This is a genomic window from Marinobacter orientalis (assembly GCF_004792665.1).
Taxonomy (GTDB): Bacteria; Pseudomonadota; Gammaproteobacteria; order Pseudomonadales; family Oleiphilaceae; genus Marinobacter; species Marinobacter orientalis.
On sequence record NZ_SRZX01000002.1, the window covers coordinates 172212 to 402897 of the forward strand.

The 230686-nt window shown below is 56.8% G+C and carries 190 protein-coding genes, 3 tRNA genes, 1 other RNA gene and 3 pseudogenes (1 of these 197 running past the window's edge); 64 read left to right on the top strand and 133 right to left on the bottom strand.

Going from position 1 to position 230686, the window contains the following annotated elements:
- On the top strand, window positions 1-164 hold the 3' portion of the coding sequence (locus DIT72_RS09080; protein ID WP_168355043.1) for an anthranilate synthase component I family protein. 1141 nt of this gene lie to the left of the window's left edge; the window shows 164 of its 1305 coding nt (coding positions 1142-1305); the start codon falls outside the window, past its left edge; the stop codon is at window positions 162-164.
- 57 nt (window positions 165-221) lie between these two features.
- Here DIT72_RS09080 and thrH read toward each other — a convergent pair whose 3' ends face one another.
- On the bottom strand, window positions 222-833 hold the full coding sequence (thrH, locus tag DIT72_RS09085) for a bifunctional phosphoserine phosphatase/homoserine phosphotransferase ThrH (RefSeq protein WP_135954927.1): 612 nt from the start codon (window positions 831-833) through the stop codon (window positions 222-224).
- Between the two features lie 203 nt (window positions 834-1036).
- Here thrH and DIT72_RS09090 point away from each other — a divergent pair, with 203 nt between their 5' ends.
- Complete coding sequence (locus DIT72_RS09090; RefSeq protein ID WP_135954928.1) at window positions 1037-1759, top strand: phosphoadenylyl-sulfate reductase; 723 nt, start codon at window positions 1037-1039, stop codon at window positions 1757-1759.
- Between the two features lie 11 nt (window positions 1760-1770).
- Here DIT72_RS09090 and cysB read toward each other — a convergent pair whose 3' ends face one another.
- The 5 genes from cysB to DIT72_RS09115 form a co-directional block, all read right to left on the bottom strand.
- Entirely contained in the window at window positions 1771-2748 is a 978-nt protein-coding gene (gene cysB / locus DIT72_RS09095; RefSeq protein WP_135954929.1) for an HTH-type transcriptional regulator CysB, read from the bottom strand.
- A gap of 158 nt (window positions 2749-2906) precedes the next feature.
- On the bottom strand, window positions 2907-5096 hold the full coding sequence (gene dinG, locus DIT72_RS09100; protein ID WP_135954930.1) for an ATP-dependent DNA helicase DinG: 2190 nt from the start codon (window positions 5094-5096) through the stop codon (window positions 2907-2909).
- Window positions 5096-5821 carry a general secretion pathway protein GspB gene (locus DIT72_RS09105; protein WP_135954931.1) on the bottom strand — a complete coding sequence of 242 codons (726 nt, stop codon included), beginning with the start codon at window positions 5819-5821 and terminating at the stop codon, window positions 5096-5098. Before DIT72_RS09105 ends, dinG begins: the two co-directional genes overlap by 1 nt.
- Before the next feature lie 5 nt (window positions 5822-5826).
- The gene (locus tag DIT72_RS09110; RefSeq protein ID WP_135954932.1) at window positions 5827-7512 is read right to left on the bottom strand and encodes an AAA family ATPase; all 1686 of its coding nucleotides are present in this window, start codon (window positions 7510-7512) and stop codon (window positions 5827-5829) included.
- A gap of 13 nt (window positions 7513-7525) precedes the next feature.
- Complete coding sequence (locus DIT72_RS09115; protein WP_135955152.1) at window positions 7526-8317, bottom strand: MlaA family lipoprotein; 792 nt, start codon at window positions 8315-8317, stop codon at window positions 7526-7528.
- A gap of 91 nt (window positions 8318-8408) precedes the next feature.
- Between DIT72_RS09115 and DIT72_RS09120 the strand changes: the two genes are divergently transcribed.
- The gene (locus DIT72_RS09120) at window positions 8409-8816 is read left to right on the top strand and encodes an acyl-CoA thioesterase (protein WP_135954933.1); all 408 of its coding nucleotides are present in this window, start codon (window positions 8409-8411) and stop codon (window positions 8814-8816) included.
- A gap of 27 nt (window positions 8817-8843) precedes the next feature.
- Here the strand turns inward: DIT72_RS09120 and DIT72_RS09125 are convergent, their stop codons facing one another.
- The 3 genes from DIT72_RS09125 to DIT72_RS09135 all read right to left on the bottom strand — a co-directional run bounded on the left by DIT72_RS09125 (window position 8844) and on the right by DIT72_RS09135 (window position 15706).
- Window positions 8844-9965 carry a beta-ketoacyl-ACP synthase III gene (locus tag DIT72_RS09125; RefSeq protein WP_135954934.1) on the bottom strand — a complete coding sequence of 374 codons (1122 nt, stop codon included), beginning with the start codon at window positions 9963-9965 and terminating at the stop codon, window positions 8844-8846.
- Window positions 9966-10094: 129 nt separating this feature from the next.
- Entirely contained in the window at window positions 10095-14021 is a 3927-nt protein-coding gene (gene hrpA / locus DIT72_RS09130) for an ATP-dependent RNA helicase HrpA (RefSeq protein WP_169450006.1), read from the bottom strand.
- An 8-nt stretch (window positions 14022-14029) separates the two neighbouring features.
- A complete protein-coding gene (locus tag DIT72_RS09135) occupies window positions 14030-15706 on the bottom strand; it encodes an AMP-binding protein (RefSeq protein ID WP_135954935.1) in 1677 nt (558 codons plus the stop codon).
- 220 nt (window positions 15707-15926) lie between these two features.
- Here DIT72_RS09135 and DIT72_RS09140 point away from each other — a divergent pair, with 220 nt between their 5' ends.
- A complete protein-coding gene (locus tag DIT72_RS09140; RefSeq protein WP_135954936.1) occupies window positions 15927-16412 on the top strand; it encodes a MaoC/PaaZ C-terminal domain-containing protein in 486 nt (161 codons plus the stop codon).
- Window positions 16413-16646: 234 nt separating this feature from the next.
- Here DIT72_RS09140 and DIT72_RS09145 read toward each other — a convergent pair whose 3' ends face one another.
- From DIT72_RS09145 to DIT72_RS09200, 12 genes are all read right to left on the bottom strand, one after another.
- Window positions 16647-17825 (bottom strand): vWA domain-containing protein, encoded by a 1179-nt coding sequence (locus DIT72_RS09145; protein WP_135954937.1) that lies wholly within the window; start codon window positions 17823-17825, stop codon window positions 16647-16649.
- Between the two features lie 22 nt (window positions 17826-17847).
- Window positions 17848-18690 carry an AAA family ATPase gene (locus tag DIT72_RS09150; RefSeq protein ID WP_135954938.1) on the bottom strand — a complete coding sequence of 281 codons (843 nt, stop codon included), beginning with the start codon at window positions 18688-18690 and terminating at the stop codon, window positions 17848-17850.
- 105 nt (window positions 18691-18795) lie between these two features.
- Window positions 18796-20688, bottom strand: a complete 1893-nt coding sequence (locus DIT72_RS09155; RefSeq protein ID WP_135954939.1) for a VWA domain-containing protein — start codon at window positions 20686-20688, stop codon at window positions 18796-18798.
- A complete protein-coding gene (locus DIT72_RS09160; RefSeq protein WP_135954940.1) occupies window positions 20688-21032 on the bottom strand; it encodes a hypothetical protein in 345 nt (114 codons plus the stop codon). The genes DIT72_RS09155 and DIT72_RS09160 overlap by 1 nt, the downstream gene beginning before the upstream one ends.
- Window positions 21032-21478, bottom strand: coding sequence for a YcgN family cysteine cluster protein (locus DIT72_RS09165; protein ID WP_135954941.1), 447 nt, complete (start codon window positions 21476-21478; stop codon window positions 21032-21034). Before DIT72_RS09165 ends, DIT72_RS09160 begins: the two co-directional genes overlap by 1 nt.
- Complete coding sequence (locus DIT72_RS09170; RefSeq protein ID WP_135954942.1) at window positions 21475-21768, bottom strand: YcgL domain-containing protein; 294 nt, start codon at window positions 21766-21768, stop codon at window positions 21475-21477. Before DIT72_RS09170 ends, DIT72_RS09165 begins: the two co-directional genes overlap by 4 nt.
- Entirely contained in the window at window positions 21765-22913 is a 1149-nt protein-coding gene (locus DIT72_RS09175; RefSeq protein ID WP_135954943.1) for a ribonuclease D, read from the bottom strand. Before DIT72_RS09175 ends, DIT72_RS09170 begins: the two co-directional genes overlap by 4 nt.
- 20 nt (window positions 22914-22933) lie before the next feature.
- A complete protein-coding gene (gene recR / locus DIT72_RS09180) occupies window positions 22934-23536 on the bottom strand; it encodes a recombination mediator RecR (protein WP_135954944.1) in 603 nt (200 codons plus the stop codon).
- A 12-nt stretch (window positions 23537-23548) separates the two neighbouring features.
- The gene (locus tag DIT72_RS09185) at window positions 23549-23872 is read right to left on the bottom strand and encodes a YbaB/EbfC family nucleoid-associated protein (protein WP_169450008.1); all 324 of its coding nucleotides are present in this window, start codon (window positions 23870-23872) and stop codon (window positions 23549-23551) included.
- 60 nt (window positions 23873-23932) lie between these two features.
- Window positions 23933-25744, bottom strand: a complete 1812-nt coding sequence (gene dnaX / locus DIT72_RS09190) for a DNA polymerase III subunit gamma/tau (RefSeq protein ID WP_135954946.1) — start codon at window positions 25742-25744, stop codon at window positions 23933-23935.
- A gap of 131 nt (window positions 25745-25875) precedes the next feature.
- Window positions 25876-25972: signal recognition particle sRNA small type (gene ffs, locus DIT72_RS09195), an RNA gene on the bottom strand.
- 103 nt (window positions 25973-26075) lie between these two features.
- Window positions 26076-26756, bottom strand: coding sequence for a 2OG-Fe(II) oxygenase (locus DIT72_RS09200; RefSeq protein WP_135954947.1), 681 nt, complete (start codon window positions 26754-26756; stop codon window positions 26076-26078).
- Between the two features lie 143 nt (window positions 26757-26899).
- Here DIT72_RS09200 and DIT72_RS09205 point away from each other — a divergent pair, with 143 nt between their 5' ends.
- From DIT72_RS09205 to DIT72_RS09230, 6 genes are all read left to right on the top strand, one after another.
- Entirely contained in the window at window positions 26900-27793 is an 894-nt protein-coding gene (locus DIT72_RS09205; protein WP_228260771.1) for a D-hexose-6-phosphate mutarotase, read from the top strand.
- 17 nt (window positions 27794-27810) lie between these two features.
- A complete protein-coding gene (locus DIT72_RS09210; protein WP_135954948.1) occupies window positions 27811-28626 on the top strand; it encodes a lysophospholipid acyltransferase family protein in 816 nt (271 codons plus the stop codon).
- Complete coding sequence (locus tag DIT72_RS09215; protein ID WP_135954949.1) at window positions 28626-29573, top strand: SDR family oxidoreductase; 948 nt, start codon at window positions 28626-28628, stop codon at window positions 29571-29573. The genes DIT72_RS09210 and DIT72_RS09215 overlap by 1 nt, the downstream gene beginning before the upstream one ends.
- Before the next feature lie 29 nt (window positions 29574-29602).
- On the top strand, window positions 29603-31741 hold the full coding sequence (gene prsK / locus DIT72_RS09220; protein ID WP_135954950.1) for an XrtA/PEP-CTERM system histidine kinase PrsK: 2139 nt from the start codon (window positions 29603-29605) through the stop codon (window positions 31739-31741).
- A 120-nt stretch (window positions 31742-31861) separates the two neighbouring features.
- A complete protein-coding gene (prsR, locus tag DIT72_RS09225; RefSeq protein ID WP_135954951.1) occupies window positions 31862-33235 on the top strand; it encodes a PEP-CTERM-box response regulator transcription factor in 1374 nt (457 codons plus the stop codon).
- A 52-nt stretch (window positions 33236-33287) separates the two neighbouring features.
- The gene (locus DIT72_RS09230) at window positions 33288-35990 is read left to right on the top strand and encodes a tetratricopeptide repeat protein (RefSeq protein ID WP_135954952.1); all 2703 of its coding nucleotides are present in this window, start codon (window positions 33288-33290) and stop codon (window positions 35988-35990) included.
- Window positions 35991-36174: 184 nt separating this feature from the next.
- On the opposite strand, the gene xrt is transcribed toward DIT72_RS09230, so the two are convergent.
- The 12 genes from xrt to DIT72_RS09290 all read right to left on the bottom strand — a co-directional run bounded on the left by xrt (window position 36175) and on the right by DIT72_RS09290 (window position 51064).
- Window positions 36175-37722: an exosortase gene (gene xrt, locus DIT72_RS09235; RefSeq protein WP_135954953.1), complete on the bottom strand. Its 1548-nt coding sequence runs from the start codon at window positions 37720-37722 to the stop codon at window positions 36175-36177.
- Between the two features lie 75 nt (window positions 37723-37797).
- Window positions 37798-38928: a GNAT family N-acetyltransferase gene (locus DIT72_RS09240; RefSeq protein ID WP_135954954.1), complete on the bottom strand. Its 1131-nt coding sequence runs from the start codon at window positions 38926-38928 to the stop codon at window positions 37798-37800.
- The gene (locus DIT72_RS09245) at window positions 38922-39896 is read right to left on the bottom strand and encodes a GNAT family N-acetyltransferase (RefSeq protein WP_135954955.1); all 975 of its coding nucleotides are present in this window, start codon (window positions 39894-39896) and stop codon (window positions 38922-38924) included. The genes DIT72_RS09240 and DIT72_RS09245 overlap by 7 nt, the downstream gene beginning before the upstream one ends.
- Before the next feature lie 122 nt (window positions 39897-40018).
- Window positions 40019-40894 carry a glycosyltransferase gene (locus DIT72_RS09250; RefSeq protein ID WP_135954956.1) on the bottom strand — a complete coding sequence of 292 codons (876 nt, stop codon included), beginning with the start codon at window positions 40892-40894 and terminating at the stop codon, window positions 40019-40021.
- Between the two features lie 28 nt (window positions 40895-40922).
- Complete coding sequence (locus DIT72_RS09255) at window positions 40923-41807, bottom strand: glycosyltransferase (RefSeq protein ID WP_228260772.1); 885 nt, start codon at window positions 41805-41807, stop codon at window positions 40923-40925.
- A 60-nt stretch (window positions 41808-41867) separates the two neighbouring features.
- A complete protein-coding gene (asnB, locus tag DIT72_RS09260) occupies window positions 41868-43787 on the bottom strand; it encodes an asparagine synthase (glutamine-hydrolyzing) (protein ID WP_135954958.1) in 1920 nt (639 codons plus the stop codon).
- Between the two features lie 37 nt (window positions 43788-43824).
- Window positions 43825-45324, bottom strand: coding sequence for an oligosaccharide flippase family protein (locus DIT72_RS09265; RefSeq protein ID WP_135954959.1), 1500 nt, complete (start codon window positions 45322-45324; stop codon window positions 43825-43827).
- A 4-nt stretch (window positions 45325-45328) separates the two neighbouring features.
- Window positions 45329-46453, bottom strand: a complete 1125-nt coding sequence (locus tag DIT72_RS09270; protein ID WP_135954960.1) for a glycosyltransferase family 4 protein — start codon at window positions 46451-46453, stop codon at window positions 45329-45331.
- A gap of 3 nt (window positions 46454-46456) precedes the next feature.
- The gene (locus DIT72_RS09275; protein WP_135954961.1) at window positions 46457-47842 is read right to left on the bottom strand and encodes an O-antigen ligase family protein; all 1386 of its coding nucleotides are present in this window, start codon (window positions 47840-47842) and stop codon (window positions 46457-46459) included.
- A gap of 4 nt (window positions 47843-47846) precedes the next feature.
- Entirely contained in the window at window positions 47847-48992 is a 1146-nt protein-coding gene (locus DIT72_RS09280; protein WP_168355044.1) for a glycosyltransferase, read from the bottom strand.
- 24 nt (window positions 48993-49016) lie between these two features.
- Window positions 49017-49889 (bottom strand): glycosyltransferase, encoded by an 873-nt coding sequence (locus DIT72_RS09285; RefSeq protein WP_228260773.1) that lies wholly within the window; start codon window positions 49887-49889, stop codon window positions 49017-49019.
- Between the two features lie 47 nt (window positions 49890-49936).
- The gene (locus tag DIT72_RS09290) at window positions 49937-51064 is read right to left on the bottom strand and encodes a glycosyltransferase family 4 protein (RefSeq protein WP_135954964.1); all 1128 of its coding nucleotides are present in this window, start codon (window positions 51062-51064) and stop codon (window positions 49937-49939) included.
- Between the two features lie 645 nt (window positions 51065-51709).
- Here DIT72_RS09290 and DIT72_RS09295 point away from each other — a divergent pair.
- Window positions 51710-52309: pseudogene (locus tag DIT72_RS09295) on the top strand (FkbM family methyltransferase); the annotation flags it as partial.
- 35 nt (window positions 52310-52344) lie between these two features.
- Here DIT72_RS09295 and DIT72_RS09300 read toward each other — a convergent pair.
- The 3 genes from DIT72_RS09300 to DIT72_RS09310 all read right to left on the bottom strand — a co-directional run bounded on the left by DIT72_RS09300 (window position 52345) and on the right by DIT72_RS09310 (window position 56328).
- Window positions 52345-53367 carry a polysaccharide deacetylase family protein gene (locus tag DIT72_RS09300; RefSeq protein ID WP_135954966.1) on the bottom strand — a complete coding sequence of 341 codons (1023 nt, stop codon included), beginning with the start codon at window positions 53365-53367 and terminating at the stop codon, window positions 52345-52347.
- A 12-nt stretch (window positions 53368-53379) separates the two neighbouring features.
- On the bottom strand, window positions 53380-54837 hold the full coding sequence (locus tag DIT72_RS09305; RefSeq protein ID WP_135954967.1) for a hypothetical protein: 1458 nt from the start codon (window positions 54835-54837) through the stop codon (window positions 53380-53382).
- Between the two features lie 546 nt (window positions 54838-55383).
- Entirely contained in the window at window positions 55384-56328 is a 945-nt protein-coding gene (locus DIT72_RS09310; protein ID WP_135954968.1) for an IS5 family transposase, read from the bottom strand.
- Between the two features lie 110 nt (window positions 56329-56438).
- Here DIT72_RS09310 and pth point away from each other — a divergent pair, with 110 nt between their 5' ends.
- Window positions 56439-58310, top strand: coding sequence for an aminoacyl-tRNA hydrolase (pth, locus tag DIT72_RS09315; RefSeq protein ID WP_135954969.1), 1872 nt, complete (start codon window positions 56439-56441; stop codon window positions 58308-58310).
- An 11-nt stretch (window positions 58311-58321) separates the two neighbouring features.
- Here the strand turns inward: pth and tnpC are convergent, their stop codons facing one another.
- From tnpC to DIT72_RS09340, 5 genes are all read right to left on the bottom strand, one after another.
- Window positions 58322-59866, bottom strand: coding sequence for an IS66 family transposase (tnpC, locus tag DIT72_RS09320; protein WP_135954970.1), 1545 nt, complete (start codon window positions 59864-59866; stop codon window positions 58322-58324).
- 75 nt (window positions 59867-59941) lie between these two features.
- Window positions 59942-60277 (bottom strand): IS66 family insertion sequence element accessory protein TnpB, encoded by a 336-nt coding sequence (gene tnpB / locus DIT72_RS09325; RefSeq protein WP_135954971.1) that lies wholly within the window; start codon window positions 60275-60277, stop codon window positions 59942-59944.
- The gene (gene tnpA, locus DIT72_RS09330; RefSeq protein WP_135954972.1) at window positions 60274-60648 is read right to left on the bottom strand and encodes an IS66-like element accessory protein TnpA; all 375 of its coding nucleotides are present in this window, start codon (window positions 60646-60648) and stop codon (window positions 60274-60276) included. Before tnpA ends, tnpB begins: the two co-directional genes overlap by 4 nt.
- A gap of 224 nt (window positions 60649-60872) precedes the next feature.
- On the bottom strand, window positions 60873-61622 hold the full coding sequence (locus tag DIT72_RS09335; RefSeq protein ID WP_135954973.1) for a hypothetical protein: 750 nt from the start codon (window positions 61620-61622) through the stop codon (window positions 60873-60875).
- Window positions 61623-61676: 54 nt separating this feature from the next.
- Complete coding sequence (locus DIT72_RS09340; RefSeq protein ID WP_135954974.1) at window positions 61677-62780, bottom strand: CapA family protein; 1104 nt, start codon at window positions 62778-62780, stop codon at window positions 61677-61679.
- A 235-nt stretch (window positions 62781-63015) separates the two neighbouring features.
- Here DIT72_RS09340 and DIT72_RS09345 point away from each other — a divergent pair, with 235 nt between their 5' ends.
- Entirely contained in the window at window positions 63016-64200 is a 1185-nt protein-coding gene (locus DIT72_RS09345) for a glycosyltransferase family 4 protein (protein ID WP_135954975.1), read from the top strand.
- 96 nt (window positions 64201-64296) lie between these two features.
- Here the strand turns inward: DIT72_RS09345 and DIT72_RS09350 are convergent, their stop codons facing one another.
- The 11 genes from DIT72_RS09350 to prpD all read right to left on the bottom strand — a co-directional run bounded on the left by DIT72_RS09350 (window position 64297) and on the right by prpD (window position 77333).
- Window positions 64297-65307: a glycosyltransferase gene (locus DIT72_RS09350; protein WP_135954976.1), complete on the bottom strand. Its 1011-nt coding sequence runs from the start codon at window positions 65305-65307 to the stop codon at window positions 64297-64299.
- 45 nt (window positions 65308-65352) lie between these two features.
- On the bottom strand, window positions 65353-66525 hold the full coding sequence (locus DIT72_RS09355; RefSeq protein WP_135954977.1) for a CoF synthetase: 1173 nt from the start codon (window positions 66523-66525) through the stop codon (window positions 65353-65355).
- A gap of 80 nt (window positions 66526-66605) precedes the next feature.
- The gene (locus DIT72_RS09360) at window positions 66606-67739 is read right to left on the bottom strand and encodes a glycosyltransferase (protein WP_211578719.1); all 1134 of its coding nucleotides are present in this window, start codon (window positions 67737-67739) and stop codon (window positions 66606-66608) included.
- 7 nt (window positions 67740-67746) lie between these two features.
- Window positions 67747-68904: a glycosyltransferase family 2 protein gene (locus tag DIT72_RS09365; RefSeq protein ID WP_135954978.1), complete on the bottom strand. Its 1158-nt coding sequence runs from the start codon at window positions 68902-68904 to the stop codon at window positions 67747-67749.
- Complete coding sequence (locus DIT72_RS09370) at window positions 68898-69806, bottom strand: XrtA system polysaccharide deacetylase (RefSeq protein ID WP_135954979.1); 909 nt, start codon at window positions 69804-69806, stop codon at window positions 68898-68900. Before DIT72_RS09370 ends, DIT72_RS09365 begins: the two co-directional genes overlap by 7 nt.
- Window positions 69807-69836: 30 nt before the next feature.
- Window positions 69837-71156: an outer membrane beta-barrel protein gene (locus DIT72_RS09375; RefSeq protein WP_228260774.1), complete on the bottom strand. Its 1320-nt coding sequence runs from the start codon at window positions 71154-71156 to the stop codon at window positions 69837-69839.
- On the bottom strand, window positions 71116-72030 hold the full coding sequence (locus tag DIT72_RS09380; protein ID WP_228260775.1) for a P-loop NTPase family protein: 915 nt from the start codon (window positions 72028-72030) through the stop codon (window positions 71116-71118). The genes DIT72_RS09375 and DIT72_RS09380 overlap by 41 nt, the downstream gene beginning before the upstream one ends.
- Window positions 72030-73556, bottom strand: coding sequence for an XrtA system polysaccharide chain length determinant (locus DIT72_RS09385; RefSeq protein ID WP_135954980.1), 1527 nt, complete (start codon window positions 73554-73556; stop codon window positions 72030-72032). Before DIT72_RS09385 ends, DIT72_RS09380 begins: the two co-directional genes overlap by 1 nt.
- A 57-nt stretch (window positions 73557-73613) precedes the next feature.
- On the bottom strand, window positions 73614-74261 hold the full coding sequence (locus DIT72_RS09390; protein WP_228260776.1) for an XrtA/PEP-CTERM system exopolysaccharide export protein: 648 nt from the start codon (window positions 74259-74261) through the stop codon (window positions 73614-73616).
- A gap of 57 nt (window positions 74262-74318) precedes the next feature.
- The gene (locus DIT72_RS09395; protein ID WP_135954981.1) at window positions 74319-75731 is read right to left on the bottom strand and encodes a TIGR03013 family XrtA/PEP-CTERM system glycosyltransferase; all 1413 of its coding nucleotides are present in this window, start codon (window positions 75729-75731) and stop codon (window positions 74319-74321) included.
- Window positions 75732-75848: 117 nt separating this feature from the next.
- Window positions 75849-77333 (bottom strand): 2-methylcitrate dehydratase, encoded by a 1485-nt coding sequence (prpD, locus tag DIT72_RS09400; protein ID WP_135954982.1) that lies wholly within the window; start codon window positions 77331-77333, stop codon window positions 75849-75851.
- Between the two features lie 369 nt (window positions 77334-77702).
- On the opposite strand from prpD, the gene DIT72_RS09405 reads away from it, so the two are divergent.
- Both DIT72_RS09405 and DIT72_RS09410 read left to right on the top strand, forming a co-directional pair.
- On the top strand, window positions 77703-79328 hold the full coding sequence (locus tag DIT72_RS09405; RefSeq protein ID WP_135954983.1) for an FAD-binding oxidoreductase: 1626 nt from the start codon (window positions 77703-77705) through the stop codon (window positions 79326-79328).
- 117 nt (window positions 79329-79445) lie between these two features.
- Entirely contained in the window at window positions 79446-80285 is an 840-nt protein-coding gene (locus DIT72_RS09410) for a PEP-CTERM/exosortase system-associated acyltransferase (protein WP_135954984.1), read from the top strand.
- A gap of 110 nt (window positions 80286-80395) precedes the next feature.
- Here DIT72_RS09410 and DIT72_RS09415 read toward each other — a convergent pair whose 3' ends face one another.
- The 15 genes and pseudogenes from DIT72_RS09415 to DIT72_RS09485 all read right to left on the bottom strand — a co-directional run bounded on the left by DIT72_RS09415 (window position 80396) and on the right by DIT72_RS09485 (window position 98030).
- Entirely contained in the window at window positions 80396-81217 is an 822-nt protein-coding gene (locus DIT72_RS09415) for a THxN family PEP-CTERM protein (RefSeq protein WP_135954985.1), read from the bottom strand.
- Between the two features lie 442 nt (window positions 81218-81659).
- Window positions 81660-81800, bottom strand: a pseudogene (locus DIT72_RS09420) (PrpF domain-containing protein); the annotation flags it as partial.
- A gap of 14 nt (window positions 81801-81814) precedes the next feature.
- Entirely contained in the window at window positions 81815-82195 is a 381-nt protein-coding gene (locus tag DIT72_RS09425; RefSeq protein ID WP_135954986.1) for a helix-turn-helix domain-containing protein, read from the bottom strand.
- A complete protein-coding gene (locus tag DIT72_RS09430) occupies window positions 82192-82449 on the bottom strand; it encodes a type II toxin-antitoxin system RelE family toxin (protein WP_135954987.1) in 258 nt (85 codons plus the stop codon). The genes DIT72_RS09425 and DIT72_RS09430 overlap by 4 nt, the downstream gene beginning before the upstream one ends.
- A gap of 123 nt (window positions 82450-82572) precedes the next feature.
- Window positions 82573-83757, bottom strand: coding sequence for a 2-methylaconitate cis-trans isomerase PrpF (gene prpF / locus DIT72_RS09435; protein ID WP_135954988.1), 1185 nt, complete (start codon window positions 83755-83757; stop codon window positions 82573-82575).
- Between the two features lie 224 nt (window positions 83758-83981).
- The gene (gene acnD, locus DIT72_RS09440; RefSeq protein ID WP_135954989.1) at window positions 83982-86579 is read right to left on the bottom strand and encodes a Fe/S-dependent 2-methylisocitrate dehydratase AcnD; all 2598 of its coding nucleotides are present in this window, start codon (window positions 86577-86579) and stop codon (window positions 83982-83984) included.
- A gap of 166 nt (window positions 86580-86745) precedes the next feature.
- Window positions 86746-87876, bottom strand: coding sequence for a bifunctional 2-methylcitrate synthase/citrate synthase (prpC, locus tag DIT72_RS09445; RefSeq protein ID WP_135954990.1), 1131 nt, complete (start codon window positions 87874-87876; stop codon window positions 86746-86748).
- Between the two features lie 352 nt (window positions 87877-88228).
- Entirely contained in the window at window positions 88229-89116 is an 888-nt protein-coding gene (gene prpB / locus DIT72_RS09450) for a methylisocitrate lyase (RefSeq protein ID WP_135954991.1), read from the bottom strand.
- 209 nt (window positions 89117-89325) lie between these two features.
- A complete protein-coding gene (locus DIT72_RS09455) occupies window positions 89326-90006 on the bottom strand; it encodes a GntR family transcriptional regulator (protein WP_135954992.1) in 681 nt (226 codons plus the stop codon).
- A 105-nt stretch (window positions 90007-90111) separates the two neighbouring features.
- On the bottom strand, window positions 90112-91248 hold the full coding sequence (locus DIT72_RS09460; RefSeq protein ID WP_135954993.1) for an AI-2E family transporter: 1137 nt from the start codon (window positions 91246-91248) through the stop codon (window positions 90112-90114).
- 2 nt (window positions 91249-91250) lie between these two features.
- A complete protein-coding gene (locus tag DIT72_RS09465; protein ID WP_135954994.1) occupies window positions 91251-92831 on the bottom strand; it encodes a glucan biosynthesis protein in 1581 nt (526 codons plus the stop codon).
- A gap of 14 nt (window positions 92832-92845) precedes the next feature.
- Window positions 92846-94954, bottom strand: a complete 2109-nt coding sequence (gene mdoH / locus DIT72_RS09470) for a glucans biosynthesis glucosyltransferase MdoH (RefSeq protein ID WP_228260777.1) — start codon at window positions 94952-94954, stop codon at window positions 92846-92848.
- Window positions 94947-95213, bottom strand: a complete 267-nt coding sequence (locus DIT72_RS09475) for a hypothetical protein (RefSeq protein WP_135954995.1) — start codon at window positions 95211-95213, stop codon at window positions 94947-94949. The genes mdoH and DIT72_RS09475 overlap by 8 nt, the downstream gene beginning before the upstream one ends.
- The gene (locus DIT72_RS09480; protein ID WP_135954996.1) at window positions 95210-96763 is read right to left on the bottom strand and encodes a glucan biosynthesis protein G; all 1554 of its coding nucleotides are present in this window, start codon (window positions 96761-96763) and stop codon (window positions 95210-95212) included. The genes DIT72_RS09475 and DIT72_RS09480 overlap by 4 nt, the downstream gene beginning before the upstream one ends.
- Before the next feature lie 91 nt (window positions 96764-96854).
- Window positions 96855-98030 carry a ShlB/FhaC/HecB family hemolysin secretion/activation protein gene (locus DIT72_RS09485; RefSeq protein ID WP_135954997.1) on the bottom strand — a complete coding sequence of 392 codons (1176 nt, stop codon included), beginning with the start codon at window positions 98028-98030 and terminating at the stop codon, window positions 96855-96857.
- 366 nt (window positions 98031-98396) lie between these two features.
- Between DIT72_RS09485 and galU the strand changes: the two genes are divergently transcribed.
- Window positions 98397-99233 (top strand): UTP--glucose-1-phosphate uridylyltransferase GalU, encoded by an 837-nt coding sequence (gene galU, locus DIT72_RS09490; RefSeq protein ID WP_135954998.1) that lies wholly within the window; start codon window positions 98397-98399, stop codon window positions 99231-99233.
- A 12-nt stretch (window positions 99234-99245) separates the two neighbouring features.
- Here the strand turns inward: galU and DIT72_RS09495 are convergent, their stop codons facing one another.
- Window positions 99246-99500 carry a hypothetical protein gene (locus DIT72_RS09495; protein ID WP_228260778.1) on the bottom strand — a complete coding sequence of 85 codons (255 nt, stop codon included), beginning with the start codon at window positions 99498-99500 and terminating at the stop codon, window positions 99246-99248.
- 132 nt (window positions 99501-99632) lie between these two features.
- Between DIT72_RS09495 and DIT72_RS09500 the strand changes: the two genes are divergently transcribed.
- Complete coding sequence (locus tag DIT72_RS09500) at window positions 99633-100505, top strand: RibD family protein (RefSeq protein WP_135954999.1); 873 nt, start codon at window positions 99633-99635, stop codon at window positions 100503-100505.
- Here the strand turns inward: DIT72_RS09500 and DIT72_RS09505 are convergent.
- Genes DIT72_RS09505 through DIT72_RS09520 form a run of 4 tightly spaced genes read right to left on the bottom strand, consistent with a single transcriptional unit; the run spans window position 100480 to window position 104794 of the window.
- Window positions 100480-101409: a lysylphosphatidylglycerol synthase transmembrane domain-containing protein gene (locus DIT72_RS09505; RefSeq protein WP_228260779.1), complete on the bottom strand. Its 930-nt coding sequence runs from the start codon at window positions 101407-101409 to the stop codon at window positions 100480-100482. The two genes, DIT72_RS09500 and DIT72_RS09505, sit on opposite strands and share 26 nt — an antisense overlap.
- A gap of 1 nt (window position 101410) precedes the next feature.
- Window positions 101411-103360 (bottom strand): glycosyltransferase, encoded by a 1950-nt coding sequence (locus DIT72_RS09510; RefSeq protein ID WP_135955000.1) that lies wholly within the window; start codon window positions 103358-103360, stop codon window positions 101411-101413.
- Complete coding sequence (locus DIT72_RS09515; protein WP_135955001.1) at window positions 103347-103745, bottom strand: 6-pyruvoyl trahydropterin synthase family protein; 399 nt, start codon at window positions 103743-103745, stop codon at window positions 103347-103349. The genes DIT72_RS09510 and DIT72_RS09515 overlap by 14 nt, the downstream gene beginning before the upstream one ends.
- A 32-nt stretch (window positions 103746-103777) precedes the next feature.
- A complete protein-coding gene (locus tag DIT72_RS09520; RefSeq protein ID WP_135955002.1) occupies window positions 103778-104794 on the bottom strand; it encodes a zinc-dependent alcohol dehydrogenase in 1017 nt (338 codons plus the stop codon).
- 71 nt (window positions 104795-104865) lie between these two features.
- Here DIT72_RS09520 and DIT72_RS09525 point away from each other — a divergent pair, with 71 nt between their 5' ends.
- From DIT72_RS09525 to DIT72_RS09540, 4 genes are all read left to right on the top strand, one after another.
- The gene (locus tag DIT72_RS09525) at window positions 104866-105585 is read left to right on the top strand and encodes a CDP-alcohol phosphatidyltransferase family protein (protein WP_135955003.1); all 720 of its coding nucleotides are present in this window, start codon (window positions 104866-104868) and stop codon (window positions 105583-105585) included.
- A complete protein-coding gene (locus DIT72_RS09530) occupies window positions 105582-106196 on the top strand; it encodes a YceI family protein (RefSeq protein WP_135955004.1) in 615 nt (204 codons plus the stop codon). Before DIT72_RS09525 ends, DIT72_RS09530 begins: the two co-directional genes overlap by 4 nt.
- A 54-nt stretch (window positions 106197-106250) precedes the next feature.
- Complete coding sequence (locus DIT72_RS09535) at window positions 106251-107153, top strand: DMT family transporter (RefSeq protein WP_265937499.1); 903 nt, start codon at window positions 106251-106253, stop codon at window positions 107151-107153.
- Window positions 107154-107208: 55 nt separating this feature from the next.
- Window positions 107209-107285: transfer RNA gene (locus DIT72_RS09540), tRNA-Val, on the top strand.
- Between the two features lie 115 nt (window positions 107286-107400).
- Here DIT72_RS09540 and DIT72_RS09545 read toward each other — a convergent pair.
- The 13 genes from DIT72_RS09545 to DIT72_RS09605 form a co-directional block, all read right to left on the bottom strand.
- Complete coding sequence (locus DIT72_RS09545; RefSeq protein WP_168355046.1) at window positions 107401-108429, bottom strand: HlyD family secretion protein; 1029 nt, start codon at window positions 108427-108429, stop codon at window positions 107401-107403.
- Between the two features lies 1 nt (window position 108430).
- Window positions 108431-110566 (bottom strand): TolC family protein, encoded by a 2136-nt coding sequence (locus DIT72_RS09550; RefSeq protein ID WP_135955007.1) that lies wholly within the window; start codon window positions 110564-110566, stop codon window positions 108431-108433.
- A gap of 1 nt (window position 110567) precedes the next feature.
- The gene (locus DIT72_RS09555; RefSeq protein ID WP_135955008.1) at window positions 110568-111899 is read right to left on the bottom strand and encodes a glycosyltransferase family 2 protein; all 1332 of its coding nucleotides are present in this window, start codon (window positions 111897-111899) and stop codon (window positions 110568-110570) included.
- Window positions 111899-113182, bottom strand: coding sequence for a TackOD1 domain-containing metal-binding protein (locus DIT72_RS09560; protein ID WP_206081087.1), 1284 nt, complete (start codon window positions 113180-113182; stop codon window positions 111899-111901). The genes DIT72_RS09555 and DIT72_RS09560 overlap by 1 nt, the downstream gene beginning before the upstream one ends.
- A gap of 376 nt (window positions 113183-113558) precedes the next feature.
- Window positions 113559-114548, bottom strand: a complete 990-nt coding sequence (locus tag DIT72_RS09565; protein ID WP_135955010.1) for an aldo/keto reductase — start codon at window positions 114546-114548, stop codon at window positions 113559-113561.
- 124 nt (window positions 114549-114672) lie between these two features.
- Window positions 114673-115962, bottom strand: coding sequence for a GspE/PulE family protein (locus tag DIT72_RS09570; RefSeq protein WP_135955011.1), 1290 nt, complete (start codon window positions 115960-115962; stop codon window positions 114673-114675).
- A gap of 182 nt (window positions 115963-116144) precedes the next feature.
- Window positions 116145-117152 (bottom strand): NAD-dependent epimerase, encoded by a 1008-nt coding sequence (locus DIT72_RS09575; protein WP_135955012.1) that lies wholly within the window; start codon window positions 117150-117152, stop codon window positions 116145-116147.
- 20 nt (window positions 117153-117172) lie between these two features.
- Window positions 117173-117907, bottom strand: coding sequence for a TIGR04219 family outer membrane beta-barrel protein (locus tag DIT72_RS09580; protein ID WP_135955013.1), 735 nt, complete (start codon window positions 117905-117907; stop codon window positions 117173-117175).
- Between the two features lie 52 nt (window positions 117908-117959).
- Complete coding sequence (gene purC, locus DIT72_RS09585; RefSeq protein ID WP_135955014.1) at window positions 117960-118673, bottom strand: phosphoribosylaminoimidazolesuccinocarboxamide synthase; 714 nt, start codon at window positions 118671-118673, stop codon at window positions 117960-117962.
- A 44-nt stretch (window positions 118674-118717) separates the two neighbouring features.
- Window positions 118718-119815 (bottom strand): outer membrane protein assembly factor BamC, encoded by a 1098-nt coding sequence (gene bamC, locus DIT72_RS09590; RefSeq protein ID WP_135955015.1) that lies wholly within the window; start codon window positions 119813-119815, stop codon window positions 118718-118720.
- Window positions 119816-119852: 37 nt separating this feature from the next.
- On the bottom strand, window positions 119853-120728 hold the full coding sequence (gene dapA, locus DIT72_RS09595; RefSeq protein WP_135955016.1) for a 4-hydroxy-tetrahydrodipicolinate synthase: 876 nt from the start codon (window positions 120726-120728) through the stop codon (window positions 119853-119855).
- A 73-nt stretch (window positions 120729-120801) separates the two neighbouring features.
- The gene (locus tag DIT72_RS09600) at window positions 120802-121866 is read right to left on the bottom strand and encodes an AI-2E family transporter (protein ID WP_135955017.1); all 1065 of its coding nucleotides are present in this window, start codon (window positions 121864-121866) and stop codon (window positions 120802-120804) included.
- Window positions 121867-121896: 30 nt separating this feature from the next.
- Complete coding sequence (locus DIT72_RS09605; protein ID WP_135955018.1) at window positions 121897-122124, bottom strand: sulfurtransferase TusA family protein; 228 nt, start codon at window positions 122122-122124, stop codon at window positions 121897-121899.
- Window positions 122125-122278: 154 nt separating this feature from the next.
- Here DIT72_RS09605 and DIT72_RS09610 point away from each other — a divergent pair, with 154 nt between their 5' ends.
- On the top strand, window positions 122279-123757 hold the full coding sequence (locus tag DIT72_RS09610; RefSeq protein WP_135955019.1) for a M48 family metalloprotease: 1479 nt from the start codon (window positions 122279-122281) through the stop codon (window positions 123755-123757).
- A 28-nt stretch (window positions 123758-123785) separates the two neighbouring features.
- Here the strand turns inward: DIT72_RS09610 and nadA are convergent, their stop codons facing one another.
- The 14 genes from nadA to aspS all read right to left on the bottom strand — a co-directional run bounded on the left by nadA (window position 123786) and on the right by aspS (window position 134996).
- Complete coding sequence (gene nadA, locus DIT72_RS09615) at window positions 123786-124847, bottom strand: quinolinate synthase NadA (RefSeq protein WP_135955020.1); 1062 nt, start codon at window positions 124845-124847, stop codon at window positions 123786-123788.
- Window positions 124848-125013: 166 nt separating this feature from the next.
- Window positions 125014-125089: transfer RNA gene (locus tag DIT72_RS09620), tRNA-Lys, on the bottom strand.
- Window positions 125090-125157: 68 nt separating this feature from the next.
- Window positions 125158-125233 (bottom strand) — tRNA-Lys (locus DIT72_RS09625).
- Between the two features lie 85 nt (window positions 125234-125318).
- On the bottom strand, window positions 125319-126092 hold the full coding sequence (gene ybgF, locus DIT72_RS09630; protein WP_135955021.1) for a tol-pal system protein YbgF: 774 nt from the start codon (window positions 126090-126092) through the stop codon (window positions 125319-125321).
- 12 nt (window positions 126093-126104) lie between these two features.
- Window positions 126105-126689, bottom strand: a complete 585-nt coding sequence (gene pal / locus DIT72_RS09635; protein ID WP_135955022.1) for a peptidoglycan-associated lipoprotein Pal — start codon at window positions 126687-126689, stop codon at window positions 126105-126107.
- 72 nt (window positions 126690-126761) lie between these two features.
- Entirely contained in the window at window positions 126762-128042 is a 1281-nt protein-coding gene (gene tolB / locus DIT72_RS09640) for a Tol-Pal system beta propeller repeat protein TolB (RefSeq protein WP_135955162.1), read from the bottom strand.
- A 63-nt stretch (window positions 128043-128105) separates the two neighbouring features.
- Entirely contained in the window at window positions 128106-129083 is a 978-nt protein-coding gene (tolA, locus tag DIT72_RS09645; RefSeq protein ID WP_135955023.1) for a cell envelope integrity protein TolA, read from the bottom strand.
- A gap of 84 nt (window positions 129084-129167) precedes the next feature.
- On the bottom strand, window positions 129168-129614 hold the full coding sequence (tolR, locus tag DIT72_RS09650) for a protein TolR (RefSeq protein ID WP_135955024.1): 447 nt from the start codon (window positions 129612-129614) through the stop codon (window positions 129168-129170).
- A 43-nt stretch (window positions 129615-129657) separates the two neighbouring features.
- Window positions 129658-130347, bottom strand: coding sequence for a protein TolQ (gene tolQ / locus DIT72_RS09655; RefSeq protein WP_135955025.1), 690 nt, complete (start codon window positions 130345-130347; stop codon window positions 129658-129660).
- Between the two features lie 14 nt (window positions 130348-130361).
- On the bottom strand, window positions 130362-130805 hold the full coding sequence (gene ybgC, locus DIT72_RS09660) for a tol-pal system-associated acyl-CoA thioesterase (RefSeq protein ID WP_135955026.1): 444 nt from the start codon (window positions 130803-130805) through the stop codon (window positions 130362-130364).
- Window positions 130798-131826: a Holliday junction branch migration DNA helicase RuvB gene (gene ruvB, locus DIT72_RS09665; protein WP_135955027.1), complete on the bottom strand. Its 1029-nt coding sequence runs from the start codon at window positions 131824-131826 to the stop codon at window positions 130798-130800. Before ruvB ends, ybgC begins: the two co-directional genes overlap by 8 nt.
- 140 nt (window positions 131827-131966) lie before the next feature.
- Window positions 131967-132599 carry a Holliday junction branch migration protein RuvA gene (ruvA, locus tag DIT72_RS09670; protein ID WP_135955028.1) on the bottom strand — a complete coding sequence of 211 codons (633 nt, stop codon included), beginning with the start codon at window positions 132597-132599 and terminating at the stop codon, window positions 131967-131969.
- 42 nt (window positions 132600-132641) lie between these two features.
- Complete coding sequence (ruvC, locus tag DIT72_RS09675; protein WP_135955029.1) at window positions 132642-133172, bottom strand: crossover junction endodeoxyribonuclease RuvC; 531 nt, start codon at window positions 133170-133172, stop codon at window positions 132642-132644.
- Between the two features lie 18 nt (window positions 133173-133190).
- Entirely contained in the window at window positions 133191-134996 is a 1806-nt protein-coding gene (gene aspS, locus DIT72_RS09680) for an aspartate--tRNA ligase (RefSeq protein ID WP_135955030.1), read from the bottom strand.
- Between the two features lie 175 nt (window positions 134997-135171).
- Between aspS and fabR the strand changes: the two genes are divergently transcribed.
- Window positions 135172-135795: an HTH-type transcriptional repressor FabR gene (fabR, locus tag DIT72_RS09685; RefSeq protein WP_135955031.1), complete on the top strand. Its 624-nt coding sequence runs from the start codon at window positions 135172-135174 to the stop codon at window positions 135793-135795.
- Between the two features lie 12 nt (window positions 135796-135807).
- Here the strand turns inward: fabR and DIT72_RS09690 are convergent, their stop codons facing one another.
- The 4 genes from DIT72_RS09690 to tadA are packed head-to-tail and all read right to left on the bottom strand — an operon-like array spanning window position 135808 to window position 139145.
- A complete protein-coding gene (locus tag DIT72_RS09690) occupies window positions 135808-136245 on the bottom strand; it encodes an HIT domain-containing protein (RefSeq protein ID WP_135955032.1) in 438 nt (145 codons plus the stop codon).
- Between the two features lie 10 nt (window positions 136246-136255).
- Window positions 136256-137599, bottom strand: coding sequence for a UDP-glucose dehydrogenase family protein (locus DIT72_RS09695; protein WP_135955033.1), 1344 nt, complete (start codon window positions 137597-137599; stop codon window positions 136256-136258).
- 51 nt (window positions 137600-137650) lie between these two features.
- Window positions 137651-138634 (bottom strand): UDP-glucose 4-epimerase GalE, encoded by a 984-nt coding sequence (gene galE / locus DIT72_RS09700; RefSeq protein ID WP_135955034.1) that lies wholly within the window; start codon window positions 138632-138634, stop codon window positions 137651-137653.
- A 10-nt stretch (window positions 138635-138644) separates the two neighbouring features.
- Window positions 138645-139145 (bottom strand): tRNA adenosine(34) deaminase TadA, encoded by a 501-nt coding sequence (gene tadA, locus DIT72_RS09705; RefSeq protein ID WP_135955035.1) that lies wholly within the window; start codon window positions 139143-139145, stop codon window positions 138645-138647.
- A 236-nt stretch (window positions 139146-139381) separates the two neighbouring features.
- Here tadA and DIT72_RS09710 point away from each other — a divergent pair.
- The 4 genes and pseudogenes from DIT72_RS09710 to DIT72_RS09720 all read left to right on the top strand — a co-directional run.
- Window positions 139382-139543 (top strand): annotated as a pseudogene (locus DIT72_RS09710) (PRC-barrel domain-containing protein); the annotation flags it as partial.
- A gap of 258 nt (window positions 139544-139801) precedes the next feature.
- Window positions 139802-139996 carry a hypothetical protein gene (locus DIT72_RS18560; protein WP_407657967.1) on the top strand — a complete coding sequence of 65 codons (195 nt, stop codon included), beginning with the start codon at window positions 139802-139804 and terminating at the stop codon, window positions 139994-139996.
- Window positions 139965-140333 (top strand): hypothetical protein, encoded by a 369-nt coding sequence (locus DIT72_RS09715; RefSeq protein ID WP_135955037.1) that lies wholly within the window; start codon window positions 139965-139967, stop codon window positions 140331-140333. The genes DIT72_RS18560 and DIT72_RS09715 overlap by 32 nt, the downstream gene beginning before the upstream one ends.
- A 63-nt stretch (window positions 140334-140396) precedes the next feature.
- A complete protein-coding gene (locus tag DIT72_RS09720) occupies window positions 140397-141752 on the top strand; it encodes a diguanylate cyclase domain-containing protein (RefSeq protein ID WP_206081088.1) in 1356 nt (451 codons plus the stop codon).
- 3 nt (window positions 141753-141755) lie between these two features.
- Here DIT72_RS09720 and DIT72_RS09725 read toward each other — a convergent pair whose 3' ends face one another.
- Window positions 141756-143054 (bottom strand): DUF2254 domain-containing protein, encoded by a 1299-nt coding sequence (locus DIT72_RS09725; RefSeq protein ID WP_135955038.1) that lies wholly within the window; start codon window positions 143052-143054, stop codon window positions 141756-141758.
- A 389-nt stretch (window positions 143055-143443) separates the two neighbouring features.
- Here DIT72_RS09725 and DIT72_RS09730 point away from each other — a divergent pair, with 389 nt between their 5' ends.
- The 4 genes from DIT72_RS09730 to DIT72_RS09745 all read left to right on the top strand — a co-directional run bounded on the left by DIT72_RS09730 (window position 143444) and on the right by DIT72_RS09745 (window position 146085).
- A complete protein-coding gene (locus DIT72_RS09730; RefSeq protein ID WP_135955039.1) occupies window positions 143444-144757 on the top strand; it encodes a DUF2254 family protein in 1314 nt (437 codons plus the stop codon).
- A 197-nt stretch (window positions 144758-144954) separates the two neighbouring features.
- Window positions 144955-145158, top strand: coding sequence for a CsbD family protein (locus tag DIT72_RS09735; RefSeq protein ID WP_135955040.1), 204 nt, complete (start codon window positions 144955-144957; stop codon window positions 145156-145158).
- 103 nt (window positions 145159-145261) lie between these two features.
- Window positions 145262-145495 carry a hypothetical protein gene (locus DIT72_RS09740; protein WP_135955041.1) on the top strand — a complete coding sequence of 78 codons (234 nt, stop codon included), beginning with the start codon at window positions 145262-145264 and terminating at the stop codon, window positions 145493-145495.
- Window positions 145496-145686: 191 nt separating this feature from the next.
- Window positions 145687-146085 carry a matrixin family metalloprotease gene (locus DIT72_RS09745; RefSeq protein ID WP_206081089.1) on the top strand — a complete coding sequence of 133 codons (399 nt, stop codon included), beginning with the start codon at window positions 145687-145689 and terminating at the stop codon, window positions 146083-146085.
- 6 nt (window positions 146086-146091) lie between these two features.
- Here the strand turns inward: DIT72_RS09745 and DIT72_RS09750 are convergent, their stop codons facing one another.
- The 3 genes from DIT72_RS09750 to ligD all read right to left on the bottom strand — a co-directional run bounded on the left by DIT72_RS09750 (window position 146092) and on the right by ligD (window position 148572).
- Window positions 146092-146640 (bottom strand): outer membrane beta-barrel protein, encoded by a 549-nt coding sequence (locus tag DIT72_RS09750; protein WP_135955043.1) that lies wholly within the window; start codon window positions 146638-146640, stop codon window positions 146092-146094.
- Between the two features lie 190 nt (window positions 146641-146830).
- Window positions 146831-147577: a DUF72 domain-containing protein gene (locus tag DIT72_RS09755; RefSeq protein ID WP_135955044.1), complete on the bottom strand. Its 747-nt coding sequence runs from the start codon at window positions 147575-147577 to the stop codon at window positions 146831-146833.
- Complete coding sequence (ligD, locus tag DIT72_RS09760) at window positions 147574-148572, bottom strand: non-homologous end-joining DNA ligase (RefSeq protein ID WP_135955045.1); 999 nt, start codon at window positions 148570-148572, stop codon at window positions 147574-147576. Before ligD ends, DIT72_RS09755 begins: the two co-directional genes overlap by 4 nt.
- Before the next feature lie 167 nt (window positions 148573-148739).
- Between ligD and DIT72_RS09765 the strand changes: the two genes are divergently transcribed.
- From DIT72_RS09765 to DIT72_RS09815, 11 genes are all read left to right on the top strand, one after another.
- Window positions 148740-152096 (top strand): maltotransferase domain-containing protein, encoded by a 3357-nt coding sequence (locus DIT72_RS09765; RefSeq protein WP_135955046.1) that lies wholly within the window; start codon window positions 148740-148742, stop codon window positions 152094-152096.
- An 8-nt stretch (window positions 152097-152104) separates the two neighbouring features.
- Entirely contained in the window at window positions 152105-155374 is a 3270-nt protein-coding gene (treS, locus tag DIT72_RS09770) for a maltose alpha-D-glucosyltransferase (protein WP_135955047.1), read from the top strand.
- Complete coding sequence (gene glgB / locus DIT72_RS09775; protein ID WP_228260780.1) at window positions 155371-157602, top strand: 1,4-alpha-glucan branching protein GlgB; 2232 nt, start codon at window positions 155371-155373, stop codon at window positions 157600-157602. Before treS ends, glgB begins: the two co-directional genes overlap by 4 nt.
- 5 nt (window positions 157603-157607) lie before the next feature.
- Window positions 157608-159770 (top strand): glycogen debranching protein GlgX, encoded by a 2163-nt coding sequence (gene glgX / locus DIT72_RS09780; protein WP_135955049.1) that lies wholly within the window; start codon window positions 157608-157610, stop codon window positions 159768-159770.
- Between the two features lie 5 nt (window positions 159771-159775).
- A complete protein-coding gene (gene treZ, locus DIT72_RS09785) occupies window positions 159776-161617 on the top strand; it encodes a malto-oligosyltrehalose trehalohydrolase (RefSeq protein ID WP_135955050.1) in 1842 nt (613 codons plus the stop codon).
- On the top strand, window positions 161610-163793 hold the full coding sequence (malQ, locus tag DIT72_RS09790; protein ID WP_135955051.1) for a 4-alpha-glucanotransferase: 2184 nt from the start codon (window positions 161610-161612) through the stop codon (window positions 163791-163793). Before treZ ends, malQ begins: the two co-directional genes overlap by 8 nt.
- Window positions 163786-166701: a malto-oligosyltrehalose synthase gene (treY, locus tag DIT72_RS09795; protein ID WP_168355047.1), complete on the top strand. Its 2916-nt coding sequence runs from the start codon at window positions 163786-163788 to the stop codon at window positions 166699-166701. Before malQ ends, treY begins: the two co-directional genes overlap by 8 nt.
- Before the next feature lie 114 nt (window positions 166702-166815).
- Window positions 166816-169224 (top strand): glycoside hydrolase family 65 protein, encoded by a 2409-nt coding sequence (locus DIT72_RS09800; protein WP_135955053.1) that lies wholly within the window; start codon window positions 166816-166818, stop codon window positions 169222-169224.
- A gap of 55 nt (window positions 169225-169279) precedes the next feature.
- Window positions 169280-170593 (top strand): ATP-grasp domain-containing protein, encoded by a 1314-nt coding sequence (locus DIT72_RS09805; protein ID WP_135955054.1) that lies wholly within the window; start codon window positions 169280-169282, stop codon window positions 170591-170593.
- A 1-nt stretch (window position 170594) separates the two neighbouring features.
- Window positions 170595-172634, top strand: a complete 2040-nt coding sequence (locus tag DIT72_RS09810; RefSeq protein ID WP_135955055.1) for a CocE/NonD family hydrolase — start codon at window positions 170595-170597, stop codon at window positions 172632-172634.
- 54 nt (window positions 172635-172688) lie between these two features.
- Complete coding sequence (locus DIT72_RS09815; RefSeq protein WP_135955056.1) at window positions 172689-173447, top strand: helix-turn-helix domain-containing protein; 759 nt, start codon at window positions 172689-172691, stop codon at window positions 173445-173447.
- 7 nt (window positions 173448-173454) lie between these two features.
- On the opposite strand, the gene DIT72_RS09820 is transcribed toward DIT72_RS09815, so the two are convergent.
- Window positions 173455-174504: a class I fructose-bisphosphate aldolase gene (locus DIT72_RS09820; protein ID WP_135955057.1), complete on the bottom strand. Its 1050-nt coding sequence runs from the start codon at window positions 174502-174504 to the stop codon at window positions 173455-173457.
- 284 nt (window positions 174505-174788) lie between these two features.
- Here DIT72_RS09820 and DIT72_RS09825 point away from each other — a divergent pair, with 284 nt between their 5' ends.
- From DIT72_RS09825 to DIT72_RS09840, 4 genes are all read left to right on the top strand, one after another.
- The gene (locus DIT72_RS09825) at window positions 174789-175985 is read left to right on the top strand and encodes a 2,3-bisphosphoglycerate-independent phosphoglycerate mutase (RefSeq protein WP_135955058.1); all 1197 of its coding nucleotides are present in this window, start codon (window positions 174789-174791) and stop codon (window positions 175983-175985) included.
- A 26-nt stretch (window positions 175986-176011) separates the two neighbouring features.
- Entirely contained in the window at window positions 176012-178714 is a 2703-nt protein-coding gene (locus DIT72_RS09830) for a cation-translocating P-type ATPase (protein WP_135955059.1), read from the top strand.
- 241 nt (window positions 178715-178955) lie between these two features.
- Entirely contained in the window at window positions 178956-179972 is a 1017-nt protein-coding gene (locus tag DIT72_RS09835) for a hypothetical protein (protein ID WP_135955060.1), read from the top strand.
- Window positions 179973-180036: 64 nt separating this feature from the next.
- Window positions 180037-180987 (top strand): 1-phosphofructokinase family hexose kinase, encoded by a 951-nt coding sequence (locus DIT72_RS09840; protein WP_135955061.1) that lies wholly within the window; start codon window positions 180037-180039, stop codon window positions 180985-180987.
- A 9-nt stretch (window positions 180988-180996) separates the two neighbouring features.
- Here DIT72_RS09840 and otsB read toward each other — a convergent pair whose 3' ends face one another.
- The 6 genes from otsB to DIT72_RS09870 all read right to left on the bottom strand — a co-directional run bounded on the left by otsB (window position 180997) and on the right by DIT72_RS09870 (window position 192261).
- Entirely contained in the window at window positions 180997-182496 is a 1500-nt protein-coding gene (gene otsB / locus DIT72_RS09845) for a trehalose-phosphatase (protein ID WP_135955062.1), read from the bottom strand.
- Window positions 182493-184922, bottom strand: coding sequence for a glycoside hydrolase family 65 protein (locus tag DIT72_RS09850; protein ID WP_135955063.1), 2430 nt, complete (start codon window positions 184920-184922; stop codon window positions 182493-182495). The genes otsB and DIT72_RS09850 overlap by 4 nt, the downstream gene beginning before the upstream one ends.
- Before the next feature lie 83 nt (window positions 184923-185005).
- Complete coding sequence (locus tag DIT72_RS09855) at window positions 185006-186016, bottom strand: hydroxyacid dehydrogenase (RefSeq protein WP_135955064.1); 1011 nt, start codon at window positions 186014-186016, stop codon at window positions 185006-185008.
- On the bottom strand, window positions 186013-188394 hold the full coding sequence (gene ppsA / locus DIT72_RS09860) for a phosphoenolpyruvate synthase (RefSeq protein WP_135955065.1): 2382 nt from the start codon (window positions 188392-188394) through the stop codon (window positions 186013-186015). Before ppsA ends, DIT72_RS09855 begins: the two co-directional genes overlap by 4 nt.
- A gap of 2 nt (window positions 188395-188396) precedes the next feature.
- Entirely contained in the window at window positions 188397-189392 is a 996-nt protein-coding gene (gap, locus tag DIT72_RS09865) for a type I glyceraldehyde-3-phosphate dehydrogenase (RefSeq protein ID WP_206081090.1), read from the bottom strand.
- A gap of 88 nt (window positions 189393-189480) precedes the next feature.
- Window positions 189481-192261: a cation-transporting P-type ATPase gene (locus DIT72_RS09870; protein WP_135955067.1), complete on the bottom strand. Its 2781-nt coding sequence runs from the start codon at window positions 192259-192261 to the stop codon at window positions 189481-189483.
- A 335-nt stretch (window positions 192262-192596) separates the two neighbouring features.
- On the opposite strand from DIT72_RS09870, the gene DIT72_RS18365 reads away from it, so the two are divergent.
- From DIT72_RS18365 to DIT72_RS09885, 3 genes are read left to right on the top strand one after another with little or no spacing between them, the layout of a single operon-like run.
- Window positions 192597-193244 carry a phosphoribosyltransferase gene (locus DIT72_RS18365; protein WP_135955068.1) on the top strand — a complete coding sequence of 216 codons (648 nt, stop codon included), beginning with the start codon at window positions 192597-192599 and terminating at the stop codon, window positions 193242-193244.
- Window positions 193245-193253: 9 nt separating this feature from the next.
- A complete protein-coding gene (locus DIT72_RS18370; RefSeq protein WP_135955069.1) occupies window positions 193254-193916 on the top strand; it encodes a dienelactone hydrolase family protein in 663 nt (220 codons plus the stop codon).
- Window positions 193913-194896: a ribose-phosphate diphosphokinase gene (locus tag DIT72_RS09885; RefSeq protein ID WP_135955070.1), complete on the top strand. Its 984-nt coding sequence runs from the start codon at window positions 193913-193915 to the stop codon at window positions 194894-194896. Before DIT72_RS18370 ends, DIT72_RS09885 begins: the two co-directional genes overlap by 4 nt.
- A gap of 26 nt (window positions 194897-194922) precedes the next feature.
- On the opposite strand, the gene DIT72_RS09890 is transcribed toward DIT72_RS09885, so the two are convergent.
- The 4 genes from DIT72_RS09890 to guaB all read right to left on the bottom strand — a co-directional run bounded on the left by DIT72_RS09890 (window position 194923) and on the right by guaB (window position 200494).
- The gene (locus DIT72_RS09890; RefSeq protein WP_135955071.1) at window positions 194923-195942 is read right to left on the bottom strand and encodes a hypothetical protein; all 1020 of its coding nucleotides are present in this window, start codon (window positions 195940-195942) and stop codon (window positions 194923-194925) included.
- On the bottom strand, window positions 195935-197308 hold the full coding sequence (locus DIT72_RS09895) for a nicotinate phosphoribosyltransferase (RefSeq protein WP_228260781.1): 1374 nt from the start codon (window positions 197306-197308) through the stop codon (window positions 195935-195937). The genes DIT72_RS09890 and DIT72_RS09895 overlap by 8 nt, the downstream gene beginning before the upstream one ends.
- A gap of 80 nt (window positions 197309-197388) precedes the next feature.
- On the bottom strand, window positions 197389-198966 hold the full coding sequence (gene guaA / locus DIT72_RS09900) for a glutamine-hydrolyzing GMP synthase (protein WP_135955072.1): 1578 nt from the start codon (window positions 198964-198966) through the stop codon (window positions 197389-197391).
- 64 nt (window positions 198967-199030) lie between these two features.
- On the bottom strand, window positions 199031-200494 hold the full coding sequence (gene guaB / locus DIT72_RS09905) for an IMP dehydrogenase (protein WP_135955073.1): 1464 nt from the start codon (window positions 200492-200494) through the stop codon (window positions 199031-199033).
- A gap of 190 nt (window positions 200495-200684) precedes the next feature.
- On the opposite strand from guaB, the gene xseA reads away from it, so the two are divergent.
- The 3 genes from xseA to DIT72_RS09920 all read left to right on the top strand — a co-directional run bounded on the left by xseA (window position 200685) and on the right by DIT72_RS09920 (window position 204588).
- Window positions 200685-202064: an exodeoxyribonuclease VII large subunit gene (gene xseA, locus DIT72_RS09910; RefSeq protein WP_135955074.1), complete on the top strand. Its 1380-nt coding sequence runs from the start codon at window positions 200685-200687 to the stop codon at window positions 202062-202064.
- Window positions 202065-202172: 108 nt separating this feature from the next.
- Window positions 202173-204047, top strand: a complete 1875-nt coding sequence (locus DIT72_RS09915; protein ID WP_135955075.1) for an acetate--CoA ligase — start codon at window positions 202173-202175, stop codon at window positions 204045-204047.
- Window positions 204048-204375: 328 nt separating this feature from the next.
- Complete coding sequence (locus DIT72_RS09920; RefSeq protein ID WP_027832312.1) at window positions 204376-204588, top strand: cold-shock protein; 213 nt, start codon at window positions 204376-204378, stop codon at window positions 204586-204588.
- A 78-nt stretch (window positions 204589-204666) separates the two neighbouring features.
- Here DIT72_RS09920 and leuA read toward each other — a convergent pair whose 3' ends face one another.
- Window positions 204667-206367, bottom strand: a complete 1701-nt coding sequence (gene leuA, locus DIT72_RS09925) for a 2-isopropylmalate synthase (RefSeq protein ID WP_135955076.1) — start codon at window positions 206365-206367, stop codon at window positions 204667-204669.
- 145 nt (window positions 206368-206512) lie between these two features.
- On the opposite strand from leuA, the gene DIT72_RS09930 reads away from it, so the two are divergent.
- A complete protein-coding gene (locus DIT72_RS09930; protein ID WP_135955077.1) occupies window positions 206513-207010 on the top strand; it encodes an Lrp/AsnC family transcriptional regulator in 498 nt (165 codons plus the stop codon).
- Here DIT72_RS09930 and DIT72_RS09935 read toward each other — a convergent pair.
- On the bottom strand, window positions 206998-207423 hold the full coding sequence (locus DIT72_RS09935; protein WP_135955078.1) for a PaaI family thioesterase: 426 nt from the start codon (window positions 207421-207423) through the stop codon (window positions 206998-207000). The genes DIT72_RS09930 and DIT72_RS09935 overlap by 13 nt on opposite strands.
- Window positions 207424-207531: 108 nt before the next feature.
- Between DIT72_RS09935 and DIT72_RS09940 the strand changes: the two genes are divergently transcribed.
- The gene (locus DIT72_RS09940; protein WP_135955079.1) at window positions 207532-209265 is read left to right on the top strand and encodes a proline--tRNA ligase; all 1734 of its coding nucleotides are present in this window, start codon (window positions 207532-207534) and stop codon (window positions 209263-209265) included.
- 37 nt (window positions 209266-209302) lie between these two features.
- On the opposite strand, the gene murB is transcribed toward DIT72_RS09940, so the two are convergent.
- From murB to DIT72_RS09985, 9 genes are all read right to left on the bottom strand, one after another.
- Complete coding sequence (gene murB, locus DIT72_RS09945; RefSeq protein WP_135955080.1) at window positions 209303-210334, bottom strand: UDP-N-acetylmuramate dehydrogenase; 1032 nt, start codon at window positions 210332-210334, stop codon at window positions 209303-209305.
- Window positions 210331-210810, bottom strand: a complete 480-nt coding sequence (locus tag DIT72_RS09950) for a low molecular weight protein-tyrosine-phosphatase (RefSeq protein WP_135955081.1) — start codon at window positions 210808-210810, stop codon at window positions 210331-210333. The genes murB and DIT72_RS09950 overlap by 4 nt, the downstream gene beginning before the upstream one ends.
- Complete coding sequence (kdsB, locus tag DIT72_RS09955) at window positions 210807-211595, bottom strand: 3-deoxy-manno-octulosonate cytidylyltransferase (RefSeq protein WP_135955082.1); 789 nt, start codon at window positions 211593-211595, stop codon at window positions 210807-210809. The genes DIT72_RS09950 and kdsB overlap by 4 nt, the downstream gene beginning before the upstream one ends.
- A 12-nt stretch (window positions 211596-211607) precedes the next feature.
- Entirely contained in the window at window positions 211608-211796 is a 189-nt protein-coding gene (locus tag DIT72_RS09960; protein WP_135955083.1) for a Trm112 family protein, read from the bottom strand.
- The gene (gene lpxK, locus DIT72_RS09965; RefSeq protein ID WP_135955084.1) at window positions 211789-212817 is read right to left on the bottom strand and encodes a tetraacyldisaccharide 4'-kinase; all 1029 of its coding nucleotides are present in this window, start codon (window positions 212815-212817) and stop codon (window positions 211789-211791) included. The genes DIT72_RS09960 and lpxK overlap by 8 nt, the downstream gene beginning before the upstream one ends.
- On the bottom strand, window positions 212814-214589 hold the full coding sequence (msbA, locus tag DIT72_RS09970) for a lipid A export permease/ATP-binding protein MsbA (protein ID WP_135955085.1): 1776 nt from the start codon (window positions 214587-214589) through the stop codon (window positions 212814-212816). Before msbA ends, lpxK begins: the two co-directional genes overlap by 4 nt.
- Complete coding sequence (locus DIT72_RS09975; protein WP_135955086.1) at window positions 214586-215008, bottom strand: ExbD/TolR family protein; 423 nt, start codon at window positions 215006-215008, stop codon at window positions 214586-214588. The genes msbA and DIT72_RS09975 overlap by 4 nt, the downstream gene beginning before the upstream one ends.
- A 5-nt stretch (window positions 215009-215013) precedes the next feature.
- Window positions 215014-215640: a MotA/TolQ/ExbB proton channel family protein gene (locus tag DIT72_RS09980; protein WP_135955087.1), complete on the bottom strand. Its 627-nt coding sequence runs from the start codon at window positions 215638-215640 to the stop codon at window positions 215014-215016.
- Window positions 215641-215733: 93 nt separating this feature from the next.
- A complete protein-coding gene (locus DIT72_RS09985) occupies window positions 215734-218127 on the bottom strand; it encodes a DNA internalization-related competence protein ComEC/Rec2 (RefSeq protein ID WP_135955088.1) in 2394 nt (797 codons plus the stop codon).
- An 80-nt stretch (window positions 218128-218207) separates the two neighbouring features.
- Between DIT72_RS09985 and DIT72_RS09990 the strand changes: the two genes are divergently transcribed.
- Window positions 218208-218783: a DUF2062 domain-containing protein gene (locus tag DIT72_RS09990; RefSeq protein WP_135955089.1), complete on the top strand. Its 576-nt coding sequence runs from the start codon at window positions 218208-218210 to the stop codon at window positions 218781-218783.
- Here DIT72_RS09990 and DIT72_RS09995 read toward each other — a convergent pair.
- Together DIT72_RS09995 and DIT72_RS10000 are read right to left on the bottom strand one after the other, a co-directional pair.
- Entirely contained in the window at window positions 218771-219481 is a 711-nt protein-coding gene (locus DIT72_RS09995) for an ABC transporter ATP-binding protein (protein WP_135955090.1), read from the bottom strand. The two genes, DIT72_RS09990 and DIT72_RS09995, sit on opposite strands and share 13 nt — an antisense overlap.
- On the bottom strand, window positions 219474-220715 hold the full coding sequence (locus DIT72_RS10000) for a lipoprotein-releasing ABC transporter permease subunit (RefSeq protein ID WP_135955091.1): 1242 nt from the start codon (window positions 220713-220715) through the stop codon (window positions 219474-219476). Before DIT72_RS10000 ends, DIT72_RS09995 begins: the two co-directional genes overlap by 8 nt.
- A 115-nt stretch (window positions 220716-220830) precedes the next feature.
- Here DIT72_RS10000 and DIT72_RS10005 point away from each other — a divergent pair, with 115 nt between their 5' ends.
- The 9 genes from DIT72_RS10005 (at window position 220831) to infA (ending at window position 227684) form a co-directional block, all read left to right on the top strand.
- Window positions 220831-221418 carry a PilZ domain-containing protein gene (locus tag DIT72_RS10005; RefSeq protein WP_135955092.1) on the top strand — a complete coding sequence of 196 codons (588 nt, stop codon included), beginning with the start codon at window positions 220831-220833 and terminating at the stop codon, window positions 221416-221418.
- A 92-nt stretch (window positions 221419-221510) separates the two neighbouring features.
- Window positions 221511-221819, top strand: coding sequence for a hypothetical protein (locus DIT72_RS10010; protein ID WP_135955093.1), 309 nt, complete (start codon window positions 221511-221513; stop codon window positions 221817-221819).
- A 96-nt stretch (window positions 221820-221915) separates the two neighbouring features.
- A complete protein-coding gene (locus DIT72_RS10015; protein WP_135955165.1) occupies window positions 221916-222950 on the top strand; it encodes an agmatine deiminase family protein in 1035 nt (344 codons plus the stop codon).
- The gene (locus DIT72_RS10020; RefSeq protein WP_135955094.1) at window positions 222947-223870 is read left to right on the top strand and encodes a carbon-nitrogen hydrolase; all 924 of its coding nucleotides are present in this window, start codon (window positions 222947-222949) and stop codon (window positions 223868-223870) included. Before DIT72_RS10015 ends, DIT72_RS10020 begins: the two co-directional genes overlap by 4 nt.
- 7 nt (window positions 223871-223877) lie before the next feature.
- Entirely contained in the window at window positions 223878-224789 is a 912-nt protein-coding gene (locus DIT72_RS10025) for an AAA family ATPase (protein ID WP_135955095.1), read from the top strand.
- A 21-nt stretch (window positions 224790-224810) separates the two neighbouring features.
- Entirely contained in the window at window positions 224811-225761 is a 951-nt protein-coding gene (trxB, locus tag DIT72_RS10030) for a thioredoxin-disulfide reductase (RefSeq protein WP_135955096.1), read from the top strand.
- Between the two features lie 198 nt (window positions 225762-225959).
- The gene (gene aat / locus DIT72_RS10035; protein WP_135955097.1) at window positions 225960-226673 is read left to right on the top strand and encodes a leucyl/phenylalanyl-tRNA--protein transferase; all 714 of its coding nucleotides are present in this window, start codon (window positions 225960-225962) and stop codon (window positions 226671-226673) included.
- Complete coding sequence (locus DIT72_RS10040; RefSeq protein WP_135955098.1) at window positions 226674-227387, top strand: arginyltransferase; 714 nt, start codon at window positions 226674-226676, stop codon at window positions 227385-227387.
- A 78-nt stretch (window positions 227388-227465) separates the two neighbouring features.
- Window positions 227466-227684: a translation initiation factor IF-1 gene (gene infA, locus DIT72_RS10045; protein ID WP_114613076.1), complete on the top strand. Its 219-nt coding sequence runs from the start codon at window positions 227466-227468 to the stop codon at window positions 227682-227684.
- 106 nt (window positions 227685-227790) lie between these two features.
- Here the strand turns inward: infA and clpA are convergent, their stop codons facing one another.
- Together clpA and clpS are read right to left on the bottom strand one after the other, a co-directional pair.
- Window positions 227791-230061: an ATP-dependent Clp protease ATP-binding subunit ClpA gene (clpA, locus tag DIT72_RS10050; RefSeq protein ID WP_135955099.1), complete on the bottom strand. Its 2271-nt coding sequence runs from the start codon at window positions 230059-230061 to the stop codon at window positions 227791-227793.
- An 18-nt stretch (window positions 230062-230079) separates the two neighbouring features.
- Window positions 230080-230439 (bottom strand): ATP-dependent Clp protease adapter ClpS, encoded by a 360-nt coding sequence (gene clpS / locus DIT72_RS10055; RefSeq protein WP_135955100.1) that lies wholly within the window; start codon window positions 230437-230439, stop codon window positions 230080-230082.
- Between the last annotated feature and the right edge of the window lie 247 nt (window positions 230440-230686).

The window sequence follows — 230686 nt, forward strand, 5'->3', positions numbered from 1 at the left end:
ATCTGGAAAGCAATATCGCTATCCGTACCCTGATGACGGATTCTGCCGGACTGATTCACTGCTGGGCGGGGTGTGGCATTGTAGCGGATTCCGACCCGGACGATGAGTATCGGGAATCCGTGGACAAGGTCCGGAAACTGATGGATGTGCTGGAGAACCTCTGAGCGCGGGAAGCCAGGGCCTACCGGAGCAGCACCGCTGCCCCGGCAGGTTCAGAGCGGTCAGTTATGGATGGCGCTGGCCTTCAGGAACTCTTCGCGAAGTTCTTCAAACGTATGCACGGCAGGAAACTGGGGAAACTCCTCAATCACATTCTGCGGCGCATGAAACAGAATACCCGCTTCCGCCTGGCCCAGCATCGTGGTGTCGTTATAGGAATCACCCGCCGCAATCACCCGGTAGTTCAGCAGCTGGAAGGCACGGACTGACTGGCGCTTGGGATCCCTCTGGCGCAGCAGGTAATCGGTAATGCGCCCCTCGTCATTCACCTCCAGCTTGTGGCAGAGCAATGCCGGATAGCCGAGCTTTTTCATCAGCGGCATGGCGAATTCGTAGAAAGTATCAGACAGAATCACCACCTGGAACCGCTCGCGCAGCCAGTCCAGGAACTCACTGGCACCGGGCAGCGGGTCCAGCTCGCCAATCACTTCCTGGATCTGTGGCAGGCCGTAGCCATGCTGGTCCAGCAGCCTCAGACGCTGCTGCATCAGTACGTCGTAATCGGGAATGTCGCGGGTGGTCGCCTTGAGTTCCTCAATGCCGGTTTTTTCCGCAAACGCGATCCAGATTTCCGGGATCAGTACTCCTTCAAGGTCAAGGCACGCGAGTTCCACAATGGTCTCCTGATAGTTGAACGCTGGTCAGCCCGGCGGGTCGGTAACCGCCGGGTATTGAAATCAGGCGGTATGATATGAAAAACGCGGACTGAATGCATCGTGGATCTGTGCGGCTATAACGATATATTCCGGCATTCCTTCAGACCAGAGCCTGTTAATGATAGATTTATCACACATTTAGACCCCAGGTGATGCTTTCAATGACGGATATTTCACAGCTACAGACGGAGCTTGAGGGCCAGAGCCCCAGAGCCATCCTCAAGGCCGCCCTGGCGAAGTACGATAATATCGCCATTTCCTTCAGCGGTGCGGAAGACGTCGCCCTGATCGAGCTCGCCCACAAAATGACCGACCGACTGCAGGTATTCACCCTGGACACCGCCCGCCTGCACCCGGAAACCTACGAATTCATCGAAAGAGTTCGCAAGCACTACGGGATAGACATCGAGGTGATGTTCCCGGACGCCGCGGAAGTGCAGGATCTGGTCAACCGCAAGGGCATGTTCAGCTTTTACCAGGACGGCCATGCCGAATGCTGCGGTATCCGCAAGGTGAACCCGTTGCGCAGAAAGCTGTCCACCATGGATGCCTGGATTACAGGCCAGCGCAAGGACCAGAGCCCGGGTACCCGTAACGATGTGCCTGTAGTGCAGATCGACGATGCTTTCGCAACAGACGACAAACAGCTGGTGAAATTCAACCCGCTGGCAAACTGGAGCTCAAAGGAGGTCTGGGACTATATCCGCATGACCGAGGCACCCTACAACAAGCTGCACGAAAAAGGCTTTGTCAGCATCGGGTGCGAGCCCTGCACAAGGGCCATCCTGCCGGGGCAGCATGAGCGCGAGGGCCGGTGGTGGTGGGAAGAAGCCACCCAGAAAGAGTGTGGTCTTCATGCCGGGAACCTGATCGCCCGGGACTGACCGGGCCGGTATCAGTAGGTAGGCAGTTCGATGTCGCTGAACAGATCCTCGATCTCGGCCCGGCTACCCTGATGGGCTACCGCTTCATCAACCCGCTCGCGGGTGAGGTGTGGCGCAAACCGCTGGATAAAGTCATACATATAGCCCCGAAGGAAGGTGCCCTTGCGGAAGCCGATGCGGGTCACACTGGGACGGAACAGTTTGCTGGCATCCAGTGCCACCAGGTCGGTGTCATTCTTTTCATCGAAAGCCATGCTGGCAATAATGCCAACCCCCAGCCCCAGGCGCACATAGGTCTTGATCACGTCGGCATCGGCTGCAGTGAATACCACTTTCGGGGTCAGCCCGTAGGCCTGGAAAGCTTCATCCAGTTTTGAACGGCCGGTAAAACCGAATACGTAGGTCACCAGAGGAAACTCCGCCAGATCCGGCAGGGTGAGTTCAGAGTTGTTCGCAAGAGGATGGTCTTTCGGCACGATGATGCTGCGGTTCCACCGGTAGCACGGCATCATGATCAGGTCATTGAACAGTTCCATGGCCTCGGTGGCAATGGCAAAATCGACAGCACCGTTAGCAGCCATTTCCGATATCTGCATCGGCGTGCCCTGGTGCATGTGCAGGGACACATCCGGATAGGATTCGATAAATCCGCTGATTATTGGCGGCAAGGCATACCGGGCCTGGGTGTGCGTGGTCGCGATACTCAGGTCACCCCTGCGCTGATTGCTGAATTCCTGGGCGATTTTCTTGATGCCTTCCACCCGGCGCAGAATCTCCCCCGCTTCCCGGATAATGATCTCGCCACCCGGTGTTATGCGTGTCAGATGTTTGCCACTGCGGGCGAAGACTTCCAGCCCCAGTTCATCCTCCAGAAGGCGGATCTGCTTTGATATTCCCGGCTGCGAAGTAAAAAGGCTCTGGGCGGTGGCGGATACGTTGAGATCATGGTGCGCAACTTCCCATATATAGCGCAACTGTTGTAATTTCATCTACCCTGTCGCTCCCCATAAGGCCCGGCCATAACCGGGCTATGCATATGCTGGTGTTATTTTTGAAGAATACGCATAAAAACGTGATCTTTCATTCTTTTTGAGTATACAGAATCCGTTCCACCAAAGTTTAGACCAAAAACAGGAGAACGCTGCCTTTATGGCTCGATGATACGCCGGAAAGGCGGCAAGGCATCCAGCAGTAACTGCCCATAGCGGCGTGCAATAATGCGCCGGTCCAGAATGGTAACGCGGCCGGTATCGGACTCTGTCCGTAACAGGCGCCCCACCGCCTGGACCAGTTTGATGGAGGCATCGGGTACCGTGATTTCCATGAACGGATTCCCGCCCCGGTGCGTTACCCACTCCGCCAGGCTGGCCTCGATGGGATCGTCCGGCACCGAGAATGGCAGCCTTGTGATCACCACATGGCTGAGATATTTACCGGGCAGGTCGATACCCTCGGCAAAACTGGCAACACCGAACAGCACGCTGGGAAGGCCCTCGTCGACACGGCTGCAATGACGGCGCAGCACCTCCCCTTTTGCCATGTCGTCCTGGGTGGTGATCAGGTCCGGATATTCCGGGGCCAGGGCGTCGCGCACCAGTTTCATCTGGCGCCGGGACGTAAACAGCACCAGGGTCGCCTTCTCGCCCGCCCACAGATCGGGCAGCCGCGATACCACCTGATCGGTAAAGCTGTCGTCTGTGGGCATGGCGGTCATGGCTGGCACTTCCACAGTCGCCATTTCGCCGTAGCGGAAAGAACTGGGAACCACCACAAAGCGGCTGGTTTCGGGCAGGCCCGCACGGGCTTTCAGGCGGTCGAACCGGCCCAGGGCGGTCAGGGTTGCACTGGTCAGAACCGCCCCATAGGCGCGGGACCAGAGCCTTGAATACAGCAGGTTGTCCGCCAGTACCGGGCTGCTGAACAGAGTGATGTCTTCAGCGTGGTCCCACCGTTGGCGGACGGCCCAGCGAGCGGCCGGTGGCCCGGCGCGCTGCTTTGTCTTTGCCGCATCCTGCTGGCTCTGTTCCGGGTCCGCTGCCGGTTGACCGGGATTGTCACTCCAGGCCGCCCACAATCGCAGCTGGTCCTCTGCCCGGCTGTGGAAGGAACCGATCACCGGGTACCAGGATTCCGCCGTATCGCGGTCCACATCGCTGGCTTTACGTTCGTCGAATGCGGTCTGTAACTCCTCCACCATCACACCGAGCTGGCGCGCCAGCGTTGCCGTGGCTATCCGGGCTTCCACCGCCAGCCCTGCCAGCGCCTCCGGCAAGGCCCCTTCGGGATAGCGCCACTGGGCAGAACGGCGTTCTTCGTTGAATTCCCAGCCGGTGTTCTGTTCTGCTTCCTCGTAGACCTTCGCCAGGGTCAGATCCACTTCCCGGGAGGCAGAACTGATACGGTCGATGGTTTTTGCCGCCTGGGTGCCCGGGCTCAGGAACGGCTGCATCTTGCCCAGAGCCTGTGACAGCTGTTTCAGCCATTGGCGCGTGGAATTCAGTGGCACCGACGCCGCAAAATGGTTCAGCGCCTTGTCCGGCAGGTGATGGGCCTCGTCGAAAATAAACAGGGCATTCTCCGGCTCCGGCAGAATCGCGCCGCCGCCCAGGGCCAGGTCCGCCAGCACCAGATCATGGTTGGCCACCACAATGTCAGCGTCGTCCAGGTCCTTGCGGGCATCGAAGAAGGCACAACTGTCGAAATAGCTGCAGTGCCGGTTGGTGCACTGGCGGTGGTCGGTGGTGACCTGCCGCCAGACATCGTCGGGAATCTGGTCGGGCCAGTGGTCCCGGTCACCATCCCACTTGCGGGAACCGTAGCTGGCCAGCATGTCCTCGAAGAAGGCACGGGTGCCGGGTTCTTCCTTGCCCGGGCCATCGAGCAGGAACAGCGGCATGGTGTCGCTGTCGCCGTTGCCCTCGTCATGCAGGCGTGCTTCCAGCCGTGACATGCACAGATAACGCCCGCGGCCCTTGGCCAGGGTCCAGGTGAAATCCTGCTTGCTGTGTTTTTTCAGGTCCGGCAGGTCCTTGTGCACGATCTGGTCCTGCAGCGCCACGGTGGCGGTAGAAATTACCAGGGTTTTGCCCAGTGCCCGTGCCACGGGAATGGCGGCAATCAGGTAGGCCAGCGTCTTGCCGGTACCGGTGCCTGCTTCGACCACACAGGTGCCCGCCGGTGACGTGCGCTGGCCGTCATTCTCGGTAATATCCCCCATATAGCGGGCGATCTCGGCAATCATCAGGCGCTGGCCGTAACGTGCGCGAATATCCTTGCCGGCCAGTACGTCGCGGTAGGTCTGCTGTATCTGCTGTTTGACGTCCTCGGAAAGTGCCATTACCGGGGACTCACCCAATTGCGGACAACCCCTACGCGGAATCGACGACCATCCATGCTCAGCTCTACGCCCTCCTCGGTAATCCGCTCCACGGTAATGCCGGAAAACGATTCCCCGTGCCGCAGGTAGTTGTCATTGATCGTCACCCGTCTGGACGATGGCTTGGACGCATAAATATGACTGTTGAAAATCAGGTCAGGTACCCTTTTCTGGAATGACAATGGGAGCTCTACAAGATGTGGTGTGCGTTCGGCAGCCGCATCGTTCTCGGCCGCCTCGGAGGGATTCACAGCGCTGGATTGCCTTGTCGTCGGGACGATGACTGTAGGCCGCTCGGGGCTGATTTCATCCAGTGAAGGCCGGGCTACGCCGGGCACCGGTATTTCGACGGCATTGGCGAGCGAATCGCCGCGCCCTGCCGATGTCTCTGCAGGTGAAGGCGCCGGCCCGGGCCCGGTTATACCCGGCTCCGGCTCGGCTGCAACTGGCTCAACCCCGGCAACTGGCGCGGCAGGCTCCTGAATTGCAGTGATGGAGTCCCGGGGCCACAATGCCCAGGCCAGAACGCCAGCATTCAGCACAAGACCGAGGCCGACCCACACCAGTACCGGTACGGATTTTTTTTTCGGTTTGTGGATCAGCTGCACCTGTTGGCCAAGATCCGGCACCCGGCCCTGACGGCGCTCTGTTTCCGATTTTCTCAGGGCATCAAGAATATAGGACATGCCGGTTAACCGCTCCCCGCTGATCGCAGCCGGGGACCGTCGGATTCCAGGTCATTATTCATCTGGATAATCGTCATAGCGCCGGCAATACCGTCCACCTTCAGCCCTTTGCGTTTCTGGTACCAGCGAATCTGATCCCCGGTCGTCATGCGGTTTATACGATTCTCCTCTTCACGGGAGCCGGAGTAGCGGCTGGCCAGCTCCATCATTCGTGACCCCATCCATATCTGCGCTGACACACTGCTGTCGCTATCTTCTTCACTGTTCTGGCGAATGTGGGGAGGCACCTCCCACAACACCGTGAACTCACCAAACCAGTAAGGCTCCAGGCTGGAAAAGCTCAGGTCACGCTGGCCTTCCGGACGCTCTATGGTTGCGCGGTCACCCTCGAGCCCGCTCAGAACCGTGTAGCGGCTGTCACCCGCACCGTTGCGCAGTTGCAGAATGGCAGGCCGGTTCAGGTGTTCCAGGCTCCTTCGCGACCCCCGGTTATCGAGGCAGCCCAGGCCCTGCTCCTCGGCATAATCGCAGGCAATGGGATGGTTGGATGCCCTGTAGTCCCGGCCCCACACAGCGAACAGTTCGCCGAAGGCCGCACGGAGAGAAAGGGTGTCATCAGGAAATTCGAAGTCTGGCAATGAGCCTTCGATGATGGTTACCGGCTCCGGCAAAAGCTCCGGGGTGGGCTCGAACGACGGCTCTACCCGTTCGATGGTTCCGGACAGGGCAACGCCGTCAGGTTCAGCGGATACCCCGGTAGTTATCCTGCCGGATGCCGGCAGGCGGTCCAGTGCCCAGGCGGTCATGACAACAGCCACCACAACACTGGCCGCTACCGGTACAAGGTACGATTTGCCGGAACGCCCTCCGGATTGCTTCCCGCGGCGGTTTCCGTTCACTTCCCGGGCCGCAGTGCGGATATGGGAAGCGCTGATCTGATGCTCGCCCTCCGCATAGGCACCCAGCAAAGCGCGATCACTGATCAGGTTGATCAGTCTGGGTATGCCCTTGCTTGAACGGTACAGGGCGCGCACCGCACCGTCGGTGAAAATCTCGCCCCGAAGTCCGGCAACACTGAGCCGGTAGCGCAGATAGGCTTCTATTTCCTCACGGCCAAGGGCATCCAGATGGTAGCGCGCGGTCACCCGCTGGTTCAGTTGCCGTAATTGCGGAAGCTCGAGAATCTCCTGCAACTCCGGCTGGCCCAGCAGCACAATCTGCAAAAGCTTTTTTTCGGCGGTTTCCAGATTGGTCAGCAGGCGCAGTTGTTCAAGTACCTCGGCAGACAGGTTCTGCGCCTCATCAATCATCAATACCTTGTGGCGGCCGGCGGCATGAGCCTTGAGCAGATCATCGTTGATCAGCCCCACCAGTTCCTTGATGGACGCCCCCACCGGGTGGGGAATCTCAAGCTCGTCGCAGATGGACGACAATAATTCCCGCGCCGATAATCTGGGGTTCAGGATCAGGGCAATATCGACATGATCGGGAACGTTCTCGATGAAACAGCGGCTGACTGTGGTCTTGCCGGTGCCGACCTCGCCCGTAATCACGATGAACCCGCCCTGCCCCTGTACTCCATACATCAGGTGCGCCAGCGCTTCCTTGTGACGCTCGCTGAGATACAGGTAGCGGGGATCGGGAGCGATCGAAAACGGGGGCTCCCGAAAACCGAAGAAATCGTAGTACATAAGTATCCAGTCGTCAGAAATCCTCGAGCATCAGATCCTCGTCGTCATCGCTGGCAAAAGGATCATTCACGGTGCGGCCATCGCTAATCAGATAGGCCCTGCGTTGAAGGTAGGCGTTCCGGATAAAGGTATAGTCGTCTCCGGACATGAAGGCCTCGGCAGGAATCAGGTCAGCCCGCCGGTCTACAATCTGCAGTGCCCTGGCGTAATAGACATCCGGGCTTTCCGCCAGGTCCCAGGCGGAGGGCAACACCACCGTATCCGACAAAAAACCGCCAAAATCCCGCGGAGTCGATGGCCCCAGGAAAGGCAGCATCAGATAGGGTCCGGATTCCGTGCCCCAATAACCCAGGGTCTGACCAAAATCTTCCGGCCGTTCCGGCAGGTCGAACATGGTGGCCACATCAATGAACCCGCCCAGGCCGAACACGGTGTTATAGGTAAACCGCCCTGCAGCTACCACGGCGGACTCGCCCTTGAGCTGGAAGATGCTGTTGGCAAAATTACGGATTTCCGTCAGGTTACTGAAAAAGTTGGTTACCCCACGGTCCGCAAAACCCGGCATAATAGCCCGGTAGCCTTTAGCAACCGGCCTCAGGAACCAGTTGTCAATGGTTTCATTGAAACGGTATACCTTGCGGTTCCAGTCCTCGTAAGGGTCAATTTCGCTTGCCGGGGCGTCAAGCTTTTGCTGGGCCATGTCGGGGTCGGCCGGCTGAACAGTCTGCGCAGCCGCGCCACCTGCAAACAGGAACAGTGCAATCAGGGCGCCAGAAAGCGGGTGCCGGAAAAAAATGTCTCTCATCATCAGACCTGAGGTTGTTTAATCTGTTTCGGTTCGTCGAAAATACCGGCGTTTTGTCTTCTAATATTAACCCCCTACCAGGAGGAATCCGATGTCAGTACCCGGGAATCTTGTCAGCACCCTTTCCGTGCCACTGCGCTGGGGTGACATGGATGCTTACGGTCACGCCAACAACACAGTTTATTTCCGTTTTTTTGAAGAAGCCCGGATTGTCTGGCTGGCATCCCTTGAGCTTGGTGCGAAAAATGACCCCGACGGCCCGATCATTATAAAGACCAGTGCCACCTTTCTGAAGGAGCTTTCCCACCCGGCGACAGTCGAAGTAAGAACTTACGCTGACAAGGCAGGCAACTCCAGCCTTGACAGCTATCATACCGTGACCGATGTCGAGACCGGAGAACTTTACGCCGAAGGCTATGCAAAGATCGTCTGGTTTGACCGCGTCAACCGCTCGTCCATGGCGCTGCCGGACAAACTCCGGGCGCTGGCGGCCAGCTAACCGCCCGACACCCTCACTAACACCCTTCTATCGGCGGCGAACCACAACGCTGCCGATGGAATACCCGGCACCGAAAGAACAGATCACGCCCAGATCGCCGGTCGTAAAGTCATCCTTGTGCTTGTGGAACGCGATGATGGAGCCCGCCGAGCTGGTGTTGGCATACTCGTCCAGAATGACCGGTGCCTCTTCGGTATCGGCGTCACGGCCAAGTACCTTACGGGCAATCAGCTGGTTCATGTTCAGATTGGCCTGGTGCAGCCACATGCGCTTGAGATCATCCGGCGACAGCGACAGGCTGGAAAGCTGTTTCAGAATGGTTTCAGCCACCATCGGCGATACTTCCTTGAACACCTTCCGACCCTGCTGGACAAACAGCTTGTCGGGCTTGTTGATGCCAGACTTATCGCCGCGGTTGAGGAAACCGAAGTTATTGCGGATGTTATTGGAGAACTGGGTCTTGAGGCTGGTTCCCAGAATTTCGAAGCCCTGGCTTGCAGCCACGTCAGAGTCCCGCTCAACCAGGATGGCCGTGCAGGCATCGCCAAAAATGAAGTGGCTGTCGCGGTCGCGGAAATTCAGGTGGCCGGAACAGATTTCCGGGCTGACCACCAACACTGCCCTGGCGGTGCCATTCTCGACGGCATTGACCGCCGCCTGCAGGCCGAACGTCGCGGAGCTGCAGGCCACGTTCATGTCGTAGGCGAAGCCCTCTATGCCCAGTGCATCCTGAACCTCGACAGAAATGGCCGGGTACGGGCGCTGAAGGTTGGAACAGGCGACGATAACGGCATCCACATCCGCTGCAGACTTCCCCGCCTGCTCCAGCGCCTGGTTGCAGGCTGCAACCGACATTTCACACTGTACCGAGGGCTCGTCATTGCTGCGGTCCGGTATGTTCGGACACATGCGCTCCGGGTCCAGAATGCCTTCCTTGTCGATGACGTGCCGGCGCTTGATTCCCGATGCCTTTTCGATAAAGGCTGTTGAGGACGGCTGGAGTGGCTCTTCATTACCACTGGCGATCTCGTCGGCATGACGGGCATTGTGGAGTTCCACGAAGGCATTGAATGCTTCCACCAGCTCGTCGTTGGTAATGGTTGCTGGCGGTGTGTACAACCCGGTCCCGCTGATTACGGCTTTAATCACGCTAACCCCACATCGTAGTTGAAAAAAGGTTGTGAAACGAAACGATCAAACTGCACCAATGTTGGCTAAATTTTAACACAGTCTCACAGTTTTGGCCGCGACGACAATCGTCTTAGACCCGGCTTCTTTTCAGACCCGGGTCTTCTCCCACTGCCTGTCCAGACGTTTCACCGACACCGGCACTGCGGTACCGAGTTGCTGGGCAAAGAAGGATACGCGGAATTCTTCCAGCATCCAGCGGTACAGCACCAGCTCAGGGTCCCGTATAGCCTGGCGCTGCTGCTCATCCCGCTTGCTGGCATAGCGTGACCACAGCGGCTCCATCAGGTGCAGGAACTCCCGCTCCCGGCCAAGCTCCCTGGGCATTTTTTCATAACGGATACTGGCCGCTTCGAAATAACGCCCGAAATGGGCCAGCCACTCGGGCGGCGTCGATACCAGAAATCCCGGATAAACAAGGTGTTGAAGCTGAAATTTCAGGTCAGCCATACTATTGGCCAGCGCCAGGCTGATCTTGCCTTTCAGCTGCTTCGCTACTTCATGGTAACCGGTCATGGCCTGATGCAGTCGTTCGTCTGCCTCTTCCAGCGCCGGAATAAAACCGGCGCGGCCGGCCTCGAAGGCCTGCTCAAAAGACGTGCTGTCCCGCGGCACTTCGTCGTTGACAAAATGCTGCATGGCCGTCGCCAGCAGCAAATCGTCCAGCAAAACACGGGCCTTGCCCACCGGCGCGAACATCAGTGCAGACGCCTTGAAATAAGGCAGTTTCCGGTCAATGTCATCCAGGGTATTGCCCAGGCGTATCAGAATCAGCCTTGCTACGGCCTTGCGGGTGGCATCGTCAGCGGTGAGCCGGTCAAGGAAGCGGGTCTGGCGGACCGAATCGCCCTGGTCCTCCAGTGCCGGATACACAGTGACCTCCATGCCGCCCTTCTCGGTTCTGACAGCCTGCGGAAGCTCGCCGAAGTCCCAGTCGCGGGAGGTTCTGGCAGGATCATCACCCGGTTGCTTGCGGCTGGCCGATGACAGCGCAGCCTGCGCCCGACCTTCGAGCTCGTTCTGCAGTCTTTCCGTTTCCCGGCCCTCGGCGATGGGTTGGCCGGCATCATCCACAACCCGCAGGTTCATCCGCAGGTGTTTCGGCAGATCTTCCTGCGGCCAGGCCTCGGGATCGATCCGCACCCCGGTCATTCGCCGGAGCTGCTCACCCAGCTGCAATGCAAGCGGCTCATTGGATGGCTGCAGGTTTTCCAGGGCCGCCTCCACAAAGTCCGGCACTGGCACGAAATTGCGCCGCAAGGCCTTGGGAAGCCCCTTGACCAGCGCAATACACTTCTCCCGCAACAGGCCGGGCACCAGCCACTCAAGACGTCTGGTCGGCAATTGCCTGAGAGCCATCACCGGCGCCTGCAGGGTTACGCCATCCCGCTCGCTGGTGGGCTCAAACTCGTAGCTGAGAGGGTAACGTACACCCTCCCATTCCAGAAAATCCGGGTACAGGGATCCGGCCCGTTCATCCACCGGACGCTGGAGAATGTCAGACTCTGTCAGCTCCATATTGCGCAGTTCGTCGGCGCTGAGCTGCTTCCACCAGCTTTCGAAGTGGCGGCCGCTGACAATATCGGCCGGCAGGCGCTGATCGTAAAAATCCACCAGCACTTCGTCTTCCACCAGCAGATCCCGGCGCCGGGTCTTGCGCTCGAGGTTCTCGACGGTATCGAGCAATTCCCGGTTGCGGGCAATGAATGGCGCTCTGGACTGGTAATCCCCCTCCACCAGCGCGCGGCGGATAAACAGCCTCCGGCATTCAGCCGGGTCTACCTTGCTGTAGGGAATCCGCCGTTTGGAGATGATGTCCAGTCCGTACAGGCTGACCTTCTCATAGCCCATCACCTGGGCACGCTTCTGCTCCCAGTGGGGCTCGAAATAATGATGTTTGACCACGTGGCCGGCGAGGGGCTCGATCCATTCCGGCTCGATCTTCGCCACCACCCGGGCAAACACACGGCTGGTTTCCACGATTTCAGCGGCCACAATCCACTTGGGGCCGGTCTTAGACACCCTGGAACCGGGGAAGATCATCACCTTGCGGTTACGGGTCGCCAGGTATTCCTTTTTCTCCAGCTTTACCGCCACCTGCCCCAGCAGGCCTGCCAGTATGGCCTTGTGGAGCGATTCATAACTGGCCGTTTCGCTGTTGAGTCTGAGCTTCTGCTCGCGGCAGATCAGCGTAAGCTGGCGATGGATGTCCCGCCATTCCCGCATCCGCATCCACGACAGGAAGCTTTTCTGGCACAGCTTTTTGAGCTGGTTCTGGGACAGCTCCTGGCGCTGCTCCTCATAGAAATTCCAGATGTTCAGTAACGTCAGGAAGTCGGATTCCTTGTCATTGAACGGAGCGTGAGCCTGGTCGGCGGCCTGCTGTTTGTCCTGGGGCCGCTCCCGCGGATCCTGGACACTGAGACCGGCGATGATCACCAGTGTTTCCGCCAGGCTGCCCTGCTCCGAAGACGTGACCAGCATGCGCGCCAGTCGCGGGTCCAGCGGCAGCCGCGCCATGGTTCTGCCAAGGCCGGTCAGCTGGCGCCTGTCATCGACCGCCCCGAGTTCTTCCAGAAGCTTGTAGCCGTCATTGATCAGGCGGCGATCCGGCGGTTCCAGGAACGGGAAGTGGCGGATGTCCCCCAGCCCGGAGGTGGTCATCTGCAGGATAACGGACGCCAGGTTGGTGCGCAGAATCTCGGGGTCGGTATATTCCGGCCGGTTTATAAAGTCGGTTTCATCGTAAAGCCGGAAACAGATACCCGGCGCCACCCGGCCACATCGCCCTGCCCGCTGGTTGGCACTGGCCTGGGACACCGGCTCGATGGGCAGACGCTGGATCTTCGAACGCACGCTGTAACGACTGATCCGCGCCACACCGGTGTCGATCACGTAGCGTATGCCCGGAACGGTCAGCGAGGTTTCCGCCACGTTGGTGGACAGTACAATCCGGCGACCGCGGTGGCTCTGGAAAATCCGGTTCTGTTCCTGGTTGCTGAGGCGCGAATACAGCGGCAATACTTCGGTATGGCGCAGGTCCGCATGGCGCAGAACCTTGCTCAGGCCGCGGATTTCCCGTTCACCCGGCAGGAACACCAGCACGTCGCCCGGAGGCTGTTTTTCTGCCCGCTCGTGCTGTTCGATTTCCTCCATGGCGCGGAGCACACCATCGGTCCAGCCCTGATCGCGGTCGTCCTCGTCGCCGGCCAGGGGGCGGTAGCGGATGTCCACAGGGAAGGTCCGGCCACTGACCTCGATCACCGGGGCGTCGTTAAAGAACCGGCTGAAACGCTCCACCTCGATGGTGGCGGAGGTAATGATCACCTTCAGGTCCGGGCGCCTGGGCAGCAGCTGCCGCAGGTAACCCATCAGAAAATCGATATTGAGGCTGCGCTCGTGGGCTTCATCGATAATCAGGGTGTCGTAACGATCCAGGAAGCGGTCATGCTGGACTTCCGACAGCAGAATCCCGTCGGTCATCACTTTCAGGCGGGACTGCTCGGAGGTGGTATCGGTAAAGCGGACCTGGTAACCCACCTGGCCGCCGGTCTGTTCCCCCAGTTCCTCGGCAATACGGCCAGCCACCGTGCGGGCAGCAATCCGCCGCGGCTGGGTGTGGCCAATGAGGCCGCGAATACCGCGGCCGCTGTTCATACAGATCTTGGGAATCTGGGTGGTTTTGCCGGAACCGGTTTCCCCGGCGATGATCACCACCTGGTTCTGTTCGATCGCCTCACGGATATCATCGACGCGGTCAGACACCGGAAGTGAAGAAGGAAAGGTGGCGGGCTTATGCTGCGCCTGGCGCTCCCTGACACGGCCCAGGCCGCGGTCGAGCCACTGCGCGATCTTCTCGAGGTCTTTCTGCCCGGGACGGCCCTTCCTGCGGGCAATCAGCTTTTGGATACGCGCTGCTTCCAGCTGGTTACAGGCATCCAGCTGTTCCAGGACGGCCTTGACGGCCGCCCTGCTGTCCGGCGTATGCGTGGTCTGTTGTGGTGAAACTTGCGTCATCGGGTCCTTTACTTGTTGCTGGCTTCGTCCCGGAGCTCACGGCGCAGGATCTTGCCAACGTTGGTTTTCGGCAGCTCGTCGCGGAATTCAAACGACTTGGGCACCTTATACGCTGTCAGGCGCTCACGGCAGAATTCTTTCAGTTCGTTCTCCGTGACACCTTCCGCGGTTGGCACCAGGTAGACCTTTACGGCCTCGCCGCTTCTGGGGTCTTCCACGCCGACGGCGGCGCATTCGACCACCTTGGGATGGCCGCTTACCACATCTTCGATTTCGTTGGGGAACACATTGAAGCCGGACACAATAATCATGTCCTTCTTGCGGTCCACAATACGAATGTAGCCATCTTCCTGAATGAGGGCGATGTCGCCGGTTTGCAAGAAGCCATCATCGGTAAAGGACTTCTGGGTATCCTCCGGGCGCTGCCAGTAGCCGCGCATCACCTGGGGACCTTTCACGCACAACTCGCCCGGCGTGCCAATCGGTGTTTCATTGCCGTCATCATCAATGGTTTTGACTTCGGTACCCGGAATAGGAAGGCCGATGGTGCCAAGCTGAATCGCGCTATTGGGGTTGAACGTGACCACCGGTGACGTTTCGGTCATGCCGTAACCTTCGGCAATTTCACAGCCGGTAACGCGCTGCCACATCTTGGCCGTGTCGCTGGTCAGCGCCATACCGCCGGACGAGGTCAGCTTGAGACCACTGAAATCCAGGTCCTGGAACTCTTCGTTGTTACACAGTGCCACGAACAGGGTGTTGAGGCCGAGGAACGCGGTGAATCTGTGGTTCCTGAGTTCCTTGACGAAACCCGGAATATCGCGGGGATTGGGAATAAGCACGTTATGGGCGCCGGCTTCCAGCATGATGCCGCAGTTCAGGGTGAACGAGTAGATGTGATACAGAGGCAGGGGTGCAATAATCACTTCCTTGCCCTCTTCCACCGTGTCTTCCATCATCGGGCGAACCTGGAGCAGGTTGGCCACCAGGTTGCCGTGGGTCAGCATGGCGCCCTTGGCAACACCGGTGGTACCACCGGTGTACTGGAGCACGGCAATATCGTCCTTCTTGCACTCAACCGGGGTAAACTTTTCCTTGCTGCCCGCACTGAGAACCGCGGGTAATTTATGGGCCTGCGGCAGACTGTAGGCCGGCACCATTTTCTTCAGGTGTTTTACCGCCGCGTTCATCACCGTGCGCTTCAGCGGTGAATGCATATCGGCTATCTCGGTGACAATAACGTGCTCGATGCCGGTGTGGGGAAGCACTTTCTCGACATTGTGGGCCATGTTCGCCAGCACAACGATGGCCTTGGCGCCGGAATCGTTAAACTGGTGTTCCATCTCGCGGGTGGTATACAGCGGGTTGGTATTCACCACGATCAGGCCGGCGCGCATGGCACCGAAGACAACCACAGGATACTGGGAAACGTTGGGCATCTGAACCGCAATCCGGTCGCCCGGTTTGAGATCGGTCCTGTTTTGCAGCCAGGCGGCAAAATTGCGGCTCTGGGTATCCAGGTCGCGATAGGTAAGCGTAGCGCCAACAGCGCTGAAGGCGGGTCGATCGGCGTATTTCTGTACCGCCTGATCGAATACATCCACCATGCTGGTGTACCTGTCCAGGTCTATTTCGCGGGACACACCGGCGGGGTATTTGTCCTGATAGAACTGCTCAAAATCCATCACCATCTCCTGTTGGGCGTTTATGCTTATTTTGTACTTGCAATGTATGCCAAGGCCAGATTGATCAAAAAATCAACCAGACAAAAGTATCAGACTCGAAAAGTCGGGAGAGAATAGCAGTTTTGCGAACGATGAGGTAGTTTTCGAGGCTGATCTGTCGCGTTCATAACCTGCAACCCGAGCCGGCATCAAAGCCACCAGGATCTCCAGCGGAGCCCATATGAGTGATACGTTAGATACGCTTGAAAACATTACCTACGACGAGCTTCAGGAAGGCGATTCTGCAACCTATGTCAAGACACTGACGGAAGCCGAACTGGTACTTTTTGCCGCCGTGTCCGGCGACGTCAATCCGGTGCACCTGGATGCCGCCTTTGCCGCTGACTCCTCCTATCAGGTGCGTATTGCCCATGGCATGTGGAGCGGCTCGCTGATTTCCGCAGCGCTGGCCACCGTGATGCCCGGCCCCGGCACTGTCTATCTGGAACAGAGCCTGACCTTCAGGCAGCCAGTGCGACTGGACGATACCCTTACAGTGAATCTTAAAGTACTGGCCAAGGGGCGGCGCAACCGCGTCACACTGGCCTGCGATGTCCGTAACCAGAATAATGAGAAAGTGGTCACCGGCGAAGCGAAGGTAATTGCCCCCACCCAGAAAATCTCCCTGAGCAAACCCCTGCTTCCAAAAATCACCATCGAACGCTAGCACGACAAAACCGACAGGCAGTCTCGCGGCGCGGCGTCGGTTTTCTTGACAGTTACGCTGCTTCACACGCCCTGACACCATGGGCTGGCAAAGCCGCAATGAGCCAAGCCACTGATCTTAAGGTCCTATTAATAACTGGCCGCAGACTTGCATGGAGTGGGGCGCGGAGTGCTGAGACAGTCACCCCGTTCAATATGCCGAGCTTGGCCGATGCGCAACCGCATCGGCCTTTTTTTATTTGCTCAACTGCTTCATGGCCGATTCCAGGCCTTCAATGGTCAGCGGATACATGTGGTCATTGACCAGTTGCCGCGTCATTCCCAGGGACCCGCCCTGCCCCCAGTAGCTCTCCGGCAGCGGGTTGATCCAGACCACCTTGTGGAAATGCTCGGTGATGCGCTGGAACCAGGTAGCCCCCGCCTCCTCGTTCCAGTGCTCGATGGAGCCGCCGGGGTGCGAGATTTCATAGGGCGCCATGGTGGCATCACCCACGAAGATCACTTTGTAGTCGGGGGTGTACTTGTGAAGGATGTCCCAGGTATTGGTCGTCTCGCTCATGCGGCGAATGTTGCTCTTCCAGACGCTCTCATAGATGAAGTTATGGAAGTAGAAATACTCCATGTGCTTGAACTCCATCCGCGCCGCCGAGAACAGCTCTTCACACACCCGCACGTGGGGATCCATGGAACCACCCACATCGAAGAAAATCAGCACCTTGACGGCGTTATGGCGCTCGGGAACCATTTTCAGGTCGAGATAACCGGCATTGCGGGCCGTGGAACGGATGGTATCGTCCATGTCGAGCTGGTCTGCGGCACCCTGGCGAGCGAATTTGCGCAAGCGGCGCATCGCAACCTTGATATTGCGGATGCCCAGAGTCACGCTGTCGTCCAGGTCCCTGAACTCGCGTTTTTCCCAGACTTTCACAGCACGGCCGTGGCGGCCCTTTTTCTGGCCGATACGGAAACCTTCCGGGTTGTAGCCGTTGGCGCCGAACGGAGAGGTACCGCCGGTACCGATCCATTTGTTGCCGCCCTGGTGACGTTCCTTCTGCTCTTCCATGCGCTTCTTGAAGGTTTCAATCAGCTCTTCCAGGCCACCCAGCGAATCGATCTTGGCCTTGTCTTCCTCGGACAGCTGCTTTTCGAATTCCGCGCGCAGCCAGTCGTCGGGGATCAGCGCTTCCATCAGGTCGTCGAGGTTTTCAATGCCCTCGAAATAGGCCTGAAACGCCCTGTCGAATTTGTCGAAATGGCGCTCGTCCTTGACCAGGCACACCCGGGCCAGATAATAGAACTCCTCCATATCGGCAAATGCCAGACGGTTCTGGAGAGCCTCCAGCAGATCGAGGAATTCACGCAGGCTGGCGGGTACCTTTGCGCGCCGGACTTCGATAAAAAAATCAATCAACATACAGTGCTGCTCTTGCCGGATTTCAGCTGCGACGACGGGCCATGAAGGCCAGCTTCTGCAGCAGGTGGACATCCTGCTCGTTCTTCACCAGCGCCCCGTACAGTGGCGGCAATGCCGTACCTGTGTCCTTTTCCTGCAACATTTTGGCAGACAGTTCGTCGGCCATCAGCAGTTTCAGCCAGTCGATCAACTCAGAGGTGGACGGCTTTTTCTTCAGGCCCGGCACCTTGCGGACATCGAAGAATACTTCCAGTGAGTCGCGCACCACCTGCTGTTGCAGGCCCGGGAAATGCACATCCACAATGCTCTGCATGGTGGCGTGGTCCGGGAAGCTGATGTAGTGGAAGAAGCAGCGGCGCAGGAAGGCATCCGGAAGCTCTTTCTCGTTGTTGCTGGTGATCACAATGATGGGGCGGTGCCTGGCCCGCACCAGCTTCTGTGTCTCGTACACGAAGAATTCCATGCGATCGAGTTCCAGCAAAAGGTCATTGGGAAATTCGATATCCGCCTTGTCGATCTCGTCAATCAGCAGAACAACCTGTTCCTCGGACTCGAAAGCCTCCCACAGCTTGCCCTTGACGATGTAGTTGCTGATATCCTTGACCTTTTCGTCACCGAGCTGGGAATCCCGCAGGCGCGAAACCGCGTCGTATTCGTACAGGCCCTGCTGGGCCTTGGTGGTGGACTTGATGTGCCACGGGATCAGGCGCTTGCCCAGAGCCGCAGCCATCTCTTCCGCCAGCAGGGTCTTACCGGTGCCGGGCTCACCCTTGATCAGTAACGGCCGTTGCAGCGTGATGGCCGCATTCACCGCCATTTGCAGGTCGTCAGTGGCTACGTATTTTTCGGTACCGGTAAACTTCATGCTGTCAGTATCCTGTTCAATTAACGGTTAAACGGCTGTTTGAAAGTAGCGGTAAAGTATAGAGAACCAGAGCGCTCGTGATAAGGGTCGCTTACCCGCAGGCTGTTACTTTTCCCTGTCTTCAGGGCCACTGTCGTCATCGAGCAGCCCTTTTTCATCGTCGGCGTCCGGCAAATCGTCAAATTCGGACAGGTCGAAATCCTCGAGACCGAACTCGTCGTCTTCCTCCGCAATGGCGTCTTCAGTTTCCGGTTCGGGCTCTTCCACCGTGACTTCTGCGACGGGGATATCGTCTTCGGCGATTTCCTCTTCGGGTTCCGGCTCCGGTTCCGCCACAGGAATCTCTTCTTCAGGCTCCGGTTCGTCTGCTTCCTGCTCTTCCGGTGCTATCACCGGAGGTTCCTCCTCCGCGCCGGGCTTTCTCCGGCGTACAGCCAGGAACACGGCCCCGGCAATACCCAGCGCCCCGGTGCCGCCGGCTGCTGCCATTACCCACAGCGGCAGCCCGCCGGATTCGTCATTGTCGGTGACCGGGTCACTGTCAGGCTGCTCTTCGACCTGGCTGATATCAATCGGCCCGGTGTCGGCGCCCGCCTGCTCCGACAACGCCGGTTCTGGCTCGGGCTCGGGCTTGGGCTTGGGCTCTGGTTCCGGTGCTGGTTCCGGTTCAGGCCGTGGCTGGCCAGATTCAGCCGCAACAGCGGTCTCCCCGCCCCCGGGCACCACAAAACGGGTGACAGCACTTAACCGCCTTGAAAAGGTCTGGCCGTCAGCCACGATATCAAGCTGGTACTCGCCGGCATCCGGCAACCTGCCGATGTCGTCGCTGTACACACCGTCTTGCGGCGGCTCGTCGCCGGAAAGCGCCTTGGTACCACTGCGGCCATCATCCGACGTCAGCGTAAGCCGGACGTCAATCACCCCGAGGAAATCGGGATTATCGATTTTCTGGTCGCCCTCGAAAAATGCCACGCGGACCGCGACCGGTTCATCTGCAGTGAACGTTGGCGGCACCGGGCTGACCACCATTCGCAGGTCACTGACAACCGTCACACGGCTGCCCTCGCCCAGTTCACCGTCGATTTGCCACTTTCCGACCGCCGGATCGGTAACGGTAATCAGGTCATACTCGGTTTCCCGCACCCAGCGCATACCATCCGTTGCCGATCCGGCTGTGGCTTCCTGCCCGTCGGGACTGATAAGACCAAGCTCGCGGGTTGCAGCAGGTTCCTCATCCGCCCGAAAAATCAGTGCGGTGAATTCCTCAACACCGCTGTCCACGGTAAAACCGTCGCCTTCGATGGCAATCTGCTGCTGGGGAACGGCGGTGTTCAGGGCTTTGAGGAAGGCGCGCGTCAACGCCGCCGCGGAAGGCGCCAGGGAGTAACTGCCGCCGGTTTCTGCCGTGAGGGTTTCCAGCAGCGCGAGGTCCGCCTCATCGGACAATGCCACGGTATGGATGGTGGCACCACGGCTGCTCAGTTCCTCCAGCATGGGGCCAAGGATGTCTTCCCGCTCCGCTTCATTCGCATTGGCATCGTCGGAGATATCCACCTTGCCGTCGGTCAGCAGGATAAAGTCGGTACTGTCGAGATCCTCACTGCCTGCCAGATAAGGTTCACTGGCCACCCGCAGGGCTTCACCGAGATTGGTGCGTAAGGCCACAGAATTGATCTGCTGTGAGCGATCGACGGCCTGCTGCCGCCAGTTATCGGTCACCTCGGCATGGGGTACCAGCATGTTCACGTACTGCCCGAAGGTCCACACACCGGCGCTGGCGCCCTCCGGCAACATCCGCGCCAGCAGCCGGACAGCAGGCTGGCGCAGGTTGTCGGGGTCGTTGGCCTTCATCGAGCCGGAAATATCCACAATAATGCGGATATCGGCATTGTCCGGCAGCGCCAGCGGGGGCGCGTTCCGGCTGGATGCCTGCTGGGCGGAAACCGCGAAAGGCAGGCTTAAAAAAACGGCAAACAGACAGCTCAGAAACCTTCGCATCAGCGCCTGACCAGCCGGTATCTCACCAGATCCAGCATCCACACCAGCAGCATGACCGCAGAAGCGATGCCAAAGTTCAGAAACGCCCGGGCGGCGTCGTTTTTGTCACCCAGAATGGTTTCATAGCCGCCATGCAACCACGCCGGCATGTACCAGTTAGCAACCTCGGCAGACTCGACCGGAGTCAGGAAGATAACCACCAGGGCTGCCTGAAGCAGCGTCCGGATTGCATAAACCGGAATGATGCGTAACAGCCGCGCCATCATGTAGAAGAAAACCACAAAGGCAACTGCGTACAGAGCCCAGAAAATTCCGTAAGCGAGATTGGTTTCTGCGTCCATCATTAAAGGATCCAGTGAATAATGTGTTCTTCCCAGTCTTGTTCTGCCACGTCGGCTTCCGAGATCACCCGGTGACGAACCGACACCCCGGCGTTATGTACTGTTTGCGGGTCGCCCGAGCGCAGCGGGTGCCAGTCCGCCAGCGGCCGGCCTTCCGCCAGTGTACGATACGCACAGGTAAATGGCAGCCAGTGGTAGTCACCGAGGGTCTGCGGCGTCAGGACCGTGCATGCCGGCACTTTCTGCAGGCGTTCGCTGTAGACCGTACACTGGCAGGTGCCCTGATCCATGTAACGACAGGCCAGCTCGGTGTAGTAAACCTCGCCGGTGTCCTCGTCTTCCAGCTTGGCCAGGCAGCACTTACCGCAGCCATCGCAGAGGGATTCCCATTCCGCAGGCGTCATTTCGTCCAGATGCTTGCGTTGCCAGAACGGAATCTCCGCAATCATTCCCGGTTCTGCTCCGGTTTGCGCCGGAAATCCACCACATAGCCGCTGCTCTCTTCCGGCATCTGCAGGAAAAAGTCCTTGTCGACAATGGCATCCAGTACTTCCCTGCCAGTGGTTCGCGCCAGTTTTCGCTCCGGTGTCATGATCAGGTCCATGGCATGGACCGGGTTGCCAAAAATCGCCCGCAGGCTGTCAGGCAAGTCATCCCATATCTGGCCACGGCGGACATAGAGATAGGTGTCCACTTTTTTGCTGCTGCGAAACACCGATACAAAAGTTTTTCCGTTCATGATGTCAATAATTCCTCAATCCGTGCCCGCACCGGCGCCAGGGTCTCCCGGCGCCAGCCTTCGTCAAACAGCCCGGCGGACAGATCCCGCTGTTGCACCACCGTCTCCAGGCGTTTTCGCGGCGCCAGCAGCTCCACCGGAATATCCCGGGCTTCGGCGGCCTCCACCATCTGGCGCTTGAGCTGTTTGTAAAACATCTGCTGCTCCCGGCTCAGTGGCGCAGCGATGGTTTCAATACCGGAGTTATCGGCAGAAGCGGCGTTCGCAACCATCTCGATAATTTTATCACCGTATCGGCGCACCACCGCCTGGGGGACGCCCTGAATTGAAGAAAGCCTGCGTACGGAGTCGGGCAGTGTCTGGGCAATGGCGATCAGTAACGGGTCCGCCACAACACGCCCCCGCGGGCGGTCACGGTGTTTTGATTCATGCTCGCGCCAGCGGACCAGATCCCTGAGCACGCCCTGCTGCTGACGGCTCAATGCCCATCCGCCACGCAGTTTGAGGTAATGATTGTCCGGGTCATCCTGAGCGGCAAGCTCTCTTGAGAACCGTGTCGATTCCTCCGCAAGGGCCTCCTCGAGGCCACGTTCCCGCAGCCGCGCCATCACCCAGTGGTACATCGGCACCAGAAAACGCACATCGTCCAGCGCATAACGCTCCTGGGCTGCGGAAAGCGGACGCGAGACCCAGTCAGAGCGGGTGGCTGATTTATCGAGAGACTCCCCGAACAGGGTTTCCACCAGGCGGGCATAGCCCACGGAGAATCCTGCTCCGGCCAGGGCGGCGCCGATCTGCAGATCCACAAGTCCTTGCGGTTCCAGCTGCAACCAATGGCGGAAAAGTTCAAGGTCCTCGCTCATGGCGTAGAGCAGCTTGGGCACGTCCGGGTCGGTCAGAATCTGGCGGAAGCCCGCGGAGGCTTCGGCAACCCGGGGGTCTAGCAGGCAGAACCGGTCTCCCAGGCCCAGCTGAACGAGACCCGGAATCGGGTAAAAGGTATTCACCCGCTCGAATTCGGTATCCAGCGCCAGCGGCTGACCCTTGCCCTCGGCAATCCAGCGATCCAGCTCTTCAGGCTCCCGAATCCAGGAAACAGTCTCGGGAGCCGCAGGAACCGTAGCGGCCGGATTGATAGCGTTCATAATAAAAAGCCCGGTCAGAATTATTCAGTCAGAGGTTTGCGGCCACGGAAGGCGTGAGTCAGGGTGAAGCCATCCACATAGCCCAACTCCCCACCCACGGGAATACCATGGGCAAGGCGGGTAATGAGGATATTGCTGCCATCCAGCCTGTCGGCAATATAATGGGCGGTGGCCTCGCCCTCGACCGTCGGATTGGTGGCCAGGATCAGTTCCGTTACGCCTTCATCGTGGATGCGCCTGAGCAGCCGCTCAATGCCGATCTCTTCAGGGCCAACGCCATCAATCGGCGACAGATGTCCCATCAACACAAAATAACTGCCCCGGTAATCACCCGCCTGTTCGATGGCCAGCAGGTCCGACGGACTTTCCACCACGCAAAGGGTGCCTGTCCGGCGTTCCGGGTTGTCGCAGATATTGCAGGTGGGCGTGTCGGCAAAGTTCTGGCAGCTTTCGCAACGGCGGACGCCGGTCATGGCCCGCTCCAGTGCATCGGAAAGCCGCGAGCCGCCAGAGCGCCCCCGTTCCAGCAGGTGAAATGCCATGCGCTGGGCCGTTTTCTGACCGACACCAGGCAGACAGCGGAGTGACTCCACCAGCTCGTCCACCAACGGACTAAAAGCCATCAGCAATCCTCATCAGAACGGCATTTTGAAGCCCGGAGGCATGCCCATACCGGACATCATGCCGGACATTTTCTCTTTCTGGTTTTCCTCGACACGGCGAACGGCGTCATTGATTGCCGCCGCCAGCAGATCTTCGAGGATTTCCTTGTCTTCGCTCAGCAGGGACGGATCAATGTCCACTTTGCGCACATCATGGCGACCGTTCATGGTCACCTTGACCAGACCCGCACCGGACTCGCCGATGATCTCGGCCTTGGCGGCCTCTTCCTGGGCCTTTTTCATCTCTTCCTGCATCTGCTGGGCCTTTTTCATCAGGTCGCCCATATTTTCCATCACGTTCACCTTCTTCAGAATTGGCTTGTCCGGAATTGTCTTGAGAGTGATCTTGAGAGTGCCTCACACGGGGCGGATGCTGTCTTCGACTACCCGCGCCCCGAATCGTTCAACAATAGACTTCACTGCCGGGTCACTGCGAATGGCCTCTTCCGCTTCCTTCTGGCGGGCCCGGCGCCGGCGCTCTTCCCAGGCCGCCGGCGTTTTGCCGCCGGCATCGCCCTGCTCTATATGCAGGGTTATGGTGTCGCCGAAGTGATTCCTCAATGCCTCACGGATCTTTTCCTGATGGCGGGCATTCAGTAAGCGGGCATGGCCTTCATCAATGGTCAGTACGATTTCATTGCCATTACGGCTCATGGCGGCGTTGCTGGCCAGGTTTCCAGGCATTCCCACGATGCCCAGGCTGCGAAAATCCCGCTCCCAGACAAACCCGCCGCTGTCTGGCAGAGTTTCAGTCCTGGCAATGGGGGGCTGATCCACTACCGGCTCAGAAACAGACTCTTCGGCCCCGTCGTGCTCAACAGCTGCGGACTCCGCGGCGGCATCAAGACTTGCCAGCCAGGCGGCATCGGCTTCCACCGGCGCCGGGCCGGCTTCCGGTTCGGCTTCCGCTGCCGGAGTTACAACTGCCCGGCGCGCAACGTCTTCGGGAGCAGCTTGCTCTGGCAAAGGCTCAGGCTGTTGGGCTTGGGGCTCTGGCGCTACCGGGCCAGGCTCGGGGTCTTCCCGTGATTCCTGTTCTGAAGACGTACCACCGGAGGCAATTGCCGGCGGCTCCCGACGATCCGCACCCGGCCGGAATGCCAGCATACGCAGCAGTGTCATTTCGAACCCCATACGGGCATCCGGTGTGACCGCCAGATCTTTACGGCCCATCAACGCGGCCTGGTAGAACAGCTGTGCATCTTCGGCACTCAGCCGGCGCGCCAGTGATTCCACCTGGGCCGCATCCCCAAGAGCGTTATCGACACTGCCAGGCACTACCTGCTCCATGGTGACGCGATGGAACAGCGACAGCAGGTCCGCGAGGATCACACTGTAGTCCGGCGCGAAATCGGAGACGCGGCTGATTTCAGAGAGCAGCGCCGGCCCGTCGTTCTCGACCAGCGCGTTGACCAGCTTTTCAATATCCCGCTGGTCAATGGTGCCCAGCATGTTGCTGACATCACTGGCTGAAAGCTTCTGGTTACCGAAGGCAATGGCCTGGTCAGTCAGGCTCAGGGCATCCCGCATGCTGCCATCGGCGGCACGGGCCAGCAGCCACAGGGCCGGTTCCTCGAACGGGATGCCTTCCTCTGTCAGTACATACCTCAGGTGCCCGGCAATGTGCTCCGGCGTCATCCGTTTGAGGTTGAACTGCAGACAGCGGGACAGAACCGTGACCGGCAGCTTCTGGGGGTCTGTGGTCGCCAGCAGGAACTTGACGTGTTCCGGGGGCTCTTCCAGTGTTTTCAGAAACGCATTGAAAGACTGAGTGGTCAGCATGTGTACCTCGTCGATGAGGTACACCTTGAAGCGGCCACGGGATGGCGAGTACTGAACGTTGTCTGTCAGCTCCCGCATATCATCCACACCGGTACGGGAGGCAGCGTCGATTTCAATCAGGTCGACAAACCGCCCTTCCTGGATCTCACGACAGCTGGAGCAGGTACCGCAAGGGGTGGCGGTAACGCCGGTTTCACAATTCAGGCAACGGGCCAGCAGGCGGCCGATGGTGGTCTTGCCCACCCCCCGGGTGCCGGTAAACAGATAGGCGTGGTGCAGCCGCTGGTTGTCCAGGGCGTGGATCAGCGCCTGGAGCACATGCTCCTGGCCGACCATATCTTCGAATGTCCGGGGGCGCCACTTACGGGCAAGTACCTGGTAGCTCATGTTCTGCCAACTGCCGTCAAAAAATGGGTTCAACGATAGCACGGTCAGGGTGTCAGAAGAAGTCGCCAGGGGACGATCAGAAAAGGATAGAGCGGGGTATTAAAAGGAGGAAAAGAAAAATCTGGGGGTGACCCCATCAGCGACACTCCGGCACACAAGTCCACCGCTTCGGCTGCTCCCTTCCGGGCCTGACCGGGTTCACGGTTTATCGTTGCGGAGGCACCAATGGAGCCACCATAACGGCTTCAGGGCGAAATCCCCCGAAGCGGCGCGCATATTAGCAAAAGGGTCCGGCCTCTACAATGGCGAAATCACTACAATGCCATAGCTGTTATAAAGGCAACGGCACTTCATCACACCGAAACCAGCAGGCAATGCTGTAACGGGTACGATTGGCCGGCAGCACCTCATGGGGAATTTCCTCACTCATGAACAGTGCCATGCGCCCTTCCAGCGGGTGCACCGTGCCACAGACTTCGTTCTCGTTCTCACGGTTATAAACCTGCAACGCTCCGCCGTCGGCGTCATCCCAGCCCTGGTTCAGGTACAGCACCAGACTCAGCACCCGGGATGCCCTGCCCTGAAAACTGTCCACATGACGGCGGTAAAAATCCCCCTCATGGTAAGTCGCGTAATGGGCTTCAAACCGCTTGAGCCCCAGGAACAGGCGCTGGTTAAGCCCGAGCCGGACAGACTCGAAAAAACCAAACAGTTCCGCCTGTACCGGCGTCACACCCTGTAGCCAGGCAATCCTGTCGCGGCGAATCGAGCGGTCCTGAAGCAGGTCCGCACCCCGGCCCACACCGGCCTTGCGGAGCGCTTCTGTGCGATCCAGTATCCGGACTTCATTGCGCAGGCCAGCCAACAGATCGCTCCCCAGACGAGCCGATACGTCCTGGCTCAACCAGCCGTGTTCTGTCAGACCATCGGCAAGTTCATCAAGCCACAGATCACTGACAACAGGCTCTGGCTGGCGGTCAGGGAAAACGGGCAAAACAATCTGGTTATTCATTGCACAGACTCCGGCGGCATCGGGCGATTTTAGGCCGGTTTCTCGCTGTAAAGACAGTTTTAATTTACCCTGACCGTAAGCAAATGCCGTAACTCGCGTTTGCAATCGTTCAGCCACAATAATCACCAGTAACGAGGCAGCAAGTGACACTGAAACCCGGGCACTGGTCGTTTACCCGCTGGGCAACCGTCGGGCAGCTGGAGGCCATAGAGGTACACCACCCCCGATTCCGCGCCCGCCTGTTTCTGCAGGGCGCCCAGCTTACCCACTTCGCCCCCTACGATGAGGTGGACTGGCTATGGCTCAGCGACACCGCCCGCTTTCAACCGGGCCGGGCCATTCGTGGCGGCATCCCGGTGTGCTGGCCATGGTTCGGTGTTCCCGACAGGAATCCGCCGGAAGTACGGCGCCGAATACTGTCCGATGCCTCCCATGGCTTTGCCCGCACCGCCGTCTGGAAGCTGGAAGACGTGCGCGAGACCGCCGGAGAAGTGGAAATCAGCCTGTCGCTGGATGCCAACACCGATTTTGCCGACACCTGGGAAGGCCATGCGCTGTTGCTGATGACCTTCAACTTCTCGGCCGATGGCTGCCAGTTGGCCCTGAGCACAACCAACCCGGGGTCAGACCCCCTCGCCTTCAGCCAGGCGCTCCATACCTATCTGCCCGTGGCGGATATCCGGCAGACCCGGATTGAAGGGCTGGAGAACTGCGGCTACGTTGACGCCCTGCAGGGCTGGAGCTATCACACCCAGCAGGGCGCGGTGCGGTTTGACGGCGAAACCGACCGCATCTACGAAAGCGGAGCCCCGTTAATCATCCAGACCCCGGGAGGAATCCGGAAACTGACTGCCATTGGCAGCGACTCCACGGTGGTGTGGAATCCGGGCCCGGAGAAGGCGGCACGGCTGTCGGACTTTCCGGATGAGGCCTGGCAGTCCATGGTGTGTGTGGAAACGGCCAACGCGCTCAGCGATTACCGGGTGCTGAATGAAGGCCAGAGCCACACCCTTGGCGTTATGATCGGAAGGGTTTAAACACTCAGGGAGCCTACATGGGTCTAGCATCGTTTCTGAAATCCAGGCTGATACCGGCAGAGCTCGACAGCCATGTTAACCGCATACGCAAACCGATCGGCACGCTGGGGTATGATCCCTGGGGCTACAACAACGAGGTGATGAAATACGGCCTTGCCCTCACCCGCCAGCTCTATAACCGGTATTTCCGGGTCGAGGCCACCGGCGTGGAGAAGATTCCGGCGGAAGGCCCGGTGCTGATTGTCGCCAACCACAGCGGGCAACTGCCCATGGACGGTTTGCTGATCGGCTATGCGCTGGCCACCCGGGAGAAGCACCCTCGTATTCCCAGAGCGATGATCGAGCGTTTCTTTCCCACTGTGCCCTATCTCGGCAACCTGCTGAACGAGTGCGGTGCGGTGCTTGGCGACCCCACCAACTGCGCCAAGATGCTGGCCAATGGCGAGGCGGTCATTGTGTTTCCGGAGGGAATCCGCGGCTCCGGCAAGCTGTATCAGGACCGCTATCAACTCAAGCGGTTCGGTAACGGCTTCATGCACCTGGCGATGAAATACAACGCGCCCATTGTGCCGGTAGGTGTGGTGGGCTGTGAGGAAACCATTCCCGCCATCGCCAACATCAGGCCACTGGCAAAATTGCTGGGCATCCCCTACGCACCGGTGGCCATGCCCGTGGTATTGCCGGCGAAGGTACACCTGAATTTCGGCGACCCGATGATCTTCGATGACCGGGAAATCCCGGAAGAACAGGTCACCGAGCGGGTGGAACAGGTAAAAGCGGCAATCAGTGAACTGATCGACACCGGGCTGAGCGAAAGGAAAAGGCTGTTCTGATGAATGAACAACGCAGACCTCACATTCTTGTCACCGGCGCTGCCGGTGCCCTGGCACAACAGGTGATCGACCGCCTGAGGGACACCTGCGCCCTGGTCGCGGTGGATTTCCGCGAGCAGATTTACCTGGGAGACGATATCCCCAGCTACTGCATCGACTTCAACAAGCGCTCATTCGAGGACCTGTTCCGGCGCTACAAATTTGATGGCGTTATCCACCTGGGCCGCATCATGTCGAGCCAGCTCACCCGCATGCGTCGCTACAACGCCAACGTACTGGGTACCCAGAAACTGCTGGATCTCAGCTACAAATACAACATCAGGCGGATTGTGGTTCTGTCGACGTTTCACGTCTACGGCGCCGTCGCCTACAATCCGGCACTGATCGACGAAGAAGCGCCCCTGAAAAGCGCGGGCCTGAGTGCAGACCTGATCGATTCGGTGGAACTGGAAAACCTCGCCAACATCTACCTGTGGCGGTATCCGGACCTGAACATTTCCATTCTGCGGCCCTGCAACATTGTGGGCCCCGGCGTGCGCAATTCCATCAGCACCCTGCTTGGCATGGAACGGGCGCCGGTACTGGCGGGCTTTTCGCCAATCATGCAGTTTATTCATATCGACGATATGGCCGATGCCATTGTACTGGCCTACAACAAACCCAGGCGCGGCGTTTTCAATGTCGCGCCCGAAGACTGGGTGGCCTATCAGCACGCCCTGAAACTCTGCGGCTGCAAGCCGATACCGATACCGTCCATTCCGCCAATACTGCCCAAAATAATCCTGAGCACCCTCAAGCTGCGAAGTTTTCCTTCGTACCTGATGGCGTTTTTCAAGTATCCTGTCGTGATTGACGGCAGAGCGTTCGCCCGGGAGTTCGGGTTTACCCCCAAGCGGCCGCTGAAAGAAATATTCCGGTTTTACCGCGAGAACAAAAAACCGGTGTAAACATTGGCGCATGACGCAGGACGCGAGCCATGTTGAACGATTTCAGCCTGATCAGTCATTCCGCAGCAGCCATAGCCTATGGCTTGCTTGCGCTGCTTATTGCCACCCGATACCTTCGCCGGGATACCGACCGGACGCTGCTTCTGGCTTCTGTCGTCACCGTCATCTGGACCGGATCGCTGGTCGCCCAGAGCCTGTGGGGACAGCCCGGTTTCTTCGTCCGCTACCTGCTTGAGCTGTTGCGGGATGCCGCCTGGATCACCGTACTGTTCGCACTGTTACAGGATTCTTTCCGCACCGCCAAGCTGGGTGGCAGCCTGCGCCGGATCCTGGCAATCGCTACCGTTACCCTGGTTGTTCTGCTATCAGGCTCCGCCGTTCTGGAATACGCCTTCGGGCTCACCATTCTCGACGGTAAAACCAGAGTCGTGGGCCAGATCGCCGTCTCCCTGCTGGGTTTATCGCTGGTTGAGCAGATCTGGCGGAACTCGTTGTCGTTCGGGCGTTCCAGCATGAAATACATCTGTATCGCGGTAGCCACCCTGTTCGCCTTCGACTTTTTCATGTATGCCGACGCCCTTCTGTTCGGCCGGGTGGCGGAGTCTTTCTGGAGTGCCCGCGGCCTGGTCAACGCTGCGCTGGTACCCCTGCTCGCCGTCAATGTCATCAACACCCGCAAGCAGCCGGTGGACTTCCAGCTTTCCCGATCCGCCGTGTTTCATGCCGGTACCCTGATACTGGCCGGCGGCTACCTGCTGTTCCTGGCACTGGGTGGGTATTACGTAAAAACCCTCGGCGGCGACTGGGGCGAGGCCTTGCAGGTACTCTTTTTCACCGTAGCCCTGGTATTTCTGGCCACATTGCTGGCGTCCCAGCGGGTGAGAGCCAGGCTGATGGTCTTCATCGGCCAGAACTTCTTCGATTACAAATACGATTACCGGGAAGAATGGCTGAAGATGACCCGGGAAATGGCGGACCTCAGCGACAACCCGCCGTTGCCAGAGCGGGTGATCCGCATCCTGACCGGCCTGGTGGAAAGTAACGCCGGCGCCCTGTGGATCCGGGAGGATGAGGGGGACTTCATGCTCAAAACCGCCGTCAACATGGTGACCCCCAAATACACAACCATCGACGGCAACTCGGAACTGGTCCGGTTTTTCGGTGAGCGTGAGTGGATTATCGACCTTCACGAGTACGAGAGCGACCCGGTGAGCTATCACCTTCTGGAAATCCCCGATGCCATCAGCAAAATCCCCGACGGCTGGCTGGTGATTCCCCTGTACCTCGGTAACAACCTTTACGGCATCGCCATGATCGGCAACCCCTACGCCCGGGTGGAGCTGAACTGGGAAAACTTCGATCTGATCAAGGTGGTGGCCCGGCAAACCTGTAACCTGCTGGCCCAGGCCGACGCGCAGAACCGGCTCTCACGCGCCATGCAGTTCGAAGCCGTCAGCAAGGCCTCCGCCTTTATGGTCCATGACCTGAAAACAGTGATTGCGCAACTATCGCTGCTGGTCAAAAACGCCCCCAGGCACCGGGAAAATCCGGCCTTTATCGACGATATGATCAACACCACAGATCACGCGGTTCGCAAGATGTCCAACCTGGTGGAACATATCCGCCGGCCGGCAGATGAAACCCTGGTCACCGAAGTGATCGAACTGACCGGCGTTGTCGAGCACCTGGCCGAGCATTATTCGCGCCAACGGCCAGTCCCACAGGTGATCGGTAACCCGGGAAAAATCTACATCAATGCCGACCGTGACCAGCTCAGCAGCGTCCTTGGCCACCTGATACAGAACGCACAGGACGCCACGCCCCCCGAGGGAGAGATCACCCTTACCCTGAAAACCGCCAGAGGCAACGTGGTGCTGTTTATCCAGGATACCGGCTACGGCATGACCGAGGAGTTTATCCAGACCCAGCTGTTCAAACCCTTCGAGAGTACCAAGGGTTTGACCGGCATGGGTATCGGTGCCTATCAGGCAAGGGAATATGTGCGTAATGTAGGGGGTAACATCGACGTGACCAGCGAGCCGGGCGTGGGTTCCTGTTTTTCGATCCGCTTCCCGCTCGCCAGGTTTGAGCCGCAACCGACAGCGGCCGGACCCGGGCCGGAAGAGCTCATCACCGGCAGTACCGAGGCTCAGCAAAATGTCAAATAACTGACGCAAATGAAATCCATCGAACACTGCCATTGCAAAGTGTCAATGTTCGGTTAAGAATCAGGGGTGAGAGGATTCATCGCCAGACCATCACACTACGGAAAAGGATTTATAGCCGTTGTGAGTAAACGACTTTTAATCGTAGAGGACGATCCTGGCCTGCAGAGCCAAATGCGCTGGTGTTTCAGCGAGGATCTCGAAGTAACCGTTGCCGCGGACCGGGAGTCTGCTCTGGCGGCCCTGCGACGAAACGAGCCAGACGTAATCACCCTGGACCTGGGCCTTCCTCCCGACGCTGGTGGAGCCTCAGAAGGCTTCATATTATTGGAAGAAATCCTGCGGTTATCCCCCTTGAGCAAGATCATCGTGGTGACCGGTCGGGAAGACAAAGAAAACGCCGTCAAGGCCATCGGCATGGGGGCCAGCGATTTCTACCAGAAGCCCCTGGATGCCGACATCCTCACTTTCGTGGTCAACCGTGCATTCCGCTTGGCGGAGCTGGAACGCGACAACCGCGAACTGACGCGCCAGCGCAACGGCACCAGCATCAAAGGCATTGTAGCGGCCAGCCCCCAGATGCTGGCCATCTGCCGGACACTGGAAAAGGTCGCCCCCACGGATGTGACCACCCTTATCACCGGTGAGACCGGTACCGGCAAGGAATTGCTGGCACGCGCCCTCCACGACCTGGGCCACCGCGCGAAGCAGCCCTTCGTGGCCATTAACTGCGCCGCCATTCCCGAGAATCTCCTGGAAAGCGAACTGTTCGGCTTTGAGAAAGGCTCCTTCACCGGCGCTACCCAGAGCAAGAAAGGCAAGATTGAAAACGCCAACGGCGGCACCCTGTTCCTGGATGAAATCGGCGACATGCCCATGGCCCTGCAGGCCAAGCTGCTGCGGTTTCTGCAGGAACGGGTGGTCGACCGGGTTGGTTCGGTCAAACCGATACCGGTCGACGTGCGGGTGGTGTGTGCTACTCACCGGGACGTTCAGGAGCTCATCACCCAGGGTACTTTCCGCGAAGACCTCTATTACCGCATCAGCGAAATCACCCTGGATGTGCCAGCCCTGCGGGATCGGGACGGAGATGGCCTGGTGATTGCCCAGTCATTGCTCAAATCCCTGGGCAAAGATATGGATCGCCCCAACCTCGCGTTTACCGAAGACGCCATCAGGGCGATCAAGAACCACCCCTGGCCCGGCAACGTGCGGGAAATGATCAACAAGGTAAAGCGCGCAACCATCATGGCGGACGGCAAACGGGTAACCGCCGCGGACCTGGAGCTCAACTGCGACGAGGAAAGTACCGAGAGCCAGCTCAACCTGCGGCAAGTGCGTGAAAATGCCGAACGGGCAGCCATCATGCAGGCGCTTCAATCCTGCGGCTTCAACATGGCACAAGCCTCGCGGCTGCTCGGCATTACCCGGCCGACACTTTACAACCTGACCGACAAATACCGGATAGAAACGTCATCTGAATCATCAAGTGCCTGAATAGCGGGCAGGGAATCCATAAAAAGACCTAAAAAGGGAAAGGAACAGGGCCATGAAACCAGTGTCAGCAGTACGTGCCACCCTTCTTTCAGTTGCCATCTCGCTGGCCGTCGCCGGCTGTAGCGGAGGCAATAATGAAGAAATGAGCCAGGATGAGATCCGGTACATCAGCCATCTGGACCAGTCGCGCTTTTTCCAGCGCCAGGGCGAGCTCAAGGCCAGTACACTGGAGGCGCGCAGTGCTATTGAAATGCAGCCAGATCGCGTTGAGCCATATCTCGTCATTATCAATAACCTGCTCACCGCCGGTGACGCCCGCAATGCCGAACGGCAGCTGGATCAACTTCTTTCAAACATTGACGAACAGTCTGTAAACCAGCAAAACCTGAACGATGCGGCACTGATCCGCGCCGAAGCCAGCCTGATGCAACGCGAGCTTGATGAAGCACTGGCCGCCCTCGAAGAGGTAAAAGAGGCGGACCGTGTCCAACAGCTGGAAGCCGCCCTGATCAGGGGGGATATACATCTGGAGGCAGGCCGCCCTGACGAAGCCAGAGAAGCCTATTCCAATGCCCGGGATATTGATTCCGGTGAGGCGGAACCGCTGATCGGGCTGTCGAAAGTGGCTTACAGTCAGAACGAACCAGAGCAAGGTGACGAATACATTGCCCAGGCAGAAGAGCTCGACCCGGACAATGTGGAACTCTGGCTCTGGAAAGCCAGGTTGGCCCACGCCGAGGAAGATTGGGCCGAAGCCGAACTGGCTTACGTCAACGCACTGGAAACCATCGGTCAGTACGACATAATGACGTACCAGAAGTTTGAGACCATGTCGGCTCTGATTGACGTGCTGCGGGAACAGGGCAAATCCTCCGAAGCCTTTGTCTACGAAGAAATCCTGGCCAGATCAGCGCCTGGCACCATCAAGAGCAACCTGACGGCGGCCCAGGAAGCATACAACAACGGCGAACTTGATATCGCAGCGCGTTACCTTGAGGAAGTACTGGCCCAGGCACCTGGCCAGGAACAGGCCGCACTGATGCTGGGCATCATCCGCTATCGCCAGGGCCGTCCGGAGGAAGCCGAAGCCCTGCTGGCACCGGTTGCCACTATGGAGGACTCCGAACAGGCAAGAAAACTGCTTGCGGCCACCCGCCTCCAGATGCGCAACCCTGAGGGCGCAAGGGAAATCCTTGCCAATCTCGAAGACCAGGATTCAGACCCGGAAACCCTGGCACTCGTGGGCATCGCCTCACTGGTTAGCGGCGACGCCGAGAGCGGAGAGCAGTTCATTGAAAAATCCCTGGACCTGGCCCCCGGTAACAATAATCTGCGATTGCGTTATGCGACCTATCTGGTGCGCACCGATCAAACCGACAGGGCCATAGAACAGGCCAAGCAGGTGCTGGAGAATGATCCGGAAACGGAGGAGGCAAGACTGCTGGTCGTTCAGGCCCATGTATCATCCAACGACAACGAGGCGGCGATTGCCGCTGCTTCCGACTGGGTAAATGAGCAACCAGAAAGTGTTGCCGCACTGGTTACTCGCGGCAATGTCGCTGCCAACGCCGGGAATATTGAAGAGGCAAGACAGTATTATCACAGAGCCGAAGAAGCAGATAGCGAGAACCCAGCCCCACTGAACGCCCTGGGCAATCTCTCACGATTACGCGGCGAAATTGATCAGGCAAAAGACTACTACCACCGAGCCATCGAACTGGACCCGGACAATCGCCAGGCTTTGCAGGGCCTCTCGTCAGTGATGGCGCGCGAAGAACTGACGGCGCTGATGGAACAAGTCCGGCAAAATCACCCGGATGCCTACAGCCCCAGGCTTGTGCTTCTGGAATCCGCATTGCTTAACAATGACACTCAACTGGCCGATGACTTGACCGCAAGCCTGCTTCAACGGGAAGACGAATCCCGTCCTGCCCCGGCGGAATCAGTGGTTGCTGCCGTTTATCACGGCATTGCCAGCCAGCTGGTACAGCAGGAACGCCTCGACCAGGCCACCGATGTGCTCCGCCGGGGGCGCATACTGTTCCCGGACAACGAAGAGATCGGCATTCAGGCGGCAGCCGTCCAGTTTACCCAAGGAGATACCAAAGAGGCACGGGACATCCTGAGAGACGTCAAACAGCAACATCCTGAGTCCGCAGCGCCCTTCCGTATCGAAGCCCGCTATTTTGAAAGGCAGGAAAAGTACCAGGAAGCCGCTGAGCTCTATCAGCTTGCTGTTGAACTGGAACAGAGCCCCCAGCTGGAAATCGCCCATGCCCGCGCCCTGGCCCGCTCCGGGCAACGCACCAAGGCTGTTGAATCCCTCGAAAACGCGCGACAGGCGTTTCCCCGTAACCCTCAGATTCTGATGAGCCTGGCCATGCTGCATCAGCAAAACGAGGCACCGGAAAAGGCGATATCGTCCTACGAAGAACTCCTTGAATTAACGCCGCAGAACGTGGTGGCTCTCAACAACCTTGCCTGGATCTACCACCAGCAAGGCGACCACCGGGCGATGGAACTGGCCAGGCAAGCCTTTGAACTGAACTCCGACAACGCCGCCATCGCCGACACCTACGGCTGGATCCTGTTCAAAGCGGGGCAAACGGAAGAGAGCCTCCCGGTACTGGAAAAGGCCCACAAACTGCAACCGGATTCCCAGGAAATCGCCATGCACCTGGCAGAGGCTTATCGCGCCAATGGCCGCGACGTGGATGCAAAACGGATACTGCAAAAGTTTGATGGCGGAGGCTGACGCCAAAAATAATAGAGAGTAGAACTATCGCGGCAACGTACCTAAAAGTCTCTAGTATTCAGGGGCGATCTCCTATCCTCGTAACAATATTTGATACATCATAATATTTCTCGAGTAAGGTCTGGCATAACTATGATAGGACTTCAGGAACTTTGGGGTCACCCTAAGACCAAAGCATTTCGCTCTACTTTTGAAAGTGCTGATCAACCTGGTTCACAATCGGCGGCATCACATCGCTCACCAACTCACCAACTGCAGCCTCGCCATCGCAGTCTTCACACGCTGTGCCGAAAATAATCAGAGAGGCGTCCGTCCGAGGGCTGAAAAAGCCCATTACCTGAGCAAGCTTTGCGCGCCACTGATCTATCTCCCAAAGGCCCGCGACATAATAGCCATAAGCCAGATGCACATATTTTCCGGAAGACAAGCTTCGCAGAGTCACGCCCTGGAGGGGGACGCCAGAAGGCGACATTACTCTGAAGAACTTCTCTGGCAACCACTCATCGCGATCATAGATACGATTATAATACTGAACGAGCTCCGCCCGGTGGCGTTGGTACTCGTAACTGTAAACACCCACAAACAACTGCTGCTCAGGCCCCGACTCACCAGTAACAGCCCCCCGATCAAACACTGTCTGAACAAAGACAAGATCAGGGTTTCGCACCTGTGGTTTCCAGCCACTCAACCGTTTTCCGAACAAAGGCCCATAACGCTCGGTGTTCAAACCAAGATCAAATGAATCCGGTGAGGGCTTTATTTCTCCGGCAGAGGAAGGTAGAAGCGCCAGAAGCAGAACTGGCAGCGCGGAGGTAGCTGCAACACCAGACCATAATCGACGGTAACCACCTTTGTCAGTTGCAGGCAGACCGCGGTCGGCTCGAGGTGCCTGTTCCGCATTGGTCATTTCCAGTTTTCGGCCAATTAAGAATAGTGGCACCAGAGTCCCCGCAAACACCCACCAGCCGAAGTTATCGTGGTCCCGGATCAGACTCGATTCCATATTGGTTTCGTAACCCATATAAATGATTACGAAAACCCGAATCCAGTTCGCCAATAACGCGAAGCCCACCGCTGTCAGGAAAAAGACAATTCTTGAGCGAAGGCACCTGAAATTAAGCTCTCCATACAACGCCGCGAGGGCCTGACCAACCAACAGATATCGTAAGCCAGAGCATCCGTGAGCCACCTCAAAGGCACCAACACCAATCAGGTATACGAAGACTCCTTCTACTTCAAAATCAATATCAAAAAATCCCAGCAACAGCCGGTTTATCTCAACCGTAATGACTTGAAGGGTCCAGGAGAGGTAATCCCATACCGGCACAGTAAAGAAGAGAATACCGACTGGAATGATAAAAGCTTTGACCTGCTGCCAACCCAGAAAAATGGCAAGCGTACCCAATAACAGGGGAACTATGGTTAACTCTTGCAGCGCTTGCACTCGCAGGACATCGCCAAGGCCGTACGCAATTAATGCCAGGGCAAAGGGCAACAGCCACAACGGGTAAAAACCGGGAACAGGTGAATCTCTTTTTACCGTTCGTACAATAAGAACAGCGGAAACCAATAGAAGCAACAAGCCATGGGAGTAGGATTCGTCAAACTTGAACCAGCGGCTGACAATCCCTTCGACGGTGGGCCATATAAGTAGGAAAAGGGCGCCAAATATTACAAGGAACGGAAGTACCTTCTGAACCAAACTGCGATCTTGAATCCTTTCAATCGTCATACATCCACTTCCCATATATGTAAATCAGTCCTGGCGGTATTGTGCCTGCATGCACAAGTTTTTGCCACGACAGGGCTACAACCCTACCCTGCGACTGAATGCTCTCGCGATTAACGGGGGACTGGCCGCCTGGATACGATACAGAGCCTTGAGTAGAGGGCTGCGAACTACTTGGAACGTGGAGAAATGCACAGGTTCCCCATGAAAGTGTGATTTATAGAACTGCTTCTTACCGGTGCCTGCCAGCAGATCATACGCGCTCGTTATTCTGTGGTTGAAAGCAGACTCAATCGCGTACCCCAGGTGGAGATAACCCAGTGACACTTTCGCATCGAAGTCTTCCTCATACCCGGCCTGGAGATTGTACCGGCAACCTCTGACCACCAGATCGTATAACACAGAAACACAACGCTGATTGTAAAGGATCAAGCTCATAGCCGGTTTACCACCACATAGGTGCAGCCTTTCAAGGAGCAGGCGGTGAAACCTGAGCGCCTCCCTATCGAACGCCGGTTTCCCCCATCGGGTCATATGGAATGCGTTGAGGCGCTCAAAAAAGTCCCCATCACGACATTGATCGTGGTCCAGAAAAGCAAGCTCACCCTCCTTTTGCAGGTATGCTCTGCGGTTATAGGCTTTCAGCCGGGTATTCTTTCCAAGCCCCGCCAGCCAGTCATCAAAATAGCCAGAGGTATCGATGCGAATTCCAGTATCGTTGGCACGGCGAATAATCCGGTAGCCTTGTTGCTCCCTAAAGCCCCCGGATTGGAGATTCGCCAACTGATCCGTGGGCACATCGGTGAAGATCAGCTCATCCCATTCCAGATATTCCAGCGCCGAAACAAGCGCTTCCCTGACCAGGTGCACGCAACCACGGCGGGCAATGATTCCGCAATACTCCGTCCGCACCGTCGGCGCAAGCCGCCAGGCATTGCCAATCATGTAAAGGCGGGCAACCCGAATTCCTGCAGGCGTCACCAGCACCCGGCGGCAGAAAGGGCCGATACCAACAAGCTCATCCTGCGGATCAAAAACACCCAACAGCACCAGCTCCATGCCCAGAACCTGAGACCAGGTTTCCCACCAGCTATAGAGCCAGGGCCAGCTCATGAACAGAGAGTTGGCGTCAGATGCTTCAAGGCACCTTTGCCATTCGTCCGCCATGCCGGCAAATTGCGCCTCGGAAACTGGTTTGACCCTCAGCATTGTTTACGCTCCTCTGCGGGCACACCCAGCAGGGGTTCCGTGGTGTAAAAATCACTGGCTGCCTGAAGGAACTCACCATCAGAGTCACCGGCCATAATAAACCAGGTCGACAAACCTGCAGAGTCCTCCACGCCCGGTTCATAGATATAGAAACGTGGCCGCCCCCTGAGTTGAACAAACCCCTCAGCGAGAAACGCTTCACCAAACGCCGGATCCGAAGTAACAGACATTACTTGCGCTGCATGGGGCCAGTGCCGCACAGCTGCATTCACAAGGGAACGTTTAATCGGCTGATTACGTGCCGGACCGCAATAGTCGACGATACGCAGAGTGCCACGGCTGAAGCGGGTAACCAGTATTGCCGCCAATTGATCATCCTTCCAGGCACAAACGAACCCATAACGGCCCAATGGGTGCTGCTGGTATCGCCAGTTCAGGTAGGTGAAATCTCTTTGAACAGCCCTTTCGTAACCTGGAGCGGATCGCTCCCAAAGTGAATCAACACGTTCGTGCTCGGGGAGAGTTGAGCGCACATTAATATGCATTCCGGAGATGTCCGGCACCGCGGAGAAAAAACTCTGCAACCGATTAAGCCATTGAAGACAGCTCAGCAACCAGCTGCGAATCCCCTTGCGCCGACGCAGCATTCTGTAGCTTCTTACCGATTCATAGGGCACCCAGCCAAGGTGACGGAGCACTTGGCTGGCCTGGTTACTTATGCCGAAGGACATAATCAAAGGGGAATTCCTGTGCAGTTCATGCTTGATCACACTACCCAGTCCCTGACCCCGCCACTGCTCAGCGAGATAGAAATCACAGCTCCATAAAACTGAAATATCTTTACCCCGGTCGGTGGCACGAACCGCCATAACGCCGTTGAACCCAACTACCCTATCTTCGTCGTCAGCCAGCACGACGGGCGCGAACGGCAAACCAAAGGGATTGGACTCAAACTGCCACTGCCACAATTCAGCCTTGTAAGGAACATCCCTGAACAGCCTGAGTACACCTTCCCGGTACTTTGGCTGCCAGGGAACACACCGTGGCAAGCCGCTTTCTGCGGCCGCGGCACTTACCTTCACATCCTTCGTCATTTTCGCGGCACCATAACGCGATACAGCGCCTTCCAGACTACTGTATCAAGCGGCGAATTACGCAGCGCCTTTGCAATAGCACCCACCGCTTCACCAAGGTCACCAGCGCTGGCGAAGTACCTAGCTTTGCGACAATAAAAACGAGCCAGTCCCCAGCGGCGTTCCGCCGGAGAAAGAGTCTCCCCATACCGTGCCAAAAATTCCGCGATAATCCGCTCGTTTGCATCGAATCGCCGACGCTTATCGGAGGAAATCTGATCCGTCATCACCCGGTAGGAAGCGACGATGCCCGGCTCATAATGAAAACAATACCTAGCAGAAAACCTTAGCCAAAGCTCGTAGTCATCAGCAACACCTAAAGACGTATCAAAACCACCCATCGCCTCAAAGCACCGCCGCCTCACCAGTGCCGTCGTAATACTCACGCTATTATCAGCCAACAGTTTCCGCGTGATCCTGCCGGAATAACGCTTCATATTCTCCAGGCTGACAACGGAACCCTGCTCATCAATGATCGCCTCGTCACCATGAACAATATCAACCTCCTGGTGCGCGCGAAAGACCGCCAACTGCTTCTTCAGCTTGTCAGGAGCCCATAAATCATCAGAATCGAGAAACGCGATAAAATTGCCGGTTGCCTGTTCAAGCGCCAGGTTACGAGCATAGCTCTGGCCCTGATTTTCCTGGTAGAAATAACGAATCCGCCGGTCACCAAGAAAGGGTTCCAGCACTTTCCGGGTATCGTCTGTTGAACCATCGTCCACAATGATCAGTTCGAGATCAGTGTAGGTCTGAGCCAGCACACTGGCGACCGCATCCGGTAGAAACTTGGCCCGGTTATAGGTTGGCATTATTACGCTAATCGTCGCCATTTTAAATTCCTAAAGCCATACATGACGATTATCGCTTGATAAGTAATTTACCCAATGCTCGCCAAGGCCCGGGCCACCACGGATAATAATTAATTCCCTTTATAATGTCACAAATAGAATCCCTAAACGATTTAACGGATATTTCATATCGGGCTTTTCTAATATAAAAGTGGCTGAGGCCTCTCTGGCGCTGCTTACGAGTAACAGCGTCAGGATACTGTTCAAGAAATTTCAGGAGTAGTTTCTCATTACCAGAGAACCGCTGTTTCTTGTCAGACGAAATTTGATCATCCATAACCCGATAGTAGCTTAAAAATTCGGGAATATAACGAAACTCGAATTTTGTAGAAAACCTTAGCCATAATTCATAATCTTCTGCTACGCGATCTGTTTCATTAAAACCACCCAGTTCCTTAAAACATTTTTTACGAGTCATGGTGGTATTCATGCTCACGAAATTGTCCTTTAAAAGATGATGAGTGATACGGCCAGAATAGCGTTTCATCGTATTTTTACCGATCTCTTCACTTTTTGCATCAATCAATACGCCATCTCCATATACAATATCAGCCTCTGGGAACCGATCAAATTCTGAAATGGAGATACTAAGTTTTTTCGGAAACCACACATTATCAGAATCTAGGAAGCAGATGAACGCACCATTGGATTCAGATATACCTTTGTTTCTTGCGACGCTTTGTCCCTGATTAAACTGGTAAAAATACTTGATTCTCTGATCAGTAAGGTAAGGCTCAATTACCTTTTTTGTGTCATCGGTTGACCCATCATCTACAATGATGAGTTCGAAATTTTCGTAAGTTTGAGCAAGAACACTGTCTATCGCTTCGCGTAAAAATTCAGACCGATTGAACGTGGGAGTAATAACAGAAACTAACGGTTCTTCATTTTCCACAGTTATTTCCTCCATCCTGGTACAACATATTGGAATTATCGTCGAAATCACAATCGCCGTTTAGTTTAGCCACGCTTGAAACATCAAAATACCCCACAACTCAAAACTATAGTCTTCCCGACCTGAAAGGTGCTCATTCCAAACCTGCCGGACCATATCTGCTTTCCAGTAACCCTGCTCCCTGAGCTTCACCGGGTCCAGGAGCTCCTCTGCCCATTCTCGTAAAGACCCTCTCAACCAAGCTGCTACCGGAACGGCAAAACCCTGCTTCGGCCGATCAATCAGCTCCCGCGGAACATGGCGGTATAGTACAGACCGAAGTACCTGCTTACCGACACTGCCCTGAATATTAAGAGATGCAGGCAGCCCCATGGCGAACGACACCACCCGATGGTCCAGCATGGGGATACGTGTTTCCAGGCTGCAGGCCATGGCGGCACGGTCCACCTTGGTCAGTATATCGTCTGGCAGGTACCAGTTCTGATCCCGCCACATAAGGGTTTTCAAATCATCGTCCGGTACATCGTCCGGAAGTGCGCCGGTCAGCCCGTACGATCCCTCATTCGGTTCTAGCAAAACCATAGCCGGGTCTGGCCAGTAAGAAACCGACCGTCGATAAAAATCCGACAGGCTCTGGGCAGAGGCGATGGCTCTGGCTCGCGCCAAGCGTAAACGAATCGCCTCCACACTACGCCCTTTCTGGGAAGGGATCAGGGCGCGAATGGCCCTGGCAGTTAATTCAGGCGGGAGCTGACCAGAGAGCGCCTTCAGGCGGGAACCAAGCGAACCGCGTCGCTGCCAACCGCGCAACATGCTCGGATAGCGGGTGTACCCGCAGAACAACTCGTCGCCACCATCTCCGGAAAGTGCCACCGTAACGTGCTTGCGCGTCATTTCACTGACCAGATACGTGGGCAACTGAGAAGAATCTGCAAACGGCTCATCGTATATTGTTGGTAATTGCGGAACGAGGTCCCGTGCATTTTTTTCGGTTACATAGAGTTCAGTATGATCCGTGCCCAGATGGTTCGCCACTGCTGCTGCATGCACCGCTTCGTTAAAGCCCTCCTCATTGAATCCAATACTGAAGGTCTTCACAGGTTGATTAGCCTGCTTCTGCATCAGAGCGACGATAGTCGAAGAATCAATGCCACCCGACAGAAATGCACCCAGAGGAACGTCCGATATCATCTGGTCACCGATTACTTCCTCAAGAAGTCCTTCCAAATGGAAGGATGCGCCACTAAAAGTCCAGTCTTGCCCCTTGTTAAACTGATCTTCCAGGCGCCAGTAGCGAGAGGGTTCCGGTAGTTCACCGACCACAAGCTGATCAAGGTCTACGCAAATAAATGAAGAAGGAAGCAGTTTCCGAATGCCGCAATAGATAGAATGAGGTGCTGGAATCAGGTTGTGGCGGACTAACAGTGGTAACGCACCACGATTAATCTGACCTTCCCAGCATGGGTGACAGGTAAGCGCCTTGAGTTCCGAGCCGAACAATAAGGTGCTACCCTGCCAGCCATAATAGAGCGGCTTCTCACCCATGCGATCTCTGGCAAGTGTCAACGTTCTTTGCTTTCGATCCACCAGGGCAAAAGCAAACATGCCATTGAAGCGCTGCAGAGCATCCTCCAGACCCCAGGCTTCAAATGCTGCCAACATGACCTCAGTATCTGAATGCCCAATAAAGCTAAACCCACTCTCCTCAAGTTCTCTCCGCAGTGCTCTGAAATTATAAATTTCGCCATTGAACGAAATTACGAATCGACCGCTGGCAGACTCCATCGGCTGTGCACCAGTAGGAGAAAGATCCTGAATAGCCAAACGGCGGTGAACCAAACCAACGGTGTTTTCTCTCCAGATTCCCTCTCCATCCGGCCCCCTATGCTCAAGAGCATCTCCCATAGCTCTGAGGCTCTGCTCCGAAACCTGGCGATCGAGGCGATTACTGCTGGCAACCAGACCCGCAAATCCACACATGAACGTACCTGTTCTATAGAAAAATTAGCATACCTGACTATCGCCGGAACCGACTGACGACAAACTGACGCTCGTCCGACGTCAGCGACAAAAACCAAAACACTATGAAATAAATAGTGCCGCCGGCAACCACTGTTGCTATCAGGGCGGCATAACTCTCGATACCCAATGTCCAGCGAACCCATGCAACGAATAGCCCCATAGAAATAATCGGAACCATAAGGGGCAAAAGACTCGTTTTCAGATACTGACTGACCGGCAACTTAAGATGGCGGCAGCTATGTGTCAGGAGCACTGGCTGCAAAACCAACGCGGGTAACACTGAGCCAACTGCTACGCCAACAATGCCATAATATTGGACCAACACAACGCTCAGGCCCACGTTTATTACAGCTGAAATAGGCATTAGTTTCGCGAAAATTCCATGTTCGTTTATAGCAGTCAGATAACGACTGCAGAAGGGGTTCAACATAGGAAGGCTAACGAAGATCACAAGTAATAATATAATTATGTCTGACTTCTCTGTGTATTCGGGTCCTATCCATAAGGCCAGAAATGGCGTACCAACCAGTGCCACACCCACACCGATTGCCACAACCAGGCCTGCAACAACCTTACTTGAGACAAGATAGATGCTTTGAATTTCAGCCTGCCGGGACCTCGCGGCCATATCACTGAACAGGGGCATGAAGGCATGAGTAAGCGTCCACCCGAGTCCCTGAATATTTTTAACAAGATTCATTGGTATGGCATAAAAAGGCACAGAGGCAGGCCCCAGGACCGCACCAATAACGATAGTATCTGTCGCGCTTTCCATGCGGGTAGCAAGCCCCTGAACAAAGGATTTAAGACTGAAATGGAGCATTTCCGACAACTTGCTACGGGTGAAATTGCTCGCTTTAAAAGATATTCCCCCCAGGGAGGGACGAGATAATAAAACGAAAAAAAGCAGATACTTGATTGATAATCCCAGCGCATTAACCCCTGCTAACACCAGAAGCGCATTTTCCGGATTCGCAAACGTCAGGAAAAGAGCCGCACCGATTATACTATTGAGGATAGTTATGTTGTTTTTAAGGTAATACTTCTGGAAACCTTCAAGAAAACTCTCCGCGACGTAACCCGGAAAAACAATCAGCATTTGGCCCGCAATAATCAGCAGAAATAAAGCGTATTTCAGGCTTTCCTCTCCTTCAGGCGCCATCCATCCACTGAACCATAACGCCCACCCGCAAAGGATCAGAGCGACAACAAAACCAATACAAACATTAAAAACGAAGGTGGAGGCAAAAACTTGTTGTAGCCCCAGCCTGTCGTCCTCTGCGCGATATTTTGCCGCAAAACGGCTGATTGCCGGTTTTATGCCGAGATCGAGCATCCCCATATAGCCGACAATCGCACCAACCATCTCCCAAAGGCCGTAATCATAGTTGCCCATATAATGAATGAAAAAAGGCGTCATAATAAAAGTCAGCGTGAGCTTGACCAGCATTACCAAGACATTGGAACCTGTATTGACGAGAATGATTCGAAACAAAAGACTATCCTTGATCGTTAAGCTTGCTATAAAGCAACGCCAGTTCCCTTGCAGGCCGTTCAATACTGAATCTGGATACCGCCACTTCCTGATACCTCTTGAATTCCCCCCGGCGACTGTCAATATCCTGGAACTCACGTATTATCGCGGCCGCAAGAGCCTCCGTGTCACCAACGGATACCTGCTGAGCTGGGCTTCCATCCAATACCTCCCTTAAACCAATGCAGTCGCTACCGATAATTGGAACCCCGGCTGTTAGCGCCTCCATTGCCAATAAGCCGCAAGCTTCCCAACGCGAAGGCATGACAACCAGATCTACCCCTTTTATGGAACCAGCCATGTTGTCCGTTTGTGGCATTTGGTGGAAATATTTACACAAGCCTAGTCCGCCAAGATAGGCATAGTCCTCGCGGATAAACCCCCCCCACCCAAAGGTTGCTACATGAGGCACTTCGGCCATTAGTCTTCGGGTACGAATCAGATCAATGGCGTCGACAATCTGTCGAAAACCTTTTTGCCCCATAAAGCGGCCGAAAAAACCAATGAGGGGTGTATCGGGGCTCAATCCTATGGTCTTGCGAAGAGGGAGTGCGCATCCCTCCCGAAAATACGCAGTATCAATACCATGCAGTATACCGTGAATGCGCTCGGGCCCAATCGCTGGAAAGAAATCCAGGAAGTTGTTGCGTGCATCATCGGTAACAGTATGGATTGCATCCATTCGTTTGAACGCAGCAGACATTAAAATGTGCTTGAAGCGGCCTTTAAATCTCTGGAACTGTGCCTGATTGAACACATCATGGGCTGTCATCAAGTGGCACTGATTCAAGCCCATTATCGCAAACTCCGTCAGCGCTCCAGCCGAAAATCCATGAGAATGGACAAGCTGGAAGTCCCCTTTCCGAACCAAACTGCGAACTTGCCTAATAAAGGCAAATGACCCGGTTTCTGCGGTTTCCAGCCGTATTCGGCCGCTCGGCAAAAAATCCCTTAAATATTCACCTAGCCCATGGTCTGGGGCAACGAGCGTAAATTCGTAATTTTTGAAATTTTCTTGACCATAAACATACCTGAAGAAGGTTTTTATTCCACCACCAGGTTGCAGGGCCGTCATAAGAACGTTTTTCATGCGCTAAGAGCTGCCCAGCTTGCGGATAGGATACAGTCCGTACTTTTGGCCAAATCGTCTTGCTTGCTCGGACGATTCACTTTGATTTGACCGTGTCATTTTTATATCCAGCCGCTGGTAAAAGACAATCACAAGCCCTGCAAATAGATACCAGTAGTATTGGGATAGCCCCCAGTAATTAGTGCTATAAACCAGGTACATCCAAAAGACAGCCGTCAGAGTCTTGTTCAGTCGTTTGTAGAAACCTAATTCGCCTTCGTCACTCAATTCGACCAACTTCCGGCCATTATCTTTGAGTTTTTTATAAACTCGTACAAGAAATCTGAGAAACAATGCAAACCCTAAAATACCTGTTTCTATCAGTATCTCCGCGTAAAAGTTATGGGCTGCCTGGCGAACGCCGAGAGTATGCGTTTTCGCTTCTTCTGTTGTACCTAGCCCATGGCCCACGATTGGACGGTTCATTGCCAATTGGAACTCATTCATCATCCCTGTAAAGCGGCCTTCAACCGAATCCATAGAGGACGTATTGCCGGTTTCAGATTTACCAATCAAGGATAAGTATCGATCCTGCTGCTGCGGTGACATTACGTTCCAGCCCGCAACTGCAATAGCTACTGCGAAGACGACAAGCATCCATTTTCGACCGGAGTCCCTGAATATCATCCAGGCAACGACCAGAAGAGCTATGAAGGAGCCACGAGACTGAGTAAGGATCAGCGCGTATAATAACGCGGGCATTGTTGCCAGATAAAACAGCTTTGCCCAAAACCGCCCCGGCCAGAGAAGGTAGTGCAGGAAGGGAATAATAGTCGCAATAACAAATCCCAATTCATTTGGATTGATTACATCTGATGGAGCGCCTGACAGGCGAACGGAAAACTCGCCGCCTCCAAGGTAAGTTCTGCTACCCCAGTAACCCGATGTGATATTCAGATAAAGAGGCTCTAATACACGTATGATCTGGCAACCAACGAAAACGAATAGAAAGATTCTCAGGCGCCTGTCGCTGTCAACTATGAGAACTGTAAAAAACAGAAAAACTATGGCTCTTACGAAGTCAGAAAGATTGTTGCGAATAATACTTCCCGGCCATTCCACAAAAGGCAGCGAAATCAATAGATAAACCAAAAAAACAAGCATCGCTTGCATGATCGGCTCTCGAGTCCAACCTTTAAACTTTTCCTTTTGCATAAACAGAAGCAGCGTCAGCAACAGGACCAGGAGTAATGTTGGACGGATACTGCCATAAACAGGTATTCGAGCAGAAAAGTGCAGAAAAAAACTAATAAGAAAGTAAATGTAAAGACCAAAGGTAAACGTATTCACCTGCCCAGTAGCTTTCAAACCTGAAGTGCTTCCGAACTTTTCTTGTTTCGCCAGAGGCATACGCTTATCTCTCCCCTGATACAGGTGCAGCGGCAGACGCGCCCACCAGGGAATAATATAAATTTACATGGGCGCCAATCATTCTCTGCAGGTCATGACGCTGATCAGCCAATTCCTTGCCCGCGGCACCCAGTTGCTTTGCAAGTTCCGGGTCCCTCAACAAGCCAAGGATATGGTCTGCAAGTGCACCAACATCCCCTATCGGATATCGATAGCCTGTTTCACCCTGCAAAACAGCTTCTCTGTTACCGCCTACATCAGTAACGATAATCGGCAGTGACGCCTGCATGTACTCAACAACTGAATTGGAATAGCCTTCCGACTCAGAACAAAGTAAACCAATGAAACCATGCTTAAGACATTCTTTTACATCATCACGCCCACCAAGAAAATGGACCCTCTGAGCTAGCCCCAGCTCTTTTGCCAGTTGCCTCAACGGTTCCCAGTTGCCGCTACCGATAATAACAAGCTGCGCACTGCCGCCATTTTTCACAACCAGATTCACAGCGCGAACAGCGTCTTCTATTCTCTTAAGAGGGCGGTAATTCGCTACCAGAAACATGATCGGACCAAGGCCATTTTCTTTTATGGCTAGGATGTCCCCGGTGGCCGTCATGGTGGGCTTTTCTGAACTCTCATACCCATTATAAATAACTTTGATCTTATCGGCCGGAATCCGCTCTTTTCTGGAAGTCACCTCGCCAACCGCCTGACTGTTGACAACGACTTTGTCCGTAAACTTTCCGGTAACCTGAAGGATCCGAAGGTAGGTACGGTTGTACCAGTACCCCATGTCTCTCCGGGAGATTATGGAACGAATACCAACCGTACGGAGCAAGGGCGGCCCAAATATGGACGCATCATGAAAATAGATGTGGGCGAGACTATACCCCTCAGCAGCGGCATTTCTGGCATATCGCCAGAACGAAACCCAGGTTCGGGGATCCAGAAGACTCGAATGACCCAAGACATCCACCTGGCAGGATATGGCGCCTGAGTCCGAAAACTCTGAACGCTGCAAAACGAGCAAACGGGGCTCAAACTGACCACGAGGCAAGTGTTTGATCAACTGCAACAGCTGGCTTTCAGTGCCAGCATAGGGATTAACCAGTCTATTACTAATAAAAAGAATCCGCTCCCTGGCAGGCATTTTCATTCCTTTGTTAATTGCCAATTAGACCACACGCTCACGCCCCAAAAGAACCTTCAGGGCCCTCAGTGGATCTAACATTGCAGACTTTACCAGCAACGGGACCGCGATAATACGACGACTCTCTCGCCAGTAGGTTTGCCCTAAACGGAAATTCAATACGGCAGCACGCTTTCTGATTATACGAGAAGGGTAAGGATAGCGCTTTTGAGCGCGACGAAGCACTTCAAAGCCAGTACTCCAGCGCCGCTCCAACCCTTTCTGGCTGATAGAATCTTCATGTTTTCTGTAATGAAAAGCCACCGTGGGTAAATAACCGACTTTGCCTGCCTCAAACAGCCGGATCGCCATATCATGATCCTGTGCTGCACGAAACGATTCCTCGAAAAAGCCAACTTTTTCAATAAGCGTTCTTCGAATAAGAGCCCCCCCAGGTATCGCAACGTAACAATCGACTAAAACTCTCGCGGGATCGCCGGTCTCCGTATGGTTTTCGGGTAAGGTATAGAAAAGAGGATTGCCATACCGATCAACCGCTAAACCGTTGCCATAGACCATATCAAATGAGGGATCTGCCTCAAGAAACTCGACCTGCTCAGCAATTTTCGTTGGTGCGAACAGATCATCGCTGTCAAGGATCGCTAAAAGTTCACCTGAAGCGGCCCTCAGACCCACGTTGAGGGCCGCTGATTGACCTTTGTTTTCCCTATTGTCATGGGAAAGAAGTGTTATCGTTTTTTCGTCAGAAAATCGCTTTAGAACATCATAAGTTCCGTCACTTGATCCGTCATCAACCGCGATAATCTCAATGTTCGGGTAATTCTGATCAAGAACGGATTGGATGGTTTCTTTGATATATTCTACGCGGTTAAAGGCGGGAATAATCACAGACACCATTGGCATTTGTCCTTCCAAAGCTGGATGCCTCAATGAGTCAGAGAAGTTTAAAGAAAAGAGCTAACAACCTCGTTGATTCGACCCGTAACTTTATCCCAGGTATATTCAGATTTCACAGCAACATGCCCCGCCTCGCCCTTCTCACGAAGCGCCTGGGGATCACTTAACGAACCGAGAATGTTTTCAGCAAGCGCCTCCACATCCCCGGGTTCAATCACCTCCCCAGCATTGTTGCCGCAGATGATTTCCGGCATAACACCGGTGTTTGTTCCGATGCAGGGCAGCCCATGGGACATGGCCTCTACAAACACCTCACCGAATGCCTCGTTAAAAGAGGGCATCACGAACATCGATGCATTCCGGAATAGCTGCTGGTACTTTTCGTTATCAACCGGATCCCGCTTATCCAGAAATCCGTGAACCTCAACCCCTGGCTCGTCAATGTTCCAGTCTCTACCAACTAAAACAAGCTGAGCTTCAGGCAAGGACTCTCTTACCTTCCGAAAGGCATTAAGCAGGGTAACGCCACCTTTTCTCTCAAAGGAATGGGACGCAACAAAAAGAATTCGTTGCTGGTCATACGCTTTTTCCTCCAGGGATTCAGCGACAAAAGGGCTACCAAAACCCGCGTAATGAACTTTGTCTTCCGGTAAGCCAAAATCTGTGACGAAAGAGCGGGCAAGCGTCTTGCTCATGGTGAAGACCCCCGAAAGGCCATCGTACACCCTCTTTTCATAATCAATGGCCTCTTGAATACGTCTGTCCGGTAATAACTCTGGCGGAAGAGATCTGGTGTAGGCGAACACATTGTTATCATGAAACGAGAACGCGGGGATGTTCATGCTCTGGCAGTAACGGTTCAAATTCATATTTGAACCTATTTGAAGCACTGCGTTGTATTCACCTTTAAAGTCACCCAGACCTTTTATGCCTTTACGGCTGAGCAGGTCATAGCGCATGACATCCAGCTGGTCTTTCGCGTTCCATTTAACGCGATCCAGTGCAGCATTTTTTAACTTAAGCCCCCTACGAAGCCAGCGAGGAATATTGATGTCAACCACGCCAGAAAGCTCTCCGCCCCCATCAAGCTGGCGAAACAGATGGTAAAAGGCTGAACCTTTTCGTTCCTGAAATGCAAATCCCTGCATTACGCCAACAATCCTTGGATCAGGCATTACGCGCCCCCCGATTCAAACAGCATTCTAGAACCTCAGGCAAGACGAAATCATTCAGTCAACTCCGAGAATCTTTTGGAAATTTTCCAGTTACGCTATGTTACACGCCGGGAGTGTCCGAGCGCTACCTGAAGATACCCACAAGTTTAGCGGAAACCTATGTTTGGATTAAAATTTGCTAAAGCCCTGCAGTAGCGACAAGCGCTGCAAGCGAGATCCAACCTGCACGCTGATACTATCCAACGAGCCCTTTATTGCCTTTTGTAAGTGCGCTGAGATATAGTCAGAAAATAGCTGAAAAGGTAGTCAGGTGCGTCATGTGTAGGCACTGCGGTAATTCATTTCGTGACTTCAATCCATCAGGCCACATTATTGCAAAAACTGACTTTTGGAGCCTTCTGTGAGAAATCTCTTTACGTGGATTGTCATGCGCACCTGGCCGTTCCCATTTGCTCATGTTCGATTGTTGTATTCGCTAAAGCCAAAAAAACTGAAACAGGAGGTTGTTACAACACGGTTAAGGGGATTCCCGGTCAGGTTGACCTATGATCCTAACAGCGAAATCGGAAGATACCTTTTCTTCCGGGGGACCTTCGAGGAACAAATCCTTAACAAGATCAGAAAGGTCGTCAAGTCAAGTGTGGTGATCGTATTCTGGATGTGGGTGCAAACATAGGTGTCCATTCACTCGTATTCAGCACTCTGGTGGGAAGCAGCGGACAAATCGTTGCAATCGAGCCCCAATCCAAGGTCCGGAAAAGACTAGAGGCAAACCTGAAAAACAACCAGATTACTAATGTCGTCGTTTTAGGCTGCGCCATTGGTGCTGAAGAATGTTGCGCCAGAATTTATGACATCGCTAATAACAACGATGGGGCAGCAACTTTGAGGCCCAGTGAACCCGAAAAACATGAAAAATTCGAAAATATTGAAGTAAAGACACTGGATTTTGTGCAGTCGAGCACCCACCTGGATCGTTTTGACATTGTCAAAATTGACGTCGAGGGTGCCGAGTTGGAGGTTTTACAGGGGCTTTCAAAATTGTTCAAGTCCAGCCCGCCTCGCTGTCTTTTTGTGGAGTGCGTTAACTCTAACCTCAAGCGATTTAACACGTCTTCAGAAGAATTAATCGCTAAACTGGAAGATTTAGGATATCAGTTAGAGGCCAAACACAAAGGAAGATGGGTATCAATCAGCGACGCTGACCGAAACAACTGCGACATTTTCGCAAAACTTAAAGTGTAAAAAAAAGATTTATTTGCCAAGTCAATCTACGAGAATCAGGTATCGCCCCAATCAAAAACATTGTGACGCCCCAAAAGCACGGCCCCCACGCGATCTACTCCATAAATGGTTTTCTGAAAGCCGTACCAGCCATCACCGATGCCATGCCGACGTAACGCATATCTATCCGTCATGCCTTCTCTATCATAATAGGCAACTACACTGGATTCAAAACCCGCCTCTCGAAGAATATCTGAGTAATCAGCTGGAACATCAGCAGGCTGGCCGTTAGGATAACAGAAGGCCGTCGGTGCTTTACCAAGCTCTTCGGTTAGTCGCTTGCAACAAATTCCCACCTCGTCAATTACATCCTGTTTTAGCAGACGCCCAAGACTGTAGTGATTCACCGTATGCCCGCCAATCTCGATACCGGCTCTCTGCATTTCCCTTAACTGCTTCCAGGTTACGGCTTCATAGGGTGGCGGTGCTTTCTCTGGCACATTTACACCAACCTGTTTCTCGAGCTCGGCCAGATTCTCCTCTATGGTTAAACCATCCTTTTCCAAAAAATCGCTGACCAGCCTGGACCATATGCTGACTTTTTGCTGGTTCCAGTCATCGGGTTGAAAAACATGGGGACCAATAGCGACAGCAGTGGTTACGTCATTATCAACGATCCATTTCAGTCGGTCATACCATAACCAACAAGCCTTATCGACAAAGCCTGTAGTCACATAAAAAGTGGCCGGCACACGGTACTTTTCGAGTATTGGAAAGGCCACTTCGTAAAAGTCGGAATATCCGTCATCAACGGTAATACAAACGACAGGTTTGCCACGGGAAACTCCCCACCCCTCTTTTATTCTTTCAATCAGGTCACTGGTTGTCAGGCACTCGCATGATTCACTGAGGAAGGCTACCTGCCGTTCGAATGAGACCGCAGATACCCCCCCATTATCAGTATCCCGATAGAACCGGTGATACATCAGTATCCGCGGGTACTCCGACGTGATCTTCCTCGAAAACCACCCTCCGCCAAAATTGAATGCCAATTTCACAAGGGAGGAAAAACGAATCACGAAAACATCCTTTTATTTGATTGAAACTGACACGGGTGAATTGGGAGAGCTACCAAACAGCCCTGATATCGGGTACCCGTTACTGTTGGGAACACCTCTCTCGTCAAAGACGTAGAGAAAAAGGTCTGTTGTCGTCCCATTCAACGCTCCCCCGTATAATTCGAACTCGATGACCGACGGGTCCCACTTGGTAATGTGCTGAAGTTCACAGGCTCCCTCTCCAGAACGCACCGCATCAATGGTCGGAGCGGAACAGACCTTGACACGCTGCAACGTATCATCCAGATAGATGTCGTCAAGATCGAAGCTGAAGGGAATTGTTCTGAAGTCACCGATGCCTAAAAGAGCAATCGTTACAGCACTTTCGTCGTACAGGCCCTTCTCTTCCGTTGCAGTGAGCATATTTTCAACCCATTCTTCAGTGCCCTCAACGAATGTTTTTCCATTAATGCTTACACGCAATGAAGGTTTCAGGCCGCGGGTCGAATCGCCAACATTAAGAGCCACCTCGAAAAAGTTCCATTCCCCCGGTGTCGGGGAAAGATTCCCAAAGTTATTCGCCCAAAGCGCCCCCCCGGTCCCCGGAACTCCTGCAGTCCCCATCGAAAAACGATAACCGGAACCTCGCTCATCTGACCAAAACCTCGCATATTTACCGCCAGGCGTTATGTACCCATTTTCATCAAATTTTGCCAACGATGGAGTCTCTGGGAACACAATTACCGATTTAGATGTCAGACCCGTAATTTTCTTACCTTTCAAACTGGTTTCTAGCCCTCGCGGCGGCTCAAAGAAAATCCAACCGTGAGCTAGAGAACCGAGGTCCGGTTCATAGGAAATGATTCTTCCATATCCGGCCTCGCCCTCAACCTCAATTCTTTCACCGTACTGCCCCTCATTTCCCTCAATGAACCCGGAGGAATCCGCATCTGCAGGTATCGCATAAAAATAGTTGGGATCAAACGGAATTTTCATCCAAAACCCCGCATACATCGCTTTGGAGTTCGAGTCTACCTCAATACCCCCATGAGCCGTCGGCCAACCCAGAAAGTTATTATTACCGCTCGCATAATAATGTGAACCTTCCGTTCCAAACCTACTATCCCTGCTCTTTGCAAGTAAAACACCCGTGTTTCTCTCGTCAGGCAGGCTGGGTTTGGCCCAAAGTGTTTGAGGATCAGCGTCAATACGCTGGATCAGCTGCATATCCTCAAAATCTGCCTGATGACTGTTTAAGTTTCCACCTTCCCAGGCGATATCGCCATGATCATAGAGAACCGCTGGGCCAGATTTCTTGTCATGGAACCCGCTGCCTTGAACGCGCATTATTTGGCCCTTTTCGGCAGTTGGTTCATCTATTTTATTGACACTGCCGATTGTGGGAGCAGCACTAACTTGAAAAGCTGAGAAAATAAGACTCAGCGATAGAGACGATAACTCGAGTTTTCTTTTGAGATGAGCCGGCGACATTAAAATTACCTCTTTTCAAATGGGCTATTCAGTTGCCATTCTCGAGCAAAACGGAGTTTAACAATGGGTGTTGAGTTCAAAAATTGCAAAAGGAAACAATACTCAATGTGCTGTTAACACTTTACATGCGGGAGCAGGCCCACTGCCAGTTAAAGACCCGTAAGCGTAGCTCTCCCGGAAAACTGCCGGTAGCTACGGCAATCCTCTTATCCTCCTGCATGAAATTCACAAACCAGCCCCTTCCCTTTCAGGTTTTTCCGCCTTCCAACAGCGACGAGATGGCTTTACCACTTCCCTCAAAGGCTTCCTCCCTGTGTGCCGCTTCCGGAAAATTCCACTTTTGAGCACCGCTGTCAACCGCAATTTTTCGGGGGTTATAATTATAGGCATGCTATCCTTTTATTAGGGAAGGTCTGAATAACTGCTGATTTTTGCCTGTCTTGGTTTTAGCCGGCAAAAAATCGAAGATTCAGACATTGTTTTCCCGTTATTTGTGCGTTTCTTGCCCGTTTCCCGCCATTTTGGTGGAAAACAGGCGCACTGGCCCTACGCCAGCATGTATTTTTCACCGATCAGCAGGTTGCTGAAGGCGGCCAGCAAATGCAGCCGGTTGTTGTTCTTGGCAAGACCGCGATAGCGGACCTTGCCATAACCAAAGACCTGCTTTATGTACCGGAAGGGATGCTCGACCTTGGCACGAACACTGACTTTGATTTTCTCAGCTTTCAGCTTGTCTGCATCCAGCTTCTTGCGGGTGCCAGGCCGTTTGGCAATGAACCAAGAGACGTGTTCGCGATGCTTATGCTCATCCCGCTTTTGAATGCCAAGGTACCCGGCATCGCCGAAAACTCGTTGCTCTTCACCGTGCAGCAGCTTGTCGGTGGTTACGATGTCATGCACGTTGGCAGCGGTGGTATCAATGCTATGAATCAGACCCAGAGCGTCGTCGACACCAATGTGCATCTTCATGCCGAAGTGCCATTCGTTGCCTTTCTTGGTCTGATGCATTTCCGGATCGCGCATGCCAGTGCTGTTCTTGGTGGAGCTGGGAGCAGAGATAATGGTGGCATCTACGATGCTGCCTTCACGCAGCATCAGGCCGTTTTTCTCCAAGTGTTTATTCACCTCTTTAAACAGCGCCTTGCCAAGACCGTGCTGCTCCAGGAAATGCCGGAAGTTAAGAATGGTGGTTTCGTCCGGCAAGCGGTCCAGCTTCAGACCGGCAAAGTGCCGCATAGATTCGATCTCGTAAAGAGCATCTTCCATCGCCGGGTCGCTCAGGTTATAGAACAACTGCATGCAGTGAACTCGCAGCATGGCAGACAGTGGATAGGGAGGCCGACCGTTCTGGCCCTTGGGGTAATAACGGGCTACCTTCTTTTCCAATTGCTTCCAGGGAATCAGCTTGTCCATCCGTTCCAGAAAGATCTCGCGGCGGGTCTTACGCTTCTTGTTCTGGTACTCAGCTTCGGAGAAGGTTATCTGATCCATGGCGGCAACGAATCCTATGCAGTTGGCGATGGCCGTATTATTGCTGATTTTGAGACTTATTCAGAGTCTCCTTAGCATTTCTGGCCCGTATTTTACTGGAGTGAAAGACAATGATCCGTCGTGTGCGAGATAAGGCGTGGAACTATCTCTACAAGAGCTTACGATATTGTGTGCACCTCCTGCGATTTTGGTTGGCGTTCATTTACAGTAAAAGATTAAAGAACGTATCCTTCATAGGCATAACTGGGAGTGCAGGCAAAACGACAGCCAAAGATCTCTCCGCAAACATTCTTCGCACGGCAGGTGAATGTCACAGCACTCCGAGGTCTCTGAATTACCCTGACGGCATTTCACAAATTTTGCTAAAGGTCCGTCCGCGCCACAGATTCTGCGTTCTCGAGGTGTCAGGCGGCAATCCTGGAGACATGGATAGGCCGCTTCGCTTGTTTACCCCCAGCATCGCCGTACTTACCCTGATCGCTCGTGACCATTTCAAGGCTCACAAAAGTTTGGAGGCCATTGCAAGAGAAAAAAGCAAACTTATTAAGGCGTTGCCTGCCCAGGGCGTGGCGGTCTTGAACATCGATGATCCGTTGGTCAGGGCCATAGGTGAAAGCTGCGACCAGAAAGTTATTTGGGTTGGTGAGACAAAAGGCGCAAATTTAAGACTGCTTTCTGCACGATCAAGTTGGCCAGAACCACTAACCCTTGAGGTCGAATACGAAGGGCGAGTATACCAGGCAAAAACAGGCTTACACGGAAAACATCTCGCTTTATCGGCACTTTCAGCGTTGGGAGTCGGGTTGGCTGCAGACATTTCGCTTATGACTGCGATGACTGCCATCGCTGAAGTTAAACCGGCAGAAGGAAGGATGGAAGTTGTTTCTACTGACGGTGACATCACGTTTCTGCGGGATGATTGGAAAGCACCCCATTGGTCTTTCTCGGCCCCTCTCGAATTTATGGCAGAGGCTGAAGCAAAAAGAAAAATTCTTGTTATCGGGACCCTTTCTGATTACTCCTTATCTGCATCTAAGCTCTATCCCAAAGTAGCTAAGCAAGCTCTTGAAGTCGGAGATATTGTTATTTTCGTCGGTCCTCACGCGCCGAGGGCGGCGAAAGCAAAGGGAGATACAGGCATTCAGAACCTTCACGCATTTAGCGAGATACGAGAGGCAGCCGCATTTCTGAACGCTCTCCTTGAGCCTGGAGATTTGGTACTTCTAAAGGGCTCTAACAAGGCAGATCATTTGGTACGGCTAATGTATAACACGCAAAAACCTGTTAGTTGCTGGGTCAGTCGTTGTGGCATTCAGAGCTTTTGTGGGGACTGTTCAAAGCTGTACAAGCCGATACCTTCCAACCCAGCTACCGTACTAACTAAAGACAACAGTGATAGCACAAATAATATGCCATTAGCTGGGCATGACTCAGGGAGGAAAGTAATCATAGGGCTAGGCAATCCTGGGTCTAAATATCAAAACACGCCGCACAATGCCGGATATCGCTTACTGGATCGGATGGCAAAAAAAAGTCACGGATCTTGGATTAGCTGTTCAGAGGGGTTGGTGTGCGAGATTAATATCGCAGGAGAAACTCTGAGCTTGTTCAAACCCGCAGCAAAAATAAATAACAGTGGCCCTCCAACGCGGTTATTCCTTGAGCGTATAGGCGCAAACATAAACAGCTGCTGGGTTGTCCATGATGAAATGGATTTAACTCTGGGCCAAGCGAAACTGAAACAGGGAGGAGGCGACGCAGGCCACAGAGGTTTGAAATCCGTGATTGCTTCGCTTGGTTCCAGTAACATTAAGCGTCTGAGAATTGGAGCAAGACGCGCGGACGATGCTGGAACCGCTAAAACATCTGTCCTACGTCCACTTTCCCGCTCTGACGAAACTGCTCTGGAGAAAGGCATTGATCGAGCGATAGATATCTTACTGAGAGAGACAGCAGCACCGGTACGCGCAAACGAAACGTAAGCGTCTGGCCATCACACCTTGTCAGGTATAGTCGGCTTCCAGTTGTGGGGCAATAGCTCGTCGATGGCGTTGTTCTTTTGCGCCGGCAGCCGGGTCAGCACATCTTTCAGGTAGGCATAGGGATCATGACCGTTCAGCTTTGCTGACTGGATCAGTGTCATAACCGCCGCAGCACGCTGACCACTGCGTAGTGATCCCGCGAACAGCCAGTTGGAACGGCCCAGCGCCCAGGGCCGGATCTGGTTTTCCACCCAGTTATTGTCGATGGGCACAGCGCCATCGTCCAGGTAGCGCGTCAGCGCTTTCCAGCGTTTGAGGCTGTAGTCCAACGCTTTGGCCGTGCCGGAGCCATCCGGCACTTTCTGGCGATGCGCCAGCATCCACTGATGCAGTGCATCGGCAATCGGTCGGGCTTTTGTTTCCCGGATTTCCTGCCGTTTGTCCGGCGGTAGATCTTTGGTGTCCCGCTCTATTTCGTAGAGTCCGCCGATGTATTCCAGGGCTTTAGCTGCTAGTTCGCTCTTGTTGGCTTCGTGCAGGTCGTAGAACTTACGTCGGGCATGAGCCATGCAACCGATCTCGGTAATGCCGTTGCCGAACCCAGCCTTGTAGCCTGCGTAATCATCACAGACCAGTTTGCCCTGCCAGTCACCCAGGAAGGTGCGGGCGTGTTCGCCTGCACGGCTGGGAGCGAAGTCATAAACGGTGGCTTTCAGGTCCGAGAACGGTGTGGTGCAGTAAGCCCAGACGTAAGCCTTATGAGTCTTTTTCTTACCCGGGGCCAGCATGCTGACCGGTGTTTCATCGGCATGCAGAACGCCGTGCTCCAGCAGAGTGCTTCTCAGCGCATCCACCAGGGGCTGCAACTGCACGCCGCAGGCACCCACCCATTCGGCCAGAGTGGAGCGCGGTATTTCGAGGCCAGCTCGGCCGAAGATGCGTTCCTGGCGGTACAGTGGCAGGTGGTCGGCGTACTTGGCCACCAGCACCTGAGCCAACAGACCGGAGGTAGGTATTCCCTTGTCGATCACCTGCGGTGGTACTGGTGCCTGGATCAAGGTCTCGCATTCGTTGCAGGCCCACTTACACCGGATGTGACGCTCCACGGTGAACTCGCCGGGCACGTAATCCAGCTTCTCGCTGACGTCCTCGCCGATGCGCTTGAGCTGACAACCGCAGCGGCACTGGGTGTTTTCAGGCTCGTGGTGGATCAGGGTCCGGGGCAGTTCTGGCGGAAGCGGTGTTCGCTTGGGTTGCTGCTTGGGCCGAGCGGCTTTCTGTTCCTCGGTCATCGCCTGATCTAGCTCGACCTCGATAGCAGCAAGGTCGCTGTCGATCAGCTCGTCCAGCAGTTTTCCCTGGACGGCGTCCAGTTGCTCACTCCGGCGAGCGTACTTGTGGCGCTTAAGGATGGCCACTTCGTGGGTCAGCTTCTCAATGATGACATTGCTGCGCACCAGCGCCCGGTCCTTGGTCTCGACACGATCGAACAGTTCCGTCGCGAGAGCACGGAGCTGATCGGCAGAGAGTTGGTCGAGATCGGGGCGCTGAGTCATGCCCGTTAGTATGCCAAGCCCTTGTGCTGCAAGCGATTCGCAGTTTTGGCTATAGCGATAACACGGTACTTGTGGTTACAGGATGGAGATAACGCCGTCAGCCCCAAGGCGTTGCCAGGGCAGGCCCTGAACCAGCGCTGAGAGCTGTTCCTCAGTCAGTCGCAGTTGGTCACCGCGCCAGGTTTCGCCCCAGTGGAACTTGCCCCGGTTCAGCCGACGGGCGCAGAGCCAGATGCCGAGGCCATCGTGGATCAGTACCTTCATCCGGTTGCCCCGTTTGTTGGCGAACAGATAAGCACAATGAGGCCTGGCCGAACCAAAGACCTGAATAACCCGTGCCAGCGCTTTGTCTGGTCCGGCCCGCATATCCAGTGGCTCGGTGGCCAACCAGATCTCATCAATGCGAATCATCCCAGCAGGTCCCGTAGCAAAGCAGCACACTGGTGAGCCTGCTCCGCCGGCCACTCCACCACGACCGAGCCACCGGCGCGGGGAATCTCGATGCGGATGGTGCTAGGCTTGTTCGAGACCGATTGGTGGCTCGGTGCAGAGGTTGCCGCTGGCAGATTAACCGGAACAAATCCCGGTGTTGCTGGTGTTTTATCCGCTCGCTGCGCTTCACTCATCCAGCGCCGGACCATGTTGGCGTTGAGACCGTTATCCAGCGAGATCCGGGAAACGGAAGCACCGGGTTCCAGACATTGGGCAACAATCTCGGCTTTGAATTCCCGGGAAAACCGGCGACGGCGTCGGTAGGGCTTGGTTACGCTTAAGTCGTTCATGTTAAGTGTCCACTAGAAAATAAGTGGACACTATCCTGACGGCGGCAGCGCCAGGCTCAAGATCGGATCACCGGACGCTTACAACGAAACCGAAAATCTATTACGTTCTCAAGAGGGTTAACCCAAATTTCGTGCTGCTCTTCTTTCCAAACAGAATGAATTGAGAGGTGGTTAAAGATTCGGGGTTAACGCCCTGCTGGTAGCAGCATAAAATAATAACTGAGTCATTTAAACTTAAGTAGAGCACTATTAATTTTAGGAAACTTCACTAAAATATTCTTTAGTCGTGGGTATATGCGAATATAGAACCTGATCTTGGCATGCCAGGGCAAACGCTCAATCAACCCCTCCTTTGCTGTATATATGCAAGGATTACAATGCCCGCAGGGATAACGCCCGAACGCTGGAGTGTGGCAAAACCAAGTGAGAGCCATTACTCTCTTGGAAATTTCACTGGGTAATTCATTTTTCATATCGGATTTACTTTTATCAATAATCGGATATGAAAATTTTTCGAAAATCTTTCTTACTGCCAAAGGCGCATTTTTACCTAAAACAAACCTCCCACACGAATCCTCAAGGACGAATTCGGAAATAACTTCACATGCGTGATCTTGCTTATGTATAGAAAGTTCCAGAAATTCAAAATCATTTTTTAACGCATATGCTGCAAGCCATTTATATTGGCTACCGATAAAATGCTGTTTTCTAATCTGATCAAAAGCATCTGAAATTTCATTCGAAATGGGAATTGACTCTACATGCACCGTCTTTAAATCTAAGATTCTATTCCCATATTCACTATTTAATATATCTTTGATCTCAGAAATAGTTTTTATTTCAACCTCTCCTGAAGGGCGCCCCGGATCCACTAAGTAATGTGGATTAACTGTGTAACCCGACTCCAATAGGCCAATCACTCGGAAAGTGGAGTCCCATCCACCGGTCCATAAAATATCGACTGTATTATTCATCTACCCTCCTTTAAAATATCTCCCTGCGATTAAATTTTATAATAATTCGATAAATCAGTTTCCGGTAAGTCGTCTATAGCAGGTCCTCATCAAAGACTGAAAGATAATTGAAAATGGGTACCGATAGATGTTCTTTATGAAATATCTATACTTCCTCGGCCTAAGCATTGCCAGGTTATTCTTATACCTATCCCGGTATTCACCAGGAGATAGTTTAAATATAGAGTCAATGCTTTGAGCATCAAAGGATATTAAACGTTTTACTACTTCACATTGCTCGGGGTTAGCCTTTCTAGGAAAAAACCGCGAGTCGATATATACGGGCTTAAATTCTACTTTTGGAATGCAACCATGGCTAATAGTTATTAGTGCAATCACCGTAGGCTTTGTTTCTGGATGCCAAAGATCGAATAAGAAGTTTCCTAAACTATACATTATCAACCCACCATTATAATATTCATAGGGTTGCAAAACATGTGGGTGGTGGCCGATTATTACGTCAGCACCGGCATCTACAAGTTTTCTGCCAAGCTCTAATTGTTCAGGTCCAGGGTAGCCCAAATACTCCAATCCCCAATGGATCGAGACTACTACAGCCCCATTGACTTCCTTCCTGAAATCCCTCACCTCTGTAAGCAAAGCATCTTCATGACGTCTATAGCTATATGGAATCGTATCTTTAATCCATTCTTCTGGACGTATTGAATAGCCTAGGAACACATTCCGAATTCCTGATTTTTCATATACAAAAGGAATCGTTTTCCCAACTTTTTTGTCATCAACACCAATCGATTCAACACCAATATTTTTTAGCCTAGTAACTGTATCACTGAAAGCATCTTTACCATGCTGCATAGAGTGATTATTTGCAACGTTCAAAACATTAAAGCCTACCTCTTTGAGAATGGATAGCGCTGCTGGATCTCCACGCATCTCAAAAGAAGATAACTTTTCTGATTGTAATCCAGCATCAGAAGCCACAGTCTCGAGATTACCCAACACAACATCGCAATTTGACCAATATTCCCTGACATCAGAAAATAGTTTAACACCATGGAGCCCAATAGTTTTTCTCATTCCATGGCCAACACATACTGGATGATCACCCAATGATATATCACCCATTGCTGCGATTGTAAGTGCTGCTTCATCCTTCATAATTTAGTTCCATTGCTTCTATAAATTGACTTTTCGTTGAAGATAATTGGACCTGCCTTCAGAGCCGCTTCGCACTCGCCTATCCGATGAACTCAATAGTAGCGCGAATTCTTGTTAACCGCACTAGACAGGCCGAAGTCTTAATTGTCGATTTTTTCTCCCAGCAACCAACTGTTACTGGTAAACTGTTAGCTCTATTTGCTTATCGAGCATTGTTAAAGGGAGCTAATCAGGTTTGGAGATTTTTATCTTATACAAGGAAGACTACCCTTGGGACGTCCGCGTAGAAAAGCTTGCGAAGTCACTCAACGAAACCAACAACACTGTCACGATCATTGCCAGAAATCTTGATCAGAAGCCAACGAATGAATCTACCCCGGAGTTTCAGATCCGCCGCGTTCCACGCACCCAAAGATTACCAGGAACGCTCCAAAAAATGGCAAACATGCCCCTTTGGTTTAATCCACTCTGGATCTTTACCATCCTCAAGGCCATCCAGGGAGTATCCAAACCAGTGATTATAGTGCGGGACCTTCCGCTAGTTCGCGCTGCCACCTTCATTGCCCGCTTCAGGTCGGCAAAGGTAGTGTTCGACATGGCCGAGGTCTACCCGGAAATGTACAGGTCTTCCGCACAATTTTCCAAACGGTCTTGGCTAGACAATATTGTCAAAAATCCCAGCATCGCCGAGCGTTACGAAAAAACTGTTTTGCCAAAAGTAGACCACATCATCGTGATGATCGAGGAATCTCGTGATCGGCTCGTTGCCTTAGGTGTGCCAGAAGAAAAAGTAACCATAGTCAGTAATACGCCACCTATCGACAAATACAGCGGCCACCGACATAAACACACCGATGAAGTACTCAGAATCGTGTACGTTGGCTTCCTGACTGAACTCAGAGGCCTGGACTTACTCGTCGAGGCTGTTGGCCGCTACATCGAGAAAGGCAACCCCAAAAACACTATTCAGGTGGACATTGTCGGCAAGGGTGCAAGTAAGGAAAAATTGATAAATTTGGTCAGAAGGCTGAACATTGAAGAGTCTGTGCGAATACATGGCTGGCTCTCACAGGAGGAAGTGGACCAGCTCATGGCCAACGCTAACATTGGTGCTTTGACCTATCGTGTATGTGGCCATTGGAACCACACCATTCCCAATAAGATATTTGACTACATGTTGGCGGGACTTCCTGTCTTAGCGACAAAAGTGTTACCAATTGAACGCGTCATCGAAGAAGCACATTGTGGCGTCATCTGTCGCGACTTGGATCCAGCGGATATTGCTGAAAAGCTCGAATACCTGAAAAGCCCGGACGTTCGTCAGGAGCTGGGCGAAAACGGCTATCGGGCTGTTCTAGAAAAATATAATTGGGACAATGATAGAGATCGACTCAATGAAGTCATTGATATTCTTAATTAAAGCTTCCTTTGACCATTACAAATTGAAACCGGTTTTCCTAATGTTACACAGGCACGATAGGTTTTTTGCTATAAATACTATGCATATAAAATTATACTAACTCACTTTATTTACAATGTCATCAATAACATCACTCACTGCGCCGAACTTCACCGTCCACGAATCTTCTAATTCCAACTTCCGCATAGTTGTATTTTCGATCATAATATTGGTATTATTAACTGACTCCATGATTTTATACTGAATTTCACTGACTCTGCATTTTGTATATTTAGCCGCCGACCCAAAATAACTACGCAATGTTGGAGTATCACTTAGGATAAGGGGTTTATTCATAGCTATAGCTTCGTAGCCACCACAATTCAATATGAAATCCTTTTTGGTTAATACAACAACTAGGTCGCTATTTTCCATAAGGGACAGATAGTCCTCGTCAGAAACATAGCCAGTCAGAACAATGTTAGAATCAAGAAGCTTTTCCGCTTCTAGACTAGAGTAGTATTTTTTATAATTACCCGAAAGATAACAAACACAATCAGAAAGATTTTTGCCTGCTTTGATAATTTCATCAACAGGTTCATCAGGATCAAACATCGTGACGAACATCACCTGGGGCTTTTTCATTTCTCTCATAAACGAAGGAGGGGAGCGTTTTAATTTTCTACTTAAATTGGGTATTTTATCCTGAAGTATGATTGCGTTTCCACCATATCCATTACAGATATTTTGCAAATACTTATTTGTAACTATTGTAAGATCTGCCTTTTTGATCGTCCATTTGCTGAGAAGCTGGAAAATCCTCCACTTTATCGAAGATGAATTTTTATGCTCAAACTTGAAGTTTGAATGCCTATCAACGACCAATCTATAGTTAAATATTGTTTTCAAAAATACCAATAACGCCGTTAAAAAAATCGACGGATTCTGGCAAAATACGACGTTAGGCTTTTCATTTAGTAAAACCATAATAGTTCTCATCGTAAGCAATATGTATCTGAGTGGACGCTTTGCTTCGTAAACTAAAGGGTAGTAGTCTGCGCTAAATTCAGAAGCGAGCTCTTTAGATCGGCGATGATTTTCCCAAGTAATCCATAATCTCTTAGACATGCAGATAGCCTTGTTTATTTAAACCATTGAGATACTTCTTTTATTTCAGGAAAGTACAGAAATTCGCTGTTTAAAATAACCTCGTTTTCCCTCTATTTTTTCACCCCCTTGCAAAATAACTGACACATTAATATCTACGTTTAAAATATTCTTTAGTTCTTTTTCAATAAAATATTTTAGATATTTTCTTCTAGACTGATTCAAGTCGTCAACTAAAACGTTTACTTCAGAGAGACCAACTTGGACCACGGTAAACCCAAAGATCTCATTGTTCTCAAAAAAATATTTTTCGAATAGCGGTGGAAATATTGTCGCGTGAACTTTCTCATGCTCAGTAATATAAAAAAAACGATCCAGGGAGCGCCCCTCAAGGCAGTCAATAATCTGGTAGTTGCCCAACCGCTGACACGACGAAGTGGAAATAGAAAGAGAATCCCCAAGTTGATATTTTATAAGACTTTGTGTTTGGCGAGAAACGTCGGTGACTAAGCATTCGTGTTCACTATTTTCAACGATCAACCAAGGATTTACGAGATGACGGTGGCCTTCGGTACACTCGAAAGCAATGACATCAAACTCTGTTGAACCATATTCTTCTGCAACCGGTGCTTTAAACACGCGCGATATATAAGCCTTTTGAGCCGGGAGAATCGATTCCGCCGTACACACCACACATTTCGGTGGATGAAACTCAATGTCCATAGTCGCGAGAATCCTCGCGGCTTCGAGCAACAGGGAGGCATAACCGTATAGATAATCGGGTTGCCACTTTAACAGGGCTTCTACCTCATCCTCCGCTTTGGGTCCAACCGGATGGAAAACCCGCCTGTTCATGACAAAGTTTCTGAGCCACGATTTAACGCCGGCTTCAGCCCTACCCCATAACCTGGCCTCTCTGTAACCAAGCTTTACACCATAATGCCGAAAGCAGTAGTCACGAACACCTAGCATGCGGGCCAGCTCATTCCGGTCAAGTAAGATTTGGGTAGGTTCTCCTGTTGTACCTGCTGTATGGCGGCCAAACCCGGATCCTCCCTTCTTTCCCTGTCCCTTCATAGATTGGTTACGAAGTTGTTTTTTGGACAACGACGGAGATGACCTCAAAGCTTCCAGTCCGCTTACCTCTATACCTGCAGCGTTAATTGGTCGATTACACGCCAACAGTCGGCCTACATTTTCAGCCCTTTCTCCTTCGCTTAACCTCCATAAGTTTTCCACTTCCTTCCTGTACCGGGTGATAGGCAAGCCCGTTACCAGAAACAATAATCGTGTTAGGAGAAACCTGGCTGAACGGAGAATCATGGTGTACCAAGAACCCTTTTATAGAACGCCAGGTACTCATCCGCCATTGCCTCAGACGAATAGTCTTTGCTTACCGCACCGTAAGCCCAGTCCACTCTCCGGCCGGAATGTTCTCTATCAGTTACAGACTTTTCAATAGCGCTGAAAATAGTGGCTGTCTCAACATCACTCAGGAGTTCGCCGCCTTCACCGTTTCCCAGAACTTTCGGTATTTCGCCGACAGCAGAGGCGATCACTGGAGTTTTCAACGAGATTGCCTCAAGAAGGGTAATTGGCAGCCCTTCCGTTAGAGAAGGCATAACCAGTACCTTTGAGCGACTCAACAGCGCCGGTACGGTGCAGCAGTATCCCGGCATTAGCACATCGTCTTTAACACCCAACTCGTCAATCAACGCTTCCAGTTGTTGTCGGAGCCTACCCTCACCAACGATAACCAGCCCTGACTTCGGAAAGGCGTTTCTGAACTCCGAAAAAGCTGAGATTAATCTGTCGAACCCTTTTTCTCGGGAGAGCCTGCCGACTCCGAGAATTACAGAGTCATGGTTCTCGAAAAATGATTTGAACGGCTCATCCAGTGAAGCCAGGGAGGATTCCTGAAGCTCTGAAATATCCAGACCATTGGGAATAACCACCGTGTGGCCGCTTGAAAGCTTTCCTGGTAATTGCTTCTTCATCGCCTCCCCCACGAGAACGACACCTCTTATGCGGCGGATAGCAAACCGGTCCAGCGACTCGTATAGCCACATTTTCGAGAAGCGTGGGGCATGGACGTATCCATGCAAAGTGGCAACCATCGGAATGCGTCTGACGTTTTCTGGATACATCCCCAGAAGGACATTAAACTTGAATCCATGTGAGTGAAAAAGGTTGTAGTCATTCCCCTGCGCCCATTTCAGGATACTCCAAGACCCTTTAAGGTTAAGGCCAGACTTCATCCGCCATAGGGTGATGGGCAGGCCTTTGCTCCTCGCCTCTGCTTCAATAGCTTTTTCGCTGACACCCCGCTCTCCCGCACTGAGTATCATCGGCTCAAGCCCCTGTTTGACCTGCTCTTGAACTAGGCTAAGCAGCATCTTCTCGGCGCCGTAGAGGCCACCACTATCAATCAGGTGTAGCACCTTGATTCCCATCGGTGGCCTATCCCTTCCTTGGATTCCAGATTACCTTCTTCTCACCCTTGAGAAACGCGGCCGTTGCCTTGTAGGAGGCGATGTTCAGCAGCATAAAGTAGTAGGGTATTGAATAGATCACAGACAGCGGCTGTCCTTTCCCTTCCCGCTTGTGGCCTCTCCAGGCGAGGGCCACAAAGACAACAAGGCCCAGGAAGGCCAAGGTGTAGATACCGCGAGCCGGAGCCAGCAATATGGTGCTTATAGTCAGGGTGATCAACGGCGCGAAAGCGGTATAGCGCAGTAGTTTGTGGGAGATGAGCTGCCAGGCAAACGTCGGGGCTCGAAAGGGGCTCATCAGGTGGCGCATGTCTTTCAGCGCCCACAGGGCGCGAAGGCTGACGCGCACACGCATGCTGAATTCACTGTCGCTGTCATTCAGGGCTTCTTCTTTCAGCAGGGCCCGGGGCTCATAGACTACCCGGTAGCCCTGCGCTACCACTTTCAACGGTTGCACGAAGTCTGGCAACTGGTCGGCGTTGAGCGGCTGGTAGAGCGTTTTGCGCATAGCGTCTATGCCACCATCCACGCCAACCACGGAACCTAACCGGGTTTCCTGCTCCCGCAGCCAGTTCTCGTACTTCATGTAGGCGCTGCAGCCATCACCCACAAGTGAGCCATCTTTGTTCACATAGACCATCTTGCCGGTGACATAACCCACATCCGGGTCAGCAAAGTTGCTGCATAATTGGCTGACGGCCCGGGCATCCCACTGGGAGTTAGCATCTGAGAACAGGATGATGTCGCCGGTAGTTTCCGGTACCAGGGTGTTCAGGCCGGCGGTCTTGCCCTGCCTTGGTACTTGGCGGAACAGACGGACCGGGAAGCGCGAATCGCTTGCCACGCGTTCGATGATGTCGTCAGTGCCATCATCGGATTCGTCGGAAATAACAAGCACTTCTAATTTATCCGAAGGATAGTCCAGCTCCATTTTGTTCTGCAGGGTGCCTTCGATGTCCTCTGCCTCGTTGTAGGCTGCAATCAAGATGGACACCTTTGGCCGGTACTCGTCGCTGGCTTTTACGGGTTTTGGCCACAAGGCGGAAATTGCCCTTGCCATTAGCGGGTAACCAAAATAGATGTAGAAAAGCAGTAACAGGGACAGCCAGAACAGTGGGACTAGCATGGTAATGTGGATTCCATTCGCTCTTGTCCGGCGGTTGCCGGTGTTTCTTTTTCAAGTAGTTTCAGGTTTGTTAGCACGTCGCCCATGGCAGTAAACCGGAAGTGGCCCAGCAATTTGTCCAGCCTGTGTTCGCACACATCCAGGTTGTTGTAGTGCCGGAAGCGGGAGAACCACTTTACGTCCAGCCGTGGCTGGTCGGGGTCTACTTCCCAGGGGTGGAGGTAGAACACGAACGGCTGGCCCTGGCGGTTGATGCTGCCCAGGCCCCAGCGACTGAACCAGTAAGGGAATAGCCGAAAATAGCCGCCACCAGCGATCGGCAGGGTGTAACCCGGAAACTTCAGGGTGCTCAGGGGAAACTCGGCCAGTTCATGGCCTTTGTCGGTTGTCAATCGGTGTGGCCAACGTGGTGTGCCCGGCATGCCGTAGCGGTCGTGGTGCACGGGGAATATGGATGAGTCCCAGACAAAGCCTTCCTCGGCGAGTATATCGAGGGCCCAGCGGGACTGGCTGGTGATGGAATAACTGGCGGCACGGTACCCGGTAATGGGCTCGCCGGTGATATCTTCCAGGATCTGTTTTGAGCGCCGGGTTTCTTCGCGGAAGACTTCGGGGGTCTGGTTATAGATCAACTGGTGGCTGTAGCCATGGCTGGCCACCTCATGTCCGGCTTTCTGTATGTCGCGAACCAACTGGGGAGATTTTTCCGCCACCCAGCCCAAAGTAAAGAACGTCGCTCGTGTGTTGTGACTATCGAGCAGTTCCAGCAACCGGTGGGTGTTGGCCTCCACGCGGTATTCCATGGAATGCCAGTCTTCACGGCGCACGGCTTCTGCCAGGGCGGCCACCTGGAAGTAATCTTCCACGTCGATGGTCAGGGCGTTATCAATTTGTTCTGTCATGGTTAAAGCCTCACAGCTATCCTTGGCCAATTAGCGGAACTGATACTCTAATCCGAGCCGCGCCCAAAGCTCATCATATTCCCGGCTAGGAACATCACTGTTTTCCTGTTCGTAGCCAAGTCCCCCGAAAACACTGAGGTCACGGCTTGCCTCGTAGTCGAGACCAAGTTCGACGCTGAAGATCTCGTTATGTGAGCTATCCTCATCAAACGCTGAGTACCGATAACCGAACCCTGAATTGCCTGTAAGGCGTTCAGCGAGGGGTCTGGAATAACGCAGATTAAGTCCGACACGTTCTTCCAGCTCATCGGTTTCAAGATAATCCGACTGGCTGGCAAACACGTCGACATTCAGGCTGCTTTGATCGGAAAAGCCTTTATTGATACCTGTGGACGCGATGGTTGTTTCTACACTGATGCTCTCGTTGAGATTGAACTCAAAATCTTCAAATCGGATATCAAAACTTGATGTTCGATCAGTCAGCTCACGGGCAGCGCTGAAGTACCAGTTAGTAGTGGGGTTCAACTCCCGGGTCAGGTCTACCTCCCCCACTAACCCGTCACTCGTCCGGGAGTTACTGCCAAACTCGGTTTCGATCTCACTGACACCAATTGCCCCGGATAACGATGTGGTTGCCCACCTCTTGCTAAAGGTGGCCCGAACGGTTTCTACATCAACTTCCGCTCCAGTGTCGTACTCAGTGGCAGAATACGAGGCGCTGACACCTCCACTTAAAGTGTCGCTGAGCAGGTGAGTCCAGGCCACTGACCCAACATAGCGTTCGCTGTCGGTTTCTTCCGGTTCTTCGAACTCTGTATTCTCGTATCGGGTACTGAACGACAGTGAGTCGACGGGGCCAATTCGCCAGATATAGCGTGGGCCGGTACTGAATACGTTTTTCCGCGTTCGGTTATCGGGGGTGTCGCTCTGCGTGGTATCCTGGCTGACTTCGCGGAGATTGTTATCAAGATCCCAGAATAAACGGGGTGCGAGTTCGCACTGGCTGTCCAGATCCATATTGGCATCGGTTTCGTTATCAAACGAGTCGTCCTGCCAGATAGTGTAGCCGAGGGTACCCGCAAAACTGGCCTGACACTGCCCTGGATCCGTTTCATACCTGGCAGTCACGTAAGTCCGGCTCTCCAGATCACTATTTTCATTGTTGGCTGCCTTTCTCGCGTTATCTGTGACCCGTGCCTGTTGCCCACCGATGATCTCCAATTGAGCAAGCCCGGATACGGGAGCCACGGCAAGGGCGCCTACAAAAAGTAATAAGCTTCCGCTGTAAAATTTCCTTGCTCCAATTGTCCTATCCATTGATGACGGCTCCCACAAACTTTTCAGGGTCAAACGCCTGGGCTGCATTTTCCGCAGCGGTGGCGGTTATTTTTCCGTGTGGCAGCACCAACATCGAATAATCGCACAGCTCACCAAGAATACGGGCATCGGGCGAATCAGCTATGGGCGCTGTATCCAGCACGATGAAGCGGTCCGGATAGCGGCGCCGGACGGCCTGTAGAAACTGCTTCATACGAAATGAGGTGAAGAACTCTGCCGGTGTTTCACGCTGGCTGCCGGCGGGAATAAGCCGTAGTCGCGGAATACCCGTAGGATAGATGATTCGCCCAATGTCGTAGTCGGAGTCTTCCAGGAAATCAGTCAGGCCAGTTTCCGTAGCCAGGTCAAGCTGCGAGTGTAATGTGGGATTGCGAAGGTTGCAGTCGATAATCAGTGCAGTTTTGGACTGATCGAAGGCAAATGCAGCGGCTAGATTAAGCGCCATGAACGACGTTCCCGCGCCCTCACAGGCTCCACTAACCACCATGGTAAAATTGTTGCCGCCGGACAGCTCCAGCAGTTTGGTCCGCAGATGGCGGAAACGATTGACCAATTCCCTGTTTTTGGATTCCGGATAGATGATGCGACGTTCATCCATATCGTCGCGGGTGAGCCGTCGTGGCTCCTGCATCTTTACAATCTGTTTGCTGATTACGTACCTGTCGACAGCACCCGGGCCCAGCTCCAGGGAGCTTGGTACCAGCATGCGGGAGTCCTCCCCATGGGAAAACTCGCTGTTTCTTTCCTTATCGGAAGCGCTGCCGTGTTTCTGCAAATCGCTCGATCGTTCTCTTGCCTTAAAATCGACTGCACCGTTGTTTTTATCTAGGGGATGGGTATCGGCTTCCATCTCTTCCCTTTCCCTGTCCTGTTTTTGCTCTGTCATTAAATAACTCCCATCAGAGCAGCACCGGCAACACCGCCATAGGCAGCTACAACCAGCACAGCGCATACGGACACTGAAACCGTAAAAAAGCGGTCTTTACGTTTTTCGTAGGGCGTTCTTACATGGGGAATCTCTGCGAGTACAGGCAGGCCAATACCGTCTTCAAGCTGTTTGCGCGCCCTCACACGTGGATCTATCTGAAGCATTCCGGCTACGAGACCAAACGGGAACAACGCACCCAAAATCAGGCCTGCGGAAGCAAACAGCTCGAATTGAGGGCCCTCTGGGCCCAGGGGGTACTGGGCTGTTTCAGCCATACGAAAATTGAGGCCCTGGCCTTCGATGTCCAGATGCATGGATACACGGGCTTTTTCACGGCGTTTGAGCAGATCGTTATAGATTTGTTCGTTAACTTCCATATCTCGAGTGAGCTCGGAATATTGCGCCTTGTTTTCCTGGATGCGCTCCATCCGCATTTCCTGCTCAGCGATCAGGTTCTGGAGCGAATTAATCCGGGATTCCTGGGTACGGATATCGGCACGGGTTTTGGCCACCTCTGCACTGATGTCCTGATAAAGAGGATTGACTAGCTGCTCGCCTCCACTCGTGGCCTGATCCAGTTCTCCGCGCTGGGCTGCCCTGTCTCGCTGCCTTCTGAGTTCTGCAATCTGTTCCTTCAGTACAACAATATCGGGGTAGGTGTCGTGGTATCGCAACCGCAGTTCATCCAGCATGGTTTCTTTCTCGCGAATTCTGCGGGTGTAGGCATCTGCGGTTCTGCCCTGACTGAACATGGGCTGCACGTTCTGTAAATCAGAGTCCAGTGATGCAGCCCGTGCCATCAGTTCGGTGCGTTCCATCTCGGCAAGTTCCAGTTCCCGGCGCAGGTTTGCCATGCGGGCATTGGCCTCGCTCTCCGTTCCGTCTACATTTTCTGACAGGAACCTCTTCAGTTTTTGCTCAACATCGGCGAGGATCGACTCATAGTTTTTAACCTGTTTGTCGATAAAACCGTAAGCATTACGGCTTTCCTTGCGCTTTCTTTCCGAGTTCTCGGATATAAACAACTGCCCCAGGCGTTGGGCGACGCGGAATGCCTGCATCGACGACTCGGAGGAGTAGCCTATGCTGAAGTAGCTGTCGCCACGAGGACGCACATTCATATTGGCACGAAGCATCTCAACGCGCCGCTCTAAAGCCTCACCATCAGTCTGGTCGGCATCCGGGCCAAATATCTCTGTATCCCGGGCCACCTGTGACATTACATCTCTGGACCAGAGCATTTCCCTGGCTACCGAGGTACGTTCGCTGATTTCGGTGGTTACGGCGCTGCCTTCCATCAGTGGCCGAATGATATTCTGGTCATCCACAAATATCACAACCTGGGATTCGTACTTGTAAGGCCAAAAGAAACCGGCCGTCAGCACAGCAAAACTGACAACGGCAAATAGGACCAGGACCAGCCACTTGTGTGACCGGACCTCCCTGAACATTTCTGAAGGGATCTGACTTAGTGGAAGTGCCATGATTCTTACCTGTTAACCGATTCTGCCATTTGCGCCAAGCAGCAGCTTTGGCTGATTTTAAAAGTTCCGTTCGGGCACGGTCAGGATGTCGCCCGGCCGCATGCGGTAGTTGGTGGTTACATCGCCCTTGTTGAGAATGTCATCCAAACGAACCGGTATAGCTACCATCTTGTCGTCTACAGAGCGGTAAAGCATGGAGTTGTTGAGCTGCGCGAAGGGATTTGCCCCCCCGGCGCTCAACACCATATCCAGAACGGTCATTCCGGACCTGTGAGGTACTGAGATCGACTCATTGACGGCACCGGTGACACGAACTCGATCGCTGAATTCATGGCTGCCCATTGATGTAACGACAACGGTTACCTGGGGCTCGCGGATATAACCCGTCAGTCCCTCTTCAATTTCGGTGGCAAGTTGCTCCGGGGTTTTACCGGTAGCCATCACATCACCTATGAGAGGCATGGAAACCCGGCCGTCCGGCCGTACCGGAACACTGATACTGAGATCCTCGTTCCGCCAGACCGAGATCTGGACTGAATCTGTCGGGCCGAGCAGGTATTCATCAACACTTGTTGATGTCTGCAGGTTGAGGGCTTCGTCTATGGCTTCCTGCGAAGATGACTGGGGGCCTGCACAACCCGCAACAAACGCTACCGCAGTCAGGGACATCAGCAGCCCCTTCAGTGAATACTTCGATGACATCATTATTCCTCTCTTGTTCCGTTTTTAATTCCATGTCTCGGGGGAGAGCTGGTCCCGAAACTACCTTGATCCTTTTTTGAACAATACCACTTCCACTGTCTGAATTATAATCAATATGTCCAGTAACAGACTCTGATTTTTGATGTAGTAAAGATCGTAACGGAGCTTTTCTCGGGTATCCTCTTCATTATCTGCGTAAGCAAAGCAGAGCTGGGCCCAGCCCGTCAAACCCGGCTTGACCCGGTGACGCTCGCTGTAGAACGGAATCTTCTCGGACAGTTGCTCCACAAATACAGGCCGCTCCGGCCGCGGGCCAACAAAGGCCATCGTGCCGTTCAGTACATTGAAAATCTGTGGCAGCTCGTCGATCCGCACCTTGCGGATAAACTCCCCTACTCTGGTGACCCGGGCGTCGTTCCTGCTGGCCCAGACCGCACCGTTTTTCTCGGCGTCGGTAGTCATGGAACGAAATTTGTAGACCTTGAACACGCTGCCGTTGAGCCCTACCCGTTCCTGGCTGTAGAAAACCGGTGCCTTCAGGCCGTCCTCGATCTTGATAGCGATGGCGGTCAGCACCATCAGAGGAAGCCCCACCAATAGCAGAGTGATGGCAGCCAGTATGTCCATGGAGCGCTTGCCGAAACCGAATACAGAAGAAACGGTAAATCCGTCGGAAAACACCAGCCAGCCAGGGGTAACCATTTCCAGGGCCACTTTCCTGGATTCCCGCTCGTAAAAGCTTGCCCCGTCGACAATCTTTACGCCTTCCATCTTGCACTCCAGAAGGTCTTCCATCGGCAGGCCGTTACGGCGATCGTCAACCGCCACCACGATTTCATCAACCGGATGCTTGATGATGTGCTGATGCAATGTGCCCCGAATGTTGAGCAGGTACTCTTCGCTGATTTCCACGGGGGCACTTGGCAGAGGCACGAAGCCGGTCAGGATAAAGCCTTTGCGATTAAACGGAGTTCTGAGGTCTTCATGAATCTGCCTGGCACGAAAGCCTGCTCCCAGCACCAGTACTTTCCGTTTGAAGCTTTCCTTGCCCACGATGGCAAAAAACAGTGCGCGGGCGATGCCCAGCAGGAAAACCCCGAACACGGATGCGGTCGTCAGCACACCGCTGGCACCGATGTACCAGAACAGATCTTGTGCCAGCAGGTACGCAAAACCGCACAACGGAATGCTGATGATCAGCGCCATGATCGTACGTAGCATCATTCCCGACATGCCTTCTTCCAGGCGGGACTGATGAACACCAAGCGCTACCATCACCAGCAGGTTGATTGCCGAAAACACAATCGCTGAGGGCAGCATGAAATTCAGGTTATCGAGAAAGAAGGAAAGATCGCCGAAATAGCGAAAAAACACCGCCAACGCCAGGGCAAACGCCAGCACCAGAAAATCAATCAGGCCGAGGATAACGTATGGAAGATGGATGTAGTGCCTGAACAATCTGACGTGAGCCACGCCGACTCCTTTTGCTGCTTACAACAATAAAACAACGCATCCAGTGCGTTTACATACAGCGTTGTATGAACACCAGTGTACTGTAATTTTTTGTAACTACAATCGCCATCACCACAATCAGATCACAAACAGGCCCACAAACTCGTGTACAGGCGTGCTTTCCAGCGTTTTCTGATCCTTGCAGAGCTGATAAATCCGATCGCAGCGCTGGCCCGGAAATCGCGTCGCAAGATTGTTGCTGAATTTGTCTTCCAACAAGGGAATCCCTTCTTTTCTGCGGCGCCGATGGCCTATGGGGTATTCAACGGCAACCTTGTCCGTGCTGCTGCCATCCTTGAAGAACACCTGGATGGCATTGGCGATAGAGCGCTTATCCTCTTCCAGGTACTCGCGGGTGTAGTTTTCGTCTTCCACCACTTCCATTTTTTCGCGGATCCGGTCGATGACCGGGTTGGCTTCGTGAAAGCTGTCTTCGTAATGTTCAGCCGTCAGGTTGCCGAAGATCAGTGGCACGGCGGTCATATACTGAAGGCAGTGGTCCCTGTCCGCGGCGTTCGCGAGCTTGCCCTGCTTGGAGATAATGCGAATGGCGGACTCGTGGGTGGTGATCACAATACGATCGATCTCGTCGAGGCGGTCCCTGACCTGGGGGTGCAGGGTGACTGCCGCTTCAGCCGCTGTCTGGGCATGAAACTCGGCAGGAAAGGAAATCTTGAACAGGATGTTCTCCATCACGTAGGAGCCGAAGTCCTGGGGTAAAGAAAGCTGACGCCTGTTTTCGGGTTTGAGTTTCTGGTCCTTGTTGGTCTTGCTGAACAGAACATCGTGGAAACCCCATTGTGGCGCTGTCAGTGCGCTCGGAATACCCATCTCGCCCCTCATGGCGATGTCGGCCAGCCGCACGGCTCGGGACGTGGCATCACCCGCGGCCCAGGATTTGCGGGAACCTGCGTTGGGCGCGTGGCGATAGGTTCGCAATGACTGGCCATCAACCCAGGCGTGAGACAGCGCCGACATCAATTGCTCCCGGTTAGCACCCATCAGTTTTGCGGTGACGGCGGTGGAGGCCACTTTCACCAATACCACATGGTCCAGCCCGACCCGGTTGAAGGAGTTTTCCAGTGCCAGCACGCCCTGAATTTCGTGGGCCATGATCATGGCCTCGAGCACCTCTTTCATGGTCAGCGGCTGTTTACCTTCTGCCACTCTTTGCTGGGAAAGGTGGTCGGCTACGGCAAGAATGCCTCCCAGGTTGTCGGACGGATGGCCCCACTCCGCGGCCAGCCAGGTGTCGTTGTAGTCAAGCCAGCGGATGATGCAGCCAATATCCCAGGCGGCTTTCACCGGATCCAGCCGGAAAGACGTTCCGGGAACGCGGGCCCCGTGAGGCACTATCGTGCCTTCAACAATCGGGCCCAGATGTTTTGTGCACTCGGGAAACCGCAGCGCCAGCAATCCGCAGCCCAGTGTGTCCATCAGGCAGTGACGGGCGGTGTTCCAGGCTTCTTTGCTTTTTATCCGGTAGCCCAGGGTGTAGTCGGTAATGGTCTGAATGAGATCGTCGTAGTCGGGGCGTTCATTGAGATCAAATGTTGCTGACATGGCAAGAACTCCAGGGCATATCCGTTTGTAATACTTCAAGCCTAGCTGAAGGTTTGATACAGGCAATCACTTCAATCACTCTATTGTTATACATGTAGCTGAAAATGGTTAATTTACCCACTGTTAACAAGATAAAACTGACGGTGTTAATTTGATTTAATAAACAGACTTTCCCGTATTTCTCTGACGTCGCTCCAACTTATTGTTTGCGAGTATTTTATTTAACGTAACCCGTTTTCAGAGCCGTAATGCTACACGGTGGCCTTGCCCACCTTATCTCGCCTATAATCAGTCCGCCTTTAGTAAACAAGCCGTCAGTCAACATTAACGACATATTCATCAAATCTTCGATTAATTTTGGGAACACCAGTGAACAGCACCTCAACCGAGTCTGCAATTGCCGAATGGACCGTTATTCTGGGTGATTCCGGAGTTATCGCGGCTGACGCAGCAGATTTTGGTGCTTCCACAACAGGAACCAGTCGCTCTATTCCGGCGGTGCTCTGCCCGGAGAACCAGGAACAGGTTGCTGCCATTTTAAAAGTCGCGCAACGTTGGCAGGTCGCCGTTTACCCCGTCAGCACGGGCAATAACTGGGGCTACGGCAGTGCCAACCCGGTTGAAAACGACTGCGTTATTCTCGATCTTAGCCGGCTTGACCGTATTTCGGATTTTGATCCCGAACTGGGTGTTGTTACTGTCGGGCCCGGTGTGACCCAGGGCGCCCTGAGGGAATTCCTTGATCGCCACGAGGGCAATTACCTGGTTCCTGTGACCGGCGCCGGGCCCACCTGCAGCATTCTTGGTAATGCGCTTGAACGTGGTTACGGTATCACGCCGATTACTGACCATTTTGCGGCAGTGACAAAGATAGAAGCGATCCTCCCCGACGGTACCCTTTACCGGACGCCGCTCAGCGAACTTGGCGGTGCCGAAGTAGACGGGCTTTTTAAGTGGGGCCTCGGCCCCTATCTCGACGGGCTTTTCAGTCAGGGGAATTTTGGTGTGGTGGTCAATATGACCATCGCCCTTGCGCCAGCTCCGGACACAGTAACCGCATTTTTCTTTTCCACAAAAGACGACGCCAGGCTGGAAGCGCTGGTGCCCACCGTCAGAGCCGTGTTGCGAACGCTCGGCGGTTCGGTTGTGGCAATCAACCTGCTCAATAGCCAACGCATGCTCTCGATGATGACGCCCTTCCCGGAAGGCAAAGCCATTGACGGTGTTCTGCCTGCTCACGAAGTTGAAAGTCTGGCAAACACTCATGGCGTTCCGGCGTGGAGCGGGGTCGGCGCAATTTACGCGTCAAAGGAAGTGGCCGGGGCGGCCCGACGCACGCTACGGCGGCTTCTTGGCCCGGTAACCGACCGTCTTGTTTTTATCAACCGGCGAAAAGTTGCCGTGGCCCGCAATATTTCCCGTGTACTGCCTGGCAGACTGGCTGCACGGGTGAAAGGCATGGCGGATACGCTCTCTGGCGCCCTTGAAATCATGCATGGTACGCCCAACGATGTTGCCCTGGCGCTGGCCTATTGGCGCTCGGGTGACCTGCCAGGTGCAGGGCAACCAAAAAATCCCGCCCGTGATGGTTGTGGGCTTATATGGTTTGCGCCACTGGTCCCCATACGGGGGCAAGACGTTCGCCGCTATATCGATATGATTGAGAGAATTTGCCCGCGGTACGGCGTCAATCCGCTCATCACATTGACGACAGTAAACGATCGGTGCTTCGACTCCACGGTTCCTCTGCTTTTTGATCGCAGGGATGCGGATTCTACAGCAAGGGCCAACGACTGTTATCGCGCACTTCTGGACGCGGGGCAAAAAGAAGGTTTTCTGCCCTACCGTCTCAACATCGATGCAATGGGCATCCTGAACACCGGTGGCTCTGCTTTCTCCAGGCTTGCCAGCCAGCTGAAAGCTGCAGTCGACCCGAATTACATCCTGGCGCCCGGACGTTACGTGCCCAGGATAAAGCGTTCCGAGGTCTTATGAGCTGTAGCCTCGATACACCCGTAGTACGCCGTCAGCTGTGGTTAAAGACGGCGCTTTTTCTCACTGCGACTATCGCCATAACAGCTCCCTGAACGGGGAAGAATAAGGGCCTAAAAAATGAACACAGGGTTTGCACGTCCGGATCACACTGAAAACATAAAAAACCAACAAATTGAAGAAGACGTCAGTACCATTTTCAACTCGGCATTCAGTGTCCAGCTGGCAACCTCTCCGGAGGTAATCAACGAGGTATTCGAAGTTCGGTATCAGGTTTACTGTATCGACCGGCCTTTCGAGGATCCCGATTGCTTCGCGGATAAACGCGAGCACGATGCCTACGACTCGCGATCAGCGCATGCGCTGATCCGACACCGGATGACAGGAGAGAGCGTCGCCGCCGTTCGTCTCGTTATGGCAGGCGACACCCCGGTGCAGGCCGATTTTCCCATGGAAGCCCCGTGCCTCCATCTGATGGACCGGTATGCACAGGAAGCATTTGCAGCTGCACGCCGCGAGCAGGTCGCTGAAATATCCCGGATGGCGGTAAGCCGTGAGTTCAGGCGGCGTCTGAATGAGGATAAAACAACTTCTGGCATCAGCGATTTCGCCGGCTATAGCGATTCGGAGAATGGCAAACGTGCCCTGCCTTATATCAGCTTGGGAATTTTTGCCGCTATTCTCCAGATGTCTGTCAAACATGGCATAACCCACTGGATGGCGGTTATGGAGCCGGCACTGCTGCGCGTGCTGAAGCGGTTCGGTGTGGAATTTGATCATGTGGGACCCGTGACGGAGTATCACGGCCGCCGCCGCCCTGCCTTCACGGAGGCAGCGTCACTGATTGAGGGCATAAGGAAGCGTCGCCCGGATGTCTGGTCGCTGATTACTGATGACGGGCGATACCTGCCGGCGAAACCGGCTACCGCTTATAAGGCAATTGAAAAGGAAGTTGCCTGACCCCTCGCCTGACGATACTGAATTGTCCTGCTGAAAAAAGAAGCCCCCGCTTATTGGCGGGGGCTTCTTTTATATCAGCATGTTATCTGAACATTATCTCTGTTCAAATGTTACGCTGTTGCTGCTTTTTTCCTGCGCGACAGACCAAGTCCGGCAAGGCCCAGGCCGAGCAGTGCGAGAGTGCCTGGCTCAGGTACGCTAACTGGTGAAGACGCGATTTTGAACCGGGTCCGGAAACTGTTTGTTGTCTCCTCTTCAGTCAGAAGGCCGACACAATCGGCAGGAGCGCCCGCTACGCCACAGGTTGTTTCTCCCAGTTCTGCCAGGTTCTCCAACTCAAGGAACACGGTGTAGGTGTAATCGTCAATGGTGAAAGCTGGTGCAGCAATTTGGAACCAGCCATTCTCATTAACCTCAGCACCCTCCAGGTTGTCGATGGTAAAAATGTCATCACAGGGGATTCCATTTGAAGTCCCCTCGCATGGCGAACTGTTCGGAGTTTCCCTGAAGGAAGTCGCGAATGTGAGAGTAGGCAGGTTCGCGACATCGCCAGTATCCGGACTTGCTGCGGTCAGCATTAGGGAGGTACTCAGGTCGAAGCCGGTCAACGCAGCATAGGTGTCACTTATAACATTGTTGTCGTGAGTGAATGTACCGCCCTCTACGAATTCACCATTGGTAATAAGGCCGCTTGTCTCCGATACATCAGTGATCGCGACAGACGACCGATCATCAGCGTCAGTACCACCCCACGACAAACTTTGGTCATTTATATCCTGGGTGCCGCCTCCATCACTAAAGGTAGAATCGGAGAACACGTTGGTAGTGCTATATCCCCAGTCGGTGATCTCAACCGCACTGGCAGATGCCGCGCCCAGCGCAAAGGGCAGAACGAGTGTTGATAGAAGCGTTCTTTTAAGTGCAATGTTCATAGTTATCTCTCCATGATTTTATCGTGAACGCTGCAGTTTGCATTGAAGCAAGAAACTCAGCGGTACGTGTTTAAGAGCACCATCCATGCCATGTATTGAAAATCAAAACCTTTCAGCGACTTAGAATTAAAATCGAATTGATTTTGCGTCCCATGTGTAAGTATCTTCGACATCCAGGGAGAGCGGGTTGGTCAGTTCAGGCGTCATGTTCATAAAAGCGGTACATTTAAATAGCCTAGATCAATTAAAAGGATATTTAAATAGATCGTTTTATACAAATCCGGGGTTGTTTACCCCATTCAGATAGCAGACTCATCTCAGTGGGCGTAAATTATACTGACACCTGGAAAGTTCAAGTATTCAGAAACCTGACACCCGAACGTAAAAAGCCCGGAGAATGGAATTCTCCGGGCTTTTGTTCGAAATTTGAAACCTTACGGAATCAGAAGCTCCCGCCGGGCACCCTCACCCAACCTTCCATGAGCACACGGGCACTACGGCTCATAATGGCCTTGGTGGCGGTCCAATGGCCGTTCACCTGGCTGGCCTTGGCCCCCACCTGCAAGGTGCCGGAGGGATGGCCGGAGGTGGGAAGAGTTACCGATCCAACAAATCGTCTATTTCAACCCGCAAAGCTTTCGCAAGTGCGCTGAGAACCTTTGTTGAACCAGTCTTGGCGCCAGCCTCGATCTGCGAGACATAGGACTTCCCAATGCCGGCTTCTGTTCCTAAAGATTCCTGAGTGTAACCGCGATATTCCCTCCAAACCTTCAGAGGGTGTTCCTCTCCCAATACGAGCCGCCTGGCAATGGCAGAAGGAATGCTCTCGTCCTCTTCAGCCAAAAGCTCTGCGCTGGCTGCATCAGCATCCTGGATATCGCGTGCCTCCTGTGCCATCTCCAGCAATTCCTGGTACTCGGCATAGGGAATGACTGCGTATTCAGGTTTTCCTGACTTTTCTATGATCTGTACGCTCATTTATAAACATCTCCTCTGGCACCGACCTTCAGCACCAGCAAAATCAGCTCGCCATTATCAAAACTGCAAATCGCTCTGTATCCACCCTGACGAAGACGCCAGTAAGGCTTTCCTTTCATAGGCTTCCAGTCGCCCTGATAGTTCTCCGGGTCCAGAGCAATAACTTCAAGTCCGGACATTAACCGTTCTGCAATTGGCCTGGGAGCCTTCCTCAACGCTTTAAGTGCGGATTTTTTGTATTTCAGGGAGTACATGAGAAAAGTTTACGGTTGAGTTTACCAACAGTCAACATGAAAGATATGGATTCAGCTGGATTGTCGGATTACGCCTTCGGCTAATCCGACAAAACCAAACCAACCAATTCCCCAAACCTGCCCCTACAGCGCAAACGAATCCCCGGGCACCCTAACCCAGCCCTCCATGAGCACCCGCGCACTACGGCTCATAATGGCCTTGGTGGCGGTCCACTGGCCGTTCACCTGGCTGGCTTCCGCGCCTACCTGGAGGGTACCGGATGGGTGTCCGAAGGTAACGGAGGTACGGTCTCCACCTCCGGCGGCAAGGTTCACCAGGGTTCCGGGAACGGCAGCTGCGGTGGCGATGGCCACGGAGGCGGTGCCCATCATGGCATGGTGAAGTTTGCCCATGGACAGGGCCCGCACCAGCACGTCTACCTCCCCTGCCCCGATATTCCTGCCGCTGGACGAAACGTAATCCGCCGGTTCCGCCACAAATGCCACTTTCGGTGTGTGCTGCCGGCTGGCTGCTTCGTCTACATGCCTGATCAGCCCCATCTTCAGTGCGCCGTGGGCACGTATCCTCTCGAATGTGGCCAGGGCGTTTTCATCACCGTTAATGGCATCCTGAAGCTCTGTGCCTTTGTAGCCGATGTCTTCGGCATTAACGAAGATGGTGGGAATGCCTGCGTTGATCATTGTCGCCTTCAGAGTGCCTATACCGGGCACTTCCAGGTCGTCTACCAGGTTGCCGGTGGGGAACATGGAGCCTTCGGCATCGGCCGGGTCCATGAATTCGACCTGGATTTCCGCCGCCGGGAAGGTCACGCCATCGAGTTCGAAATCACCGGTTTCCTGTACTTCGCCGTTGGTGATGGGGATGTGGGCGATGATCGTTTTTTTGATGTTGGCCTGCCAGATGCGAATGGTGGCAGTACCGTTTTCGGGGATACGCTCTTTGGCGACGAAGCCACCGTTAATGGCAAAGGCACCTACTGCGGCGGTGAGATTGCCGCAGTTGCCGCTCCAGTCGACAAAGGGTTTGTCGATGGACACCTGGCCGAACAGGTAGTCCACATCGTGGTCAGGCTGCGTAGGGGCTGCCAGGATAACGGTTTTGCTGGTGCTGGAGGTGGCACCGCCCATACCGTCGATCTGCTTCTGGTAGGGGTCCGGGCTGCCTATGACGCGGAGCAGGAGTTTGTCGCGGGCTTCGCCCGGGGTTTGTGCCGGCTCCGGGAGGTCCTGCAGGCGGAAGAAGACGCCTTTGGAGGTGCCACCTCGCATGTAGGTGGCGGGGATTCTGATTTGGGGTTGGTGGGGCATGGGGGGTACCTTTTAAATTGGTTTCGGGTTGGGAGAGGTTGTCGGATTACGCCTTCGGCTAATCCGACCTACGGGGTAAGGAGTTGTCGGATTACGCTTTGCTAATCCGACCTACGGGCTACGCCAGAGTTGGCGACGAGCCCTCGTAGGTTGGATTAGGCCCGAAGGGCCGTAATCCGACACATCAATGGGATTGGGGCCTGACCCCTCGGGGTCAGACCCCTTTACGCCGCACCCTCCGATTGGAGGAAATCCTCCGCGAATCGCTGCAATACGCCGCCAGCCTTATAGATTGACACCTCTTCCGCGGTATCCAGCCTGCAGATCACCGGCACACGTTCGGTATCGCCGTTCTTGCGATGGATAACCAGGGTGAGTTCGGCGCGGGGCGAGGGTTTACCCTCCACATCGAAGGTTTCGGTGCCGTCAATTCCCAGTGTTTTGCGGGTGGTGCCCTCTTCGAACTGCAGTGGCATCACGCCCATGCCCACCAGGTTGGTGCGGTGGATGCGTTCAAAGCCTTCCGCCACAATCGCTTCCACGCCGGCCAGTGCTACGCCCTTGGCGGCCCAGTCGCGGGAGGAGCCCTGGCCGTAATCGGCGCCGGCGATGATGATCAGTGGCTGTTTGCGTTCCATGTAGGTTTCGATGGCTTCCCACATGCGGGTGACCTTGCCTTCCGGTTCGATCCGCGCCAGCGAGCCCTGCTTCACATTGCCGTTTTCGTCCCGCACCATTTCGTTGAACAGTTTCGGGTTGGCGAAAGTGGCGCGTTGGGCGGTGAGGTGATCACCACGGTGGGTGGCGTAGGAGTTGAAGTCTTCCTCCGGCACGCCCATTTTGTGCAGGTATTCACCGGAGGCACTGTCCATCAGGATGGCATTGGACGGCGACAGGTGATCGGTGGTGATGTTGTCCGGCAGCACTGCCAGAGGGCGCATGCCCTTGAGGGTTTTCTCACCCACCATGCCACCTTCCCAGTACGGCGGGCGACGGATGTAGGTGCTCTGGGGGCGCCAGTCGTAGTTCGGGTTGGTGTTGGCCTGTGCGTCCCGGGTGATGTCGAACATCGGAATGTAGGTGCTGCGGAACTGCTCCGGCTTGACGCTGGATTTGACGATGGCGTCGATTTCCGCGTCGTCCGGCCAGATGTCTTTCAGGGTGACGGGGTTGCCGTCATTGTCGTAGCCCAGGGCATCTTTTTCGATGTCGAAGCGGATGGTGCCGGCGATGGCGTAGGCGACAACAAGCGGTGGCGAAGCCAGGAACGCCTGCTTGGCGTAGGGGTGGATCCGGCCGTCGAAGTTCCGGTTACCGGACAGCACGGCGGTGGAATAGAGGTCGCGATCCATGATTTCCTTCGCGATCTCCGGATCCAGGGCGCCGCTCATGCCGTTGCAGGTAGTGCAGGCAAAGGCCACCACACCGAAGCCGAGTTGTTCCAGTTCCGGCAGCAGCTTGGCCTCTTCCAGGTACATTTTCACAGTCTTGGAACCTGGCGCCAGGGAGGTTTTCACCCAGGGCTTGCGGGTCAGGCCCAGCCTGTTGGCGTTGCGGGCGATCAGGCCGGCAGCCACCATGTTGCGGGGGTTACTGGTGTTGGTGCAGCTGGTAATGGCCGCGATGATGCAGGCGCCGTCCGGCATCTTGCCTTCTTCCTTCTCCCACTTGCCGGCAATGCCACGCTCGGTCAGTTCGGAAGTGGGCAGATGCGCATGAGGGTTGGAAGGGCCAGCCAGGGTGCGGGTGACCTTCGACAGGTCAAACTTCAGCACGCGCTCGTATTCGGCGTTTTTCATGCTGTCGGCCCACAGGCCGGTTTCCCTGGCGTAGGTCTCAACCAGGGCAATCTGATCATCTTCACGGCCGGTCAGCTTGAGATAATCAATGGTCTGGCCGTCGATATAGAACATGGCCGCGGTGGCGCCGTATTCCGGGGTCATGTTGGAGATGGTCGCGCGGTCGCCCACGGTGAGGCTGTCGGCGCCTTCGCCGTAGAATTCCAGATAGGCACCGACCACCCTTTCCTTGCGCAGGAATTCGGTGATGGCCAGGACCATATCGGTACTGGTGATACCCGGCTGCAGCTTACCGCTCAGCTCCACACCAACGATGTCCGGCAGGCGCATCATCGAGGCACGGCCCAGCATCACGCTTTCGGCTTCCAGGCCGCCGACCCCGACGGAAATAACGCCAAGTGCGTCCACCATCGGGGTGTGGCTGTCGGTACCGACGCAGGTGTCCGGAAAGGCAACGCCGTCACGGGCCTGAACCACCGGCGACATCTTCTCCAGGTTGATCTGGTGCATGATGCCGTTGCCCGGAGGAATCACGTCCACGTTCTTGAACGCGGTCTTGGTCCAGTTGATGAAGTGGAAGCGGTCGTCGTTGCGGCGGTCTTCGATCTCGCGGTTCTTTTCAAAGGCGTCCTTCTCGAAACCGGCGTGCTCAACTGCCAGGGAGTGATCGACGATCAGCTGGGTGGGAACAACCGGGTTTACCTTCGCCGGGTCGCCGCCCTTCTCCTTGATGGCGTCACGCAGGCCGGCCAGGTCTACCAGGGCCGTCTGGCCGAGGATGTCGTGGCAGACAACCCGCGCCGGATACCAGGGAAAGTCGAGGTCACGCCTGCGTTCGATCAGCTGCTTGAGGGAGTCCGTCAGCATCTCCGGATCGCAGCGGCGAACGAGTTGCTCGCCGAGGATTTTGGAGGTGTACGGGAGTTTGTCATAGGCGCCGGGCTGGATGTCTTCCACGGCCTGGCGGGTGTCGAAATAGTCCAGGTCGGTGCCTGGGAGGGGTTTGCGGTAGTTTGTGTTCATGGGCGTTTGCTCGTGATCCTTTGGTGTCGGATTACGGCTTCGCCTAATCCGACCTACGTTTGGCCAGGGGTCAGACCCCGGAGACCCTACATTTGTTTCGACGTTCCGCAGCCGTAGGTGGATTAGCCGAAGGCGTAATCCGACAAACAGGCACGTACCAGTCTTCTCAATCGCGCTGCTCAATCGGCACCCACTCCGAATGCTCAGGGCCGTTGTAGTCGGCGCTGGGGCGGATGATGCGGTTGTTTTCGCGCTGTTCTTTTACGTGGGCAGTCCAGCCGGATACCCGGGACATCACGAAGATGGGGGTAAACAGTTCGGTGGGGATGCCCATGAAGTGATAAGCAGAGGCGTGGAAGAAGTCGGCGTTGCAGAAGAGTTTCTTCTCGCGCCACATGACTTCTTCGCAGCGTACCGATACCGGGTACAGCACGGTGTCGCCAACCTCTTCGGCGAGTTTCTCGGACCACTTCTTGATAATGGCGTTGCGCGGGTCGGACTCGGTGTAGACGGCGTGGCCGAAGCCCATGATTTTCTCTTTGCGCTCCAGCATGCCCATGAGGCCTTCTTCGGCTTCATCCGGGGTCTTGAACTTCTGGATCAGCGCCATGGCGGCTTCGTTGGCGCCGCCGTGCAGCGGGCCGCGCAGGGTGCCGATGGCACCGGTCACGCAGCTGTGGATATCAGACAGCGTGGAGGCGCATACGCGGGCGGCGAAGGTGGAGGCGTTGAACTCGTGCTCGGCATAGAGAATCAGCGACACGTTCATCACCCGCTCGTGCAGCTCGTTGGGCTTTTTGCCGTGAAGCAGTTCGAGGAAATGGCCACCGATGGAGTCAACGTCGCTGGCGGTATCGATTCGTATGCCTTCGTGGGCGAAGCGGTACCAGTAAGTGATGATGGTCGGGAACAGGGCCAGCATGCGGTCGATCTTGTCGTCCTGCTGGCTGAAGTCGGTTTCGGTTTCCAGATTGCCCAGCACGGAGCAGCCGGTGCGCATGACGTCCATTGGATGGGCGTCTTTGGGGATGTGTTCGAGCACGGATTTCAGGGCGTCCGGCAGTTCCCGCAGGCCTACCAGTTTTTTCTTGTAGTCATCCAGTTCCTGCCGGTTGGGCAGCTTGCCGCGCAGCAGCAGGTAGGCCACCTCTTCAAACTGGGCGTATTCGGCCAGGTCGCTGATGTCATAGCCGCGATAGGTCAGCCCGGTGCCGGACTGGCCAACGGTACACAGTGCTGTTACGCCGGCAACCTGTCCGCGAAGGCCAGCGCCGCCGGTTTTTTTTGATTCAGCCATGGTGTTTCTCCCCCTTTGTTTTGATTTGGGTTGTCGGATTACGCTTCGCTAATCCGTACCTACATTGTTTGGTGCTTTGGGCTTTGTTGTCGGATTACGCTTTGCTAATCCGACCTACGGTTTGGGCCTTGGGTTTTGGTGTCGGATTACGCTTCGCTAATCCGACCTACGGTTTGGGTCCCGGGTTTTGGTGTCGGATTACGCTGCGCTAATCCGACCTACGGTGCGGGTTCCGCCTGGGCATTTGTAGGTCGGATTAGCGCAGCGTAATCCGACACGGTAACCCAAACATTCTGCCCTCTCATGCGTAGGTCGGATCAGGCCCCTCTGGGCCGTAATCCGACAAACCGGCTTATCCCTTCTTCTGCTGAAACAGCTGGTCCAGCTTCTGCTCAAAGTCGTGGTAGTTCAGGAAATCGTACAATTCCATCCGCGTTTGCATCAGGTCAACTACGTCTTTCTGATCACCCTTCTCGAGGATGTTTTCGTACACCTGCAGCGCCGCTTTGTTCATGGCGCGGAAGGCGCTGAGTGGATACAGCACCATGTCGGCGCCGGCGTCGGCCAGCTCCTTGCGATTGTACAGGGGCGTGGCGCCGAATTCGGTGATGTTGGCCAGTATCGGGGCGTCCAGAGCTTCGGAGAAGGCTTTGTAGTGTTCCAGTTCAGTGACCGCTTCGGCGAAGATGCCATCGGCGCCGGCTTCAATGCAGGCTTTGGCGCGTTCGATGGCAGGTTCAAGGCCTTCTTTCTGGAAGGCGTCGGTGCGGGCCATGATGAAGAAGTCGTCGTCTTCGCGGGCGTCCACGGCGGCCTTGATACGGTCGACCATTTCTTCCTGGGATACGATTTCCTTGTTGGGGCGGTGGCCGCAGCGTTTCTGGGCGACCTGGTCTTCAATGTGAACCGCCGCAGCGCCGGCGCGCTCCATTTCCTGGATGGTGCGGGCGATGTTGAAGGCGCCGCCCCAGCCGGTGTCGATGTCGACCAGCAATGGTACGTCGGTGGCTGCGGTGATGCGGCGGACGTCCTCAACCACGTCGTTCATGGTGGTAATGCCCAGGTCCGGCAGGCCGTAGGAGGCGTTCGCGACGCCGCCGCCCGACAGGTAGATGGCCTGATGGCCGACCTTTTCCGCCATCATCGCGGTGTAAGCGTTAATGGTGCCTACAATCTGCAGCGGGTGGTTGTCTTTCAGGGCCTTGCGGAAGCGGGCGCCTGGGGATGGTTTTTTGGACATGGTGTTGGCCTCGTTGATTGTCGGGTTTGTTTGTCGGATTACGCCTTCGGCTAATCCGACCTACGTTATCGGGTTTCTGCCTTTTGTTTGTTTGTCGGATTACGCCTCCGGCTAATCCGACCTACGTTACAACGTTTCTGCCCTGGCATTTGTAGGTCGGATTAGGCAGAGCCGTAATCCGACATGAGTCGTTGCGCTGCGCGCAATTGTCAGATCGTCAGCACTCCTTCCCGGATCTTTTTTTCGATGTTCCGGCGTGCGGCGTTGATGTGGCGTTTCATCAGGAACTCCGCCAGTTCGCCGTCGCGCTGGGCGATGGCTTCTGCGATTCTTCGGTGCTCCCCCAGGGCCATATGGGGCCGGCCGGAGGAGGTGCTCAGGCGATAGCGGTACATCCTGACCATATAGTAAAGATCACCCAGCAGCATTTGTGCGAGTTTTGTGTTGCGGCTGCCGGTGGCGATGCGGTGATGGAAGTCGTAATCGCCTTCTGCCTGGTAGTAAGCCTGGCCCTGGGCCTGTTCGATCATCTGCTCGTGGCTGTCCAGGGTAGCCTGAAGGTCAGCGATTTCTTCATCGGTCATGCGCTCGGCGGCCTGTCGCGCGGCCAGGCCTTCCATGGTTTCGCGGATGCGGTACAGCTCCAGGAGTTCCTCGGCGCTTACGGAGACCACTTTTACCCCGGCATGGGGCCGGCGAACCAGTAAGCCGCGGGATTCGAGGCGACCAAGGGCCTCCCTTAACGGGCCACGGGTCAGGTTGAAGCGGGAGCAGAGTTCCACTTCACCGATTTTCTCACCGGGAACCAGGTCACCTTTTACGATGGCCGTTTGCAGACAATCGAAGGCTTCGTCGGCGCGGGTGTAGGTCTGGATGGCAGCTTCGGACATGTTTTGTCAACAATAGTGACTGTATTGATCCGAAATTTACGCCCAAGGAGAGGGATTGTCAACAATCTATAGACCAAAGAATAACCAATTGTTGACATGGCACCATTATTTGCCCAATAACTCCCCCACTGCCCGTAAATTGCTGACGTGGTCACACAGGGTTTTGATGATCATCAGTACCGGTGTTGCGATGATGAGTCCCACCGGACCCCAGAGCCAGCCCCAGAACAACAGACCGATAAAGATCGCTACTTCGTTGAGGCTGGAGACGCGACTGGTGAGCATGGGCAGCAGCAGGTTTCCCTGGATGCTGGTGATTACCAGCGAAACAGCGGCGATGAGCAGGGCCATATCGATGGCACTGAACTGAATGAACGCAGCCACACCGGCACCTACCATCACCAGAAATGGCCCCAGATAAGGCGCGACACTGGCTATTCCTGCAACCACGCCCCAGAAAATTGGCTGCTCCATCCCCAGTAATAAAAACGCCAGCCAGGTGAAAAACCCTACAAACACAGCGCTCAGCAGCATCACAAACAGGAAGCGCCGCACCTGGCCATGAAACTCGTTCATGATCCGCGCCGCCTTGCGCATGTGATGGAATGAAGGCCCGGACAGCCGGACCACTTTGCGTTTATAGAGCCTTCCCGCCGCAAGCATGAAATACACCAGTAACAATGCAGAAAAAACCTGCGAAACGATCACCAGTATCGTCGATGATCCCTCCATCAGGAATTTACGTAAACTGAAAGGCTTGTCCACAACCCTGACTCGCATCACGTCAGGCTCGTCGGACTCCTTTTCGTCGTCCTCCGCACTGTCCTCGATTTTCTTGGCCACATTCTGAGCCTTTTCCACGACGCCTTCCTCGTCCGGGGTTGAGCGCGCTTCAGCGCGCCGGAACTGCTCGATTGCCCACGGCGCCTTGTCCAGTATGGCTATGGTTTCGCGCTTCAGCGGGATACTCGCGACGGCGATGGTAGCCACCAGTATGGTCAACACGAATGCCGCGCCAAGGGGGCGGGGAATGCGGAATTTTTCCAGCCAGGACACTGGTGGATCCAGGGCGTAACTGATGAGTATTGCGCCGACCAGGGGCACCAGAACCGCCTGGGCCCAGGAGATGAAATACAGCACCGCAACAGAGGTGAGCAGGATCATGGCGGTATTGCGAACATCCACCCTCTGTATGAGGCTGTGTTCAGGCACACCTTCCGGCTGCAATTCCCGCTTTTCCATGGCTATACCCTCTCTTGCTGAGGTGGTGGTGTGTACTGGTAAAGCCAGGTTTCCGTCAGTACCTGGTCGCCCAACTTCAACTGCAGACGCAGGTCGATGGGTTCGTGGGAGTCATCGGGCACCAGATCAAACATGGCCCGGTAACCGCCAATGGCGGCCAGGGGGCGGGCCGAGGTGATCTCCACGCGGCCGCGGCTGGCGGTTATCACCGGCTCTACCACCGCATCGTCAGCCAGCAGCGGCAAAGGCCCGCCGGCGAAATCCACCGCAAAGCGCCAGGAAAAGTAGGTTCGTTCCTGGCCAATCACGCCACCAATCCCGGTGCGTGTTGCCTGTACAGTTGCCAATTCTTCCGGCTTCTGTGGCGGCTCTGAACCCCAGGTAAGACGGTAGGCGAACAGGTACTCATTTCCCGGTAGCAGTGGCTCTTCCGGGTTCCAGAAGGCGACGATGTTGTCGAAGGTTTCGTCCCTGGTGGGAATTTCCACCAGCATCACGCTGCCGGCGCCCCATTCTCCCTGCGGCTCTACCCAGGCACTGGGACGCTTGTCATAAAACACCCCATCGTCCTGGTAGTTGGCAAAGTCACGGTCGCGCTGCAGAAGACCAAAGCCTCTCGGATTTTGGTCGACAAAACTGCTTACCCGCACCGAGCGGGGATTCACCAGCGGCCGCCACAGCCACTCGCCCTGCCCGTTGTGGACCGCCAGCCCGTCAGAATCATGGATCTCAGGCCGCCAGTCGTTGGCCATTCGACGGTGGTTCTCACCGGTCTGGTACATGCTTGTCAGCGGCGCTATCCCTACCCGCTCCATGGGCTTGCGGGGATATAGCGCGGCATCCACCTTCATCACCATGTTCGCCCCGGGGGTCATGGTGAACGCGTAGGCTCCGGTGGTACTGGGGGAATCCAGCAATGCGTACACCACCAGTTGATGACTGTCGGGAGCCGGTTTTTCCAGCCAGAAAGCGGTGAACTGCGGAAACTCCTCCTCCCGGTTGAGGCCGGTGTCGATCGCCAGCCCCCTGGCGGACAGGCCATATTGCATATCGGCGCCCACCGCGCGGAAATAGCTTGCTCCCAGGAAGGCCGCCAGATCCCTTTTGTAATCGGTGTGGAAGTGCACGCGGAACCCGGCGTAGCCAAGGTCCCCTGGCAGGGTGCCCAGCGGCTGCTCACCCTGGTAACGAAAGTAGTCCGGTTCATAGGCCAGTTCCCGGGCCTGCCCGTTCTCCACCTCATGGATGCGCACCGGAGACCGGAAGTACAGTCCCAGGTGGAACAGCTGTACCTGGAAGGGATTGTCGCTGTTGCGCCAGAGGGCTTCTTGCGGGCGAAAACGGATGCCCTGGTAATCGTCCCAGGACAGGTTTTTCAGGGAATCCGGTAAACTCCCTTCCCCCGATGTCCAGGGTTCCCCTGCCAGGGATCTGGCGTGCTCCTTGAGCCAGCCATAGCTGAAGGGACGGGCCTCGCCCGGTGACCCGGCCTGTGCCTGCCGGCTGGACATCAGTGCGGAAAGCGGCAATGCCGGGGCACCCGCAAGGGCGATAAACGTTTTGATCAGTGTGCGTCTGTCCATGATGCGCTTTCCGTTCAGCGGTTTCTGCCCAGCGAAGTGATGCGTTGGCCCCAGAAGCTGTCCGGCGGTGCCCGCCAGGCCAGCTGGTGCAGTTCTGCCAGTGACTGTCTGTCACGGAATAACTGGCTGAGCTCGCTCCGTGACAGTGAGGCGGGCCCTTCGCTTCCGCAACACGCCACCAGCGGTGCCAGCAGCTCCGCCCTCCTGGAACGGCGGACATTGCGGGCCAGTGCCTGGTGGAGCCGGTTAAGCCTGGGCCTTACCACAGCCGCTTCCACCGCGCTCAACACAGAGTCCTCGCTCCCATTACGCCGGGCCTCTCGGGCATCTTCCAGTACTTGTGGGGGTACCCGCTCTTCGGGAATCACCAGCATGCCCCATCGACGCAGGGCCTGACCCGGGCCAACCCGGCTCAGCAATACGGAGGTGGGAGCGGCCAATATCAGGGGAACGGCTACCGGCAGTGACCAGAGGAAGAACATGGGGTCCAGGCTCCAGGCGAAGGCGGACCAGCCTGCCGCGACGATCATACCGGGGAACTGGGTCAGGAAGGCGTCCCGCCAGGTGGTTTCCCGGGTGCGGTTCTGCCCGGCCCAGGTCAACGACAGGTTCAACAGGGCGCCAACAACATAGCGACTGTGCGCCATCATGCGTACAGGTGCGAGCAGTACCGAAATCACAATTTCGGTCAGCACGCTGACCAGCAGCCTCAAAACTCCGCCAAACTGCCTGGCAGTACCATGAATAACAGCATCCAGAATGGCCAGGAATTTCGGAATAAACAGCAGCGAAAGGGTGGTTAATGCAAGACCCAGCGCCCATTCCGGCCGCCATTCCGGCCAGAGAGGAAACAGACCCTGTCCCTCCGGGAAATAGTCGATGCTGGCAACGGTCATCTGTACCGCTTCCACGGTGGTCAGTATCAGGAACGCCAACCAGAGCGGCGAGGCCATGTAGGCCATGACACCGTTCAACAGAGCCATCCGGTGGGCCAGACGGAGCCGGCGACCGAACAGCAGGATCCACAGATGCTGGAGATTCCCCCGGGACCAGCGGTTGTCGCGGGACAGTTCGTCCGACAGCGTGGGCGGGGACTCCTCAAAGCTGCTGCCAAGGCCGGGCTCCAGCCAGACCTCGTAACCGGCCCTGCCCATATAGGCTGCCTCCACGAAATCGTGGCTCATGATGGGGCCGCGGAACAGGCCGAACCCACGCAGCTTGCGCAGGCCGCAATGTTCCATAAAGGGTTTGACCCGGATGATGGCGTTGTGGCCCCAGAACGCGGCATCGCCCATCTGGATGGCGGCAAGCCCGGTGGCAAACAGGGTGGAATAAAGCCGGTTGGAAAACTGCTGCACCCTGGCAAACAGTGATTCGCCGTTAATGATGGAAGGGGCAGTCTGCAGTATGCCGACATTGGGCTCATGTTCCATCAGTTGCACCATGCGCACGATGGTGTCGGCACCGAGCAGGCTGTCGGCATCAAGAACAACGGTGTAGCGATAGCGGCGGCCCCAGCGGCGCAGGAAGTCCGCCACATTGCCGCTCTTGAAGTTGAGGTTCACACGACGGCGGCGATAGAACATCCGCCCTTCTGCCCCGAGCTCGCGGCACAGCCGGTACCAGGTGGCCTGCTCCTCAAGCCAGACATCCGGGTCACGGCTGTCCGAGAGAATATGGAATTCGAACTGGTCCAGGTGGCCGGATCGTTCAAGGTCCTGATACACCGCTTTGAGTCCGCTCAGAGTCCAGCGTACCGGCTCGTGGTAGACCGGCATGATGATCGCGGTTCTGGCCAGCGGCGTCGCTTCCAGTCCGGCCCCGGCATGACGCTTGAGAAGGCTGTGGCGATCGCCACCCACTAGCCTCAGCACAAAGCCGAACAGGGCCGTCCAGAAGCCAACGGCAATCCACATATACAGCAGCGCAAACAGCACCAGCAGCCCCAGCTCCACCAGGGTGCCGCCGTGATAGGGCAGAACCCAGAGCAGAAAATAGCAGGCGACCAGGGTTTGCCCTACCACGAAGAGCGTCAGCAGCAGGCGCCTGAACGTCGCGACTCTGCGCCAGTTGCCGGAACGTTTCCGGGCCAGCATGGCTGCCCTGCCGGTGGCGTCATTCATACCCGATGTGCCCGCGCTTCAGTGGTGGGCTGCAATCCGGAATGCTGTCACAGGATCGCTCGAAGTAATCGGGAAGACTGTCGATACAGCGGGCAGGCAGGTCCTGTCCCGCGCCCTGGGCCATCGAGGTTTCCACAAGGCGAAGGGCCTGCCTGCAGGTGTCGGTTGTCAATGCAACGCCATCGTCACCCAGGTAAATCAGTACCCGTTCCAGCGCCTGCTGGCACAGGATCTCGGGCATGATGATGGCACCTGTCATGATCCACCCTGAGCAGCCCTGGCGGCCTCGGACAACGAATAGGTCCAGACTTCCGTCAGTGGTTTGTCATCCAGCAGTAACTGGCCGCGAAGAACCGGATCCGCAGCCTTGCCCGGTCGTACCAGCATGGACAGGCGCCAGTTGTTGTCTGCCTCGATGAATTCGACATAATGCTCGATAATTTCCGCGCCGCCGCTATCACCTCCCCCGCTGACGTTACTGACCACGGCAGCACCGGGCTTGAGTTCGTCCAGTGGGCCACCGGCAAAATCCACAATGATCCGGTAAGCATTTTCTGCATCGCCGCCGCCGGTACGGTCACCATCCCCCACGAAGGTCTTGACCGCCCACCCGGTTTCCTGACCGGCCACATCAGGACCACCAAAGCTGAGACTATAGGCAAACGGGTGGTGAGCCCCGGCACTCGCGTCTTCGCCCGGTTTCCAGAAAGCGACAATATTGTCGTTGGTTTCAGAGTCCGTGGGGATTTCCACCAGCACCACTTCACCGTCCGACCACCCCTGCCGGGGTGACACCCAGGCGCTGGGGCGCAGATCATAACGGGCTTCAGCGTCCTCGAACTGGTGGAAGGCCGTGTCTCTCTGGATCAGGCCAAAGCCACCCAGGCGATTCACCTGCAGATAGCTCAGGCGGAGACGGGAAGGATTCACCAGCGGTCGCCAGAGCCATTCGTCACTGCCCGCGTCATGGATCAGCAAGCCGTCGGAGTCGTGGACCTGTGGCCGCCATTCCCCGACCGGGCGCTTCGTGTTCTCGCCGTAATAGAACATGGACGTGAGCGGCGCCAGGCCCGGCTGCTCCACCGCATTGCGGAAAAACAGCTCGGCGGTGACGTCAATCCGGGTCGTGGGGCCGGGGTGTACGTCAAAGCGGTAGGCACCGGACACGCTGGGGCCGTTCAGCAAGCCGTATACCCGCATGCGATCACTGCCTGCGGCTGGCCGTTCAAGCCAGAACTCAACGAATGAGGGGAACTCTTCGCCCGACGGCAGGCCCGTGTTCACCGCGATGCCTCTTGCAGAGAGCCCGAACCGGTTGTCGGCTCCTACGCCCCGGAAGTAGCTTGCTCCGGCAAAAACCAGGAACTGGTTCTGCTCCGTTCCCTCGCCCAGCGGGAAAGTGAGTTTGAAGCCGGCATGGCCGAGATCGGCGGGTACCCGTTTGGCAAGTTCACTGTCGGGAAAACTGTACGCAGATTTGTCAAAAGGGATGGGTTCTACACCATCAGCGTCAATCTCGTTCAGCTTCACTGTGTGGGTGTAGAAATTGCCGGGCGGCACCGTCATCACCTGAAAGCGGGAGCGCCCCTCCCGCCAGAGACTCATCTCCGGATTGAACCGGATGGCCTGATAATTCTGGTAGTCCAGGTCCCTCAGGAATCCCGGCACCTCTGGTGGCGACTCATATTTACCCTCGGCCAGCGTTCGGGCCCTGTCGACCACATCCCCGAACTCAAAAGCCTGGGCCGGTATAGCGTAGAGAAAATACTGCAACGTAAGCAGCGTGAGCAATCCTGTCCCTGAGCGCATGGTTCTCCAACCTCGATCACATCCCTCGAAGTACTAATGTAGCACCTGCGATCGCAACTTACTCAAAGTAACATCTTTGTAAGAATCCGGATCAGATTCCCATGGACAGCGAGAATCGCAGGTCCGGATGGTCTGGCACGGTCATGCCGGCGATGGAAGCGCGGATCATCCGGCCCACGCTGACATTGGCGGTAAAGGCCCGGCCCTGCATTCTCAACGAAATCTGGCCGGCGCTGGCATTTCCGTAGTGGTCAGCCTGAAACTGCGAATAGGGAACCCAGCCCTGCAACAGGGAAAAATTCACACTGGACAGGACATCGTCCATAAATGGCATGTCCCACTCAGGGCTGCCGGTATCGAGCCGAAGCCAGCCTCCCCTGACCGCGGAAAGCGATTGGCCGTTGAAGCCGCTGAGCATGGACGGGCCGGCAACCTTCAGGTATTCGGACGTGGGAAGGTCTTCATCCGCGAACTGGTAGCGGCCTTTGAAACTCCAGCTCCACTGGAACAGTTCCCTCTCAAGAGAGGCGGACATGGCCACCTTGTAGAACTCTCTTTCTTGCTCCGAGTCGTCCTGCATCGTGTAATCCGTGGCACGGAATTCCCGCCCGCTGAGCGCCAGTATTCGGGTGTGAGCGAACAGCCCACCCACCAGCTCGCGACCTCCGCTCGCTTCCAGGCCAAGGGTTGAAAGCTGGTAACTCGATTCGGAAACCAGACTGTCTTCCCTGAACGACTCGCTGCGGCGGCCCCGATGCCTGGCAATACCATCAAAGGCCAAGCCAAACCGGGAGAACAGCGGCCGGCTTGCCCCAAAGCCCAGCACACGGGATTCACCGCTGGCGTTGTAGCGGCGGTTCTCATTGCTGACTGCCCGCTGGTAGCGGGACCTTCCGACCTCAATACTCAGCCGGCTGACACCGGCGGGTACCTGATAACGTAACGACGCCGCGCTGGAATCGGTGAGATTCTTGTAGGATCGGGCATCGCGGTAGTTGAAACCGATCGCATCACTCTTGCCGATCAGTCTCTCTGCTGCCAGGCCCAGTGCTCCGTCAAGGCCGTCACTGTTGCGTTCTGTTTTGCCGGAAAACTTCAGGCGGGACTGCAGCCAGTGTTCTCGCTCTTCGCGGAAAGCATCCACGCTGCCGGCCAGATTGCCGGTATGGGGCTGCCAGCCGCTACGAAGCCAGGCTCCGTTTCCTTCAGCGTAGAGCGGTTGGCTGGTAATGCACCACACGAGTGCAATCAACAGGGGTAATTTCAATGCTGAGAATCCTGCCAGTTAGCGCGGCTGCATTGCGATGGAAAGCCGGTTATTCTAAAGAATTGTTCATTTACCGGAATGTATTGCAACAGAGAGCATAAATCCACCCCTGGTTGCCAAAATTTACAAACGAAATGTGTATACAATACAGTCATTTACAGATCGTTTTGAAGGTTTTTTCTATTTAAATCAACAGATAATACCAACGGTGACCAGGCTCCCGTTTTTACCAATCTCTACATTTCGGTACCGGGACCTCCATTTGGGCCAACAACTTGGTTACACTTGGCACACTTCATGAGTCAGCCTTCACGGATGACTGACTTGCAAAAGGCCGTGACCAAAACGAATATAAGGACGAACGTTATGATCAAGAAGTGTCTCTTCCCCGTTGCCGGCTACGGCACCCGCTTCCTCCCCGCCACCAAGGCCATGCCCAAGGAAATTCTGCCAATTGTGAACAAGCCTCTTGTGCAGTACGGGGTGGAGGAAGCCTCGGAGGCCGGTGTTCACGAGTTCGGTTTCGTCACCGGCCGCGGCAAGCGTGCCATAGAAGATCACTTCGACATCAGTTACGAGCTGGAGCACCAGATTGCCGGCTCCGGCAAGGAAGACCTGCTGGAATCCATCCGCGAGCTGATCGATCACAACTCCTTTGCCTTCACCCGCCAGAACCAGATGAAGGGCCTTGGCCACGCCATCCTGACCGGTCGCAACCTGGTTGGCGACAGTCCCTTCGCGGTTATACTGGCCGATGACTTCTGTGTGGCGGACAGCGATGGAGAAGGCGTGCTGGCACAGATGGTCAAGCTCTACAACCAGTTCCGCTGCTCCATAGTGGCGATTGAGGAAGTGCCGGAAGACGAGACCCACAAGTACGGCGTTATTGCCGGTGAATCCATGAAGGACGGCCTGTATCGCATTACCGACATGGTGGAAAAGCCTGCTCCGGAGAATGCCCCCAGCAATCTGGCGATTATTGGCCGCTATATTCTCACTCCGGATATTTTCGACATTATCGAGCGCACGCCACCTGGCAAGAACGGTGAGGTGCAGATCACCGACGCCTTGCTGGAACAGGCAAAGAACGGCTGCGTGCTGGCCTACAAATTCAAGGGGCGCCGTTTTGATTGCGGCAGCATTGATGGCTTTGTGGAAGCCACCAATTACGTCTACGAGAATATCTACAAGAAAGGCAAGTAAGCGGGTAGCGGTCTATCGACCCAGAATATGCATAATCATGCGCCGGTTCTGGTCAGAGGTTTTCCGGAACCGGCGCAGCAGCTCCACTTCTTCCTCCGACAGCTGGACCCGGCTGATTTCCTGCTCAAGCACGTCCAGCGTGGCAAACAGGTTGTCACCGTCACTGAAAGCCAGGCCCGGCAGTTCCAGCTGGCCGTTGTCTGTTCTGTGGTCCAGTTCCAGCAGGCCTGGGCCTTCCAGGGGTTTTCGGGTTTTGAGGTACCGCATAAGGATTGTCCCCGGGCCGGGTTTCTGAAGGCTTGATTGTGCTCACGGTGAATCAAACCGGAAATGTAACGTACATATAGCTTTACACACAATCTGCCTATAATGAATCCACCAGCAACGGAACTACTCGGTATGGCGGCACAGATACTGGACAAAAACACGGCCTGGACGTTGATACTGGAGGCAGTGAACCGCAGTAACGTGACACTTCGCCTGCCAGGCAGCGATACACCGGCACTGGAGCTTGGCAGCGACGGTGACTGGCGACTGGTCATCCCTGCCGAAGCCGAGGCCAGAAGCCTGCTGTCGGTTTTCCTGCCCCTGTGCTGTCCACTGTCGAAAGAAGCGCCCTCCCGTGTGGTCGGCCAGATGGGGCAAAGCCTGGATGGCCGCATCGCAACGGTGACCGGCGCCTCGAAGTTCATTAATGGTGACGACGGCATCACCCACCTGCACCGCCTGAGAGCCGTGTCGGAAGCGGTGGTCGTGGGTGCAGGCACCGCTGCCACCGATAATCCCCGGCTGACGGTTCGCAAAGCCCCAGGGGCCAACCCGGTGCGGGTGGTGATTGACCGCAACCGTCGGGTACCGCAAGGCCACCACCTGTTCAGCGATGAGGCCTCTCCCACCCTGCGGCTGGTTGCCGGTGACTATCAGGCCGGAAGCAGGCTGACACCACGGTACGGGGTAACCGAGGTACCCTGTCTCGGGGGTGAGACAACCACAGAGCCTGCAGACATACTGGCTGTTCTGGCGGACTTCGGATTGCGCAAGATTTTTGTGGAAGGAGGCGGGCTGACAGTTTCCGAATTCCTCAGCGCGGGTCTTCTGGACCGGCTCCATGTCATGGTTGCACCGATGATTATTGGCAGCGGGCGTCCGGCCTTTTCGCTACCTGAAATCAGCCACCTTGGCAGCGCCCTGCGACCCCGGGCACAGATGGTGGATCTGGGCAGCGACATGCTGTTTGATCTGGATTTCAGCCATCATGCCGACGACCACTGACGATAAACAGCACACCGGGCAGGCTTGATATCAGTACCGCCAGGCCGTAACCCACGCTCAACGCCACCCCCTGCTCCGGCGGTAATCCCGCCAGTGGCCAGAGCAGCGCGGCCGCGCCTTCGCGCACCCCCCAACCCGCGACAGTCACGGGAACGGCCATCGCCAGCAGCAACAGGCTGCAGAGCGCCATCAGAGTCATCAACTCCACCACCCCGGCCCAGTACCCCCCACCCAGAGCCAGTAACGCGAACACTCCCAGATAGGTCGCGACCACCACCACGGAAGAAGACATCTGCACCAGCAGTGCCGGCCAGCTCAGCAGAGCTTTGCGGATATCCCGGCGCAATGCATGGATATAACCACTGCCCCGGGCCCAGAATCGCGCAGCAAGGCCCAATAGACCCATAACAACGGCAACCGACAGGATGGCAAACCCACCAAGATCAGAAACGACCCCGGCGACCCGTACCTGATGCAGTGCAAGCCAGATTCCCAGCCCCAGGGCAACGGCAATCATCACCAGCTGGCCTGACAGCCTTTCAATCATGACCGCATGAACGGCGCCAAGCCGTGCTCCGGAGTCCAGGCTGTGGCGCCAGGCACGATTGACATCGCCAAGTACGCCGCCCGGCAGGACCTGGTTGAGAAATGTGGCGAGGTAGTATTCCCGCACCGCTACAACAAACGGCAAGGTAATGACCAGCCGGCCCGCGGTATATCGCCAGCGCCAGGCCGAAACCAGCACCTGTAGCACCGAAACCATCATGGCTGCCAGTAACATCGGCAGGGAGAAACCGACAAGCTCCTGCCAGACCGCGGAAATATCGAGGTAAATCGCTGTCGTCAGCAACAACAGCAGAGTCAGCGCCCATCGCAACCAGGGAGGTACACCAGCTCGAGACACGTCAGCCGGCACCTTCGGAAGCAGGCCAGGCGAACAGGTCCTGGTGGTCGACGCGAATGGACAGCCGCTGCTCCCGTGCCTGGGCCAGTCGTTTTTCGAACCAGCGGCCTGCACGCTCACGCTCGCCCGGAGCCTGCTGCAACACAGCCTGCTGCCAGCCTTCCAGCAAAGCGATCTGTAACGCTGACTGCTCCGGTGTCAACTGCCAGGGGCTGGGCGCTACAGATACCTGATAGCCACAGGTTTGCAGCTGCGTCTGCAAATAGACGGTTGCATCCGGCCCCATGGCGGCACCCGCTCCTTTTTCCCGATGCTGATGGGCATTGACCGTGTCCATTATCCAGAGGTCGTCTGGCTCTGCCGGCGACAATTCAAAACAGCCGTCATAGGTCAACACGACAAGCACACCGGCGCGACGTGTTGATGCAGCACTGGCAAGCGCTTTCAGCCATTTCGAAGACACCAGATCAATCAGCGCCGAGGCGGTAACCAGCGTGGTGTCCCCGGGAATCTGGCTGGCCAGTGTATGAGCGGTCAAATGGCAGACTTTCGCTTCTACAGGCACATCCAGTTGCTTTACGCGCTCTGCCGCCAGGGACAGCAACTGCTCATCCTGGTCCAGCAGAACCCAGCGTTGTGGCACCGTCAACGCGGGCACAAGGTATCGCGCGTTGGAGCCGGTGCCGGTGCCCAGGTCGGCAATAGCCAGCGGGGCTGCGTGCTGGCCGCTCACTGTGTCCGGGGTACGGTACTGCTGATCTGTCCAGGCCACGACATCCGCCATCAGTGACCGGTTCCGGGCCTGGTGGTCCGCCGGTTCCCGCAGGGCCAGCCAGTCACTGTCAAAAGTGGTCAGGTCGTCTGATGGCAGCAGGCTATTGAGAGCATCGCGGAATTCCCGGGCAGCCAGGCTCCAGCGGCGCAGGAAGTGTGCTTCCTTCTTCGCCTGCCGTGTCATGCGGGACAATTGCCGGGGATCACTCAACCATTCCTCGAGGCAGGTCCGCAGCTGCGCCACATTGCCGGCCTGGTATTGGCGGATACCGGGGCGCTTGCCGGTGCTCACCAGAGCCCCGCCATCGGTGGTAATAACAGGCAGACCCGCGGCCAGGGCTTCGTCGATGACCATGCCATAACCCTCAAAAATGGATGGCAACACAAAGATGTCCGCACGCTGATAAGCCTGAGCCAGAGCATCATTATCCAGTTCTCCCGCCAGCGTAATACGCTTCTCCAGCCCGAGGTTTTTCACAAGATCCCGGATTTTGCGGCCGTAGGCCGGGTCCCGTTCGGCCGAGCCTGCCAGTGTGCATTGCCATCGCAGGTGCCGGAGATCACTCAGGGCTTCAATCAGCTGATGTTGTGCCTTGCGGGGCGAGAGGTGAGCGACACACAGAATGCTGACGGCCTCAGAAATGGGGTCAGACCCCATGGCGGAGTCTGACCCCATTTCTGAGGCCGCGTCTGCTCCCGGTTCAACAACGCGGATGCACCGCGCATGCACGCCATAATCCTGCAGCCGCTGCGCGGTGTGCCGGCTGGTGGTGATCACTCCGGCCACAGCGGCCAGCGCCCTGCGCTCGGACCTGAATAGCCAGTCGCGGGTTTGAGGTGGCAAACCGGTCTCATCCGCCAGGGCATGATGCACCAGTGCCACAATCCGCAGCCGCCCGGCATGGGCTGCAACGATATCGGGCATTGCCCCCATGGCAAGCCCGTCAAGCACCACCACTGAACCGCATGCCAGGCTGGCCAACAGCCTGTCCATCGAGACCTCAGCCTGGCGATCCGGAATCGGGAAGCTGCCGCTCAGGCCTTCCCGGGGTGCCTTGAACCCGATAGCTTCAAGCTCTTCGGCTATACGGCGGACATACCGGTAACCACCGGTGTTCTGATCGGGACTGCCGGGCACGACGAAGACGGCGGATTGCAGCGCCTCAGAGCTTGCCATGATAGCTGGCCCAGGCAACGTGAGACTCACCCAGAGTCACCTTCATGGCACACAGGCCTTTGCCCGTCTCGCCCAGCCTGCCCTGATGTATAGCCGCAGCCATGCGATCAAATACCGTGGCGGCCATGAACTCGGTGGTGGTGTTGCGGCCGGCGAATGCCTCCAGGTCATCCAGATTTTTCATGTTGAACTCGGCAATGACTTCCGACAGCACCCGGGAGGCCAGCCCGATATCAACGATCAGATCATCCTCATCCAGCGCTTCCCGCTCGAAGGTCACATCGACAACGTAGGTGGCGCCGTGAAGGCCCTGTGCCGGACCAAAGATTTCTCCGTTGAAACTGTGGGCGATCATCATGTGATCCCTGACGGTGAGACTGAACATAGGGTCTGTTTCCTTTATGCAGATGAATGATTTCAGCACCGGTTGTAGACAATACGATGGCAGAGGCTATCAGAGGCAATCGGCCCGGCATGGCTGCTGCCGGGAACGCCGGCAAGCGCGGCCATCACACCGGGCAGCGACTCGAAGGGACTTTCCCCGCTGATGAGGTTATCCAGTACCTCATCCTTCAGCAGATCGAGTGCCAGCGCCATGCGGTCACGATACTGCCAGCGAGGCAACTGCAAGGGATTGAGATGGCCAACCTGACTGGAGCGGATGGAAAGGCGACGGGAATGAAACCCATGGCCAAGGGGCAAGGGAACTGTCTGCGCACCGTACCAGCTCATCTCGACAATGCGTGCTTCCATGCCGGCCAACCCGAGAGCCGTTTCAAGGCCTGCCGGATGACCGCTGGCGTGGATAACCAGGTCATGGTCGTCCTGCTGGCAGTGGGTCCGGAAATCGAGGCCGAGGCATTCGGCTACCGCCCGGCGGCCGGGATTGGTATCCAGTGCGGTGACCCGGGTACCCGGTATCCGGCTGGCAAGCCATGCTACCAGAAGCCCAACCACACCGAGGCCGACCACCGCAATGCGGTCGCCGATCCTGGGGGCCGCGTCCCAAAGGCCGTTCACTGCCGTTTCCATATTCGCGGCCAGCACTGCCCTGCCCTCCGGCAACCCCTCCGGCAAGGGTACAACCGCCGATGCAGGAACCCGATAGTGGGTCTGGTGGGGAAACAGGCAGAACACGGATCGGCCGGCCAGCTCTTCGGGGCCGGAAGTCACCCGCCCGACACTGGAATATCCATACTTGACCGGAAATGGAAAGTCACCTTCCTGAAACGGCGCCCGCATGGTTTGAAACTCGGACTCCGGCACGCGATTGGCGAACACCAGCGCTTCGGTTCCGCGGCTTATGCCGGAATACAGCGCCTGCACGTCTACCGCCGGATTTTCCTCCGTTGCAATAGCCGGAGGGTAATGGTCAAAGGTGGCCTCGCGGATGACCCCTTCCAGGGGACCGGTGACCCAGAATGCGTTTGTCATATCGTCTGTTTCCTTACAGCGCACGTAAGCAACTATAGTGCATAGTGAGGCACATACGCAGAGGTTTGCTGATGGATTCCCGAACCAGGACATTTCACCTGCCGCTGGCTGCAGATCTTACCTGGGGAGCCGGCCTGACCGCCGTGCTGGTTGCGGGCGCCGGTATCGGGTTCGAATTGCCCACAGGGTTCTATGGTATAGCGGCGTTGCTGTATCTGGCCATCGCCGTTCCGGTTATCTGTTACTGGCAATCAGGGCGGGATTTCGGCTGGGCCAACCGCGCCACCCTGTTGCGGGCCACCATGGTTGTCCTGCTGGTCAGCCTGGCGCCCTTCATTTCCGGCCTGGGGAACTGGCTGTGGCTCTACGGGTCACTGTGTTTACTGGCGCTGATACTGGACGGTGTGGATGGCGCCATTGCCAGAGCAACCCGTTCCTCAACCGATTTCGGTGCCCGCTTCGACATGGAGCTGGATGCACTGTTTATCCTCGGGCTCTGTGTTGCTGTTCTGGCACTGGACAAAGCGGGGGCCTGGGTTCTGGCCCTGGGGCTGATGCGTTACGCCTTTCTGGGTGCCGGCCGGTGGCTGGATTTCATCAACCGGCCTCTGCCGGAAAGCTTTCGACGCAAAACCGTATGTGTCTGGCAGGTGGTGACCCTGATGATTGCCATATTGCCGATTACCTCAACGGCCTTTGCAACCTGGACCCTCGCAACCGCGCTGGTGCTGCTGTGTTATTCCTTTTTCACCGACATACACTGGCTTTATCAAACAGGGAGACAGCCATGAACGTCTATTTTCCACCCGCAATGATCGCAGCCACCACGGCCGCGAGCCTGGCCCTGGCCAGTCCTTCTGCTATCGCCGAACCGGCAACCTACGTGCTCGATGAGGAGCACTTCTCCATGGTTTTCGAGATCATGCACATCGGTTACGCCCCGGTCATGGGCATGTTCCGGGATGTGGAGGGACAGTTCCAGTACGATGAAGAAGCAAAGGAGCTGACCTCCGGCAAGCTGACGTTCAAAAGCAAAAGCGTATTCACCAACCACGACAAGCGGGACGACCATCTTCGTAACGAAGATTTCCTCGACAGCGGAAAATTCCCCGATATCACCTTTGAAGTGACGGGATTCGAGACCACCGGAGACAATTCCGGCATTGTTACAGGCGACCTGACCCTGTTAGGCCAGACCCGCCCCGTGGATGTGGATGTCACCCTCAACAAGTCCGCCGAGTATCCCATTGGCCACGAGGAATACACCCTGGGCGTGACAGCGGAAACCACACTCAAACGCAGCGACTGGGGCATGACCTACGGCATCGAAAATAACCTGGTGGGCGATGAGGTGCGAATGCGATTCGGCCTGGAAGCCATCCGCGAATCCGGCTGGTTCTGATTGTCCCTCTCGAACACCCATAAATCCGACCTGTTACTGGTTGTTGTCACCCTGATGGCCGCCATCAGCTGGATGTTTTCCAAGGAAGCGGTACTGCTGATGCCGCCGCTGATGTTCATGGCCATGCGGTTTCTGCTGGCGGGTTCCGTACTGGCGCTGGTTGCCTGGCCTTCCATGAGAAGACTGAGCGTCGACCAGGTCAGGCGCAGTGCCAGTGTAGGGCTGGTGTTCGGGGTCGCCATGAGCTGCTGGGTGATGGGCCTGTTCCATGCCACCCACGTTGGAGAAAGTGCCTTCCTCACCAGCCTGGGTGTAGTTATCGTGCCGGTGATTGCGCGGGTGATCTTCCGGGAGGAGCAGCCCCTGAGCACCTGGTTCGCGATTCCGGTGGCTGTCAGCGGGCTGGCCCTGCTTTCATTGCGGAACGGATTCAGGCCGGAAATCGGACAACTTTTCTTTGTCGGCGCCGCGTTTATTTTCGCACTCTACTTCACCCTGAATACCCGCGCAGCCAATCAGCGCACCGTAGTCAGTCGCAGTGGTCAGACAGTGGAAAAACACCGGGTGCCCGCCCTGCCCCTGACATCCATCACCCTGCTTACCGTGGGCATTGTCACAATGGTGGAGTCTGCCGTCCTCGAGCCCTGGACACCCACCCTGGAGAACTTCTCCGGCATGCTCGCCCTGTGGATAACCGCCAGTGCCATTATCGGCACCGCCGGCCGGTTTCTGCTGCAGACCTACGCTCAGAGCCTTTCAGTCCACAGCCACGGCGTGGTTATCCTGGTGCTGGAACCGGTATGGGTCGCTTTGTTTGCAGCGGGCTGGTTCAGCGAAAGCATGTCCGCCATTCAGCTGGCTGGCTGTGGGCTGATTTTCCTGGCACTGCTGATCAATCGCTGGGGTGTGATCAGTAAAGCGGTAAAAGGCTGGATCCGAAAGCCAAAAACCGCCTGAAAGAGGTTGACCACGCCGATCGGAATCAGTATATTTCCTCCCCGTTGCAGGACACAGGACCATAGCTCAGTTGGTTAGAGCGCTGCCTTGACATGGCAGAGGTCGGCAGTTCAAATCTGCCTGGTCCTACCATTTTTCAATAATTTACGTACCACCTGCAACATCTCCAGAAAAACCGCAGTTGCCAAAAAAATCCTTTATCCGACGCTGACACCCATCTTCTGTCTTCCCTTAGAGTTTGCATAAATCAGCGTAAGCTGCTCCAACGCTCAAAAATATTTGGGAAACGCGCCGTCAACGGAACATTGTTGATCCGCCACTGAGGGGGAATAGGGCTGTCCATAGTGACTTCCACCAATAAGCCGAGTTCCGCGACACCGAAAGGAGAACGCAAATCCGGCGGCAGGCGCTCGACGTCTTTTGGTGGCCCGGAGATACGGCCGTCGTACCATTGATCATCCGGGAACTTCAACTGCAGAGACTGCCCCTCCGATGCCAACTCAATTCGTGAGGGGGCAAGATAGACGTAGATCCTCGGTTCCTGTTGACGGGCAAGCTTCAACAGCAATGTACCCGGACCCACATTTTCGCCCTCCGCCACGGCTACTTCCTTTATCCTGCCGGCCTCAGGGGCGCGCACACTGAGCTGAGCCAGGCGCTGTTCAACAACCTTCAACTGACCCAAATCCTTTGCCCTCGCTGACCGCCACGCAATCGGCTCCAGAAAACTGCGCTGCAACTGGGCCAGTTCCTGTTCACGCTCATCCCTGGTGTCCCGGGCAGCATTCAGTTCACCCGTGGTGGCTGCTCCATCCCTGACCAGTGCCTCCAGGTCCCTTACTCTTGCACGGGCGCGCGCCAGGCGCTGACGCAGGTTGTTTATCTGCCGCATGACCAGTTGCTCCCCTGAAGTCTCCGGCACGGTTACGCTGGCTTCCAATTGCGCTTTTTGCTCCTGCAACGAAGCATTAACGAGTCGAACCAGAAGGTGCCCGTCGTTGACGGGATCTTCTGGCTCTACCAATATATCGCCGACCTTGCCCGCTTCCAGGGCGCGTACTTCCAGCATTGGCTGAACGACGCGCCCAGGCGCTTCGATCAGCAAAATACTCATGGCCATCTTACCGACGAACCAGAGAAACGGGCTTGCCACCAGTAAGAGAATCAGATACCAACGCAGACGGAAAGCAACACGCTTACTTGGCGCATAAAGTACCTTCAAGCCGCCCTCACGGCTTGGATCCTGCTCCTTCCGACTGGAAAATCGCACTTTCATATCAGCGTCCCCCTGCCTCATATTCCGGATAGGAAGACCAATCCTGCCACTCCAGACCAGCGATGCCTAACGGTGACAACCGACCCCTCCAGGTCTCACTTTTATCGTTCAGTGAACTTGCGGAATGTCCGTACCAACTGTTTGCCGAAGGCAGGTCTGGTTCCACACTCTGTGCCACAGCAAATGTCAGCTCAGGCCAGCCCTGTGAAATCCCCCCTGACAGGGACTTCATTCGCGCTTCATTGGTCGTATAAATCATCAATGACACCTGCTCAATTCCTAGGTTGGGGAGAACACAGGGCACACAGCGGGCGCCTGATTGGCCCGGAGCAAACCACCGGTGATGGCTGACCAGACTTACCGGCCAGGGGCTGACCTTAACCGCAGCACGGAGGGTCCTTATCCAGTCCTGTATTAGCTCGTCGGGCACCGGCCATTGCAACTGCTCAACCTCAAGATCAAGGAGCAGGCGCTCAAAGGGTAGGCTTCGCAACTGCTCAATCAGTTCAACCAGATCGTTTCTGTACTCACTCTTTATCCAGGCGGGATCGCCCAGCAGAATGTCCACAGCCATACCCATGGCCTCTGCGTCTCTGACCAGTTCAGCGACCTGGGACTCCAGCGACGCCAGATGCTTAAGTTGCTCCGCGCTCAAACCGAGATAAATTCGGTTAAAACGCGAGGCCTTCAATTCATTCAGCTCGCCAATTCTGGTTTGCGCGGATAGCAATGCCCCGCTATCCCAAACGTAAGCCGCCTTGATCCAAACTGGATCTGCGCCAGCCGGCTCGCTACCATTGCGGCTGCGCGAATCCATGCTGGAAAATGATGTGGTTCCGGGCCAGATTACTTTTCTCGCTCCAGGCAGCGAATCGGGCAGATCCCCATAATCGGCAATCAGCATCAGCTCCGCCTGTTCCTGCCATGCATTGCGCCAGGCGCGAATCAGATCAACCGCACCATTTGCCTGCTCAATACGAGCAGTCCGCAAAGCCATAAATCCCGCTTCGCCATCTACTTGGGCCCTTCCATAACGCTCTGATTCCAACTGTGCGGCCAGAGCAGCCTGCTGCTGAGCACTTATCGCCTCATCGACGGCTGACTCGTAACGGTAAAGAGTGTCCTCAAGGACTTTCCTGAGTTGATTCCGGGTACCTCGCAACTCCTCCATGGCTACCCGGTAACCAGCATCCGACGATCCATCCTGGTGGTCTCCCGTCAGTGCAGCCAACGGTACTTCGAAAGACAATCCCACCACCAACCCTGTGCCGGTGCCCGAAAGATCGCTACGTCGATCAATACGTTGAGCGATGGTGAAATTCGAATTAACCCGGTCCAGCCAGTGATCGCCTTGTTGCTTCCTGGCAACATTCAATTGACGACGCAGGGTTGCTACGGCCGGATGTCCGCCAATCACGTCTGACCAGCGCGATGTCAGCGTTGGTCCCTCCGTCAGCGGCGTAGCCTCAGCCACACTGGCGACGGGCAGTGGCATGCCGGACAACCGGGCCAGCCGGGCACGGAGGATGGCTTCACGACGAGGCAGATTTTGGCAGGATTTAAGACGAACTTGCCAGCGCTGCTCCAGCCACATCAGCTCGGAGCGGCGAAGATTGTTGCCTGCCGCACGCTGCCGCGCCGCGGCCAGTTCCTTTTCGGCCAGGGGTTCAAGACGCTCACAGAGCTTAAGGAGCTGCTGGGTTTCCCACCAGTCAATGTAGGCATTACGAAGAAAAAGCCGCTGCTCGGCCCGCTGAATTAGCTGGGCACTGCGTTGCCGTTCAACAGCCAACTGACTCTCGATCAATGCCTCATTACGTTGTCGCAGGGTGCCCAACAAAGGATAACGCAGGCCCACTTCCATACCGTAGCCGGTATAATCAACAGTCCCCCTATCGGCTTCAAGTTCTTGCAGGTAACCGGCGTCAACGCTCCCGAAAACCGACCAGCCTCGCTCATCGGCCCGCTGCCTTCGTTCGCCTCGTAACTGATCCACCTTTGCGCCAGCCGCCATCACATCGGCGCTATCCGGCATGTCAGCCAATAGCGACTTCAGGGTGACCGCCCTCGCTGGAGTAAAACAGATTAAAAGAAGGCTGATAGAAACCAGAACAATTGCGCGGTGATGTTCCAACATCTCAGAACTTTTTCCCCCGCTTCAATACCCACCAGGGCGCCATGGCCGTTTCCTCATGGCCGCGACGTAATATTTCGTTGAGCGTACAAACCACACTCCAACAGCGCAGCAAGAACATAAACAGCGGAAAGACTGGCAGTAGCAGTGCGAACTTCAGATCCTCTTTCGGCCGATCCGAGACCATTAGAAGTCCGGCCACATAAAAAATAACGGTGACCAACAGATAAACGATATAAATGAGGGTGAAGAGAAAAAAGATTGCCTCGGTTGACAATAAAATAAGACCCGCCACGGTGTAGCCGACAATCAAAAACGGCAACACCAACTGGAAAAAGAGGCCGCCCGCGAGGATCATCAGAAAATTCGGGAAGCCCATCATTCGCGGATTCATGCTATGGGCATGCTTGCGGATGTAAAGAAAAAACAGGTCGCCATCCCAGCGCAGACGCTGCATGAAAAAGGATTTAAGGGTTGTGGGCACATCCGTATGGGCTACTGCCCTCGGTTCGAAAGGGATTCGCAGCGGCCGCCGACCAAAATAGCTCTTGATCCGCAGAGTGGTGTCCAGATCCTCTGCCGTGTGCGTGTCCCAGCCTCCGATATGAACAAGAAAACTGCGCCGGAAAGCACCGAACGCCCCCGACACATTATTTACCGTGTTCCACTCGGAAAGCCCCACCTTTGAGACATGAATCGACAGAAAATATTCCAGCGCCTGCATCGCCGTCGTAAAAGACGTCCAGGTGTTCCGCACTCTCAGGCAACCTGACACTGCTGGCACGTTGGGGTCTTCAAAGTGCCGCACCATGGCACTGACCACATTATTATCGAAGGAGGTATCACCATCCAGAGCGAAAACGATCTCGCCAGTGGCTGCCTGCAGACCCGCGTTCAGTGAAGAAACCCGGCCACCCCGTTGCCACTTGGCAATAGGCCGGAGGAAGCGCCGGGAATGTATTCTCGGGTCAACCTGAAAGTCTCGAACCACCTGCATGGTGTCCTGATTGATGCTGGCGCCGTCAACCACAGGTATCAGTTCTATTTCCCCGGGGTACAGCTGTTCACAGAGCGTCCGCAGGGTTTTTTCGACATCCCGACCTTCGTTGTAACAAGTAATAATGCAGGAAACCCGCGGACGGTAAGTGGCACTGACAGGCGTTGCAGACAACTGCCTGAGGTACCAGCGTATAACCCCCGTCAGTATAAAAAGGTTCAGGGGCAGTTCCGCCAGCAAAAAGAATGGAAACAGCATTAGAAAAAGATCAGTCAGCCCTTCCGAACTGCCAATGCCGGCAATCAAGCTCACAAATTGCGCCTGCAGCAATTCCAGCATCAGCCTACCTCACCGGTCAGGCGCGCCATCAGAAGCTGAGCATCTTCCTGTGGCAATAGATCGTCCGGCAACGTGTAACCGGCAAGCTCAATCTCGATACGGAACTCGTCATTTTCCTGGAACAGGTGCGTCAGTCCGGACAGCCTCTGCCACAGTGTGATCATCCCGTCCCGGTCCGTGTTGGGCAGCAAAAACCAGAGCAGGTCTTCACGAGACCTGGAGCAACGATCGGTATCCCGTACGGTTTCCTGAATACGGTCTATAAGGTTATCGAGAAGCGCGAGCCGGTGCGTGTTGTCCAGGGTTTCGCCGAGATTGGAAAATTTCAGCAAAAGCAGAGATGCTTTCGGCATTTCCCCGTAGCGACGGCTCTGCTGGATCTGCCAGTCGAGCAGTCCGTTAAATGCCTGCATAGCAATGAGATTGAGGCGCCCAAAGTGCGCCTCCTGGAGACCGGCCGCGAAACCCTGCCGGCAGCGTAAGCGACCGTTTTCAGTCAGCCGGAAGGCGCGGACTTCCCGAATCTTGAGTTCATCAGGACTGTGCCGGGTATCGCAATCAAAGCAGCGAGCCTCTACATCAGCATCAACAAAAAAACATTGGCATGACAGGCAGCGGTAATTTTCCAGAGGGCGGTCATAGTCACTACCAATATGACGAAGCCGGGTCAGGCAGTTCGGACACATCAACAGGCCTTCCCGCAGAAAACTTTCCTGAGACGCAACGTGACCACAAGTGAAACAGTGAAGAGACGGCTGTCTTACCAAATCCAGTGCGTTGCATTCCGGACAGACGTCGACATAGTTGAGGCGCCCGGAGCTGCAACGGCTACACAGGCGTATACGGTCAATCAGTTCATCCGGCTGCAACCAGCCCTGCTCGTTTATCAATTTTAACCAGACCAGCTGATTAACCGATTCATCAACCACCATGGCAGAAAGCAGGGGATAACGGTAAAACTGGTAAAATTTACTGTCGCGCTGCGGCTCAAGCAGGGCATTGGGACGCGCCCATAGCCATGCCAGGACCCTTTCCTCAAACTGTTCCGGCGGATTGCCACGGTTAAAGGCTTTCATTCGCTCAGACCACTGGCGCCAGGCGGACCAGATGTGCTCAGGGTCGTCCGGCGGAGGTCCATCGCTCAGGGGAACGACAGGGGCGTCCCCGGACCTACGGCAATAAATCAGCGTGTATCGGTAGTGTGAACTGCAGCGCAGCCTGAACACAGACTCCGTGGCCACTTCGTAAGGCTGGTCGATGACCACAACGTCCCATACAGACACCGACACAATGTCCGACAAATCTGAGAAACGCGTCCATCCATCTGGTAACTTTGCGGGCTTTTGCTCCGAGAGCAACGCTATTCGAGGTGTATTCATGCTGGCTATTCAGTCCGACTCTTAATGATTGAACTACAACGTGACCGACATAACACTTTTGGAAACAGAATCTTGCAACCTGACTTTTCACTGGCGAGCGATTGTACACGTGTTGCATTGATATGCACAAAAACGGAGAGACACGACGCGGTATTTGGTTCGACTGATCAGCGACAGACAAACAGAAAAAGGTGGTTTATGCGAAAACCGGTTTTTGACATGGCATGATTGGCAGTTCAGATCTGCCTGGTCACCCGGAGGAGGCCTCCGGGCAACACTGTTATCTGGTCGGCGGCGCCATGAACTCGGGTCCGACGGGATCATCAATGCATCTGTCCAGGATCTCGTCGATCGCCTCAAACGCTTCCTTGTCCAGCGACCAGCCTTCGATGTCCTCCACCGGATCAAGTTGCTCAGGCCTTCTTGCACCCCACAGCGCTGTTGTCACATCCGGCTGATCAACCAGCCAGCGAAGCGCCAGCGCCAGTACACTCTTCTGGTAGCGCTCTTTGGCAAATGCGTCCAGTTCAGCCACAGCATTCAGGTATTGGCGATAGCGTTCACCCTGGAATTTGGGGTCGTTCTTTCGCAGATCGTCACCGGTAAACTCGGTATCTTCACGCATTTTGCCGGTCAGCAGACCACGGCACAGACCACCGTAGGTAATGGTTGCGATGCCATGTTCCCGGCAGTATGGAAGGATGTCCTTTTCGATATCACGCTCAAAAAGGTTATACGGCGGCTGCAAACTGTGCAGGGGTACAATCTTGCGGAACTCATCCATCTGGTCGGGAGAGAAGTTGCTGACGCCAATGGCACGGATCTTCCCCGCCTGATAGAGCTTTTCCAGTGCCCTTGCGGTCTCTTCCATGGGGGTCTTCGGGTCTGGCCAGTGGACCTGGTAGATATCGATACGGTCTGTCTGCAGGCGTTTCAGAGAATCCTCAACCTCCTGCTCTATGCGAGCGGCGGTGGAATCACGCCAGATCTTGTCGTGATCATCATTCCAGTTGAGGGCCACTTTTGTAGCCAGGGCCACTTTATCGCGCCGACCGCCTGCCAGGGCTTTGCCCACAATTTCTTCCGAACGCCCGAAACCGTAGACCGGCGCGGTATCGACCAGACCGATGCCCTTGTCGACGGCTCTGTGAATGGTGTCGATGGACTGGGCTTCGTCTGTGCCGCCCCACATCCAGCCACCAATCGCCCAGGTTCCAAGGCCGACCGGTGTCACCTGAATATCAGTATTTCCGAAAGATCGGGTATCCATATTCCCTCCATTTCATCAAAAAAGCTTCTGTGAGTGTTACAGGGCTTATTTTCCTTAACTGCGAACGCAAAACCGTATCACCAGCCGGCAGTCCCGGCAACAGCTATCAAAAAAGGCAGCCAGGTCAGCGGCCACCAGACCGTAAGCCTTCTTCCGGACCACTGTGCCGGCCGGACAGCAACACGCCCGCGCGGAGCAGTTCCCGCAATGTTGTGTCACCATTCTGTGCCTTTACCAAACCGTCATCCAGCATCAGAGACTGCCCTCTGTCCACCAGAGCCTGTCTAAGACTGTGCTCATCCTCATGGCGCAGGATACGGCTGTAGTCAGCCTCGCTCAGTTGCCATACTTCGAAAATTCCGATTCGCCCGCGAAATCCGAGGTTGTTGCAGGCCGCACAGCCTGCTGGCAACCAGACCTCCTCAGGAACTTCCTTTCCGCATTCCTGCAGCCACTGCCGGGCTACGTCATCCGGCTTTCCTTTGATGCGGCATTCGGGGCACAACTTACGAACCAGCCTCTGTGAAGCGACGAGTCCGAGATTGGCAGCGATTTCATAGTCACTCAGCCCCAAATTGCGCAGGGAGGTTATAGTTCCCACCGAATCGCGGCTGTGCAATGTCGCCATCATCGAACGACCGCTGGTAGCAACACTGATGGCAGCCTCTGCAGAAGCCGTGTCCCGTATTTCACCGATAAGCACGTAATCCGGATCCAGCCGCAGCATCGCCTGTGTCCCCGATGCAAAGGTCAGTTCGTGAAGCGGGTCTACCTGGATCTGGTTGATGCCGGGTATTTCATACTCAACCGGCTCCTCCAGAGTGATGACATGGTTGTCGCTCAGCTTCAACTCATGCAGAAGCGCATAGAGCGTGGTTGTCTTGCCGCTGCCTGTAGGTCCGGACACCAGGAACATTCCGCCGGTAGCGTCCATCCAGCGCTGAATCCATTGTGCACCCTCAACAGGAATTCCCAGAGCTCCGATATTCTGGACACTTTCCGGCGGCGAAAGCACCCGAATCGCCATTTTGTCGCCTGATACACAAGGGATTGAGGTTACCCGAAGATCCAGGTCGGTATCATCGAGACTGAACACGAAGCTGCCTTCGTCACAGTTTACAGAAGGGATTGGATGCAGGTCAGCCATGGCTTTGAACTGGTTCACCAGTCGCCGGCCCTGGTCATAAGTGACCTCGATGACATCCACAATAATGCCGTCGATCCTGAGCCGGATCCGATAATGATCCGGGAAAGGATCCAGATGCAGGTCCGTTGCCCTCGCGGCAACGGCATCACTCAATAAAGCATGTGCCTCAAGCGTCTCAAGAGCTTCCTGGTCATCGGCCATTAACCGCGTATATTCAACCAGCAGGTGATCTCTCAAACTGCGCTCCGCCTGGCTTTTTTCACTCATAACTGCGACTCCTTAAGGCCACAAAATCAATGATTGTAGCAAACAGGGACAAGGCCACTTATTTGGCGCCGACACTACCAGGGACATATTCAAATGAATGGTTCAGTCAGGCAGCTTCATACCCGATATTGCCACATGGCTGGGTGATCAATAGCAAAAGGGCCAGCAATTGCTGGCCCTGTTCACACTTGGTAGAAATCCCGATACCAATCCACGAACCGGGCGATGCCCTCCTCCACCGGAGTTGACGGCTTGTAGCCGACATCGGTGATCAGGTCGTCCACATTGGCATAGGTAGCCGGCACATCGCCCGGCTGCAGGGGCAACAGGTTTTTCTCCGCCTTCCTGCCGACGCGCTCTTCGATGATTTCGATGAAGCGGGACAGTTCCACCGGGTTGTTACTGCCAATGTTATACAGGCGGTACGGCGCCTTGCTGGTGCCGGGATCGGGCTTTTCTCCGCTCCACCGGGGGTTGGCTGTGGCAACGTTGTCGAGGGTTCGGATAACCCCTTCTACGATGTCGTCGATATAGGTGAAGTCGCGCCGGTGATTGCCGTGATTGAACACGTCAATGGGCTCACCGGCCAGGATCTTTCTGGTAAAGATAAACAGCGCCATGTCAGGCCGCCCCCAGGGGCCGTACACGGTGAAGAACCGCAGGCCGGTGGTGGGCATGTTGTACAGATGACTGTAGGTGTGAGCCATCAGCTCATTGGCCTTCTTGGAGGCTGCATACAGGCTCAGGGGGTGGTCCACGTTGTCGTGCACCGAGAATGGCATGGTTTCATTGGCGCCATAGACCGAGCTGCTGGAGGCATATACCAGGTGCTTTACGTCATTGTGGCGACAGCCCTCGAGGATGTTGGTGAAGCCCACCAGGTTGGCGTCGATATAGGCGTGGGGATTTTCCAGCGAATACCGGACGCCCGCCTGCGCTGCCAGGTGAACCACCCGTTCCGGCCTGTGCTCCCGGAACAGGGCTTCCATGGCGTCCCTGTCGGCCACATCCTTGCGTACTTCGGTAAACCCCGGTTTACAGGTCAGGCGCTCAAGACGTGCTTCTTTCAGGGTCGGATCGTAGTAATCATTGACGTTATCCACGCCGATCACTTCATCCCCGCGATCAAGCAGCCGATGCGCCAGATGGGACCCGATAAAGCCCGCCGTACCCGTAACCAGAATTTTCAAAGTCTCTTCTCCCTGTTCCTTCAGAAGGTCAGCCCGGCACTCACGAATGGGCCACCCAGCTCGATATCCAGACGGTCGTCGCCGTCTTCGTAATCAACGCCCATCTGGCGATAGCCGGCGCGAAGCTGTAACAATGACAGCTGGTACTGGCCATAGGCGTTATAATCATAGACCGAGTCACCGTCAAAGCTGATCACGTTGGCCTCGCCACCAACTGAGACGCCCGAGAACGGCAGGTCAAAACGGGCTGCCAGGTAGCCCATGGGGATGACGCCGTCTACGTCTGTCTGAGAGACACTTCCCGCGCCCCCTGCTTCCTGAATAATCAACTCTCCATCCAGATTCCGCGCCGTCAGGCCAAGATCCAGATTAACCCAGTTATCGAGTACTTCGTAGTAAAGTGTGACATCAAACTGATCGAGGTCGAGATCGGAATTCACATCCACGCCGCCCGGAACCACATCAAATCCGGTAGACAATTGCCCCCGCCCACTCTGCTCGATACGGGTGTAATTCAGGCGCACATTGGGCAGTAACGGCACCGGATGCTCAAAATAGGCACTCAGGTTGGCGTTGCTGTCGCTGTCCAGATCCAGATCGTTTTCAACGTCGACAAAGTCATTGTTCTTGCCGGCTTCCCCGGACAGGTCGGAATTCCAGTAGCTGATGTTGGCACCGACACCGAGAATATCGGCAGAGGCAAGCGGGGCAGCAATAACCAGTGAGCCGCCGAGGGCAAAAATCAGTTTACGCATAAAACACCTTTTTTCTGTTTGTTTGTCTTTCACTTTGTTTGTCTTTCGCTGATCAGTCGAACCGGATACCCAGACGACGGCCAACCTCTTCGTAGGTTTCGATAACATCGCCCAGGCCCTGACGAAAACGGTCCTTGTCCATCTTTTTGCGGGTTTCCCGGTCCCAGATACGGCAGCCATCGGGGCTGAACTCGTCACCCAGGACTATCTCACCGCCAGCGCGGCCGAATTCCAGTTTATAGTCCACCAGCAGCATGCCGGCTTCATCAAACAATGCCTTGAGAACATCGTTCACCCGATAGGTGAGTTCCTTCATTCTGGCGAGTTCGTCAGCCCTGGCCCAGCCAAAACTGACTGCCAGTGATTCGTTGACCATGGGGTCGTGCATGGCGTCATTTTTCAGGAACAGCTCAAAGGTAGGCGGATTCAGTTCCAGCCCCTCTTCCACACCCAGGCGGCGGCACAGGCTTCCGGCAGAGATATTACGGACCACGCATTCCACCGGGATCATGTCCAGCTTCCTGACCAGGGATTCGGTATCCGACAGCAGGCTTTCGAAGTGGGTCGGGATGCCGGCAGCTTCCAGCTTCTCCATAATAAAGGCATTAAAGCGGTTGTTGACCATGCCCTTGCGGTTGAGCTGTTCTTTTTTCTCGCCGTCAAACGCGGAGGTGTCGTCGCGAAATACCATCACAAAACGATCAGGATCATCAGTTCGGTAAACAGACTTGGCCTTGCCTGCGTAAAGTTCTTCACGCTTTTCCATCTGGGGTCTCCGGCAGTGCCCGCACCGGGCGGGCACTGATCACATTAGTAAAGGTATTCGAACAGTTCGGAAAGCAGCTCGGCAGAGCGATCCTCGCCGGAATAATCACTGGCACGGGCAACTGTTACCACAATTTCTCCGTCGCTCTGGTCAAGCCGCACATCAAAGGTGTGTTCAGGCTCGGGGTCGTCAGAGAACCAGCTGAACCAGCCGGATTCGCGCTCTGATTCAGGGCGGAAATCCACGAAGAAATAGCCCTCTTCACGGTTCAGATCCACCACCGGGATGCCGGCTTCATCCAGTGAACGGCGCACTTCTGACCAGGCGCGGCCGTAATCGAGGTCCATGACAATCCGCTGCGGCGTCTGGTTATCTGAAACCAAACGGACCAGAGGTTCACTGACCATGCCCAAAGCGGCACGGGAGTATGATTTGCTGTCTTCACGATTACGCAGATAGTCGGCCAGATCGTTCAGTAACAGTCTGCTGGTCTCCAGCTGCTCGGTAGTGCGCTCGTCCTGCCCGTTCCAGGGAAGCAACTGGTCAGGGTCATCTTCCACCTCAAAGGTACGGAACCGGATTTCGCTGGTCTTTCGCCGCACACCCGGTGCAATCCGGGCCTGCACAACAATCCTGGCCTCTTCGCCGGCGGGAGTGTCGGGCAGGTCCAGCAGTTCCCTCGCCTGTTTACTGAAGTTCACCAGTTCGCTCTGGATCAGGCCGAGCTGGGGACTGTCATAGGCAACCCCAAGCCCGTTTTCATTCATGTAGGCGGTCACTGCAGGCCACAGCCGGCCGGGAACGTCATTCACCAGCAGCCACACCTGGCCGCCGAGTTCCTCAATGACGTAATTTTCGTCAAGGATATCCGAGGTCATATCGGGAGGATTGGGGATGCTGTCAGGGTACATGCGGCCGGAATCCGCCGCACTGATTTCACGGATCGGCATCACCGGTGCGAACTTGCCTTCATCCGCGGTTTGCGGCAGCTCCAGCGGCTCGCCCTCGGGCTCGTCAACATAGCGCTCGGAACGGTCTTCGATAAAGCTGCAGCCGGCGATGGCCAAAACAAGCATCAGGCCCGCAAGGGGCCTGATGAGATGTGCGGTTGTTATGTTTTCTGTCCTCAACGTAAACGCCATCAGGCGACTCCAGTTACGATAGATAATACAGCCCGACTCAGAGTACGCCAGAGGCTCTCAGTGCTTCTTCCACTTCATCGTGGAACTTGTCGCTCAGCGGGGTAAGCGGCAGGCGAATGCCCTCTCCGATCATGCCCATGCGATGCAGAGCCCACTTGACAGGAATAGGATTCGCTTCGAGAAAGAGCTTGCGATTCAATGGCATCAGCAATTCATTGAGCCTGTCTGTCTGCTCCTGATCACCTTCGATAGCGGCTTTACACAGTGCCGCCATGGCGCCGGGTGCGACGTTCGCAGTGACCGAGACATTACCCTTGCCACCGGCCAGCATCAGGCCTGCTGCAGTCGCGTCGTCGCCGGAGTAGACCACCAGCCGACCCTTGACCGCTTCTACCAGCTCGGCACCACGGGGAATATTGCCGGTGGCGTCCTTGATGCCGATGATGTTGGGTATGTCTGCCAGGCGCTCGACGGTTTCATTCAGCATGTCGCATGCAGTCCGGCCGGGCACGTTGTACAGGATCTGGTTCACCGGGACAGCTTCGGCGATCGTCCTGAAGTGACGGTACAGGCCTTCCTGTGTCGGCTTGTTGTAATACGGCACCACCAGCAGGCAGGCGTCCGCACCCAGCTTGTGGGCTTCCTGGGTCAGCTCTATGGCTTCGCGGGTACTGTTGCCGCCGGTGCCGGCGATAACCGGGATACGGCCGTCGACTCGCTTTATGATGTGGCCGATAACCCGCATGTGCTCGTCCGGGTCCAGCGTTGCGGATTCACCCGTCGTACCCACGGCCACGATGCCATCTGTTCCGTTGTCCAGATGGAAGTCCACCAGCTTATCGAGATCCTCCCAATGGATGCTGCCATCGGTGTGCATGGGCGTGACCAGTGCGACAAGGCTACCCGTAATCATAAAAGCTCCGTACGAATAAAAAACAATATGGTAATGTTGGGCACCCACTGACACAAGGGAATTAAAGGAGATGTCATGTCGATGTCTGCTTATCCTTCACCGGCCAGGCCGAGAATATTGCCTTGAGCATTGTAGCCAGGGGAATGGCGAAGAAAACACCCCACAGACCCCAGATACCACCGAAGAAGAGAACCGCGATGATAATGGCCACCGGGTGAAGGTTGTTCACTTCCGAGAACAATAACGGTACCAGAACATTACCGTCCAGCGCCTGGATAACGCCGTAGACCACCATGACCCAGATGAACTCGCTGCCCCAGCCAAACGCAAACAGCGCGATCATGCCCACCGGTATGGTGACAACGGCAGCGCCAATGTAGGGAATAACCACACTCAGGCCGACCATGAGAGACAGCAGGGCCGCATAGGGCATGCCCAGCAGCTTGAACGACACATAGGTGACTCCGCCGACAATGAGAATCTCCACCGCCTTGCCCCGGACATAGTTGGCACACTGCAGGTTTACCTCATGCCAGATCCTGAGCATCATCGGGCGCTGTGACGGCAGCATACGGGAGATCGCGCCCAGCAGGATACGGCGGTCCTTGAGGAAAAAGAAAACCAGGATGGGTAACAGCACCATGTAGATCAGCAGTGCCACCAGGTCCGGAATACTCTCCAGTGAAAACGACACCAGCCACTGGGTCATGCGGCCGGCTTCAGTGGTCACCTGGTTATAGATGGCATTGACGCCCTCCATGGAGATCAGTGTCGGATACTGCTCGGGCAGGACTTCCAGGTAGGACTGCATTTCCCGGAAAATCCGGGGCGCTTCACCGGCAAGAGAGGTCACCTGGGACCAGATCAGGGGCAGAAGGCCGAACAGGAAGCCAATCAGCACGCCAAGGAAAATCAGGAATACACCAATGATGGAGACAATCTCAGGCACCCCCAGCCGGTTAAGCTTGGTGACAAGCCCCTGCAGGATGAACGCAACAATGACCGCGGCAATGGCAGGAGCCAGCATCGAGCCAAAAAGAATCACGAAGACGACGCCTGCCAGGATCAGCAGGAAAAGAATGACGGCTTCTTCATCCGAGAAGTATTTGTGGGCCAGGCCACGTAAAATTCTGATCATCAACGACTCCGAACAGTCACCACAGCAGGCTTAGCCGCCGCACTTTATCACAAAGGTGAAGCAGCCACCCTGTTCGGATGAACTGACCAGCTCATGGCAGGACAACCTGAGAAACGCAGGGATATCCCGGGCCGACCCCGCATCGGTTGCTATCACTTCCAGCTCCTGGCCGGGGGCCATGCTGTTCAGTTCAAGCTTGGTCTTCAGTAACGGCATGGGGCAGCGGAGCCCCGATGCATCCAGTGTTCGCTCAGCCATGACAACCAGGTACCCGTCAGGTCAAAAGAAGAGCCGGCATTATGCCGACAGTGTTACTTTAATGCATCACAATCGTATCAGGCCACGCAGGAACGAACTTTCAGTGGCACAATACTGTCTGATGAAATCATATGAAGAGGGACACCGCCCATCCATGACCCTAACAGATAGAAGCTCTGCGACCTGGCAGGGAGTACTGGCACTCATCCTGGTGCTACTGGTAACGGCATTGCCGGGTAAAACGCTGGCGCAAGGGCCGGACAGCACCCTGCCCTCGATTGGCGGTGCCGGCGGCGGGCTGATTTCCGGCCAGCAGGAAGCCGATATCGGCCGCCAGGTCATGATGTCGATCCGCCGGTCGGCGCCGCAGATCACCGACCCGCTGGTCTACGATTACCTGAGCTCGGTTATTTACCGGCTGGTTCCGTCGGCACCCCTTGCCAGCAGCGACCTGACCCTGGCCATTATCGACAGCCCGGACATCAACGCCTTTGCGGTCCCCGGTAACATTGTCGGCGTCAACGGGGGGCTGTTCCTGAATGCCAGCAGCGAGCAACAGTTCGCTTCCGTGCTGGCCCACGAACTAGCACACCTCAGCCAGCGCCATTTCGCCCGCCGCCTTGAACAGCAGGAAACCAGCGCGCCTCTGACGATTGCCGGCATGATCGCAGGCATTGTGCTGTCGGCAGTGACCCAGTCGGACATCGGAATTGCCGCCATTGCCGGCACCCAGGCACTGGCGATACAGAATATGCTTGCCTACAGCCGCGCCAACGAGCAGGAAGCCGACCGTGTGGGCATGGAGATACTGGCTGATTCGGGCATGGATCCAAGGGGGATGCCGGAAATGTTCGAAATCATGATGCGCCAGAACCGGCTTCAGGGAAACCGGGTTCCGGAATACCTGTCTACGCACCCGCTCACCCAGAGCCGCGTTTCCGATACCCGTAACCGTGCCGAACAATACCCCCGACGGGATGTCGCTGACGCCCAGGAATATCACCTGATCCGCTCCCGGCTGCAGGTGCGGTACGCAAAGTCGCCACAGGTCGCTGTGGCAACTTTCCGGGACTACCTTGAACGTCCGGATACCGAGAAACCCGATGCCGTCCGCTACGGGCTCGCAGTGGCCCTGCTGCGCAGCGGAAACTACAACGACGCAATCAGCGAGCTGGAAAGACTGCTTGAGAGCTCACCGGGGCGAATCACCTACCTGGTCACTCTTGCCGAGACCATGGTTGAACAGGGCCGGCTCGACGAGGCCCGCGACCTGATGCGCGAGGCACTGGACCGTAACCCGGGTAACTACCCGATTACCGATATGCTGGCACGGGTGGAAATCGAGGCCGGCAATGGCGAGCGGGCGGCAGAATACCTGAACCGGCTGACAAGGGAGTTACCGCAAAAGGAACATCTGTGGCTGCGGCTGGCAGAAGCCGAAGGGATGGCCCGGAACATTGTCGGTGTGCACCGGGCCCGTGCCGAGCACGACATTCTGATGGGAGACCTGGAGTCTGCCCAGCGCCAGCTGCGCCAGGCTCAGGAGCGGCTTCCCGCCGGCGCTCCGCTGAGACAGGCAGTCACCGAGCGGCTTTCCCAGGTTTCGGCCAGGCTCAACCAGCAGCGCAGCTAGGCCCGGGCGTTGCGCAGCGAAGCCAGGCTCAGGCGTTGCCGGCGGCCTTCAGGTTCATGTTGGCGGTGAAATCCAGCATCCGCTGAAGGGGCCTGAGAGCCTGTTCCCGCAGTTCGGGGTCGACATGGACTTCCTGGTCGCCGTTTTCGATCACTGACAACAGGTTCTCCAGGCCGTTCATGGCCATCCACGGACAATGGGCACAGCTTCGGCAGGTAGCGCCGTTTCCTGCCGTAGGGGCCTCGATAAGGGTCTTGTTGGGCGCCAGCTGCTGCATCTTGTAGAAGATGCCGTTGTCAGTGGCCACGATAAACTGCTCGTTGGGCAACGTCTGTACCGCGTGGATCAGTTGTGAAGTGGAACCCACCACATCGGCCATTTCCACCACTGCATCCGGGGACTCCGGATGAACCAGCACTGCGGCATCCGGATACAGCGCCTGAAGATCTTCCAGGCCGCGGTACTTGAACTCTTCGTGCACGATGCAGGAACCATCCCACAGCAGCACATCCGCTCCCGTCGTCTTCTGGACATAATGTCCGAGATGCTTGTCGGGCGCCCAGAGAATTTTCTCGCCACGGGCGTCCAGTGACTCCACGATGGCCTGGGCACAACTGGAGGTGACTACCCAGTCGGCTCTCGCCTTCACTGCCGCAGAGGTATTGGCGTACACCACCACAGTCCTGTCCGGGTGCTGATCACAGAAATCCGCAAACTCATCGGCCGGGCAACCAATATCCAGGGAGCAGGTGGCCTCCAGGGTTGGCATCAACACCCGTTTTTCGGGGTTGAGAATTTTCGCGGTCTCGCCCATGAAGCGAACGCCGGCAACAACAACCGTTGATGCCTTGTGCTGATTGCCGAACCGGGCCATTTCAAGGGAATCCGCTACGCAGCCACCGGTTTCCTCTGCCAGGCGCTGAATGTCGGGGTCCGTGTAATAATGGGCAACGAGCACCGCATCCCGGGCTTTCAGGGCGGCCCGGATACGGGATTCAAGATCGGCTTTTTCCGCCTCACTCAGACTCTTGGGCTCAGCCTGGTGTGCCAGGTGCTCCTGAACCAGAATACGGTCTTCACCTCGTGTCATCACTGCATCTCTGTATTGCGTTAACGTGGGGAGTATATCACCTGGGGTCGATTACGCTCCCTTTGTACAGATGTATGACCGTATAGCCAAAAAAAAAGAGCCCTGAGGCTCTTTTTTAAGCCACGGGCTCTTTTTTCAACAGAAAGCAGCATGCTGACTGTCTTATTGGTGGGTCGTGAAGGATTCGAACCTTCGACCAATTGGTTAAAAGCCAACTGCTCTACCAACTGAGCTAACGACCCGCAACTACCAGCCCGTTTCCGGACCCGGAACCAACCGATGAAATAGTCCCACCGCTTTGTTCGCAATTTGGTGGGTCGTGAAGGATTCGAACCTTCGACCAATTGGTTAAAAGCCAACTGCTCTACCAACTGAGCTAACGACCCAAACGAGGCGCATATAGTAATGATTTTTCAGCGCCGATCAACCCCTAATTCCCAGGTTTCTCAACATTCTTCCCGTCAACAACGATCAGCTGCTGCCGGAATCCAAATAGTTCTGTGCCAGCTCGGCGGCACGGGTGCCCGGATAATCCTCGATCACCGTTTCCATACGTGAACGGGCCTGATCCTTGTTGCCAAGCCGATCCAGTGTGACGCCCAGCTTGTAGACAGCGTCCGGGGCCTTGCGATGATCTTTGTAACGGGTGGCAACGATGGTGAACGCCTGCCGTGCCTGCTCAAGCTGATCCTCGACAAGATACACCTCGCCCAGCCAGTAATAGGCGTTGACAGTGAGATCCCCCTCCTCGTACTCATCGATAAAGTCATACAACCCGTTTATAGCCTGGTCGTAGTTCTTTTCCTGATGAATCAGGGTCTGGATCTCCTGATAGGCGCTACGTTCCTCATCCGAGGGTTGACGGTAGATCCTGGTTTTTACCGCTGAACCATTCCCTTCTGCGTCCGAATCAGTGGCCTCCGGGCTGCTCGCCGGTGCCTCAGCCACTTTCTCGGAAAGTTTCAGGATGCGCTGATCGAGATCGATATAGCGATCCCGCGCCTGCCTGGTCAGGCGGTCAATCAGGTTTTGCTGTTCTTCAACACGCCCCTGCAACCGGCGAATCTCGCCCTGCAATTGCTGGATCATGTAGAACAGCTCGGCATTGGCCTGGCTGTTACCGGCCTTGCGCCCGGCTTCCGACGAATTATCCTGGAAAGCCGGGGAAACGGATTGCGCCAGAGCACTACCCGCCGGCCCGAAGGCCAGCGGGAGCAGCACTGCCGCCATGAGCAGATGTCTCATGGAGTTCGCCTGTTACTGGAAAACAAGTTCAACACGACGGTTCTGGGCCCAGGCACTTTCATCGGAACCCATTACAGCCGGCTTTTCTTCACCGTAGCTGACGGTTTCGGTCTGGCCACGGGATGCACCGTTCACAATCAGGAAACGCTCAATGGCGTTGGCGCGACGCTCACCCAGAGCAAGGTTGTATTCCTTGGTACCGCGCTCGTCGGCATGGCCTTCAATGCGCACGTCCTGGTCGGGGTTTGCCTGCAGGTAGCGGGCATGGGCAACCAGCACATCGCGGGCTTCAGGCTTGATTTCAGCAGTGTCGAAGTCAAAGTAGAAGGTGGTGATATCCCGCATTGCTTCCCGTTCCGCCTGCTCGGCACGGGCTTCGGCTTCACGGCGCTGTTCTTCGGTCATCTCCGATGACGACACGCCGCCCTCATCGTCACCGCCATAAACGGTGCTGCCGCCATCCTGATCTACGGCAGACACATCAGAGTCAGCGCCGTAGGCGTCATCTTCAGTGGTATCACCGATACTGCTACACCCGGCGATCAGTCCCAGGGATAACACCATGGCAAACAACTTGTGGTGAGCTGTTACTTTCATAATCACTTCCTTCCTTTTTGACAGTCTGTTGTACTTGAATACGGACGAATCTGCTGGGTCCGGAGTTCCGGTTTACCGAACGATCGGCGACCACGCCGGATCGCGCACTTCACCCTCCGAGGACGGCAGACTATAGGCTGCGCCGCCGTCCGCGGCAATTACAGTTAGTACACTGTTGCCACCCTTCTTTGTGGCATAGATCACCATCCGGCCATTCGGTGAGACGCTGGGCGATTCGTCGGACCCGGTGCGGGTGAGGACTGTCTCCTCCTCGGTCTGCAGATTGGTCCTGGCGATGTGGAACGAACTGTCCCGCTGATGTACATAATAGACATACTCACCATCATTGTCGGGACGGGGTCTGGCGTTATAACGGCTGCCAAAAGTAATCCGCCGGGGCGCCGCGTTCTCACTGGTCTTATGATAGATCTGGGGCCCGCCGGAGCGGTCAGAGGTGAAGAAGAACCCCTCGCCGGTATGATCCCAGACTGGCTCTGTATCGATGGACCAGTGGTTGGTCAGTCTCTTGAGCGAGCCGCTTTGAATATCCATTTTATAGATTTCAGCATTGCCGTCCTTCGACAGGGTCATCAGCAGTGACCGGCCGTCATGTGAAAACGCCGGTGCCGAATTCAGGCCGGGGAAGTCGGCAATACGGGTGCGATCGCCGGAAGCCAGTTCATGGATGTAAATCGCCGGCTTGCCAGTCTCGAAGGACACATAAGCGAGTTTCCTGCCATCCGGTGACCATGCCGGTGAAAGAATCGGTTCGTCACTTTCCAGCCGCACCCTTGCCCGCTTGCCATCCACGTCACTGACCTGCAGGCGATACACCGATTGGCCACCGGAACGCTGCAGCGTGATGTAGGCAAGCTTGGTGGAAAACGCACCAGGCACACCGGTGATCGCTTCGTAGACCTTGTCACTGATATGGTGGGCAAGGCTCCTGGCACTGTTGATCGATGAAGACGCCGTTGCACCCATAATCCGCTGTTCGCGGTTAACATCGAATAATTCGTAGCGGGCCTCAATCCTGTCGCCCTTGCGCTCCAGTTGACCGACCAGAACATAACGCTGGCCCAGCAGTCGCCAGTCGCGGAAATAGACCTCGGCGCCCTCGGAAGGAAGGCTGAGCATTTTTTCGGGAGGCAGCGGCCTGAACTCACCGCTCATGGTGAGATCGTCCCGCACGATGCTGCTCACCTTGTCACCCGATGGCAGGTTGCCGGATTCGGAAAACGGAACCACGGCCACCGGAATGGCAGAGTCCGCTCCCTCGGTAATGCGTATCAGCAATTCGGCGCTGGCAGGGGTGCCTGCAACCATCACGGCAATCATCAACAGCCACGCCATTGCCGCTCGCGGGAGTCCTGTGCCTGTCTTTGTCCGGTTCGTCATCTGTGCTCCCATCGTCCTTTATCTCAACCGCCGGGGATTGAACTCAATCGTAAACTGGCGGAAATAGCGTTCAAATGTGTCACGTTCATCCGGGACCGGGTACCGGCTCAGCGATTTCACGGCCCCCAGTGCCGAGTTATCAAATGCTGTATTACCACTGCTGGAGACAAGTTTAACCGAAGCAAGTTCACCCGTGGGTAGCAGGGTAATCTGCAACCTGGCGGTCATTTCCTCTGTTGCCGACGACGGTGGGTACCAGGCCTGGCTCAGACGCTCGCGTATCAGCGCCTGGTATTTCTGGCTTTCCGACAACATCTGGACCTCTCTGGCCTTGGCTGCCGCCGCCTCACGACGCCGCCTTTCCTCAGTTGCACGTTCACGCTCTGCTTCTGCCGCCAAGGCTTCCAGCTGCTGCTCTTTCAGGCGGCGCTCACGCTCCTGGCGCTTACGCTCCGCTTCCAGCCGCTCCTGCTCTTCCCGGGCCCTGCGCTCTGCTTCTTCCTGCCTGCGTTGTTCCTCGGCCCGACGTTTTTCCTCGGCGGCCTTGCGGGCAGCTTCTTCCTGGCGCCGCTTCTCTTCCGCGGCTTTTTGTCGCGCACGCTCTTTGGCTTCGGCCTCGGCTTTCTGACGGGCGGCCTCTTCTTCTGCCTTTCGCTGCTGCTCCCGCTCGCGCTCTGCTGCCTCTTCCTGGCGCTGGCGCTCTTCACGTTCCTTTTCCTGCTGGATGCGGCGCGCCTCTTCACGTGCACGCTGCTCTTCCTCGGCCTGCTGACGCCGGGCCTCTTCCTGCTGCCGCTGCTTTTCCTCTTCCTCCTGCCGGCGCTCTTCATCCCGGTCGGGCTGGTCTACCGGCTCGATGACAGGGCTGGGCTCCGGCTCGTTCTGGGTAACCAGACGCGCAGAGATACTGGGTGGCTGAGGCTCGTCACTGGGCGAGGACCACGACCAGCCCGCCAGCGCAACCCCCAGAATCAGCCCGTGCATAAGAACCGACATTACAACAGGCGACTTCCAGGGTAGCTGCCCGGTAGTGGTTACATCGCGCTCATGACCTCTCACAAAAACCTGCCCGCCCTGTACTCACTCATCGTTGGTTTGTGCTTCGGTAATCAGACCCACGTTGGTCGCTCCCGCCGCCTGCAACTGGGACATCAAACGCACCACCGTACCGTATTCCACGTGCTCGTCACCCCGCACCAGCACTTCACGGTCGGTACGCTGGGACAGGATTTTCGATATCCGCTCACGAATATCACCCAGTGACATCGGATCACTGCTTTCGTCCCCGACGTCCATGAAATAGGCGCCATTGCTGTCCACCGACACCACAATGGATTCCACGTTCTTGTCGGACTGGATCGGCTCAGAGGTTGTCTCCGGCAGATCCACCTTGACGCCCTGCACCAACATCGGCGCGGTCACCATGAAGATGATCAACAACACCAGCATGACGTCGATATAGGGCACAACGTTGATTTCCGACATCGGCTTGCGGCGGTTTGCCGGCATCATTCCCATGCCTTTCATGTTCCTGCACTCCCGATTGTCTGTCTGTTGCTAACCACACCCATCATGTAGCCGGTTGCTCACTGTTATGCACCCGGCGATGGAGAATGCTGGAAAACTCCTCGGCAAAGGTTTCATAGTTCTTCAGCAATGCGTCCGAAATTGACGAGAAGCGGTTGTAGGCGATAACGGCCGGAATGGCTGCGAACAGGCCCATGGCGGTGGCGATCAGCGCCTCGGAAATACCCGGCGCCACTGTCGCCAGGGTGGCCTGCTGTACCTGCGCCAGCCCGCGGAATGAATTCATGATGCCCCAGACGGTGCCGAACAGGCCTATGTACGGACTGGTGGAGCCAACCGTTGCCAGGAACGGCAAGTGCATTTCCAGCCTTTCCTGCTCCCGTGAAAATGCCACCCGCATGGCACGCTGGGTGCCCTCCATGACCGCATCGGCATCACGGCTTTGCTGGCGCAGGCGGGAGAACTCCTTGAAGCCTGCACGAAAAAGCGATTCCATGCCGGAAAACGGGGTGGGATCGCTGTTCACCTCGCGGTACAGCTGCCCCAGGTCCATGCCGGACCAGAACCGCTCCTCAAAGGCATTCTGCGCCTGCTTCGCTTTGCGAAAGACCTGCAGGCGCTGGAAGATAAGCGCCCAGGAAACAATGGAAGCCAGCGCAAGTAGCAGCATGACCAATTGGACCAGTACGCCGGCATTGGCGACGAGATACCAAACAGAAAGTTCTGACTCCACCTTTTACTCCTGGATTATTTCACGTGTGAATTGGTTTTCCGGTCGCTTTCCAGCAACTCCAGCATATTGGCGGGCAGCCGCCGCGGCCTGCCTGAGTCAAGTGCAATACAGGCCACACGAACATCTGCGGACGCCAGCACAACCTCGTCCGGAATCCGGACGACCTGCTGCCGGAAATCCATCCATACCCGGCCGAAAGCCACCGGTTCCGCCGTTACCCGCAACTCGTCGTCCAGCCTTGCCGGCGCGCCGTAATGAATGGACAACCGCTGCACTACATAACTGACATTATCTGCAAGCCCGGCTCGCAGGCCGACACCGCGGCTGCGCACCCATTCTGTCCGGGCCCGCTCCATGTAATTCAGGTACGTGGCATGGTACACAATACCGCCGGCATCGGTATCTTCAATATAAACCCGGACCGGCAGGCCGAAGAATGGCTCATAGCGCTCAGTCAAAAAGGTCCTCCCCTTCCGGAGCAGACCGCACCACGCCAAAATGCTGGTAGGCGTTAGAGGTAACCATGCGGCCACGGGGCGTCCGCACCATATAGCCCTGCTGGATCAGGAAAGGTTCCAGTACATCCTCGATGGTGCCCCGCTCTTCACTGATCGCAGCGGCCAGGCTCTCCACGCCTACCGGCCCGCCATCGAACTTTTCAATCATCGCCAGAAGCAAGCGCCGGTCCATGTGGTCAAACCCGAGCGCATCCACTTTCAGCATGTTCAGGGCCTGGTCGGCGATGGATTCACTGATGCAACCATCCGCCTTTACCTCGGCAAAGTCACGCACCCGTCTCAGCAGACGGTTGGCAATACGGGGTGTACCCCGGGAACGGCGGGCAATTTCATAAGCCCCGGTGTTATCAATGGTGACAGACGACAGGCGTGCGGAACGCAGAATGATATCGGTCAGATCCCCGGTGTTGTAGAACTCCAGGCGCTGGACAATGCCAAAGCGATCCCGCAACGGTGATGTCAGCAAACCGGCTCTGGTCGTGGCCCCCACCAGGGTGAATGGTGGCAGATCCAGCTTGATGGAGCGTGCCGCCGGACCCTCTCCGATCATGATGTCCAGCTGGTAGTCTTCCATGGCCGGATAGAGCACTTCCTCCACGGCGGCACTGAGGCGATGGATTTCATCGATAAAGAGCACATCGCCTTCTTCAAGATTGGTGAGCATGGCCGCCAGGTCACCGGCCTTTTCCAGCACCGGCCCGGAGGTCGTCTTGATGGAGACCCCCATTTCGTTGGCGATGATGTTGGCGAGAGTGGTCTTGCCCAGGCCGGGCGGGCCGAAGATAAGTACGTGGTCCAGCGCTTCCTGCCGCCCCCGTGCTGCGGCGATGAAAATTTCCATCTGTTCGCGCACGGCCGGCTGGCCAACGTAATCGGCCAGTACGCCCGGACGGATGGCACGGTCCTGGACTTCTTCGTATTGTCCGGCCTGGGCTGTGATCAGGCGATCCGACTCAATCATTCAACTACCCGCTCAGAGGGAATCAACACCATGCCTGTACACTCGTCTCGGGTTGATGATGCCCAATTGTACAAACCGTTTTTTCGCTGTCACGTTACGCTCTCTACACAATAGGCGCCAGACCGCCTGTTATGGCGCTGTTAACTGGCAGGGATCATGCTTCGCAGTGCCAGCCGGATCAGCTCCTGGCTGGACATTCCGTCCTCAGCAACCTTGCTGATGGCCTTTGATGCCTCCTGAGGCTTGTAGCCCAGAGCAATCAGCGCAGCCTCTGCCTCTTCCGCCGGATGATGAACCATTGCTGTTCCGGCCCCGGGGGTACCTGCGCTGACCGTGGCGTTAGGCGACCCGGGTGTAAACTGCCCCTCAAGTTGCCCTATACGATCCGTCATTTCAATAAGCAGTCGCTCAGCGGTTTTCTTTCCAACACCCGGGAGCTTCACCAGGGCGTTGGCATCACGGGCTTCCACACAGCGGATAAACTGCCGGGCATCCAGACCCGACAGGATGCCCGCGGCAAGTTTGGGGCCAACGCCGTTCACCCTGATCAGTAAACGGAACAGGTCACGGTCAAGGCGGGAGGAAAAGCCATACAGGCTCTGGGCATCTTCGCGAACCACAAAATGGGTATGGAGAACCAGTTCATCACCGGTTTCAGGCAGGTTGAAAAACGTGGTGTAGGGAATATCGACTTCGTAGCCCAGCCCGGCGCATTCTACCAGTGCCTGGGCGGGGGATTTCTCGATCAGGATGCCTCGGATACGACCAATCAACGGGTTTCTCCCTCGACTTCAATCTGGACTTCAATGAGCCGGTTATTGCCTTCTGACGCGGTTATTGCGCACCTTGCCACCGCCGCCGGTCGCCAACCGTGCCATACTCTGGCTCATATGGGCATGACAAAGCGCAATGCCCAGCGCGTCAGCCGCATCCTCCTGGGGCTTGCGGGACAGCGCCAGCAACACCTGCACCATGTGCTGCACCTGGGCCTTGTCGGCCCCGCCCTTGCCTACCACCGACTGCTTGACCTGACGGGCGGAGTATTCGTGAACCTCCAGCCCGCTGTTGGCGGCCGCAACAATGGCCGCGCCTCTGGCCTGCCCCAGCTTCAGCGCCGAATCCGGATTGCGGGCCATGAACACCTGTTCGATGGCGAACTCGCCGGGCCGGTATTCGCCAATCAACGTCGCCAGGCTGTGAAAGATCGTCTGCAGGCGTTCCGCCATGGGTTTTTCACCGACCCGGATACAACCGCTGTCAATGTACTCGATCACCCGGCCTTCGGCACGGATAATCCCATAACCGGTGATCCGTGAGCCGGGGTCGACGCCCATGATTATAGACACGCTGCATCCTGCGCCGCTTTACATGTTTCCTGAAGTCTCTTCACTACCCTCGCCAGGCTTGGCCGCCGGTTTGCGGCGGCGGATATGAAGCTCGCGCAACTGCTTTTCGTCCACTTCCCCGGGTGCCTGGGTCATCAGGCAGGTAGCGCTCTGGGTTTTCGGGAACGCAATCACGTCGCGGATGGAGCTGGCACCGGTCATCAGCATGATCAGGCGGTCAAGGCCGAAGGCCAGGCCACCATGGGGAGGGCAACCGTACTTGAGGGCATCCAGCAGGAACCCGAACTTGGCACGGGCCTCTTCGTGGCCGATGCCCAGAGTGCGGAACACGCTCTCCTGCATCTTTTCGTCATGAATACGGATGGAGCCGCCACCCAGTTCGGTGCCGTTCAATACCATGTCGTAGGCACGGGACAAGGCGGTTGCCGGCGAGGCTTCGAGTTCCGCAGCGGAACAGGAGGGTGCGGTAAATGGATGGTGAATGGCGGTCAGGCCACCGTCGGAGGTTTCCTCGAACATCGGGAAATCCACAACCCATAGTGGCGCCCACTCTGAGGTCAGCATGTTCAGGTCGTGGCCGACCTTGATGCGCAGCGCACCCAGGGCTTCGTTGACGACGCTGGTCCGGTCCGCGCCGAAGAACACGATATCGCCATCCTCGGCAGCAGCGCGCTCGATCACAGCCAGGGCAATGTCATCACCCAGGAACTTGATGATCGGTGACTGCAGGCCTTCAACACCTTTGGACAGGTCGTTGACCTTGATATAGGCCAAGCCCCTGGCGCCATAGATACCCACATACTTTGTGTAGTCATCGATCTGCTTGCGGGTCAGCCCGCCACCTCTGGGAACCCGCAGGGCAGCGACGCGACCCTTGGGATCATTGGCCGGGCCGGCGAATACCTTGAAATCCACGCCGGCAACCAGATCACCGACGTCAACCAGTTCCAGCGGGATACGCAGGTCCGGTTTGTCGCTGCCGTAACGATGCATGGCCTCTGAGTACGGCATGCACGGGAATTTTGGAAGATCCACCTCCAGCACATCCCGGAACAGCGAACGAATCATGTCCTCGTTCAGGCTCATCAGTGTTTCCTCGTCAATGAACGAGGCTTCCACATCCACCTGGGTAAATTCGGGTTGGCGATCAGCCCGCAGGTCCTCGTCGCGGAAACACTTGGCAATCTGGTAGTAACGGTCAACGCCGGACACCATCAACAACTGCTTGAACAGCTGTGGCGACTGGGGCAGCGCAAAGAAGGACCCTTCGTGGGTGCGGCTGGGAACCAGATAGTCACGCGCACCTTCAGGCGTGGCACGGGTCAGGATCGGGGTTTCCACGTCCATGAAGCCGTTGCTGTCCAGAAAGTTGCGGATATAGCTGGTAACCCTGGAGCGGAAGCGCAGGCGGTTCAGCATTTCCGGGCGGCGCAGATCCACAAAGCGGTACCTGAGGCGAACATCCTCACCCACATCCACGTGTTCATCCAGCGGAAACGGTGGCGTTGCTGCGGAGTTGAGGATGTTCATCTGCTTGCCCAGCAGTTCCACCTGGCCGGTAGGCATATTGTTGTTTTCAGTACCTGCAGGACGACGGCGCACACGGCCGGTTACCTGAATAACGAACTCACTGCGGACTTTCTCCGCCAGGAAAAAGCTTTCGGGGGTATCGGGATCGAACACCACCTGGGAAATGCCATCCCGGTCACGCAGGTCCAGAAAGATAACGCCCCCATGGTCGCGGCGACGGTGGACCCAACCGCAAAGAGTGACTTCCTGATCGATGTGAGATTCGTTGATTCCACCGCAATAATGACTGCGCATACCGGTTCCCGTTATGTGTAATGTGTTCCGACCGCTAAAATTGACTGGCGACGATACTGGAAAAGCGGCCCATTATAAACACAATGGCTGTGAAAATCAGGCTTCCGTTACGGTGGGTGACGGTAAAACGTTTGACCGCTAAACTAGGCGGCTTTACCAACCCCTGGAGCCGCCCTTGTCAGCCCGAGCCGAACAGAAACTCCGCACTCGCCGTGCCCTGATGGATGCCGCCCTCGACCAGTTGAGTGAAGACCGGGGCTTTGGCAGCCTGAGCCTGCGGGAAGTGGCACGGGGGGCTGGTATAGCGCCCACCTCCTTCTACCGGCACTTTACCGAACTGGACGAACTGGGGTTGGCACTGGTCGATGAAGGTGGCGTGGCCCTGCGGCAACTGATGCGCCAGGCCCGCAAGCGGATTGCGCGGGATGGTAGTGCTATCAGCACGTCGGTGGACACGTTCATTGAATATCTGGACAACAACACCAACCTTCTGCGGCTGATGCTGCGGGAAAAAACAGGTGTATCAAAGCCGTTTCGCACCGCGATCAAGGCAGAAATAGACCATGTAGTGACCGAACTGGCAGACGATCTGAACCGGTTCGCGCAACAGCAGGGAAAGCCCCTGAGCGAAGCCCGGCTGGTGGCGGAGGCCATGGTGACATTGGTTTTCAACCAGGGCGCAGAGGCACTGGATGCCACGCCGAAAGAAAAGGAGGAACTGAAGGCAAAGCTGAAGAAGGAACTGCGGATGATCCTCCTTGGTTCACAGACCCTGGCCCGTGCCGCCCGCCGGAAATAGCCAGACGGGACACTAGTTCCCCGATTCAAGTTCCCTGATAACCGGCTCCAGCCTGGCGGTTACAGCTGCCAGTTCATCGGTACTGTAGGCTTGCGCTGGCAACCTGCCCCACACCGGCCCCGGCCAGGCCGGGTCGCCTTCAAAGCGCACAATGTGATGCAGGTGAAGCTGGGGCACCATGTTACCCAGCGCGGCGACATTCAGCTTGTCGCCGCCAAATAACGCCATCATGCCCTCTCCAAGCAGGGAGGACTCCGCCAGTAACTGCTGTTGCTGCTCCCGGCTCAACTGATAGATCTCCCGGATGCCCGTCACCCGGGGCACCAGCAGAACCCAGGGCCAGTTGCTGTCGTTCATCAGACGGATTTCACACAACGCGCTTTGCCCCAGGCTGACGGTATCCGCCTCCAGGCGCTCATGTAGTGCAAACGGCTGTTCTGGCGCTTTCATATCAACCCTGTCAGTTTGCGTGGAACTGGTTCGTGCCCCGTCCAATGGCGTAATAGATCATGCCATAGCGCTCCAGCATTTCAGGCTCGTACAGGTTGCGGCCGTCAAACACGGCGGGCTCTTTGAGAGTCGCCGCGATTACGTCAAAGTCCGGCGAACGGAATTCCTTCCACTCGGTACAGATTGCCAGTACGTCGGCACCTTTGAGTGCCTGCTCCTTGGTTCCGCACAGTGTCAGCCCTGGCTGGTCACCAAAGATGCGCTGGGTCTCTGCCATGGCTTCAGGATCGAAGGCCTGGACGCTGGCACCGGCGTTCCAGAGATCCTGCATCAGGGTGCTCGCAGATGCTTCACGCATGTCATCGGTATTGGGCTTGAAAGCCAGCCCCCAGATGGCAATCACTTTGCCCTTCACGTTGCCATTGAAATAGTGACTGATCTTGTCAAAGAGCACATGCTTCTGGGCCTTGTTCACGGCTTCAACCGCATTCAGCAGCCGGGAATCGTAATCACAGTCCCTGGCGGTGCGGGCCAGCGCCTGGACGTCTTTCGGGAAGCAGGAACCGCCGTAACCACAGCCGGGATAAATAAAGTGGTAACCGATGCGGGGATCGGAGCCGATGCCACGGCGAACATTTTCGATATCTGCACCCAGGCGTTCCGCCAGGTTGGCGATCTCGTTCATGAAGCTGATCTTGGTGGCCAGCATGGAGTTGGCAGCGTACTTGGTCAGTTCCGCCGAACGGACATCCATGAAGATCATGCGATCGTGACTGCGGTTGAACGGATAATAAACCTCGCGCAGCAACTCCATGGCCTGATCGCTGTCAGTACCCACGATGATACGGTCCGGCTTCATGAAGTCGTTGATTGCGTCGCCTTCCTTCAGAAACTCGGGATTGGACACCACATCGAATTCCAGTTCCAGCCCGCGCCTGTCGAGTTGTGCACGCACCGCGTCCCTGACCCTGTCTCCGGTGCCAACAGGCACGGTGGACTTGTCTACAACGACTTTGTAATCGTCCATATACTGGCCAATGGATTTGGCCACCGCGGTCACGTACTGCAGGTCGGCGGAACCGTCTTCATCCGGTGGGGTACCCACCGCGATAAACTGTAATGCGCCATGAGCCACCGCTTCTTCGGTGTCCGTGGTAAACGCCAGTCGACCTGCCTCGACGGTATGTTTGACGATGGACTCGAGGCCCGGCTCGTATATGGGAATCTGACCATTCTTGAGCTTTTCGATCTTGCCCTGATCCACATCCATGCACAGAACATGATGGCCTACATCAGCCAGGCAGGCTCCGGTAACAAGCCCGACATAACCGGTACCAAAAATCGTAATTTTCATCCGTTAGAACCCTGATGTCTGAAAAGTGTTTTAAACGTCTGAGGAGCTATGTCAGCCCTGTCTTTCCTGCCAGATTTTTTCCCAGGCCAGCGCCGTGCCGACGATGGTATCGAGGTCGTCGTAATCCGGCTGCCAGCCCAGCACCTTTTTGATCCGCGAATTATCCGCCATCAGCGCGGCAGGATCCCCTGCCCGGCGGCCGGTCTCCTGCACCGGGAAGTCGTTGCCTGACTTGCGTTTCACCACGTCGATGACTTCACGCACGGTAAAACCACGCCCGTAGCCGCAGTTCAGCACTCTCGACCGGCCACCATCTGCCATGTAATTCAGCGCCATCACATGGGCCTTGGCCAGATCCTCCACGTGGATGTAATCGCGGATACAGGTGCCATCGCGGGTGTCGTAATCGGTGCCGAATACGCTCATGCCATCGCGCTTGCCGGTCACACACTCGCAGGCCACCTTGATCAGGTGAGTGGCCTCAGGCGTCGCCTGCCCCAGCAACCCGTCCGGATTGGCGCCGGCCACGTTAAAGTAGCGCAGAATAACGTAGTTCAGAGACGAGGCGGCAGCCAGGTCCATGATCATCCGCTCGCTCATCATCTTGGATGCGCCATAGGGGTTGATCGGAGCCAGAGGGAGATCTTCCGTCAGTACGGTTTCTTCGGGCATGCCATAGACCGCGGCGGTGGACGAAAACACCATGTAGGGAACCCGGTGTTGCTCAACCGCTTTCAGCAGATTCAGTGTGTTGCGGGTGTTGTTGCTGTAATACTTGAGGGGATTTTCAACCGACTCCGGTACGACGATATTGGCCGCGAAATGCAGGACCGCTTCAAAGCGATGCTCGCTGAAAAGCCCGGCGATGGCTGCTTCGTCTGCAAGGTCACCCACCACCAGCTCGCCACAGGTGACAGCCCAGCGATAACCGGTAGACAGGTTATCGAAAACAATAATGTCGTGCCCGGCTTCGCCCAGCTGCCTGACTACGTGACTGCCTATATAGCCGGCTCCGCCGGTTACCAGTACTTTCATGATGGGGTAATCACTCCTTCCCTGAAAACAGTTGCCTCCGGCGGCGCCTCTCGGCCCGCCGTCGTGCGAAAAAATCACTGATAGCACCACTGCACCGGGCAGCCAGAACACCGCCGAAGGACTCAACGCGCCAGTTCAGGTGCTCCTCTTCGAGGGTGCGCCGTGCGGATTGCACAGCACCGGCTTTCGGTTCGGCTGCACCGTAAACAAGACGGCTGACGCGGCTGTGGACGATCGCGCCCACGCACATGGTACAAGGCTCAAGGGTGACGTAAAGCGTGGCACCCGGCAACCGGTAATTTCCCAAACGGCTGGTGGCATCCCGCAGCGCCCGGATTTCGGCGTGGGCCGTGGGGTCGCACCCGCTGATCGGGGCGTTAAAACCGGCGCCGACTTCCTTACCGTCAAGCACAACCACCGCCCCCACCGGAACTTCTCCTGCGGCCGCCGCCTGCTCTGCCAGCTGCAGGGCCCGGCTCATCCAGGCCTCGTCGTCACTGTTGGCAATCATGGTTTCCTGCCTGTTTTGAATCGGTGGTGATTTTCCCCTGACCGCCATGTCCATTCAAGCAAGGAAAGCTGCTTCCCATAAAAAAATGCCGGTTCAGTGCGACAGCGAACTGACTGACCCACTCACTCAGCGTAAGTTGAAACTTCATCCTGAATTCCACATGTCGTGGCGATTCGGTCTCTCCTTCAGGGAAATGATGCCAGCGAAAGCAGAGCGCTCAGCAAGACCAGGGTGGTCAGGTGGTGGCCGTTGTAGTCAGCGTTGGCGGATTCCTCGGTATGGGTGAGAAACACGTAGCCATTAACTGGGATGCTGTAAAGATGTCAGGCAACCCTGATGATCGGGACCTGCGGGTCGATATGACTCGTGATGAACTGCAGTCAGCACCGGGAATATGAACAGCAGGAAAACTGAAAGCCACCCCTCCCTGTTAATGCGAGGGTGGAATAAATAAACGGCAGGGGCGAAAGCCCTTGCCGTTTCCATGGGCGGCTGCGGCATCTGGTTCAGCTCCGCAGAACGGCCTGTGAGTCAGAACTATCTGGAGGAAGGAATCGTGGGCATTATTATATGGCTCATGCAGTGATACTGCTCGCCATCATGAGGCTCATCCAGCGCATGACGCCAACCTCAGCCTGCTGGTCGCGAACGTCCTGATGGAAAACCGGGAGTCAGAGGCCTTACTGGCTATCGTGCGCAAGTATGATCCGGATTTAATCCTGACAGTGGAGACAGACCGGTGGTGGGAGGAAGCACTCAGGCCCCCTGGAAGAGAAATATCCGCACACGGTCAAAAACCCGCTCGACAACACTTATGGCATGCTCGTGTACAGCCGGCTGGAGATCATTGATCCCGAGATACGGTTCATTCTGATGGACAGCATCCCGTCAATGCATATGCAGGTGAAGCTGCCATCGGGTGACCGGGTTTTCGTGCACTTCGTGCACTCCGATCCCCCCAACCCCGAGTTTGCGAAAGAGACCACGGAGCGTGATGCGGAAGTGCTGATCGTGGGGCGGGAAATGGCTAAACGCGAGGGGCCGGCCTGGGGATCGGATCATTTTCCCTTTTTCATTGAGCTGAGCCTGGATTCCGGAGCCGAAGCCGAGCAGAAAGAACCGGATACGACTGCAGCGGAAGGCGAGCAGGTCGATGAAAAAATCGAAGATGGCAAGCAGCAAGCGTAATATGGGCCCGCCGGGAGCGGGCGTATCTCCTGATCCTTTCTGCTCTTATTGGGAGCCAACCACATGCCAACAAACATGCGACTAGCAGATTTTATCCGGTCGGAAATAGAGCCCATTCTTGCGAATTGGGTAGATTTTGCCAGAACCATCTTTCATGCCGGTCATATGAACAAGAGCGGTTTGCGCGACCACGCCAGGGACATGCTTCTGGTGATTGCCGACGATCTCGAATCATATCAGAGTGCGTCCGCACAGACTGCCAAATCACAAGGTTATGGGCCGACGGGTGGGAGGGCGTCCTGGGCTGAAGTGCACGGTGGCGATCGACACAGCAGCGGTTTCAGCGTTATGGAGACCGTGTCGGAATTTCGGGCCCTGCGTGCGAGCGTGGTGTCGCTCTGGACCAGCGCCAACCCAACGGTTACCCGGGAACAGCTTGACGACCTTACCCGGTTTCATGAAGCCATAGACCAGGCCGTCGCCGAATCGCTTGAGCACTACGCGGCTGTAAAAGAGATGGAAACCCGGCTGTTCGGCGCCATTCTGGTGGCATCCCCTGAACCGATTTATGTGCTGGACCCGGCAGGCCGGTTTATCTATGCAAACAGGGCCACTGCCGATCTTTTTGCTTTGAAGCCCGATGCGATCATCGGAAAGTCCCACTCTGACCTCGGGTTTTCGTTCGCTTCAGACTTACAGCGCAACCACGAACAGGTGATTGCTGACCATTCCACCTACCGGGGCAAGCTCGTCCACAGATTTGCGTCTGGCGAGGGTGAGAGGTTCGAATATCTGCTTGCGCCGGTGCTGGATGAGCATCAGAACACCGAAGCAACAGTCTGCATTATCCAGGATGTCACCGAGCGGGCACTTGCGGAAGAAAAAATATGGCACAACGCCCACCATGACGCGCTGACCGGGCTGCCGAACCGGCGCCTGTTTCTGGATCGCCTGGAACAGGAGGTCAAACATGCAAACCGCAGTAGCCTGCCTCTTGCCCTGCTTTTCATGGACCTTGATGGTTTCAAGGAAGTCAACGATTCGCTCGGCCATGAAGCGGGGGATCGTGTTTTGTGTGACGTCGCAGTACGCCTCGCTGAATGTGTGCGGGAGGATGACACGGTTGCCCGCCAGGGCGGCGATGAGTTTACCGTGATTCTCTCCGCCGCCACGCGGCGTAAAGATATCGAGATGATCGCCCAGACTATTATTGATGCGGTTGCGAAGCCGTTCCAGCTCGAACAACAGTCTGTCCGGATTTCCGTCAGCGTCGGGATCGCCTTCTACCCCCAGGACGCACCCTCTCCTCTCGCTCTGCTGGAAGCGGCGGATCATGCCATGTACAGAGCGAAACAGTCCGGTTCAAACCGTATGTGTTTCCACGACACTCCCGCTAAGACGGAGGACCATTTCTCCTGACTTTTACGAGGCCGAAAACACCGCCGTTCTGCGTACCGCATCAATATCGTCCGGAAGTGTCATGACTCGCTCGGAGCGCCCGAGTGCCATCCGTGAGTGTCTTTTGGCAGCGGCAACCATCGCCTCGTCATCTGTTTCGGCCAACGCCCCAAGAGCTTTCTGCAGGCGAATGGACACTTCAACCATGCCTGCTCCGTCACGGGCAATGGCTGTAAAAGCATCGTCGAACAGGTCGTCGATCACCAGCTCCGGAACCGATACACGGTCGTAGGTGATAGCCCGCATTCCGTCTTTATCAATCGGGGATTGCCAAAGTGTAAACAGCCGTACCATTGTCCCGATAACATTGATCGCGGTTCCCGGATCATTGATGCCAGGGGACAGCGCCTTGTCGGCGATCTCGGACAAGGCAAGAAGTCCGAAGCGGGGATCATCCTCGAAGGTACGGCTTGAACTGATCGTGAAGGCACTGGAAAAAGCTTCTGGCTCGAATGCCTCGCCCTCTTCATTGTAATGCTCAGTGCCCCTCTCAATATAAAGCAGCGGACGACCCGGGCTCATAAAAGTACCGGGCAGTGCTGTCACCCTCACGTGACAATTGAACGTTTCAGCACAGGTTTGTAGCGTCTCCAGGTCGATGCGCTGGATATAACCAACCGTCGCCGAGTACACCGGCCTGCTCTTGCCCGGGGACTGACCCCGGGAGGCAGTCAGAGCGCCGAGCGTGGGCGCATACCGGCGACGGTTTAGGGCGTCGCCAGCTGCCTTTTCCGCTTTTTCGATGGTATTCACCACCTTGCCCAGCCGGGCAATTCTGTCCACCCAGCGAACAAACGTAATGACGACAATGGCGAATACCAGAAGAGTAAGGACGAAGATCCCAAACAGGCCTGCAGCCTCAAACATGTCGTTCTGGACAGCTATCAGGGAAACAATACTGAAGATAAAGGCGCCTATAAAGGCAGACAAGGCATTCTGGGTAACGTCATCCGCGATAACCAGTGGTATCGAGCGAGGTGTCGCACCAGCGCTGGCGGATGCATAGGCAGCAACCATGGAGCCTACTGCAAAGGTCGCTATAACCAGCATGCTGGAAGCCATGATGGAGAGCAGGGACTCGACCGATTCCAGGGTGATCTCGGGTACGACACTGGACAGGCCCATATCGTCAGCCAGCATGGCTATAAAGGTACCACCAATAGAAAGCACGCAAAGGACCAGCGGCTTGACCCACAAACGCTCTTTAAGCTGACTGAAAAAGAAGCGCAGCCTGTCGGGAATGAACAGTTTTGATCGGGCCATAATTCAGTCCTTCACCGGAATGCGCAGGGTCACGTTCCCCCATAGGATAGTTGACGGTGGGCCGCGATCGCTACCAGCTTTTCGCCGGATTCGCCGGCGAACACGCCTGGCCGTGGCCCTGCAAAATGAACCACAGCGCCGTCAGCGACAGGGCCGGAGAGTTGGGGAACGGGGACAATCGAAATGTTGCTCGAACCGCTAGCCCTGATGAATTTTCAGGCCACTGACGTGAGATGTCTGTTCGCTATCGAACGCTCTCGCCTGACTGAATCTTTCGCAGGGGTTCCATTCCGTTTTGCGCTGGGTGTGGTAGCGCACTGACGGCGCAGTTACCGTAGGGTGATTCTGGCTACCAGACCCGCGAGAAATCATGGCGAAGAGAGGACAGCATGAGACAGATGACCCACCGCAGACCCCGGCGCCGCCGGATTTCTTCCCGGATAGGGGAGATCACGCTGGCGATGTTCGGCGCAATGGCCGCCGGCCTGGTCGTGGGTCTGGCAGTATTGACTGTGGATACTAAGTTGCTTTGGCCTCCGCCGTTCAAGCTCGGGACCATTGCTGATGCAAGGGTTGTGCTGGGGGCGGTAATCAGTGGTCTGATCACGGTCGCGGTGTTCGGCCTGTGGATGCGCACAGTTGTGGTTGGCCTCATGGCCGCGCATTTTTCACCCCGAACGCTGCTGATCTTCCTCGAAGACCGTTTCCAGCGCAATCTGCTCGCCTTCATGGCAGCTGGCCTCGTAGCCGTGCTGGTCATCCTGTTAAGGATGCCTACCAACGAACAGACGTACGCTCCGCTGGCGAGTATGGTGCTGGTAGTGATGATCGCGCTCGCCGCGATGGCAGGCATACTGCTGGCAATCAAGCACGCTACGCGAAGCCTGTCGCTGCCGGAGCTGATCAGTCGCCTTGCCGAAGACGCCCTCGATGTGCTTGATCGCCACCCTGAGGCACGGGTTGAATTAACTGAAGTGCCGCCGCCGCTGGCTGCACGGCGGACGGTCCTGGCCCCCGGAACCGGCTGGGTTACGGGTATCGACATCGACCGGATTCGCAAGGCACTGCCGGTTGGCGGGGCTGTCCATCTGCGCAGCCGGATTGGCGAGTTTGTCACCCCCCGCCGCCCGGTCGCGCTCGTATCCTCAACAGGGATCGAGGTAGAGGAGGCCGACTTTGACGCCGTGGCCAAAGCTTTCACCCTTGCCCGCACCCGAAGCCCTGACATGGACCTCGTGTTCGCCGTGAGCCAACTGGTGGATGTCGGGACGTTCGCGCTGCAGACGCGCGCGGACACTTCAACCGCCCACGAGGTAATGGTTCACCTTGAAGCCGTGCTCGAGGAAATCGTCTGCCGGGGGCTGCCACGACTGCACGACAAGGACGAGGACGGCCGTTGCGTCTACGACGAGGCTGGCTGGGACGCAGCCGACCTGTTGCAGCAGTGCGTGGAGCGACTGCGGGAGCAGGCCTCCCGCGACCCGGAAGCGGCCCGGCACCTGATGCACATGCTTCATCGGGTCCGGGAGGTCGCAGAAGGGCTTGATGCATTCGCGGTCATCTCTGAGATCGAGTGTCAGGTTGAGATGGTGCGGGCTCTGGCAGAAGCCAACGGCATGCTGCCTCAGGACCGCCAACGGCTTGAGCGAGAGGCCAAGGCTATCATCAATCGTGACTCTACCGGTCACATAGGCCATACGTGATTGGTCAGGGTCATTGACCGGATTTTAATGACAGTGAGCGGTACTAAAACGGAGGCACAGTCGCTGTGTCTGATAACGCACAGACATTCCCTTGGCTAAATGGGACGCTGAATTGGTGACCGCGCATCCTTTTTTGTTATTCGGTGCGCATCCCACGATCCCACTAAGCGCCGGCCATGAGGCCAAAGGAGAGAAAGATGAACAAGGACACCATTGAAGGTAACTGGAAAGAACTCAAGGGCAAAGCAAAAGCGCAGTGGGGCAAGCTGAGTGATGATCGCCTTGATGAAATTGGCGGCAGGCGCGATCAGCTGGCCGGTGAAATTCAACAGGCCTACGGCATTTCAAGAGACGAAGCCGATAAACAGGTCAAAGACTTTGAAAAGGCATCCCGGCACTGATACCCGATAGTCCCGATGTTATTACCCACTGCCTGCAATGCCGTATCGGAGGCGGTTGGGGCATCTTTTTTTTTGCACACAAGAGATATCCGGAGATCCGCTCATGAACAAACCTCAGAACGAAAGCCAGCCGAACGACACGAAAGGAAAAAATAAAACCGAACAGCGAGGCAGCGAGGGGGAGACCGTTTTAGGAGAAATCAATGACGAATCCGAAAGACATGGCAGCAAGGACGAAGCCGAGCCAGGCGACGCTAAAAAGCATGGCGGCAAGAAGGACGAGAAAGACGCAGTGGTAGGGGAAATCAATGACGACGCCACGAAGGAAAAGAAATGAATTTACCTCGATCCCGGATGACCGGTTTTACCAGGATCTGGCGGTTTTTCAGATAAACATTCTCTTACCAAACTACAACCGACTTCTCCTGAGGTTGTCCGTACTCTGTCGTAATGATTCGAGTATTGACACCGCAGGAACGCCCCTTTCGGTACGGGCATATCATCAGAGCACTGATAGTGGCCACGTTCTTGCCACTATCAGTCCCATTGCTGGCCGCGGAAAGAGAGCATGGTTATCGGCTGCTTGAACTGGAAGGGTATAAGGTCAAGTGGGGCGAGCAGAAGCTAGGGGTGGGAGCGAGCATCAGCTATGCTTTTGCTGACGAGACGCTGCGATTCGATGATGCGCGCAATGGCACCGAAGATGTCTACGACATCCGCTACACGCTGATTCATGAGATCGGTCGTGCCATCGGCCTGGACCATCCCGGGCCATCCGGCCAGGTGATGGGATTTCGCTACACCGAAGCCTTGCCCGGGCTTCAGCCCGGGGATCTCGCCGGTATCCGGCGACTCTACGGGCGCGGAGCCGATCGCAGTCAACTTGCCGATGGCTCCAGCACCCCTCCCTTCAGGTCAGCATTTTGACCGGCTTCAGAAGTGGTAGCCAATACCTACAGTGTAGGCCCAGATTCCGTCGTCCTGGAACGCATCAGTAGCATCATCGGTGTCGTCGAACAGGAACTGGTACTCAGCTCGGGCGAGGATAAAGGTCCTTGACCGAACGTAGTACTTTAGGCCCGTTTCCAGGCCGGCAAAGGCGCTGTCGTTGACACCGTCACCGTAGACTCCGCCCAGGCTGGCACCGATGAAGGGCCGCGCACGATCCTCAAGGAAGTGGTAGTTGATGTAACCACGGGTTGAGCCGTTCCAGAAATCATCAGTGACGCCTTCGCCTTCAATATCGGCGTAGTTGATGCTTTGCCGGACACCGGCAACCATGTTATCCCGCAGATACCAGCCAAGATCGCCGGTGATGCCGAAGCTGCCGCTATTGAAATCCCGATCGTTACTGCCGGTTCCGGAGATGGAGAATTCCCTGTCGCCCTCTTGTGGGCCGAACGCCGGGGTTTGAGCGGATACTGCCATAGGCAGCGCACCAAGAAGACAGAAAGTAATTGCCGCAGTGTTTATTCTGATCATTAGAAGCTCCTTGCTTGCATTGTCCAGATTGCATTTCCATAACGCGCCATTACTACCTTGGCGCGGACTGTGACGCGACGGATACTACGGCTATCAACCGTCGCGAACACACCCGAAGAATCGGTTTATGACCCTCGGATGTCTGTGCGTTAGCGCACACGGGATAACGGAGAGGAGGAGTTATCCAGAATCAGCGCTTTTGCCTGCGAACAGACTCCAGCAACCGCTGGGCATCCCGTGGCGCGCACGCCTTGTCGTCGTTGTCAAAATAGCAGAAGACATCCCTCCCCTCCTGCTCCCAATTGACAAAGCGACGCGCGAACCCCGCCAGGGCTCGACCGTCGTAAGAACCAGTGTAGGCTTCCTCCTCGGGGCCATGCAAGCGTGCGTAGACGAAATCGGCAGTGGCCACGGGCGGCGATCGATAACCCTTGTAATCATAGTAACACAGGGCGGCGTTGTACTTCGTAAGAACTTCGTAGACCTCGTCACACAGCCAACTGGTGTCGCGAAACTCGAATGCATAGCGGTAATCCGGAGGCAACTGGTCCAGAAACTCTGTCAGTCTGCTGACATTCACCCGCCAGCGGGGTGGCAGCTGAAAAATCAGTGGCCCGAGCTTTGAGCCGAACGGCTCCACCGCCGCCAGAAACCGGTCGAGCCCTTCGCCGGCGTCCTTGAGTTTCTTCATATGGGTCAGATAGCGGCTCGCCTTGACGCTGAACAGGAACCCGCCAGGCGCCGCCTCCAGCCACCCATTGACGGAGGTTTTGTCGGGTAACTGGTAAAAGCTGTTGTTGAGTTCGACGGTGTCAAAGCTGCGCGCATATTCTTGCAGCAAACCCTCTGCGCCAAGGCCTTCAGGGTAGAAGCTGCCCCGCCAGCTATCGAAATTCCATCCCGATGTTCCAATACGAATCCCGCCGTTTTTGCTCATGGTGCCTCCCGCACTACGTCTTTAGCCTCTTTATCGTCCCGCAGCCCCAGAAACCGGGGATGACGAAGCTTGCCATCGTCGGTCCACTCGGTGAAGCCAATCTCCGCCACCAGGCGGGGGTCTACCCAGGTGACATCTTCGTCTGCGCTGCTGACATCATCGAAGGGCGAGGTTTTTCTCTTGATCTGAACCAGTCTGCGATAAAAACTCTCAAGAAACTCATCACTGAAGCCGGTACCCACGCGGCCAGCGTAGCGCAGCTTGTCTCCCTCGTAATACCCTACCTCCAGTGCCCCGAAACCGACCCGGGAGCCCTGTGGCCTGGTGAAACCGCCGATGACGAACTCCTGGCCCTGCTGGCACTTGAATTTGAGCCAGTCCCCGGAACGCGCAGACCGATAGACCGAGGCGCCATCCTTGGCGATGATCCCTTCCCAACCCTTGTCACAGGCTTGCGCCAGATAGGCCTTGCCTTCCCGGTTTCTGTGGGGCAGATAGCGGATGGGGTCGGCAAACTCGAAGGCCGACTTGAGAATGGCTTTGCGACGCCGCAGTGGCAGCTTCCGGAGATCATAACCGTCCACAAAAAGGATATCGAACAGGTAGGCGCACACGGGTACCGAGCGGAGCAACTCACGGTCCGGATCGCGGACCTGCATTCGCTGCTGCAACCTGGAAAAACTGCTGCGATTCCCGCTGAAGGCGACTATTTCGCCATCAACCAGAAAGTCCCCTTCCAGGTTTTCCAGCCCCTCGACAATTTCGGGATAGGTCTTGTTCCTCAGCTTGCGATTACGGGAGTAGAGTGTAACTTTTCCCGACTTTTTCCCGGCAATAAAGCGCACGCCGTCGAGCTTTCGCTCATAGAGCCATGCCTCGTCATCGAAATAGTTTTCTGTCAGCCGCGCCTTCATGGGCTCAACAAAGGCAGGCTGCCGTTGCGCTTTGAGTTTTTGCTTCTCCTCGGCGCTGAATTTATCCGTTGGACCAGCCATCGTGATACCAAACTCCCAGGGTTTCATTTAAGGGTAGTACACCTCATCGGGTATCCGGTAATCAAGGGGCAGACCCTCTTGACGGATGCTGCGGCGGCTTATATACATATAGTCAGAGGCCATGAAATTGGCCCCCTTCTTACATCAGTACGAAGCCAAGGTTATTCATGGAATCCCAAGGATCAGGGCCACGTATCTACAATCTTTTCCCGCTCCTCGCCGGTACCACTGCCGACTGGCAGGCAGAATTGCCACGTATCGCGGGAATGAATTTCAACTGGGTCTATCTCAACCCGTTCCACTATCCGGGGTTCTCCGGGAGTCTGTATGCGGTGAAGGATTACTATGCCCTCAATCCCCTCTTTGATGATGGCAGCGGCTGTTCCTGCGACGAACAGCTCAGTGCATTCGTCGAGGCGTCGGAGCAGTCGGGCCTGTCCGTGATGATGGACCTGGTGATCAATCACACGGCAAAGGATGCCATCCTGGTAGAGAAACACCCGGACTGGTTCCTTCGCGACGAGGATGGCGAGCTGAAGTCCCCCGGGGCGATCGATCCGGACGATGCAGGCCTGACTACGGTGTGGGGAGACCTGGCCGAGATCGACTATTCAGAACGGCCCGCCCGCGCGGAGATCGTCGCCTACTGGCAGAAGCTGGTGCGTCATTACGTCGGGCTCGGCTTTCGGGGTTTCCGCTGTGACGCCGCTTACAAGGTGCCCGCGGAGGTCTGGAAGGCCATCATCGGGGCAGCACGTGACCACAACACCGGAACGGTCTTCATGGCCGAGACCCTTGGCTGCCGCCCGGAGGAGGTCTATGCCCTCAGCGATGCCGGTTTCGACTACCTTTTCAACAGCGCCAAATGGTGGGATTTCCGCTCCCCCTGGTTGCTGGACCAGTACGATGCCTTTCGTCATATCGCACCCTCCATCGCCTTTCCCGAGAGCCACGATACCGAGCGCCTCGCCGCCGGGCTTCTGCGCGAAGGCGTCCCGGAGGAAAATATCCAGCGGCATTACCGCTTCCGGTATAGCTTTGCCGCCACTTTTTCAGCCGGCGTGATGGTGCCCATGGGCTTCGAATTCGGCTTCCGGCAGCCTCTCGATGTAGTCGAGAGCCGTTCCTGGCTCAAAGAGACCCCTCTCTTTGATATCAGCGACTTCATCGCCGCAACCAATCGCAGCAAGGCCTCTGTGCCGGCGCTGAATGAGGACGGTAGACAATTTTCCGTGCAAGCTCCCGGCTCCGATGCGGTGGTGCTGGCCCGCCATTCCTCGATACCTGCAGAGTGGGCGCTGCTCTTTATCAATCCCTTGCCCGGCCGCGAAGTACGGCTTTCGGTGGACGAACTGGAGCTGACCCTGGATGTCGACACCACTGCCGAGGAGATCACCCCCGGCGGCGAGGCTGTACGCCTGCGCCCCGATTCGCGTCTTGTCCTTAAACCGCTGGAGGTGCGCATCTTTCAGGTCAGCAGTGCCTCCGGGGAGGCAGCGGGCGCCAGTACTGTTACCAGCCACAATGTAACCGCCCGTTATCTCGATACCGTGCGTTCCGGAGTCATCACCATCCAGGATGTCTATCCGGAAATAGACTGCGGCAAGTACCCGGTAAAGCGGGAGGTCGGCGACAGTCTCGAAGTCACCGCAACCATATTCCGGGAGGGACACGACAGCCTCAACGCCAGCCTGCTCTATCGCCGCCAGGACGAAACCGAATGGCGGGAAGTGTCCATGTCGCGGATCAACCCCGGCCTCGACCTGTGGCGCGGCACCCTCCGGCTGGAGGAGAACACCGAGTATTTTTACACCATTGAGGCCTCGACCGATCTCTTCGAAACCTGGTGGCAGGAAACCGGCAAGAAACTGGACGCGGGCCAGGAGATCGGCGTCGAGCTTCTGGAAGGCCGGGCTCTGGTGGCGGAAGCCCTGGAACGCACCGCCGGCAATGACCGCCGCCAGATTTCCCGGGCACTGGCTGACTTCGATAAGGCCGCGGATATTGGTGAGAAGACCGAACTCCTCCGCTCTCCCCTGTTGCGGAGCACTCTCGCACGCTGGCCGGACCGAGCCAGATCCGCCCGGTACGGGCGGGAACTGGAAGTAATCGTCGACCGCGTCCGCGCCCGTTTCGCCAGCTGGTACGAAATATTTCCACGCTCCCAGGGCGTCGTCGAAGGCCAGAGCGCCACATTCGCCGACTGCGAGAAGCGCCTGCCGGAGATACGGGAGATGGGCTTCGACGTGGTCTACCTGGCACCGATCCATCCCATTGGCCACACCAACCGCAAGGGGCCGAACAATACCCTGAATGCCGGCCCGGATGACCCGGGAAGTCCTTACGCCATCGGCTCTGAGGAGGGGGGACATACTGCCATACATCCTGAGCTGGGCACCCTGGAGGATTTCCGCCATTTTGTGCGCGCCGCCAGTGATCTGGGCATGGATGTCGCCATGGATTTCGCAATCCAGTGTTCACCGGACCATCCCTGGTTAAAGGAATACCCGGAATGGTTCACCATTCGACCTGACGGCACCATCAAATATGCTGAAAACCCACCCAAGAAATACCAGGACATCGTTAACGTCAATTTCTACGGTGAACACCAGGAGGAATTGTGGCGGGAGCTGCTCAATGTGGTTCTTTTCTGGGTACAGCAAGGCGTCAAGATCTTTCGGGTGGATAACCCCCATACCAAGCCGGTGCCATTCTGGGAATGGCTGATCCGCGAGGTGCGCCTTCACCATCCCGAGACGATTTTCCTTTCCGAAGCCTTTACCCGTCCTCCGATGCTGCAGATGCTGGCGAAGGTTGGATTCAGCCAGTCCTACACCTATTTCACCTGGCGCAACAGCAAACAGGAGCTGACGGATTATCTTCAGGAACTGACCTCTACGGAGATCGGCGAATACCTGCGCCCCAATTTTTTCGCCAATACCCCCGATATTTTGCCGACGTTCCTGCAAACCGGAGGAAGACCCGCTTTCAAAATCCGCTTCGTGCTTGCCGCCACCCTCTCAAGTGTTTATGGAATCTACAGCGGCTTCGAGCTGTGCGAAAACGACGCTGTACCGGGGAAAGAGGAGTATCTCCATTCAGAAAAGTACGAATACAAAGTCCGGGACTGGGCCGCCCCGGGCAATATCCGTGAATACATCACCGCCATCAATCACATCCGCCATCGGAATCCGGCATTGCAGGAACTGTTTAACCTGCGGTTTCATCACGCCGACAGCCCGGACATACTGTTCTACGGCAAAACCCTGGAGCAGCCCGCCAATCTGATTTTCGTAGCCGTCAACGTCGACCCCTTCGACGGCCACGAAGCCACGCTGGAGTTCCCGCTGGAGCAACTCGGCATTCCGGAAGATGCCGGCTTCGAAGTGGAGGAGCTGCTGAGCGGTGCCCGGCATCTGTGGCACGGCAGGCATCATCATGTCCGGCTGGAGCCGGAAAATCCTGCCACCATCTTCCGGGTGACCCCCCCGGATCATGTGGATTACCATTCACCCAGTCTGTGAGGACTTCCATGACGGAAAGTAGTCCGCTCTGGTATCAAAACGCTATCATCTACCAGCTTCATATCAAGGCCTTTTTCGACGCCAACGGAGACGGTACGGGGGACTTCGCCGGTCTGACCCGCAAACTCGACCACATTACCGAGCTGGGCGCCACCGCCATCTGGCTGCTGCCATTTTATCCCTCTCCCCTAAGGGATGACGGCTATGACATAGCCGACTACAAATCCATCCACAAGCGCTATGGCAACATGCGGGATTTCCGGCGCTTTTTGCGGGAGGCCCACCGGCGCGATCTCAAAGTGATTACCGAGCTGGTAATCAACCACACCTCGGACCAGCATCCCTGGTTTCAGAAGGCCCGGCGTGCCAAACCCGGTTCTGCGCGGCGTAACTATTACGTCTGGAGTGACACCGATCAGAAGTATCTGGGCACCCGCATTATCTTTACCGATACCGAAACCTCCAACTGGAGCTGGGATCCGGAGGCCAAAGCCTACTACTGGCACCGTTTTTTCTCCCACCAGCCCGATCTTAACTTCGATAATCCCCGGGTTGTGGATTCGATTCTCGACGTGATGAAATTCTGGCTGGATATGGGCGTTGACGGTCTGCGGCTGGACGCCATTCCCTATCTTTGCGAGCGGGAGGGCACCAATAATGAAAATCTTCCCGAGACCCATGACATTCTCAAAAAGATTCGCCGCTGGCTGGACGATAACTACAGTAACCGCATGCTCCTGGGGGAAGCCAATCAATGGCCGGAAGACGTACTGCCTTACTTCGGCACGGCGTCAGAGCCCGAGTGCCACATGGCTTTCCATTTCCCCCTGATGCCACGAATGTACATGGCGCTGGCCCAGGAGGATCGTCACCCCATCACCGATATCATGGCACAGACGCCGGAAATTCCCTCTGACACGCAATGGGCCATCTTCCTGCGCAATCACGACGAGCTCACACTCGAGATGGTCACCGATCAGGAGCGGGACTACCTGTGGAGCTTTTATGCCAGCGACCCCCGCATGCGGGTGAATGTGGGCATTCGCCGGCGTCTCGCGCCACTGCTGGACAACGATCGCAACAAGATGCAGCTGCTCAACAGCATGCTCATGTCCATGCCCGGCACGCCGATTGTCTATTACGGCGATGAGATCGGCATGGGGGACAACATCTTTCTGGGGGACAGGGACAGCGTCCGGACACCCATGCAATGGACACCGGACCGTAACGGCGGTTTTTCCAGTGCGGATCCGGCCAGCCTCTACCTGCCAGCAATCATGGACCCCATTTACGGCTACGAAGCACTCAATGTAGAAGCGCAGCACCGCAACCCTTCCTCCTTTCTGAACTGGATCCAGCGGCTCATCGCCGTCCGCAAGTCACACTCAGTTTTCGGCAAGGGTTCCCTGCGCTTTCTTTTCCCCGGCAACCGCAAAGTTCTGGCCTATATTCGCGAAGATGAGGATGACGCCATACTGTGTATCGCCAACCTGTCCCGGTCTGCCCAGCCGGTGGAACTGGACCTGAGCGAATTCCGCGATCGGGTGCCGGTAGAACTGCTTGGCGAGAGTGCCTTTCCACCCATTGGCGAACTGCCTTACTTTCTTACTCTCCCCCCCCACGGGTTTTACTGGTTCCAGCTGACCACGGACGCGGAGCCACCGGCCTGGCACATGCAACCGGCGGGAGCGCCGCAGGAATTCCACACCCTGGTGTTGCCGCAACGCTGGCAGAGCCTGCTGGAGGGACGGGGGAAAGCCGAACTGGAGAATCGATTACTCCCGGAATTTATCGCCGGCCAACGCTGGTTTGCCGCGAAGGAAACGGGCATCGCTGCTGTGATCCTGAAAGAGTGGGTCGATATGACGGAAGCTGACAACGGCTGTCTGCTGAGCATCTTCGCGGTTCACCTGAATGATGGCTCGTGCCAAGACTATTTCCTGCCGTTGTCATTGCAGTGGGAGGAAGTCGGCAGGGAGCTGCTGCCGCCCGCGCAGTCGACAGTAGCGCGCACCCGCAGTGCCAACCGACTCGGCTACCTGCTGGACGCGGTGGGAGACGAGGGTGCCATCCGCACATGGCTTGAGCATTTTCAGGGCCACGCTGAAAGCGGCAGCGGCATCGCGGGCAGAGCGCTGTTTACCACCACCTCGGCGTTCCCCGGCAATTTCGACGCCCGGTCCGCTGCCATCAAGCCTACTTATCTGGAACAGAGCAACAGCACGTCAATAATTGACGACACCATGATTCTCAAGACTTACCGACATCTTCAGCCGGGCCTGCATCCGGAGTTCGAGGTCGGGCGTTTCCTCACCGAAGTAGCCGGCTACAAAAACAGCCCTTCGTTATTTGGCGCCCTGGAGATCGAAGATGAATCCGGAGAACGCAACCTTGTCGCGATCCTGCAAAGCTTTGTTGCCAACCAGGGAGACGGATGGGGCTATACCCTCAGTTATCTGGACCGGTTCCTTCACGATACCCGCTACGCCTCCCGTGAGGAGATAGCGGCACAGAAGGATACCCATGTCGGTTTCACCCGCCTGATGCGCACACTGGGCTTAAGGGTTGCGGAGCTTCACCAGGCCCTTGCCACACCAACCGCCGATCCCGCTTTCAGCGTCGAACCGGTGACTTCCGCCTGGCTGGACGAGTGGCGCCGGCGACTCATGCGGGAAGCGGCTTCCGCACACAAAACACTGCAGCATCACACAGAGAACGACGACGAAAGACAGGCGGAACGGTTGCGCGCGCTCCTGCACCTTTGGCCCGTCCTTGAAAAATGCATCGACGAACTCATGCCTGACCGGGTCACTGCCCTGTTAACGCGGACTCACGGTGACCTTCACCTGGGCCAGGTGCTGGTAGCGGAACACGACTTTCACATCATCGACTTCGAGGGCGAACCGGCCAGGCCTCTGGAGGAGCGGCGTGCCAAGCAGGTGCCTCTGCGTGATCTCGCCGGGCTGTTACGGTCGCTGGATTACGCAGCCCGCACCGCCGCCGCCAGGGAGACGGAAAAATTCAGGGATGACCATGCCCTGGCGCTGACCCTGGAGTGGCTGGATCTCTCCCGCCAGGCCCTGTTGGATGGATACCGGCAGGGGAGTGAGGACTGTCGCTTTTCTCCCGCGGAAACCGGGGAGTTCGAGAGCCTGGTGGCTCTGTTTACGCTGGAGAAAGTTCTCTACGAGATTCTCTACGAAGCCAATAACCGTCCCGACTGGCTCATTGTCCCCGTCGACGGTCTCATCGAATGGATCAGCAGGCACAAATCATGACCATGGAAGACAGAACCAGTGTGCAGGCCATAACCCGGGGCGAACACCCCGATCCCTTCGCTTTTCTGGGCAGCCACCCGGTGACCGGCGGTGTGCGGATAAGAACTTTCCAGCCCGGTGTTGACTCAGTGGCCGTGGTGGATGCGGCCAGCGACGAGCAGGTCACCTCGCTCACGCGCTTGCATCCGGACGGAGTCTTTGCCGGCACAGTCAAGGATGCGGATCGCGACTTTCGTTACCGCCTGCGGATAAGCCGAAATGGTGAGGCCTGCACCATCGAAGATCCCTACCGTTTCGGTGCGATACTCGGGGACCTGGACCTCCACCTTCTGGCGGAGGGCCGTCACGAGCACGCGTACGAAAAACTGGGCTCCAATTCCATCGAGATGGATGGGGTCAGAGGGGTCGCCTTCGCAGTCTGGGCTCCCAATGCCCGGCGGGTCAGTGTCGTGGGCGAGTTCAATAACTGGGACGGCCGCTGTCATGTCATGCGGCTGCGCCATGGCGCCGGCATCTGGGAGATTTTCCTGCCCGAGCTCCAACAGGGATCCCTCTATAAGTACGAAATCATCGCCAGTGACGGCAAGCTGCTGCCTCTCAAGGCGGATCCTTTTGCCCGCTACTGCCAGCATCCACCAGAAACAGCCTCCATCGTCTACGATCCGCCGTCTTACCATTGGCAGGACCAGGCCTGGATGCAGTCCCGCGGCGCCTGTTCACAGCGGGATGCCCCTGTGGCCATCTATGAAGTCCACCTGGGCTCCTGGCGCCGCCATCCCGGAGACAACAATCGCTATCTGAGCTACCTGGAGCTGGCAGAGGAGCTGCCGGCCTATGCAGCGGATATGGGCTTCACCCATATCGAACTTCTGCCCGTTACCGAATACCCCTTCGACGGTTCCTGGGGTTATCAACCGATCGGTCTGTATGCCCCTACCAGCCGCTTCGGCACACCGGACGAATTCCGGCACTTCGTCGAGAGCTGCCATGCCCATGGCCTGGGAGTCCTCATGGACTGGGTGCCGGCCCACTTTCCGGAAGACGCCCATGGTCTGGCCCACTTCGATGGCACCGCCCTGTACGAACACGAAGACCCGGCAAAGGGGAGGCATCATGAGTGGGGCACCCTGATTTACAATTACGGCCGGCAGGAGGTGAGCAATTTCCTGCTCAGCAACGCCAAATTCTGGGCTGACCAGTACCATATCGACGGCCTGAGAGTGGATGCCGTGGCTTCCATGCTCTATCTGGACTACAACCGGGAGGCCGGCGAATGGTCTCCCAATGAGTATGGTGGCAACGAAAATCTTGAGGCAGTGGACTTCATCAAGCGCATGAATGAGCTGGTGTACAGGGAAGAAAAAGGGTTCTTCACCACCGCGGAAGAGTCTACCGCCTGGCCCATGGTATCGCGACCCACCTCTGCAGGGGGGCTCGGCTTCGGCTATAAGTGGAACATGGGCTGGATGCACGACACCCTGACCTATATAAAAAGGGATCCGGTCCATCGCCGGCACAACCACAACGATCTCACCTTCGGCCTCGTCTACGCCTTCAGTGAAAATTTCATCCTGCCGCTTTCCCACGACGAAGTGGTACACGGCAAGGGCTCCCTGATTAACAAAATGCCCGGGGACCGCTGGCAGAAGTTCGCCAACCTTCGGGTCTACTTCGGTTTCATGTACGGGCACCCCGGCAAGAAGCTGCTCTTCATGGGCGGCGAATTCGCCCAGGAGCGGGAATGGAATCACGACTATTCCCTCGACTGGCATTTGCTGGATGATCCGCTCCATGCCGGCGTCCACAAGCTGATACGTGATCTCAACAGGCTGTACCGGGATTGTCCCTCGCTCCATCAGCTTGACTGTGAGCCCGAAGGTTTTCAGTGGATCGACGGCGGCGACGCCGAAAACAGTGTCCTCTCCTTTCTGCGGCGGGGACGCAGCAATGACGACTGCACCGTCATAGTCTGCAATTTCACCCCGGTGGTAAGAAGTGCCTACCGGGTCGGGGTTCCTTTTGCCGGCACCTATCATGAGCGTATCAACACCGATGGCCGGGAGTATGGTGGTTCTGGTGTCAGCAACGGCAGCGCCATAGAGTCCGTTCCGGTCCCTGCCCACGGCCATTCCCACTCCCTTACTCTTACCCTTCCGCCACTGGCGGCAGTGATTTTTGCCTGCCCCGGGCAGCACCTGACCTCGGGAGAGGCACATGAGGAGCATTGAAACCTATGACTGATGTCCGTGTCTGGCCCGGTTCACCTTACCCCCTCGGCGCCACCTGGGATGGCAAAGGGGTCAATTTCGCACTGTTTTCAGCCCATGCGGAAAAGGTAGAGCTGTGCCTTTTCAACACCAAAGGGTCCCGCGAGCTCCATCGCGTGCCTCTGCCGGAATATACCGACCAGGTCTGGCACGGCTATTTTCCCGATGTGCGCGCCGGTCAGCTTTATGGCTACCGGGTTTACGGCCCCTATGAACCGCAGCAGGGCCATCGATTCAATCATCACAAACTTCTGATTGATCCTTATGCCAAATCGCTGCGTGGAGCCTTCAAGTGGACCGACGCCCATTTCGGCTATGTGGTTGGCCATGAAGACGAAGATCTCTCCTTCGACACCAGGGACAATGCCGCTGCCATGCCCAAATGCGAGGTGGTGGACACGGCGTTCACCTGGGGCCAGGACATGCCTCCACGCAGGCAGTGGCACGAGACCATTATCTACGAAATGCACGTCCGCGGTTTCACCGCCAACCATAAAGAGGTGGCGGCCCAGCACCGGGGCACGTTCGCGGGCCTTTCCGATCCGGGTGTCATCGACTACCTCAAGAACCTGGGTGTGACTGCAGTGGAACTGCTACCGATTCACGCCTTTATCGACGAACGGGCACTCGCGGACCGGGGACTGAGTAACTACTGGGGCTACAACTCCCTGGCATTTTTCGCTCCCAACCCATCTTACCTGGCAACAGGCGCTCTGGAAGAATTCAAGACCTGTGTTCATCTTCTCCATGACGCCGGCATCGAGGTCATCCTTGACGTGGTGTACAACCACACCGCCGAGGGCAATCACATGGGACCGACGCTGAGTCTGAAGGGAATCGACAATGCCACCTATTACAAACTGGATGACGACGACCCTCGCTACTACGCCGACTTCACCGGCTGCGGCAATGTCCTTAACCTCCATCGCCACGGCGTTCAGCAACTGGTGCTGGACTCTCTCCGCTACTGGGTTGAAGAGATGCACATCGACGGCTTCCGCTTTGACCTCGCCACGGCTCTGGCCCGGGAGAGTGTCGACTTCGATCTCCACGCCGGCTTTCTCGATGCCATCGGACAGGATCCGGTACTTTCCCGGGTCAAGCGCATCGCCGAGCCCTGGGACCTCGGAGACGACGGCTACCAGCTCGGTAACTTTCCCCCGGGATGGGGGGAGTGGAACGACCAGTACCGGGACGTGGTACGCCGCTTCTGGCACGGGGAATCCGATCTGGTGCCCGAACTGGCAACGCGCCTGACAGGGTCGAGTGACATATTCAACTATCGCGGTCGCCATGCCTGGGCCAGCATCAATTTTGTCACCGCCCACGACGGCTTCACCCTCAGGGACCTGGTCTCCTATAGCGAGAAACACAACGAGGCCAATCTGGAGGACAACCAGGATGGGACCGACGCCAACTTCAGTGACAACCACGGCGTCGAGGGCGAAACCGACGACCCTGAAATCCGCGAAATACGGTTGCGACAGCAAAAAAACTTCCTGGCGACGCTGTTGCTGTCAGAGGGCACACCCATGCTCACCGCTGGCGATGAGTTCGGACGCAGCCAGGGTGGCAACAACAACGCCTACTGCCAGGACAACGAAATCAGCTGGCTGAACCGGGAGGAAATCGACGAGGAAGGCCGTAATCTGAGTGAATTTGTTCACAGGCTGATCCGTCTTCGCAGGAAGCACATCGTCTTCCACCGTTACCGTTTTTTCCAGGGAGAGACTGTGCCCGGCACCACCATGAAAGACATCACCTGGCTAAAGCCCGATGGCCAGGAAAAAACCGCGGAGGACTGGGAGGCGGCCCAGAGCTGTTGCCTGAGCTACCTGCTCAACGGCGAAGCCGGCGAATACCACCTGACTGCAAAGGGGGAGCCCGAGCCGGATGACACCTTTCTGGTTATCCTCAATTCACTGGACGAAGAGATTGAGCACTGTCTCCCCCCTATCAACACCGGAAAAGACTGGCAGCTGGTGTTCGACACCTGTGAGCGGGACAGTTTCTCGGCATCACGCCGGTGCGATGACAACAGCACCTACAAGGTCTCACCAAAATCTTTTGTGCTCATGGTCCGCTGCAGCGAAAGCGGTCAGGGAAATCCATCACAAGCGGACGGGTGAAAACTATGGAGCGCTGCCACGAGATGCCGTTTGGCTGTGATTTCAATGGTGAAACGACCGATTTTCGCCTCTGGGCACCGGCCCTGGACAGGGTGGAACTCGAATTCCGGCCACCCACGGCCAGTGCCTGGCGCAGTGCCGAAATGGATTCGCGCAATGGCTGGCACCAGCACGTCCGCGACGATTGTCCGGCGGGCACCCTGTACCGATTCCGTCTTTCTCCGACGATGGCCGTTCCCGATCCCGCCAGCCGCTATCAGCCGGAGGGGGTACACGGCCCCAGCGAAGTCATCGACGCCCGGAGTTTTTCCTGGCAGGACGGGGACTGGCAGGGACGTCGGTGGGAGGAAGCTGTCGTATACGAACTGCATCCCGGCTGCTTCAGCCCGCAAGCAAATTACCGGGGAATCCGGGAGCGCCTGGATTATCTGCTGGAACTGGGAGTGACCGCGGTGGAACTGATGCCATTGTCCCAGGCGCCGGGTGCCAGGAACTGGGGTTACGATGGCACCTACCCTTTTGCACCCTGCAATGCCTATGGCAGGCCGGACGAGTTGAAGTTGTTGGTGCAGGAGGCCCATCTCAGGGGTCTCATGGTGTACCTGGACGTGGTCTACAACCATTTCGGTCCGGAGGGCAACTACCTGCACACCTACGCGCCGGATTTCTTCACGGATCGCTACCAGACCCCGTGGGGGTCCGCCATCAACTTTGACGGCCCCGGGAGCGAGACGGTGCGCCGCTTTTTTGTGGAAAATGCCCTCTACTGGCTCCACGAGTATCATCTGGACGGACTCCGTTTCGATGCGGTGCATGCCATTTTTGACCGTTCCCGTCCCGACGTACTCGAGGAACTGGCGGACACCATCCGGCGCCGGACGCAACCGGACCGCCAGGTACATCTGGTACTGGAAAATGATCACAATGCCGCTCACTACCTGGGTGGGACCAGCGGGGCTCACCAGTACAATGCCCAGTGGAACGACGATTTCCATCATGCCGCCCATGTGCTGCTGACAGGCGAAAAAGACGGTTACTACGGCGATTACACCGACAACCCCCTGCGCCACCTGGAACGCTGCCTGTGTGAAGGCTTCGCCTACCAGGGCGAATTTTCCCGTTACCGCAATGCCCGCCGCGGGGAGCGGAGCGCCCAACTGCCGCCGGGTGCTTTTGTCGCCTTTTTGCAGAACCACGACCAGACAGGAAACCGGGCCCTGGGGGAGCGCCTTACAGTCCTCGCGCCCTTAAGGCCCCTGCGGGCACTGGTCTCTATCCTCCTGCTGGCACCGTCTCCGCCCCTGTTATTCATGGGGGAGGAATGGGGCACAGAGCGGCCTTTTCTCTATTTCTGCGACTTTGAAGAAGAGCTTGCCGAGGCAGTGCGGGAAGGACGGGCGAGGGAATTCCAGCAATTCAGCGAATTCGCCGATCCGGAATCCGGCACTACCCTTCCCGACCCCAACGAACCGGACACTTTCGCCGCCAGCCGCCTGGAATGGCGTGAACTGGAGGATTCCAGGCACAGGGAATGGCTGGCATTCTACCGGGAGCTATTACGGATTCGCCACCGGGACATCATTCCCGTGCTGTCTTCTCTTCACGGGGGAGAGGCGCAGTGCCTGAGTCGGGAGCCCATGCTCCGTGTAATGTGGACAGGAAGCGACGGAACCAGGCTTCACCTGTTTGCCAACTGTTCCGACAAACGCGCCGACACTGGCGCACTGCCAGAGGGTCATGTTCTCTACGGGCCAATACCTGACAGGGAGCATCAGGCGGGAGTCCCCACTCTGGCTCCCTGGCAAGTGCTCTGGATGATACAGACGGACGAGACCGTCCATGCCTAGCCTGCATTCCGTCACCATCAACCGTCTCGCCAGGGAAGCGGGAATACATTCGGGCTTCCGCGATGTCCGCGGGAGATGGCGGGATGTGTCCGTAGCAACAAAGCGGGCGCTCCTCCAGGGTATGGGCTTTCCCGCATCCTCTGCCGAAGAGGCGGCGGCAAGCCTTACGGCGCTGGAGCAGAGGCGCTGGCTCGGCACGCTACCGTCGGTCACGGTGATAACAGAGAATGAACCTTCACCCTGTTGCGACCTGTTCCTCGCGACTGCAGACCTGGGCCTAAGGCTGGACTGGCGTATCGAACTGGAGCAGGGAGGCTTCCGGGAGGGAGAGCTCGCACCGGCCGGGCTGACCGTTGAGGAGAGAAAACAGGTGGCAGGCGTGGAAAAGGTGCGCCTGCGGCTGCCGCTTCCGCAGGGACTACCCCTTGGCTACCATACTCTGGCGCTGAACGGCGCCCTCAGGGACTCTCTCGATGACTCCCGGGACGGCCCCGGCGGCATGAGTCTGATCATGGCGCCAGCACGCGCCCATATTCCCGAAAAGTTGGAGCGGGGTCAGAAGCTCTGGGGGCTGGCTGTCCAGCTTTACGGACTCCGGTCACAGCAAAACTGGGGCATCGGTGATTTCGCGGATCTGCAGCAACTGGTTTCGGGGGCTGCTGCCCTTGGCGCGGATACCATCGCCCTCAATCCACTTCACGCCCTCTTTCCCGGCAACCCGGCCCATATCAGTCCCTACGGGCCCTCCTCACGGGAATTTCTCAATACCGGCTACATCGCTCTGCCTCATTCGCAGGTCCACGATGAAGAGGGGCTGACCGCCCTGCGGTCATCGTCCCTGGTGAACTTCGAAGCCGTGCTGCCCCTCAAGATCAGGGCACTGGAACAGCGGTTCAACAGCGATGAACCGGAGGCGGCTGATTACAGGCGGTTCGTGGGCGAAGGGGAAAGCGGGCTTCGGGACCTGGGAGTCTTTCAGGCTCTCAGTGAACACTTTGGACATGACACGCCCTGGCGGGACTGGCCGGCACCATACCGCAATCCGGCTTCACCCCAGGTGGCGGAATTCGCCCGTGATCACCACAGGCGGATCGATTTTTTCTGTTACCTGCAATGGCTTGCTGACCGCCAGCTGGAAAACGCGGCCGCCGCTTGTGAGGCCGGCGGCATGGCCCCGGGACTGTGCCTGGACCTGGCCGTGGGCTCGGACCGCTGGGGCGCAGAAACCTGGCGCCAGCAATCGCTGTTCGCCACGGGTGTCAGCATCGGCGCTCCTCCCGACGCCTTCAACCTTCTCGGGCAGGACTGGGGCATCCCTCCGATGACGCCGTTACAGTTGAAAGAGCAGGCCTACAGGCCCTTTATACGTATGCTGAGGGCCAACATGCGCCATGCCGGCGCCCTGCGGGTGGATCACATACTTGGATGGCAGCGCCTGTACTGGATACCCGAAGGCGCCTCGCCCGACACAGGCAGCTATGTCTCCTACCCTTTTGACGATATGCTCGCCATCGCAGCCCTGGAAAGTCATCGCAACCGCTGCGCCATCATCGGCGAGGACCTTGGAACCGTGCCCCGGGGATTCAGGAACCGGCTTCGCAAGGCAGGTATTTTTTCCACGCGGCTGCTTCATTTTGAGCGCACACGGGACGGCCGTCACGTGGCCCCGGACAACTACCCGCGGCTTGCCCTGGCCTCGGTAGCCAGCCATGATCTGCCCACCCTTCGTGGTTTCATCACGGGCCAGGATCTGCGTCTGCGCAGCCGCTACCGGCTGTTTCCCTCCGCCGAAGAGCGCTACCGGGCGATCAGGGACCGGGTACGGGACAGGCGCCAACTGGTAGAGGCTCTTCAGAGAGAAGATCTGCTGCCCTCAGGACATCTGCCGGGGAGCTGGCTGCGGCGCCATGTCCGTGAACTGGCTATTGCCGCCTATCGCTACCTGGGCCGATCGAGCGCAGGAGTGGAGCTGGTCTACCCTGAGGATCCGCTGGAAGTGCTCGACCAGATCAATCTGCCGGGCACCACAGATGAGCATCCCAACTGGCGCCGCAAGTTGCCTCTGGAGGTTGCGGATCTTCTGGCTGATCAGGCTATGGGGGAAATGGCAGCTCACCTCAACCGGGAACGGGATACGTCGGGGACATCAACACTTCATGGAGAGACCAATGACTGAACGCGCCACCCTTTCAGACACTCCCGGGTCAGGCACCCCCAGGGCCACCTACCGCCTTCAGCTCAATTCCCGGTTGGGGTTCACCGATGTGCGGCGCCTGCTCAGCTATTTTGACCGCCTTGGAATCAGCCATCTCTATACCTCGCCTTTTCTGGAAGCCCGTACCGGCAGCCCCCACGGCTACGATGTCACCGACCACAATGCTTTCAATCCCGAACTGGGAAGCGAGGCGGACTTCGACGATCTCGCCGCTGGCCTGGCCAGCCGCAGCATGGGTCTCATCCTCGACTTTGTCGCCAACCACATGGGAGTCGGCAAGGCGGACAACAGCCGTTGGCAGGATGTACTCGAGTGGGGAGAGGCCTCTCCTTTTGCAGACTTTTTCGACATCGACTGGCACTCCCCCACCGCTTCACTGCGGGGAAAGGTACTACTGCCCTTTCTCGGCCAGTCCTACGGTAAGGTTCTGGAGGGAGGCGAGCTGCAACTGGGCTTTGATGCGTCGCGGGGAAGTTTTGCCGTAAGCTATTTCGACCACCTGTTTCCCGTCGCCCCCCGCCACTACGCACGGATTCTCTCTGCCGTGTCACCCGATGCCCTGAGTGGCCCCGCCCGGGCAGAGCTGGCCGAGCTCAGCGCCGCCTTCCGGACCTTACGAACCGCGGGGCTTTCCGGCCGTCGTCAGCGGGAAGTCCGGCAACGGGCCGAGACTCTCAAGGAACAACTGGCATCACTGGCGCAAGGTGTGCCTCAGGTCAAGGAGCAGATTGAAAGTGCGGTCTCCCTTCATAACGGAGGGCCGGGACAGCATGCCAAGTGTCTGCGCCTGCACCGGCTCCTGCAGAGGCAGTCCTACCGGCTTTCCTGGTGGCGGGTAGCTTCGGATAACATCAACTATCGACGTTTCTTTGACATCAACGACCTGGTCACCATTCGCACAGAGCGCGCGGAGGTTTTCGATAACATTCACCGCCTGGTGCTGCGACTGATTGGCGAAGGCAAACTCCAGGGACTGCGCATCGACCATATTGACGGGCTGTCCGATCCCCGCCACTACTGTGAAAAGCTTGGGAATGCCGCTGCAAGCCGTGAATCCGGGGAGCATCCCCTTTATCTTGTGGTCGAGAAAATTCTCGCCCACGGCGAGGTATTGCGCAGTGACTGGCCAGTGGCCGGAACAACAGGATACGAAGTTCTCAACCGCATCAATAGCCTGTTTATCGAACCGGGTTCTGAAGACTTGCTGCAATCTTTCTATCGCAGATTGACGGGCAGGGAGGAAAATTTCGACGAAACACTGGCAAACGCCAAGCGCCAGGTAATCGACCACCTGCTGGCCAGTGACATTCAGGTGCTCTCCAATCTGTTTTCCCGGCTGGCGGAATCCAACTGGCACACGCGGGATTTCACCCTGGCTTCCCTGCGCCGTGCCCTGGCCGAAATCATCATCTCCCTCCCGGTCTATCGGACCTATGTTGACCCCAGGGGTTGCGGCTCCAGCGACCGCCACGAGATAGACCAGGCGATTTCCGGAACGAAAAAGAGAAATCCGCTGATCAACAACGAGCTCCTGGACTTCATCCGCGGTGTGCTGACCACCGATCTGGCACGTTCCCGCAGCGGCTTCAACCGCAACCAGGTTATCCGTATCGCGATGAAATTCCAGCAGTACAGCGGTCCTATCATGGCTAAAAGCCTCGAGGATACAGCCTTCTACCGACACATGGTGCTGGCCTCACTCAACGAAGTGGGAGGCGACCCCCGCCACTTTGGCACTTCCATGGAGGATTTCCACCGATTCATTGATGAAAGGGGTAAACAGTGGCCCCACGCCATGATCACCACAGCGACCCACGACAGCAAAAGAGGCGAAGACGTGCGGGCAAGACTTAATGCCCTGACAGAGATGCCCGAACTGTGGCGCCGTCGGGTGGAGGAATGGATCAGCCTCAACGCGTGTCACCGGGTACCCGTGGATACGGTCGATGCTCCCGTTCGCAATGACGAATACCTGCTCTACCAGACGCTGGCGGGGAGTATTCCCATGGAGTGGCTGGGCCCGGCAAGCCACGATTCCCCGTTGCCCGATACCGCTGCCCTCGATGACTACCGCCAGCGCATCGAGGATTACATGATCAAGGCGGTGCGCGAAGCCAAACTGAACTCCAGCTGGGCCCACCCCGATCAGACTTACGAGGAGGCGTTATCCTCTTTTGTCAGTGGCATCCTTGAGCCCGGCGGTGTTTTTCTGAAGAGTCTGCTGGAATTCATGCAAGTGCTGGGCCCTCTCGGGGCCTTGAATGGCCTGGCCCAGACCACACTGAAGTTCACTCTGCCTGGCGTTCCGGACCTCTACCAGGGAAGTGAGCTGTGGGATCTCAACCTGGTGGATCCCGACAACCGCAGACCGGTTGACTACGGTGCGCGGGAGCAGATGTTGCGTCAGTTAAGTGAAAGCGCCGATGGCAACCGCGACGACCTGGTCGCGGAACTGGCCTATATGTGGCCCGACGGAAGAATCAAGCTCTACGTAACCTGGCAGTTGCTGGAACTTCGCCGCCGCCACCCCGGGCTGTTTCTCCATGGAACCTATGAGCCGGTTCACATCCATGGTGACAATAGCCACGGCCTGTGCGCCTTTGCACGACGCCACCAGGGTCAGTGTCTGCTGACGGTAGTGCCCTGTCTGAACAAGACCAGGGCCACGAATGGAGGCGGACTGACTGCCGCGAGACTCTATGAGGGCGCGGGGATTTCCCTGCAGACAGTCAGCGACCACCAGCACTGGCACAACCTTTTCACCGGCGACCGGATCAGGGCTGAAGCCAACGGCCAACTGCCCGTGTCCGGGCTCCTGGCGAAGTTCCCGGTGGCGGTGCTCCACAGCGGCATTCCATTTCAGGAATAGTTTGCGCCTGTCGACAATGGCGTACGGCATGGATGTCGTGATAACCGCTTCACATTCCCGGTATTCAAGCTACCTTTTATTTATACACTCACAGGAAAATCGGGAGGTCCGCCGATGACGGAATGGTCCCTCGAATACACGGGTTTCGAGGCAGGGAAAGAGCCTCTCCGCGAAGCCCTGTGCACCCTGGGCAACGGTTACTTCGCCACACGCGGTGCGGCGGCGGAGGCCACGGCCGATAATGTCCATTATCCCGGCACCTATATTGCCGGCTGTTTCAACCGGCTGACAACTCATATGGCGGGAGAGACCGTCGAAAATGAGTGCATGGTGAATATCCCCAACTGGCTGCCTTTCACCTTTCGAATCGAAAACGGTGACTGGTTCGACCTCGACAGGGTCGAAATACTGGATTTCCATCAGCAACTGGATATCCATCAGGGCATATTGCGGCGAACTGTCCGCTTCAATGATGGCCAGGGACGGAGAACAACACTGCACCAGGAAAGACTGGTTTCCATGGAGCAGCATCACCTCGCAGCCATGAAAACGGTTCTGCAGGCGGAGAACTGGACCGGAACAGTGGACGTCTGCAGCGCGCTCGATGGCCGGGTCAGCAATAGTGGCGTGGCCCGGTACCGGGCGCTGAACAATCGCCATCTCTGTCCTATAGTAGCGCAAACTGCGCCCGGGAATATCCTGTTGCTGGAGATGGAGACCAGTCAATCACATATCAGAATTGCCCAGGCCGCAGTTACCCGTTTCTCCCGGGAGGGTGAGATTCACCCCTGCCAGGGAGAAACGGCATGGGAAGACGATTACATTGCCCATCACTTCAGAAGCCTCGCTATCGAGCCCGACAAGCCCCTGGAGATGGTCAAGAAAGTAGCTGTCTACACTTCCCGGGACCGGGCCATCAGCGAGGCCATGAACGATGCCCGTCAGGCGATAGAGGAAGCGCCGGGATTCGATATTCTCGCCGAACGGCACAGACTCCGCTGGAAACAGTTATGGCGCCAGTTCTCGCTGGATCTGGCAACAAGCACCGACGATGGGGACAGCAAGACCAAGCGGATTCTGCGTCTTCACATCATGCACCTTCTCCAGACCACGTCTCCCCATATTCTCGACCTCGACGTCAGTGTCCCCGCCCGGGGTCTTCATGGCGAAGCCTACCGCGGTCATATTTTCTGGGACGAGCTCTTCGTTTTCCCCTTTTTCAACCTGCGCATACCGGAAATCACCCGCTCGCTGCTCCAGTACCATTACCGTCGGCTTGACGCCGCACGGCGGGGGGCACGGGCCGAGGGCTACGAGGGCGCCATGTTCCCCTGGCAGAGCGGCAGCAACGGCCGGGAAGAGAGCCAGACGCTTCATCTCAATCCCCAGTCCGGCAACTGGATCCCTGACAATTCCAGCCTCCAGCGTCATATCAGCTCAGCCGTGGCTTTCAACGTGTGGCACTACTTCGAAGTAACCGGCGACTGCCAGTTTCTGTCGTCCTGCGGTGCTGAAATGCTATTGGAAATAGCCCGCTTCTGGTCCAGCATCACCACCTACAACGAGGATCGGGGCCGCTACGAAATTCTCGGAATTATGGGGCCTGACGAATATCACGATGCCTACCCCGATTCCAATAAGCCCGGAATCGACAATAACGCCTATACCAACATTATGGCGGTATGGGTGCTACTGCGGGCTCTCGAGCTGCGCACCGTCATGCCGGGGCCCGGTTTCATGGAAGTCTGCGACAGGCTGCAACTGACCAGTGAGGATTTCGACCGCTGGGACGACATCAGCCGCAGGATGCATATTCATTTTCACGAACACGGAATCATCAGCCAGTTTGAAGGCTACGAGAAACTTCAGGAGTTTGACTGGGACGGTTACCGGGCCAGATACGGCGATATCCACCGGCTCGACCGGATCCTTGAGAGCGAAGGCGACACGCCCAACCGGTACAAGGCGTCGAAACAGGCGGATGTGCTGATGCTCTTTTATCTTTTTACTGCGGAAGAACTCGGCGAACTCTTCGCCAGGCTCGGCTACACCTTCGACCGCGACACCATCCCCCGCAACATCGACTATTACATGGCGCGGACCTCACATGGTTCCACCCTGAGCCAGGTGGTCCACTCCTGGGTGCTCGCTCGCTTCGATCGCCCCGGTGCCTGGCCGCTGTTCTGCCAGGCTCTGCGCAGCGACGTCGAGGACATCCAGGGGGGCACCACACTGGAAGGCATCCACACCGGAGCCATGGCAGGCACAGTGGATCTGATCCAGCGCTGCTTTACGGGCATCGAAACGCGGGAAAACATGCTGCGGCTCAACCCGGCACTGCCGCCGGAACTACGCTCCCTGACATTCAACATCCACTACCGCGGCCACATGCTGAATTTCCACCTCACGCCGGTCTCGCTCCGGATCGCCATAGAACCTTCGGCCCAGCACCCAATCCGGATAGCCCTGAAGGACGAGATCCATGAACTTGAGCCGGGGCAGATCCGGGATTTCCCGCTATGAAAACACGCTATCAGTCAGCAGGTACGGATAGAGACTCTCACAAGGTGCGGAAGACATGACACAACGTCAAAAAAATGTATTTGTTCTTGGGTATGACAAACGCCACGCTCAGGATATCGTGAAGATACCCGATGCCGATGCCTTCTGCTTCCACCCGCTTTTGCGTACCGACGAGATAATACACCGGAAAAATTTCCCCATTGAGGACAAGCTTGAAAAAGCTCGCAACGTCTTGCGCAGGTTCGACGGAACGGTGGATGCCATTATCTGCCACTGGGATTTTCCGGCCACACCCATGGCGGCAATTTTATGCGCTGAGTTCGGTTTGCTGGCGCCCTCCCTGGAAGCCGTGCTCAAGTGTTCACACAAGTACTGGAGCCGTCTCGAACAACAGCAGGCGGCGCCTGAAGCTACGCCGGGCTTCTGTGTCGTCGACCCTTTCGATGAAAATGCAGTGGGCAAAATCACGCTGGATTATCCCTTCTGGATAAAACCGATCAAGGGATACGGCTCTACCCTGGGGTTTCGCATCAACAATACGCAGGACCTCAACCACGCTCTGGAGGTCATCAAACAGAAAATCCGGCGCCTCGGCGATCCCTTCAACACGATTCTGGGAAAAGCGGATCTGCCATCCGAACTGGGCAAGGTTGACGGCAATTACCTCATTGCTGAAAACCTCGTTCATGGCAGGGAGTTTGCCCCCGAGGGCTATGTCCAGCACGGAAAATTTCACGTGCACGGCGTAATAGACATGGTTCGGGACAAAAACCACAAGAGCTTCCTGCGCTATGAATACCCCTCTCAGGCGCCCCACCGGATCCAGGATCGCGCTATTGAGCTGGCCGAAAAGGTATTCCGCCAGATCGGTTTCGACAACGGCTGTTTCAACATGGAATTTTTCTGGGACGAAGCCAGCGACGACTTGTGGATTGTCGAGATTAACCCCCGCATCTCCCAGTCTCATTCCTACCAGTTCGAGATGGTGGATGGCATGTCCAACCACGAGATAGCAGTGCACGTGGCCCTGGGAGATAGCCCGCGCTTTGAGCATCGCACCGGACCCCGGAACCATGCCGCAAAATTTCTGCTGAGGCATTACACACAGCAGGACGCAGTCGTGACCCAGGCACCGGATGATGACCAGCTCTCGCGTCTCGCCGAGGCGCAGCCCGACACCAGGGTTGTGCTCATGGCAAAGAAAGGAATGCGACTGTCAGACATTCCGGACCAGGATCCCTACAGCTATGTGCTGGCAGAGGTGAATGTTGCCGGCTCAACCCAGCATGACATGCTGGAGCGTTACCGGGAGGCCATTACCTGGCTGCCGTTTGAGTTCTCGCCACTGCCGGATGAGGAGAAATCATAAAATGGACGCAAATGGTGAAAGCGCAGGGCTGGACAACCTTGAGGTCGTCGAAAATGAATGGATTCCCCTTGCCGATGGTGGCCGCCTGGCTGCGCGCATCTGGCGCCCCAAAGATGCGCATGCACATCCGGTCCCCGCTATTCTTGAGTACATACCTTACCGCAAGCGGGATCTGACCCGGACCAGGGATAGCATTAACCATCCGTGGCTGGCGGCCAGGGGATACGCCTGCGTTCGTGTCGATTTACGTGGTAGCGGCGAATCCGACGGCGTGTTGGCGGACCAGTACCGGGAGCAGGAACTCAACGACGGTGTCCAGGCCATAAACTGGCTTGCACAGCAGCAGTGGTGCGACGGTAATGTTGGCATGATGGGAATCTCGTGGGGCGGCTTCAACGCGCTTCAGATCGCCGCGCGGCGCCCGTCTGCGCTGAAGGCGATTATCAGTGCGTGCTCCACCGATGACCTCTATGCCGACAACATGCACTACATGGGGGGCTGCCTGCTGACTGACAACCTCTCCGAATCGACCACCATGTTCTCCCACACCAGTTGTCCGCCTGATCCCGAACTGGTTGGCGAGCGCTGGCGGGAAATGTGGCTGGAGCGGTTAAACGGAAGCGGCCCTTGGCTGGAAACCTGGCTGCGCCACCAGTGGCGCGACGATTATTGGCGCGAAGGTTCGGTTTGCGAAGACTACAGCGCCATTCAGTGCCCCGTTATGGCAGTGGGAGGCTGGGCTGATGGTTATACAAATGCCATTTTCCGGCTCCTGGAGCATCTCAAGGTGCCGCGTCAGGGGCTGATCGGCCCCTGGGGCCACAAGTACCCCCATCAGGGCATTCCCGGCCCGGCCATCGGCTTTCTCCAGGAAGCACTCCGCTGGTGGGACCACTGGTTGAAGGAAAAACAGACCGGAATCATGGAGGAACCCATGCTACGTGCCTGGATGCAGGACAGCATTCCTCCTACCACTTATTATCATCATCGACCCGGACGTTGGGTGGGTGAGTCGCAGTGGCCCTCGCCGCGGATTACCGAGAAGGTCTTTCGCTTCGGTCCCGGGGCAGAGCTCAGGGAGCCGGCCGGGCAGCCGGACAACATGGAGACGGCATCAGAGGCGAGTATACAGTCGCCCCTGAATGTCGGGCTCTTTGCCGGGAAATGGGCTTCCTATTCCGCTGCTCCCGATCTACCCCACGATCAGCGTGAGGAGGATGGCGGCGCACTTGTTTATGAAAGCGGCCCTCTGGCCGAGGACCTGGAAATCCTGGGAGCGCCGACCGTGACCCTGACACTTGCCAGCAATCAACCCGTGGCAATGGTCGCAGTCCGCCTGTCCGATGTGGCGCCAGACGGCAAGGCAACCCGGGTCACCTATGGCTTACTCAACCTCAACCACCGAAAGGGTGACGATCGGCCGGAGTTATTGATCCCGGGCGAATTCTTTGAAACCAACGTCCCGCTAAATCACATCGCCCAGGTCTTTCCTGCAGGTCACCGGCTACGTATCAGCATCTCCACATCTTATTGGGCCCTTGCCTGGCCACCGCCCAGACCGGTGAACCTGACACTGCGGACGCAAGGGGCTTCACTGAAATTACCGTCACGACCACCACAGGACACCGATGCGCAAATTGTCTTCGAGGACCCGGCAGGGGCGGCGCCGATTGCGGTAACTCTTATCGAACCGCCCCATCACAACTGGCTGGTCCATCGGGATCTGGCGGAAGATCTGTCCACCCTCGAGGTCATCAAGGACAACGGATGCTTTCGCATCGAGGAGATCGACCTTGAGGTCACCAGTCGCACCTGGGACTGGTACACCTTTCGTGACGACGATTTCAGTTCGCCCCAGGGAGAAAACAGAACCGAGCGATCCTTTCGCCGCGGAAACTGGTCAGTCCATACCAGGACGCACACCATCCTCAGGGCCGATGCAGAGACCTTCTACATCCAGGCGGAACTCGACGCCTGGGAAGGCGATAAACGGATTTTCTCCCGCAACTGGGATCTGGCTCTTCCACGCAACTTTGTCTGACAAAATCATGTAGCGGCGGCCAGAAAGGCAGCCATAGCCACCAGAGCGTGCAAAATGAGTGTTTCAGCTTCACCCTGTTCCACGTGCTACCTGAGAAAACAGTGCCTCTTCTACAGGGTACCGGGCGTCGCCCAGGGAGGTGCCGATCAGATTCTTGAATCCGCCCTTACAACCAATATTCAGATGGTTCAGGGGGAGCAGATCTATGGTTACGGTTCGACCTTCGAATACTTCTATATGGTCAAATCAGGCTCTGTCAAATGCTCTTTGGGCACCAGCACCGGAGAAGAACTGATCGTCGATCTGTGTCTGCCCGGGGACATCTTTGGCCTCGACGGACTCAACGACGCCCGCCACAGTTACTCCGCAGTCGCGCTGGAATCCGGTCTGCTCTGCAAAATCCGTTTTGAAACGCTGGAAAGTTTAATCGCAGAAGACCCCTGCATACTGAGAAGTCTGCTGCGGTTGATGGGACAAAAGTTCATCAGCGATTTAAGGTTCGTCACCAGCAGGATGAGCGCTGATAAACGGATTGCCCATTTGCTGATCAATCTCTCGAAGCACAACGGACCCAGTACGTTGCCGGCTACCAGAGTGCGCCTGCCGATGACCCGGGCGGATATAGGCAATTATCTCGGCATGGCGCTGGAAACTGTAAGCAGGATTCTGGGCATCTTTCAGAAAAACGGCATCATAGAGGTTCACGGGAAACACGTGGAAATACTTGATCCGGCCGCATTGAACAGAATCATGACCGACAGGGAGGGCAATCTGTTCTCCTCCGGTGCAGCCAAATTCCCCCCGGCTGAGTGAAGTGCGCTCAGGCCACGGTCACGGCCTCGGAGAGATAGACGTCCTGAATCGCGTGCAGTAGCTTTACGCCTTCAGCCATGGGCTTCTGGAAAGCCTTGCGCCCCGAAATCAGTCCCATACCGCCTGCCCGTTTGTTGATCACGGCTGTGCGCACGGCCTGATGCAGATCGTCACTACCGGATGAGCCACCCGAATTGATCAGCCCGATGCGACCCATGTAGCAGTTTGCGACCTGGTAGCGGGCAAGCTCAATCGGGTGATCGGGGGCCAGCTCCGAGTACACACGCTCGTGGGTCTTTCCGAAATCGAGCGCTTTAAATCCGCCGTTTATCGTCGCCTGCTTTTGCTTGACGATATCAGCGCCAATGGTCACGGCCAGATGGTTGGCCTGTCCGGTCAGGTCGGCCGCCGTGTGGTAATCGGCATCATCCTGCTTGAATGCAGGATTGCGAAGGTACGCCCATAGCACGGTGACCATGCCCAACTGATGGGCACGCTCAAACGCTTGTGATACTTCTTCGATCTGCCGGCGCGACTCCGGCGAGCCGAAGTAGATCGTCGCACCCACCGCAACGGCCCCGAGATCGAAAGCCTGTTCGACACTGGCAAACAGCGTCTGATCGTGTTCGTTGGGATAGGTCAGCAGTTCGTTGTGATTGAGCTTTACCAGGAATGGAATCCTGTGGGCATAGCGGCGACTGACCGACGCCAGCACACCGTACGTCGACGCAATGGCATTGCAGCCGCCTTCAATCGCCAGTTCCACAAGATTGCCGGGATCAAAGTACAGCGGGTTCGGTGCGAACGATGCACCAGCAGAATGTTCCACGCCCTGATCGACCGGCAGAATCGATACGTAGCCGGTATTTCCCAGCCGGCCGTGGCCCAGGATTGTCTGCAGATTGCGCAACACGGTATTGGAGCGGTCGCTGTCGGCCAGCACCCGGGACACGTAATCGGGCCCCGGCAAATGCAGATGATCGCGGCTGATTCCACCACACTCGTATGTGAGCAGTGACTCGCTTTCGCTACCGAGAATCCGTTCAATGTCATTCATTAGTTCACCTCGACTATGGTAAGCGTGCGATGCTTTCGGGACGCACCGGAAATCCTAGAAGAATAGACCCTGTTAGTGGCCTCTTCCAGCGTGGATCCTGTCCGCGGCCTTCTCCCGGGCTGATCCCCTCGCCACAAATCGCCATTTTATTGGCAAGGCGGTTGCGTTCTCTTGAACAGTGGCTAGCTTTAAATAGACATGGACAGAAGTTTACCAACCCACAGGTCGCTTCTGCGCCGCTTCGCCGGCGTCGAATGCGAATACCCTGAAAGGAGGGCTTACCAATGGATCTCGTACCCCTCCTCGCCGACAGCGAGGCAAAAATTCTCTTCGTCATTGCCGACGGGCTCGGCGGGATTGACAGTGAAGGCCGCGGCACGGAACTGGAAGCAGCCCGGACACCCAATCTGGACCGGTTAGCGAGTCAGGGTACCACAGGCTTGACTTACCCTGTAGCGCCGGGCATCACACCTGGCAGCGGCCCCGGTCACCTGGCCCTTTTTGGCTACGATCCGGTGGAACATAACATCGGACGAGGGGTTCTTACAGCGCTCGGCATCGACTTTGACCTGGAGCCTGGTGACGTTGCGGCCCGCGGCAATTTCTGCACCGTGGACAACAACGGCGAGGTGATCGATCGGCGGGCCGGCAGGATCGATTCCCGGGAATGTACCCGGCTGGTGAAGATGCTCAGAGAGATTCGTCTCGATGACGTGGAGGTTTATGTCGAACCGGTCAAGGAACACCGCTTTTTACTGGTTTTGCGGAGTAAAAAAGAAGTGATGGGCGCCGGGGTGGACGATACGGATCCCCACCGGACCGGAACCCCGCCCCGGGAACCCCGTGCCCGGGAAGAGAAGTCACAAAAGACTGCCCATGCCGTGAACGCGTTCGTAACACAGGCGAGGGACATACTCGCTGAGGAGCAGCAGGCCAACATGGTGCTATTGCGGGGTTTCGCGCAGTTGCCCGACCTTGCATCGCTGCGGGACAACTATGGGCTCAATGGCTGCGCCCTGGCGGGGTATCCCATGTACCGGGGCATCGCCCGGCTGCTGGGCATGAAGGTCGCCGATTGTGGTCCCGATCTCGACACCGAAATCGACGCACTGCAGGCTGCATGGCCGGAACACGATTTTCTGTTTCTGCATTTCAAGGATACCGACAGCCGCGGCGAGGATGGCGACTTCGACGGCAAGGTGGCCGCCATCGAAGAACTGGACCGCGCAATTCCCCGGATGATGGAACTGCAACCGGATGTCATTGTGGTAACGGGAGATCACAGCACTCCCAGCGCCATGGCCGGCCACAGCTGGCATCCGGTACCGGTTCTGATCCGCGCGAACACCTGCCGGGTGGACAGCGTCGAGGTCTTCGGCGAAACCGCCTGTGCCGGCGGCGGACTTGGCCACCTGCCGGCAAAACATCTTATTACCCTGGCGCTGGCCCATGCCGGCCGACTGAAAAAATACGGAGCCTGAGGGCCGGGCTTTAGAGGAAGTATCCAGTGGATTCGAAAAGCGGCAAGAGAAAGGACTCTCCCGAAAAAAACACCTGGCACGCCATCGACATCGAAGACACTCTGGCGCAATTCGACGTCCGGAAGGAAAATGGATTGACGGATGACGAGGCCCAGGAGCGGTTGAAGCGCTACGGCCCGAACCAGCTACGGGTGGCCCAAAGCCAGCCCTGGTGGCGGATTCTTCTGGGACAGTTCCAAAGCATTGTTATCTACCTGCTGGGCGGCGCCGCCGTTCTGGCATTTGCCACCGGCCGCCTGCCGGAGGGGTTTGCGGTCCTGGCGGTGCTGCTGGTCAATACCGCTATCGGCTTTTTCAGCGAATGGAAGGCGGTACGATCCATGGCCGCCCTGCGCCGGTTGGGAGAACACATGACCCGGGTGCGCCGGGAAGGCAGTGAGCGGGAGATTGCCGCATCGGAAATCGTGCCTGGCGATATTGTATTACTGGAGGCCGGCGACCTGGTCCCCGCCGATCTGCGGTTGCTGGAAGCGGAACACCTGAGGGTCAACGAAGCACCGCTTACCGGTGAGTCAGTTGCGGTGAGCAAACTGACCGATACCCTGGCCGCGGATACTGACCTCGCCGATCGCAACAACATGCTCTACAAGGGCACCAGCATCGCGGACGGTACCGCGGTCGGCGTTGCAGCGGAAACCGGTTCGGAAACGGAGCTGGGGCGGGTCTCGGCACTTGCCGAATCGGCCGAAGGAACGGTCACGCCATTGCAGCGGCGGCTGGATCAGCTCGGGCGCCGCCTCGCCGTATTGACCATTTTCATTGCCTTTGCGGTCGCCGCGGTGGGTTTCCTGGTGCGGGAGCAAGAGGCTGCGCTGGTGATCGAGACAGCGCTGGCCCTCGGTGTGGCTGCCATTCCTGAAGGCCTTCCTATCGTCGCCACGATCGCCCTCGCCCGCGGCATGTACCTGATGGCCGCCCGCAACGCTCTGGTGAACCAGCTCACTGCGGTGGAGACGCTGGGGGCAACCCGGGTGATCTTTTCCGACAAGACCGGCACCCTGACGGAAAACCGGATGCGGCTGCAAAAAATCGTCACCCCCACCGGTGATCTGGTACTGGAGGAAAACGGGTCTGGCGAGGCACTGGCGGACAAGGAGGGCGTTCGCCGTGTACTGGAGGTGGGCCTGCTCTGCAATGGCGCTTCCCTCAAGCAGGAACAGGGAGAGGACAATCCTCGCGGCGACCCCACTGAAATCGCGCTTCTGGCGGGAGGCAAGGACCTGGGACTGGAGCGGGAATCTTTGCTGGAAGAGCGCCCCGAGGCCCGGGTGGAAAAATTCGAACCCCGGCTCAAGAAGATGGCCACCTTTCACCAGGAGGATGGCAGGTATTACGTGGCGGTGAAAGGCGCTCCCGAGGCTGTGCTGGACGTCTGCAGCGACATCCTGGCAGCCGAAGACAGCACTGAGGCTCTGGATGATGACACCCGCCAGCAATGGGTCGAGCGTGCCAATCAACTGGCAGGCGAAGGTTTGCGTCTGCTGGCAATGGCCGAGAAAAGGGCGGAAAGCGAGGATTCCGATCCCTATGAAGGTCTATGCTTCCTCGGCCTTGTGGGCCTGCTTGATCCTCCCCGCGAAAAAGTCAAAGAGGCGATAGATGCCTGTCAGGCAGCGGGTATCCGGGTGGAGATGGTGACCGGCGATCAGGCAGAGACCGCCACGGCCATCGCCCGGGCCGTAGGGATTGTCGGGGGCAAGGATGACCCGGAGACAGTCAGCATGCTGGGGCGCGACATTGGTTCCCCCGAGGAGATCGACGAGGACCAGCAGGAGAAGATCTACCGTGCCAACATATTTGCCAGGGTGAGTCCTGAGCAGAAGCTTGATCTGGTGACTATTTATCAGAACCGTGGCGAGATCGTGGCCATGACCGGTGACGGCGTCAACGACGCCCCCGCTCTGAAAAAGGCAGACATCGGCATTGCCATGGGCAAACGGGGCACTGAGGCGGCCAAGCAGGTCGCTGACATGGTGCTGAAGGATGACGCCTTTGAAACTATCGTGGCGGCGGTGCGGCAGGGAAGGGTCATTTTCGGCAACATCCGCAAATCCGTCATGTTCATGCTCACCACCAATGTGGCCGAAGTGCTCGCGGTTGCCATAGCCACCGGCGCGGGATGGCCTCTGCCGCTGCTTCCTCTGCAGATTCTCTATCTCAATGTGCTTACCGATGTCTTCCCTGCTCTCGCCCTGGGGGTGGGCCCGGCCAGCGGAAGTGAAATGAAAGAGCCGCCCCGCAGCCCCCGGGAATCCGTGCTGACCCGGGCCCACTGGACGGAGATCACGGGATTTGCTGCCCTGATGGCAGCCTGTGTGCTGGTCGCTCTGCTGCTGGCAGATCACTGGCTGGGGTTGACGGAACTGGAAGCGGTAACGGTTTCTTTTCTGACTCTGGCTTTCGGCAAGCTCTGGTTTACATTCGTTCTGCGAAGCCCGAAGTCCCCTGTTCTGCGCAATGAGATAACGCGCAATCCCTGGGTATGGGGAGCGCTGGCACTCTGCATCGTGTTGCTGGCCGCCGCGGTATACCTGCCGCTACTTTCTGGCCTGCTGCAAACCCGGCCTCTGGGCTGGCAACCCTGGCTTCTGATTCTGGCAATGAGCGTCATCCCCCTGCTGGTGGGACAAACAGTTCGGGAGATACAGCGGCGCCGGGTATCTGAATAAAAAGCGATAGCAATGAGGCCAGGTTGACAGCCAGCGAGCGGTTACCTTATTGTCTTTGGATAGTTTATTGGCGCAAGGCTCTGGCATCTGTTCAATATAAATCTCATTATTTCCAGACAGTTAGATTATTTTCTGCCGGACCTGTTCGAAGTCACCCCCGGACTTGATCTGTGTCAGTAAATCAGGCTTTAAACGCTCCGTTTCGTTCTTGGTGGACCACTCTTTTATAAGGAAGTTATCTATGACGTCATCAGTGACCATTCAGTTACAGGTTGGCAGTGCGATTCCACCGGGTAATGAAAAGGAAACCCCCGAGATCATTGAGTTCTGGCGCCAGGTCAGCTCGTTCTTTGCTGATCTGCCTTTTTCGGCCCAGGACAGGCTCAACGGCTCCTCGGGTCTGTACAGGGTCGGCCTCAACGCCGAGCAGCTGGTTGCAGCGATGGAAAACGCCAGGGACCAGTCCGATTCCTTCTCGCGGCACCGCCTGGCCCATATAGAAGAGCCGGACAAAACGGTTGCCTGCAGTCTCTCGGTGACCGTGTCTGCGGAGGATCATACGCCCGGCGAGGAAGAGAGTTACCAGGTGGCCACGGTTTTCATCCAGCAGCTGGTGATGGCGATCAATCTGCTCAGGCCCGGCGCCATCCAGCTTCTGGATACCCGTTTTACGGGCGAGGGTGCCCACAGGTACGAGGCCCAGAATTACGACTCCAGAATTTTTTACGGTGCCAGGAAGGCTTCCCAGGAACACCAGTGGCCGCCACTCAAAACACTCTCCCTTGAAGAGGTATGGTCCTGGCTGGAAGGCACTGAAAGCAGCCGGACCGATACCGCTATAAAAAGCATCGACAAGGTGCTCTTTACCCTGCTGAAAGTGGCCGAGCAGCGCCATGAATACAGCGCCAGAACCGCGCTGCTGGTGATGTATCAACTGGAAATGCTGCTCGAGTGCCGGCAGATCGACTCCCTGACGGACCTGCGCCACCGCACCGCGATGATCCTGGGAGCGTTTTCCGACTCTGCCGATTCGCTCTCGGAGCTGCACGAGGCCCGCAACGGTCTGGTTATGGCCAGCGTGCCTGTGCACCGCCCGCCCCTGATCTGCCACACTACAGAGAACGCCCTAAGACAGCAGTTCGGCCAGCATCACTCTGCTGTTGAATCAGGGACAGCGCTTGTCCTGGCCCTTGTTCAGGATCTTATTTCCCACGGGGCACAACGTTACAGGTTTACCGAAACCATGGTCCGTGACTGAATCGGACTGAATGTTTCGTTGAGAGTTCAGGCTTTCCTGTTCCAGACAGCCGGAGGAATGAGATATGGGCAAGGTAGCGACCGTAACGATGAATCCATCCGTCGACGTTTTCGCCGATGCCAGGGAGTTGGCGGAAAACGGCAAGACCCGCTGCAAAAACACCACCTACGAACCCGGCGGAGGTGGCATCAATGTCGCCCGCAACCTGCACCGCTTCGGCGTAGATGTTGAGGCGATTCTGACCGCAGGCGGTCTCCAGGGTGAGTTACTGAAACGACTCCTGGCACGGGAGGCGTTCACCTTTCATTGCATCGACATAGAGGCAGAAACCCGTCAAAGCCTTGCGGTAACAGAACAGGCCAGCGGCAAGCTCTTTCATCTGGTCCTGCCCGGCCCCGAACTGAAGGAATCCGAGTGGCGGCGGTGCCTCGACACGTTCGAGGCACTAAAACCTGTGCCCGACTACCTGGTACTCAGCGGCAGCCTGCCGGGTGGCGTGCCGACTGATTTTTACGGCATCCTGGCACGCTCAGCAGCCGACAGGGGAAGCCGGGTAATACTGGACACCTCCGGCAAGGCCCTGTCTCCCTCCAGGGGAAAGGGCATCTACCTCACCAAGCTGAACTTTGAAGAGTTCTGCGACCTTGGCTATTCCGGCTCCGACGACCATGCCAGCATGCTGCAAGCCATGGGGCAAATGGTAGACGAGGGGCTTACCGACAACCTGATTGTCACTCTTGATGCCGAAGGCGCCCTGCTCGCTTCCAACGCCGGCGAGAAGCTTCACGCCCGTCCTCCCCGGACCCGGGTGATCAGTCACGTTGGCGCCGGAGACAGCTTCGTTTCCGTTCTGGTCTATCAACTTGACCGTGGCAAAACAGTGGCGGAGGCATTCCGCTACGGCGTTGCTGCCGCTGCCGCCAAGGTCAGCACGCCGGGCAATCAGCTCATGGATCTGGAAAAGGTTGAATCCATCTTCGAAAAGGTGACGATTCGCAACTATGATGAAGATTGATAAAAACTCTCACTCCAGCGCATCGGCCAGCTTGCGTAACAGATGAAGCACTTCGTCGGGGTCGCGGACATGATAATCGGCCAAAGAACAGGTTAATGCATCGCCCACGTATATGCCCGGGCCGTCTTCACGAAGGGCAAGGAATGCATCTTCGTCGGTAACATCGTCCCCCGCATAGACAATAAATGGCGACTCCTCGCCCGAAACTGGCAGGATGTCGATAAGCCAACGTAGCGCCCGCCCCTTGTTCCAGTCGACTGCAGGCTCGAGTTCCAGCACTTTCTTGCCGTTTCGCTTCCTCAGGCCCGTTTCCTGGCGCATATCCTCAACGGCTTGCTGCACTTTCTCCAGCACCTCGTCGCTCTTCACTTTCCGGTAGTGAACAGCCAGCGAATATCGCTTGCGCTCGATAATCACCCCTGAAAGATCACCTACACGCTCTCTCGCCATCCTTTCCGCGTGGTCCACGTCTTTTACCGCATTATCCGCTTCCGGCAGCGTATGTCGGTGACCGTTGCCGGCAATATCGAAGCCATGGTTTCCGGCGTAATAGATTCCCTCCACATTAACGCGAGATTGCAGGTCTTCCCTGTCCCGGCCGCTGATCACTGCCACCGGACACGAGAATCGTTGCAGTGCCGAACGGGCTTCCGCTGAAATCTGCGCCTTACCCGGCTCTTCAGTGATTTCAGCCAGAGTGCCGTCAAAGTCGAGAAAGACCGCCAGTGGCCGGCTGCCCCGCCATGCTGACAGATCCTCCATATGATCAAGGGCATTGGGAATTTGCCGGAGGAAGCTCACCGCGTATACATCGGCGGTAACATGATCGGCCCCGGCTTCCCGGAGCTCGGTTTCGTTGCCGTTCCGCGACACGCCCACCACCAGCCCGAATTCGCCGTCGCGCCCCGCCCGAATACCGGCAGTGGCATCCTCCACAATAACCGCGTCCGCCGGTGCCACATCAAGCCGGCGGGCAGCCTCCAGCATAATCTCCGGTTTCCCCGCCAGATCCTTCTCCGCCGCCACTGCGCCATCGATAACTACGTTGACGGCATCCAGGAGTCCGGCTTCCTCGAGAATCCGCTGGCCGTTACGACTGGCGGTGATAATGGCCAGTTTCATACCGCCACGCCGCCACCGCTTCAATGCTGCCACCGCATCGTCGAACACCTCTACCCCCTTGTTTTCCAGAAGCTCGAGGAAGCGGGCGTTCTTACGGTTACCAAGCCCGCAGACAGTGTCGCGATCGGCGGAATCCGAGGGCTTTCCGTAAGGCAGCGTCAACTGGCGGGAGTGCAGAAAATCCTCAACGCCCTGATACCTGGGCTTGCCATCCACATGGGCAAGATAGTCGGTTCTGGAAAAGGGCTGCTGGTTGTTCTGCCTGCTCAGGTAGTCGTCGAAAATCTGTTTCCAGGCCTGCATGTGCAGGTCAGCGGTGCGGGTCAGCACGCCGTCCATGTCAAAAATCACCGCCCGGAACGGATGTGTTCGCCGATTGGTACTCACGATGACTTCTCCCCATTGAGGCTGAAACGTTTCTGATCCCCCGCACACATCTCGTATACCTCACCACCGAAGCCTACGCGGGCAGCGCAGGACCAGCCTTTCTCAAAGCTGACGGTCATGGTCTCGTGGTCCAGGTGGATGTGCAGCCAGTGCCACCGGTAGTGGACACAGAAGCTCAGTTCCTTGAGTTCCTTGGGCAAGCAGGGATTGAGCCAGAGTATCCCGTCACGCATTTCGATACCGGTATAGCACCGCTGCATCAGATCCACGGTGCCGGCCATCGCCCCCAGGTGAATACCTTCCCTGGTGGTGCCTCCCTGGATGTCGTCGAGATCGCTGGCAAGCGCTTCCTGGAACAGGTCCCAGGAGCGCTCGCGATGCGTTCTTGCCAGAACCCAGGCATGGACAACCCGGCTAAGGCTGGAGCCATGGGAGGTCCGGTCAAGATAATAGCGGACGTTTTCGGGAATACGGGCGGGGTCAAAGTCATAGCCGAGACCGGAAATTATTTCACTGAGCTCCTCGGCGGAAAAAAGAAAAAACAGCATCAGTACATCGGCCTGCTTGGTGGCCTTGTAGTTGTTCAGATCCCGGTCTTCCGCTTCCAGAATACGATCAAGACGCTGGATATCACCGTGCTTCTCCCGCAGCCGGTCCCAGTCCAGTTCCTCCAGACTGTCCCAGCCCTCGAACTGGCTGATGAGTCCCGACGGCTGGAAGGGGACGAACATCCGTTTGCTGATGTCCTGCCAGCGCAGCAGGTCCTCCGGGGAAACATCCAGAAGCTGAAGAAGTTCCGCCTTCCGGTCTTCCCCGAGCATATCGAGCATGGCGCAGGTTGTCTTCAGGACCCAGGCGGCCATAACGTTGGTGTAGGCATTATTGTCCAGACCCAGCTCTTCCCGGTCAGGGTATCTGGTATGAAATTCATCGGGGCCCATCACTCCCCGTATTTCGTAGCGCTCGCGGTCAGGATTATAGGTGGCGATACTGGCCCAGAACTGGGCGATCTCGATCAGCATCTCGGCACCGTAAAACGAGAGAAACTCCATATCGTCGGTGGCCTGAAAATACTGCCACACATTGTAGGCAATGGCCGCATTCACGTGCCGCTGGGTATGTGAGTTGTCGGGAATCCAGCGCCCCGATTCCGGATTCAGGTGCAGAACCTGGCTCTCCTCGCGACCATCACTACCACTCTGCCAGGGAAACATGGCTCCCTTGTAGCCGGCCTCTTTCGCCGCCCGGCGCGCCCAGTGCAGGCGTTCATAACGATAGAGCAACAGCGCCTGGGTGAGAGCGGGAAGCCGTAAATTGAAATACGGGAAGGTGAACAGTTCATCCCAGAAGATGTGTCCACGATAACCCTCTCCGTGCAGCCCCCGGGCGGGGATGCTTACGTCCCGTCTGGTCGAATGCATGGAGGCGGTCTGCAGCAGGTGGAAGAGATGCAGGCGAAGGACGGGCTGAGCCGAGGTACACTCTTCGCCCGTCAGTTCCAGATCAGCCCGGCGCCACAGTCTTTGCCACGCCTGTTGGTGCTGTTCAAGCAGAACCTCGAAATCCGCGGCGTGACGGATATCCTCACAGGCTTCAAAAGCGGGTTCGCTGATGGCGAGGTCCCGGGAGGTGTACAGTGACAGCACCTTCTCAACCCTGACCGGCTTGTTTTTTTCTGCCACAAGCGACAGAGACTGGCTGATCCGGTTCTGCTCCGACTGGGTGCGCCGCTCGAGAGCAGCGGGTTCGTCATCCATCCAGACCCGGGTGCGGACCGCCTGGACCATCCGAATTCGGGACTGCAGGGTTCTGGCGGTAAGAAAAACCGCTTCCTCCCCCACATGCCCGGTCTCTTCGACTTCCAGGTGTCTGCCATTGAGGTCCCGGTAACGGGCCACTCCGTTATTGGTAACACGGCCGTCGATGGCCGATCTTATCTCCACCGCTCCGGACCAGTTCAGGGGGGTAAGCACCCAGCTAATGGCGGCGATATGGGGATCGTCCATATGAACGATGCGCCGGGTTTCCAGTTCGAATTCACGGTCTGCCCGATCCCTGAAATGAATACGCCGATGCAGGACCCCCCGGTAAAGATCCAGCCGGTGGGCGTAATCAAGAAGCTCTACATCCGCCAGATCGAACCATTCCCCGCCCTCGCAGCGGAAGGAAAGGGGCAGCCAGTTGGGCCAGTTAACCAGATCCTCGTTTTCAATGATCTTTCCGCCGATTTCGCTTTCTGCGCGATCAAAGCCCCCGGCAAGATAAGTGCCCGGATAGTGGGGGCCTCCGGCCGGGGATTCTTCCACCGCTCCGCGTGTCGCGAAATGGCCATTACCGAGAGTCAGCAGCGCTTCCCGGGTGGGTTGCTCCTTCGGGTCCCACTCATGGTAAACCAGTTCCCAATCGCTGAGCGACCTCTCGTTCATGGGTTTTTCTCCTCTAAAAATCAGTGCCTGAAACGGAAGAGCTTACCGGTGTCCGCAGAATCCCGAAGCGGTTTGCCGGGCCTCTACTGTGTATCTGTGACCACATTGACCGGATTGCCCTCCACGAACCGGTGAATGTTTTCCACCGTGGTATCGAGAATACGCTGGACGGCTTCCCTCGTGTTGAACGCGCTGTGAGGCGTAACCACTACATTTTTCATCCTCACCAGCACCTCGTTGGCCAGCAGGGAGGAAAGATCCTCGGTCTCTTCGTAGACGGAACGGAGCAGTTCCGCCTCTTCCCGCACCACCGGCTCGTAAGGCAGAACATCAAGACCGGCAGCCGCCACTTTCTGCTCCGCCAGTGCTCTTGCCAGGGCCCGGATGTCCACCACGTCCCCCCGGGCCGTATTGATGAGGACTACCCCGTCTTTCATTTTCGCGAACGCATCCCCGTCAATAAGATGGCGGGTCTGGGGGCTGGCGGGCACGTGCAGGCTTATGACATCGGCAACCTGCAGCAGCTGGTCCATATCCACATAGTCAAAGCCGAGGTCCCGGGCAGCCTCTTCATCGGGCCTGATATCAAAGGCCAGAACATCCATGCCAAACCCCCTGGCAATGCGGATGGTTGCCAGGCCGATATCGCCGGTGCCCACAACACCCAGCGTTTTTCCACGCAGATCGAAACCCTGCAGGCCCCGCGGGGAGAAGCCGCCCTTGCGGGTCCGCTCCACCGCTTCTTCCAGCCGGTGGCTGATCATCAGCAGAAGACCAAAAACATGCTCTGCTACTGTGTTCCCGCCGTAGTCCGGGCAGTTGCATACAGTGATCCCCCGCTGTTCGCACTCCTCGATATCAATGTGGTCGAAGCCGGTGGATCTGGAGGTGATCAGTTTGAGGTCTGGCAAGGCATCCAGCGCCTGCCGGTCGACTTTCGAATAAATAAAGACGGAAATGGCTTCCGCTACCGCGTGCTGGCCGGCATTGTCCGGCCCCAGCGGTTCTTCAACGCAACTCACGGAGTGTTCTTGCTGCAATACCTCGAAAGAGTCCCGCTCCCACTTTTCCACGTCAAAGAACACAATATTCACCGGGATTTGTCCTCTCTCCAGATTTCCAGTATGTCCAGCACACTGTCAGGATTGAGCGAGATGGAATCGATACCGCTATCCACCAGGAACTGGGCGAAATCCGGGTAATCGCTGGGCGCCTGGCCGCAGATGCCCACTTTGCATCCGCTCTGGTGAGCCTTTTCGATCACTTGCACGATTGCCGTCTTCACCGCCTCGTCCCGTTCATCGAACAGTTCACTCAGTTCCTCGGAATCCCGGTCGACTCCCAGCACCAACTGGGTCAGGTCATTACTGCCGATGGAGAAACCGTCAAACCGCTCGGCAAACTGCTCCGCGAGAAATACGTTGGAAGGTATCTCGCACATCATATACAGCTGCAGGCCGTCCTCGCCGCGCCGGAGACCGTGTTCAGCCATCACCTCGATAACCCGGTCCGCCTCCCGGGGGTTGCGGACGAAGGGCAGCATTACCACGATATTGTCCAGGCCAATCTCCTCCCGGGCCTTTTTTACCGCCTGGCATTCCAGGGCGAACCCATCCTTGTAGCGATCGCTGTAATACCGCGAAGCTCCGCGGAATCCCAGCATGGGGTTTTCCTCCCGCGGCTCGAACTGGTCGCCGCCAATAAGCTTGGCATACTCGTTGGTCTTGAAGTCGCTCATGCGAACAATGACCGGATCCGGATACTGGGAGGCAGCAATCATGGCGATACCCCGGCTGAGGTGCTCGATAAAATAGCCGGTTTTATCCTCGTAACCGGCGGTCAGCTCCTCAATGCGCTTTCGCGCCTTCCTGTCTTCCACCTCATCGAACCGGGCCAGGGCAAGGGGATGAATCTTGATCACGTTATTGATGATGAACTCCATGCGGGCCAGACCGACTCCGCGAACCGGCAATCGCCACCAGCGGAAAGCCGCATCCGGTGCAGCCAGGTTGATCATCAGCTCCACGGGCGCCTCGGGCAGATCCTCGGTATCGATATCCTTTTCCTCGTACTCGAGAATGCCCTCGTAAATCCGGCCTTCGCTTCCTTCCGCGCACGATACCGTGACTTCCTGGCCATCCTTCAGGTCCCTGGTCCCCGAGCCCGTACCCACGACGGCGGGAACCCCCAGCTCACGACTGACGATGGCCGCGTGGCTGGTGCGGCCACCATGATCGGTGATGATGGCCATAGCCCGCTTCATGACAGGCCCCCAGTCGGGATCCGTGCGCTCGGTGACCAGCACGTCGCCGTCCTCGAAGCGGTCGATCTCCTTGGGACTGTCGAGAACCCTCACCCGGCCGGCCGCTATGGATTCGCCAATGGCGACGCCCCGGCTCAGCACCTCCCCCGTTCCCTCCAGCCGATAGCTTTTGAACGCGCCGGACTGTTTCTGCGAGTGGACGGTTTCGGGACGGGCCTGGACACAATAGAGCTCGCCGGATTCACTATCCTTGGCCCACTCCATATCCATGGGTTTGTGGTAATGCTTTTCGATGGACACGGCCCAGCGGGCAAGGGTGAGAATGTCATCGTCACCGAGCACCAGGGTTTCCCTCTCAGCCTTTTTGGTGTTCACCGTTCTGGTGGGGGCTGATCCCCGGGATGCATAGATCATTTTTTCCTTCTTGCTGCCGCATTTTTTCGACAGGATCGGCACCTGATCCTTGTTCTCGAGTCCCGGTTTGAAAACCCGGTACTCATCCGGATCCACCGTACCCTGCACCACAGTTTCGCCCAGTCCCCAGGTGGCATTAATGACCACCACATCGGGGAAGCCGGTGTCAGTGTCGAGGGAGAACATCACTCCGGCGCAGGCTTTGTCCGACCCCACCATTTTCTGAACACCCACGGAGAGTGCGAGTTCCAGGTGATCGAATCCACGATGCTCGCGGTAATTGAGGGCACGGTCGGTAAACAATGAGGCGTAGCATTTGCGGCAGGCGTCGATGAGGTCGTCGCCGCCGCGGATATTGAGAAAGGTTTCCTGCTGTCCGGCGAAGCTCGCCTCGGGCAGATCCTCCGCCGTAGCGCTGCTGCGCACAGCCACGGGAAGGTCCTTCTTCTCGTTGCGGGCAGCGAGCTCCTCGTAGGCATCCCGGATGGCTCCTTCAATGTCTTCCGGAAACTCGCCGTGCCGGAACGCCTCGCGGATGTCCTTGCCGACCTGTTTGAGCGATTTTTCCTCGCGGGCCAGCGCTTCGGTCAGCTCCCGGATCGTGTCTTCCAGCTCATTGTGCGCGACAAAGGCGCGGTAGGCATCTGCCGTGGTGGCGAACCCTCCCGGCACCCGCACACCCTGTTCCCGAAGGTTGCCAATCATCTCCCCCAGGGAGGCGTTTTTTCCTCCAACGCTGGACACATCGTCATTGTCCAGGTCCTCGAGCCAGCGAACGTATAGTGGTTCCGTCATACTCAGGCCATCCTTTGCATCATGTCCACGCAGCGCCGGGAAAACGCCCACTCGTTGTCATACCAGGCCAGCAGCTTGACAAAGCGGTCGCCAATCAAATGGGTATCCTGACTGGTTACGATGGCGCTCTCTTCCCTGCCGATGATGTCGCTGGAGACAAGGGGCGAATCGTCAACAGCGAGAATACCCTTCATGGAACCATTCGCCCGTTCACGAAATGCGTCGTTGATGCGCTCAGCGTCGGCATCTGCTGCCAATATGCAGGTCAGATCGAGTAGCGAGCCGGTTTTGACCGGTGCTCTTACCGCGATGCCATCGAGCCTTCCGTCCAGATCCGGAATGATCTGGCCGATCATCGCCGCCGCGCCGGTGGAAGTAGGTACGAGATTTTCCGCCGCAGCGCGACCCCGCCGGGGCTTCTTGTGCGGTCCGTCGAGAAGATTCTGGGACGAGGTATAGGCATGCACCGTATTGATGAATCCTTTCTCGATTCCGAACTCGTCGTGCAGCACCTTTACCACCGGCGCCAGACAATTGGTGGTGCAGCTGCCGATGGAGATAATATGGTGTCGGTCGCGATCGAACTGGTCTCCATTGACGCCAAGGATGAAGTCACCGTCGAGCTCGCTTTTGCCGGGCGCCGAAATGAGTACCTTGCGGGCACCCGCTTCGATGTGTTTGTGCGCGTCTTCCTTTTTGCGGAAAAGTCCGGTGGCTTCAAGAACCACCTCCGCGCCCTTCTCCCCCCAGGGCAGCTGAGCCGGATCCTTCTCCGCGCTTACGGTAACGGTGGTGTTGTCATCAATAACCAGCGTATCCCCCTCGGCCCTTACCTGATGAGCCCAGCGGCCATAGGTGCTGTCCGACTGCAGGAGATAAGCCAGGGTCTCGGGGTCCGAAACATCATTGATATGGACCACCTCCACGCCTTTTTGCTCATAGGCGATGCGAAATACTTGCCGGCCTATACGGCCAAATCCGTTGATGCCAATTTTCATGGGAATATAGCCTCCGTTGCTGTCCAGATTAGATTTTCTGACTTTGTTGAAAGCCTAGTTCAAGAATTGCCTCCTTACTGTCCACCCGTTACTTTTCAGAGCCGGTTGGCGGGTGGCTCTGTTGCTGCTGTTCCGGCCGCCCGGCCGATGCTGCGCCGTGAGCCGACTTTTTGCGGCGGACGAACTTTTCAATTTCCACCAGTACGAAGATACCCAGGCCAACCGCCACGCTGCGCAACCATGCCTCCGCATCGAGGGGCCGGCTTTCCAGCAGCTGGTTCATGAAGGGTGCGTAGGTAAAGACAAGTTGCAGGCCGACGCAACCGGCAATGGCAAACAGTACCATTCTGTTGCCGGTGAGGCCCTCCCAGGAAATGGCGGAGCGGCTGAAGAAGCGACTGTTCAGCAGGTAGAAAATCTGTCCCAGCACCAGAGCGTTGACAGCCATGGTGCGGGCATACTCCAGAGAGGTCTCGCCACGGCTCTGTTCCTGAGCGAACAGAAAGCCCACCCCCAGCAGCAGGGCGGTACCCACATAGGCAATGCGCCAGAGATCGAAGCGACCGAGAAGCCCTTCCTCGGTGGAATGGGGTCCGCGCTGCATCAGACCAACCTCGGCTTTTTCCCAGGCCAGAGAGACCCCCAGGGTGACGGCGGTGATCATGTTGACCCAGAGAATCTGCACCGGTGTCACCGGCAACATCATGCCGGAAAGGACCGCTGCCAGCAGTACCAGTGACTCCGCCGCATTGGTGGGAAGTACGAACAGAATGGTCTTGCGCAGGTTGTCATATACCTTCCTTCCCTCCTCCACGGCACGCTCGATGGAGGCGAAGTTGTCGTCTGCCAGCACCATCTCGGAGGCCTCACGGGCTGCTTCCGTGCCCTTCTGGCCCATGGCGATACCCAGATTGGCACGCTTGAGTGCGGGGGCGTCGTTGACGCCATCACCGGTCATGGCGATGATCTCCGATTGCGCCTGCAGGGCCTTGACCAGACGCAGCTTGTGCTCGGGGCTGGTGCGCGCGAACACGCTGGTTTCCATGACCCTGTTTTTGAGTTCCTCGTCGTCAAATTTCTCGATGTCCCGCCCGCGCAACGCCTTTCCGGCGTTGTCCAGCCCCAGCTTGCGGGCCACTGCCGTAGCGGTAGCAGCGTGATCCCCGGTAATCATCTTTACCCCGATGCCGGCATCTCGGCAGATGGCAACAGAGTCGATAGCCTCTTCACGGGGCGGATCAATCATTCCGAACAGGCCCAGCAGCACCAGGCCCCCTTCCAGATCCTCTTCATTGATTTCAGTCTGTTCCGATACTTCTTTACGGGCAATGGCCAGCAGGCGCTGGCCGCGGCCCGCTATTTCCTCGAACCGTTCCTCCCAGGCGTCCCTGTCCAGGGACGTTTCCTCGCCATCGCGCAATTCGCTGCCGCACATTTCCAGCAGCTTCTCCGGTGCGCCCTTGACGTAAATGACATGGTTGCCCTGGTGATCGTGATTCAGGGTCGCCATATAGCGATTCTCGGAGGCAAATGGAATACTGTCCACCCGCGGCCAGTTGCCATGCTCCTCGTCGTGATCAAGGCCGGCCTTGCAGGCGGCAACGATCAGCGCCACTTCGGTGGGATCCCCCGCTCCCTGCCACTCTTCCTCTTTGTGTTCGAGCTCGGAGTCATTGCACAGCAGGCCGGCACGCAGCATCTCCAGCGCCGCACCGTGTTCCCCGATTCTGATAGACTCGTCATCGCGCTGAAACCCGCCCTCGGGTTCATAGCCCACTCCCTCGACACCGATGTCCTCTTTGGCAGTACGCAGGGTCTTGACGGTCATTTCGTTGCGGGTCAGTGTGCCGGTCTTATCGGCGCAGATAGTGGTCACCGAGCCGAGGGTCTCAACCGCAGGAAGGCGCCGGATGATGGCGTTGCGACGGGCCATCCGCTCGACACCAATGGCGAGGATGACCGTCATCACCGCCGGCAGACCCTGGGGAATGGCGGCAACCGCCAGCGAGACGGCCACCAGAAACATGCTGTGCCAGTCCTTGCTCCATACCAGGATACCCACCGCAAACGTGATCAGCGCAAGCCCCAGAATCACCACGCTCAGTACCCGGGTGAAGGCGTCAAAGCGCTGCATCAGCGGGGTCTTTATGGTTTCCACCTCTGCCAGCATGCCGCTGATCCGGCCGATCTCGCTATCGTCGCCGATGGCCACCACCACGCCGGCTCCCTGGCCGGCGGTAGCAAGGGTACCGGAGTAGGCCATGCTGGTGCGGTCGCCAAGTTCCGCATCCTCCTCGACGGCATCCCGTTGCTTGGCCACCGCATTGGATTCCCCCGTGAGTGCCGACTCCTGGACCTCAAGATTTTTAACCCGCAGCAGGCGCAGGTCGGCGGGAATGCGCTCTCCGGCGTTAATCTGGACTATGTCACCAGGCACGAGCTCCTGCGCCGGCACTTGCTGGCGGCGTCCATCCCGCCATACCGTGGCTTCCCGCGAAAGCATCCCCTGCACACTCTCAAGGGCGCGTTCCGCCCGCCCCTCCTGGATGAAACCGATGGCGCCATTGATCAGCACCACGGCAAAAATCACCGCGCTGTCGACCCACTCCCCCAGCAGGGCAGTTACCGCAAAGGCAATCAGCAGAAGATAGATAAAAAGATTGTTGAAGTGACTCAGCAGGCGCTGGAGGGCACTGCGTTGCTGGCGAACTTTGAGTTCATTGCTGCCGAACTCGCTGCGACGCTGTTCAACCTGGTCCCCGCCAAGCCCGCTATCTCTGTCGCTGTCAAGCACCTCGAGCGCCTTGTCGGCAGACTCGGCATGCCAGCGGTGATTGTTGACGTCCTGTCTACGGGGCGCGCCGCTCATAGAGATCACCAGTTCCTCAGTGAGTATGAAGCTCGGTCATCCGCATATCCGGGACGTTGCATCCCCCTAAGGCGAAAGGCTCCATCATGAGGACGGTGCACCCAAGGTCGACGGATTATAAGCAATTCCAGATTTCCATAATCGAGGTAAAGCTCCTGCACTGTCAATGGAGGGCCCGTGAGTCAGCAACCCAAAATGCTCTGCATCTTGATCTCGATCAGAAACCGCTTGATCAAGTGGACTTCAGATCGGCTTATCCATTTCCCTTTAATCCTGTCTTGACTAGACTTGAAAAGAGAGCTTGTGAATACAGTTACCCGCAATGGAGTTGCATGATGGAACTACCCATAGAGGACCGCAAATCGGCCGGCCGCGAGCTGGCCCGTGCACTTGAAGATTATCGCAGCCGCGAACACCTTGTGGTGCTGGCATTGCCCCGGGGCGGCGTCCCTGTGGCCGCAGAAATCGCCCGGCACCTGGGTGCGGCCCTGGACCTGATGATTGTCAGGAAACTGGGGATGCCCGGCCATGAGGAGTTCGCCATGGGTGCAATCGCCAGTGGCGGCGCCCGTGTTCTCAATCGCCAGGTACTCGACTACCGTGATATCAGTGACGAGGCGATCGAAAAGGTGGCCGAGCGGGAACGCCGGGAGCTGGAGAGACGGGAACAGACTTACCGCGGGGATCGCCCCTGGCCGGATCTGAGCGACGCCACCGTTATCCTTGTGGATGACGGCCTCGCCACGGGGGCCACCATGGGCGCAGCCCTGGAATCGCTCAAAATCCACCGGCCCCGCGAAGTTGTCGTGGCCGTTCCCGTGGCTCCGGCCGACACCATCAGAAACCTCCGCAGCAGCGCCGATAACGTCGTTTGCCTGGAAACCCCCGACAATTTCCGTGCCATCGGACAGTGGTACCGCGATTTCCACCAGGTTTCGGATGACGAGGTGCGACAGCTGCTTGGCCATTTCTGGAAAGAGTGAGGCAAGACTATGGTTTCCAACTCCCGTTCTGTTGTCCTGGAACTTTCGGACGCATCCCTCAAAGGGATCCTCAATCTTCCTGACGGCGCCTCCGGCATTGTCGCCTTCGCCCATGGCAGCGGCAGCAGTCGCCTCAGCCCCCGCAACCAGGCGGTGGCCGAATTCCTGAACGGCGCCGGCCTGGGGACTTTGCTGTTCGATCTTCTCACCGCCAGTGAGGACGAAGTGGATGCCCGAACCCGGGAGCACCGCTTTGACATTCCACTGATCAGCCGGCGTATGAGCGAAGCCGTGGGCTGGCTCACCGAGCAGCCGGCGACCGCGGCGATGCCAGTGGGCCTGTTCGGCGCCAGCACCGGCGCGGCTGCGGCGCTGGTCGCGGCTGCCGAAAACCCGGATCACGTCAGAGCGGTTGTATCCCGGGGCGGACGCCCCGACCTCGCCGGCAACGCCCTCCCCCGTGTTCGGGCAGCGACCCTTTTGATCGTCGGTGGTCTGGACTCCACCGTCATAGATATCAACCGGGAGGCGGCTGCAAAGCTGAACTGTGATCACGAGGTAAAAATCGTCCCGGGCGCAAGCCATCTGTTCGAGGAACCCGGTAAGCTCGATATCGTCCAGAAAGCGGCTGCAGACTGGTTTACGGATCACCTGGCTGGAGCCCAACCATGAAACTCGACGACCGGATAGCACTGTTTTGCCTGGACAGCGGCAACGATTTCGCTTCGCAAGTGGCGGCCCATCTGGGGATACCCCTGGGCGAACACGAGGAACGGGATTTCGAAGACGGGGAGCACAAGATCCGCCCGCTGGAGACAGTTCGTAACCGCGATGTCTTCGTGGTTCAGTCGCTATATGGCAGCGATGGCCTGAGCATCAACGACAAGCTGGCACGTCTGCTGTTTTTACTGGCCAGCCTTCGCGATAATGGCGCAGCCCGGATCACCGCCGTGGTGCCCTACCTGTGCTACTCCCGCAAGGACCGCAGAACCAAGTCCCGCGATCCTGTCACTACGCGCTACATCGCTCAACTCTTCGAGGCTATGACGGTTGATACAATGGTGACAGTGGACGTTCACAACCGCGCCGCTTTCGAGAATGCCTTTCGCTGTCCCACAGTGCATCTGAGTGCCAGGGAAGCGTTCATCGACTTCCTCCTGCCCCAACTCCGGGACAGGGAAGTCACCGTAGCCTCCCCGGACGTGGGCGGTATCAAGCGTGCGGAACTCTTTCGTGAGTCACTGGAGAGGCGGCTGGAGCGACCCGTGGACAGCGCATTCATGGAGAAACACCGCAGTAGCGGCGAAGTGAGCGGTTCTGCTGTGGTTGGCAACGTCCGCGACCGCACTGTACTGATTCTGGATGACCTGATCGCGGGAGGAGGCACAATGCAACGGGCCGCAGAGGCATTCAGGAAACAGGGCGCGGAGGACGCGATTGCCATCGCCACGCACGGCGTTTTCTCCCAGGATGCGGCAGACAAACTGACGTCGCCGGCTCTTTCCAGGGTGATTCTCGGCAATACTGTGCCTCCGGCCCTGCCGTCGAAGTTGCTTGATACCAAGGTCTCGCTGGTGGATATCACTGCGGGTATCGCCGATACGATCACTGCGTTGCACGAGGGAAGAGACGTGACAGATCTGGAGTCCTGAACCCGGATTTCATTGCAGGGAACGCTTCAGCTACCCGAACCTTCGCCATACTCGGAGGCTATGGCCAGGTAATCCAATGCTTTTTGCCGCCACGGACCGCGCCTTTCCTGGTAGTCGTCGTCCAGGTGCCAGATGGCCAGCTTGGCCCGCTCTGAAGCCCGGTAAGCTTTATAGAACGCAACCAGGCAGGCTTCCGGTTCATCTCCGGTGATCTGTCCATAAACCTCGAACAGGATCCTGCCCACCTTCTGGTCCCCAAGCTTTTGGCACTCCATCGCCAGAAAGGACAATTCATCCGCCGGATCCCGGATCCGCAGGTCGCGGCTGAACTCAAGACAGTCGATCACTACAGGTGGCTCCGTCAGGCAGACGTGCTCCGGACGCAAATCACCATGGGCCTCGACGAGGCAGCCCGCGGTCGCGCGATCAGCAAAGTGTACCGAATTCCTTTCAAGCAAAGCCATTTGCTGATCGCAGACCGATTTGACCCGATCCTCGGGAAGAGAATAATCAGTCAACTGGCGGTAGTTTTCACTGATGCCGCGCCGCAATCGCTCCAGGTACTGCTCCCCGGAAAGCTGAATGCTTGCAGCACTGCCATAGAAACGGGCAAGCAACTCAGCGGCGGTCCTGACCCGCCGGTACTCCACTGTTGCGGATTTAATCTGCGTTTCCAGCATCGAGGCCACTGGCAGGCGGCGCATGACCACCAGCCAGTCGACGGGAATCCCCTGCCGGCCTAACGCCAGCCCGCCGCCTGCTACAACGCTCAACTGTTCCACACCGATATAGGTATCACCACCCAGCCGGATGTTGAGACGAGCCTCTTCGACACAGTTTTTATAGCGGTTATCAACACTCGTGAAATCGAACAGCTGGCGAGCCACCGGTTTTTTGAGTTTGTAAACCCGCGGACCAACCAGGAAGACCCAGGACATGTGGGTTTCCAGCACTTCCACGCTATCAGCCTCGACCGGATAGGAAGCAGCGTCTGACAGGAACGCGACTTTTTCCTCGATTTCAGGTAGACGCGACGTCTCAGGCACGGTTATCGGGCCCGTTTTCCGACACCGCCTCGAGCGCATCACAATAGAGCTGGTCCAGTTCAGCACTGATCCGGATGTCGTAGTCTTTCTCTGCCCGGTCAAGGGCCAGCAGTGCCGGACCCATCTCATCCAGGGCGCGCTTGACCCGCTCGCGACTCTCTTCAATGTCCGGCTCCGGCGCTACCGGTTCGCCGTTGCGAACCACCGTCACCAGCAGGGGTTCGCCGTCCCGCTGCTCGGTGTCGCGGCAGATTTCATCGTAGCTATAGCAACCATCAGCATCCCGAAAACGCCACACCTGCTTGCGCCCCGGCAACAACTTTTTGCCGGGGCTGTTTTTCAGCCTCGGCTCTCCCTCGTACTCGGTCAGCTTATAGGCCAGGTCGATGGCGGGAGCGTCTTCCGATACACCCAGTTTGGTACCCACGCCGAAGCCATCTACCGGTGCTCCGGCATCGATCATCTCCCGCATCGACCACTCGTCCAGGCCACTGCTGACCACGATGCGAACCTGATCCAGACCGGCTTCATCGAGTCGTTTGCGGGAGGCCCTGGCCAGCTCTGCCAGGTCTCCGGAATCGAGGCGGATGGCACCCACTTCGAATCCTTCCTCTTTCACCAGCCTGATGACCTTGTCGACACCGCGCATGGTGTCATAGGTGTCCACCAGCAGAGTGGTGCCCGGGTACAGCCGCGCATAGTGGCGAAATGCCTTCATCTCGTCCTTATGGGCCTGGATGTAGGAGTGGGCCATGGTGCCATTGGCGGGAAGTCCGTAGCGCAAGCTACCGAGGACATTGCTGGTTGCCGCCAGACCTGCGGTGCGGTAAGCCCTGACCCCCCGGAGGGCGGCATCATAACCGTGCATGCGTCGCATGCCGAAATCCACCACTGAGCGCCCCTCGGCGGCGATGACCATGCGCACCGCCTTGGAGGCGAGAACGGTCTCAGTGCTGACATAATTCATTAACAGGGTCTCGAGCAACTGCCCCTCGATCACCGGCGCTTCCACTTCCAGCAGGGGTTCATGAGGGAACACCGGCGTGCCCTCTGGCAGGACACGAATGTCACCGGTGAAGCGGAAATCGCCAAGCCACTGCAGGAAGTCGTCGGTGAAGACATCAAGGGATGCCAGCTGCTCCACCTGTTCGGGGGGGAAACGAAGGGCCGTGGCCAGCAGCGCCGCGTAGTGCTGACCGCAGGCGAGCATGAAATTCCGCTGCTCGGGCAGCTTGCGAAAGTGGAGGGTAAACAGGGCCCGATCCTCCAGTTGCTCACTGTGATAGGCCTGGGCCATCGTGAGCTCATACAGATCGATAAATAGACCCAACTCTTCTGTTTTCAGTTCGCCCAGATGATTCATCATTCCTCTTCCATGACTGCGCCCGACTGGCGCGTTTTGGCTTTGGCCCGAATGTCCGGGGCTGACCCCCTACTCCCGCTCGGCTACTCCCACTCGATGGTGGCAGGTGGCTTCGAGGAAATATCATAGGTTACCCGGGATACGCCCTCAATCTCATTGATAATACGGTTGGAAACCGTTTCCAGCAAATCGTAAGGCAGGTGCGCCCAGCGAGCGGTCATGAAGTCGATGGTTTCCACCGCACGCAGCGCCACCACATACTCATAGCGGCGGGCATCGCCGACGACGCCCACTGACTTGACCGGCAGAAAGACCGCAAAGGCCTGGCTGGTCTTGTGGTAAAAGTCGGCACGATGGAGTTCTTCCAGGAAGATGGCATCAGCACGGCGCAGGATCTCGGCGTATTCTTTCCTGACCTCACCCAGAATTCTCACGCCCAGGCCCGGCCCCGGGAACGGATGCCGATAGACCATATCGTACGGCAGGCCAAGCTCAAGCCCGATGCGGCGCACCTCATCCTTGAACAGCTCCCGCAGGGGCTCTACCAGTTTCATTTTCATGGTTTCCGGCAAGCCACCGACATTGTGATGGGATTTTATGACATGGGCATTGCCGGTCTTGGAAGCAGCCGATTCGATCACATCCGGGTAGATGGTGCCCTGGGCCAGCCAGTTCACATCGCGGATACTGGTGGCTTCTTCATCGAAAACATCGATGAAGGTGTTACCGATGATCTTGCGCTTCTTCTCGGGGTCATCAACACCCTTGAGCTTGGACAGGAACAGGTCTTCCGCGTCCACACGGATGACCTTGACGCCCATGTTGCTGGCGAACATATCCATCACCTGATCGCCCTCGTGCAGGCGCAGCAGGCCATTGTCCACAAACACACAGGTCAACTGGTCGCCAATCGCCTTGTGCAGCAGCGCCGCTGTTACCGAGGAATCCACACCACCGGAAAGCCCGAGCAACACCTTGTCCCTGCCAACCTGGTTGCGGATCTGCCGGACAGCGTCTTCAACGATTTTGGCGGGAGTCCACAGGGCTTCACATCGGCAGATGTTCAGCACGAAGTGTTCGAGAATGCGCTTTCCCTGCAGGGTATGGGTTACTTCCGGGTGAAACTGGACGCCGTACAGATTGCGGCTGAGATCCTGCATGGCGGCGACTGGCGCGCTTTCTGTCGATGCCAGGAGCTCAAAACCCTCGGGCATGACCACAACCTTGTCACCATGGCTCATCCACACATCCAGCAGAGAATCACCGGTCGCGGTCAGGTGATCGGTAATATCCTCAAGCAACGGCCCCTTGGCACGTACCTTTACCTGGGCATAGCCAAATTCACGTTTCTCGGAGCTGGCTACACGCCCACCCAGCTGTTCGGCCATGGTTTGCATGCCGTAGCAGATGCCGAGTACGGGGATGCCCTTTTCGAACAGCCCTTCCGGTGCCCGGGGGCAACCAAGTTTGGTCACAGACTCGGGGCCACCAGCCAGGACGATGCCCTGGGGGTTAAAATCCTTCAGTTCCTGATCGGTGATATCAAAGGGCTTGATCTCACAATAGACACCGATTTCCCGAACGCGGCGTGCGATGAGCTGCGTATACTGAGAGCCAAAATCGAGAATCAGAATGCGGTGGTCGTGGATGTTGTGGGCCATGAAATCCTCGGATCAGAAAGAAAAACGCGGCTCATACCATGAGCCGCGCCTGGAACGACAATAATCAGCCGATACGGTAGTTGGGGGCTTCCTTGGTAATAGTCACGTCATGAACGTGGCTCTCACGCATGCCGGCGCCGGTTATGCGGACGAATTCCGGTTTGGTGCGCATCTCTTCCATGTTGGCGCTACCGGTGTAGCCCATGGAGGCGCGCAAGCCACCCATCAGCTGGTGAACAATATTCCGCATCGGGCCCTTGCAGGCCACCCGGCCTTCAATGCCTTCCGGCACCAGTTTTTCAATACCCTTGCTGGCATCCTGGAAGTAACGGTCACTGGAGCCCTGCCCCATGGCGCCGATCGATCCCATGCCCCGATAGGCCTTGTAACTGCGCCCCTGGAACAGCTCCACTTCACCCGGCGCCTCGTCGGTACCGGCCAGCAGACTACCGATCATGACGCTGTAGGCACCGGCTGCGATGGCCTTGGAAATGTCTCCGGAAAAACGCACACCGCCATCAGCGATTACGGGAATGCCACGGTCTTTCAACGCTGACGCTACATTGGATACCGCGGTAATCTGGGGCACACCAATTCCGGCAACAATGCGAGTGGTACAGATAGATCCGGGGCCGATTCCCACCTTGACCGCATCCGCACCGGCGTTTGCCAGGTCGATAGCCGCGTCAGCCGTGGCGATATTGCCACCGATCACCTGGACCTCCGGAAAATGTTTCTTGATCCAGCGAACCCGATCGATAACCCCTTTGGAGTGGCCATGGGCAGTATCCACCACGATCACATCCACGCCGGCCTCAACCAGCGCCGCGACACGGGCTTCGGTGTCAGCGCCGGTTCCCACCGCTGCACCGGCCCGGAGACGGCCCTGATCGTCTTTACATGCCAGCGGATAGTCTTTGGCTTTCTGGATGTCCTTGACGGTAATCAGGCCACGCAGTTCAAATTCGTCGTTAACCACCAGTACTTTTTCGATGCGGTGACGGTGGAGAAGCTCCTTGACGTCTTCCAGATCCGCACCCTCCCGGACTGTCACCAGTTGGTCCTTGCCGGTCATAATTTCGGAAACCGGGGTATCCAGACGGCTTTCAAAACGGATGTCCCGGCCGGTCACTATCCCGATCAGGTCGCGGCCATCCACCACCGGCAGGCCGGAAATGTTGTTGGCCATGGTGATGTCAACCAGTTCGCGGACAGTGGTATCCGGCGTCACGGTGATCGGGTCTTTGACCACGCCGCTCTCATACTTTTTCACCTTACGGACCGCTGCCGCCTGCTGCTCCACCGACATGCTCTTGTGCATGATGCCGATGCCACCTTCCTGCGCCATTGAAATAGCCAGGTCCGCTTCGGTAACGGTATCCATGGCAGCTGATACCAGCGGAATATTGAGCGTGATACCTTTGGTCAGTTGCGTTTGCAGGCTGACCTGGTGAGGAAGTACCTCTGAATATCCGGGCACGAGTATGACATCGTCAAAGGTAAGCGCTTCTTCGGCAATTCGCAGCATTGGGATCCGCCTTTTGAACATGCTAGATTGGAGGATTGATGTGCCGCATCCGACGGGCTGCAGCAAAGCAAAATCCTTAATCGATCTATTATAAATGGGCCTTGGTTGACAGTAAACCGGCGATCTTTCCATGCCGGGTTGCATGTTTTTGAAATTTCGCTATTTTTACCTCCTTTTTCGGCTTATGCGTATGCATCAACACGGAGCGTCTTCCTTGGACAGCGGTTTTCAGGATTCCCGTCCCCGGGCACTGAGTGTCAGCGAACTGAACCACCAGGCCCGCCACCTTCTTGAAGCCAGCTTCATGCAGGTCTGGGTTGAGGGCGAACTGTCCGGCTTTTCCCGCCCCTCTTCGGGCCATTGGTACTTCTCGCTGAAAGACCGCAAGTGCCAGATCCGCTGCGCCATGTTCCGGAGCTTCAACCAGCGGCTCAGGGAGATCCCCGCGGAAGGCGAACAGGTGCGGATCCGTGGCAAGGTCACCCTTTATGAGAACCGGGGTGATTTCCAGATTATTGTCGAGCATATCGAGCCAGCCGGCCTGGGTGCGCTGCAACAGGCGTTTGAGGAACTGAAGCGCAAACTGCAGCAGGAAGGACTGTTTGATATTGCGCGCAAGAAACCTCTTCCCACAACACCCCGGCACATCGGGGTGATCACCTCCTCAACCGGCGCCGCCATCCACGACATCCTGACTGTACTGGCACGGCGGTGCCCGGCCATACCGGTGACTCTCTACCCCACGGCCGTCCAGGGGAAGGCGGCGACTGCTGACATCGTTCGCGCCATTGCCCGCGCTGCCCGCCATGGTGTTGCCGATGTACTGATCATTGGCCGCGGTGGCGGCTCTCTGGAGGATCTCTGGTGCTTCAATGAAGAGGCCGTGGCCCGCGCTATCGCGGCATGTCCGCTGCCGACTGTGAGCGCGGTCGGCCACGAAGTGGATGTCACCATTGCCGATTTCGTGGCAGACCTGCGTGCGCCGACACCGTCCGCCGCAGCCGAAAAAATCTCCCCCGACCAGAACGACTGGCTACGACAACTCGGGGAGCGGGAACTGAGACTCGCGGGTGCCGCCAGCCGCGCCCTCAAGCGCATGCAGACCCGGTTGGAGCACCTGTCGGCCCGGCTCCGTGACCCGCGGCGGGAATTGCTGGAAAAAGCCCAACGCATGGACGAACTGGACCTGCGGCTGAGCAAGGCCGTGGGACGGCGCCTGGAGCGCGACAGGGTCAGAGCCATGCACCTCACCCAGCGCCTGGCGATGCAGTCCCCCGTCAGACAACTCAGCGACAGCCAGTCCGATGTCAGGCAACTGGCGGAACGCCTGGTCCGGGCAGCCCGGGAAGCCATCACCCGGCGGCGCGAGCGCGTCGAGCACACCGGCCAGACCCTCAATGTAGTCAGCCCCCTGGCTACCCTCGGCCGCGGCTATGCAATCGTCCAGCAGGAGAACGGTGAGATTGTTCGCCAGGCCACAAGCCTGCAGCCTGGCGACAGGATTACCGCCCGGGTGGCCAGCGGTGAGCTCGAGGCAAATGTGATTTCAGTCAATTCCGGGAGCCAATAATCATCACGGGCGCACAGCGTTAGCCTATGGTCTAGTAGTCCTGTACCTCAAAGCGCTTACAGTTGTTGTAACTAAACGTAAGAACAACAACTCGACGAGGTGGAATTTATGGACTACCACTCCGAATTCAGGAAATCCATCGACCGGCCCGAAGAATTCTGGCGGGAAAAGGCTCAGGCCATTGACTGGATCGAGCCCCCCAAAACCATCTGGCAGGCAACCGATAACGGCCATGGGCAGTGGTTCCCGGACGGGGTTCTGAACACGTCCGATGTCGCACTCGATGCCAACATCCGTGCCGGCCGCGGCGAACAGAAAGCGCTGATCTACGACTCCCCCGTCACCGGCACCACCGACTCCTACACTTATAACGAGCTTACCCGCGCCGTGGCAACCTTCGCCGGTGCGCTTCAGGACCGTGGCATCACCAAGGGAGACCGGGTAATCATCTACATGCCCATGGTTCCGGAGGCCGTCATCGCGATGCTCGGCTGTGCACGCATCGGTGCCATTCATTCCGTTGTCTTCGGGGGCTTTGCCGCCCATGAACTGGCGGTACGCATTGATGATGCCGAGCCTAAAGCCCTGATCACCGCCTCCTGCGGCATCGAGGTTAAAAAGGTTATCGAGTACAAGCCGCTGGTGGACAGGGCGATCGACCAGGCGGGCCACAAGCCGGAATGCTGCATTGTCTTTCAGCGGCCGCAGGTGCAGGCAGAACTGAAGGATGGGCGCGACTTTGACTGGAACGAACTGGTGTCCCAGGCCAGCCCGGTTGATCCGGTGCCGGTAAAAGCCACCGACCCGCTCTATATTCTTTATACCTCCGGCACCACCGGTAAGCCCAAAGGGGTTGTCCGCGACAATGGCGGCCATGCCGTGGCCCTGCGCTACAGCATGAGCCTGGTCTACGACGCCAGCCCGGGCGATGTGTTCTGGGCAGCATCGGACGTCGGCTGGGTGGTTGGCCACAGCTACATTGTCTATGCGCCCCTGTTTGCCGGATGCACCACCATTCTGTACGAAGGCAAGCCGGTAAAAACACCGGATGCAGGCGCCTTCTGGCGTGTCGTCCGGGATCATGGCGTCGATATGCTGTTTACTGCGCCCACAGCGTTCCGCGCGGTACGCAAGGAAGATCCTGAGGCAGACCAGCTGACACGCTATGACGTCAGCTCGCTGAAACGCATCTTCCTGGCCGGGGAGCGACTGGACCCTCCCACCTACGAGTGGCTCAAGGAACATACCGGCCTGCCTGTTCTCGACCACTGGTGGCAGACCGAGACCGGTTGGGCAATCTGTTGCAACCCGATTGGCATCGAAATGATGGAGACCAAACCCGGCTCTGCCACCGTGCCCTCACCAGGTTACAACGTTCAGATAGTGGATATGGAAGGCAGACAGGTTCCTGCCAACGAGCAGGGCCAGATTGCCGTCAAATTGCCACTACCTCCCGGCTGTATGACAACCGTGTGGGGAGATGACGCCCGTTTCAGTAAAACCTATCTGGAACCGGTTCCGGGATTCTACAGCTCCGGTGACGGCGGCTTTATCGACGATGATGGCTATGTGTTCGTCATGGGGCGAACCGATGACGTTATCAACGTGGCGGGCCACCGGCTTTCCACCGGGGAGATGGAAGAAGTTGTGGCTGCTCATCCGGCCGTTGCCGAATGCTGCGTGGTGGGTGCCCATGATGAAATGAAAGGCCAGATCCCCATTGGACTGGTACTGATCAAGGACGGAGCCACCATCGATCACGATGAACTCGAGGAGGAGCTGGTCGAAATGGTCCGCGAAAAGATCGGCGCCATCGCCTGCTTCAAAAGGGCTCTGGTGGTTGATCGGCTACCGAAAACACGGTCGGGCAAGATTCTGCGCCGTATTATCCGCCAGATTGCCGATGGTGAGGAGTACGCCGTCCCCAGCACCATTGATGACCCGTCGATACTGGAGGAGATCAGCCAGCAGCTCAAACACTGATACCAGCAGGATATCGACCCACCATCACTAACCGAAACCGGCCAGCCGGCAGGCTTCGGTTAGTGACAACCTTATGGCAACTCGTTGTTTTTGCGGCTTTAAAAACTTGAATAAAGTACCAAAAAAGCGTTGACGCATTCCCAGCTCGGTCTATACTGAAAATGCTGTGAAAATACAGCGGTATTTGGTGAATGCGCTCCAACGTCCTGCCAAAGTGCGTTTCGTTGCCACTTTCCTCAGTACTTTCTGGATTTTTGCAGCATCGGTAATTCCGCAGGAACACCGACGGTCCCGTGAGGGCAAAATCTCGGAAATACAGGAAAGATCAATGTCAGATGATACAAAAACCGGCCACGTAAAGTGGTTTAACGAGTCCAAGGGCTTTGGCTTCATCGCTCAGGACGGTGGCAGTGACGTATTCGTTCACTACAGTGCAATCAACGCGAGCGGATTCCGCACCCTGACCGAAGGCCAGCAGGTGCAGTTTACCGTTACACAGGGCCCGAAAGGACCCCAGGCGGAAAACGTAACCCCGGTCTGAGTGTTACGCAATCCCGCCCTATGCCCCTCACGGGCACAGGGAAGATGAAAAAGCCGGCAGCCGCCGGCTTTTTTGTTGTCAGGCACCCGCCTCGGCTGCCGCTTTGCTGACCGCACCCTGCTGCCGGGCTTCGCCCACTACCTGGGAAACCGCTGAGAACAGGGCCTGAAGGGTGGCCGAGGTAGTGTCCTCGGCCAACGCTGCCGCACTGCAATGCTGGCCATTGACTGTTACCCGGATGCAGGCCAGCGCATTGGCGTTGGTACCCTCACCCAGTGCGAATTCATCATAAGCCTCGACTGCCAGTTGCACGCCGTATTCCGACTCAAGCGCTGCAGAAACAGCCTCCACGGCACCCAGTCCATGTCCTTCCAGGGTGACAGGGCTGTCCCCGGAACCAATGCTGACGGTTGCGGCAACGCCTTCGTCATCACGGTGCAGGTCGTAGGACCTCAGCTCCCAGGCCCTGTTCACCTGCAGGTAACGGTCTTCGAACAGCCGGTGAATGGTCAGCGAGTCGATCTCTCCGCCGTTGGTTTCAGCCTCACGCTGCACCAGTTTGCTGAATTCGATCTGCAACCAGCGCGGCAGGCTGATGTTGTAGTCACGTTCAAGTACATAGGCAACGCCACCCTTGCCGGACTGGCTGTTGATACGGACCACTTCTTCATAGCGGCGATTCAGGTCTCTCGGGTCGATCGGCAGATAGGCCACGTGCCAGGCATCACCGTCTTTGCGTTTGCTCAGGCATTTGCGGATTGCATCCTGATGGCTGCCGGAAAATGCGGTAAACACGAGTTCACCGGCATAGGGATGGCGCGGATGAGTGGATATCTCGGTACAGGCCTCCACTACATCGGTAATTTCTGCCATGCCGGACAGGTCCACTTTAGGATCCACGCCCTGGGAATAGAGGTTCATGGCCATGGTCACCAGATCCATATTGCCGGTGCGCTCGCCATTGCCCATCAAGGTGCCTTCAACCCGGTCTGCCCCGGCCATCACCGCCAGCTCTGCTGCTGCCACGCCGCAGCCACGGTCATTGTGGGTATGAACACTGATGCAGATGTGCTCGCGGTAACGGACATGGTCACAGATCCACTCAATCTGGTCCGCAAAAACGTTGGGAGTGGCCATTTCCACGGTCGCCGGCAGGTTGATCACCACTGGCTGGCCCTGGTCCGGGCGCCAGACATCGTTGACAGAGTCAATCACTTCTGCGGCGTAGTCCAGCTCGGTACCGGTAAAGCTCTCCGGCGAATACTGGAAGGTCCACTCGGTATCCGGATATTTCTCGGCATTAGCCTTGACGACGCGGGCACCGTTGACAGCGATATCCCTGATACCGGCCCGGTCCATGTCAAAAACCTGCTCGCGCTGGACCGTGGAGGTCGAGTTGTACACATGGACAATGGCTTTGCGGGCACCTTTCAGCGCTTCATAGGTACGTTCAATCAGTTCCGGCCGGGCCTGGGTCAGCACCTGGATGTGGACATCATCGGGAACCCGGCCCTCTTCGATCAGCTTGCGGCAGAAATCAAAGTCCGGCTGGCTTGCGGCCGGAAAGCCGATCTCGATTTCCTTGAAGCCCAGTTTTACCAGCAGATCGAACATCCGCTGCTTCTGCGCCACTGACATGGGTTTGACCAGCGCCTGGTTGCCATCCCGAAGATCCACGGCACAGAACCGCGGTGCAGTCGTGATGACCTTGTCCGGCCAGCGACGATCGGTTTTGGCCACCGGCGTGAACGCAACGTATTTACGATGATCAAATGCCATAAGGGTGATTCCTTGCTGTATCACTGGGAATTCGTTGACTGTCAATCAGGATAACGCCTGCAACAGGGAAAATGATTGCTTTTTTGCCCTGTAAAGATTGATAATAGCCAGATTCTTTCAAAGATTAATAGATAAACGGCAGTTTATGTCAAATTCTAACAATTCGCCTGTCAAGATCGACAGGATTGACCGCAATATCCTTGAGCAATTGCAGCAGGATGGCTCCCTGACCAACCAGGAACTGGCAGACAAGGTGGGCCTTTCGCCCTCCCCCTGTCTGAGACGGGTGCGTGCCCTGGAAGAAGCCGGAGTGATTGTCCGGCAGGTCACCATACTTGACCACAAGAAGCTGGGGCTTTCGTTAACCGCGATCATCCTGATCGGTATGGATCGCCATACACCCGAACGCTTTGCTGCTTTCGAGAAACAGGTGAGCGAATACCCGGAAGTGCAGGAATGCTACCTGATCACCGGCCAGGACGCCGACTACATGCTCAAGGTTGTGGTGCCGGACATGGATCACTATCACCATTTTCTGCTCAACCGCATCACCCGCATCCAGGGAGTCAGCGGTGTCCACTCCAGCTTTGTGCTGAGACGGGTGATCGACAGCACGGCTCTGCCACTGGGCTACCTGTCATGAGGCAAGGCATAGCTGCCGGTAACGTGGGCGACAACCTGCTGCTGATCACCCTCCCCCGACAGCAGGCGCACCTCGCAGACAGCAATACGGCGCCCCATACGCAATACCGTGGCCTCTCCAACCAGATCGGCCGGGGCCGGTTTGTGCAGAAAATTGATGGACAGGTTGCTGGTCACCGCCATCTCTACCCTGCCGATGGCAGCCATGACGGCCGCGTACATGGACGCATCCGCCAGGGCCATCTGCACCGGGCCGGACAGGGTGCCACCCGGGCGGATAAGCCGCTCCGAGAATACCAGGCGGGTACGGGCATAGCCCCGGTCGCCGGTTTCATCTACGGTAAAGCCGATATCTTCTGCCATGGGCACACCGGCCCGGATTACTGCTTCGACTTCAGCGGCTGTCAGCGTCATTCACTTCTCTCCGTCTGTCCATCTGTACCTTGTGGTATTCGCTCCGTACAATAGCGGGCACCATGTGATAAATAAAGAATCCCTTTTCAACTGCTTACGGATAACACCATGCGAGCAAGCCGTTACCTGATTGCCACCCAGAAAGAAACGCCCGCAGACGCCGAGATCGTCAGCCACCAGATGATGCTCAGGGCCGGGATGATCCGCAAACTGGCCTCCGGCCTCTATTCGTGGCTGCCACTGGGACTCAGGGTGCTGCGCAAGGTTGAGCGCATCGTACGGGAAGAGATGGACAAGAGCGGCGCCCAGGAAGTGTTGATGCCTGCCGTGCAACCCGCCGAACTATGGCAGGAATCGGGACGCTGGGAGCAGTACGGTGATGAATTGCTGCGGATGAACGACCGCCACGGCCGTGACTTCTGCTTCGGGCCCACCCACGAAGAGGTCATCACCGATATCATCCGCAACGAGCTGAAAAGCTACAAGGAACTGCCGGCGAACTTCTATCAGATCCAGACCAAGTTCCGTGATGAACGACGCCCCCGCTTCGGGGTGATGCGTGCCCGGGAGTTCATCATGAAGGATGCCTATTCCTTTCATGTCAATGCCGAGTCCCTGAACGAGACCTACCAGGTCATGCACCGCACCTACTGCTCGATTTTCGAACGGCTGGGCCTGGACTATCGCCCGGTGGAAGCGGACTCCGGTGCCATTGGCGGCAGCGCTTCCCATGAGTTCCATGTGCTGGCCTCGTCCGGCGAGGACGCCATTGTTTTCAGCACCGACAGCGACTACGCCGCCAATATCGAGAAGGCCGAGGCCGCTGCCCCGGCCGGAGAGCGGCCAGCGCCGTCAAGAGACATGACGGAAGTGGCAACGCCCGACCAGCACACAATTGAAGCCCTTGCCGGTTTCCTCAAGGTCGACGCCAGCGCAACGGTCAAGACCCTGATGGTCCGGGCCGAAGAAGACGAACACGGGAACAGCGGCCTGGTAGCGCTGGTCCTGCGGGGCGACCATACCCTCAATGACATCAAGGCAGAGCAACTCGAGGGGGTGGCCGAGCCGCTGACCATGGCCACCGATGAGGAAATCGAGCAGGCTATTGGCTGCAAGGCAGGCTCCATCGGCCCGGTGGGTCTGCCGGTACCGGTGATTGTTGATCGCAGTGCCGCCCATCTGGCGGACTTTGTCTGTGGCGCCAACAAGGAAGGCTACCATCTGACCGGCGTAAACTGGGAGCGCGACCTGCCCCTGCCACGGGTGGAAGACCTGCGCAATGTGGTGGAAGGCGACCCCAGCCCGGATGGCAGGGGCACCCTGGAAATCCGTCGTGGTATCGAGGTCGGCCATATATTCAAACTGGGCAACAAGTACAGCAGGGCAATGAATGCCACCGTTCTGGATGAGAATGGCAAAAGTGCGATTCTGGAAATGGGCTGCTACGGCATTGGCGTGTCCAGGATTGTGGCCTCATCCATTGAGCAGAACCACGACGACAAGGGCATCATCTGGCCGGAGGCCATTGCGCCGTTTGAAGTGGCCATCGTGACGCTGAACGCCCACAAATCACCGGCGGTGATGGAAGCTGGTGAAAAGCTCTATGAACAGCTGCGCCAGGCCGGCTTTGATGTTCTTCTGGACGACCGCAACGAGCGGCCGGGCGTGAAATTTGCTGACATGGAGCTGATTGGCATACCCCACCGCTTCGTGGTGTCCGAAAGGGGCCTGGCGGCAGAAACCCTGGAATACAAGGGAAGACGGGATGAAGACAAGCAGGATGTTCCGCTGACAGAAGTGCTTTCCTACCTGATCAGTGCCTCACCCCGAAAAGGGCTCTGAGGCCTCACCTGACGGGAGTGGACCGGTACCCCCGAAATCATGGGCTGCCGACCACTCCCGGCTCCATCTCCAGCGCGATACCGAAGCGCGCCTTTACCTCACCGCGAATCCTGTCCGCCAATTCCAGCACATCCTCGCCACTGCCATGGGAGTGGTTTACCAGCACCAGAGCCTGCCGGTTGTGAACGCCAACCCTGCCATTGCGGTACCCCTTCCAGCCACACTGGTCAATCAACCATGCTGCCGCAATCTTGGCACTGTCATCACCGGGATAGCCGGCGATATCCGGATAGGCCTGCTGTAAGGCGTGCCAGGTTTCGATGGGCACGACCGGATTCTTGAAGAAACTGCCGGCATTGGGAAGCCGGGCCGGGTCAGGCAGCTTGCGCCGCCGCACCGCCATTACCCCATTCGCCACATCCAGTGGCGTCAGACTGCGCGCATCACGGCCGTCAAAGTATTCGGCCAGGTCGCGGTAATCCAGGCAGAATGGCCGGGAGCGGGACAGTCGCAGACGGACAGTGGTGATGACATAGCGACCGGGTTCATGCTTGAACAGGGAGTCCCGGTAACTGAAATGACACAGACTGTTGGTGAGCGTGACTTCACGGCCAGTGTGTCGGTCCAGGGCACTGACTTCCAGCAGGGTATCCCGCAACTCCGAGCCATAGGCACCGATGTTCTGTACCGGCGCCGCGCCAACGGTACCCGGGATCAGCGCCAGATTTTCAATACCGCGGTAGCCGACAGAGGCGGCGTACATAACCACGTCATGCCAGTTTTCACCGGCACCCAGTATCAGTGTTGCCTCGTCACCCTCTATGTGTTCCCAGCACCGGCGGGTTATCGCCATGCGAACAACCAGCCCCCGATAATCACCGGCAAACACCAGGTTGCTGCCACCGCCTAGAATCAGCGGCTCCACCGACTTTTCAGCCGCCCAGGCCAATGCCTGCTTGAGCGCTTCAACAGAGGTCACTGGGACAAAATATCGAGCCCGGGCACTGATGCCCAGGCTGTTCATGTCACCGAGGAAGACGTTCTCCTGGATCCGGGGCTGAGCGTTCAAGCCAATCGCTTCCGGATATGTTGCAGCAATCCCTCACTGGCTTCACTGATCAGGTCCAGCACCTGTTCGAAACCGTGATTACCGCCGTAATAGGGGTCGGGCACCTCATCATACCCGGAGCTGCCGAACCGCAAAAACAGGACCGGCTCGGTACCGCCGTGCTGGCGCCAGACGTCCCGCACATCCGCCAGATTCTGGCGATCCATAACCAGTACATAGTCGAAACTGTCCAGATCGTCGCTGCTGAACTGGCGTGCCCGCAGAGTGCCAATATCAACGCCGCGTTCCCGTGCTGCGGCAATGGCGCGAGCGTCGGGGGCTTTACCCACATGCCAGTCGCCGGTGCCGCAGGAGTCAATGGTTATCCGGTCATCAAGCCCTGCCTGCTCAACCACCTGACGGAAAACGCCCTCGGCGCTGGGGGAGCGGCAGATATTGCCGAGACAGACAAAAAGTACCTTTACCGGTGCTGTCATGGTTTTGGGGCCTCCTTCTGCTGTGCTGTCATGGTTTGCCGCAGGCGCTCAAGATCCTGCCGCGTATCGACTCCTGACGGCGGTACCCGGCAGGCTTCTTCCACATGAATGCGGGCTCCATTATACAGCGCCCGCAGCTGCTCCAGGGATTCCGTCACTTCCGTCGGCGCTGGAGCCCAGGTGACAAAGTTCCGCAGAAGACTGACACGATACCCATAGATACCAATGTGGCGGTAATATCGCGCCCCTTCCGGTAACTGTTTCCGGGTGTCTGCAGCCTGCCATGCATCCCTTGCCCAGGGTATCGGTGCGCGGCTGAAATAATGCGCCATGCCGCGGTGGTCAAACACCACCTTGACCACATTGGGATTGAACACGCTGGCCGCATCCGAGATCTGTTCGCAGAGTGTGGCGATGGCGGCATCGGAGTGGATCTCCAGATTGGCAGCCACCTGGTCAATCAGTTCCGGCGGGATCAGAGGCTCGTCTCCCTGTACATTGACCACCCGTTCGTCCGGGCCGAAGTCCATCAGCCGGGCCACCTCTTCAAGGCGGTCGGTGCCACTGGCATGACCGGCGGATGTCATCACCACCTCTGCCCCGAACGCCCGGCAGGCTGCTTCAATCCTGGGGTCGTCGGTGGCTATGATCACGCGGCCGGCATTACTTTCGCAGGCGCGCTCATAGACATGGGCAATCATTGGTTTTCCGGCAATGTCGGCCAGCGGCTTTCCCGGCAGGCGGGTTGATGCGTAGCGGGCCGGAATCACAACGGTGTAGGACATACAGGCTTCCTGTCAGTGTTTATGCAGGCGCTCGTCAGTAGTCAGGGTACGAGCCTCGGTGGCAAGCATGACCGGTATACCTTCCCGAATCGGGAACGCCATCGCATCCTGATAGCAGATCAGTTCGGTCTTGTCGTCGTTGATCTTGAGATCTCCTTTGCAGACCGGGCATGCCAGCAGAGCCATCAGTTTCTTATCCATGGTGTGTTCTCACAGTTTCGTTGGAATCCGGTGATTGACGACAGTGATTGACGCTGGCCATAAACGCTTCCGCGAACGACTCCGGAAGCCCGGCTTTGACGGCCAGCACCCAGGCATTGTCATGGGCAAACCCGCGGCATTTGACGGCGTCTTTCGCCGTCATTACCAGCCACTCCCCCTGTTCTGACTGCAGATCTTCAGGGGTAAACCGGTGATGATCCGGCAGTGCACGTGGCCTGACCTGCGCGCCCAGGCCCTTCAGTGTATCGAAAAAACGTGCCGGGTTGCCGATTCCCGCTACCGCCCTTACCGGCTGCCCCCGGAGACGGTCCGGCGACAGGGTGTCGCCGGTAACCAGATTGCGCAGCTCCGTCGGAGCCAGGTTCATGGTGAACTGGTGTTCGTGCTCGATGCCACCCAGATGGCCGCCATTGGCGATGACAAAATCGACTGAGGCCAGCCGTTCCAGGGGCTCGCGCAGCGGCCCTACCGGAATCAGGGCCCCATTACCAATGCCCCGGGCCGCATCGAACACCGCCAGCTCTATGTCCCTGGGCAATCGGTAGTGCTGGAGCCCGTCATCGCACACCAGAATGTTACCCAGCTTCTGGTCCAGGGCCCAGAGGGCGCCGCGTTTGCGGTCCGGATCGACCACCACCGGGCAATCGGACTCCGCCGCCAGCATTACCGGTTCATCGCCTGCCACATCAGGGCCTGTTTCCGGAGTAACCAGCAAAGGATAGCGGTCGGCCTTGCCACCATAGCCCCGACTCAGTATAACCGGCTGCCAACCGCGTTCCCGCAGCAGCCGGACAAGGGCTGAGGTCAAAGGCGATTTACCGGTGCCGCCGGCGGTTATATTCCCCACCACCACCACCGGGACCGGAATGTTTTCGTTCCGGGCCAGCCACGCCCGACGTCTGCGGTTTTCGGCAATGGCCCGGTAAAGCCACGCCAGCGGATACAGTGGCCACAAGGGGCGCTTGTCGCCATACCATAGCCGGTCTACCAGCGCAGTCATGCCTGCTCGCTGAATTGCATCTGATGAAGCTGGGCGTAGGCACCGCCTTTTGCAAGCAGTTCTTCGTGGCGGCCGGATTCGATAATCGCTCCGCTTTCCATCACCAGAATGCGATCTGCGTTTTCAATGGTCGACAGACGATGGGCAATGACCAGGGTTGTCCTGCCTTTCATGACCGTTTCCATGGCATCCTGGATGTGGCGCTCGGATTCGGTATCAAGAGCCGAGGTCGCCTCGTCCAGAATCAGCACTGGTGCGTCCTTCAGCAGCGCGCGGGCAATCGCCAGGCGTTGGCGCTGGCCGCCGGAGAGCATCACGCCGTTATCACCGATCATGGTGTCCAGACCTTCCGGCATGCGCTCGATAAACTCCATGGCATGGGCCTTGGCGGCAGCGTCGACGATCTGTTCGCGACTGTGGTGCCGAAGAGCGCCGTAGGCAATATTGGCAGCGATGGTGTCGTTAAACAGCACCACATTCTGGGTGACCAGCGCTATCTGGGCCCGCAGTGATTCCAGAGTGAATTCTTTCAGAGAATGGCCATCCAGCCGGATATCGCCGCCAGTGTATTCATAGAATCTTGGCAGCAGACTGACCATCGTCGATTTGCCACTGCCGGAGCGTCCTACCAGCGCCACACTCTGGCCGGCCGGAATAGTCAGCGAGATGCCCTTGAGCACATCTTCCAGCTGATCCCGGTAGCGGAAAGACACGTTATCAAACTCGATATTGCCGTCGACCCGTTCCGGTGCGTAGCTGCCCGTGTCATGCTCGGGCTCCTCGTCCATGGTGCCAAACACGTCGTGGGCTGCCGCCACACCTTTCTGGATCTTGGCGTGCACCGAAGTAACCTGGCGGATGGGTTTGGCCATGGTGGTTGCAGCGGTAATGAAGGCCACCAGCTCACCGGTGGTCATTGCCCCGCGGATTGGAGGGGCCAGCATGAACCAGACCAGTGAGGCAATGGCGATGGCCACCAGCACCTGAATCACCGGTATGCTGATAGCCTGGGTAGAGGCCATCTTCAGGCTCTGTTCCAGGTTTTTCTCGCTCACCTTGCGAAACCTCTCCCGCTCGAAGTGTTCACCACCGAAAGTACGAACGACCCGGTAGCCACTGATGGATTCCGACGCCACGTGGGTAATGTCGCCCATGGAACCCTGGATCCGCTTACTGATCTTGCGAAACCGTTTGCTGGCATAGCTGACCACCAGGGCAATCAATGGCCCCACCGCCAGGAACACCAGCGTCAGCTTCCAGTTGGTATAGATCATGAACCCGAGCAGGCCCAGGATCGTCAGCCCTTCCCGCAGCGTAATGGTGACTGCGTTAGTAGTGGCTTCGGCAACCTGTTCGACGTTGAAGGTGAGCTTGGATACCAGGCGGCCCGAGGCATTCTCATCGAAATACCGGGAGGGCAGGTTCAGCAAGCGGTCAAAAACCTGCTTGCGCAGGGCATTGATAACCTGCCGCCCGACATAGCTGATAAAGTACTGGCTCATGAAGGTACCCACACCGCGAAAGGCGAATACCGCCACAATGAGCAGTGTCAGTTGTATGCGGTTTTCAGCAGTAGGATTCTCCAGCGCGGTGATAACGTATTCCATCGCTGCAGCCATGCCGGTGGAAGCGGCTGCATAGATGACGTTTCCCACCACTGCCAGAGAGAACGCCAGCCAGAAGGGTTTCACATAAGCCAGCAGGCGCTTGTAGGTCGCCCAGTTGGTTGCCGGCTGCGCAACGGAATCGGCTGCAGAGGTGGAATCGCTCACTGGCCTTCCGCCTCACGCTCGGTAGTGATGCTGAGTCTGGCGAAGCCGAGACGACCGGCAACGTCCATGGCCCGAACCACGAACTCATGGGGTGTGCGGGCATCGGCGGTAATAATGAACGGCAGGGAGGTATTGTCACCCGCAAGTTCGCTGACGGCGCGCTGCAGTGTTTCGCGACGGTTATTCACCAGGCTGCGGTCGTTGAGAATATACTGCCCCTCCGCATTGATAACCACATCAATCAGCTTCGCTTCGGATTCAGACCGCTCACCATTGGCTTCCGGCAGTTCGATATTGAGATGGCTTTCACGGGTAAAGGTGGTGGAAACCATAAAGAATATCAGCAGCAGGAAGACCACATCGATCAGTGGCGTCAGGTCAACCCCGACTTCCTGACTTCTCTGGCGCTTGAACTTCACGGTGTTCAGGCTCCTTCCACGTCGATTTCGCGGTCGCCGTGCACTACCTCAACCAGTTTGATGGCTTCCTGCTCCATGCCCACAACGAGCTCATCCACACGGCGGATAAAGTAACGGTGAAAAATGAGAGCCGGAATGGCAACACTGAGGCCCGAAGCCGTGGTGATGAGGGCTTCGGAAATGCCTCCCGCGAGATTGCCGGCATCACCGACGCCTGCGAGCTGGATTTCGGCAAACACCTTGATCATGCCTATGACGGTGCCCAGCAGACCAAGCAACGGTGTGATGGTCGCGACCGTGCCCAGGGGATTGAGGAAACGTTCCAGATCATGGATGACCTGGCTGGCCTCATGCTCAATGCTTTCTTTCATGATCTCGCGACCATGCTTTGCGTTCATCAGCCCGCCTGCCAGGATGCGGCCCAGGGGAGAAGACGCCTGCAGGGCCTTGAGCTTGCGCCCGTTGAGCTCTTTTTTCTTTATCCAGCGCCACAACTCGTTAATGGTGTGCTGTGGCGTTATCCTGGACGGTCTCAGTGTCCAGAAACGCTCAAGAATGATGGCAAGGGCAAGAATGGAACAGGCAAGAATCGGCACCATGAGGATGCCACCGGCTTTCAAAAGCTCGAACACGCTTGGTCTCCCTGATTGTTGGCAAGCCGCGCTACTTTAGCATAGCTACTGGCGTAGGCCACACCCGGAATGTCACGGTTTTTATACGCAACATCAGCGGCTTTCCGGTTTGCGTATCCAGAACGGCGTGTGCGCCCTGGCCTCCGTTACCGACACTCCATCACGCTGCAATACCATCCGCACAGCACCGGATGTGGCCGTATTGAGCAGCCGGCTACCGGCGGACAGATACCGGCCTACCACATCGGGATGGGGATGGCCGAACCTGTGCCGGTAACCTGCGCTGAATACCACCATATCCGGTGCCAATCCCCGCACCCATTGCTCTGAAGACGACGTTATGCTGCCGTGGTGGGGCGCCAGGACAATACGGAAAGCCGCTGCCTCCTGCCGGCGACCCGCAGTGAATCTGTTCTCTGCCCGCCGGGTGATATCCCCGGGCAGAACCACTTCTGCATCTGCGGAGGCAGAGCGGATGGTCAGCACACAAGAAGCGTCGTTACCCTCAACGTTCCCGGGGCTGCGCCAGAACAACAGGTCCAGACTGCCCATTACCATGGGCTCGTGCTGAGCGCAGGATTTTATCGTCACACCGGAAACATCCGCCAGCATGCCGGTCACCCGCTCCGGTTCCCCGGTAATCACCTGCCCCACATCGAAGCTGTCAAACAACTGGAGCAATCCGCCAGCATGGTCGCCGTCGCCATGACTTATGACCAGGGTGTCGATGTGATGAACCCCCAGCTCTCTCAGATTGGGCACCAGCACCGAGTCAACCGCGGAATAGACGCCTTCCAGCGCCGGGCCGGTATCGTATATCAACACCTGTTGCCGATCACGTACCATCACCGAAAGCCCCTGACCGACATCCCACACCCAGAGTTCCGGCACGTCCACCGGGGTATTTCCGGCCCCGCCGGGCACCTCCCTGACCAGCGCTACTGTTGCCCACAAAGCAGCCAGGCCAACGGTGGCCAGGCGAAAACCACGAAATGGCACCAGCAAAGCCACCATGACCACAACAGCCAGCAGCGCAAGTGTCGGCGCACCCAGGCCCGGCATGACCACTTCCATATCAGCCAGGCGGATCAGGCCCTGCCATAGCACACCAAACACCAGGTCAAAAACGCTGATGACGAACTCATCAGCCACCGGCGCCATCGCCATTATCAGCGCCCCAAGCACCAGAACCGGCATGACCACCAGCGATACCCAGGGTATGGCAAACAGGTTGGCCACAAAGCCAACCACAGCCTGGGGCTGGCCAAGCATTTCCAGAATTGGCCAGAGCGCGACAAACACCGCAAGCTGGGCAAGCAGTAACCCACGGAACCATCCGGCCTGGCGCAAACGCAGACTGAACAGGAGTACCAGAACGGAAACCGCTGCGAATGACAGCCAGAAGCCCTGATCCAGGGGTGAAAACGGGTCGCCCAGCAACACCAGAACCAGTGCCCCGAGCAGTCCGGTGAAAGCTCCGGCTCTCCGCGCTCCCAGCAAAACCCAGCCGGCAATGAGCACCATGATCAGCGCCCGCCGGGTAGGCACTGAAAAGCCCGCCGCAAGCGCATAGGCGAAACTGGCAGCGGCGACACAGAAAAAGACGATGCCCCGCAGCCGGCCCGGCGATACCCGGCCCTGTGGCAGGCAGAGCAGTAATCGCCGGCAGACGAAGCCCGCGCCCGCCGCTATCAGCCCCAGGTGCAGTCCGGAAATCGCGACCAGATGTATCGTGCCGGTGGCCTTGAGGACGTCCCAGTGCCGGGGCTCCATGTGCCCACGGTAGCCGATCATCAGAGAGGCAATAAGCGGAAAATGCCTGGCCCTGGCAAGCCGCTCTGAAGCTGCCGCGACAAGACCGTTGCGCCAGCGGTGATAGTGACAGCCGCTACTGCAGTCAACGCTGCTGTCCGCAACCAGATCACGGATAGTGCCGGTGGCGCCGAACCCCTTCCGGTAAAGCCAGGATTCGTAGCGAAACCCCACGGGATTGACGGAGCCATGGGGACGCTTGAGAACCACCTCGAGCCGCAAGCGATGGGGAATGCTGGTTGTCGCCGCTTCGCCATACCAGGCAAGACGGATCTTCTGCGGCAACGATGTTGGCTCCGGAAGTTCAGGACGCCACGGCAGATGCCACTGATCGACACAGAACGCAAAACGGACACTGCTGAAACTGCCGCTGGAGGGAACATCACACACATACCCGGACACTTCCAGAAGCTCCCCTTCCAGACCGGTCGGAAGCATGGACTGCTGACGCATATCAGCCTGCCAGGCCGACCAGAGCATACCGGCCAGACCGCCAGCAACCAATACCGCGACAGTTCTGGATACCGGCTGAGCCGTGGCCATCAGCGTCACGAACGGGACTACCATCGCTGACATCAGCCAGGGCAGAGGTGGTAAGACCGCAAGGCTATACAGTAAGATAACGCCGCTGGCATAGCCCGCGAGGCCAACCCTGGCCATAAAACTTCCGGACAATCCTTGTCCTCCTGATAGTTGGTCCTCCCCGGGCGCCGCACATTCCCGGAAACATCGTCCTGAGCAGGCAGAACTTCCCGATGCCAAAGAAGTTCATGAAACGATATCTACCATCGCCGGAAAAGGTGCGCGCGATTGAATCGCTGCACTTCCTCGGTGATATCCTTCATGAACCCAACCTGTGGCACATCAACCGGCACAGTGTTGCCCGCGCCTTCCTTGTGGGCATTTTCCTGGCCATCATCCCGATGCCTTTCCAGATGCTTGCGGCAACGTTCTTTGCGATCTGGTTCAACGCCAACCTGCCACTGTCAGTGGTACTGGTGTGGATCAGCAATCCGGTGACCATGCCTCCCCTGTTTTACTTCAACTACAAGATCGGGGCCTGGATCCTTGACCGCCCGGTGCTGAATTTCGAGTTCCAGCTGTCCTGGTCCTGGCTCAGCGGGCGGCTCCTCGATATCGGCATCCCCCTGTATCTGGGATCCCTGCTGGTAGCCACCCTGTCGGCATGCCTGGCTTATCTCATCATCCAGTTCCTGTGGCGTCGCAAGGTTCGCTCTGACTGGCAGCAACGCCGATCGACCCGCATCCGCTATCGCCGGCTGGCCAGGCAGGCCCGACAAGAGCGGAATCGTGACAGTCAAAGCTCCTGAAACAGCTCGCCCTGCTCCAGGCGCAACACCCGACCCAGGCTCCTGGCCATTCTCATGTCATGGGTTACAAGAACAAAAGCAATACCAATCTGGTCCCTCAGTGACTCAATCAGGTCACGAACCCCGTCCCCGGTCTGCTCATCCAGATTTCCCGTCGGCTCATCCATCAGCACGCATTCAGGCTCGTTTACCAGTGCCCGGGCAATGGCGACCCGCTGACGCTCGCCACCAGACAGCTCACCGGGCTTGTGGGCCAGACGATGGCCAAGCCCCACACGCTCAAGTATGGCACTGGCCCTGTCCGATGCCGGCTTGACCGCGAGCCCGCCCAGTGCGCATGGCATCATCACGTTTTCAAGCGCGGAAAATTCCGGAAGCAGATGGTGGAACTGGTAGACAAACCCCAGGTGACCGTTACGGAAGCGCGCCCGCCCGGCTTCACTCATGCGGTGGATATCCTGACCACAGATATCAATATGGCCGGAAGAGGGTTTGTCCAGTCCCCCGAGAAGATTCAGCAGCGTCGTCTTGCCGGCGCCACTACTGCCGACAATACCGACAGATTCTCCGGCAGATACCTTCAGCGAAATATCCGAGAATATGGTGAGTTTCCCCGGCCCCTCATTGTAGGTGCGGGTGACCCTGTCACAGTCGATTACCAGAGCTTTTTCCCTGTTCATGGGTGCTGAATCATTCATAACGCAGAGCCTCCGCCGGATCGACGCGGGATGCCCGCCACGCCGGATAAATTGTTGCCAGCAGGCTCAGCGCAAGGCCGGCACCGCTGATAATCCAGACATCCTGCCACTGCAGCTGGGACGGCAGATAGCTGATGAAGTACACGTCTGCACTGAGGAACTGGTGCCCCATGAACTCTTCCAGCCAGGCGATGAATCCACTGATGTTATAGGCGCCAAAAATACCGAGGGCCGTGCCGACGAGCGTACCGGTGATACCGATGACCGCGCCCTGAACAATAAAGATACGCATGATTCTGCCGGGGGTCGCCCCCATGGTTCGCAGAATGGCGATGTCCGCAGTTTTATCGGTAACCACCATCACCAGGGTGGAAACAATGTTGAAGGCCGCCACGGCCACGATAAACATCAGCAGAAGGCCGATCATGGTTTTCTCCATGCGGATGGCCTGGAACAGATTGCCGTGGGTTCGGGTCCAGTCAGAAATGTAATGGCGGCCACTGAGTTCCGTCGCCACGTCCCTGGCGACCCTGGGCGCCTGGAACAGATCGTCCACCAGCAGCCGTACACCCTCGGCCTTGCCACCGGTACGCATAAGCTTCGAGGCGTCATCCATGTGAATCAGGGTGTAGTTGCCATCCAGCTCCGCCCCCACACTGAACACACCCTTGACCGTAAACCGCTTCAGCCGCGGCAGAACGCCGGCGGGTGTCACCGAGGCCTCCGGCAATACCACGGTCACTTTGTCACCAATCTGCAGCCTGAGCGCGGATGCCATCAGTTTGCCGATGATGATCCCGAATTCGCCGGACTTGAGATCATCCAGGCCACCTTCGATCATGTGATCCTCGATGATCGATACACTTCGCTCCTGCTCCGGCAGAATGCCGTTGAGCATAACGCCCCGGACATCGCCGCCACCGGTCACCATACCCTGCCCCTGGATGTAGGGGGCTGCGGCAATCACCGATGGGTGCTGCTCAACCTGGCGATCGACCTCCTGCCAGTCCTGAAGCACACCGGCGGCCTGTATGGTGGCATGGGGTACCATTCCCAGAATGCGCTGCTTCAGCTCACGGTCGAATCCGTTCATCACCGACAGGACGATGATCAGCACCGCAACACCGAGCATCAGCCCGATCATGGAAGTGAGTGATATAAACGAAATGAAGTGGTTGCGTCGTTTGGCTGCCGTATACCGTAAACCGATATACAGTGATAAGGGTCTGAACATTGGGGGGAGCCTGTCGCTGCCTTATGGTCTGTCGAAATTCCTGCCCCCGATACGGGCTGGCAGGAAGCTGCTAAACTTCTATCAGTACACAATAATACCGCGTTATGGAGTCCCGATGTCCGCCACGACACCCCACGATGACCCGGCACAGACCACTTGCGACCGCAGGGACTTCTTCCGTATCAGCGATTATATCGGCCTGGAAATCCGAAAGCTCGATGCTGATAACGCAGACAAAGAGAATCCCTTTAACGGCAGCCACCTGGAAAGCCTGCGATCGGAGCTCAAACGCCTTGATCAGGACGTAAAGGCACAGCTCACCACCCTGGCAGAGCGGGACCGGCTATTGACCTCATTAATCAAGTCCCTCAACGGGAAGCTGGATACGCTGGCGCGCATTATGGCCTTTGAGCAAAATCCGTTGCAACCTGAAGACTGGCAGGACGTCACCCTCAGCGAGGGCGGACTGGCTTTCCATACTGCAACCAACAGCTTCATGATCGATGAGATTCTGGCCCTGAGAATGACGCTGCCTCCGGAACTGTTTCAGCCGGTTGCCATCGCCAAGGTAGTCAGCGTGGAACCTGACGGAAGCCAAGGGGTCAGGGTTCATACCGAGTTTACCGACATCCATGACAGTGACCGCCAACAAATTGCCCGCCATGTGATGCGCTGGCAGATCCGGCAACGGCAAAACCAATAAACTGTCCACAAATCACCGAATCCGGGCTGACATTTGTTAGTCTTTATCGGATATTACGTTTTATCAATGTGATACCAGGGAGCAAGCCACTGATGAACAAACGCACATTAAAAGCAGTCTGTGCCGTTACCGCCCTCACCGCGCTCGCAGCGGGACCTTTCACTGCCGCCACTGCCGAGGAGGTCCGTGTGCCGGTGATGTCGCAGGCCGAGCGCAGCGCCCAGGAAAACCTGCCGCGCACCGGCATGAGCGACGCCAGCGTTCGCAATGGCTGGGGCGAACCCCGGCAAATCACGGGCCCGGTGGGCGACCCGCCCATTTCCCAATGGCATTACGAAGGGTTTGTCGTGTATTTTGAGGACGACAGGGTGATTCACGCGGTGCTCAAGCCCGAACGTTGAAAAATCATTCAATTATGTCCTGACGCAACCCCTCCTGTTCGTTAGAATGTCGGCTTTTGCATGAAAGGTGTTCGCAACTTGACTTCCAGACCTGTGATGCCCGCAGAGTGGGCACCCCAAAGTGCCGTGATGCTGACCTGGCCCCATCCGGGAACCGACTGGAGTGACAGCCTCGCCGAGGTGGAGCCCGTGTTCCTGGACGTTGCCCGTGCCGTGCTCCGCTTCGAGCATGTCGTTCTCAGCTGTGAACATGTGGTCCGGCTGCAGGAACTGGAGCGGGATCTCAACGACTACGCACGGAAGCGGGAACTGCCTGGCCGGGTTGTCGCAGTACCTGCTCCTGCCAATGACACCTGGGCGCGGGACCATGGCCCTATCGCCATTGCAAGCGTGGATGGCCCGGAATTGCTGGACTTCCGGTTTAATGCCTGGGGCGGCAAGTTCCCATGGGAAAAGGACGATGCCCTGAATCGTCACCTGGCAAACTTTGGCAGTTTTGGCACCACCCGCCTGGTACCCGTGGAGTTTGTCCTGGAAGGTGGCTCGATCGAATCCGATGGCCAGGGAACCATACTGACCACCAGTGAATGCCTGTTGACTCCGTCCCGTAATCCGACCATGGACCGGGGCGCCATTGAACACCTGATGGCGGAAACCCTCGGCACCGACCGGGTTCTGTGGCTCAACCATGGCTACCTGGACGGTGATGACACGGACAGCCACATCGATACCCTCGCCCGATTCTGCGCAGCGGATCACATCTGTTATGTCGCCTGCCCCGATGTCAGCGATGAACACTACAGCGCACTGGCGGCCATGGAGGAAGAGCTGCAACAATTCCACCAGGCCAACGGCCAGCCTTACAGACTTACCTCCCTGCCATGGCCTGATGCAATCCACGGCGACGACGGCGAGCGACTGCCGGCAACCTATGCCAATTTCCTGATCATCAATGGTGCTGTTCTGGTGCCGGTCTATGGTGTGCCACAGGATGAAGAGGCCCTGAACATCCTGGCCGGACTATTCCCTGACCGGGAAATGATTCCGGTTAACTGCCGGCCGTTGATCAGGCAACATGGCAGCCTTCATTGCATTACCATGCAGATACCCGCAGGAGTCGTGAAGGCATGAACCGCTCCAACCCGGCCGGTGCTCTGGCCATTGCCGCCATTCAGCAAACATGTGACGCCAGCAAGGACACCAGTCTGGCCACCAGTGAACGCCTGGTCCGCCAGGCAGTGAACGATGGCGCGCAACTGGTGGTGTTACAGGAACTGCACGCCACCCTTTACTTCTGCCAGACCGAGGACACCTCGGTGTTCGAACTGGCCGAACCCATACCGGGCCCCACCAGCGACCGGTTGTCGGCGCTGGCGGCGGAACTTGATATTGTCCTGGTGGGCTCCATCTTCGAGCGGCGGATGAACGGCGTTTACCACAACACCGCCGTGGTGTTCGAGCGGGACGGAAGCATCGCCGGTCTTTACCGCAAGATGCACATTCCGGACGATCCCGGCTTTTATGAGAAATTCTACTTCACCCCCGGCGACGCCAGCTTTAACCATGGCGCCAGTGGCTTCACCCCGATCGACACGTCGGTTGGCCGCCTGGGCGTACTGGTATGCTGGGATCAGTGGTATCCCGAAGCCGCGCGCCTGATGGCTCTGGCCGGTGCCGAGGTGCTCATCTATCCCACTGCCATCGGCTGGGATGTCACTGACGACCCCGATGAACAGGCACGGCAGCTGGAGGCCTGGGTAACAGTTCAGCGTGGCCACGCCGTGGCCAACAACCTGCCCGTTATCGCACCCAACCGCGTTGGCACCGAACCGGACCCTTCCGGGATGTCTGACGGCATCCGCTTCTGGGGCAACAGCTTTATCTGCGGTCCCCAGGGAGAATTCCTGGCGCGGGCCGATGACCACTCGGAAACCATACTGTCCACCATTATCAACCGCTCACGCAGTGAATCGATTCGACGCATCTGGCCGTATTTCAGGGACCGGCGCATCGACGCCTATGGCGACATTCTCAAGCGGGTAAGGGACTGAGCGTTCGATGAAGAAACTGACGGATACGGTTATCCTCGAGCTGAACAGCATACTGCTGGGCAAAGACCATCAGGTTCGCCTGGCGCTCTGCGGCCTCCTGGCGCGGGGACACCTGTTGATTGAAGACATCCCCGGCATGGGCAAGACCACCCTGTCCCACGCCCTGGCCAGAGTCATGGGCCTGAGCTACCAGCGTATCCAGTTCACCAATGACCTGCTCCCGGCAGACGTGCTCGGCTTCTCCATGTACGACAAGGAAGCCGGCAGCCTGGTGTTCCACCCCGGCCCGATTTTCGCTCAGGTTGTTCTGGCCGACGAAATCAACCGCGCCTCCCCCAGAACCCAGAGTGCATTGCTTGAGGCCATGGAAGAGCGGCAGGTATCCATTGAAGGCGAAACCCGGCCGTTACCGCATCCGTTCTTTGTCATCGCCACCCAGAATCCCATTGAACAGGGCGGCACCTATCCACTGCCCGAATCCCAGCTGGACCGCTTCCTCATGCGCATACGCCTGGGCTACCCTGACCCGCGCGCCGAACGAGAACTTCTGGAAGGAGAAGACCGCCGTGTGATGACCGGCCGGCTGCAGTCACTGCTTTCGGCGAAAGACCTGCAGACCCTGCAGGACGCCGTCAACCGCGTTACCACCAGCCCGGCGCTGCTGGATTATGTACAACGGCTGCTGGAACAGAGCCGCAGAATGCCGGGGCTACTCTACGGCCTGTCTCCTCGCGCCGGCCTTGGGCTGGTGCGTGCCGCCAGGGCCTGGGCACTGATGGACAGTCGCCACCACGTACTGCCGGATGACATCCAGGCGGTATTTCCCGCAGTTGCAGAACACCGGCTTGAACAGGGAGAATCCGGAAAGAGCGCTGAACGAATCAGGCAACTTCTGACCTCCGTGTCTGTCATTGAATAAATCGTTAACGAGAGACTTCCAATGAGCGAACCCAAGCACTCCCGACTGATCATCCTCGGCTCCGGTCCGGCCGGCTACACCGCAGCAGTCTACGCGGCCCGCGCCAACCTCGAGCCGACGTTGATCACCGGTATCGAGGTGGGTGGACAACTGACCACCACCACCGACGTGGACAACTGGCCGGGCGATAACGACGGTGTGCAGGGCCCGGAACTGATGCAGCGGATGCTCAAACACGCCGAACGTTTCGAAACCCACGTCGTCTACGACACCATCAACGAAGCCGACCTTCGCAACCGCCCCTTTCGTCTCAAGGGAGACGACGGCGAATACACCTGCGACGCCCTGATCATCGCCACCGGCGCCTCCGCCATGTACCTGGGCCTGGACTCGGAAGAAAAGTTCAAGGGCCAGGGCGTCTCCGCCTGTGCCACCTGTGACGGTTTCTTCTACAAAAAACAGAAAGTCGCCGTCATCGGCGGCGGCAACACCGCCGTTGAAGAAGCCCTGTACCTCTCCAACATCGCCGACGAAGTCACCCTGGTACACCGCCGCGACAGCCTGCGCGCCGAAAAAATCCTGCAGGACAAACTGTTCGAAAAAGCCGAAAACGGCAACGTCAACATCGTCTGGGACCACACCCTTGACGAAGTTCTCGGCGACGCCACCGGCGTCACCGGCATGCGCATCAAAAGCACCAAGGGCGACTCCACCCAGGAAATGGACCTGGCCGGCGTATTCATCGCCATCGGCCACAAACCCAACACCGACCTGTTCGCCGGCCAGCTGGACATGGAAAACGGTTACATCAGAATCCGCTCCGGCCTTGAAGGCATGGCCACCCAGAGCAGCATCCCCGGTGTCTTTGCCGCCGGCGACGTAGCCGATCACGTCTACCGCCAGGCCGTCACCTCCGCAGGCTTCGGCTGCATGGCCGCCCTGGACGCAGAAAAATTCCTGGATCAGGACTGAGTTGCTGCGAATTCAGCAAGAACTTGTGAAGGCAGCTAACTCCCAGTTAGAGCGAGGCCGGGGGCGCCAACCTTCTGGAACTGTGCGGAGCCAGGGATGGCGGAGCTCAAGCGTCACAGGGATGTGCTTGAGCGTGTTCCAGAAGGTTGGTGACCCCGGCCGACACCACCAACACGCGAGCCCTAACTCCGGACCCAGATGACCTCACTACCCTGGCTAAACCAAGACCACCTCTGGTTCCCCCCCGCCGAACAGGCCCTCGACGACCCCGACGGACTGCTGGCCCTGGGCGGCGACCTCTCCACCGAACGGCTCAAACTGGCCTATCGCAGCGGCATCTTCCCCTGGTTCAGCGACGACCAGCCCATACTCTGGTGGTCCCCCGACCCCCGATGCGTGCTTTTTCCGGAGGAAATCCACGTTTCCAGAAGCCTGCGGCGCACGCTCAACAGCGGCTACTTTACCATCACCGCCGACAAGGCCTTCCCCCGGGTTATCCGCCTGTGCGCCAACACCCGCGCCGAAGGCACCTGGATCACCCGGGACATGATCGACAGCTACAGCCAACTGCACAAAGAGGGTGTGGCTCACTCCATTGAAGCCTGGAATCCCGGCGGAGAGCTGGTGGGCGGAATGTACGGGCTGGCCATCGGCCGCTGCTTTTTCGGCGAGTCCATGTTTTCCCTGGAAACCAACGCCTCGAAAGTCCTTATGGTCCACCTGGCCAATCAGCTCAGACTGTGGGGCTACCGCATAATGGACTGTCAGGTGGAAAGCAGCCACCTGCTCAGAATGGGGGCCCGCTGTATTCCCCGCAGCGAATTTTTATCTATACTCAGGACATGTGTCGACAGTAGTCCGGACCACACTCACTGGGACTTCCAGTGGCAGTGGCCGGGCCCGGAGGTGTGAATGAGCAATCTCAGGACCCTGGTATTTTTTGCCACGCCGGCCCATGACTGCAGCTACCTGCCCGATCGCGAAGCGACCACCATGTTCGTCGATCCGCGGGCCCATGTTGACAAGCGGTTGTACAGCCAGTTGACGGCATTAGGGTTCCGCCGCAGCGGCTCCCATTATTACCGCCCACACTGCGAAAACTGCAACGCCTGCGTTGCGGTCAGATTGAAAGTGGATCAGTTCCAGCCCGACCGCAGCCAGCGCAGGGTGATAAAAAAGAATGCGGATCTTGACTGTAAAATGGTGCGTGCCAGCTTCTCCGAGCGCTATTACCGTCTTTACGCCCATTACATTGAACAGCGGCACGCCGATGGAGACATGTATCCGCCGTCGCGGGAACAGTTCATGTCTTTCCTGGTGGAGGGCGCTACCGACTCCTGGTTCGTTGAAATAATGGATGGCGAAAAGCTGGTCGGCCTGGCCGCTGTGGACAGGCTTGATGAGGGGCTTTCGGCCATCTACACGGTATTTGACCCGGCATACGAGCACCGCAGCCTGGGCACATTTGCGGTACTATGGCAGATTGAAGAAGCAAAGCGGTTGGGACTTCCCCACCTGTATCTGGGTTACTGGATCGAGGAATGCCGGAAAATGAACTATAAAACCCGTTTCCGCCCCATCGAAGCCCTGCAAGACGGACAGTGGCGGACGATGGAGGTTAACTGATTTTGCCAAATGGCGACAAATCAGGCAGAATTGCGCAATTTAAAATCACAGCAAGCCAATTTACGAGGTTTTTACTGAATGGCAAAGTCAGATGCTATTGAAATGGAAGGCGTTATTGTAGACACGCTTCCTAACACCATGTTCCGCGTTGAACTTGAAAACGGTCATGTTGTTACCGCTCACATCTCGGGCAAGATGCGAAAGAACTATATCCGTATCCTGACAGGGGACAAGGTCAAGGTCGAACTCACTCCTTACGACCTGAGCAAGGGACGCATCGTTTACCGCGCCCGTTAATTGCCCTTTTGGCCATAACAATAGCGGCCTCAAAAAAATGACATGAAAAAGCCCCGGCATTTCTACCGGGGCTTTTTCAACGGGCCAGCCAGATCGGCTTCAGTCTCTAAACCGCCTCGGCCGGCTCGTCCTCGTACTCGAAATGCAGTTCATCGTCCTTGAGATGAATGTACACATCACCACCATGTTCCGACAGGCGTCCGAACAGGATCTGCTCTGCCAGAGGCCGCTTGATCTTGTCCTGGATCAGGCGGGCCATCGGGCGCGCGCCCATGGTGACATCGTAGCCTTTCTCTGCCAGCCATTCCTTCGCATCGTCGTCCACATGTAGCACCACATGCTTCTCATCCAGTTGGGCCTGCAGTTCTGTGAGGAACTTGTCCACCACGTGGGTGATGGTGCCCGGCTGGAGGTCGCCGAACTGGATAATGCCATCCAGGCGGTTGCGGAACTCCGGAGTGAAGGTCTTGGAGATAATCTCCATACCATCGCTGCTGTGGTCCTGCTCACTGAAGCCAATGGAACGGCGGGCCATGCTCTCGGCTCCGGCGTTGGTGGTCATCACCAGGATCACATGGCGGAAGTCCGCCTTGCGGCCGTTATTGTCCGTCAGCGTGCCGTGGTCCATCACCTGCAGCAGCAGGTTGAAGACTTCCGGGTGTGCCTTTTCAATCTCGTCCAGCAACAATACACAGTGCGGGTGCTTGCTCACGGATTCCGTCAGCAGACCGCCCTGATCGTATCCCACATAGCCCGGTGGCGCACCGATCAGCCTGGACACGGTATGGCGCTCCATGTATTCCGACATGTCGAAACGCACCAGCTCTATGCCCAGCACCTTGGCAAGCTGTTTGGTGACTTCGGTCTTGCCCACACCCGTGGGGCCGGCAAACAGGAAGGCACCTTCCGGCTTCTCCGGTGCCTTCAGGCCGGCACGGGCCAGCTTGATGGCGGTGGACAGTGACTCGATGGCCGGATCCTGGCCAAAGACCACCATCTTGAGATCCCGCTCCAGATTGCGGAGCAGATCCTTGTCGCTGGTGGACACATTCTTCGGCGGAATGCGGGCGATGTTAGCGACCACATCCTCGATTTCCGACACGTCGAGGGTTTTCTTGCGCTTGGCAATCGGTAGCAGGCGCTGGTGCGCGCCGGCTTCATCGATGACATCAATGGCCTTGTCAGGCAGATGACGATCGGTGATATAACGCTCCGACAGTTCTGCAGCCACGCGCAACGCCTGGTCGGTGTACTTCAGATCGTGGTGCTTCTCGAAGTGGGGCTTCAGCCCCCTGAGGATCTGGTAGGTATCCTCGACGCTGGGCTCGTTGACATCGATTTTCTGGAAGCGACGGGCCAGCGCGCTGTCTTTCTCGAAGATGCCACGGAATTCCTGGAAGGTAGTGGAACCGATGCAGCGGATTTCCCCCGAGCTCAACATGGGTTTGAGCAGGTTGGAGGCATCCATGACACCGCCCGATGCGGACCCGGCACCGATAATGGTGTGGATCTCGTCAATAAACAGGATCGCGTGCTTCTCTTTCTTGAGTTCGGCAAGCAGGCCTTTCAGACGCTTCTCGAAATCGCCCCGGTACTTGGTGCCGGCCAGCAAGGCACCCAGATCCAGTGAGTAGACGACGGCGTCCGAAATAATATCCGGCACCTGGCCATCCACGATGCGTTTGGCAAGGCCCTCGGCAATCGCTGTCTTGCCCACGCCGGCCTCGCCCACCAGCAGTGGGTTGTTCTTGCGACGGCGCACCAGGATCTGCACCACCCGCTCCACCTCGTGTTCACGGCCGATCAGGGGATCAATACGACCCTGACGGGCCTGCTCGTTGAGGTTGGTTGCATAGCTTTCAAGCGGGCGCGAGGCACCGCCTTCCTCTCCGGCTTCCTCGTGCGAAGCCTGGTCAGGACTTTCCTGATCCTCGGCGCCCTGAACGCGGGAGATGCCGTGGGAAACAAAATTGACCACGTCGATACGGGCGATGCTCTGCTTCTTGAGCACATAGACCGCCTGACTTTCCTGTTCACTGAAGATGGCTACCAGCACGTTGGCACCGGTTACCTCTTTCTTGCCAGAGGATTGCACGTGAAAGACAGCGCGTTGCAGAACGCGCTGGAATCCGAGCGTGGGTTGCGTTTCCCGCTCACTATCGTTACTGGGGATCAGTGGTGTAGTTGAGTCCACAAACTCAACAAGTTCTTCCTGAAGCCGGGCCAGATCTGCACCGCATGCTTTCAGGACGCCCACTGCCGAATCGTTATCGAGCAGGGCCAGCAAAAGATGCTCGACGGTCATGAATTCATGACGCTTGTCGCGGGCACTTTTGAAGGCCGTATTCAGTGTAATTTCAAGATCTTTGCTCAGCATGGGCCACCCCAACGTCTATCAGTCTGCACGTTCAATCTCGCAAAGGAGGGGATGCTCGCATTCCGAAGAATACTGGTTCACCTGTGCCGCCTTTGTTTCCGCGATGTCCCGGGTATATACCCCGCATACCGCCTTTCCCTGGGTATGGACGAGCAGCATCACCTGCGTCGCCTTTTCTTCGTTCATTCCAAAGAACGTCATCAACACCTCCACGACAAAATCCATGGGTGTGTAATCATCATTCAGAAGCAGCACCCTGAAGCGTGCCGGACGCTTGAGAGCAGGCTTCTCGGGAGCAACACTGACGTCGTCCTGACGCCCGGGTTGATCGTCTTCCCCCTGATTTAATACTAGTAGAGAATTCTGGATAGTTCGCATGATTCTTTACCGGAAATCGGTGCCTCTTTCTAAAGATGGTTGTCCGCCGCCCGCTTTTCAAGGTGCTTGGCAAAACCGGGCCTGCGCTGATTATCAATCTGGTCACGATACAGGATACAGGCTACCCCCTCGATTCAACCATACATTCCCGCTATAACTGCTATTGACTCTAAATGAATATTGGTCAACAGTGATATTGCAATGTAAAAAATTGTAAATTGGCGTAAGGGGTTTGTTACACACGCCT

Bases quoted from the DNA above. Each gene is read 5' to 3' on its own strand.
- DIT72_RS09090 (WP_135954928.1), top strand. From the start codon at position 1,037: ATGACGGATATTTCACAGCTACAGACGGAGCTTGAGGGCCAGAGCCCC.
- cysB (WP_135954929.1), bottom strand. From the start codon at position 2,748: ATGAAATTACAACAGTTGCGCTATATATGGGAAGTTGCGCACCATGAT.
- dinG (WP_135954930.1), bottom strand. From the start codon at position 5,096: ATGGCACTTTCCGAGGACGTCAAACAGCAGATACAGCAGACCTACCGC.
- DIT72_RS09105 (WP_135954931.1), bottom strand. From the start codon at position 5,821: ATGTCCTATATTCTTGATGCCCTGAGAAAATCGGAAACAGAGCGCCGT.
- DIT72_RS09110 (WP_135954932.1), bottom strand. From the start codon at position 7,512: ATGTACTACGATTTCTTCGGTTTTCGGGAGCCCCCGTTTTCGATCGCT.
- DIT72_RS09115 (WP_135955152.1), bottom strand. From the start codon at position 8,317: ATGAGAGACATTTTTTTCCGGCACCCGCTTTCTGGCGCCCTGATTGCA.
- DIT72_RS09120 (WP_135954933.1), top strand. From the start codon at position 8,409: ATGTCAGTACCCGGGAATCTTGTCAGCACCCTTTCCGTGCCACTGCGC.
- hrpA (WP_169450006.1), bottom strand. From the start codon at position 14,021: ATGACGCAAGTTTCACCACAACAGACCACGCATACGCCGGACAGCAGG.
- DIT72_RS09135 (WP_135954935.1), bottom strand. From the start codon at position 15,706: ATGGATTTTGAGCAGTTCTATCAGGACAAATACCCCGCCGGTGTGTCC.
- DIT72_RS09140 (WP_135954936.1), top strand. From the start codon at position 15,927: ATGAGTGATACGTTAGATACGCTTGAAAACATTACCTACGACGAGCTT.
- DIT72_RS09145 (WP_135954937.1), bottom strand. From the start codon at position 17,825: ATGTTGATTGATTTTTTTATCGAAGTCCGGCGCGCAAAGGTACCCGCC.
- DIT72_RS09150 (WP_135954938.1), bottom strand. From the start codon at position 18,690: ATGAAGTTTACCGGTACCGAAAAATACGTAGCCACTGACGACCTGCAA.
- DIT72_RS09155 (WP_135954939.1), bottom strand. From the start codon at position 20,688: ATGCGAAGGTTTCTGAGCTGTCTGTTTGCCGTTTTTTTAAGCCTGCCT.
- DIT72_RS09160 (WP_135954940.1), bottom strand. From the start codon at position 21,032: ATGATGGACGCAGAAACCAATCTCGCTTACGGAATTTTCTGGGCTCTG.
- DIT72_RS09165 (WP_135954941.1), bottom strand. From the start codon at position 21,478: ATGATTGCGGAGATTCCGTTCTGGCAACGCAAGCATCTGGACGAAATG.
- DIT72_RS09170 (WP_135954942.1), bottom strand. From the start codon at position 21,768: ATGAACGGAAAAACTTTTGTATCGGTGTTTCGCAGCAGCAAAAAAGTG.
- DIT72_RS09175 (WP_135954943.1), bottom strand. From the start codon at position 22,913: ATGAACGCTATCAATCCGGCCGCTACGGTTCCTGCGGCTCCCGAGACT.
- recR (WP_135954944.1), bottom strand. From the start codon at position 23,536: ATGGCTTTTAGTCCGTTGGTGGACGAGCTGGTGGAGTCACTCCGCTGT.
- dnaX (WP_135954946.1), bottom strand. From the start codon at position 25,744: ATGAGCTACCAGGTACTTGCCCGTAAGTGGCGCCCCCGGACATTCGAA.
- DIT72_RS09200 (WP_135954947.1), bottom strand. From the start codon at position 26,756: ATGAATAACCAGATTGTTTTGCCCGTTTTCCCTGACCGCCAGCCAGAG.
- DIT72_RS09210 (WP_135954948.1), top strand. From the start codon at position 27,811: ATGGGTCTAGCATCGTTTCTGAAATCCAGGCTGATACCGGCAGAGCTC.
- DIT72_RS09215 (WP_135954949.1), top strand. From the start codon at position 28,626: ATGAATGAACAACGCAGACCTCACATTCTTGTCACCGGCGCTGCCGGT.
- prsK (WP_135954950.1), top strand. From the start codon at position 29,603: ATGTTGAACGATTTCAGCCTGATCAGTCATTCCGCAGCAGCCATAGCC.
- DIT72_RS09230 (WP_135954952.1), top strand. From the start codon at position 33,288: ATGAAACCAGTGTCAGCAGTACGTGCCACCCTTCTTTCAGTTGCCATC.
- xrt (WP_135954953.1), bottom strand. From the start codon at position 37,722: ATGACGATTGAAAGGATTCAAGATCGCAGTTTGGTTCAGAAGGTACTT.
- DIT72_RS09240 (WP_135954954.1), bottom strand. From the start codon at position 38,928: ATGCTGAGGGTCAAACCAGTTTCCGAGGCGCAATTTGCCGGCATGGCG.
- DIT72_RS09250 (WP_135954956.1), bottom strand. From the start codon at position 40,894: ATGGCGACGATTAGCGTAATAATGCCAACCTATAACCGGGCCAAGTTT.
- asnB (WP_135954958.1), bottom strand. From the start codon at position 43,787: ATGTGTGGATTTGCGGGTCTGGTTGCCAGCAGTAATCGCCTCGATCGC.
- DIT72_RS09270 (WP_135954960.1), bottom strand. From the start codon at position 46,453: ATGAAAAACGTTCTTATGACGGCCCTGCAACCTGGTGGTGGAATAAAA.
- DIT72_RS09275 (WP_135954961.1), bottom strand. From the start codon at position 47,842: ATGCCTCTGGCGAAACAAGAAAAGTTCGGAAGCACTTCAGGTTTGAAA.
- DIT72_RS09280 (WP_168355044.1), bottom strand. From the start codon at position 48,992: ATGCCTGCCAGGGAGCGGATTCTTTTTATTAGTAATAGACTGGTTAAT.
- DIT72_RS09285 (WP_228260773.1), bottom strand. From the start codon at position 49,889: ATGGTGTCTGTGATTATTCCCGCCTTTAACCGCGTAGAATATATCAAA.
- DIT72_RS09290 (WP_135954964.1), bottom strand. From the start codon at position 51,064: ATGCCTGATCCAAGGATTGTTGGCGTAATGCAGGGATTTGCATTTCAG.
- DIT72_RS09305 (WP_135954967.1), bottom strand. From the start codon at position 54,837: ATGTCGCCGGCTCATCTCAAAAGAAAACTCGAGTTATCGTCTCTATCG.
- DIT72_RS09310 (WP_135954968.1), bottom strand. From the start codon at position 56,328: ATGGATCAGATAACCTTCTCCGAAGCTGAGTACCAGAACAAGAAGCGT.
- pth (WP_135954969.1), top strand. From the start codon at position 56,439: ATGATCCGTCGTGTGCGAGATAAGGCGTGGAACTATCTCTACAAGAGC.
- tnpC (WP_135954970.1), bottom strand. From the start codon at position 59,866: ATGACTCAGCGCCCCGATCTCGACCAACTCTCTGCCGATCAGCTCCGT.
- tnpB (WP_135954971.1), bottom strand. From the start codon at position 60,277: ATGATTCGCATTGATGAGATCTGGTTGGCCACCGAGCCACTGGATATG.
- tnpA (WP_135954972.1), bottom strand. From the start codon at position 60,648: ATGAACGACTTAAGCGTAACCAAGCCCTACCGACGCCGTCGCCGGTTT.
- DIT72_RS09335 (WP_135954973.1), bottom strand. From the start codon at position 61,622: ATGAATAATACAGTCGATATTTTATGGACCGGTGGATGGGACTCCACT.
- DIT72_RS09340 (WP_135954974.1), bottom strand. From the start codon at position 62,780: ATGAAGGATGAAGCAGCACTTACAATCGCAGCAATGGGTGATATATCA.
- DIT72_RS09350 (WP_135954976.1), bottom strand. From the start codon at position 65,307: ATGTCTAAGAGATTATGGATTACTTGGGAAAATCATCGCCGATCTAAA.
- DIT72_RS09360 (WP_211578719.1), bottom strand. From the start codon at position 67,739: ATGGGAATCAAGGTGCTACACCTGATTGATAGTGGTGGCCTCTACGGC.
- DIT72_RS09365 (WP_135954978.1), bottom strand. From the start codon at position 68,904: ATGCTAGTCCCACTGTTCTGGCTGTCCCTGTTACTGCTTTTCTACATC.
- DIT72_RS09370 (WP_135954979.1), bottom strand. From the start codon at position 69,806: ATGACAGAACAAATTGATAACGCCCTGACCATCGACGTGGAAGATTAC.
- DIT72_RS09380 (WP_228260775.1), bottom strand. From the start codon at position 72,030: ATGACAGAGCAAAAACAGGACAGGGAAAGGGAAGAGATGGAAGCCGAT.
- DIT72_RS09385 (WP_135954980.1), bottom strand. From the start codon at position 73,556: ATGGCACTTCCACTAAGTCAGATCCCTTCAGAAATGTTCAGGGAGGTC.
- DIT72_RS09390 (WP_228260776.1), bottom strand. From the start codon at position 74,261: ATGATGTCATCGAAGTATTCACTGAAGGGGCTGCTGATGTCCCTGACT.
- prpD (WP_135954982.1), bottom strand. From the start codon at position 77,333: ATGTCAGCAACATTTGATCTCAATGAACGCCCCGACTACGACGATCTC.
- DIT72_RS09410 (WP_135954984.1), top strand. From the start codon at position 79,446: ATGAACACAGGGTTTGCACGTCCGGATCACACTGAAAACATAAAAAAC.
- DIT72_RS09415 (WP_135954985.1), bottom strand. From the start codon at position 81,217: ATGAACATTGCACTTAAAAGAACGCTTCTATCAACACTCGTTCTGCCC.
- DIT72_RS09425 (WP_135954986.1), bottom strand. From the start codon at position 82,195: ATGAGCGTACAGATCATAGAAAAGTCAGGAAAACCTGAATACGCAGTC.
- DIT72_RS09430 (WP_135954987.1), bottom strand. From the start codon at position 82,449: ATGTACTCCCTGAAATACAAAAAATCCGCACTTAAAGCGTTGAGGAAG.
- prpF (WP_135954988.1), bottom strand. From the start codon at position 83,757: ATGCCCCACCAACCCCAAATCAGAATCCCCGCCACCTACATGCGAGGT.
- acnD (WP_135954989.1), bottom strand. From the start codon at position 86,579: ATGAACACAAACTACCGCAAACCCCTCCCAGGCACCGACCTGGACTAT.
- prpC (WP_135954990.1), bottom strand. From the start codon at position 87,876: ATGGCTGAATCAAAAAAAACCGGCGGCGCTGGCCTTCGCGGACAGGTT.
- prpB (WP_135954991.1), bottom strand. From the start codon at position 89,116: ATGTCCAAAAAACCATCCCCAGGCGCCCGCTTCCGCAAGGCCCTGAAA.
- DIT72_RS09455 (WP_135954992.1), bottom strand. From the start codon at position 90,006: ATGTCCGAAGCTGCCATCCAGACCTACACCCGCGCCGACGAAGCCTTC.
- DIT72_RS09460 (WP_135954993.1), bottom strand. From the start codon at position 91,248: ATGGAAAAGCGGGAATTGCAGCCGGAAGGTGTGCCTGAACACAGCCTC.
- DIT72_RS09465 (WP_135954994.1), bottom strand. From the start codon at position 92,831: ATGGACAGACGCACACTGATCAAAACGTTTATCGCCCTTGCGGGTGCC.
- mdoH (WP_228260777.1), bottom strand. From the start codon at position 94,954: ATGAATGACGCCACCGGCAGGGCAGCCATGCTGGCCCGGAAACGTTCC.
- DIT72_RS09475 (WP_135954995.1), bottom strand. From the start codon at position 95,213: ATGACAGGTGCCATCATCATGCCCGAGATCCTGTGCCAGCAGGCGCTG.
- DIT72_RS09480 (WP_135954996.1), bottom strand. From the start codon at position 96,763: ATGCGCTCAGGGACAGGATTGCTCACGCTGCTTACGTTGCAGTATTTT.
- galU (WP_135954998.1), top strand. From the start codon at position 98,397: ATGATCAAGAAGTGTCTCTTCCCCGTTGCCGGCTACGGCACCCGCTTC.
- DIT72_RS09495 (WP_228260778.1), bottom strand. From the start codon at position 99,500: ATGCGGTACCTCAAAACCCGAAAACCCCTGGAAGGCCCAGGCCTGCTG.
- DIT72_RS09500 (WP_135954999.1), top strand. From the start codon at position 99,633: ATGGCGGCACAGATACTGGACAAAAACACGGCCTGGACGTTGATACTG.
- DIT72_RS09510 (WP_135955000.1), bottom strand. From the start codon at position 103,360: ATGGCAAGCTCTGAGGCGCTGCAATCCGCCGTCTTCGTCGTGCCCGGC.
- DIT72_RS09515 (WP_135955001.1), bottom strand. From the start codon at position 103,745: ATGTTCAGTCTCACCGTCAGGGATCACATGATGATCGCCCACAGTTTC.
- DIT72_RS09520 (WP_135955002.1), bottom strand. From the start codon at position 104,794: ATGACAAACGCATTCTGGGTCACCGGTCCCCTGGAAGGGGTCATCCGC.
- DIT72_RS09525 (WP_135955003.1), top strand. From the start codon at position 104,866: ATGGATTCCCGAACCAGGACATTTCACCTGCCGCTGGCTGCAGATCTT.
- DIT72_RS09530 (WP_135955004.1), top strand. From the start codon at position 105,582: ATGAACGTCTATTTTCCACCCGCAATGATCGCAGCCACCACGGCCGCG.
- DIT72_RS09535 (WP_265937499.1), top strand. From the start codon at position 106,251: ATGGCCGCCATCAGCTGGATGTTTTCCAAGGAAGCGGTACTGCTGATG.
- DIT72_RS09545 (WP_168355046.1), bottom strand. From the start codon at position 108,429: ATGAAAGTGCGATTTTCCAGTCGGAAGGAGCAGGATCCAAGCCGTGAG.
- DIT72_RS09550 (WP_135955007.1), bottom strand. From the start codon at position 110,566: ATGTTGGAACATCACCGCGCAATTGTTCTGGTTTCTATCAGCCTTCTT.
- DIT72_RS09555 (WP_135955008.1), bottom strand. From the start codon at position 111,899: ATGCTGGAATTGCTGCAGGCGCAATTTGTGAGCTTGATTGCCGGCATT.
- DIT72_RS09565 (WP_135955010.1), bottom strand. From the start codon at position 114,548: ATGGATACCCGATCTTTCGGAAATACTGATATTCAGGTGACACCGGTC.
- DIT72_RS09570 (WP_135955011.1), bottom strand. From the start codon at position 115,962: ATGAGTGAAAAAAGCCAGGCGGAGCGCAGTTTGAGAGATCACCTGCTG.
- DIT72_RS09580 (WP_135955013.1), bottom strand. From the start codon at position 117,907: ATGCGTAAACTGATTTTTGCCCTCGGCGGCTCACTGGTTATTGCTGCC.
- purC (WP_135955014.1), bottom strand. From the start codon at position 118,673: ATGGAAAAGCGTGAAGAACTTTACGCAGGCAAGGCCAAGTCTGTTTAC.
- bamC (WP_135955015.1), bottom strand. From the start codon at position 119,815: ATGGCGTTTACGTTGAGGACAGAAAACATAACAACCGCACATCTCATC.
- dapA (WP_135955016.1), bottom strand. From the start codon at position 120,728: ATGATTACGGGTAGCCTTGTCGCACTGGTCACGCCCATGCACACCGAT.
- DIT72_RS09600 (WP_135955017.1), bottom strand. From the start codon at position 121,866: ATGATCAGAATTTTACGTGGCCTGGCCCACAAATACTTCTCGGATGAA.
- DIT72_RS09605 (WP_135955018.1), bottom strand. From the start codon at position 122,124: ATGGCTGAGCGAACACTGGATGCATCGGGGCTCCGCTGCCCCATGCCG.
- DIT72_RS09610 (WP_135955019.1), top strand. From the start codon at position 122,279: ATGACCCTAACAGATAGAAGCTCTGCGACCTGGCAGGGAGTACTGGCA.
- nadA (WP_135955020.1), bottom strand. From the start codon at position 124,847: ATGACACGAGGTGAAGACCGTATTCTGGTTCAGGAGCACCTGGCACAC.
- ybgF (WP_135955021.1), bottom strand. From the start codon at position 126,092: ATGAGACATCTGCTCATGGCGGCAGTGCTGCTCCCGCTGGCCTTCGGG.
- pal (WP_135955022.1), bottom strand. From the start codon at position 126,689: ATGAAAGTAACAGCTCACCACAAGTTGTTTGCCATGGTGTTATCCCTG.
- tolB (WP_135955162.1), bottom strand. From the start codon at position 128,042: ATGGCGTGGCTGTTGATGATTGCCGTGATGGTTGCAGGCACCCCTGCC.
- tolA (WP_135955023.1), bottom strand. From the start codon at position 129,083: ATGTCGGTTCTTATGCACGGGCTGATTCTGGGGGTTGCGCTGGCGGGC.
- tolR (WP_135955024.1), bottom strand. From the start codon at position 129,614: ATGAAAGGCATGGGAATGATGCCGGCAAACCGCCGCAAGCCGATGTCG.
- ruvB (WP_135955027.1), bottom strand. From the start codon at position 131,826: ATGATTGAGTCGGATCGCCTGATCACAGCCCAGGCCGGACAATACGAA.
- aspS (WP_135955030.1), bottom strand. From the start codon at position 134,996: ATGCGCAGTCATTATTGCGGTGGAATCAACGAATCTCACATCGATCAG.
- DIT72_RS09690 (WP_135955032.1), bottom strand. From the start codon at position 136,245: ATGAAAGCGCCAGAACAGCCGTTTGCACTACATGAGCGCCTGGAGGCG.
- DIT72_RS09695 (WP_135955033.1), bottom strand. From the start codon at position 137,599: ATGAAAATTACGATTTTTGGTACCGGTTATGTCGGGCTTGTTACCGGA.
- galE (WP_135955034.1), bottom strand. From the start codon at position 138,634: ATGAAAGTACTGGTAACCGGCGGAGCCGGCTATATAGGCAGTCACGTA.
- tadA (WP_135955035.1), bottom strand. From the start codon at position 139,145: ATGATTGCCAACAGTGACGACGAGGCCTGGATGAGCCGGGCCCTGCAG.
- DIT72_RS18560 (WP_407657967.1), top strand. From the start codon at position 139,802: ATGGAAAACCGGGAGTCAGAGGCCTTACTGGCTATCGTGCGCAAGTAT.
- DIT72_RS09715 (WP_135955037.1), top strand. From the start codon at position 139,965: ATGCTCGTGTACAGCCGGCTGGAGATCATTGATCCCGAGATACGGTTC.
- DIT72_RS09720 (WP_206081088.1), top strand. From the start codon at position 140,397: ATGCCAACAAACATGCGACTAGCAGATTTTATCCGGTCGGAAATAGAG.
- DIT72_RS09725 (WP_135955038.1), bottom strand. From the start codon at position 143,054: ATGGCCCGATCAAAACTGTTCATTCCCGACAGGCTGCGCTTCTTTTTC.
- DIT72_RS09730 (WP_135955039.1), top strand. From the start codon at position 143,444: ATGAGACAGATGACCCACCGCAGACCCCGGCGCCGCCGGATTTCTTCC.
- DIT72_RS09735 (WP_135955040.1), top strand. From the start codon at position 144,955: ATGAACAAGGACACCATTGAAGGTAACTGGAAAGAACTCAAGGGCAAA.
- DIT72_RS09740 (WP_135955041.1), top strand. From the start codon at position 145,262: ATGAACAAACCTCAGAACGAAAGCCAGCCGAACGACACGAAAGGAAAA.
- DIT72_RS09750 (WP_135955043.1), bottom strand. From the start codon at position 146,640: ATGATCAGAATAAACACTGCGGCAATTACTTTCTGTCTTCTTGGTGCG.
- DIT72_RS09755 (WP_135955044.1), bottom strand. From the start codon at position 147,577: ATGAGCAAAAACGGCGGGATTCGTATTGGAACATCGGGATGGAATTTC.
- ligD (WP_135955045.1), bottom strand. From the start codon at position 148,572: ATGGCTGGTCCAACGGATAAATTCAGCGCCGAGGAGAAGCAAAAACTC.
- DIT72_RS09765 (WP_135955046.1), top strand. From the start codon at position 148,740: ATGGAATCCCAAGGATCAGGGCCACGTATCTACAATCTTTTCCCGCTC.
- treS (WP_135955047.1), top strand. From the start codon at position 152,105: ATGACGGAAAGTAGTCCGCTCTGGTATCAAAACGCTATCATCTACCAG.
- glgB (WP_228260780.1), top strand. From the start codon at position 155,371: ATGACCATGGAAGACAGAACCAGTGTGCAGGCCATAACCCGGGGCGAA.
- glgX (WP_135955049.1), top strand. From the start codon at position 157,608: ATGACTGATGTCCGTGTCTGGCCCGGTTCACCTTACCCCCTCGGCGCC.
- treZ (WP_135955050.1), top strand. From the start codon at position 159,776: ATGGAGCGCTGCCACGAGATGCCGTTTGGCTGTGATTTCAATGGTGAA.
- malQ (WP_135955051.1), top strand. From the start codon at position 161,610: ATGCCTAGCCTGCATTCCGTCACCATCAACCGTCTCGCCAGGGAAGCG.
- treY (WP_168355047.1), top strand. From the start codon at position 163,786: ATGACTGAACGCGCCACCCTTTCAGACACTCCCGGGTCAGGCACCCCC.
- DIT72_RS09800 (WP_135955053.1), top strand. From the start codon at position 166,816: ATGACGGAATGGTCCCTCGAATACACGGGTTTCGAGGCAGGGAAAGAG.
- DIT72_RS09805 (WP_135955054.1), top strand. From the start codon at position 169,280: ATGACACAACGTCAAAAAAATGTATTTGTTCTTGGGTATGACAAACGC.
- DIT72_RS09810 (WP_135955055.1), top strand. From the start codon at position 170,595: ATGGACGCAAATGGTGAAAGCGCAGGGCTGGACAACCTTGAGGTCGTC.
- DIT72_RS09815 (WP_135955056.1), top strand. From the start codon at position 172,689: ATGAGTGTTTCAGCTTCACCCTGTTCCACGTGCTACCTGAGAAAACAG.
- DIT72_RS09820 (WP_135955057.1), bottom strand. From the start codon at position 174,504: ATGAATGACATTGAACGGATTCTCGGTAGCGAAAGCGAGTCACTGCTC.
- DIT72_RS09825 (WP_135955058.1), top strand. From the start codon at position 174,789: ATGGATCTCGTACCCCTCCTCGCCGACAGCGAGGCAAAAATTCTCTTC.
- DIT72_RS09835 (WP_135955060.1), top strand. From the start codon at position 178,956: ATGACGTCATCAGTGACCATTCAGTTACAGGTTGGCAGTGCGATTCCA.
- DIT72_RS09840 (WP_135955061.1), top strand. From the start codon at position 180,037: ATGGGCAAGGTAGCGACCGTAACGATGAATCCATCCGTCGACGTTTTC.
- DIT72_RS09850 (WP_135955063.1), bottom strand. From the start codon at position 184,922: ATGAACGAGAGGTCGCTCAGCGATTGGGAACTGGTTTACCATGAGTGG.
- ppsA (WP_135955065.1), bottom strand. From the start codon at position 188,394: ATGACGGAACCACTATACGTTCGCTGGCTCGAGGACCTGGACAATGAC.
- gap (WP_206081090.1), bottom strand. From the start codon at position 189,392: ATGAAAATTGGCATCAACGGATTTGGCCGTATAGGCCGGCAAGTATTT.
- DIT72_RS09870 (WP_135955067.1), bottom strand. From the start codon at position 192,261: ATGAGCGGCGCGCCCCGTAGACAGGACGTCAACAATCACCGCTGGCAT.
- DIT72_RS18365 (WP_135955068.1), top strand. From the start codon at position 192,597: ATGGAACTACCCATAGAGGACCGCAAATCGGCCGGCCGCGAGCTGGCC.
- DIT72_RS18370 (WP_135955069.1), top strand. From the start codon at position 193,254: ATGGTTTCCAACTCCCGTTCTGTTGTCCTGGAACTTTCGGACGCATCC.
- DIT72_RS09885 (WP_135955070.1), top strand. From the start codon at position 193,913: ATGAAACTCGACGACCGGATAGCACTGTTTTGCCTGGACAGCGGCAAC.
- DIT72_RS09895 (WP_228260781.1), bottom strand. From the start codon at position 197,308: ATGATGAATCATCTGGGCGAACTGAAAACAGAAGAGTTGGGTCTATTT.
- guaA (WP_135955072.1), bottom strand. From the start codon at position 198,966: ATGGCCCACAACATCCACGACCACCGCATTCTGATTCTCGATTTTGGC.
- guaB (WP_135955073.1), bottom strand. From the start codon at position 200,494: ATGCTGCGAATTGCCGAAGAAGCGCTTACCTTTGACGATGTCATACTC.
- xseA (WP_135955074.1), top strand. From the start codon at position 200,685: ATGCATCAACACGGAGCGTCTTCCTTGGACAGCGGTTTTCAGGATTCC.
- DIT72_RS09915 (WP_135955075.1), top strand. From the start codon at position 202,173: ATGGACTACCACTCCGAATTCAGGAAATCCATCGACCGGCCCGAAGAA.
- DIT72_RS09920 (WP_027832312.1), top strand. From the start codon at position 204,376: ATGTCAGATGATACAAAAACCGGCCACGTAAAGTGGTTTAACGAGTCC.
- leuA (WP_135955076.1), bottom strand. From the start codon at position 206,367: ATGGCATTTGATCATCGTAAATACGTTGCGTTCACGCCGGTGGCCAAA.
- DIT72_RS09930 (WP_135955077.1), top strand. From the start codon at position 206,513: ATGTCAAATTCTAACAATTCGCCTGTCAAGATCGACAGGATTGACCGC.
- DIT72_RS09935 (WP_135955078.1), bottom strand. From the start codon at position 207,423: ATGACGCTGACAGCCGCTGAAGTCGAAGCAGTAATCCGGGCCGGTGTG.
- DIT72_RS09940 (WP_135955079.1), top strand. From the start codon at position 207,532: ATGCGAGCAAGCCGTTACCTGATTGCCACCCAGAAAGAAACGCCCGCA.
- DIT72_RS09950 (WP_135955081.1), bottom strand. From the start codon at position 210,810: ATGACAGCACCGGTAAAGGTACTTTTTGTCTGTCTCGGCAATATCTGC.
- kdsB (WP_135955082.1), bottom strand. From the start codon at position 211,595: ATGTCCTACACCGTTGTGATTCCGGCCCGCTACGCATCAACCCGCCTG.
- DIT72_RS09960 (WP_135955083.1), bottom strand. From the start codon at position 211,796: ATGGATAAGAAACTGATGGCTCTGCTGGCATGCCCGGTCTGCAAAGGA.
- lpxK (WP_135955084.1), bottom strand. From the start codon at position 212,817: ATGACTGCGCTGGTAGACCGGCTATGGTATGGCGACAAGCGCCCCTTG.
- DIT72_RS09990 (WP_135955089.1), top strand. From the start codon at position 218,208: ATGCCAAAGAAGTTCATGAAACGATATCTACCATCGCCGGAAAAGGTG.
- DIT72_RS09995 (WP_135955090.1), bottom strand. From the start codon at position 219,481: ATGAATGATTCAGCACCCATGAACAGGGAAAAAGCTCTGGTAATCGAC.
- DIT72_RS10000 (WP_135955091.1), bottom strand. From the start codon at position 220,715: ATGTTCAGACCCTTATCACTGTATATCGGTTTACGGTATACGGCAGCC.
- DIT72_RS10005 (WP_135955092.1), top strand. From the start codon at position 220,831: ATGTCCGCCACGACACCCCACGATGACCCGGCACAGACCACTTGCGAC.
- DIT72_RS10010 (WP_135955093.1), top strand. From the start codon at position 221,511: ATGAACAAACGCACATTAAAAGCAGTCTGTGCCGTTACCGCCCTCACC.
- DIT72_RS10015 (WP_135955165.1), top strand. From the start codon at position 221,916: ATGCCCGCAGAGTGGGCACCCCAAAGTGCCGTGATGCTGACCTGGCCC.
- DIT72_RS10020 (WP_135955094.1), top strand. From the start codon at position 222,947: ATGAACCGCTCCAACCCGGCCGGTGCTCTGGCCATTGCCGCCATTCAG.
- DIT72_RS10025 (WP_135955095.1), top strand. From the start codon at position 223,878: ATGAAGAAACTGACGGATACGGTTATCCTCGAGCTGAACAGCATACTG.
- trxB (WP_135955096.1), top strand. From the start codon at position 224,811: ATGAGCGAACCCAAGCACTCCCGACTGATCATCCTCGGCTCCGGTCCG.
- aat (WP_135955097.1), top strand. From the start codon at position 225,960: ATGACCTCACTACCCTGGCTAAACCAAGACCACCTCTGGTTCCCCCCC.
- DIT72_RS10040 (WP_135955098.1), top strand. From the start codon at position 226,674: ATGAGCAATCTCAGGACCCTGGTATTTTTTGCCACGCCGGCCCATGAC.
- infA (WP_114613076.1), top strand. From the start codon at position 227,466: ATGGCAAAGTCAGATGCTATTGAAATGGAAGGCGTTATTGTAGACACG.
- clpA (WP_135955099.1), bottom strand. From the start codon at position 230,061: ATGCTGAGCAAAGATCTTGAAATTACACTGAATACGGCCTTCAAAAGT.
- clpS (WP_135955100.1), bottom strand. From the start codon at position 230,439: ATGCGAACTATCCAGAATTCTCTACTAGTATTAAATCAGGGGGAAGAC.